Source organism: Citrobacter sp. RHBSTW-01044, from assembly GCF_013781945.1.
Lineage (GTDB): Bacteria > Pseudomonadota > Gammaproteobacteria > Enterobacterales > Enterobacteriaceae > Citrobacter > Citrobacter braakii.
Genome location: NZ_CP056180.1, coordinates 1,323,316 through 1,551,130 on the forward strand (window position 1 = coordinate 1,323,316; position 227,815 = coordinate 1,551,130).

Consider the following 227,815-nt stretch of genomic DNA (forward strand, 5'->3'; position numbering starts at 1 on the left):
AAAAACCCGGAAGTACAGGCGCTGCTCAACGACGCACCTGCGCTGGGCGACTATCTTGATGACGACTCTCGCGAGCACTTTGCGGGCCTGTGCAAACTGCTGGAATCCGCAGGTATTGCCTACACCGTCAATCAGCGTCTGGTTCGTGGTCTTGATTATTACAACCGCACCGTATTTGAGTGGGTCACCAGCAGCCTGGGCTCTCAGGGTACCGTGTGTGCCGGTGGGCGTTACGACGGTCTGGTAGAGCAACTTGGCGGTCGCGCAACGCCGGCCGTGGGTTTTGCCATGGGTCTGGAACGACTTGTTTTGTTAGTTCAGGCAGTTAATCCGGAATTTAACGCAGATCCTGTTGTCGATATATACCTGGTCGCTTCGGGGGCGGATACGCAGTCGGCGGCAATGCGGCTTGCAGAACGTCTGCGCGATGAAGTTCCTGGTGTGAAACTGATGACAAACCACGGTGGCGGCAACTTTAAGAAACAGTTCGCCCGCGCCGACAAGTGGGGCGCCCGCGTTGCACTGGTACTGGGCGAGTCCGAAGTGGCTGACGGTACTGTTGTAGTGAAGGATTTGCGCTCTGGTGAGCAAACGGCAGTAGCGCAGGATAGCGTTGCCGCGCATTTGCGCACTCTACTGGGCTAAGGAGAAGGACAGCGTGGAAATTTACGAGAACGAAAACGACCAGATTGATGCAGTAAAACGCTTCTTTGCTGAAAACGGCAAAGCGCTGGCTGTTGGGGTCATTTTAGGGGTTGGCGCGCTGGTTGGCTGGCGTTACTGGACCAGCCATCAGACGGAGTCCGCACGCTCTGCTTCTCTGGCATATCAAAATACGGTGACTGCGGTTAGCGCGGGTAAACCGGATAGCCTTCCTGCTGCAGAGAAATTTGCCGCAGAAAACAAAAATACCTACGGCGCGTTAGCTTCACTGGAACTGGCGCAGCAGTTTGTTGACCAAAATGAACTTGAGAAAGCCGCAAGCCAGCTGCAACAAGGCTTAGCAGCGACCAGCGATGAGAATCTCAAAGCGGTGATTAATCTGCGTCTGGCTCGTGTTCAGGTTCAGCTTAAACAGGCTGATACCGCGCTGAAAACACTCGACACCATTAAAGGTGAAGGGTGGACGGCCATTGTTGCCGACCTGCGCGGTGAAGCATTGCTGAGCAAAGGCGATAAACAAGGTGCGCGTAGCGCATGGGAAGCGGGCGTGAAAAGCGATGCCTCTCCTGCTCTGAGCGAAATGATGCAGATGAAAATCAATAATTTGTCCATCTGAGAGGGACCCGATGCAATTGCGTAAATTACTTCTGCCAGGGCTGCTTTCCGTTACCCTATTGAGCGGCTGTTCACTGTTTAGTGGCGAAGAAGATGTCGTTAAGATGTCCCCATTACCGGTGGTTGAAAACCAGTTTACTCCGTCTACGGACTGGAGCACCTCTGTAGGTAACGGTATTGGTGATTTCTATTCCAATCTTCATCCTGCGCTGGCGGATAACGTTGTCTATGCAGCCGATCGCGCCGGCGTCGTTAAGGCGTTAAATGCGGACGACGGCAAAGAAGTCTGGTCTGTTAATCTGGGTGAGAAAGACGGCTGGTTCTCCCGCGCATCTGCACAGCTTTCTGGCGGTGTAACCGTGTCCGGTGGCCATGTTTACATTGGCAGCGAAAAAGCGCAGGTTTATGCGCTGAACACCAGCGATGGTACCACCGCATGGCAGACGAAAGTTGCCGGTGAAGCGCTGTCTCGTCCTGTTGTGAGCGATGGCGTGGTATTAATCCACACCAGTAACGGTCAGTTGCAGGCCCTGAACGAAGCCGACGGCGCTATCAAATGGACCGTTAACCTCGACATGCCTTCTCTGTCTCTGCGCGGCGAATCTGCCCCAGCGACCGCCTTTGGCGCAGCTATCGTTGGCGGTGATAACGGCCGCGTAAGCGCCGTGCTGATGCAGCAGGGCCAGATGATTTGGCAGCAGCGTATTTCTCAGGCGACAGGTCCAACGGAAATCGATCGTCTGAGCGACGTTGATACCACGCCGGTTATCGTCAATGGCGTTGTCTACGCGCTGGCTTATAATGGTAACCTGACGGCGCTGGATCTGCGCAGCGGTCAGATCATGTGGAAACGTGAACTGGGCTCAGTGAATGATTTCATCGTCGACGGTAACCGTATCTACCTGGTTGACCAGAACGACCGTGTACTGGCGCTGACCACCGACGGCGGTGTGACGCTGTGGACGCAAAGCGATCTGCTGCACCGTCTGCTGACGTCCCCGGTATTGTATAACGGCAATCTGGTCGTGGGTGATAGCGAAGGCTACCTGCACTGGATTAACGTTGACGATGGCCGCTTTGTCGCCCAGCAGAAAGTTGACAGCTCTGGTTTCCTGACCGAGCCGGTCTCTGCTGATGGTAAACTGCTGATCCAGGCGAAAGACGGTACGCTGTACTCTATTACGCGTTAATCGTCCCGGCCGCTCGCTTTGAAAAACGGCTCCTGGTGCAGGGGCCGTTTTACTGTTTTTAACAACGGCGCAAAAAATGTGCCCGTTGTCTGATGATTTATTAAATGAGGCTTTAAACATGGTACCTGTGGTCGCGCTTGTCGGGCGCCCTAACGTTGGCAAATCCACGTTATTTAACCGTCTAACTCGCACCCGAGATGCGCTGGTTGCGGATTTCCCGGGTCTGACTCGTGACCGTAAGTACGGTCGTGCGGAAATTGAAGGCCGCGAGTTTATCTGTATTGATACCGGCGGTATTGATGGCACCGAAGACGGTGTAGAAACCCGCATGGCGGAACAGTCGCTGTTGGCGATCGAAGAAGCGGACGTTGTGCTGTTCATGGTAGATGCACGTGCTGGCCTGATGCCTGCGGATGAAGCCATTGCGAAACATCTGCGTTCGCGCCAGAAACCGACGTTCCTGGTAGCCAACAAAACTGACGGACTCGATCCTGATCAGGCGGTCGTCGATTTCTACTCGCTGGGTCTGGGTGAAATTTATCCGATCGCGGCATCCCATGGTCGTGGCGTTCTCAGCCTGCTGGAGCATGTTCTGCTGCCGTGGATGGATGACGTTGCTCCTCAGGAAGAGGTGGATGAAGATGCAGAATATTGGGCGCAACTGGAAGCCGAAGAGAACGGCGAAGAAGAGCCTGAAGATGACTTCAATCCGCAGGATCTGCCGATCAAACTGGCGATTGTTGGTCGCCCGAACGTAGGTAAGTCCACGCTTACTAACCGTATTCTCGGCGAAGACCGCGTAGTGGTTTACGACATGCCGGGGACCACGCGTGACAGTATTTATATCCCGATGCAACGCGATGAGCGCGAATATGTGCTCATTGATACCGCGGGCGTGCGTAAGCGCGGCAAAATTACCGAAGCAGTAGAAAAATTCTCAGTTATCAAAACGCTGCAGGCGATTGAAGATGCCAACGTGGTGATGCTGGTGATTGACGCGCGCGAAGGTATTTCCGATCAGGACCTGTCGCTGCTGGGCTTTATCCTCAATAGTGGGCGTTCACTTGTTATTGTGGTCAACAAGTGGGATGGCCTGACGCAGGAAGTGAAAGAGCAGGTCAAAGAGACTTTGGACTTCCGTCTGGGCTTTATTGATTTTGCGCGTGTACACTTCATCTCTGCGCTGCACGGCAGCGGCGTGGGTAATCTGTTTGAATCGGTCCGCGAAGCGTATGACAGCTCCACCCGTCGCGTCAGCACCGCGATGCTGACGCGTATTATGACTATGGCGGCAGAAGATCATCAGCCGCCGCTGGTGCGTGGTCGTCGTGTGAAGCTGAAATATGCCCACGCCGGTGGTTATAACCCACCAATCGTGGTGATTCACGGCAACCAGGTCAAAGACCTGCCGGATTCCTACAAGCGCTATCTGATGAACTATTTCCGTAAGTCTTTGGATGTGATGGGGACGCCGATCCGCATTCAGTTCAAAGAAGGGGAAAACCCGTTTGCGAACAAGCGTAATACGCTGACGCCGACGCAGATGCGTAAACGTAAGCGTTTGATAAAACACATCAAAAAAAGCAAGTAACCGTTGCTGATGCTGATAAAAACCCGTGCTTGTCGCGGGTTTTTTTTCGAAGTTCCATCGCCAGCCTCAGCCCGTGCGATGTCAATCACTATTCATTTTTTACCAAGTTTAAATCTAAGAAAGTAGACATTTGTCGAGTTTTCGTCTTAAAGTCCGGGGGCTGGTACTAGACAAAACTAGCCTTAGGTTATCAAATGGTTAAATAAATTTTCGCCGCATGTAAAAAATCGGTCAGATACGTAACTGGCTGGCGTACATCGCGGTGTTTACACACACGACGACATAACTTTCGGGAGAATTATGCAATCCTCTGTTAATCAAAAAGAAAGCCGAACTTTCTTCGGCCATCCTTATCCACTCGGCTCGCTGTTCTTCACAGAGATGTGGGAGCGCTTCTCGTTTTATGGCATTCGCCCGTTACTGATCCTGTTTATGGCTGCTACCGTTTATGACGGCGGCATGGGGCTGGCACGTGAAAATGCCTCGGCGATTGTGGGTATCTTTGCCGGTACGATGTACCTCGCTGCGCTGCCGGGTGGCTGGCTGGCGGATAACTGGCTCGGCCAACAGAAAGCGGTGTGGTACGGTTCCATCCTGATTGCCCTCGGCCATCTGTCAATTGCGCTCTCCGCCATTATGGGGAACAACCTGTTCTTTATTGGTCTGATGTTTATCGTGCTCGGCTCCGGTCTGTTTAAGACCTGTATTTCGGTCATGGTTGGCACGCTGTACAAAAAAGGCGATGCGCGTCGCGACGGCGGTTTCTCGCTGTTCTACATGGGCATCAACATGGGGTCGTTTATCGCGCCGCTGATTTCCGGCTGGCTGATTAAAACCCACGGCTGGCACTGGGGCTTTGGCATCGGTGGTATCGGGATGTTGGTGGCGTTGATCATTTTCCGTGTATTTGCCGTTCCATCAATGAAACGCTATGACAGCGAAGTGGGGCTCGACTCCACCTGGAATAGCCCGGTAGTGAAACGTAACGGTGTGGGCGCGTGGCTGCTGGCGCTGGCCGTCGGTGCGGCGGTTATCGTTACGCTGATAGCGCAGGGCGTGATTGTAATTAATCCGGTCGCGGTTGCCAGCATGCTGGTGTACGTGATTGCAGCCTCCGTTGCGCTCTACTTTATCTACCTGTTCATCTTTGCCGGTCTGAACCGTAAAGAGCGCGCCAGACTGCTGGTCTGCTTTATCCTGCTGGTTTCCGCTGCATTCTTCTGGTCCGCGTTTGAGCAGAAGCCAACTTCGTTCAACCTGTTCGCCAACGACTACACTAACCGTATGATCGGTGATTTTGAAATCCCGGCGGTCTGGTTCCAGTCGATAAACGCGCTGTTTATTATCCTGCTGGCACCGGTATTCAGTTGGGCATGGCCGAAGCTGGCAAGCATGAATATTCGCCCGAGTAGCATCACCAAGTTTGTTATCGGTATCCTCTTTGCGGCGGCAGGCTTCGGTCTGATGATGCTGGCGGCGCAAAACGTTCTCAGTAACGGCGGGGCAGGCGTTTCTCCATTCTGGCTGGTGGGCAGTATCCTGATGCTGACGCTTGGCGAGCTGTGCCTGAGTCCGATCGGTCTGGCGACAATGACGCTGCTGGCGCCGGAAAGAATGCGCGGGCAGATGATGGGCCTGTGGTTCTGCGCCAGTGCGCTGGGCAACCTGGCCGCAGGTTTGATTGGCGGTCATGTGAAGGCTGACCAACTGGATATGCTGCCGGATCTCTTCGCACGCTGCTCGATTGCGCTGCTGATCTGCGCTGCGGTACTGATCATCCTCATTGTTCCGATTCGTCGCATGCTGGAGAATACGCAAACTAAACCGGCAACTAGCGCCTGATAACACCTCGATTGTGCCGGGGCAGACGTTATGTCCCGGCTATTCAATTAACGAGGTAAGAGCATGCTGTTAGGATTTGTTGGGCTTGGTGCAGTCGTTGAAACGGCATACTTGCCCGCATTACGTAATATGTTCGGTGATGCACTACGCTGTGTGGGATTTGATGTTCAACCCGCAAAGCAGCCCGCAGACGTGACACGCTGTGCGTCGCTCGCTGAACTTCTTGCAATGCCGCTTGATACCCTGTTTATTACCACCGCATCCCTGCATCACCTCGATGTGCTTGAACAGGCGCTGGCGGCTCCCATCGCTCGTATTGTGGTCGAAAAGCCTCTTGTCGCCACGCTTTCCCAAATTGAAAAACTGAAAACGCTGCTGACTCAACCGGATGCTGCCAACCGCGTGCTGGCACTCGACCATTGGATGGCACGCAATGGCGCAATGCAGCTGGCGTTGGGCAAACTCGGAGCGCAGTGGCAGGGCGATAATCCGCAACAGGCACTTGTCTCTCATTTTTCACACATTGTTAAAATCGACGGTTTTTTGCAGGAACCGAGCGGGTTTAACGCTGTTGGAGAACCCATTGCGCTTAACTTTGCCACCGGTGAGCCGGATACCCGTGAGCTTCGTCATCCGGACGGTGTGATTCTGGACATTGGCACACATGTACTGGCAATGCTGCGTGAAACAGTGCGTTACCTGGGCGGTAATGACAGTATGACCTTGCAGGTGAAGAGCGCTAAAGACCGTCTGGGACGAAATATTGTAGAGGGCGACCTGACCACAGCAGAAGGAGAGGCGCATCTGCAGGGACAGATTAGCGGCATTCCGCTGGACATCTGGCTGAATAAATACGCGGGGCCGGCTGGCGGACAAAAAGGCCTGCGCCTTTGTCTGCGCGATGGTCGTGTCATTAGCCATGATCGCTGTGGTGTCGAGGATGTGCTCGAATTGATTGACGGTGATGTTGTACAACGCTGGAGTCTGCCTGGTAGCGTATATGCCCATTGTCTGGCGGAGCATATTCTGGGCGCGCAAAGTCTGTTTGAACGCAGCCCACAGGAAGTGAGCCGCACGACGCAGCGCAGGCTGGAGGAAGTGGAGTGCCTGTTAACGTTACAGCAGCAGTTACGCGGGCGGCATTAAACGCATCGTGTTAAACTCAGCGCAGTAATGGATCCCTGTACTGGAGTCGCTATGTCTATTATTTGCCCGGATTGTCATGCAGAGCTGGAGCCGCAAAACGGTATGGCGCACTGTGATAACTGTAATAAAGATATTCAGTTAGAAGCGCACTGCCCGGAGTGCAATCAGCCACTGCAGGTGCTTAAAGCCTGTGGTGCGGTGGATTATTTCTGCCAGAACGGTCATGGCCTTATCTCGAAGAAACGCGTGGCGTTTGTGCCGCTTTAATCCTGTTTTTTCCTGCGTGTTTTCTTTGTCTTCGTGACAGCTCTCACTTCGCTTTCCACCCATCCGTCAGACAGGCGGGTGGTGAGCACATCACCTGCTGTAACCTGTTTAGTCTGTTTCAGCACTTCACCCTCTTTTGCGGTCGTCACGCTATAACCGCGCGCCAGCGTGGCCAGTGGGCTGACTGCCTCAAGATGGGTAACCGCGTTGCCAAAACGCTCGCGCTGTTCGCTTAAACGCGCACGGATATTTTCCGCCAGGCGGTATTCCAGTTGCTGAATGCGTGTTTGCGCACGGTAAATACGCGGCTGCGGGTTTTGCTGATTCAGACGCTGCAGCATGCGCTGCTGACGCTGATTTGCCTGTTTAATCTTATTCTCAAGTGCGAAGTTCATTCTCTGACGCAGTCGTTCCAGCACGGTCTGCTGACGGGCCAGACGCAGTTGCGGATGCTGCTGTTGCAAGCGGTGATGAAGCTGGGTAAATCGACGAGTACGATTGGCGAGGTAGTAATCCATCGCCATCTCCAGACGCTGCTGACCATGCTGTATTTGACGCAGCAGTTCAAGCTGATTACGGCTGACAATTTCTGCTGCCGCCGACGGCGTAGGTGCCCGTAAATCTGCAATAAAATCGGCAATAGTGACATCGGTTTCATGGCCGACGGCGCTGACGACTGGAATGCGGCTGGCAAAGATCGCCCGTGCAACACGTTCGTCGTTAAAGCTCCACAAATCTTCCAGCGAGCCGCCGCCGCGCCCGACGATCAGCACATCGCACTCGCCCCGCGCGTTCGCCAGTTCAATGGCCCGAACGATCTGCCCTGGCGCATCATCGCCCTGGACTGCGGTCGGGTAGATAATAACGGGCAGGGAAGGGTCGCGACGTTTCAGGACGTGGAGGATATCGTGCAGCGCGGCGCCGGTTTTAGAGGTGATTACTCCGACGCAGTGGGCCGGTGAGGGCAGCGTTTTTTTGAACTGCTGATCGAATAGCCCTTCACCCTGCAGTTTGGCCTTGAGTTGCTCATATTTTTGCTGCAGCAAACCTTCGCCCGCTGGCTGCATGCTCTCAACAATTATCTGATAGTCGCCGCGCGGCTCGTACAATGTAATGTTGGCGCGTACCAGTACCTGCTGACCGTGCTGTGGTCGGAACGTTACCCGGCGATTGCTGTTGCGAAACATCGCGCAGCGTACCTGAGCGGTGTCATCTTTGAGCGTGAAATACCAGTGACCGGAGGACGGCTGCGTGAAATTCGAAATTTCACCGCTGATCCACACTTGTCCCATTTCCTGCTCAAGCAGCAAACGAACCGTCTGATTCAGGCGGCTTACGGTAAAAATTGAGGTGGTCTGAGAGGATAACATGTGAGCGGGATCAAATTCTAAATCAGCAAGTTATTCAGTCGAAAGTAACATGCTCACAGAGGAGCGCAAGGTTTTTTTGCAAAAAAGTGTGGATGCAATCGGTTACGCTCTGTATAATGCCGCGGCAATATTTAATAACCTCCCAGGTGAGATATTGCCCATGCTACGTATCGCAAAAGAAGCCCTGACGTTTGACGACGTCCTCCTCGTTCCCGCTCATTCTACTGTTCTGCCGAATACTGCTGATCTCAGCACCCAGTTGACGAAAACCATTCGCCTGAACATTCCTATGCTCTCCGCAGCAATGGACACCGTGACGGAAGCGCGCCTGGCAATTGCCCTGGCTCAGGAAGGCGGCATCGGTTTTATCCACAAAAACATGTCTATTGAGCGCCAGGCGGAAGAAGTTCGTCGCGTGAAGAAACATGAATCTGGCGTCGTGACCGACCCACAAACCGTACTGCCAACCACCACTCTGCGCGAAGTAAAAGAACTGACCGAGCGTAACGGTTTCGCAGGCTACCCGGTAGTGACTGAAGATAACGAACTGGTCGGCATCATCACCGGTCGTGACGTACGGTTTGTGACTGATCTGAATCAGCCGGTTAGCGTCTACATGACGCCGAAAGAGCGTCTGGTGACCGTTCGTGAAGGCGAAGCACGCGATGTTGTCTTTGCCAAAATGCACGAAAAACGCGTCGAGAAAGCGCTGGTTGTTGACGACAGCTTCCATCTGCTCGGCATGATCACCGTTAAAGATTTCCAGAAAGCGGAACGTAAACCTAACGCCTGTAAAGACGAGCATGGTCGTCTGCGCGTTGGGGCTGCTGTAGGCGCAGGTGCGGGTAACGAAGAGCGTGTTGACGCGCTGGTTGCCGCTGGCGTGGATGTTCTGCTGATTGACTCCTCTCACGGTCATTCAGAAGGCGTACTGCAGCGTATCCGTGAAACTCGTGCTAAATACCCGGATCTGCAGATCATCGGGGGGAACGTTGCGACTGGTGCAGGCGCTCGCGCGCTGGCGGAAGCCGGCTGCAGCGCTGTTAAAGTCGGTATCGGCCCAGGCTCCATCTGTACTACCCGTATCGTTACCGGCGTCGGTGTACCGCAGATCACCGCCGTTTCTGACGCTGTTGAAGCGCTGGAAGGCACTGGTATCCCGGTTATTGCCGATGGCGGTATTCGTTTTTCCGGCGACATCGCAAAAGCGATCGCTGCGGGTGCTTCTGCAGTGATGGTTGGCTCTATGCTGGCGGGGACTGAAGAATCTCCGGGCGAAATCGAACTGTATCAGGGCCGTTCTTACAAATCATACCGTGGTATGGGCTCTTTGGGCGCGATGTCCAAAGGTTCTTCCGACCGTTATTTCCAAAGCGATAACGCCGCTGACAAACTGGTCCCGGAAGGTATCGAAGGTCGCGTTGCGTATAAAGGTCGCCTGAAAGAGATCATTCACCAGCAGATGGGTGGCCTGCGCTCCTGTATGGGTCTGACCGGCTGTGGTACTATCGACGCGCTGCGAACAAAAGCAGAGTTTGTACGTATCAGCGGTGCGGGTATTCAGGAAAGTCACGTCCACGATGTGACCATCACCAAAGAGTCCCCTAACTACCGCATGGGCTCCTGATAAGTTTCCGCGCCCGGCTATATGCCGGGCGAATTTGTTTCACTTGCCTCGGAATTAGCGTCAATGACAGACAATATTCATAAACATCGCATTCTCATCCTTGATTTCGGATCTCAGTACACTCAGCTGGTTGCTCGTCGCGTACGTGAACTGGGCGTCTATTGTGAACTGTGGGCGTGGGATGTTACGGAAGCACAAATTCGCGAATTCAACCCAAGCGGTATCATTCTTTCCGGTGGTCCGGAAAGCACCACTGAAGAAAACAGCCCGCGTGCGCCGGAATACGTTTTCACTGCGGGCGTGCCTGTGTTCGGCGTGTGCTACGGCATGCAGACTATGGCAATGCAGCTCGGTGGTCATGTTGAAGGTTCTAACGAACGTGAATTCGGCTATGCGCAGGTTGAAGTTCAGACCGACAGCGCGCTGATCCGCGGTATTGAAGACTCTCTGACCGCAGACGGCAAACCACTGCTGGATGTGTGGATGAGCCACGGCGACAAAGTGACCGCTATTCCAGAAGGTTTCGTGACCGTTGCCAGCACCGACAACTGCCCATTCGCCATCATGGCGCACGAGGAAAAACGTTTCTACGGTGTGCAGTTTCACCCGGAAGTTACCCATACCCGTCAGGGGATGCGCATGCTGGAGCGTTTTGTGCGCGACATCTGCCAGTGTGAAGCGCTGTGGACCCCGGCAAAAATTATCGATGACGCCGTTGCCCGCATTCGTGAGCAGGTTGGCACTGATAAAGTGATCCTCGGCCTCTCCGGCGGCGTTGACTCCTCCGTCACCGCGATGCTGCTGCACCGTGCAATTGGCAAAAACCTGACCTGTGTGTTCGTCGACAACGGTCTGCTGCGTCTCAACGAAGCTCAGCAGGTGATGGATATGTTCGGCGACCATTTCGGCCTGAACATCATTCATGTTGAAGGTGAAAAGCGTTTCCTGGACGCGCTGAAAGGCGAGAACGATCCGGAAGCTAAACGTAAAATCATCGGCCGCGTGTTCGTGGAAGTCTTCGACGAAGAAGCGCTGAAGCTGGAAGACGTTAAGTGGCTGGCGCAGGGAACCATCTATCCGGACGTGATCGAATCCGCGGCTTCTGCCACTGGTAAAGCGCACGTCATCAAATCTCACCACAACGTGGGCGGTTTGCCGAAAGAGATGAAGATGGGTCTGGTTGAACCGCTGCGTGAGCTGTTCAAAGACGAAGTGCGTAAGATTGGTCTGGAGCTTGGTCTGCCGTACGACATGCTGTACCGTCACCCATTCCCGGGTCCGGGTCTGGGCGTACGCGTGCTGGGCGAAGTGAAGAAAGAGTACTGCGACCTGCTGCGCCGTGCGGATGCTATCTTCATTGAGGAACTGCACAACGCTGACCTGTACAACAAAGTGAGCCAGGCGTTCACCGTGTTCCTGCCGGTACGTTCCGTTGGCGTCATGGGCGATGGCCGTAAGTACGACTGGGTTGTTTCCCTGCGTGCTGTTGAAACCATCGACTTTATGACCGCGCACTGGGCGCACCTGCCGTATGACTTCTTAGGCCGTGTCTCTAACCGCATTATCAACGAAGTTAACGGTATTTCCCGCGTGGTGTATGACATCAGCGGTAAGCCGCCAGCTACGATTGAGTGGGAATGATATTCCTCCCGTTTAGCGGTTTCTGAACCGGTAGTATGTAAAAGCCCTCTTTTTACAGAGGGCTTTTTATTGCGCGAATTTTATCGATGCGACAGTCCTGCTCGATAGTAGGGTTAATCACACACTTAACGTCTGCGTTCCATTCAACACCGCTTCTTATTTACGGAAATAATGAAAAATACTCAGGGTATTACCCTGTAGAATTTAATAACGGTAACAATTCAGATAAGCATTTAAATTTATGCTAAATATGAATGTTTTAGTCAGTGATATTTTCTGGCGATATTAATTAGCGTCTATTTGAGCGCAGTGTCTCTTTTTTATATCCAGTACACTGGAACGTAAAAAATCAGCGCGAATGGCGCGGTGAAGTGGGATTAAAAGATGGTGTATTTGTGCGAAAAACACGGTTGATTATCCGATATATCAGCACGTGTGGGCGGGCAAGACTGCGTGAAGTTTCATCACTCAAATCCCTTACCGGATGGTTAAATGTCAGGCGATTAGCCATCCGGTAAGGAATCTTAATGCTGGGGGGATCCTCGGCGCGAGCGATCAGCGTACGTCAGTTTGTGCAGGAGATGCCTGTTGCGGCAGGGTGATCTGCTGAGTTTCTTTTTTGTTCTGGTGGTGGTGCCACGCACCTATGGCGGAGTAGACGAAGCGTCCGAAGAAGAAAAGAAAGCTGATAAGCAGTACGATCCGGATCATGCGACTGTTAAATCGGTGTCGTTTGCGTAGGCTGGTAACCTGGCTCACAAAAGGTTCCTTGTAGTGTACCCAACTGAGGGCGATAGTCACATTAAGGCATACTGTGAGGGAATGGTCAATTTTTCCTTATGTAAAATTGCTTCAGTTGTTTTATCTATTTATGTTATGGAAATTAATATTATTATTTGCATTAATAATGAGATAACGATAAAAAACCATGAAAAGAGTAATAATTGATTAATGAGGGACTTATTTATTGATGTGTATCAAGCATCACCCTTTGCTGAGAACTAAAATTGATGAGTCATTTTAATGTATTTAACTTTATCGTTTTAACGTCAGGTGGGATGCCTGTCCGAATACCCCCTGCAGGATGTGCGGGATTCTACTGAGCATCTATGAAACTCAATAAAAATTATATTGGTATTAGAGATAAATGGTGGGCGTTACCTCTCATCTTGCCTTCTTTGCTGTTGCCTATATTGAGCACTGCTAACACCTATGCCCATATTAGTACCGGGAACGTAATTCTTTTCTACCTGCCTTTAGCGCTGATGATTAGTCTGATGTTGTTTTTTGGCTGGGCGGCATTACCAGGAATTATCATTTCCATCATCTGGTACAAATATCCGCAGGTTGGGTTATTTGAAATGCTCTCAATAATTTCGCACTTTATAGTTACGATAGTGCTTAGTTGGGGAGGGTATAAAGTTTTTGCTCCCCGGCGGAATAACGTTTCTTACGGTGACTCCCACCTGATGTTTCAGCACATGTTTTGGCAGGTTTTCTGCCCGGCAACGCTGTTTCTGCTATTCTTCCATTTCGCCGCGTTTGTGGGCGTCTATGAGAGCAAATCCGGCATGGTGGGCGTTATGCCCCTTAATACCGGCACGTTGATCAACTATCAGGCCATGCTGGCCGGGAATCTGGTTGGGGTTCCACTGTGCTACTTAATAATTCGCACGATTCGTAATCCTTTGTATATCAGAGGTTATTTATCTCAGTTAAAGCAGCAGTTTGATACCAAAGTTACCAAAACAGAGTTTGCGGTCTGGCTGATTATATTGACCATACTAATGACATTGTTGTGTATGCCGCTAGATGAGAAAAGCTCAATATTTAGCACGAATTATACCTTGTCACTGATGCTGCCCGTCATGCTATGGGGAGCTATGCGTTACGGTTATAAATTTATTTCGTTAATATGGATGCTCGTACTCATTACAGCAATTCATTATTATCAACGCTATATGCCCTGGTATTCGGGTTACGATGTGCAACTTGCCATTACCTCATCGAGTTACCTGGTTTTCTCCTTCATCGTGAATTTTATTGCCGTACTGGCAACGCGCCAGAGAATTGTCGCCAGACATTCTCATCGTCTGGCCTTCTTTGACCCCATGGTGCATATTCCGAATTTGCGCGCTTTGAACCGGGATTTGAGAAAAGCGCCATGGTCAGTGCTTTGCTTTTTGAGTGTTCCGGGTATGGAACTGCTGGTGAAAAATTACGGCATTATGCTGCGTATCCAGTACAAGCAAAAACTTGCCCAGTGGGTAAAGCCATTGCTGAAACAAGATGAGCATGTCTATCAGTTATCGGGTAATGATTTAGTTCTGCGTTTTAACACCGAGTCGTATCAGGAGCGTATTGAAGCGCTGGACAGGCATATCAAGCAGTTTCGTTTTATCTGGGATGGCATGCCTTTACAGCCGCAGGTGGGGATTAGTTTTTGCTATGTCCGTTCTCCTGTTAATCACATCTACTTGTTACTGGGGGAGTTAAGCACCATCGCCGAGCTTTCTCTGGCGACCAATGCGCCAGAGAATTTGCAGCGCCGAGGCGTGATGCACCTGCAACGTGACCTGAAAGATAAGGTTGCGATGATGAATCGTCTGCAACTGGCGCTGGAGCACCATCGCTTTTTCCTGATGGCGCAGCCGATTTCAGGCGTGCGCGGCGATGTTTATCATGAAATTCTGCTGCGGCTAGAGGGGGATGATGGTGAAACCATCGGTCCTGACAGCTTCTTACCGGTAGCGCATGAGTTTGGATTGTCATCCAGCATCGATCTGTGGGTGATTGAAAATACGCTGAAGTTTATGGCGCAGAATCGGGAAAAAATGCCCGCTCGTCGGTTTGCTATTAACTTATCTCCCACATCGGTATGCCGTGCCCGGCTTCCGCATGACATCAACCAACTGCTGATTAAGTACAAAGTTGAACCGTGGCAACTGATTTTTGAAGTAACGGAAAGCAATGCCTTAACCAATGCGGAACAGGCGCAGGCAACGTTACTGCAGCTGCAATCATTGGGCTGTCAGATTGCGATTGATGATTTTGGTACCGGATATGCCAGCTATGCGCGGCTGAAGAATGTGAATGCCGATATCCTGAAAATTGATGGCAGCTTTATTCGCAACATCGTTTCGAATAGCCTCGACTATCAAATCGTGGCCTCTATTTGCCATCTGGCGCGGATGAAAAGAATGCTGGTGGTCGCGGAGTACGTCGAAAGCGAAGAAATACGCAGTGCGGTAATTTCGCTGGGGATTGATTACATGCAGGGGTATCTGATTGGTAAACCGCAGCCGTTGCATGAAATGCTGGAAGAACAGGTGCCAGAAGAACTGGCACCTGCTGAGAGCTTATGCGGCGATATCGGGTGAACTCTCTTCTTCAATTTTGAGTCGCCAGCCGGTAACGGCTTCCCAGTATTGCTGCTCTTTTTCCAGATCGAGCAGCACCAGCGCATTCTGGCTAAACCAGTCATGCGGAAAGCGTAAGGTCCAGTGGTTGTCGTCGGTAATTAGGGTCAGCGTCGGTGGCGTGGTGGTCGCCTGTCGCTGATTATTCAGCAGCACGCCCAGGCGCAACAGCTGAATTAACGGCAGAAACTGTTTTTTCTTGAACAGCGTAAAGCGGGGCAAATCATCCAGTTTCACCGCTTTGCGATGATATCGAACCAGGGTTGCCATCATCAGCTGTTGTTCCTGATTGAAACCCGGTAAATCGCTGTTTTGGAGGATATACGCCGAGTGGCGATGTAAACCGCTGTGGTTGATGTTCAGCCCAACCTCATGCAGCATCGCCGCCCAGCGCAGCAACGCTTCCAGTTGTGGATTGGCCAGCTTTGGCTGCTGCGTATGCCACTGGTCGTACATTTGCATCGTCGTTTCCAGTACGCGCCGGGCCTGTTCGCTGTCGATATTGTACTGGTTCGCCAGGCTGCTCGCGGTACGACTGCGAACGTCCTGGTGGCGAAAACGACCTTCCATCTCATACAGCACGCCTTCGCGTAGTGCGCCATCAGAAAGGCGGAGTTCGCGGATAGCCAGTGCGTCAAAAACGCCGCACAGAATCGCGAGTCCCGGCACAAACACCGCTTTTCGCTCTTCAGACAGCCCCGGCAGGCTGAGCGCATCGAATGACGCATGCTTCAGCACTTCGGTTCGCAGTTTGTCCAGGCGTTCGGGGGTGATAAAACCATCTTTCTCACCCATCTCCAGCAGCACTTCGTGTGCCGCTTTAATCGTGCCCGACGCGCCCAGCGCAACGTTCCAGCCCTGAATGCGAAACTGCCAGGTTAAGGTTTCAAGCTTTTGCGCTGCCGCCATGCGCGCACGCTGGAAGTTTTCCCGACTAATAGCGCCGTCCGGGAAATACATCTGAGCAAAACTGACGCAGCCCATACGACGACTTTCCACCAGTTTGGGCTCGAAATCTTCGCCGATCACCAGTTCTGTTGAACCACCGCCGATATCAATAACCAGCTTACGACCCTTTTCCGGCTGGGTGTGCTCCACGCCCATAAAAATCAGTCGGGCTTCTTCATTACCGGAAATAATCTCAATCGGGTAGGGGATAACTTTTTCTGCTCGCTTGAGAAAATCGGTCGCATTTAGCGCCTGACGCAAAGTATGGGTTCCCACGATGCATACGCTTGATGGGGGAAAGCCCTGCAGACGTTCGGCGAACAGCGACAGGCAGCTTAATCCGCGCTCCATTGCCTCTTCGCTCAGCTTGTTATCTTCGCCGAGGCCATCCGCCAGATGAACGCGCTGTTTCAGTCGCCCGATAATCTGCATTGCGCCATCAACCACGCGGGCAATGACCATATGGAAACTGTTTGAACCAAGGTCGACCGCAGCAAATTCCTGCGGTCGTGGAGTCTTGTCGTGTATTGGCATAGCGTTAGTCAGGTTGCTCGAGTGATTTGATGTAGTCGTATATCGCCAATTGTGACTGAACCTTACGGCGGTTTCCGCGCGGTACGTAGCGATTACTGAGTTCTTTATCGATGAAGCGAGCCTTCACCGTGTCGCTGAACAGGATATCGATAATATCCAGCACCCGTTGCTTAAGACGCGGGTCCAGCAGCGGTGTGGCGACTTCGATGCGATAGTCGATATTCCTGGTCATCCAGTCTGCGGAGGAGAGGTATACCTGCTTGTCGCCACCGTTTTCGAAGATATAAACCCGGTCGTGTTCAAGGTAGCGGTCAACTATGCTTATCACGCGAATATTGTCGCTAATGCCTTCCAGGTTCGGAATCAAAGAGCACATACCGCGAATCAATAGATTGACTGGCACGCCTGAGCTTGAGGCCGCATAGAGACGATCAACCAGGCCTTTATCGACCAGGTTATTCAGTTTTAGGGTGATACCGGAAGGCTGTCCTTGCTGCGCGTTGGCGATTTCTTTGTCAATCATCGCGTACAGCAAACGGCGCGAGTTCTGCGGAGATACCAGCAGATAATCGAACGTCACCGGACGATACGGGTTCTCGATGAAGTTGAACACCCGACGAACCTCGTTGGTAATGCGTGAGTCGGCGGTAAGTAACGAGTAGTCGGTATAGAGACGCGCCGTTTTTTCGTTGAAGTTCCCCGTCCCGATATGCGCATAGCGCACAACTTCATCACCTTCTTTACGCGAGATAAGGAACAATTTGGCGTGAATTTTCAGGCCCGGCGCGGAGAAGATGACGTGAACGCCAGCCTCGGTAAGACGCTTGGCCCAATGAATGTTGGCTTCTTCATCAAAGCGAGCCTGCAACTCCACCACCACGGTGACTTTCTTACCGTTGTGCGCAGCATGGATCATCGAATCAATGATGCGCGAGTCTTTGGCCACACGGTAGATGTTGATTTTTATCGCCAGCACGCTCGGGTCGAAAGAGGCCTGGCGCAACAGTTCAAGAACGTGCTCAAAAGTGTGATACGGATAATATAGCAGCACGTCGCGTTCGCGAACGGCGTCAAAGCCGTTACGAAACTTCTCGTTATCGAACCAGATATGGCGCAAACGCGGCAGCGGTTTGTTCACCAGGTTAGCTTTGCCAACGTTGGGGAAATTAATAAAGTCTTTGAAGTTATGGTAACGCCCGCCGGGAACAATCGAGTCGTAGCGAGAAATCGTCAGCTTTTCACGCAGTACCTCGACCAGCGCATTGGGCATGTCGCGCTGATAGACAAAACGTACAGGCTCTGCGGTCAGACGCTGTTTCAGGCTGGACGACATCAGCTCCATCAGGCTCGATTCCATCTCGTGCACCAAATCGTATTCGGCGTCGCGAGTCATTTTCATCGAATAGGCGTTCAGCGCATCGTAATCAAAGAACCCTTTGAAAATGTCGTCAAGGCAGTAGCGTAAGATGTTGTCCAGCAGGATCATCGGTTTGCGACGGCGCGGGGTTTCCGGCGGTAGATTCACAAAACGGGGAACCTTGTCGGAAGGGATTTCCAGCAGCGCGTAGCGGATCGTATCGCCGCGGATAATTTCCACCGCCAGATAGGTGTAGTCATCTTTCAGAAACTGAACTAAATCCGTCTCGCGGTTGATCAGGATCGGTGTAATGTGCTGGCGAAGATATTGTTTGAAGTAGTGGCGTAACCAGCTCTGTTGATTGACCGACAACTGACGTTCATTGATAAGGAAAATCTGGTTGCGCGCCATCTCCAGCAGCAACTCGTTGTACAGGCCGTCAAATTCCTGATCGGCTTTTAATACGCGGGCCTGGATTTTACCTAACAGATGGCGGGAGTGAGAGTTTGAACCCTGTTCTTCGCTAATAATGATTCGGCGTTTCAGTTCGGCAAAACGAACCTTATAAAACTCGTCGAGATTATTGGAATAGATGCCTAAGAAACGCATCCGTTCGATCAACGGGTTTGACTTATCAGCAGCTTCCTGGAGTACACGTTCGTTGAACGCTAACCAGCTGAGTTCTTTCTCGATGTATAGCTTTTCCTGACCCATTACAACTTTTACTCCGTTTCATTCACGGGACACTACCGATTTATTATGGCGAGCATTGCTCTCAGATGTCCAACAGTGCCAGAAAAATATGACAATAAACCGTCTGATAGGAAAGAGAAAGGGGGGAGCGTAGATGAATACCGGAGATGTTAACCGGAAAAGGTATTTATGCCTGTAAACCGGATGGTGAGATCCGGTTTACAGGTTGATTTTATTCTTCGTCGGCGGCGTAGCCTTGTGGCGGCAGACGAACGCCGTCCAGCCATGCTGCGTTATCACGCATTTTCAGGCGACCATCAGTAAACCAGCTTACCACCAGCGGGTAAATGGTATGTTCCTGGGCCTGGACTCGTGCCGTGACATCATCTTCGCTGTCGCCTTCAAATACCGGAACCTTGGCCTGGAGAATAACCGGTCCGCCGTCCAGTTCATCGGTGACGAAATGGACGGAGGTGCCATGCTCTTCATCGCCGTTTTCCAGAACCTGACGGTGCGTGTGCAGGCCAGGATACTTCGGCAATAATGACGGGTGGATATTCAGCAATCGTTCAGAATAGTGAGCAACAAACGTCGGACTTAGAATGCGCATATAACCGGCCAGCACCACGAGATCGGGGGCATAAGCGTCGATCTCTTGTATCAGTTGCTGGTCGAATGCTTCGCGACTGGCAAACTGGGCGGCTTCCAGCGAGTGTGCAGGAATATTCGCTTCGCGTGCGCGCTCAAGGCCGAACGCATCGGCCTTGTTACTGAATACTGCACGTATGGTGCCATTGATTTTATTCTGTTCGCAGGCATCCATTATCGCCTGCAAATTGCTTCCGTTGCCGGAAATGAGCACCACAATGTTTTTCATTCAATGACCACACGCTGTTCGGAATCAGAAGCTTTGATGATACCGATTTTCCATGCGTTTTCACCTTTCTCATTGAGCAAAGCAAGGGCTTTGTCCACTTCAGAAGCTGGCAGGGCGATAATCATGCCTACGCCGCAGTTAAAGGTGCGATACATCTCATGCTGGCTGACGTTACCCGCCGTTTGCAGCCAGTTGAAGACGGCTGGCCACTGCCATGAAGATTCGTCGATCACAGCCTGCGTGTTGTCTGGCAGAACGCGTGGAATATTTTCCCAGAAGCCACCGCCGGTCAGGTGGGCAATGGCATGCACATCAACCTTCTCAATCAGTTCCAGAATGGATTTGACATAAATGCGGGTCGGGGCCAGTAAGTGATCGGCCAGCGGCTTGCCTTCAAGCTCGGTGGTTTCCGGGTCACAACCGCTAACTTCAACAATTTTGCGCACCAGAGAGTAGCCGTTGGAGTGCGGACCGCTGGAGCCGAGTGCAATCAGTACGTCGCCGTCAGCCACTTTTGAACCGTCGATGATCTCAGATTTTTCGACGACGCCAACGCAGAAGCCTGCCACGTCGTAATCTTCGCCGTGGTACATCCCCGGCATTTCAGCCGTTTCACCGCCGACAAGCGCACAGCCAGACTGCAGACAGCCTTCGGCAATACCGTTAATGACGCTGGCTGCGGTATCCACATCCAGTTTGCCGGTAGCATAGTAGTCGAGGAAAAACAGCGGCTCAGCGCCCTGAACCACGAGATCGTTGACGCACATTGCGACGAGGTCAATGCCGATAGTGTCGTGGCGTTTCAGATCCATCGCCAGGCGCAGTTTTGTGCCGACGCCATCAGTGCCGGAAACCAGTACCGGTTCACGATATTTTTGCGGCAATGCGCACAGCGCACCGAAGCCACCCAGACCACCCATAACTTCCGGACGACGAGTTTTCTTTACTACGCCTTTGATTCGATCAACCAGAGCATTACCTGCATCAATATCAACACCGGCATCTTTGTAGCTAAGAGAGGTTTTATCGGTCACTGCCTGCTTCCCCACATGTTTACTTGCAGTAAAAGTTAAATTCGGCGCAATTCTAACAGGGAAAGCAAACGTTTGCGAGCCTGCTCTGCATCAAGTTTTATGTGCTGATTTTTTCAGCATTTTACAATCATTTATCTATTTGTTTGAACTGCGCCACGAAAATGAAACCGGGTACAGTCTTGTGCTTGAAACCTGCCTGCTGAATACACAGTATCGTACTGAAACCGGTTTCTGTTTTCTGTTGCAGACCTCATCAACAGCGTTTTGCACAGAGTAATCACGAGAGGGGAAGGGGATGTCAGGATTTAAAGCAGATTTCATGTGGGGTGGTGCCGTAGCCGCTCATCAACTGGAAGGTGGCTGGCAGGAAGGTGGAAAAGGAATTAGCGTTGCCGATGTCATGACGGCGGGGGCGCATGGCGTGGCGCGTGAAATCACTGACGGTGTGATTGCCGGTAAAAACTACCCTAACCACGACGCCATCGATTTTTATCACCGCTATAAAGACGACATTAAACTGTTTGCCGAAATGGGGTTTAAATGTTTTCGTACTTCGATTGCCTGGACGCGTATTTTCCCCTTAGGCGACGAAGCGCAACCCAATGAGGCTGGCCTGCAGTTCTATGATGACCTGTTTGACGAATGCCTGAAATATGGCATTGAACCGGTGATTACGTTGTCGCATTTCGAGATGCCATACCATCTGGTGACGGAATATGGCGGCTGGCGTAACCGTAAGCTTATCGATTTCTTTGTCCGTTTTGCCGCAGTGGTTTTTACCCGTTACCAGCACAAAGTGAAGTACTGGATGACGTTTAATGAAATTAACAACCAGGCAAATTATCACGAAGACTTCGCGCCTTTTACTAACTCTGGCCTGAAATACCAGCCCGGTGAAGACCGCGAGCCGGTTATGTACCAGGCGGCGCACTATGAACTGGTGGCAAGCGCACTGGCGGTAAAGGCTGCGCGTGAGATTAACCCGGCATTGCAGATAGGGTGCATGATTGCCATGTGTCCTATCTATCCACTGACCTGCGCGCCGGACGATATGATGATGGCGATGAACGCCATGCACCGGCGTTACTGGTTTACCGATGTCCATGTGCGCGGCAAATACCCGCAGCATCTTCTCAACTACTTTGCCCGGCGTGGCTTTGATCTTGATATCACCGAGGAAGACCGTCAGGCGCTGACCGAGGGTTGTGTCGATTACATCGGCTTTAGCTACTATATGTCTTTCGCAACGCAGGCCACGGCAGACAACCCACAGCTGGACTACGACGAGTCGAAAAGCCTGGTTTCCAACCCGTACGTGCAGAAATCGGACTGGGGCTGGCAGATTGATCCCGTTGGTCTGCGCTATTCGCTGAACTGGTTCTGGGATCATTACCAACTGCCGCTGTTTATCGTCGAAAACGGCTTTGGTGCGATTGACGTGCAGCAGGCCGACGGCTCGGTAGATGATTCCTATCGTATTGACTATATGGCCGCACATATCAGCGAAATGAAAAAAGCGGTAGTGGAAGATGGCGTGGACCTGATGGGCTATACCCCGTGGGGCTGTATTGATTTAGTCTCGGCCGGGACGGGGGAGATGAAAAAACGCTACGGCTTTATCTATGTTGATAAAAATAATGACGGAAGCGGAACGTTAGCACGCTTGCCGAAGAAATCTTTTTCATGGTATCAAAACGTTATCCAGACCAATGCTGAATATCTATAAAATTCATAGTATTGACAGCCAGCCCCGCCAATAATGCGGGGCTTGTTTTATACTCATCATCCAGACGCAAACGACTTTGGTTGATCCATATCAAGCGTATCCAGTGTTGCGCCAGAGACGAAAAGCGGTATAATCCGGCGATTTTTTTTGTGGTTGCCACTCGTCTGAGGAAAGGAGAAGAGTATGAAGATCGTGGAAGTCAAACACCCACTCGTCAAACACAAGCTGGGACTGATGCGTGAAAACGACATCAGCACTAAACGCTTTCGTGAACTCGCCTCGGAAGTTGGCAGCCTGCTGACTTATGAAGCAACCGCTGGTCTGGAAACCGAAAAGGTGACCATTGAAGGCTGGAACGGTCCGGTTGAAGTTGACCAAATCAAAGGTAAAAAAATCACCGTTGTGCCAATCCTGCGTGCGGGCCTGGGCATGATGGAAGGCGTACTGGAAAACGTTCCGAGCGCGCGTATCAGCGTGGTTGGTATGTACCGTAACGAAGAAACGCTGGAGCCGGTTCCGTACTTCCAGAAGCTGGTATCTAACATCGATGAGCGTATGGCGCTGATCGTTGACCCGATGCTGGCAACCGGCGGTTCCGTTATCGCCACCATCGACCTGCTGAAAAATGCAGGCTGCACCAGCATTAAAGTGCTGGTCCTGGTTGCGGCACCGGAAGGTATCGCGGCACTGGAAAAAGCGCACCCGGATGTTGAGCTGTACACGGCCTCCATCGATCAGGGGTTGAACGAGCACGGATACATTATTCCAGGGCTCGGCGATGCCGGCGATAAGATTTTTGGTACCAAGTAAACGAATAAGTGAAAAGAAGCCGACTTTAAGAGTCGGCTTTTTTTTGAATATAACAACCCAAGGCTAATAACAAACAACACTCAGAGGAAAACACTATGACGCGCCGTGCTATCGGGGTGAGTGAAAGACCGCCGCTTTTACAGACAATCCCGCTTAGTTTGCAGCACCTGTTCGCTATGTTTGGCGCAACGGTTCTGGTGCCAGTCCTGTTCCACATCAACCCGGCTACCGTTCTGCTGTTTAACGGCATTGGTACGTTGCTGTATCTCTTTATCTGTAAAGGTAAAATTCCTGCGTATCTGGGTTCCAGCTTCGCATTTATTTCCCCAGTACTGCTGTTGCTGCCGTTAGGGTATGAAGTGGCGCTGGGTGGTTTCATTATGTGCGGCGTTCTGTTCTGCCTGGTTTCTTTCATCGTTAAGAAAGCAGGAACCGGCTGGCTGGATGTCATGTTCCCTCCTGCGGCGATGGGCGCAATCGTTGCCGTCATCGGTCTGGAGCTGGCTGGCGTCGCTGCGGGCATGGCGGGGTTACTGCCAGCAGAGGGACAATTACCGGATTCAAAAACCATCATCATCTCAATGGTGACGCTGGCGGTTACGGTATTTGGCTCTGTACTGTTCCGCGGTTTTATGGCGATTATCCCGATTCTGATTGGGGTGCTGGCCGGCTACGCGCTCTCCTTCGTGATGGGGGTCGTGGACACCACGCCGATTGCGCAGGCCCACTGGTTTGCTCTGCCAACGTTCTACACGCCGCGCTTTGAATGGGTTGCCATTCTGACCATCCTGCCGGCGGCGCTGGTGGTCATCGCTGAACACGTTGGACACCTGGTGGTAACGGCGAATATCGTGAAAAAAGATTTGATTCGCGATCCTGGCCTGCATCGTTCAATGTTTGCCAACGGCCTGTCTACGGTTATCTCTGGTTTCTTCGGCTCTACGCCGAACACCACGTACGGTGAAAATATTGGCGTAATGGCGATTACTCGTGTTTACAGTACCTGGGTTATCGGCGGCGCGGCAATTTTTGCCATTCTGCTCTCCTGTGTGGGCAAGCTGGCGGCGGCGATCCAAATCATTCCACTGCCGGTCATGGGTGGCGTATCGCTGCTGCTGTACGGCGTGATTGGTGCTTCCGGTATTCGCGTACTGATCGAGTCAAAAGTTGACTACAACAAAGCGCAAAACCTGATCCTGACCTCGGTTATTTTGATCATTGGCGTGAGTGGTGCGAAAGTTCACATTGGTGCCGCTGAGCTGAAAGGCATGGCGCTGGCGACCATTGTTGGCGTTTGTCTGAGCCTGATTTTCAAAGTTATCAGCCTGCTGCGTCCGGAAGAAGTCGTGCTTGACGCGGAAGATGCCGACAGTCCGCAACAGTAAATCTCTTACCGGGTGGCGATGCTGCCCGGTTCTATCACGACGTATTTCTGTGTTAAACTCAACGCGATTTTATGAAATCCTGGGTTGAGGTATCTCTGAACACACCGGCACAGCTCTCTTTGCCACTTTATCTTCCTGACGACGAAACTTTCGCAAGTTTCTGGCCGGGGGATAACTCCTCTTTACTGGCTGCACTGCAAAACGTGCTGCGTCAGGACCATAGCGGGTATATTTATCTCTGGTCGCGTGAAGGCGCTGGCCGTAGTCATTTGCTGCATGCAGCCTGTGCGGAACTGTCCGCGCGCGGCGATGCGGTAGGCTATGTGCCGCTCGACAAGCGTACCTGGTTCGTCCCCGAGGTGCTCGACGGTATGGAGCATTTATCGCTGGTATGCATCGATAACATCGAATGTGTGGCCGGGGATTCGCTGTGGGAAATGGCGATCTTTGATCTCTACAACCGCATCCTGGAGTCGGGGAAAACGCGTCTGCTGATCACCGGCGATCGCCCGCCAAGACAGCTGAATCTGGGGTTGCCGGATCTCGCCTCGCGCCTGGACTGGGGACAAATCTACAAGCTGCAGCCGCTTTCCGATGAAGATAAGCTGCAGGCGTTGCAATTACGCGCCAGACTTCGTGGGTTTGAACTGCCGGAAGATGTGGGACGCTTCCTGCTCAAGCGTCTGGATCGAGAAATGCGTACGCTGTTTATGACGTTGGATCAGCTTGATCATGCATCGATCACCGCCCAGCGTAAGCTGACCATTCCATTCGTAAAAGAGATACTGAAGCTGTAAGCGCCGCAGCCGAAAAGACTGCGGCAGGTTTCAGGTTAACCGATGATTTCCAGTACCTGCTCCGGCGGGCGTCCAATTCTCGCCTGGCCTTTGGCAACCACAATCGGGCGCTCCATCAATTTCGGATTTTCCACCATTGCCTGAATCAGCGCATCTTCACTCAGATTTACGTCCGCCAGATTAAGTGACTTATAGAGATCTTCTTTCTGGCGCATCAGCTCGCGCGCGCTGGACATGCCCAGCATCTGCAGCAATTCACGCAGGGTTGTGGCGTCAGCCGGGGTTTCCAGATACAACACCACTTCCGGGGCCACACCGTTGGACTTCAGTAACTCCAGCGTTTCACGGCTCTTGGAGCAGCGTGGGTTATGGTAGATTTTAATCGCGTCTGACATGACTTCTCCTTGCATAACAATCCTGCCGGATGGCGACCAAAAGACCTTATCTGGCCTACATATCGCCATCCGGCAAGGGGTCGATAATTACATTTTCGTATACGGTTTAAAGCGCTCTTGCAGTTGGCGTAGCTGGTCGATACGGGCATCGTATCTGGCCTGCTGCTGGCTACCCAGCTTGACCTGTGAGCTTGCGCTGCTGAGCATCGAAATAGCCTGATCCAGACGTCCTGCGAGGGCATACCCTTCCGCGCGGGCTGCCAGTTCCTGATCACGGTTGTTCAGGTTGGCTTCCGTTTGCGCTAAAAGATCCCAGCCGTTAGGGTCGTCCTTATGGCTAAACGTATAGCGATTCAGGATGGTCGCTGCCTCTTTGGCTTGCCCGGCCTGTAAATACGCATTTGCCAGGTTGAGCTGCAGTACCGGGTTGGTGCGCAGGTCGCGGGCGTTTTTCAACCGATTAATGGCATCGCTGGTTTTCTTCTGGCCGAGATCGATATCCGTTGCCAGGTCGAGATACCAGGCATTGTTAGCATCTGCCGCTAGCAGCGGTTGCAGTGTTTTACGTGCCTCGTCATATTTACTGGCCTCCATTGCCTGCAATGCCCGGCCATACTGCGCCGCACGTTGCTCACGTATGTTGCCTTTCGACCAGTTACTCAGCAGGTCATCGGTCAGCTGGTTGCGACCAGAGTTGTACATGCCTAAGGTGCGTGCCTTGGCCAGATAAAAATCTTCTGAAGACTGGACGACAGCCGGACGCATTTGGTTGGCGCGGTTACGGGCATCCGACAGACGGCTTTCTGGCAGGGGGTGAGTCAGCAAAATTTCTGGTGGACGCGAAGAGTAACGGGCCTGATCGAGCAATTTTTCCAGAAACGTCGGCATGGCCTGGGGATCGAATCCCGAGCGTTGCAGTACCTGAATACCGATGCGGTCTGCTTCCTGTTCGTTTTGCTGCGTAAAGCTAATCATCCCCTGACGTGTACCCGCCAGCGTACCGGTCAGCGCCGCCATACCTGCTTGCGGGCTGGCCATCGCCAATAAAATTGACCCTAACGCACCCACCCACGTTAGCGGCGCGCTGCGTTTCTGGTCTTCCATTGCACGCGCCAGGTGACGCTGCGTAACGTGGGATATTTCGTGCGCCATAACCGATGCCAGTTGGCTTTCGTTATCGGAATAGCGGAACAGTGCGGAGTGCAAAACAACGTTGCCGCCAAAGAAAGCAAAGGCGTTGATTTCATCGTTGTTAATCAAAAAGAAGGTGAAGGGCGTTTTTACCGAGTCGGCGTGCGAGACCAGACGCATCCCCAGCGCATTAATGTATTGCGTCAGCAACGGATCGTTAATTAATGGCGCACTGCCGCGCAGCTGGCGTACATAATAATCGCCCATCTGCATTTCCTGTCCTATGGAAAGCGTACTCCCTGCCGAGGTTCCCATATCAGGCAGGGTGTCCGCGGTTTCTGCAAATGCGGGCGCAACCTGACCGATGGTCAGTGCAGCAATGAGGGTAGCAACCAGGTTTTTTTTCAACTGCCTGAACATAACCTCTGTCCTGTATTCTTTTTTGAGATAGCCATTTGACCAATGCCGTGAAGTATCGTTCACACTCCGCAAGCTTAGGGAGTGTAACTGCGAAACCTGACGATGAACACCCAGGAAAAATGTCTTTTCACTTTGCGTAATCCGCTATAAAAAGCGAAGTCTTTTTTGTGACATTTCGATACAATTCGGGATCGCAATCCCGCTATTGGATTCATGGAAGGGTTTTATGCTCGAAATGTTGATGCAATGGTATCGCCGCCGCTTTAGCGACCCCGAAGCCATCGCCTTGCTGATTATTCTGGTTGCCGGTTTTGGCATCCTGTTCTTTTTTAGCGGTCTTCTGGCGCCGCTGCTGGTCGCCATTGTGCTGGCGTACCTGCTCGAATGGCCGACAGTACGGCTGGAACATATTGGTTGTTCACGGCGTTGGGCGACATCGATTGTGTTGGTGGTGTTTGTCGGTATTTTGCTGCTGATGGCGTTTGTGGTAATGCCCGTTGCATGGCAACAGGGGATCTACCTGATCCGCGATATGCCCGGCATGCTCAATAAATTGTCTGATTTTGCCGCCACCTTACCGCGGCGTTATCCGGCGCTGATGGATGCGGGCATTATTGATGCGATGGCGGAGAATATGCGCTCGCGAATGCTCACCATGGGCGATTCGGTGGTGAAATATTCGCTGGCTTCACTGGTCGGATTGCTGACGCTGGCGGTGTATCTGATTCTCGTCCCGTTGATGGTGTTCTTCCTGATCAAAGATAAAGGACAAATGCTGAACGCAGTGCGTCGGGTGCTGCCGCGTAATCGCGGACTGGCGGGGCAGGTGTGGAAAGAGATGAACCAGCAAATCACCAACTATATCCGCGGCAAGGTGCTGGAAATGGTGGTGGTTGGCGTGGCGACCTGGCTCGGCTTCCTGCTGTTTGGCCTCAACTATTCGCTGCTGCTGGCGGTGCTGGTAGGCTTCTCCGTGCTGATCCCGTATATCGGCGCTTTCGTGGTCACTATTCCGGTGGTCGGTGTGGCATTGTTCCAGTTCGGGCTTGGCACCGAGTTCTGGAGCTGTTTTGCCGTATATCTGATAATCCAGGCGCTGGACGGTAATTTGCTGGTGCCGGTGCTGTTCTCCGAGGCGGTAAATCTGCATCCGCTGGTGATTATTCTCTCAGTGGTGATATTCGGCGGCCTGTGGGGATTCTGGGGCGTATTCTTTGCGATTCCTCTGGCGACGTTAATCAAAGCGGTAATGCATGCCTGGCCGGATGGTCAGGTCGTTGATGAACCCTAATCTGTTTGCTCCGGCGATGCAATGTCGCCGGAGCCGAACTTGTCTGACCTCTATCCACACATTCTGAATAATCTCTTCTGGTGTCGTTTTTCTCTGCGTTTGTCTTTAACTTGACCCGCGTGATGTCTTTAAGTCACGCAAGGAATAAGGCCAACAGGAGAACAAAATGGGTCACAACACACACACGCAGCAGAAGGTGGGATGGGGCGGATATCTCGCTTTTTTTATTACGATTATTCTTTTTTCCGGCATGTTTGCGAAAAGTACCGAATGGTGGCGAGTCTTTGATTTCACCGTTCTCAACGGTGCGTTTGGGCAGATTAATGCGGCGGGGGACACGGCGGTCTCTTTTCGCGGCACGGGCGGTATGGGCGCAAAAGACGGCTTCTTATTCGCGCTTGAGCTGGCGCCTTCCGTCATTCTTTCACTCGGGATAATTTCCGTCACCGAAGGGCTGGGAGGGTTGCGTGCGGCACAGCAACTGATGACGCCAGTCCTGCGCCCGTTACTCGGTATTCCGGGTATTTGCTCGTTGGCGCTGATTGCGAATTTGCAAAATACCGATGCTGCGGCAGGGATGACTAAAGAAATGGCGGAAGAGGGCATTATCACTGAACAGGAACGTGCAATTTTTGCCTGCTGGCAAACCAGCGGCAGTGCGTGTATTACCAACTATTTTTCCTCGGGTGCCGCGCTGTTTACGATGGTTACCGTTCCGGTGATTACGCCGCTGGCGGTGATCCTTGTCTTCAAATTTGTGGGTGCGAACCTGCTGCGTTTGTGGATTGCGCAGCTGGAAAATCGCCGTACGCAGCAGGAGGCGTGAGATGACAACGCAAGTACGTAAAAACGTCATGGATATGTTTATCGATGGCGCACGGCGCGGATTCACTATTGCAACAACCAGCCTGTTGCCTAACGTGGTAATGGCGTTTGTGATTATTCAGGCGCTGAAGGTGACGGGACTGCTCGAGATTGTCGGGCGGGTATGTGAGCCGGTAATGGCGCTGTGGGGACTGCCGGGGGAATCTGCTACCGTACTGCTGGCGGCGGTGATGAGTATGGGAGGCGGCGTCGGTGTTTGCGCCAGCCTGGTTGTCGCCGGTACGCTTTCGGGACATGATGCTACGGTGCTGTTACCGGCTATCTACCTGATGGGCAATCCGGTGCAAAATGTGGGACGCTGTCTGGGTACCGCGGGGGTCCATCCCCGTTATTACCCGCTTATTATTGCGGTATGCGTAATTAATGCGCTGCTCTCTATTTGGGTTATGCAGGTTATTGCCTGACAAGGAAGGTTATGAACTGTTCCATTCTTAATTTGACGTTGTTCCTGCAGGGACACGTGTACGCGCCGGAAGATTTAGGACGCCAGGATATACTGGTGTCTGGCAGCAAAATTGTTGCCATCGCGCCGTCGATTTCCCCTGACGATTTTCCAGGCTGCGAGTGTATCAATCTTGACGGTGCGATTGTGTGCCCAGGATTTATCGATCAACACGTCCATCTGATTGGCGGCGGCGGAGAAGCAGGGCCGCACACCCGCACGCCGGAAGTGCGCTTGTCGCGGCTGGTTGAAGCTGGCGTCACCTCGGTGGTGGGATTGCTGGGGACAGATGGTATTACCCGTCACCCTGAATCGCTGCTGGCGAAAACCCGCGCGCTGGAATTTGAAGGCATCAGCGCATGGATGCTGACCGGGGCGTATTCTCTGCCTTCCCCGACCATCACCGGCAGTATCGATCGCGATGTGGCGCTGATCGATAAAATCATTGGCGTGAAATGTGCTGTTTCAGACCATCGTTCTTCAGCCCCGGACACCTCGGCGCTGGCAAACATGGCGGCGCAGTCGCGCGTTGGCGGATTGTTAGGGCGCAAGCCGGGGATTAGCGTCTTCCATATGGGCGACAGCCCGCGCATGCTGGAGCCGTTGTACCAGATCCTCGAAAGTTGCGATGTACCGATTACCAAGCTGCTGCCCACACACGTCAATCGTGCGGAACCGTTGTTTCAGTCGGCGCTGGAGTATGCCCGCAAAGGCGGTTATATCGACATTACCAGCAGCATTGATGAACCCGTCGACCCGGCCACGGCTATCGCCACGGCGCTACGCCAGAACGTGCCGCTGTCGCGTATTACCTTGAGTTCGGATGGCAACGGTAGCCAGCCGGAATTTGATGACTACGGTAATCTTACCGGCATCGGTGTCGCAGGGTTTGAATCACTGGCTGAAACAGTGCGCCAGTTGGTGAAGGTTCATGCCATACCGCTGGAACTGGCGCTGTGTCCGCTGACGCGAACGGTCGCAGAATTTTTGGGACTGGAACATAAAGGGCGTCTGGCGGTGGGATGCGATGCCGACATTCTGGTGCTCAATGATGCGCTTGAAGTTCATCACCTGTGGGCGAAGGGCAAAGCCGTCGTCAGAGAGAAAAAAGCCTGTGTAAAAGGGACGTTTGAATAAACGACGTTGATGCCGGATGGCGGCGTAAACGCCTTATCCGGCTACGGAGTTATGCGGATGGTGGCCTGATAAGACGCGTGGCGTCACCATCAGGCGCTATCCGGCAAAATGTAAATCAGGCGTTCTCTTTCAGCCAGTTCATTACCACGTCGTGGTGGTTGCTGGTTTTGAAGTCATCAAACACATGCTCAATTTTCCCTTCAGCATCAATCAGGAAGCTGATGCGGTGGATGCCATCATAGGTTTTGCCCATAAATGACTTCTCACCCCAGACGCCGAACTGCTCGCAAACCTGGTGATCTTCGTCGGACAGGAGCGTGAAGTTAAGGACTTCTTTCTCCGCGAATCGGGAAAGCTTCTCTGGTTTATCGGTGCTGATTCCCAGTACTTCAACACCTGCTTTTTTTAACTCATCCATGTTATCGCGCAGGCCGCAGGCCTGTACGGTACAGCCGGGTGTCATGGCTTTCGGGTAAAAATAAACCAGAACACGCTGTCCCTGGAAGTCGGTTAAATTTACTTGTTCTCCGTCTTGATCCGGCAAGCTAAATTTCGGTGCGATATCACCGGCTTTCAGTGGGTTCATTACTTAACTCCATCCTGTTCATCATGCTGTGAGTAATTGACGACGTTAATACTGCCTTGCGCATTGAGTTCTGTACAGAGTGCTTTAAACGCATCTTCAATATTTGCCGAATCATGTGACGCAGGACTATGTGCGGTAATTTGAATAAACAGCTGTGCCGCCTTTCCGTTCTCAGCCGGTTGCGTGCGTGAAACCAGTTCCGCAATATTCATTTGGTGGCTGTCAAACAGGGCGGTAAAGCGTTCAATCAAATGCGGAGAATCAGGAACATCGACCTGCACCCATACCGTAGCGGGCATCGCCGGACGGGGGCGTGCGGTCGTGCGCTTCATCACAATCAGTAAATCCAGCTCTGCACCTTTCAACGGCAAGGTTGATTCAATTAGGGTAATGGCATTCCAGGTGCCCGACAGCAACATGATAAACGTGAACTCGTCACCCAGCATGGCCAGTCGGCTGTCTTCGATATTACAGCCGCAACTGCTGACATGACGTGTGATGGTGTTCACAATTCCCGGGCGGTCAGCACCCAGCGCAGTAATGACCAGATAGTGTTGCGATGACGATGTCAAACCTGTTCTTCCTTTGAGCGGTGAGGTAATCATAAGGAAAGCATAAAAAAAACATGCATACAACAATCAGAACGGCTCTGGTCGCTTGCTTTTATTGTCGTACCAAACGTACCATTGAGACACTTGTTTGCACAGAGGATGGCCCATGTTCACGGGAAGTATTGTCGCGCTTGTTACGCCGATGGATGAGAAAGGTAAAGTCTGCCGGTCGAGCCTGAAAAAACTGATTGATTATCATGTCGCCAGCGGCACCTCGGCGATCGTTTCGGTTGGCACCACCGGTGAGTCTGCCACCCTGAGTCATGATGAGCATGGCGATGTGGTGATGATGACCCTGGAGCTGGCCGACGGGCGTATTCCGGTGATTGCCGGAACCGGCGCTAATGCGACCGCGGAAGCCATTAGTCTGACGCAGCGTTTCAACGACAGTGGTGTTGTCGGCTGCCTGACGGTGACGCCTTACTACAACCGCCCAACCCAGGAAGGTTTGTTCCAGCATTTCAAAGCCATCGCTGAACATACTGACCTGCCGCAAATTCTGTATAATGTACCGTCCCGTACCGGCTGCGATATGTTGCCGGAAACCGTTGGTCGCCTGGCGAAAGTAAAAAATATTATCGCTATTAAAGAGGCCACGGGGAACTTAAGTCGCGTTCACCAGATCAAAGAGCTGGTTTCAGACGACTTTATTCTGCTCAGCGGTGATGACGCGACCGGACTGGATTTTATGCAGCTCGGTGGTCATGGCGTGATTTCCGTGACGTCTAACGTTGCGGCACGCGATATGGCCGAAATGTGCAAACTGGCGGCAGCCGGGAACTTTGCCGAGGCGCGGGTGATTAACCAGCGTCTGATGCCGTTACACAACAAACTATTTGTCGAACCCAATCCTATCCCAGTGAAATGGGCGTGTAAGGAGTTGGGACTTGTGGCGACCGATACGCTACGTCTGCCGATGACGCCAATCACGGATAATGCTCGTGAAATCGTCAAGGCGGCGCTTAAGCATGCCGGTTTGCTGTAAAGTTTAGGGAGATTTGATGGCTTACTCAGTACAAAAGTCGCGCCTGGCCAAGGTTGCGGGTGTTTCGCTTGTTATGTTGCTCGCGGCCTGTAGTTCTGACTCGCGTTATAAGCGCCAAGTGAGCGGTGATGAATCCTATCTGGAGGCCGCACCGCTTGCTGAGCTTCACGCTCCAGCTGGGATGATTCTGCCGGTTATGTCGGGTGACTATAATATCCCGGTCACCAACGGCAGCGGTGCCGTTGGTAAAGCGCTGGACATTCGCCCGCCGGCTCAGCCGTTAGCATTAGTCACCGGCGCTCGCACTCAGATCGCGGGTGATACGTCGACATTGCTGGTGGAAAATGGTCGTGGCAACACGCTGTGGCCACAGGTCGTTAGCGTCATTCAGTCTAAAAACTACACGATCACCAAACGTGATGATGCCAGCCAGACGTTGACCACCGACTGGGTTAACTGGAACCGTCTGGATGAAGACGAGCAGTACCGTGGACGTTATCAAATCTCGGTTAAACCGCAGGGTTATCAGCAAGCGGTAACGGTGAAACTGATTAACCTCGAGCAGGCGGGTAAACCCGTAGCTGATCCAGCATCAATGCAGCGTTACAGCGCTGAGATGATGAACGTTATCTCCGCAGGTCTGGATAAGAACGCCACTGATGCCGCGAATGCCGCGCAGAACCGCTCTGCCGCCACCATGGATGTTCAGAGTGCTGCCGATGACACCGGTTTACCGATGCTGGTGGTACGTGGACCGTTCAACGTGGTATGGCAGCGTCTGCCGGCAGCGCTTGAGAAAGTGGGGATGAAAGTGACCGACAGCACCCGTTCTCAGGGCAGCATCGCCGTGACCTACAAACCACTGTCTGATAGTAACTGGCAGGAGCTGGGCGCAAGCGATCCGGGTCTGGTATCCGGCGACTATAAACTGCAGGTCGGTGATTTAGACAACCGCAGTAGCTTGCAGTTTATCGATCCGAAGGGGCATACCCTGACGCAAAGCCAGAACGACGCGCTGGTCGCCGTCTTCCAGGCAGCGTTCAGTAAGTAAAAATAAAGGGCTGGATAACTCCAGCCCTTTTTTTCTGATATGATACGCAAACGTGTGCGTCGGCAGAAAAACGCAATATTTATCGTTAATTCACACCCAGGAGTAATAAAGATGCAAAAGCAAGCTGAGTTGTATCGTGGTAAAGCGAAGACCGTATACAGCACGGAAAACCCGGACCTGTTGGTGCTCGAATTCCGCAATGATACGTCAGCAGGGGATGGCGCGCGCATTGAACAGTTTGATCGTAAAGGCATGGTGAACAACAAGTTTAACCATTTCATTATGACTAAACTGCAAGAAGCGGGCATTCCTACCCAGATGGAGCGACTGCTTTCCGATACTGAATGTCTGGTGAAAAAACTGGAGATGGTACCGGTTGAATGTGTGGTTCGTAACCGCGCAGCAGGTTCCCTGGTTAAGCGTTTAGGCGTTGAGGAAGGTATTGAACTGAATCCGCCGCTGTTTGATCTGTTCCTGAAAAACGATGCTATGCACGATCCAATGATTAACGATTCCTATTGTGAAACTTTTGGTTGGGTGAGCAAAGATAATCTGGCGCGTATGAAAGAGCTGACCTACAAAGCCAACGACGTGCTGAAAAAGATGTTTGATGATGCCGGTCTGATTCTGGTCGACTTCAAACTTGAGTTTGGTTTGTATAAAGGTGAAGTGGTCCTGGGCGATGAGTTCTCACCGGACGGTAGCCGTCTGTGGGACAAAGAAACGCTGGATAAAATGGACAAAGATCGCTTCCGCCAGAGCCTGGGCGGCCTGATCGAAGCCTATGAAGCCGTCGCGCATCGTCTGGGTGTGAAGTTAGACTAACCCTCCCCTGAGCCGGCGATCGCTCTCCGGCTCATCAATCCCGCCGATTTTGATTACTGTTTCTTATGGTAATCCTGTTCCGAACCGCCTACGATCATCATCATAATGAATAAAAAGTTGAGGTGATTATGCGCTGGCAAGGGCGTCGTGAAAGTGACAATGTGGAAGACAGACGAAATAGCTCCGGTGGCGGCCCTTCTATAGGCGGCCCTGGTTTTCGTTTGCCCAGTGGTAAAGGCGGCATCATCCTGCTGATTGTGGTGCTGGTGGCGGGATATTATGGCGTGGATCTCACCGGATTAATGACCGGCCAGCCAGTTTCCCAACAGCAATCATCACACTCCATCAGCCCAAATGATGATGAAGCAGCAAAATTTACCTCGGTGATTCTGGCCACCACGGAAGATACCTGGGGGCAGCAGTTTGAAAAAATGGGCCGGACCTACCAACAGCCGAAGCTGGTAATGTATCGCGGAGCGACGCGTACTGGCTGTGGCGCGGGTCAGTCCGTGATGGGGCCGTTTTACTGCCCGGCGGATGGCACGGTGTATATCGACCTCTCATTTTATGATGACATGAAAAACAAGCTGGGCGCCGATGGTGATTTTGCTCAGGGCTATGTTATCGCCCATGAAGTGGGCCACCACGTGCAGAAACTGCTGGGTATTGAACCGAAAGTTCGCCAGATGCAGCAGAATGCCTCACAGGCTGAGGTGAACCGTCTTTCCGTACGTATGGAACTGCAGGCGGACTGCTTTGCCGGCGTCTGGGGCAACAGTATGCAGCAGCAGGGCGTGCTGGAGTCCGGCGACCTGGCTGAAGCGCTGAACGCCGCTCAGGCTATTGGCGACGATCGCCTGCAGCAGCAGGGACAAGGACGCGTTGTGCCGGACAGCTTTACCCACGGCACTTCTGAGCAGCGGCTTAGCTGGTTCAAACGCGGTTTTGACAGCGGCGATCCGGGACAATGTAATACTTTTGGTAAAGGCATTTAAGCTACTGAGGCAGGGATGTCTGATAACACGGCGCTGAGCGCGTTAACCGAACAGATGGCCCACGAAGGGATCCGTCGTCTGCTGATTATCAGTGGTGAGGGGAACTGGTGTCAGGAGCGGGCTTTAGCGCTACGCGACACGTTACCCGGCGACTGGTTATGGGTGGGCGCACAAGCCCCTGCTGAGCCGAACTGTACGCCACAGGCGCTGCAAACGTTATTAGGCCGCGAATTTCGTCATGCGGTTTTTGACGCCGGGCAGGGATTTGACGCTGCGTCGTTTGCCGCCTTAAGCGGAACGCTGATCGCCGGGAGCTGGCTGGTTTTGCTGACTCCCCCCTGGCATACCTGGCACACGCATCCGGACATGGATTCACTGCGCTGGAGCGACTGTGCTGAACCTATCCCAACGCCGCACTTTGTTGAACATGTCAAACGGGTGATTTCCCGTGACGGACAGGCTCTGCACTGGCAGCAGCATCACGCAGTTTCCAGCCCGCGTTTTCCTGTTCGTGCAGTCTGGCACGCAGCAACCGGTGACCCTCAGCCAGAACAGGCGATGATTTTAACCCAGTTGCTGGATATGCCTCCCGGCGTGGCTGCGGTCACAGCTGCACGTGGCCGGGGCAAATCGGCTCTGGCAGGGCAACTGATAGCACGTATCAACGGGACCGCGATTGTCACCGCGCCTGCTAAAGCGGCAACGGATGTGCTGGCGCAATTTGCCGCAGAGCGTTACCGCTTTATGGCCCCGGATGCGCTGTTAAGCAGCTCTGCAACCGCAGACTGGCTGATTGTGGATGAAGCCGCCGCGATCCCCGCGCCGCTGCTACACCAACTGGTTGCGCGTTTCCCTCGTACGCTGTTAACCACCACCGTACAGGGCTACGAGGGAACCGGCAGAGGCTTTTTGCTGAAATTTTGCGCCCGCTTTCCCCATCTTCGACGCTATGAGTTGCAACAACCCGTACGCTGGGCGCAGGGATGTCCGCTGGAGAAAATCGTCAGCGATGCGCTGGTGTTTGACGACGAAACCTTTGCGCATGCCCCCTTGGGGGAGCTTAACTTCTCGGCATTTGATCAACTCTCATGGCAGACAAACCCGGCGCTGCCGTTAGCGGTATATCAGCTACTTTCCGGTGCGCATTATCGCACCTCGCCACTGGATCTGCGGCGAATGATGGACGCGCCGGGTCAGCATTTTCTTCAGGCTTCGGCTGCTGACTCGGTGGCGGGAGCCGTCTGGCTGGTCGACGAGGGGGGATTATCCGCAGAATTAAGCCAGGCCGTCTGGGCCGGATATCGCCGACCAAGAGGAAATCTGGTTGCGCAGTCACTGGCGGCGCACGGCGGAGATCCATTGGCGGCGACGCTCGTCGGGCGGCGGGTCAGTCGAATTGCGGTTCATCCCGCGCGTCAAAGGGAAGGTATTGGGCAACAGCTGATTCTGCAGGCCCGGCACTATTGCACGCAGTGCGACTATCTGTCCGTCAGCTTTGGTTATACGGCTGAATTATGGCGTTTCTGGCAGCGCTGCGGTTTTGTCCTGGTACGGATGGGTAATCATCGGGAAGCCAGCAGCGGCTGTTATACCGCTATGGCGGTGCTGCCCATCAGCGAAGCGGGAAAACGCCTTGCCTGGCGGGCGCACCAGCGCCTGCGACGGGATGCGGAGATTCTTGCTCAGTGGAACGCAGAGCGCATTCCGCTGGTACCACTGAAAGAGACTACGCTTAATGAGGATGACTGGGGTGAGCTGGCTGGGTTTGCTTTCGCGCATCGACCATTACTGACATCATTAGGTTGTCTGAGTCGTTTGCTTGAGCACAGCGAGTTGCCTCTTCCGGCATTACGCGGGCGTATACAGGCTCAACGCAGCGATGCTGAATTGTGCCAACAGCTGAAAATATCGGGTCGCAAAGCGCTGTTGGCAGTTCAGCGCGCCGAGGCGGCGCAGGCCTTAAAACAGCTGGATGCTGAGCGTGAACAACGGCTACATAATCGCATTATGCAATGGCAATTTTTTCACTAACTTCTTCAATTTCCTGGCATGGTCATTGCGGTTAAGCGGCGTAGAATGATTCTCATCAGTTAAGGAGATCGCCATGAAACATGACCATTTTGTTGTTCAAAGTCCCGATAAACCCGCTCAACAGCTCTTGTTGCTGTTTCATGGCGTCGGCGATAACCCGGTTGCCATGGGCGAAATTGGCTCCTGGTTTGCGCCGCTGTTTCCGGATGCGCTAATCGTCAGCATTGGCGGGGCAGAGCCTTATGGTACGACTTCCGGGCGTCAGTGGTTTTCGGTACAGGGGATAACGGAAGAGAACCGCCAGGCGCGTATTGACGCGATTATGCCGGTCTTTATCGAAACCGTTCGCTACTGGCAGAAGCAAAGCGGCGTTTCGCCTCAGGCGACCGCGCTGATTGGTTTTTCTCAGGGCTCGATTATGTCGCTTGAGAGTATTAAAGCCGAGCCTGGGCTGGCGTCGCGGGTCATCGCCTTTAATGGTCGCTATGCCACGTTGCCGGAGGTTGCAACCACCGCGACGACGGTGCATTTGATTCACGGCGGTGAAGACCGGGTGATTGAGTTATCTCATGCCGTTGCCGCGCAGGAGGCGTTAATTCGCGCCGGTGGGGATGTGACGCTGGATATCGTCGAAAATCTGGGGCACGCTATTGATGAACGCAGTATGCAGTTTGCGCTCGACCACTTGCGTTTTACCGTACCGAAGCACTACTTTGATGAAGCGCTGAGCGGCGGTAAGCCTCACGATGATGATGTGATTGAGATGATTTAACCCGCAGGCCGAATGGCGATGTGAAACCGCCATTCGGCCTACGTTGGCTTATTTCTTCGGTTGATCCTTGTTTGGCCAATCGTCGTCGTCATCCCATTTATCGTTAAAATCACGATGCGGGGGAAGCTCCGGCTTATTGGCAAGAAATTTCTTGTGGTCGACGCGCTTGAGATCTTTAATCACGTTCAGCAATACGCCTACCAGAAACACCAACACCAGAATCCACCAGTATTTTGCCAGCCAGTCCATGCTCATTTCCTCTTACAGGAACACTCATCAGGCGACGAGTTGCTCCATGATACGTTGATACATACGGGCAAGCAGCTGCAGGTCGGCGGCATTAACACATTCATTAATTTTATGAATGGTGGCGTTGACCGGCCCCAGTTCTACTACCTGTGCCCCCATGCGGGCAATAAAACGCCCGTCGGACGTCCCGCCTGTAGTCAGTAACTGCGGTTTAATCTCATTATAGTGCTCAATGGCGTTCACCACCGCATCCACCAGTTTACCGCGTGCGGTCAGGAACGGCTGACCGGAAAGCCACCAGTCGACGGTATAACGCAGCTGATGTTTCTCCAGCAGCTCCAGCACCCGGGACTTAATCATTTCATCGTTTAATTCGGTGCTGAAACGGAAGTTGAACTGGATAAACAGTTCGCCGGGAATAACATTGTTGCTGCCGGTTCCTGCCTGAATATTGGCAATCTGCATGCTGGTCGCCGGGAAGAATTCGTTGCCCTGATCCCACTCAATCGCCACCAGTTCATTGAGCATTGGCGCCGCGCGGTGTACCGGATTATCGGCCAGATGCGGGTAGGCTACGTGGCCCTGCACGCCGTGAATGGTCAGATTGCAGGTCAGTGAACCACGACGCCCATTTTTCACCACGTCGCCAACGATTTCCGTGCTGGACGGCTCGCCAACCAGACAATAATCCAGTCGTTCATTGCGTGCCATAAGTGCTTCAACCACTTTTACGGTGCCGTTTTGGGCGCTGGCCTCTTCGTCAGAGGTTATCAAAAACGCCAGACGACCCTGATGGTTCGGATGCTGGGCGACAAAACGTTCTGCGGCCACGACCATTGCCGCCAGTGAGCCTTTCATATCGGCTGCGCCACGCCCGAACAACATGCCATCGCGAATGGTCGGTTCGAACGGTGGATTAATCCAACGATCGACATCGCCGACAGGCACTACGTCAGTGTGACCGGCAAATGCCAGAGTCTCACCTTTGCCGCGCCATGCCCAAAAATTCTGTGTGTCACCAAAATCCATACGCTCAACGGTAAAACCTACCGCGCGCAGGCGTTCAATCATTAACGCCTGGCACCCGGCATCATCCGGGCTCAGGGAAGGACGGCGAATAAGCTGCTGTGTCAGCTCAATAACCGGGCACGACATAGACTATACCTCATTAAAAAACTGCGTATAACTGGATTCACTAAAGCCAAGCAGCATAGGCTTACCCGGCGCGCAGAGCAATGGGCGTTTGATAATTGCAGGCATTTCAATCATCAATGCAGCAGCAGAGGACGCATCGGTGATTTGGTTACGTGTGGCTTCATCCAGTTTGCGCCAGGTGGTTCCACGTGTATTGAGCAGCGCCTCCCAACCTAATTCGCTGATAAAGGCGTGTAATAACGCGTTGTCCAGGCCGTCGACGCGATAATCATGGAAGCGGTAGTCGACCCCATTGTCTTCCAGCCAGCGTCTGGCTTTTTTAATGGTATCGCAATTCTTAATGCCGTAGAGGGTGATCATTTGAATCCTTATTGACGTATTTTGAATATTTATTCTCGTGTTCTATAAACATGAATAATACATATTGTCATCGAACCGTTATAGAAAAATATAACATTGTTGTTGAATGGTGAATAATGATTCCTGAAAGTTCCAAAATTCACGGGAAACTGAAAATCAGAATTTGCCTGTTTGCATCAGCCTGTTTTTCCATCAGAATTGCCAAAGTCGTAGATGATGTATGAATATTTCAAAATATTGCAGTAAGTCACATAAAATTTATGGGGTTAGCGCATAGTGATTACATATACCCCCGAACACTGGAGGATGTAATCGCAACCATTGGTTAAATGATCTTCTTTTTATGATGATGATTTCGTAGAATGCCCATAATAATAAGAGAGGTTGTTATGATTGAACGTGAACTGGGGAACTGGAAAGACTTTATCGAAGTGATGCTTCGTAAATAATTTTCTGGAAGAAATTCATATCCTGCAAAGGATAATAAAAGGCGACTCAACGTAAGTCGCCTTTTTTGTGTCCGATTATTCTGGGCGGGGCTTCAATGGGAAGCGTCTGCGTACCAGCACAAAGAACAGAGGAACGAAGTAAATCGCAAGGACTGTGGCTGAAATCATCCCGCCCATTACGCCAGTCCCCACCGCATGTTGACCGCCGGAACCTGCACCACTGCTGATGGTCATCGGCAACACCCCAAAGATAAACGCCAGTGACGTCATCAGAATTGGGCGTAAGCGTTGGCGACAGGCATGCAGCGTGGCGTCGAGCAAGTCGTGACCTTTCTCGTTCATCTCATTGGCGAATTCAACAATCAATATTGCGTTCTTCGCCGAAAGCCCGATCACGGTGAGTAACCCGACCTGAAAGTACACGTCGTTTTCCAGACCGCGCATCCAGGTAGCGAGCAGCGCGCCAATGACCCCCAGCGGTACAACCAGCATGACGGAGAAGGGAACCGACCAGCTTTCGTACAACGCAGCCAGACACAGGAACACCACCAGCAAAGAAATGGCGTACAGGGCTGGCGCCTGAGAGCCCGACAGCCGTTCCTGGTAAGACATCGCGGTCCATTCGAGGCCGAATCCGGTCGGCAACTGGTGGACCAGCGATTCCATAATGTCCATCGCCGTACCGGTACTGACGCCTGGGGCGGCTTCGCCAACAATCTCGACGGCGGAGTAGCCGTTATAGCGTTCCAGACGCGGTGAACCCGTTTCCCAGCGCGACGTGGCAAAGGCTGAGAAAGGCACCATGCCGCCGCTATTATTGCGGACGTACCACAGATTGATGTCGTCCGGGAGCATGCGATATTTTGCCGCCGCCTGCACGTAAACCTTCTTCACGCGACCCCGGTCCATAAAGTCATTGACGTAGCTGGAGCCCCAGGCCGTTTGCAAGGTGTCGTTGATGTCATCAATGGAAACGCCCAGCGCCTGGGCTTTGCGCTGATCGATATCAATTTGCAACTGCGGGCTGTCGTCCAGACCATTATGACGAACGCGGGTCAGAGACGCGTCTTTCCCGGCCAGCTCAATCAGCTTGTCGCGCGCGGCCATTAACGCATCATGGCCCGCACCGGCGTGATCTTGCAGCTCCATATCGAAACCGGCAGAGCTCCCGAGACCGCTAATCGCCGGAGGACTGCTGGCGAAGACGCGGGCTTCTTTAATCTTATTAAAGGCTTTAGTCGCGCGCTCGATGATGGCGAAAGAGGTTCCGGTGGTGGTGTCGCGATCATCCCAGTCTTTTAAGCGGACAAACATCCGCGCCACGTTTTGACCGTTCCCGCCAGGGCCGGAACCGACCGTAGAAAAGACCGACGTAATGTTGTCTTTCTCATGGGTGAAGTAATACTTCTCCACTTCCTCAACTACTTTCAAAGTTTGCTGCTGGGTCGAGCCGCTGGGCAACTGTATCGAGGTGGTAAACATGCCGCGGTCTTCGAGCGGCAGGAAGGAGGTTGGCAGGCGCAGGAACAGGAAAACCATACCGCCGAGCAGCAGGCCGTAAATCAGTATCCAGCGCAGGCTGCGGTGCAGGATCCTGGCGACGCCTTTTTCGTAGCGTTCGGCGTTGCGGTTAAACATCCGGTTAAACCAGCCAAAGAAACCGGTTTGCCCGTGATGCTCGCCTTTATGTAGCGGTTTGAGCAGAGTGGCGCACAGGGCAGGGGTGAGGATCATCGCCACCAGAACTGAAAGAACCATTGCGGAGACGATGGTAATCGAGAACTGGCGGTAAATAGCCCCGGTAGTGCCGCCGAAGAAGGCCATCGGGATAAACACCGCCGACAGCACCATGGCGATACCGACCAGCGCGCCCTGGATTTGCCCCATCGATTTCCGCGTCGCTTCCCGCGGCGAGAGGCCTTCCTCACTCATAATTCGCTCGACGTTTTCCACCACCACAATGGCATCATCGACCAGCAGGCCGATCGCCAGCACCATCGCAAACATCGTCAGGGTGTTAACGCTGTAGCCAAAGGCGTAGAGGACGGAAAAAGTACCCATCAGGACGACGGGAACGGCGATTGTAGGAATCAGCGTGGCGCGGAAGTTTTGCAGGAACAGGTACATCACAAGGAATACCAGCGCGATCGCTTCCAGCAGTGTTTTCACCACGTCGATGATTGAGGCTTTGACAAAGGAGGTAGTTTCATACGCCACCTTGTATTCCAGCCCGTGCGGAAAATACTGAGAGAGCTCGTTCAGGCGGTCGATAACCAGCTCCGCCGTTGCCATTTCATTGGCGCCGGAGGCCAGTTTTACCCCCAGACCGGAAGCCGGGTGGCCGTTGAAGCGGCTGAGATAGTCATACTTTTCCGCACCCATTTCGACCGTCGCCACATCACCCAGTTTAACTTCTGAGCCGTCCTGGTTGACGCGTAGCGTAATCGCGCGGAATTCATCCGGAGTCTGCAGCAGCGACTGGGCGTTGATCGTCGCATTCAGCGCTTGTTTGTCTACCGAAGGCGTGCCGCCAAGTTGCCCGACGGCAATCTGCGCATTCTGTGACTCGATAGCATCGGTCACATCTTTGGCGGTCATCTGGAAGCTGTTAAGTTTGACCGGGTCGAGCCAGATACGCATGGAATATTGTGAACCGTAGGCGTCAATATCGCCCACGCCGTTTATACGACTGAGCGGATCCTGGATATTACTGGCGACGTAGTCGGCGATGTCCTGCTTATCCATTGAGCCATCGGTGGAGACGAAGGCGATGGTCAGAATATTGGTGTCACCGGTCTTGCGCACCGTGACCCCTTGATTCTGTACCGCCTGCGGCAGCTTACGCATTGCCGATTGCAGCTGGTTTTGCACCTGCTGGACGGCTTCATCAGGATCGGTTCCCGCGAGGAAGCTCAGCGTAACCGACGCCTGGCCTGTCCCGCTGCTCTGCGACGACATGTACATCAGATTATCGAGACCAGTCATGTTCTGCTCGATAACCTGGGTGACGGTATTTTCCAGGGTTTGTGCGGACGCGCCAGGGTAGTTCGCGGTTACCCGCACGTTTGGCGGTGCCAGATCGGGATATTGCTCAACGGGCAGCGAAAAAATAGCCAGGGCTCCTGTAAGGCACAACAGGATTGCTAACACCCAGGCAAAAATGGGGCGATCGATGAAAAAATTCGCCATTAAAAGGGGACCTCGTGTTTCTGCGTATCGTTATGGGTGTGAATTGCTTCACTTTAGCGGCAAGGTACGGGGCAAACGTGGAGAAAAAAAGAAGATAATGTAAATTATCATGCCCGTTTACAGCATACCTTTCGTGCCAACGCCGTCAGGCCTGGATCGAGAACCGACGGCGCTTTGCGGTTCTTTACGTTAGCTCTCCGTCGGATTCTGCCGAACGAAAACTGATGCTCACCAGCGTTCCCCCTCCGGAGGGTTGAGAGAAAGTCAGCGTGCCGCTCAGCCTTTCCGCCCGCTCGCGCATAATATTTAACCCATAGTGCCCCGAAGGCTCATGCGGCTCGCCAATGCCGATGCCGTTATCGCGAATATAAACCGTGTGATTACCATCCGGCGCGGTCACGCAACTGACGGCAATTTCGGTTGCGCTGGCATGTTTAATCGCGTTCAGCACCGCTTCACGGACGATCTGCAGCAGATGCACCTGCATTTGCGCGTCCAGCGCCAGGGTCGGTAACCGGCAATCAAGCGTCAGTTTAGCCGATGTCTGATTTTGCAGCGTTTCCAGCATTTCATGCAGGGCGGAGGGGAGATCGGCCTGCTGTAAAGTCAGGCGGAAGGTGGTGAGCAGTTCGCGTAGCTGGCGGTAGGCGTCGTTCAGCGCCTGAGAAAAATCCGCCATAATGCTTTGCGCTGGGGCGTTATCTTCGGGAATCGAACGCTTCAGCAGCGTGAGCTGAATGCGTAAATAAGAGAGCACTTGCGCCAGCGAGTCGTGCAGCTCGCGCGCAATCGTCGCCCGCTCCTCCATTAACAACAGCTGCTGAAAATGTTTTTGCGCCTGGTTGAAGTACAACCCGCGACCCAGCATCGAGGAGACGCTGTTGAGCAGAGGGGTAGAAGCATTGACGTTCGGGCTTTGCCAGTGCAGTTCACCGTAGACGGTTTCCTGCATGGTGACCGGCAGGATCTGCATCGGCAGCTCGGGGCTTTTTGCGCCTTCGCTAATTCGCCAGTTATCTCCGACGGTGAGTTCCAGGAAATAGGCGGCGTCATGCTCGCGGACGATCTGTAAAATATGGCGGAAGCAGTACACATCAATCTGACTGGTATTTAACGCCTGAGAGCACTGATACAACACTTCCAGACGACGATTAGCTTCGTGGAGATCGTGGGTCTTCTCAGCGACAGACGCTTCCAGCGAGCGGTACAGCTTGTGTAATTCACTCGACATCTGGCTGAAGGTCTTGCCCAACAACCCGAGTTCGTTGGGCAAATCAGTATCCAGCGACGGGATGTCAAACTGACCGTGTTCAATGTGCTGGCTGGCCACCACCAGCTTATTCAGCGGACGCACCACCTGCTGGCGAATACGCCGCAAGGTAAAGAAAACGAGGGTGAATATGCCGATCCCGCCCGCCAGTGAAATACCAAAAACCAGCATCACTTTGCGTTCGGCATAATGTTGCAGCGCCAGCACGAAGAGATCGATTTGATCGACATAGTTATTGATATTGCTCTGGTACCAATTTAAATCGCCATCGATCAGACGGGCGTTCATTTCCAGCCAGTTTGCATGTAGACGTCCATAGCGACTTTTTACCGCTTGAGGCACGTACCACGCGTTCAGGTTCTGTAGTGCTGGCGAATTTAGCGCCTGCTGGAAAAGCTGGCGGTGAGCGTTAAGCTGCGGACTTTGGCTTTGCAGATCGTAACCCAGACGGTAACTTTGCATGCGCAATGAGCCAGCCACGTTGATGGCTTCGGCATCTCGTAAGCTGCTGGTCAGCGTGAGCAGCGCAATACCCGTTGAGAGAATCGACAACAGCACTATGTAGAAAAAAGCTTTAGCCAGACTGGCCGAGACCGGACGCTTTACCGTCACTTGTGCATCCTCACACAATACACGTCGCGCCTTAAAACAGCCCGAACGATGCGGTGTATTTGATAAATGTTAATAAAACGCCATGAAACTGGATGGTAACTGAAACACAATTTCATATGCGATGAAATAAATTGATCTGCCACAGGTTCTGGATAAATAGTTGTGCTTCCTGGGCAAATGAACATTGCCGCTTCCTTCCGTGTCGGTTAATAACAACACTCATATAAAGAATAAGGTTTTTGCAACCAAAAAAGAAGGAAGCCATGAATCGTTTTATTATGGTTAATAGCCAGCAGTGCCTGGGATGCCATGCCTGTGAGGTCGCCTGCGTCATGGCTCACAATGGCGAGCAGCATGTCCTGAGTCAACGGCATTTCCAGCCCCGAATTACCGTCATCAAGCATCAGCAGCAGCGCAGTGCGGTAACCTGCCATCACTGTGAAGATGCGCCCTGCGCCAGAAGTTGCCCGAACGGGGCAATCAGCCATGATAACGACAGCGTTCAGGTGAACCCGAAAAAGTGTATTGGCTGTAAATCGTGCGTCGTTGCTTGTCCTTTCGGCACGATGCAGATCGTACTCACTCCAGTCGCTAAAGGGAAGGTGAAAGCCACTGCGCACAAATGCGATTTGTGTCAGGGACGCGAACAGGGACCCGCCTGCGTAGAGAACTGTCCGGCGCAAGCGTTACAACTGGTGACGGAAAATTCGCTTACTGGTCTGTCAAAAGCGCGCAGGCTACGCACCGCCAGTCTGGAAAGCCAGCCCTGGCATGCCAACGCCACCGATTTCGTTTCGCATGCAATTACCAAACGTGAGCAAATGCAGGCGACGCCTGCGCGTGGTGAGCCGGATAAGCTGGCAATTGAGGCCCGTAAAACCAGCTTTGAGGAGATCTATCTACCGTTTCGTACGGCGCAGGCGGAACGGGAAGCGTCCCGCTGCCTGAAATGCGGCGACCACAGTATTTGCGAATGGACCTGCCCATTGCATAACCATATTCCGCAGTGGATTGAACTGGTCAAAGCCGGGAATATCGATGCGGCGGTTGAGCTTTCTCACCAGACTAACTGCCTGCCGGAAGTGACCGGGCGCGTATGTCCGCAGGACCGACTCTGCGAAGGGGCATGTACGGTGCGTAGCGAGCATGGGGCGGTCACTATCGGAAATATTGAGCGTTACATCTCTGATCGGGCCCTGAGCAAAGGATGGCGACCGGACTTAAGCCACGTGCAGAAAGTGGATAAGCGCGTTGCTATCATCGGCGCGGGTCCGGCGGGTCTGGCCTGCGCGGATGTGCTGGCGCGCAGCGGAGTCAGCGCCACCGTATACGATCGCCACCCTGAAATCGGCGGTTTGCTGACGTTCGGCATTCCGGCCTTCAAGCTGGACAAATCGCTGCTGGCCCGCCGCCGTGAAATCTTCAGCGCCATGGGTATTCATTTCGAACTTAACTGTGAAGTGGGTAAGGATGTGGCGCTGTCGGCGCTGCTGGAGGATTACGATGCCGTGTTCGTGGGCGTAGGAACCTATCGTTCCATGAAAGCGGATCTGCCGAATGAAGACGCGCCTGGCGTTTATGACGCGTTACCGTTCCTGATTGCCAACACCAAGCAGGTGATGGGGCTGGATGAACTGCCTGAAGAGCCGTTCATCGACACCGCCGGACTGAACGTGGTTGTACTGGGCGGAGGCGATACGGCAATGGACTGCGTGCGTACCGCGCTGCGTCATGGCGCACGCCAGGTGACCTGCGCTTATCGTCGTGATGAAGCCAACATGCCCGGTTCGAAAAAAGAGGTGAAGAACGCCCGGGAAGAGGGGGCTAACTTCGAGTTTAACGTCCAGCCGGTTGAGCTGGTGTTACATGATGATGGGCGAGTCAGCGGCGTGCGTTTTTTACGTACCCAGCTTGGCGAGCCGGACGCGCAGGGGCGTCGTCGCCCGGTTCCCCTCGCCGGGAGTGAGTTTGTCATGCCCGCAGATGCGGTGATCATGGCGTTTGGTTTTCACCCACATGGCATGCCGTGGCTGGAGACGCATGGGGTTAAGGTCGATAACTGGGGGCGCATAGCCGCCAATGTTGAAAGCGCATACCGTTATCAAACCAGTAACCCGAAAATCTTCGCTGGTGGTGACGCGGTACGCGGTGCGGATCTGGTGGTTACGGCCATGGCGGAAGGACGGCATGCCGCCCAGGGGATCGTCGACTGGCTGGGCGTAAAATCAGTCAAATCTCACTAAGTCGCTAAGAAGGCCGGATAAGGCGCGTTAGCGTTGCTATCCGGCTCTGTGCCGCATAATTGCCTGATGGCGCTTCGCTTATCAGGCCGACATTGCACCAAGACAAACCCGGTTTCACGGCGTAGTATTATTTCTCACTTCTTGCTGTGGAGCCGGTATGTCGCAAAAAATTACCCTCATCAAAGATAAAGTCCTTTCCGATAACTACTTCATCCTGCGCAATATCACCTATGACCTGACCCGTAGCAATGGAGAGGTGATTCGTCACAAACGCGAGGTTTACGATCGCGGCAACGGCGCCACTATCCTGCTGTATAACCCGGAGAAGAAAACGGTGGTGCTCATCCGCCAGTTTCGCGTCGCCACCTGGGTCAATGGTAATGAAAGCGGTCAACTGATTGAAACCTGCGCCGGGCTGCTGGATAACGACGAACCGGAAGCGTGCATTCGGAAAGAGGCCATTGAAGAGACCGGCTTTGAAGTGGGTGAAGTGCGTAAGCTGTTTGAACTCTATATGTCGCCGGGCGGCGTGACGGAGATAATTCATTTCTTTATTGCGCAATACAGCGACAGCCAGCGGGCAAATGCGGGCGGAGGGGTGGAAGATGAAGATATTGAGGTTCTGGAGCTGCCGTTCACACAGGCGCTGGAAATGATTAAAACGGGTGAGATCCGTGACGGTAAGACGGTGCTATTGCTGAACTATTTGCAGTCGTCGCATCTCATGGACTAATGCGCGGGATTTATATTTCTTTACAAATTTTCGGCCAATCCGACGATTCTTATTGAGCCACATCAGTCGCGCAAGGAAGATACCGCTTAGGCTGTGTGTTTTGACTTCGGGGTTGTACCGTCCATGCGCTATCGCGTTATTTTACTTTTCCTGCTCGGGTTGTTACCCGTCCGTTTGCTGTGGGCCGCGCCCGCGCAACAGACGTTTTCTGACTGGCAGGTGACGTGCAATAACCAAAACTTTTGCGTGGCGCGCAATACCGGAGAACATCACGGCCTGGTCATGACCTTGAGCCGCAGTGCCGGGGCACATACCGACGCCGTGTTGCGTATTGAACTGGGTGGGCTGGAATCGCCCACAGCCAAAGAGAGCGATATTGCGCCACGTCTGCTACTGGATGGCTCAGCGCTCCCGCTTCGCGGCGAACACTGGCGTATTACCCCCTGGCAACTGATGACCGATGATCCGGCCACCATCAGCGCATTTTTAACAACCGTACAGGACGCGAAGGCGATAACCCTGCAAAAAGGGGCGCAAAACCTGTCCCTGGTCGGGCTAAAAGCCGCGCTGCTTTTTATCGACGCCCAGCAAAAACGGGTCGGCAGCGAAACCGCATGGATTGAAAAAGGCGACGAGCCTCCGCTCAGCGTACCTCCCGCTCCCGCTTTAAAAGGCGTGGCTGTGATTAACCCAACGCCAACGCCTCTCACGCAACAAGAGCGCAGTGAATTGCTGGATTACGGTAACTGGCGGATCAACGGTATTCGCTGTTCGATCGATCCGCTGCGTCGCGAGATGCGCGTCACGGCCTTAACGGATGATAAAGCGCTGCTGATGATCGGCTGTGAAGCCGGGGCATATAACACCATCGATCTGGCGTGGGTGGTTTCACGTACTACCCCGTTGACGTCACGGGCGGTACGGCTAAGCCTGCCTTTTAAAACGGATGCGGAAAGTCGCGATATGGAGCTGACCAACGCCACGTTTGATGAGAAGTCGCGCGAGCTGGTAACCCTCGCTAAAGGACGAGGGTTGGCAGATTGCGGTATCCAGACCCGCTGGCGCTACGACGGCCAGCGTTTTCGTCTGGTGCGCTATGCCCAAGAGCCAAGCTGCGATAACTGGCATGGGCCAGATGCCTGGCCCACGCTGTGGATCACACGTTAAGCACCTTATGCGCTTTGTCGACAATGTTATCCACCGTAAAGCCGAAGAACGGGAACAGCTTGTCTGCCGGAGCCGACTCCCCATAACCCGTCATACCGACAATCGCCCCTTTCAGCCCAACATATTTGTACCAGTAGTCGGCAATTCCTGCTTCTACCGCCACGCGCGCGCTGACGTTTGAGGGGAGAACCGATTCCCTATACGCCTCATCCTGGGCGTCGAAGATATCGGTTGAGGGCAGAGAAACCACTCGCACGTTACGACCTTCACCGGTCAGTTTTTCCGCTGCCAGCAGTGTGATTTCCATTTCTGAACCGGTAGCAATCAGGATAACATCCGGCTTACCGCCACCATCCTTCAGCACATAGCCGCCGCGGGCAATCTGCTGCACTTGCTCAGGCGTCCGCTCAACCTGCGCCAGATTTTGCCGCGAGAGGATCAGCGCCGTTGGCCCGTCATGGCGTTCGACCGCCAGCTTCCAGCCTACCGCCGCTTCAACCTGATCGCAGGGTCGCCAGGTGCTGAAATTAGGCGTCAGACGCAGGCTGGCGAGCTGTTCGACGGCCTGGTGCGTGGGACCATCTTCCCCAAGGCCAATCGAGTCGTGGGTATAAACCATGATTTGTCGGGCTTTCATCAGCGCCGCCATGCGTGCGGCATTACGGGCATATTCGACAAACATCAGGAACGTTGCGGTGTACGGTACGAAGCCCCCGTGGTGAGCGATACCGTTGGCAATCGCGGTCATGCCAAACTCCCGCACGCCGTAGTGGATGTAGTTTCCTGCATGATCCTCTTTAAGAGAAGTGGAGCCTTTCCAGATGGTCAGGTTGCTGGGCGCCAGATCCGCCGAACCGCCAAGTAGCTCAGGCAGTATCGGCCCGTAGGCGTTCAGGGTATTTTGCGAGGCCTTACGGGTGGCGATTTTGGCCGGATTGGCCTGCAGCTCGGTGATATATTTCTGGGTCGTTTCTTCCCACTCTTCCGGCAGTCCACCGCTCATCCGGCGGGTAAACTCTGCCGCCAGATCCGGATGCGCATGTCGATAAGCGGCGAATTTCTCATTCCAGCTCTGTTGGGCTTTCTCGCCTTTTTCACGAGCGTCCCACGCCCGGTAAATCTCTTTGGGGATTTCAAAGGCAGGATGATGCCACCCCAACTTCTGCCGGGTCAGCGCCACTTCTTCTTCACCCAGCGCCGCGCCGTGCGCTTCCTCTTTCCCGGCTTTATTCGGTGAACCAAAACCAATCACCGTGCGGCAGATAATCAGCGACGGTTTATCGGTAACGGCCTGTGCTTCCTGAATCGCTTTTTTCACCGCCTCAGGGTCATGACCGTCAATCTCGTGCACCACATGCCAGTGATAGGCCTCAAAGCGTTTCGCGGTATCGTCGGTAAACCAGCCGTCGGTTTCGCCATCAATTGAGATGCCGTTGTGATCGTAAAAGCCGATGAGTTTGCCAAGTCCCAGGGTGCCCGCCAGCGAGCACACTTCGTGAGAAATGCCCTCCATCAGACAGCCGTCGCCCATAAAGACCCAGGTATAGTGATTAACAATCTCGTGGTCTGGCTGGTTAAACTGCGCCGCCAGGGTGCGTTCTGCAATCGCCATTCCGACAGCGTTGGCTAAACCCTGACCCAACGGTCCGGTGGTGGTCTCCACGCCCGGCGTATAGCCAATTTCCGGGTGTCCTGGCGTCTTCGAATGGAGCTGGCGGAAGTTCTTTAACTCTTCGAGCGGCAGGTTGTAGCCGGAAAGATGCAACAGGCTGTAAAGCAGCATTGAGGCGTGGCCATTGGATAAAATAAACCGGTCACGATCGTACCAGGTGGGATCGGACGGGTTATGGCGCAGGAAATCGTTCCACAGTACTTCGGCGATATCGGCCATCCCCATTGGTGCTCCAGGGTGGCCGGAGTTAGCTTTTTGGACGGCATCCATACTTAGCGCACGAATGGCATTGGCAAGCTCTTTACGGGTCATAGGAAATACTCCTTGAAAAGTAAAGTGTTAGATGCGTGTTGTGATTCACACTTTTGAGATAATTGCGGGCGTTGTCAGCAAAAAGCATAGCAGACAAGCATGGTATTGCTGGCTTAAGCAGGTAACATAGATGTTATAAATTGATAACAAATTCTTTCTTTGAATGGTGAGAGTATGGGGATCTTCAAAGTTTGTGCCGTTGACTGAGGTGATAATGTGCGGCTCAGTAGAATGGTTACCCGCGCCACTTTTTTGATAGATACGTGAAAGGAACAACAAGATGGATGACCAGTTAAAACAAAGCGCCCTCGATTTCCACGAATTTCCGGTACCCGGTAAAATCCAGGTTTCTCCGACCAAGCCTCTGGCAACCCAGCGCGACCTCGCGTTGGCCTACTCGCCGGGCGTGGCTGCACCGTGTCTTGAAATTGAAAAGGACCCGCTGGCAGCCTACAAATACACCGCACGCGGCAACCTGGTTGCGGTTATTTCCAACGGTACTGCGGTTCTGGGCCTGGGTAATATTGGCGCGCTGGCCGGTAAACCAGTGATGGAAGGTAAAGGCGTTCTGTTTAAGAAATTCGCCGGGATTGACGTGTTCGACATCGAAGTTGATGAACTCGATCCGGATAAATTTATCAACGTGGTAGCGGCGCTTGAACCAACGTTTGGCGGCATTAACCTCGAAGATATCAAAGCGCCGGAGTGCTTCTACATTGAGCAAAAACTCCGTGAGCGCATGAATATTCCGGTATTCCACGATGACCAGCACGGTACGGCAATCATCAGTACTGCCGCAATCCTTAACGGTCTGCGGGTGGTTGAGAAAAATATCTCTGATGTGCGCATGGTGGTGTCCGGTGCAGGTGCGGCGGCGATTGCCTGTATGAACCTGCTGGTGGCGCTGGGTATGCAGAAACACAACATTGTGGTCTGCGACTCCAAAGGGGTGATTTACAAAGATCGTGAACCAAACATGGCGGAAACCAAAGCGGCATACGCAGTGGTGGATGACGGTAAACGTACGCTGGATGATGTCATTGACGGCGCAGACATTTTCCTCGGTTGCTCGGGTCCGAAAGTGCTGACGCAGGAAATGGTTAAGAAGATGGCGCGTGCGCCAATGATCCTGGCCCTCGCCAACCCGGAACCGGAAATCCTGCCGCCGCTGGCGAAAGAGGTGCGTTCTGACGCCATCATTTGCACCGGCCGTTCCGACTACCCGAACCAGGTTAACAACGTTCTGTGCTTCCCGTTCATCTTCCGCGGCGCGCTGGACGTCGGCGCTACTGCCATCAACGAAGAGATGAAACTGGCCGCGGTACACGCCATTGCTGAGCTGGCGCACGCCGAGCAGAGCGAAGTCGTGGCCTCCGCCTATGGCGACCAGGACCTGAGCTTCGGGCCGGAATACATCATTCCGAAACCGTTCGACCCGCGTCTGATCGTCAAAATCGCCCCTGCGGTGGCGAAGGCGGCGATGGATTCCGGTGTGGCAACGCGTCCGATTGCCGACTTTGATGCTTATATCGATAAGCTGACCGAATTCGTCTACAAAACCAACCTGTTCATGAAGCCGATTTTCTCTCTGGCACGCAAAGCGCCGAAGCGCGTGGTGCTGACTGAAGGGGAAGAGGCGCGTGTACTGCATGCCACGCAGGAGCTAATCACTTTAGGTCTGGCGAAACCGATCCTGATCGGTCGTCCGAGCGTTATCGAAATGCGTATCCAGAAACTGGGTCTGCAGATCAAAGCGGGCGTCGATTTTGAGATCGTCAACAATGAGTCAGATCCGCGCTTTAAAGAGTACTGGAGCGAGTACTACCAGATTATGAAACGTCGTGGTATTACCCAGGAGCAGGCGCAGCGTGCGGTAATTGCCAACACCACGGTGATCGGCGCGATCATGGTGCAGCGCGGCGAAGCGGATGCGATGATCTGCGGTACGATAGGCGACTACCATGAGCACTTCAGCGTGGTGAAAGAGGTGTTTGGTCATCGCGATGGCGTGCATACTGCTGGGGCGATGAACGCCTTGCTGCTGCCAAGCGGTAACACCTTTATCGCCGATACCTACGTTAACGACGATCCTACGCCGGAGCAACTGGCGGAAATCGCCGTGATGGCGGCAGAAACCGTGCGTCGCTTTGGTATCGAACCGAAGGTAGCGCTGCTGTCGCACTCCAACTTTGGCTCATCTAACTGTCCGTCGGCCAGCAAAATGCGCGAAGCGCTGGAGCTGATTAAGGCGCGTGCGCCAGAGTTGATGATTGATGGCGAAATGCACGGCGATGCCGCGCTGGTGGAAAGCATCCGTCATGACCGCATGCCGGACAGTCCGCTGAAAGGCTCAGCGAATATTCTGGTGATGCCGAATATGGAAGCTGCCCGTATTAGTTACAACTTACTACGCGTTTCCAGCTCTGAAGGCGTAACGGTCGGCCCGGTGCTGATGGGGGTTGCGAAACCGGTTCACGTATTAACGCCGATCGCTTCTGTTCGTCGTATCGTTAATATGGTGGCGCTGGCGGTTGTAGAAGCCCAAACTCAGCCGCTGTAATTTCACTTTAATTTATTTCCGGCGCGGGTTTCTCCCGCGCCTTTTTATTTCCCCTTTCTTAGTGATCCACTTCACCTTTTAAACATGGTTGCCGAATTTTGTTATTTACTCTGACAAAAAATTGCCACGATGAGGGCAGTTTTAGCGGAGGCGGTGAGCAATGGAAAAAGAACGCATTATTCAGGAATTTGTGCCGGGGAAACAGGTTACGCTGGCGCATCTCATTGCGCACCCCGGCGAGGAACTGGCGAAAAAGATCGGCGTTCCCGAAGCGGGCGCTATCGGCATCATGACGCTGACGCCAGGCGAAACCGCCATGATTGCCGGTGACTTAGCTATGAAGGCGGCAGATGTACATATCGGCTTTCTCGATCGATTCAGCGGTGCGCTGGTCATCTACGGCTCGGTAGGTGCGGTAGAAGAAGCGTTATTACAGACGGTAAGCGGTCTGGGTCGGTTATTAAATTTCACTTTGTGCAACCTGACAAAAAGTTAATCAGAGGCGGCGATGAAACGTATTGCGTTTGTCGGTACGGTGGGGGCGGGGAAAACAACGCTCTTTAATGCGCTACAGGGAAATTATTCCCTCGCCAGAAAAACACAGGCCGTGGAGTTTAATGAAAATGGCGATATCGACACGCCAGGAGAATATTTTAGCCATCCGCGCTGGTATCACGCCTTAATTACCACGCTGCAGGATGTTGATACGTTGATTTATATACACGCGGCAAATGATAAAGAAAGTCGCTTACCTGCCGGGCTGTTGGATATCGGCGCCAGTAAACGACAAATCGCCGTTATCAGCAAAACGGACATGCCGGATGCCGACGTCGCCGCAACGCGACAACTACTTCGCGGGATAGGGTTCCAGGAGCCGATTTTCGAACTCAACAGCCATGACCCGCGCAGCGTGCAGCACCTGGTGGATTATCTGACTGAGCTCAGCCAAAAGGAGGAAAGGGCAGGTGAAAAAACTCATCACAGCTAACGATATTCGTGCGGCCCACGCACGCGGCGAACAGGAAATGTCGGTTGTTCTGCGCGCCAGCATCATCACCCCGGAGGCGCGCGAAGTTGCGGAGCTGCTGGGCGTCACCATCAGTGAATGCGATGAATCCGCGCCAACCGTCGCTGCTGCTGCACCGGCTGCGGTGGATGATGGCAAAACGGAAAGCCAGCGCATTCGCGAAACCATCATTGCGCAGTTACCGGAAGGGCAGTTTACCGAAAGCCTGGTCGCCCAACTGATGGACAAAGTCATGAAGGAGAAACAGTCGCTGGAGCAGGGCGGAATGCAGCCGAGCTTTAACTCGGTGACCGGCAAAGGCGGCGTCAAAGTCATCGACGGCAGCAGCGTGAAGTTTGGTCGTTTTGACGGCGCACAGCCGCACTGCGTGGGTTTAACCGATCTGGTGACCGACCAGGACGGTAGCAGCATGGCCGCCGGGTTCATGCAGTGGGATAACGCTTTTTTCCCATGGACGCTGAACTACGACGAAATCGACATGATTCTGGAAGGCGAGCTGCACGTTCGCCACGAAGGCGAAACCATGATTGCTAAAGCCGGGGACGTGATGTTTATCCCGAAAGGCTCCAGCATCGAATTTGGTACGCCATCGACGGTGAAATTTCTGTATGTGGCCTGGCCTGCGAACTGGCAGTCCTGCTAAGGCGGATGTATGAAGGATTTCATTACCGAAGCATGGCTCAGAGCGAATCATACGCTCAGCGAAGGGGCTGAAATTCATCTCCCCGCTGATGCTCGCCTGACGCCATCTGCCCGGGAATTACTGGAAAGCCGACATCTGCGCATTAAGTATATCGACGAGCAGGGTAGCCTGTTTATTGATGACGAAGAACAGCAGCCGCAGCAGGTGCATGGTTTAACCAGCAGCGATACGCATCCACAGGCCAGTTGCGAACTGTGTCATCAACCGGTGGTGAAGAAAGCAGACACGCTGACGCATCTGACAGCGGACAAGATGGTCGCTAAAAGTGACCCGCGCCTGGGATTTCGCGCCGCGCTGGACAGCACCATCGCCCTGGCCGTGTGGTTGCAGATAGAGCTGGCGGAACCGTGGCAGCCGTGGCTGGCGGATATCCGTTCGCGTCTGGGCAACATTATGCGCGCCGACGCTATCGACGAGCCGCTGGCAGCACAAGCTATCGTCGGGTTAAGCGACGAAGATTTACACCGGCTTTCGCATCAGCCGCTGCGCTATCTGGACCACGACCATCTGGTGCCTGAAGCCAGTCATGGCCGTGATTGCGCGTTGCTTAATCTGCTGCGTACCAAAGTTCGTGAAACGGAGACGGTGGCGGCCCAGGTATTCATCACCCGTAGTTTTGACGTGATGCGACCGGACATCATGCAGGCGCTCAATCGCCTTTCCAGTACGGTCTACGTGATGATGATTCTGAGCGTAGCGAAGCATCCACTGACGGTTAGCCAAATTCAACAGCGACTGGGGGAGAAGCAATGATCATTGAACGTGCTCGTCAACTCGCCCAGCGCTCACCTGCACGGGTGGTGTTCCCGGATGCGCTGGATGTTCGGGTGTTGAAAGCGGCAAATTACCTGCATCAGCACGGTCTGGCACATCCTGTTCTCGTCGCCAGTCCGTTTGCGCTGCGCCAGTTTGCCCTCAGCCATCGGGTGGCAATGGATGGCATTCAGGTTATCGACCCGCAAAGCAACCAGTCCATGCGTGAAGAGTTTGCGCTGCGCTGGCTGGCCCGCGCGGGAGATAAAACGCCTGCAGATGCGCTGGAAAAACTCAACGATCCGCTGATGTTCGCCGCCGCCATGGTTAGCGCGGGTAAAGCTGACGTCTGTATTGCGGGCAATTTGTCGTCGACAGCAAACGTGCTGCGCGCTGGGTTACGCATTATTGGGTTACAGCCAGGCTGTAAAACGCTGTCGTCAATTTTCCTGATGCTGCCGCAGTACCTCGGGCCGGCATTAGGGTTTGCCGATTGCAGCGTCGTGCCGCAGCCCACAGCCGCGCAGCTGGCGGATATTGCGATTGCCAGCGCGCAGACATGGCAGGCGATCACCGGTGAAGAACCGCGCGTGGCCATGCTGTCGTTTTCAAGTCAAGGCAGCGCTCGTCATCCTAACGTCGCTAACGTGCAGCAGGCTACGGAGATCGTTCGTGAGCGCGCCCCTCAGCTTACCGTGGATGGGGAACTGCAATTTGATGCCGCCTTTGTTCCGGATGTCGCCGCGCAAAAAGCGCCCGCCAGTCCGTTAAAGGGCAATGCCAATGTGATGGTCTTCCCATCGCTGGAGGCAGGCAATATTGGCTACAAAATCGCCCAGCGTCTGGGAGGGTATCGTGCCGTAGGTCCGTTGATCCAAGGGCTTGCCGCACCGCTTCATGACCTCTCTCGCGGCTGTAGCGTACAGGAAATTATCGAACTGGCGTTGGTGGCAGCAGTGCCGCGTCAGACTGACATGAGTCGTGAAAACGCCTCACACACACTGGTTGTTTAGGTCCCGTTCTGGACCCCTTAATGAGAGGAAAACACAATGGAAGCATTAGGAATGATTGAAACCCGGGGCCTGGTTGCACTGATTGAGGCTTCTGACGCAATGGTTAAAGCGGCACGCGTGAAACTGGTCGGCGTGAAGCAGATCGGCGGCGGTCTGGTTACTGCAATGGTCCGTGGTGACGTAGCGGCATGTAAAGCCGCAACGGATGCTGGTGCTGCTGCTGCACAGCGTATTGGTGAGCTGGTTTCCGTACACGTAATCCCGCGTCCGCATGGCGATCTGGAAGAAGTGTTCCCGATCAGCTTTAAAGGCGACAGCAACGACATGTAAGTCGTCCATGTGACGCCACAGACTTCATTGCTGGCGTCACCCTCTCTCCTTTTCACATTACCTTCTGCGGAGGGTAGGGGGAGGTTTTACCTGAAATATGCCACGGAGGCGCGTATGAAACTGGCAATCGTCACAGGACAAATTGTTTGTACCGTACGCCATCAGGGGCTCGCGCACGACAAGTTGCTGATGGTGGAAATGATTGATGCCTGCGGAAATCCCGACGGGCAATGTGCTGTTGCTATCGACAGCATTGGGGCGGGAACCGGAGAGTGGGTGCTGCTGGTCAGCGGAAGCTCAGCCCGTCAGGCGCACCGTAACGAATCATCACCTGTCGATCTGTGCGTGATTGGCATTGTTGATGAAGTGGTGGCAGGTGGTCAGGTGATCTTCCATAAATAAGGCAGAAAATCATGAATCAACAGGATATTGAACAGGTCGTGAAAGCGGTACTGCTGAAAATGAAAGACAGCAGCCAACCCGTCAGTGCCGTTCAAGAAATGGGCGTTTTTGCCTCCCTGGATGACGCAGTGGCGGCAGCAAAACTGGCCCAGCAAGGGCTGAAAAGCGTTGCCATGCGCCAACTGGCTATCACGGCTCTACGTGAGGCGGGCGAAAAACATGCCCGAGAATTAGCGGAACTTGCCGTCACAGAAACCGGCATGGGACGCGTTGAAGATAAATTTGCCAAAAATGTGGCGCAGGCACGCGCCACGCCGGGCGTGGAATGCCTGTCTCCACAGGTTCTGACCGGTGATAACGGCCTGACGCTGATTGAAAACGCGCCGTGGGGTGTGGTGGCCTCGGTGACACCGTCCACCAACCCGGCTGCGACCGTTATTAACAACGCCATCAGCCTGATTGCGGCTGGCAACAGCGTGGTCTTCGCACCGCATCCGGCTGCCAAGGGCGTGTCTCAGCGCGCTATCACTCTGCTTAACCAGGCGGTAGTTGCTGCAGGCGGACCGGCAAACCTGCTGGTTACCGTGGCCAATCCGGATATTGAAACCGCCCAGCGTCTGTTTAAGTACCCAGGCATCGGCCTGCTGGTGGTGACCGGCGGTGAAGCCGTAGTGGATGCCGCGCGTAAGCACACCAACAAACGTCTGATTGCCGCCGGTGCGGGAAATCCGCCGGTGGTGGTTGATGAAACGGCTGATCTGGCACGCGCAGCCCAGTCGATCGTCAAAGGCGCTTCGTTTGACAACAACATTATCTGCGCCGACGAAAAAGTGCTGATCGTGGTCGATAGCGTCGCTGATGAGCTGATGCGTCTGATGGAAAGCCAGCATGCAGTCAAGCTGACCACGGCTCAGGCCGAACAACTGCAACCGGTGCTGCTGAAAAATGTCGATGAACGCGGTAAAGGCACGGTCAGTCGTGACTGGGTGGGTCGCGACGCAGGAAAAATCGCTGCGGCGATTGGTCTGAACGTACCGGAGCAAACCCGGCTGTTGTTCGTCGAAACCTCTGCGACTCACCCGTTTGCCGTAACCGAACTGATGATGCCGGTTCTGCCGGTCGTGCGGGTCGCCAACGTCGATGAGGCCATTGAACTGGCGGTCAAGCTTGAGGGCGGTTGTCACCATACGGCGGCGATGCACTCGCGCAATATCGACAACATGAACCGCATGGCAAACGCCATTGATACCAGCATTTTCGTTAAGAACGGACCGTGCATTGCCGGTCTTGGACTCGGCGGCGAAGGCTGGACCACGATGACCATTACCACGCCAACCGGGGAAGGGGTGACCAGCGCACGCACGTTTGTGCGTCTGCGTCGCTGTGTGTTGGTGGATGCCTTCAGAATTGTATAAGGAGTGAACGATATGGCGCACGACGAACAACGTTGGCTGACACCCAGATTGCTAAAAGCGGCAACGCTATGTAACCAGACGCCCGTAAAGAGCGATTCACCGCTGTGGCTGGGCGTGGATTTGGGGACGTGTGACGTGGTGTCGATGGTTGTCGACAGTGACGGACAGCCGGTTGCGGTTTGCCTGGACTGGGCCGACGTCGTGCGCGATGGCATCGTCTGGGATTTCTTCGGTGCGGTGACTATCGTTCGTCGCCATCTCGATACGCTCGAACAACAGTTGGGTTGCCGCTTTACCCACGCGGCAACCTCGTTTCCACCGGGAACTGACCCACGGATCTCGATCAACGTGCTGGAATCTGCCGGGCTTGAAGTCAGTCATGTGCTCGATGAACCGACCGCGGTGGCGGACCTGTTGCAGCTTGATAACGCTGGTGTGGTGGATATCGGTGGCGGTACCACCGGGATTGCGATTGTGAAGCGAGGCAAGGTGACTTACTCCGCCGATGAAGCGACCGGCGGGCACCACATTTCTCTGACGCTTGCCGGGAACCGTCGCATCCAGTTGGAAGAGGCGGAGCAGTACAAACGCAGCAACGGTAAAGAAATCTGGCCGGTGGTTAAGCCGGTCTACGAAAAAATGGCGGAAATTGTGGCTCACCATATTGCCGGACAGGGCGTGGCTGATTTATGGCTGGCCGGTGGTTCCTGTATGCAGCCGGGCGTTGATGAACTGTTTCGTAAGCGTTTCCCGGAACTGCAGGTGCATTTACCCCAGCACAGCCTGTTTATGACCCCGCTGGCGATTGCAAATAGCGGAAAAGAAAAAGCGGAAGGAATCTATGCAAGCTGAATTGCAGACCGCGCTCTTTCAGGCATTCGATACCCTGAATCTGCAACGCGTAAAAACGTTTAGCGTTCCACCGGTTACGTTGTGTGGACTGGGAGCGCTCAGTACCTGCGGACAGGAAGCACAAACGCGCGGCCTGACGCATATGTTCGTCATGGTCGACAGTTTCCTGCACCAGGCGGGGATGACCGCCGCACTGGAACGCAGCCTGGCGATGAAAGGCGTGGCGATGACGCTGTGGCCATGTCCGGTGGGCGAACCGTGCATTACGGACGTCTGCGCGGCGGTCGCGCAACTGCGTGAATCGAAGTGCGATGGCGTAGTGGCCTTTGGTGGTGGTTCCGTATTGGATGCCGCAAAAGCCGTGGCGTTGCTGGTGACCAATCCCACCCAGACGCTGGCAGACATGGACGAGAGCAGCGCGTTACGCCCGCGTCTGCCGCTGATTGCCGTACCGACTACCGCCGGAACGGGTTCAGAAACCACTAATGTCACGGTGATTATCGACGCCGCGACCGGGCTTAAAAAAGTGCTGGCCCACGCAACCCTGATGCCGGATGTGGCGATTCTTGACGCCGCGCTGACGGAAGGTGTGCCCGCACACGTAACGGCGATGACCGGGATCGATGCGCTGACGCATGCCGTTGAAGCGTATAGCGCTCTGAACGCGACGCCGTTTACCGACAGTCTGGCGATTGGCGCGATTGCGATGATAGGTAAATCGCTGCCGAAGGCCGTTGGCTATGGTCAGGATCTGGCGGCGCGAGAAAGCATGCTACTGGCTTCCTGTATGGCCGGGATGGCGTTTTCCAGCGCGGGACTGGGCCTGTGTCACGCGATGGCGCACCAGCCGGGTGCGACGCTGCACATTCCACATGGACAGGCTAACGCCATGCTGCTGCCCACAGTAATGGGGTTCAACCGCATGGTGTGTCGTGAGCGTTTCAGCCATATCGGACGGGCGTTAACCAACAAGAAGTCGGACGATCGCGATGCCATCAACGCCGTCAGCGAGCTGATTAGCGAAGTGGGCCAGACCAAACGACTCTCTGACGTTGGGGCAAAGCCCGAGCATTACAGCGCATGGGCTCACGCCGCGCTGGAGGATATTTGTATTCGCAGTAACCCACGCACCGCCACGCAGGCCGACATTATCGCGTTGTATGCGGCGGCACAATAAATACACATATGACAGGGAGTGAAGGTTATGGGAATTAACGAAATCATCATGTACATCATGATGTTCTTTATGCTGATTGCCGCCGTGGACAGGATCCTGTCGCAGTTCGGCGGTTCGGCACGCTTCCTCGGTAAGTTCGGGAAGAGTATTGAGGGATCGGGCGGCCAGTTTGAAGAAGGTTTTATGGCGATGGGCGCGCTGGGTCTGGCGATGGTCGGTATGACCGCGCTGGCACCGGTACTGGCGCATGTGCTCGGGCCGGTGATTATTCCACTGTACGAAATGTTGGGCGCGAACCCGTCGATGTTTGCCGGAACGCTGCTGGCGTGCGATATGGGCGGCTTCTTCCTGGCGAAAGAACTGGCGGGCGGCGACGTTGCGGCGTGGCTGTACTCTGGCCTGATCCTCGGGGCGATGATGGGGCCGACGCTGGTCTTCTCTATTCCGGTTGCGCTGGGGATTATTGAGCCGTCCGACCGTCGTTATCTGGCGCTGGGCGTGCTGGCGGGGATCGTCACCATTCCGATTGGCTGTATTGCGGGTGGTTTGATCGCGATGTACTCCGGTGTCGAAATCAACGGGCAGCCGGTGGAGTTCACCTTCGCGCTAATCCTGATGAACATGATCCCGGTGCTGATCGTTGCCGTGCTGGTGGCGCTGGGACTGAAATTCATCCCGGAAAAAATGATCAACGGCTTCCAGATCTTCGCGAAATTCCTGGTGGCGCTGATCACCATCGGTCTGGCGGCAGCGGTAATCAAATTCCTGCTCGGCTGGGAACTGATTCCGGGTCTTGATCCTATCTTCATGGCACCGGGTGACAAGCCGGGTGAAGTGATGCGCGCCATCGAAGTTATCGGTTCTATCTCCTGCGTGCTGCTGGGTGCGTACCCAATGGTACTGCTGCTGACCCGCTGGTTTGAAAAGCCGCTGATGAGCGTCGGTAACCTGTTAAAAATCAATAATATCGCGGCTGCGGGCATGGTGGCGACGCTGGCGAACAACATCCCAATGTTTGGCATGATGAAGAATATGGATACCCGCGGCAAAGTGATCAACTGCGCTTTTGCGGTCTCCGCAGCCTTCGCACTGGGTGACCACTTAGGTTTCGCCGCGGCCAACATGAACGCGATGATCTTCCCAATGATTGTCGGCAAGCTGATTGGCGGCGTGACGGCGATTGGTGTGGCTATGCTGTTGGTACCGAAAGACGAAGATGTTCCGGCACCAGCAGAAACCAACCCGGAGGCGCAATCGTGAATACTCGCCAGCTACTCAGCGTCGGTATCGATATCGGCACCACCACCACTCAGGTGATCTTCTCACGCCTTGAGCTGGTCAACCGTGCGGCAGTGTCGCAGGTGCCGCGTTACGAATTCATCAAACGCGAAATTAGCTGGCAAAGCCCGGTGTTCTTTACCCCCGTTGATAAGCAGGGCGGGTTGAAAGAGGCCGAACTTAAGGCGCTGATCCTCGCCCAGTATCAGGCGGCGGGAATTGCGCCTGAGACCGTCGATTCCGGCGCGATCATCATCACCGGAGAAAGTGCCAAAACCCGCAACGCGCGACCAGCGGTGATGACGCTCTCTCAGTCGCTGGGGGACTTCGTGGTTGCCAGCGCCGGTCCGCATCTGGAATCAGTGATTGCCGGTCACGGCGCAGGGGCTCAAACCCTGTCAGAGCAGAAGTTGTGCCGCGTACTGAATATCGACATCGGTGGCGGGACGTCGAACTACGTCCTGTTCGATGCCGGAAAAGTCAGCGGTTCGGCCTGCCTGAACGTCGGCGGACGACTGCTGGAAACGGACGGTCAGGGGCGGGTGGTGCATGCGCATCAGCCAGGACAGATGATTGTTGATGACGTATTTGGTCCAGGCACCGACGCCCGAACCCTTAATGCGGCGCAGCTTGTTCAGGTGGCTCGACGGATGGCGGCGCTGATCGTTGAGGTGATTGACGGCACGCTGTCACCGCTGGCGCAGGCGCTGATGCAAACCGGTCTGTTGCCGACGGGTGTGAAGCCGGAAGTGATTACGTTGTCCGGCGGGGTGGGCGAGTGCTACCGCAACCAGCCTGCCGATCCATTCTGTTTTTCCGATATTGGGCCGCTGTTAGCGACGGCGCTGCATGAACATCCGCGCCTGCGTGAGATGAACGTGCAGTTCCCGGCGCAAACCGTGCGCGCCACGGTGATTGGCGCCGGTGCGCATACGCTGTCGCTTTCGGGCAGCACCATCTGGCTGGAAGGTGTGGCGCTTCCGCTGCGCAATCTGCCGGTGGCGATTCCGGTTGATGAGGCTGATTTGGTGGCCGCCTGGCAACAAGCACTGATGCAGCTCGATCTGGACCCGCAAACAGACGCTTACGTGCTGGCGCTGCCCGGTTCGCTGCCGGTGCGCTACGCCGCGCTGTTAACGGTTATTGATGCGCTACTGGCCTTTGTCGCACGCCATCCGAATCCGCATCCCCTGCTGGTGGTAGCCGAGCAGGATTTTGGTAAAGCCCTGGGCATGCTGTTACGCCCACAGTTACAGCAACACCCGCTGGCAGTCATCGATGAGGTGGTTGTCCGGGCGGGGGACTATATCGACATTGGTACGCCTCTTTTTGGCGGATCGGTTGTGCCGGTGACGGTGAAATCACTCGCATTTCCTTCCTGAGGGAACGACTTATGAAACTAAAGACCACATTGTTCGGCAATGTTTATCAGTTTAAGGATGTTAAAGAGGTGCTGGCAAAAGCCAACGAACTGCGTTCGGGGGATGTGCTGGCAGGGGTAGCTGCAACCAGTTCGCAAGAGCGAGTGGCGGCCAAACAGGTGCTGTCGGAAATGACGGTAGCGGATATCCGCAACAACCCGGTGATTTCCTATGAAGAGGACTGCGTGACGCGTCTGATTCAGGACGACGTCAACGAAACGGCCTATAACCGCATCAAAAACTGGAGTATCAGCGAGCTGCGCGAGTACGTGCTGAGCGATGAAACCTCCGTTGATGACATTGCGTTTACGCGCAAAGGATTAACGTCGGAAGTGGTCGCAGCGGTAGCAAAAATCTGCTCTAACGCGGACCTGATCTACGGCGGTAAGAAAATGCCGGTGATCAAAAAGGCCAACACCACCATTGGTCTGCCGGGCACCTTCAGCTGTCGTTTACAGCCGAACGACACCCGTGATGACGTGCAGAGTATTGCGGCACAAATCTACGAAGGGCTGTCCTTCGGGGCGGGCGATGCGGTGATTGGCGTTAACCCGGTAACAGATGACGTGGAAAACTTAAGCCGCGTACTTGATACCGTGTACGGCGTCATCGACAAATTCAATATCCCGACCCAGGGCTGCGTCCTGGCGCACGTTACTACCCAGATCGAAGCCATTCGTCGCGGCGCGCCGGGCGGGCTGATTTTCCAGAGTATCTGCGGCAGCGAGAAAGGCTTAAAAGAGTTTGGCGTTGAGCTGGCCATGCTGGATGAAGCGCGTGCAGTGGGCGCTGAGTTTAACCGTATCGCCGGGGAAAACTGCCTGTACTTCGAAACCGGACAAGGGTCTGCGCTTTCTGCTGGCGCTAACTTCGGCGCCGATCAGGTGACGATGGAAGCACGTAACTACGGTCTGGCGCGTCACTACGATCCGTTCCTGGTGAACACCGTTGTCGGCTTTATCGGGCCGGAGTATCTCTATAACGACCGTCAGATTATTCGCGCGGGTCTGGAAGATCACTTTATGGGCAAGCTGAGCGGCATCTCAATGGGCTGCGACTGCTGCTATACCAACCATGCTGATGCTGACCAGAACCTCAACGAAAACCTGATGATTCTGCTCGCCACCGCAGGCTGCAACTACATCATGGGCATGCCGCTCGGTGACGACATCATGCTCAACTATCAGACCACCGCCTTCCACGACACCGCGACCGTGCGCCAGCTGCTGAACCTGCGTCCGTCGCCGGAGTTTGAACGCTGGCTGGAAACCATGGGCATTATGGCAAACGGTCGCCTGACCAAACGGGCGGGCGATCCGTCACTGTTCTTCTGATGACGCGGGGATGACACACGATGGATCAAAAACAGATTGAAGAAATTGTACGCAGCGTGATGGCGTCAATGGGTGAGTCGCAGCCGCAGGCGCAAGCGCCGGCAGTACAAGCGCAATGCAGCACCACCCAGTGCGCCGCGCCGACCGGTGAAAGCTGTGCGATGGATTTAGGCTCAGCCGAGGCTAAAGCGTGGATTGGCGTTGAGAATCCGCACCGCGCAGAGGTGTTGACTGAACTGCGTCGCAGCACTGCGGCGCGTGTATGTACCGGTCGAGCCGGTCCACGTCCGCGTACCCAGGCGCTGCTGCGCTTCCTGGCCGACCACTCGCGTTCGAAAGATACGGTATTGAAAGAAGTGCCGGAAGAGTGGGTAAAAGCCCAGGGGCTGCTGGAAGTGCGCTCGGAAATCAGTGACAAAAACCTGTATCTGACGCGTCCGGATCTGGGGCGCCGTCTGAGTGCGGAAGCCATTGAAGCGCTGAAATCACAGTGTGTAATGAACCCGGATGTGCAGGTGATTATCTCTGATGGCCTGTCTACGGACGCTATCACCGCTAACTACGAAGAGATTCTGCCGCCGCTGTTGTCTGGCTTAAAACAGGCCGGATTGAAGGTCGGGACGCCGTTCTTTGTTCGCTATGGTCGCGTGAAAATCGAAGATCAGATCGGCGAACTGCTGGGCGCGAAAGCGGTGATCCTGCTGGTTGGGGAACGTCCGGGCCTGGGCCAGTCGGAAAGCCTTTCTTGCTACGCCGTCTATTCGCCGCGTGTGGCGACGACCGTTGAAGCTGACCGTACCTGTATCTCGAACATTCACCAGGGCGGTACGCCACCGGTTGAAGCGGCGGCGGTCATTGTGGATTTGGCCAAGCGCATGCTGGAGCAAAAAGCATCCGGCATCAATATGACCCGTTAAGGAGGCATCATGCCAGCATTAGATTTGATTAGACCTTCAGTCACCGCAATGCGCGTGATTGCCTCGGTAAATGACGGTTTTGCCCGTGAACTTAAATTACCGCCACATATACGTAGCCTCGGACTCATCACAGCAGATTCTGATGACGTGGCGTATATTGCCGCAGACGAAGCGACAAAACAGGCAATGGTGGAAGTGGTTTATGGCCGCTCGCTGTATGCCGGCGCGGCGCACAGTCCCTCTCCAACTTCGGGTGAAGTGCTGATTATGCTCGGTGGACCCAACCCGGCAGAAGTTCGCGCAGGTCTGGACGCGATGGTAGCCAATATTGAAAGCGGCGCGGCGTTTCAGTGGGCGAATGACGCAGAAGATACCGCCTTCCTGGCGCATGTGGTTTCGCGTACCGGCTCGTATCTCTCGGCGACCGCAGGATGCCGGCTTGGCGATCCGATGGCGTATCTGGTGGCGCCGCCGCTGGAAGCGACATTTGGTATTGATGCTGCGCTGAAATCGGCTGATGTACAACTGGTGACTTACGTTCCGCCGCCGTCAGAAACCAACTATTCGGCTGCGTTTATGACCGGTAGCCAGGCTGCTTGTAAAGCTGCATGTAACGCCTTTGCCGATGCCGTTCTGGATATTGCCCGTAACCCAATCCAGCGCGCGTAAGAGAGGTTGTGATGATCAATGCACTGGGATTACTGGAAGTGGATGGCATGGTCGCTGCCGTGGATGCGGCGGATGCCATGCTGAAAGCCGCGAACGTGCGCCTGCTTAGCCACGAAGTGCTCGATCCTGGCCGGTTGACGCTGGTGGTGGAAGGCGATCTGGCGGCGTGCCGCGCAGCGCTGGATGCCGGTAGCGCCGCTGCTGCGCGTACAGGCCGTGTTATCAGCCGTAAGGAAATCGGCCGACCGGACGATGATACCCAGTGGCTGATCGGCGGTTTTAAGCGCCAGCCGAAGAAACCAGAACAGAAGCCAGAAGTGAAAACAGATGTAAAAACGCAGAAGACGCAGGACGCCCCGTTGACGCCTGAATCCTCTGATCAACTTCTGACGCTGTTGGCATCGGTCCGTCAAGGAATGACGGCAGGGGAAGTGGCTGCCCACTTTGGCTGGTCACTTGATGAAGCCAGAAAGGCGCTGGAACAGCTCTTTTCTGACGGAGCGTTGCGTAAACGCAGTAGTCGCTATCGCTTAAAAAATTAACCTGTCGGAGGGCCGGGGGCTTCGTTGAAGCTTCCGGCTTAAAAGATCATGAAAAAGAACCGTACTGCAAACCTGCACCATCTTTATCATGAAGCATTACCCGAAGACGTTAAACTTACGCCGAAAGTGGAGGTGGACAACGTTCACCAGCGGCGAACAACGGATGTGTATGAGCATGCGCTGACGATTACCGCATGGCAGCAGATCTACGACCAGTTGCATCCGGGAAAATTTCATGGCGAGTTCACGGAAATCCTGCTCGATGATATTCAGGTGTTCCGTGAATACACCGGACTGGCGTTGCGTCAGTCGTGTCTTGTCTGGCCGAATTCTTTCTGGTTTGGTATTCCGGCCACGCGCGGCGAACAGGGATTTATTGGCACCCAGTGTCTGGGGAACGCTGAAATTGCCACCCGCCCTGGCGGGACAGAGTTTGAACTGAGTACGCCGGATGATTACACCATTCTGGGTGTCGTCATTTCGGAAGAGGCGATTGCCCGTCAGGCCAACTTCCTGCATAACCCGGAAAGAGTGCTGCATATGCTGCGCAACCAGTCGGCGCTGGAAGTGAAAGAACAACACAAAGCCGCGTTATGGGGCTTTGTGCAGCAGGCGCTGGCGACGTTTAGCGAAAATCCGGAAAACCTCCATCAACCTGCGGTACGCAAAGTGCTGGGCGATAACCTGCTGCTGGCGATGGGCACTATGTTGGAGGAGGCGCAGCCGATTATCACGGCTGAGAGCATCAGCCATCAGAGCTATCGTCGCCTGCTGTCGCGTGCGCGGGAATATGTGCTGGAAAATATGTCAGAACCGCTGACTGTGCTCGATCTGTGTAATCAACTGCACGTCAGCCGCCGGACGTTGCAAAACGCCTTTCACGCGATCCTTGGTATCGGTCCGAATGCCTGGTTAAAACGCATTCGCCTGAACGCCGTACGTCGCGAGCTGATAAGCCCGTGGTCGCAGAGTACGACGGTGAAAGACGCCGCCATGCAGTGGGGGTTCTGGCATTTAGGGCAGTTTGCCACTGACTACCAGCAGCTGTTTGCGGAAAAACCTTCATTGACGCTGCATCAGCGCATGCGCCAGTGGGCATGATGCGATGAATGTGCCGGATGTGACGCAAATGCGTTTTATCCGGCCTGGGGGCTGGTATTGTCTGGGGTTACACCCAGTCGCGAACCTGAATAAACGCGCTAAGGGCGGCTTCCGGGCTGTTCGCTTCCGGCTGCCAGTCATACTCCCAGCGCACCAGCGGCGGCATCGACATCAGAATCGATTCCGTACGGCCGCCGGTCTGCAGACCGAATAACGTGCCGCGATCCCACACCAGGTTAAATTCCACATAGCGTCCGCGACGGTAAAGCTGAAAATTGCGTTCACGTTCGCCCCAGCTCATTGCTTTGCGGCGCTCAACGATGGGCAGATACGCTTCGGTATAGCCTTGACCTACCGCCTGCATAAAGGCGAAGCTGTGGTCGAAATCCGGCGTATTCAAATCATCGAAAAACAGCCCGCCAATGCCGCGCTGTTCGTTGCGATGCTTGAGGAAGAAGTAGTCATCGCACCACTTCTTGTAACGGGGATAAACGTCTTCGCCGAACGGCTGGCACAGATCTCGCGCCGTGCGGTGCCAGTGAACCGCATCCTCATCAAAGCCGTAGTAGGGCGTTAAGTCAAAGCCGCCGCCAAACCACCAGACCGGGTCAGTGCCCGGTTTTTCCGCGATAAAAAATCGCACGTTGGCATGACTGGTCGGAATGTAGGGATTCTGCGGATGTACCACCAGCGAGACGCCCATGGCCTCAAAGCTGCGTCCCGCAAGCTCGGGGCGATGGGCGGTAGCCGAGGCCGGCATTGCCTCGCCGTGAACGTGGGAGAAGTTGACGCCCGCTTGCTCGAAAATACCGCCGTTACGCAGCACCCGGCTGCGCCCGCCACCGCCTGCTTCACGTTGCCAGTTATCCTCAACAAACTCGGCGCCGTCTACGGCGGATAACTGCTGGCAAATATCATCTTGCAGGCTGAGCAGGAACTGTTTTACGCGCTGTGCATCGGGCTTCATGGTTAACGTTTCTTCGAGTGTGCTTTCTGGTTATCAAACCAGTGGAAATAGCTGATGATGCCATTGGCGATAGCGGTGGCGATTTTCTGGCGAAATGCCGCCGTACCCAGCAGACGTTCTTCTTCCGGGTTGGTAATGAACGAGGTTTCGACCAGTACCGACGGAATTGATGGTGATTTTAGCACCACGAAGGCGGCTTGTTCCGTGCTGCGGCTGTGAAGACGGTGTACCGGCTTGATCTTCTTGAGAATATGCGAGCCTAACGTCAGGCTGTTTTTAATGGTATCCGTTTGCACCAGATCGAACAGCACCTGCTGCAGCAAATGGTCTTTATCGGTGGTCTTCTTCCCGGCCACTTCATCGGCCCGGTTTTCACGATCGGACAGATACTTCGCCATGGCGCTACTGGCACCGCGATTGGACAACGCAAAGACCGACGCACCTGCAGCGCTCGGATTGGTAAAACCATCGGCGTGGATCGACATGAACAGGTCCGCGCCATGCTTATGTGCGATCTCGACGCGATCGTAAAGCGGAATAAATGTATCGCCGGAGCGCGTCAGGCGCGCATCAATCCCCTGGTTGCGTAGAATCGAGCGCACGTTTTTGGCAATCGCCAGTACCACGTGCTTTTCCTTCGACCCATTGCGACCAATTGCGCCGGTATCAATCCCTCCGTGACCCGGATCAAGGACAACAACGCGCTTAGCGCCGGCTTTTTTCGCTTTCGGTTTGCTGTGTCCATTGCTGGTCTTAAGCGCTTCTTCTTTAGCGATGGCTTGCGACATGCCTGACAGCGTTAGGGCGGCCAGCCCGGCTTTCAACACCTGGCGGCGCGATGTGAGTGTTTTTAGTGGTTTAAAAGTGCTCATACGGCCTGAGTTGTAAAAAAAGGTTCTAAACGTTATATCGTATCGCGTTGTCCGTTGCGACGGATCGGGATAAGAATTGTTTTACTTTTCATTTCAATACGTGACAATTCCGTATTATGCCATTTTTTCCGCCGCTTCGCGTCAGATATTGGCTAAATCAGCCGTTCGCGCCATAATCGCTTTTTAACGTCCTGAAAAGGTACCCAATACCATGGAAATACGCGTTTTTCGCCAGGAAGATTTCGAAGAGGTGATCACCCTCTGGGAGCGCTGTGATTTGCTGCGTCCATGGAACGACCCTGAAATGGACATTGAGCGTAAAGTCAATCATGACGTCAGCTTGTTCCTGGTCGCTGAAGTGAATGGCGAGGTGGTCGGTACGGTGATGGGCGGATATGACGGGCATCGCGGCTCGGCCTATTACCTGGGCGTGCATCCTGAGTTTCGCGGTCGCGGCATTGCCAATGCGCTGCTCAACCGGCTGGAGAAAAAGCTCATTGCTCGCGGTTGTCCGAAGATTCAAATCATGGTGCGTGACGATAATGACGTCGTACAGGGTATGTATGAACGTCTGGGCTATGAACATGCGGATGTACTCAATCTGGGCAAGCGTTTGATCGAAGATGAAGAGTACTGAGTTTCATCCGGCCGACTATGACGCTCATGGGCGTCTGCGCCTGCCTTTTCTCTTCTGGTGCGTGCTGCTGCTGCAGGCGCGCACCTGGGTTCTGTTTGTGATTGCCGGTTCTTCCCGCGAGCAGGGCAACACGCTGCTGAATCTGTTTTATCCCGATCACGACGCTTTCTGGCTGGGTTTGCTTCCCGGCGTTCCTGCGGTATTGGCATTTTTACTCAGCGGGCGACGCTTTGCGTTTCCGGTGGTATGGCGCTGGCTGCGAGGATTACTGATCCTCGCTCAACTGGTGCTACTGTGCTGGCAGCCGGTGATGTGGCTGGCAGGCGATCCGGTCAACGGCGTCGGGCTGGCGCTGCTGGTGGCGGATGTCGTTGCGCTGATCTGGCTGTTAACTAATCAACGTCTGCGCGCCTGTTTTTCCCTCGAGAAAGAATAACGGCACTTTTTGGCGAAACCGGACTCCAAGCAACGTTGATAAATAAGGAAGGAAGTGAAATGAAATCACTGCGTTTGACTTTATGCGCGATGCCGCTGCTATTGACCGGGTGTTCAACGTTGTCATCGGTGAACTGGTCTGCCGCCAATCCGTGGAACTGGTTTGGTTCTTCAACGCAGGTCACTGAGCAGGGCGTCGGAGCGTTGACTGGCGCAACCCCGCTGGATGAAAAAAACATTGCTGATGCGCTGGACGGTGATTACCGCCTGCGTAGCGGGATGAAGACCGATAACGGTAATGTGGTGCGCTTTTATGAAGCGATGAAAGATGACAAGCTGGCGATGGTCATCAATGGCAATCAGGGAACGATTAGCCGTATTGATGTAGTCGACAGCGATATTCCCTCTTCTGCGGGTGTCGAAATCGGTACACCGTTTAGCGACCTTTACACTAAAGCCTTTGGTAATTGTCAGAAGGCGACTGGCGATGACAGCGCGGGCGTTGAATGCAAAGCTGAGGGAAGTCAACATATTAGCTACGTCTTTTCCGGTGAGTGGAGCGGGCCTGAGGGCTTAATGCCGTCTGACGATACGTTGAAAGCATGGAAAGTAAGCAAAATTATCTGGCGGCGTTAATTTGCGTCTGAACAAATCGGCTTGTTAAAAAAACAGGTAGAATAGCGCCTATCAATGCCACGATGTCGTGGCATCTTTTTTTTCAGGAGGAACAATGTCTCAGGTTCAGAGTGGCATTTTGCCAGAACATTGCCGTGCGGCGATTTGGATTGAAGCCAATGTTAAAGGCGACGTTGAGGCCCTGCGTGGGGCCAGCAAAACCTTCGCCGATAAGCTGGCGACCTTTGAAGCGAAGTTCCCGGATGCGCATCTGGGCGCGGTTGTTGCTTTTGGCAACAACACCTGGCGTACACTGAGCGGCGGCGTTGGCGCAGAAGAGTTAAAAGACTTTATCCCTTACGGTAAAGGTCTTGCGCCAGCCACCCAGTATGATGTGCTGATTCATATTCTCTCTTTGCGTCATGACGTGAATTTCTCCGTTGCACAGGCGGCAATGGAAGCCTTTGGCGACTGTATTGAAGTCAAAGAAGAGATCCACGGTTTCCGTTGGGTTGAAGAGCGCGATCTCAGCGGCTTTGTTGACGGAACGGAAAACCCGGCAGGCGTTGAAACGCGCCGTGAAGTCGCGGTTATTAAAGATGGCGTGGATGCTGGTGGCAGCTATGTGTTTGTGCAGCGTTGGGAACATAACCTGAAGCAGCTTAACCGCATGAGCATTCATGACCAGGAAATGATGATTGGGCGTACCAAGGAAGCCAACGAAGAGATCGACGGTGATGACCGTCCGGTTACTTCTCACCTGAGCCGCGTCGATCTCAAAGAAGATGGTAAAGGACTGAAAATTGTGCGCCAGAGCCTGCCATACGGCACCGCCAGCGGTACGCACGGCCTCTATTTCTGTGCCTATTGCGCCCGTTTGCACAACATCGAGCAGCAACTGCTGAGCATGTTTGGCGACACTGACGGCAAGCGCGACGCGATGCTGCGCTTCACTAAACCGGTGACCGGCGGCTATTATTTCGCGCCATCGCTGGATCGTTTGCTGGCCCTGTGATTTTTTTATGCCAGATGGCGCTGATGCCGCCATCTGGCACAATATAGCTCTCCCCCGAATCACCCAACGTCCGCTATGCTGATGATGCACTCGCGTTGACGCTCATCCTGAAAAATCACCTCCCACGTTCATTATTATTTACCTGCCAGTTTCTCGGTTATGACAACGGTATTAAATGGAATTATTTAGAATTAATAAACTATTAATACCAATTTATTACTTTAAAAATTCTGAATATATCTGAATTAAATCACAATTTAAATGTGAGGAAGATCAGGTTTTTTAATGCAATTTATGAAAACAAAATAAGTAATAAGTGTAATTAATTCCGCTATAAATTGATTTAATGCCTTCATTTGTTGACAATTAAAATGACTGTCTTGTAATCTGAAAATGACCGAAAAATAACGGAATTTATATTTAACCATTTTGCAACAAAGGGTCATTGGAGGTTTTATGTCTACAAAATTATGGGGTGGGCGTTTTGATATGCCTACAAATAAACTGGTCGAATCTTATAATGCGACAATTATGCTGGAACAACGTCTCTGCCCTTTTGATATTCAGGGGAGTATTGCTCACGCCACTATGTTGGGCCGTCAGGGGATTATCACGCAGGATGAAGCGAATGCGATTATTGGCGGGTTAAGGCAAGTTAATAAAGAGATTGAGGACGGGCAATTCGTTTTTGATACCGTTGATGAAGATATTCATATGGCGATAGAAAGACGTATGACAGAAATAATTGGTCCTGTTGGCGGGAAGCTACATACTGGCCGCAGTCGTAATGACCAGACGACTGTCGATTCGAAAATGCACATGAGATCGACTATTCGTGAAATTCAGCAGGATATCGTTCATCTACAAAAAGTTATTATCAGCAAGGCTGAAAATAACATTAATGCGATCATGCCTGGCTATACTCATTTACAGACCGGTCAGCCTATTCTTCTGTCGCACTGGATAATGGCATATTATTGGATGTTACGCCGTGACTGGACTCGTTTTGCAGACCTTTATCAACGCATGGGGGAATGCCCTTTAGGTTCAGCAGCCCTTGCCGGTACTACTTTCCCCATTGATCGTGATTTCACGGCTAAAGAGCTTGGCTTTGACAAACCGACTGAAAACAGTATTGATTCTGTCAGCGATCGTGACCATATGGTTGAATTCACTGCCGCCGCTGCTATGTGCTTTATGCATCTTACCCGTTTGTCAGAAGAACTGGTTTTATTCTCAAGTCAGGATTTTAAGTTTATCGAGCTTTCAGATGATTTCTGTACCGGTTCCAGCATCATGCCACAGAAGAAAAACCCCGACGTGGCTGAAAAAATGCGCGGCAAAGGGGGGCGTATGTACGGAAATCTAATGGCGATGTTGACCATTATGAAAGGTATCCCTCTGGCCTATAATACTGATATGAGTGAGGATAAAGAGCAGGTCTATGACTCTATGGATACCTTACAGACCAGTCTGAAAATTATGGCGCCGATGCTCGAAAAAATGGTTATTCTTTCAGATAATACTCGCAGCGCAGCGGCAAGAGGATTTTCAAACGCAACCGATATGGCTGACTACCTGGTTCGTAAAGGCATTCCTTTTAGAGAAGCTCACCATATTGTTGGCAGTGCTGTTAATTACTGTATAAAACATAGAAAAATGTTGGAAGAGCTTACCCCGGATGAATTCCACACATTTGATGATAAAATCGAAAATGATATTTATGAGAGTATATCTCTCGAAGCATGTATTAAATCAAGAATGTCTTATGGTGGCACAGGGACTGATGCTGTTAAAAAACAGATCGAAATTGCTAAATCATATTTAAACTAATCCCAAGCATAGTAATTAATATCTCCCGGATGCAATATCCGGGAGACGCTTTGAGGTGAAAAATGGATGCTTTGTTTTTTATACAATTATTTATTGTACTCGCCTGTATTGGTATAGGTGGACGTTATGGCGGAATGGGGCTGGGTGCTGGTGGAGGACTTGGTGTTGCAATATTAGTTCTGGGTTTTGGACTAAAACCCTCCGCACCATCTATTACTGCAATGCTAATTATTATTTGTGTGATTGGCGCTGTCAGCGTATTACAGGCCGCTGGTGGGCTTGATTACCTGGTGCGCGTGGCTGAAAAATTACTCCGTAAAAAACCACAGGCAATTACTTTTGTTGCCCCCATATTAACTTCTATATTTACGCTATTCTGTGGGACTACTTACGTTGCTTTCTCTTTGTATCCGGTTGTCGCTGAAGTTGCTGCTGAAGCAAAGGTCCGTCCGGAGCGAGCGTTGTCCGCAACGGTTATTGCGGCCAGTGTCGCGGTTGCTGCCAGTCCGATGAGTGCGGCAACCGCGGGGATGCTGGCTATTCTGCATGAATATGCCGGGATTAGCCTTGGGCAAATACTGACGATTGCTCTCCCATCATTCTTTATGGCAGCTATTGTTACCAGCTTTTCAGTTTATAAACGCGGAAAAGAGCTGGAGGATGATCCGGAATTCCAGAGGAGAGTTGCTGCTGGCGAATATGAGTTCATGCATACAGAGCAGAAAAAAGAATTTGTTGCTTCAGCTGGCGCTAAAAAAGGTGTCGTTATCTTTGCGATTGGTGTGGTACTGGTACTTATTTTAGGTTCTTTTACTGAGTTACTCCCTTCCTGGGATGGAAAAAGACTGTCAACCCCAATGGTTATTCAGATGGTCATGTTGACAGCCGCTTTGTTTATTATGATTGTCAGTAAAGTACCAAGTAGTACCTTGAATAGCGGCTCAGTCTTCCGTGCAGGTTTGATGGGAGTGGTAGCAATACTCGGTGTTTCATGGATGACGGCGACGTTTTTTGATGCCTATCAGCCAGAACTGATTAAGGTTTTTGGTGGCATTGTCAATGATGCACCAATGCTATTTGGTGTGGTTGTATTCTTGTTCTCGCTGGTCATTATGAGCCCGGCGGCGACGGTAGCTGCCATCATGCCACTCGGTGTTACTTTAGGTATTCCCGCCCCGTTTCTTATCGCTATTTTTGCTTGTACCTGTGGTGACTTTATTATACCTGGAGCAAATCAAATCGGCTGTGTTGCATTTGATCGAACAGGTACCACAAAGATTGGACGCTTTGTTGTCAACCATAGCTATATTCGTCCGGGCTTTGTGATGGTTATCTCCCAGGTAATTTTTGCTTATCTCATTGCTCAGGTTGTTCTGTAAAGTACATTCTATGGAAAATTGCAGTGGCGCTATTCAGAAGTGAGTAACAGGCATCCTCTCTGAATTCATTCAGGGGGGATGCCATGAAGAAAAGGTTTACCACAATTAAATTGCTCTCTCACTACATCAGCATTTTGGAAAAAAGGAAGCAAAAAAGAGTTGATGCTACAACGGTGACAAGACCAGGTAGCATGTAGCTGTGATTAACCACATACTTGCCAATTCGAGTTGTCCCGGTACGATCAAACGCCACACAGCCAATCTGTGCCCCCCCTGGAATAATGAATGATCCACAAGTCAGCGGGAGCAGGGCGACCAGGGTTTCTGCCGGATATCCCATTAACACGCCAGCGGGGAGTAGCGCTACAGCAGTCGCTGCGGGGCTATAAATTACGGCTGAAAGACCAAAAACAATAATGCCGAACAAAACTGGATTCTGAAAACCGTGGAAAGCCGTGTTAAATAATTCGTGCCATGCCTCAAAAAAGGAGTTCATCATCCATGACAGACCAAATATGGCGACAACACCCACAAGACCAGCTTTAAAAACAGAACCTGAATCGAGTTTTGACGGAGAAATTCGACATACCATCATAATAATACATGCTGTTGTCAGCATAACTATTTGCAGCGTGGTAGGGATACTCATACGCTCCATTCCGGTACCGTTATTCCACTCAGGACGTAATTCAGGAATTGAACCCATAAGTACGACCAGAATGATACCGGTAAGGAAAATCAGCAATCCTCTCTTCGCCTCTTTTGTCACTATATTGGCTGTTCGCTCTTCAGCTTTTACTGATTCAAACTCACCTTCAGCAACCCTGCGTTGGAATTCCGGATCATTTTTAAGCTCATGACCTCTTTTAAAGACGAACAGGCAGCCGACAACGCAGCCAAGGAACGTTCCGGGAACGGTGACTAACAAGATATCTAAAGCAGAGACATGTAATCCAGCAAGGACAGCAATTGTCCCTGTAACGACCGCACTGACCGGGCTGGCAATAAGCCCAAAATTGGCAGCGATTACTGACATCGACATGGCTCTCTCTGGCCGTACCCTGGCATCTGCTGCAATTTCAGCAATGACTGGATAAACCGAAAAGGCAACATATCCTGTTCCGCAGATAGCAGTAAAAAGGTAAGCGACTGCGGGGCCGAGGAAAGTGATCGCGCCAGGCCACTTTCTGAGGATCCGTTCTGCCATCGTAACGAATAAATCAAGCCCGCCAGCCGCCTGGAGGATTGTGATGCAAGTGATAACCGCAAGGATAATAGAAATAACAGTGAAAGGAGGTGAGTCGGGAGGGAGTCCAAAACCAAAAGTCAGGATAGCGAGTCCTAACCCGCCAGCAGCCCCCAGGCCAATCCCACCAAAACGCCCACCTATACCGATACATATAAGTACTATCGCAAACTGAGTTACGAATAACACCATAATTAATTCCTTTTTATTAACAAATGGCTTGGTATAATTTGAATAATAGGGGTTATAATCTTACCATAACAGTATATTAAGCAATCTAACTTATTAGATTATTTATACTCATCAGTTTTGCAGCACTTTAATCCGAGAGTGTTTATGGATAACAAAAACGAACTGTTTGAAAGTATTAAAAATTATCTGCTTGATGATGCTAACCGCAATGCTGATGGTCGCATTGAAACTGAAACTGAGCTTGCCGTTCGTTTTAATACATCAAGATATAAAGTTCGTCAGGCGCTCAGCACACTGGTGCAGATGGGAATGTTGGAACGATCTCCTCGTCGTGGCAGCGTCTTGAAGAATTTGGAACAGCACAACATAAATCACCAGTTGTTAATGCAGTTTGATTTGTCTGGGTTTGATATCACAGAATTTACAGAGGCAAGGATCCTGATTGAGTGCGCGATTATTCCTCTGGCAACGCGTAGAATTTTTCCGGCGATGCTCTCCAAACTTGAAAATGAGCTAAGGCTTATTGAAGAGAATGCGGATAACCCCCAGGTGGCCGATCGTCACGATAGAGATTTTCATTTGCTCTTGCTACAGGCGAGTGGCAACCGGGTGCTGCAGGTTTTCTCTGATGTCCTCATTACTTATTTTGAGAAAACAAGGGAGTCGTTACCTGCGAACGATCGTCAGTATTTTCTTGATACGGCGGCAAAACAGAGGGAAATACTGCTTCATATTAAAAAAGGGGATGCGCAGATGGCATCGGAGTTGATGAGAGCACATTTGCTGGAAAAACGGCTGTAAGTCTTCTGTTAACCTGGTCAGAGCATGTTTACCGTTGGGTCCCCGCAACGCCGGGGACTTTTTTTACCTGAGATTAACCTGATTTAGTGAGCTATTCCTCAGCACTTATTTGTTATTGCTGTATCTTCTGCGTGAATGAAGCGAATGCTTCATATTCAAAAGGAGAATATTGAAATGGGAAAACTCACGGGCAAAACAGCATTGATTACGGGCGCATCTCAGGGTATTGGCGAAGGGATCGCCAGAACATTTGCCCGCCATGGCGCGAACCTAATCCTGCTGGATATCTCCGATGAGATTGAAAAACTGGCGGATGAGTTGGCTGGGCGCGGGCACCGTTGCACCGCCGTTCACGCTGACGTCAGAGATTTTGCGTCGGTCACGGAAGCGGTAAAACGCGCGAAGAAGATTGAAGGCAAAATCGATATTCTGGTCAACAATGCGGGCGTATGTCGCCTCGGCAACTTCCTTGATATGAGCGATGAAGATCGCGATTTCCACATTGATATCAACATTAAAGGCGTCTGGAACGTGACGAAAGCCGTTCTGCCGGAGATGATTGCGCGCAAAGACGGGCGCATCGTGATGATGTCATCTGTGACCGGCGATATGGTTGCCGATCCGGGTGAAACGGCCTACGCGCTGTCGAAAGCCGCAATCATCGGTTTGACCAAATCTCTGGCGGTGGAATACGCGCAGTCCGGCATTCGCGTTAATGCCATTTGCCCGGGCTACGTTCGTACGCCGATGGCGGAAAATATCGCTCGTCAGTCTAATCCGGAGGATCCTGAATCCGTATTAGTCGAAATGGCAAAAGCGATCCCGATGCGCCGCTTGGCCTGCCCACTTGAGGTTGGTGAACTGGCGGCATTCCTGGCGTCGGATGAGTCCAGTTACTTAACTGGCACGCAAAACGTGATTGATGGCGGCAGCACCCTGCCTGAAAGCGTTAGCGTCGGCGTCTGATTGATGCCGGTCTCCTCCCCGTGCGCTGGGGAGGAGGTACCCTTATTCTCTTTTCAACTTTCAAATCATCAAACGGTATATAAAACCGTTACTCCTTTAGCACTGGTTATAAATATGATGACCATAAGAAAGTCATTAAATTTATAAGGGTGCGCAATGGCCGTTAACTTACTGAAAAAAAGAACCCTGACGCTGGCAGCAATGCTGCTGCTGGTGGGTCAGGCGCAGGCAACGGAGCTGCTGAACAGTTCATACGATGTCTCTCGCGAGCTGTTTGCCGCCCTTAACCCGCCGTTTGAACAGCAATGGGCGAAGGATAACGGCGGTGACAAACTGACGATTAAACAATCTCATGCCGGGTCATCAAAACAGGCGCTGGCGATTCTGCAGGGGCTGAAAGCCGATGTGGTGACCTATAACCAGGTGACCGATGTGCAGATCCTGCATGACAAAGGCAAGCTGATCCCGGCCGACTGGCAAAGTCGTCTGCCGAATAACAGTTCGCCATTCTATTCAACCATGGCGTTTTTGGTGCGTAAGGGTAACCCTAAGAATATCCACGAATGGAACGACCTGGTTCGCCCGGACGTGAAACTGATTTTCCCGAATCCGAAAACCTCCGGTAATGCGCGTTATACCTATCTGGCTGCGTGGGGTGCGGCAGATAAAGCGGATGGTGGGGATAAAGCCAAAACTGAACAGTTCATGACCCAGTTTCTGAAAAACGTGGAAGTGTTTGATACCGGCGGTCGCGGGGCAACCACCACATTCGTGGAACGCGGTCTGGGCGATGTGCTGATCACCTTTGAATCAGAAGTGAACAACATCCGTAAACAGTATGAAGACCAGGGCTTCGAAGTGGTGGTGCCGAAGGTCAACATTCTGGCGGAGTTCCCGGTGGCCTGGGTAGATAAAAATGTGCAGGCTAACGGTACTGAAAAAGCGGCAAAAGCGTACCTGAACTGGCTGTACAGCCCGCAGGCGCAAACCATCATTACCGATTTCTACTACCGCGTGAATAACCCGCAGGTGATGGACAAACTGCAGGATAAATTCCCGCAGACCGAACTTTTCCGCGTGGAAGACAGGTTTGGCTCGTGGCCTGAGGTAATGAAAACGCACTTTGTCAGCGGCGGTGAGTTGGACAAACTGTTGGCGGCGGGGCGTAAGTAAATGTTTGCTGTTTCTTCCCGACGCGTGCTGCCCGGCTTTACCTTAAGTTTGGGCACCAGCTTACTGTTTGTCTGCCTGATTTTGCTGCTGCCGCTTAGCGCGCTGGTGATGCAATTGGCGCAAATGAGCTGGGCGCAATACTGGGATGTGATTACCAACCCGCAGGTGGTGGCGGCTTATAAAGTGACGCTGCTGTCGGCGTTTGTGGCGTCGATTTTTAACGGCGTGTTTGGTTTGCTGATGGCGTGGATCTTAACCCGCTATCGCTTTCCGGGCCGTACGCTGCTGGATGCGCTGATGGATCTGCCGTTTGCGCTGCCTACGGCGGTAGCAGGTCTGACGCTGGCATCGCTGTTTTCGGTCAACGGTTTCTACGGCGAGTGGCTGGCGAAGCTGGATATTAAAGTGACCTACACCTGGCTTGGCATTGCGGTGGCGATGGCTTTTACCAGCATTCCATTCGTGGTGCGTACCGTGCAGCCGGTGCTGGAAGAGTTAGGTCCGGAGTATGAAGAAGCGGCGGAAACGCTCGGCGCTACGCGCTGGCAGAGCTTTCGTAAAGTGGTACTGCCGGAGCTGTCTCCCGCGCTAGTCGCGGGCGTTGCGCTCTCGTTTACCCGCAGCCTCGGTGAGTTTGGCGCGGTTATCTTTATCGCCGGAAACATCGCATGGAAAACGGAAGTGACCTCGCTGATGATTTTTGTTCGTTTGCAGGAGTTTGACTACCCGGCCGCCAGCGCGATTGCATCTGTGATCCTCGGGGCTTCGTTGCTGCTGCTGTTTTCAATTAACACCCTGCAAAGTCGCTTTGGTCGACGCGTGGTAGGTCACTGATGGCAGACATTACCCAATTGAAACGTTATGGCGCACCCCGCATCAACTGGGGGAAATGGTTTCTGATCGGCACGGGCATGCTGGTATCCGCATTTATTTTGCTGGTGCCGATGGTTTACATCTTCGTGCAGGCGTTCAGCAAGGGGTTGATGCCGGTATTACACAACCTGGCTGATCCGGACATGCTGCACGCCATCTGGCTGACGGTGCTGATTGCGCTGATTGCGGTGCCGGTAAACCTGGTGTTTGGCGTGTTACTGGCCTGGCTGGTGACCCGCTTTAACTTCCCTGGACGCCAGTTGTTGCTCACGTTACTGGATATTCCGTTTGCCGTTTCACCGGTGGTCGCCGGCCTGGTCTATCTGCTGTTTTACGGCTCTAACGGCCCGCTTGGCGGATGGCTGGATGAACACAACCTGCAAATTATGTTTGCCTGGCCGGGAATGGTGCTGGTGACGGTGTTCGTGACCTGTCCGTTTGTGGTGCGCGAACTGGTGCCGGTGATGTTAAGCCAGGGCAGCCATGAAGATGAGGCGGCGGTTCTGCTTGGCGCATCCGGCTGGCAAATGTTCCGTCGCGTTACGCTGCCGAATATCCGTTGGGCATTGCTGTACGGCGTGGTGCTGACCAACGCCCGTGCGATTGGCGAGTTCGGCGCGGTATCGGTGGTTTCTGGCTCGATTCGCGGTGAAACCTTGTCTTTGCCGCTACAGATTGAATTACTGGAGCAGGACTACAACACTGTCGGCTCCTTTACCGCCGCGGCGCTATTAACGCTGATGGCGATTATTACCCTGTTTTTGAAGAGCATGTTGCAATGGCGCCTGGAAAACCAGGAGAAGCGCGCGCAGCAGGAGGAAAATCATGAGCATTGAGATTGCCAATATTAAGAAGTCTTTTGGTCGCACCCAGGTGCTGAACGATATCTCGCTGGATATTCCTTCAGGTCAGATGGTCGCCCTGTTGGGGCCTTCCGGATCGGGCAAAACTACGCTGCTGCGCATCATCGCCGGGCTGGAGCATCAGTCCAGCGGGCATATCCGTTTCCACGGCACTGACGTCAGTCGTTTGCACGCCCGCGACCGTAAGGTGGGGTTCGTGTTTCAGCACTATGCGCTGTTTCGTCATATGACCGTTTTCGACAATATCGCTTTTGGTCTGACTGTTCTGCCACGGCGTGAGCGCCCTAATGCGGCAACGATCAAAGCAAAAGTGACCAAACTGCTGGAGATGGTTCAACTGGCTCATCTGGCGGACCGTTTCCCGGCACAGCTTTCCGGTGGGCAAAAGCAGCGCGTGGCGTTGGCGCGTGCGCTGGCGGTAGAGCCGCAGATCTTGTTGCTCGACGAGCCGTTTGGCGCGCTCGATGCTCAGGTGCGTAAAGAACTGCGTCGCTGGCTGCGTCAGTTGCATGAAGAGCTGAAGTTCACCAGCGTGTTTGTTACCCACGATCAGGAAGAAGCGACGGAAGTCGCAGACCGCGTGGTGGTGATGAGCCAGGGTCATATCGAGCAGGCCGATGCGCCCGATCAGGTATGGCGCGAACCGGCTACCCGTTTTGTCCTGGAATTTATGGGTGAAGTTAACCGCCTGCAAGGGACGATTCGCGGTGGACAATTCCACGTGGGCGCACATCGCTGGCCGTTGGGCTATACGCCTGGCTATCAGGGCCCGGTGGATCTGTTCCTGCGTCCGTGGGAAGTGGACGTCAGCCGCCGTACCAGTCTGGATTCGCCGTTGCCGGTACAGGTGCTGGAAGCCAGCCCGAAAGGACACTACACCCAATTAGTTGTGCAACCCTTGGGGTGGTATAACGAACCGCTGACGGTGGTTATGCAGGGCGATGATTCTCCGAACCGCGGCGAACGTCTGTTTGTTGGGCTGCAAAATGCGCGTTTGTATAATGGCGACCAGCGTATTGAAACGCGTGAAGAGGAACTTGCCCTGGCGCAAAGTGCCTGATAGGTTAATTCGTATAGTTATCATCCGGTGGCGCTGCGCTTACCGGGCTTAACGGGTGGTGCATGACCTGTAAGCCGGGTAAGCGCAGCGCCACCCGGCATTTTATTGAGCTGAAAACGTGAACACATTAGAACAAACAATTGGCAATACGCCTCTGGTGAAATTACAACGTCTGACGGCGGATAACGGCAGTGAAATTTGGGTCAAGCTGGAAGGCAATAATCCCGCAGGTTCAGTGAAAGACCGCGCGGCGTTGTCGATGATCGTTGAAGCGGAAAAGCGCGGGGAAATTCAGCCAGGCGACGTGCTGATTGAGGCCACCAGCGGTAATACGGGTATAGCGCTGGCGATGATTGCCGCGCTGAAAGGCTACCGCATGAAGCTCCTGATGCCAGACAACATGAGCCAGGAGCGACGTGCGGCGATGCGTGCTTACGGGGCTGAACTGGTTCTGGTGACCAAAGAGCAGGGGATGGAAGGGGCGCGTGATTTAGCCCTTGAGATGGCGCAGCGCGGAGAAGGTAAACTTCTCGATCAGTTTAATAATCCTGATAACCCGTATGCGCACTACACGACTACCGGACCCGAAATCTGGCAGCAGACGTCAGGCCGTATTACCCATTTCGTCTCCAGCATGGGGACGACAGGCACCATTACCGGCGTATCGCGTTTTCTGCGTGAACAGGACAAACCCGTCACCATCGTTGGCCTGCAGCCGGAAGAAGGCAGTAGTATTCCGGGCATTCGTCGCTGGCCTGCGGAATATATGCCGGGCATTTTCAACGCCTCGCTGGTGGATGAGGTGCTGGATATTCATCAGAACGATGCGGAAAACACCATGCGTGAACTGGCCGTTCGCGAAGGGATTTTTTGCGGAGTGAGTTCTGGCGGCGCGGTTGCGGGCGCGTTACGCGTGGCGCGCGCGACACCGGGGGCGGTGGTGGTGGCGATCATCTGCGATCGCGGCGATCGCTACCTTTCCACCGGGGTCTTTGGCGAAGAGCATTTCAGCCAGGGATTAGGTATTTAATTTGTCGGCCTGATAAGCGTAGCGCTAGCAGGCAACCGTACGGCAGGATCGCCGGATGACGACGCAAAGCGTCTTCTCCGGCCCGCACTGTTCAATCGTTACGTTTTTCTACCAACTTATCAAGGAATTGCCACAGCGTCTCATTCATCTGCTGGTAATCCCAGGTGCGCATCTCTTCAACAGCGCGAATAAAGCGCTTCCCTTTCGCTTCGGCCAGTTCTTGCTCAGAGTGCTGAATTAATCCTTCGACCGCTTCGGCGGTAAACTCCATATGGCACTGAAAACCATAGACGAAATTACCGTATTGTACGATTTGTCGCGGACATCCCTCGCTTGTGGCAAGAATTGTCGCCTGGTCGGTCAATCCCGGCATGTCATTGTGCCAGTGACCCACGTTGAGCGGTGAGCCGAAATGGCTGAACAACGGATGCTGTTGGCCTGCCTCGGTCAGGGCGATCGGATAGTGACCAATCTCTTTTTCCGGGCTTTGGCACACCTTCGCGCCCAGTGCTTCGCCGATTAACTGCGACCCCAAACAGATCCCCACCACGATTTTTCGTGCCGCAATCGCCTGATTTATCAGATGCTGCTCTGCCTGAGAGTCAAAGTATGGGCACTCTGCGAGCGTGGTGCGGGGTGACTGCGGCCCACCAAATACCACCAGCATATCGAAGCCATCGGCATTAGCGGGAACAGTTTCTCCGGCGTAAACGCGCGACCAACTGATGGTATAGCCGCGTGATTCGGCCCACGGCAGGTACGCGCCAGCAGATTCGAAAGACTCATGAATAACAAAATGAACTCGCACTTTTTCTCTCCTGTTAGCGCTTTAGCGCCTGATGGATATCAGTCGCCAGCTTATCAATGTCGCTGTCTGCTAATGTTGACAGCGTAATGCGCAGGCCATGCGCAGGCGTATTGACGCCAAACACTTCGCCTTCACGTACCAGCCAGCCGGACTTTGCCAGCGCAAAAGCGATCGCCTGGCTGTTATCTTCTAGCGGCAGCCACAGATTAAGACCGTCGCTGTCGGGCAGCGTAATGGCATGAAGCCGCAGAGCCGCTGCCAGCTTTTGCTGCTGGGCGGCGTAAAACTGCTGAGTTTGCGCCAGCGTGTGTTGATAAGTCTCGTCACTCAGGCAGGCGCAGGCCAGATCCTGCAGCAGATGGCTGACCCACTGACTGCCGGCGTTGAGCCGTAAACGCAGTTTCGCGGAAGTGAGTGGATCGCTGGCGACGATGGCCAGGCGTAAATCCGGGCCTAAAGTTTTCGACATTGAGCGGACAATCGCCCAGTGCGTTGTTTCCTTCGCAATCACCGGATACCAACGGCATGCGGACAGCAGCGCAAAGTGGTCGTCGACGATCACCAGCGTCTGCGGATAGCGGGCCAGGATTTCCTGCAATTGCGCCGCGCGGGATGCGCTCAGACTGCATCCTGTCGGATTATGGGCGCGCGGCGTCAGAATCACCGCCCGCGCGCCTTTCTGTAGCGCGATTTCCAGCATGTCTGGCTGCATGCCTTCGCTGTCAACGTTGACCGGACTGGCGGAGAATCCGGCATAACGCAGCATGTTGATGCTGCTCAAAAAGCATGGATCTTCTACCACAACGCTGTCGCCAGGCAGTAAATGGGCGCACAGCAGCCGCTCAATGGCATCAATGGCGCCGCTGGTGATATCAATTTCTCCCTTGGCTGGCATCGCATCTTGCATCCATTGCGCGGCCCACGCCTTAAGGCCGGGTGATACAGCGGCATCACCGTACAAACGAGGATTCTTATTTATTTGCGCGAAATAACGGCTGAGGTCGGGAAGACGCGCGGGGGCTGGATTACCGCCTGAAAGATCGATAAGCGCGGTATCCGGATTGCCGCCTTCCAGCGCAACGGGGGCTGAAATCCCCTTGATTACCGTGCCGTTACGTCCCTGGCTTTGTGCCAGCCCGGAGGTGACCAGGCGTTTATAAGCCGCCGCGACAGTATTACGGTTAACGTTCAATGCTGTTGCCAGTTCACGCACCGGCGGCAACGTTTCTCCTGCCGCCAACGTGCCTGTAGCGACATGTTGACGAATACTGTCAAAAATTTCGTTAGCGGTTTTTCCGTCGATCATTATTGACCTATGACAAAATGAATTTTAGCATATGACGATAATAGTGAGGCGTAAGCCCGCTGTCCAGCGAGAGGAGAAATTTATGGAGCAGGGGAGTGATATTCAGTCAGTGCTCTTCGGCGACAAGCATCGGGCGTTACAGACCGATATCGTCGCCGTCCAGTCACAGGTGGTTTATGGCAGCGTAGGCAACAGCATCGCCGTTCCGGCCATTAAAGCGCAGGGATTACGCGTGACGGCAGTGCCTACGGTGCTGTTCAGTAATACCCCGCATTATGAAACATTTTACGGCGGCGTTATTCCGGCCGACTGGTTTAGCGGGTATCTCCGCGCCTTGAATGAGCGTGATGCTTTGCGCGAGCTGAAGGCGGTGACGACAGGCTATATGGGCAGTGCAGAGCAAATCGCTCTGTTAGCACAGTGGCTGAAAACGGTGCGGGCTACGCATCCGACAGTGTGCATTTTGGTCGACCCGGTGATTGGCGATACGGACAGCGGTATGTATGTAAAAGCTGAAATTCCACAGGCCTACCGTCAGCACTTGCTGCCGCTGGCTCAGGGACTGACGCCGAACGTGTTTGAACTGCAAATGCTGAGCGGAAAGCCGTGTCGTACGCTTGATGAAGCCATCACGGCGGCGCAATCACTGCTTACCGAAACGCTGAAATGGGTGGTGATCACCAGCGCGCCGGGGGATAGCGAAGATATTATTAACGTTGCGGTGGTGACGGCTGAAACGGTTGAGGTGTTCGCTCATCCACGGGTTAAAACGGATCTGAAGGGAACTGGCGATCTGTTTTGTGCTGAGCTGGTGAGCGGTATTGTGCTGGGTAAAGCGCTGACAACCGCGACGCACGATGCAGCTCAGCGCGTACTGGAAGTGATGAAATGGACCAATCTGTGCGGTTGTGATGAGTTAATTCTGCCACCGGCAGGGGAGGCGCGATGAAGAGTTACCGGCTGGTGGTTCGCCAGAATGGGCGTATGGTTGGACATTTTGACACCAGCGGGGCAACGGCGCTGGAAGATATCTGTGTGGCGCGGGCCATGTTTGGCATCGCGGGTGGCTACAATTGTGAACTGTTAGTGGCGGATTCGGAGCGACGGATGCTGGAAAGCGGGCCGGAAGGGATGAAAATCCTGATGCGCGAGGCGTGTTACCGACCAGTCACCTCACAAATTTAGCGCTATCCGGCAGATTTTGAGGTCTGCCAGATAAAAAAAATGGCGCCATCAGGCGCCATTCTTCTCTGCAGCAAGAATTACTTCTTGATGCGGATAACCGGAGTTTCACCCACTGTCACGCTACCGGACAGTTTGATCAGCTCTTTGATTTCGTCCATGTTGGAGATAACAACCGGAGTCAGGGTAGACTTGGCTTTTTCTTCCAGCAGCGGCAGATCGAATTCAATAACCGGGTCGCCCACTTTAACGCGCTGACCTTCTTCAGCGATGCGCTTAAAGCCTTCGCCTTTCAGTTCAACGGTATCAATACCGAAGTGAACAAACAGCTCAATGCCGCTGTCGGATTCGATAGAGAAAGCGTGGTTGGTTTCAAAGATTTTGCCGATGGTGCCATCAACAGGGGCGACCATTTTGTTACCGGTTGGTTTGATAGCGATGCCATCACCAACGATTTTTTCAGCAAAAACTACATCCGGCACGTCTTCGATGTTGACGATCTCGCCAGAGAGCGGAGCAACAATCTCAATAGTTCCGGTGTCTTTCTTATCATCAGAAACCAGAGATTTCAGTTTATCGAACAAACCCATGATCTTCTCCTAAGCAGTAAATTGGGCCGCATCTCGTGGATTAGCAGATTGTTTTTTCTTCAATGAACTTGTTAACCAGCGTCATTAACTCGTCCGTTGTCGGTTGAGCAAGAGCCTGCTCTGCTAACACCTTCGCATCTTCGAAGTTCGTGTTACGGATAATCTTCTTAATGCGCGGGATAGAAATGGCGCTCATAGAGAATTCGTCCAGACCCATCCCCAGCAACAGAAGTGTAGCACGTTCGTCGCCTGCAAGCTCACCACACATGCCAGTCCATTTGCCTTCCGCATGAGAAGCATCAATAACTTGCTTGATCAGCGTCAGCACAGATGGCGACATCGGTTGGTAAAGGTGTGAAATCATATCATTACCACGGTCAACTGCCAGGGTGTACTGCGTTAAATCATTGGTACCGATACTAAAGAAATCAACTTCTTTGGCTAAATGACGCGCAATTGTTGCCGCTGCCGGTGTTTCCACCATCACGCCAATCTCAATGCTTTCGTCAAATGCTTTACCTTCGTCGCGCAGTTCCTGTTTGTAGATTTCGATCTCTTTGCGTAGTGCGCGCACTTCTTCAACAGAGATGATCATTGGGAACATGATGCGCAGTTTGCCGAAAGCAGAGGCGCGCAGGATAGCGCGAACCTGATCACGCAGGATCTCTTTACGATCCATGGCGATACGTACGGCACGCCAGCCCAGGAACGGGTTCTCTTCTTTCGGGAAGTTCATGTACGGCAGCTCTTTATCGCCGCCGATGTCCATGGTACGGACGATGACCGCCTGAGAGCCACAGGCTTCAGCAACGGCTTTATACGCGGCAAACTGTTCTTCTTCAGTCGGCAGCGATTCACGGTCCATGAACAGGAATTCGGTGCGGTACAGACCAACACCCTCGGCGCCATTACGCTCAGCGCCTTCAACGTCACGAACGGTACCGATGTTGGCGCAAACTTCTACCTGATGTCCGTCCAGCGTGATAGCCGGGAGATCTTTCAGCTTAGCGAGTTCCGCTTTTTCGGTAGCAACCTGCTCCTGAACGGCGCGCAGTTGCTCAATAACTTCATTGGTCGGATTGACGTAAACCTGGTTGTTTACGGCATCCAGAATCAGATAGTCGTCGTTTTTAACCTGAGAGGTGACGCTACCCGTACCTACGATGGCTGGCAGTTCCAGAGAACGCGCCATGATAGAAGTATGGGAAGTACGTCCGCCCGCGTCGGTGATGAAACCCAGCACCTTGTTCAGGTTCAGCTGTGCGGTTTCTGACGGGGTCAGGTCTGCGGCTACCAGGATAACTTCTTCCTGAATAGCGCTCAGGTCGATAATAGCCAGACCCAGGATGTTACGCAGCAGGCGTTTACCGATGTCACGTACGTCAGCCGCACGTTCTTTCAGGTATTCATCATCCAGCTCTTCAAGGGCTGTGGCCTGACCTTCGATAACTTCATGCGCAGCTGCATCAGCCGTCATGTGCTTATCTTTAATCAGGGCTATGATTTCCTGCTCCAGCTCCTCATCTTCGAGCAGCATGATATGCCCTTCAAAGATGGCTTCTTTTTCTTCACCGAACGTTTCACCAGCTTTGGTTTTGATCGCTTCCAGTTGCGCAGATGCCTTGGCACGACCGCTCAGAAAACGTTCAACTTCCTGATCAACCTTGTCGGCAGAAATTTTTTTCCGGTCAATGACGATCTCGTCTTCTTTCAGCAGCAATGCTTTACCGAAAGCGATACCCGGGGATGCTAAAATGCCTGAAATCATAACCCTACCTTACTTGTGACTGATATTTAAAAGAACTCGTTGAACTTACTCGAGTTCAGCCATCAGTTTAACCAGATGCTCAACTGCTTTCTGCTCGTCTTCACCTTCTGCGGACAGGGTGACAACGGTACCCTGAGTCAGGCCCAGAGTCTGCAGTTTAAACAGGCTTTTGGCGCTAGCGCTTTTGCCGTTGGAAGTCACAGTAATTTCAGAAGTAAAGCCTTTTGCTTCTTTAACAAACTGAGCAGCAGGGCGAGTATGCAGACCGTTCGGAGCGGTAATGGTAACTTCTTGCTGGAACATTATATTTCCCCAACTTATAGGTTTAGTGTTGTGGAACTAAAGTCTAGCCTGGCGGTTCAACTTTAGCCTGTATTGTTAGCATCGGCGTAAACTGGACGCGACACAAAAGGAGTTCGGTGCAATCCGTTGCTGGCAACTTCTTGCCGCTGACGTTTCGTTCGTCATTAAACATTATGCCGCGAAAGGAAGAGTTGAACCAAATCATAAAATCGATTCAGCTAGCGCTTTTCCTGTAACGATTAATTTCGCGCATCAAAATAATTAGTTTGGTTAAATACCAGTTCCGGCGGGTTGAATCAATGCCAGGAGAGTTGAAAATTTGAAGCAGGCCACAAAAAAGCACCCCAAAGGGTGCTTTTTTACGCGTTTTTAACATGCTGGCATTACTGTTGCAGTTCTTTCTCTGTGAAGAGATCGGCAAACAGTGCAGTGCTCAGATAACGCTCACCCGATGACGGTAGGATAACCACAATATTCTTATTGGTAAAGGATTCATCTTCCTGGAGCTTAAGCGCGGCAGCCACGGCTGCGCCAGAAGAGATCCCTGCCAGAATACCTTCTTCTTCCATCAGGCGGCGCGCGGTAGAAATAGCTTCATCATTGGTGATGGCAACGACTTTATCGATAAGCTTCAGATCAAGGTTGCCAGGAATGAAGCCCGCGCCAATACCCTGAATTTTATGCGGGCCAGGTTTGAGTTCTTCACCCGCCAATGCCTGGGCGATAACAGGGGAGTCAGTAGGTTCTACCGCGACGGTGATCAGGTCGGTTTTGCCTTTAGTGCCTTTAATGTAACGGGTCACGCCAGTTAGCGTACCGCCGGTGCCGACGCCGGAAATAAAGACATCAACCTGGCCATCGGTATCTTCCCAGATTTCCGGGCCGGTGGTTTTTTCGTGAATTTCCGGGTTCGCCGGGTTGCTGAACTGCTGCAGCAGCAGGAATTTTTCCGGATCGCTGGCTACGATTTCTTCCGCTTTCTGAATTGCGCCCTTCATACCTTTTGCGCCTTCAGTCAGCACCAGGTTCGCGCCCAGCGCTTTTAAGAGCTTGCGGCGCTCAATGCTCATGGTTTCCGGCATGGTCAGAGTCAGTTTGTAACCACGGGCGGCGGCGACGTAGGCCAGCGCAATCCCCGTGTTGCCGCTGGTCGGTTCTACCAGCTCAACGCCCGGTTTCAGTACACCACGTTTTTCGGCATCCCAAATCATATTGGCACCGATACGGCATTTGACGCTAAAGCTTGGGTTGCGTGATTCCACCTTCGCCAGAATGCGTCCGTTACCGATACGGTTCAGTCGAACCAGCGGCGTATGACCGATAGTCAGCGAGTTATCTTCAAAAATCTTACTCATGGCCTGTCCTTAACTGTATGAAATTGGGATACCGCTTCAGCATACCTGTTGAGAAAGTATGGGGAAGTAAGGAATTCGCATATCTATATGCTGATGAGAAATAATGCGTAGCAGTATGGAATGAGAGCGGGCATAAGCCAGCCCGCTTTTACACATTTTTGCATTACTTCCATAACGCATGCTTAGCACGATAGCAGTCTACCCACATCGCCGTGGCACCACAAACTGCTACCGGCATGATGAACAGATTGAGCACCGGAATCATGGTGAACAGGCTGGTCAATGCGCCAAACTGCATATTGGTCACCTTGCGCGTGCGCAACGCGACGCGCATCTCCTTAAAAGGCACCTTATGGTTATCAAAAGGATAATCGCAGTACTGAATAGCCAGCATCCACGCGCTGAAAAGGAACCACAGGACCGGGGCGACGGTCTGCCCAATGCCAGGAATAAAATAGAGAATCAGCAACACGAAGGCGCGCGGGAGATACCACGCCAGCTTTTGCCATTCGCGTTTCATAATGCGCGGAACGTCTTTCATAATGCCGAGAATGCCGGTGTCGGGCGGTGTTGCGCCCGTTAAGCGCGCTTCCAGCTGTTCAGCCAGCAGACCGTTAAACGGTGCGGCGATCCAGTTGGCGATAGTGGAGAACAGGTAGCCGAACACCAACAGCACGGAAATGGTCACAATCGGCCACAATAAATAGCTGAGCCACTGAAGCCAGTCAGGGACGTGACTCATCAGCGCGGGGACCCAGTTACCGAGTTGTGTAAATAACCACCAGAATGCGCCGCCCATCAGCAGGATATTCACCAGCAAAGGCAGAATAACAAAACGACGAATGCCCGGTTGGGTGATGAGCTTCCATCCCTGAGAAAAGTAATAAAGGCCGCTGCGAGGTACAACTGCAGATGATGAAACCATGGTCAGGACGTACTCCTTGTTATATAAGCTCTGGTAAACTGTGCGTATCTTACCGGGTTGTTGAGCGTTAAGCTGTTCGGAAATGTTCGAAAAAACAGCAAAAAGCACAATTTTGTTCATCTTTATGCCGTGAAAGCCAAGAGTACACTTGCACTTGGCGTAATCGACAAATACTCTTAGTGAGTAAATGTTTGCCGTGGTGGCAAGGTGTTAGAACAACAGAGAATATAATGATGCAGGATTTGCGTCTGATATTAATCATTGTTGGCGCGATCGCCATAATCGCTTTACTGGTACATGGTTTTTGGACTAGCCGTAAAGAGCGGTCTTCTATATTCCGCGATCGCCCACTGAAACGCATGAAGTCTAAACGTGAAGACGAGGATTCGTTCGACGACAACGTCGAGGAAGACGAAGGCGTGGGTGAAGTTCGCGTTCATCGTGTGAATCATGCTCCCGGTAATGCGCAGGAACATGGTGTTCCTCCTCAGTCGCCGCAACACCAGTACCAGCCGCCTTATGCGTCTGCTCAGCCGCGTCAGCCTGCGCAGCAGCCTGCACAAGCGCCGGTACCGCCGCCGCATGTTCAGCAGCAGCCTGTACAACCGCAGCAGCCGGTGCAACATCAGCCTGTTCAGCAGCCACCTGTGCAGCAACCTGTTGCCCCGCAGGTTCAGCAACCTGCTCAGCAAGCACCGCAACCTGCGCCGCAGACCTTCCAGCCAGCAGAGCCTGTTGTTGAACATCAACCGCAGCCCGAGCCGGTAGTAGAAGAAGCGCCTGTTGCTGAAAAACCGCAGCGTAAAGAAGCGGTCATCATTATGAACGTTGCGGCTCATCATGGTAGCGAGCTCAACGGGGAAGTGCTGCTCAACAGCATTCAGCAGGCCGGTTTCAAATTTGGCGATATGAATATTTTCCATCGTCATTTGAGCCCGGATGGCAGCGGTCCGTCGCTGTTCAGCCTCGCTAATATGGTTAATCCGGGAACGTTTGACCCAGAAATGACGGGCGACTTCAGCACCCCTGGTGTGACTATTTTTATGCAGGTTCCGTCCTACGGGGACGAGCTGCAAAACTTTAAGCTGATGCTGCAGTCCGCACAGCACATTGCCGATGAAGTGGGTGGTGTGGTGCTCGACGATCAACGTCGCATGATGACGCCGCAGAAACTGCGCGAGTATCAGGACCGCATCCGCGAAGTTAAAGAATCTCGCGCCTGATTTTCCTCTGGCGTGACATTTCCTTTCTAAACCCCCGCCTGTCGGGGGTTTTTTATCATTGATGGTGCGATATGGAATCAATCGAACAACAACTGACAGAACTGCGAACCACGCTTCGCCATCATGAGTATCTCTACCATGTGATGGACGCGCCGGAAATTCCCGATGCGGAATACGATCGCCTGATGCGCGAACTGCGTGAGCTGGAAGCGCAGCATCCGGACCTTGTTACCCCCGACTCGCCAACCCAACGCGTTGGCGCCGCGCCGTTAACCGCGTTCAGCCAGATTCGTCATGAAGTGCCGATGCTGTCGCTGGATAACGTGTTTGATGAAGAGAGTTTTCTCGCCTTCAACAAGCGCGTGCAGGACAGACTAAAGAGTACCGATAAACTGACCTGGTGCTGTGAACTGAAACTGGACGGCCTGGCAGTCAGTATCCTGTATGAAAACGGTGTGCTGGTCAGCGCCGCAACGCGTGGTGATGGCACCACGGGTGAGGATATTACCTCTAACGTGCGCACCATTCGCGCAATCCCGTTAAAACTGCGTGGCGAAAACATCCCTTCACGTCTGGAAGTGCGCGGTGAAGTGTTCCTGCCGCAGGCCGGATTTGAAAAAATTAACGAAGAGGCCCGCCGCACTGGCAACAAAGTGTTTGCTAACCCGCGTAACGCAGCGGCCGGTTCATTGCGCCAGCTCGATCCGCGTATCACAGCGAAGCGACCGCTTACTTTCTTCTGCTATGGCGTTGGTGTGTTGGAAGGCGGCGTGCTGCCAGATACCCATCTGGGCCGCCTGCTGCAATTTAAAGAGTGGGGCCTGCCGGTAAGCGACAGAGTGGCGCTTTGCGACTCCCCGGAGGAAGTACTTGCTTACTATCACAAGGTTGAAGAAGACCGACCAACGCTGGGATTTGATATCGATGGCGTGGTGATCAAAGTCAACTCTATGGCGTTGCAGGAGCAACTGGGCTTTGTTGCCCGCGCGCCGCGCTGGGCTGTGGCCTTTAAGTTCCCGGCGCAGGAGCAGATGACTTTCGTACGCGATGTTGAGTTTCAGGTTGGACGTACTGGGGCGATTACGCCCGTCGCCCGCCTTGAGCCGGTCCAGGTTGCCGGGGTGCTGGTCAGTAACGCAACGCTGCATAACGCTGATGAAATCGAGCGTCTGGGGTTGCGTATTGGCGATAAAGTCGTCATTCGCCGTGCGGGCGATGTCATCCCGCAGGTGGTGAACGTCGTGCTTTCTGAACGCCCGGACGATACCCGCGAAATTGTGTTTCCAGCGCATTGTCCGGTTTGTAACTCTGATGTTGAACGTGTGGAAGGCGAAGCGGTCACTCGCTGCACCGGCGGTTTAATCTGTGGGGCACAGCGTAAGGAATCGCTGAAACACTTTGTTTCCCGCCGCGCGCTCGATGTTGACGGTATGGGCGACAAAATTATCGATCAACTGGTCGAGAAAGAGTATGTCCACACGCCGGCGGATCTTTTCACCCTGACCGCCGGTAAACTGACGGGGCTTGATCGTATGGGGCCGAAGTCGGCGCAAAACGTGGTCAATGCGCTGGAAAAAGCGAAAGAAACCACGTTTGCCCGTTTCCTCTATGCGCTAGGCATTCGTGAAGTCGGCGAAGCCACGGCTGCAGGTCTGGCGGCGTATTTTGGCACGCTCGACGCGCTGGAAGCCGCTTCTATTGAAGAGCTGCAAAAAGTGCCGGATGTCGGCATTGTGGTGGCGACGCACGTGTTTAATTTCTTCGCCGAAGAGAGCAACCGCGAGGTAATTGTTCAACTGCTGGCGCAGGGGATCCACTGGCCAGCGCCGGTGGTCATTAACGCTGAAGAAATCGACAGCCCCTTCGCAGGTAAAACGGTGGTGCTGACCGGGAGCCTGAGCCTGATGTCGCGCGATGACGCCAAAGCGAGACTGACCGAGTTAGGTGCAAAAGTGGCCGGTAGCGTGTCGAAGAAAACCGATCTGGTGATTGCCGGTGAAGCGGCGGGTTCGAAACTGGCAAAAGCACAGGAACTGGGTATTGCCGTGATCGATGAAGCTGAAATGATCCGCTTATTGGGTGCCTGAGATGGAAAAACAGCAGCTGGTTGACATCGCCAATACTGTGATGCCCTTTGGCAAATATAAAGGGCGTCGGTTGATTGATGTCCCGGAAGAGTATCTGCTGTGGTTTGCCCGTAAGGATGAATTCCCGCCGGGCAAGCTTGGCGAGCTGATGCAAATCACGCTGCTGATTAAAACTGAGGGGCTGACGCAACTGGTGCAGCCCCTGAAACGTCCTCTTTAAGCTTTTGCGGCGCGGCTTTTCTGTTGCGCCTGCAATGCGTCCGTCTGTTGCTTGTAGCGACGCGCCAGCACGGCGCACACCATTAGCTGTATTTGATGGAAGATCATCAACGGCAGCACCATCATCCCAATCACCGAAGTTGGGAACAAAATATTGGCCATTGGGATCCCGTTCGCCAGGCTCTTTTTCGAACCGCAGAACACAATGGTGATTTCATCAGCTTTGTTAAAGCCGCATTTGCGCGCAACAAAGACATTTATGCCAATCACGATTGCCAGCAGAATGATGCTGACCACCACGATAAACAGCAGTGAACCCACCCCCACTTTGTGCCAGATCCCGTTAACGACGGCTTCACTGAAGGCGGAGTACACCACCAGCAAAATAGAGGATTGATCCGTTTTCGCGATCCATTTTTTATGTCGAGAAACCCAGTTTCCAATCCACGGACGTGAAAGGTGACCCAGCACGAACGGCAGCAGCAGCTGCAACATGATTTTTCCCACCTGCTCCAGGCTGCCTTCTGCGCCGTGCATATTCATCACCAGCCCTACCAGCAGCGGCGAGAGAAAAATACCCAGCAGGCTGGAGGCCGAAGCAGAACAAACGGCGGCGGCAACGTTACCGCCCGCCAGCGACGTAAAAGCGATGGCCGACTGCACAGTGGCAGGCAAAATACACAGGTACAGGAAACCGGTGTACAGCATCGGGTCAACGTTGACCGGCGCCCACCAGGCGAACAGAACGCCGAGAACCGGGAAGACAACAAACGTGCTGCACATCACCCACAGATGCAAACGCCAGTGGCTACCACCGGCAATAATGGCTTCACGCGAGAGTTTCGCTCCGTGCATAAAAAACAGTAGGGCAATGGCGGCGGTGGTTAAGCCTTCAAAGAAAGGCACAAAACCACCTTCGGCCGGGAAAAAGGACGCCAGCAAAACAACGGTAATCAGTGTTATCGTGAACGGATCAAGAATACGAAAAAGTTTCATAAAGACTCCTGAAATTCGGTAGTAACATTTTGCTTTTTTCCGTTTGAGAAATAAAATTGATTTATTGCATCCATATATGAATCAAATAGATGAATTACTCTCTGCGTCAGTTGCGTATCTTTGTCACCGTCGCTCAAGCCAAAAGCTTTAGCCGGGCGGGGGATATCATCGGCTTAAGCCAGTCGGCGGTCAGCCATAGTGTCAAAGAGCTGGAAGGGCAGACAGGTGTGCGGTTATTGGACAGAACGACGCGGGAAGTGGTGCTGACGGAGGCCGGACACCAGTTGGCGGCGCGGCTGGAACGTATTCTGGATGAATTGCACAGCACGCTGCGCGAAGCCGGACAGGTAGGAACGCAGTTAACCGGCACGGTGCGGGTTGCCGCCAGCCAGACGATCTCTGCTCATCTTATTCCGCAGTGTATTGCCCAGAGTAATCAGCTTTATCCGGCTATCGATTTTGTGCTGCACGACCGGCCACAGCAGTGGGTGCTGGAGAGTATTCGCCAGGGAGAAGTGGATTTTGGCATTGTGATTGATCCCGGCGCAGTCACCGATTTGCAGTGTGAAGCCGTGCTGTCCGAACCGTTCCTGCTGCTGTGTCGCCAGGATCATCCGTTAGCCCGACGAGAGTGGGTGAACTGGCAGGATTTGTATCACGAACGCCTGGTGCTACAGGATTATGCTTCCGGTAGTCGACCGCTGATCGACGCTGCGCTGGCCCATTTTTCCATTGATGCCAATATCGTTCAGGAGATTGGCCATCCCGCCACGCTGTTTCCGATGGTTGAGGCGGGGATTGGCATCAGCGTGCTGCCCGCGCTGGCGCTCCCCTTACCGCAGGGCAGTCACTTGCAGGTTAAGCGCCTGACGCCGGTTGTTGAACGGCAACTGATGCTGGCCCGACGTAAAAACCGCTCTTTATCAACCGCTGCTCAGGCGCTGTGGGATGTGGTGCGTATGCAGGCCAGTGAATTAACCGCAGCCCGCGCCCGCGATCCGTTGTATCAGTTATAACGCTCACGCTGATGGTTATCAGAGGGGAAATGGTTCTTCTCTGCATAGCAAAAAGGCGCCTTTAGGGCGCCTTTTTACATTGGTGGGTCGTGCAGGATTCGAACCTGCGACCAATTGATTAAAAGTCAACTGCTCTACCAACTGAGCTAACGACCCGAAGTGGTGGGTGATGACGGGATCGAACCGCCGACCCCCTCCTTGTAAGGGAGGTGCTCTCCCAGCTGAGCTAATCACCCACTTCGGTACTTCACATTTTAACAAGAAATCCAGCTGGCGAGAAAGTGGTGGGTGATGACGGGATCGAACCGCCGACCCCCTCCTTGTAAGGGAGGTGCTCTCCCAGCTGAGCTAATCACCCACTTCTCAATTTCTTGTTTTACACGGCGGAGACTACATAAAGTAGTTGGTGGGTGATGACGGGTTCGAACCGCCGACCCCCTCCTTGTAAGGGAGGTGCTCTCCCAGCTGAGCTAATCACCCCCGCTGTGTGGAGTCGCATTATAGGGAGAGTTGAAAATGAGTCAACGCATTTTCTAAAGAAATTGTTCGTTCGTCGTAAATTTAAACAAAACGATCGCAAAACAGTCCGTGCGGCATGATTTGTATACGAAAATGGCAAAGCGTAATGTTCCAACCTGAACAACATTGAGGAATCAGACCACGGTGATAGAATACGAGCCTGATAATCTTCCCTGGATTTGCCGGTTGTCGGCATCTTTATAAACGTAAGGCCATTTCATGAAAATCAAAACTCGCTTCGCGCCAAGCCCGACAGGCTACCTGCACGTCGGCGGTGCGCGTACTGCTCTTTATTCCTGGCTTTTTGCACGCAACCATGGCGGTGAGTTTGTGCTGCGTATTGAAGACACCGATCTCGAACGCTCCACTCCGGAAGCTATTGAAGCCATTATGGATGGCATGAACTGGCTGAATCTGGAATGGGATGAAGGCCCGTACTTCCAGACCAAACGTTTTGATCGCTACAACGCGGTGATTGATGAAATGCTGGAAGCAGGCACCGCATATAAATGCTACTGCTCTAAAGAGCGTCTGGACGCGCTGCGCGAAGAGCAGATGGCGAACGGTGAGAAGCCGCGTTACGACGGCCGCTGCCGCCACGGCCACGAACATCATGCCGCTGATGAACCTTGCGTGGTACGTTTTGCCAACCCGCAGGACGGTTCCGTTATTTTTGACGACCAGATCCGTGGGCCGATCGAATTCAGCAACCAGGAGCTGGATGATTTGATCATTCGCCGTACCGACGGTTCCCCGACCTACAACTTCTGCGTTGTTGTCGACGACTGGGATATGGAAATCACCCACGTTATTCGTGGTGAAGACCATATCAACAACACTCCGCGTCAGATCAATATCCTGAAAGCGCTGAATGCGCCGGTGCCAGTTTACGCACACGTATCAATGATCAACGGTGACGATGGTAAAAAACTCTCCAAACGTCACGGTGCGGTCAGCGTTATGCAATACCGCGACGACGGTTACCTGCCGGAAGCGCTGCTGAACTATCTGGTGCGTCTGGGCTGGTCCAGTGGCGATCAGGAAATTTTCACCCGTGAAGAGATGATCAAACTGTTCTCCCTTGGTGCGGTGAGCAAGTCTGCGAGTGCGTTTAACACTGAAAAACTGCAGTGGCTGAACCATCACTATATTAATGCGCTGGCGCCGGAATATGTAGCAACCCATCTGCAATGGCACATTGAGCAGGAAAATATCGATACCCGCGTAGGCCCGCAGCTGTCAGAGCTGGTTAAACTGCTCGGTGAGCGCTGCAAAACGCTGAAAGAGATGGCGCAGAGCTGCCGCTACTTCTACGAAGACTTTGCCGAGTTCGACGCTGATGCAGCGAAGAAACACCTGCGTCCGGTTGCGCGTCAGCCGCTGGAAGTGGTTCGTGACAAGCTGGCTGCGATTAGCGAGTGGACGGCAGAAAACGTGCACCATGCGATTCAGGCAACGGCTGATGAACTGGAAGTTGGCATGGGTAAAGTCGGGATGCCGCTGCGCGTAGCCGTTACCGGCGCGGGTCAGTCCCCGGCGTTAGACGTTACGGTGCATGCGATTGGTAAATCCCGCAGCATTGAGCGTATTAATAAAGCGCTGGCGTTTATTGCTGAGCGAGAAAGCCAGCAATAAGACTGATTGACCGATGAAAGAACGGCAGGAGCGTATCCTGCCGTTTTTTTGCCTGTTATTCAGACTCATCAATACCCAAACGAGTAAGAAAAGTGCGAATACCTTCGCGCGAAATATACATCGCCAGCTTTTCTTGTTCCGTTGGGGACATGTTGTCCAGTGCGCTAATTATCTGGCGACAAGCGTGGCTGCGTACTACATGGGTGTATTCTGCCAGCGGTTCTTCAGCCTGATAAACTTCAGGGACTTTGCGAAAAGCGGGAATATTGAGCAGAAACGCGCGGACGCTGGAGTCAATATGAATCAGTCTTGCACGACCACCTTTAACGCCGGGAAACTTTTCGGTAGTCCAGTTTTGTTCTCTGATCCAACGATTGACGGTTTGTTTGGCAACCCCGAGACATTCCGCCAGCTCTTCGGTCGTCATTTTGCTGCGTAATTTTTTCATATTATTTGTTTTCGCGGATCCCTAAACGCTGTAATAAACCCGTAATGCCTTCACGCAGGATCAGTGAGGTAAACATTTTCTGTTCTGTCGGCGTCATTTCTTTGGCGAGCCTAATCAGCAGTGCTTCAACAGAGGTATCGCCGGATAACGATAAGTTATCTGATAAACCTTCGGCTGAACGCTCAGCGCTGCGAATGTATTCACGAACTTGTTCGGTGACGTGAACCAGCCGGGCTTTACCGCCCTGAACGCCTGGTTTTGGTGATGTCGCCCAACCTTCTTTGCGCACCCATTTATTGATGGTCTGTCGGCTGTATCCGGTCAGATTAGCAAGTTCTTCTGGCGTCATCCGTTCCTTGAACATAACGATTCCCTGAATAGTCGTGGGGTTAATTAGTGGTTCATTTTATAGCACCATTTTAGTAGAAACCGTGACGCGTTTAACTACTGAATGCGAGTTGTTACGCAATGTTCTTCATTTGACTGCTTTTTCAGCGATTGAATTCTATGAGTTAATTTTGCCGTTGACACACGCGAAGGGAATTCATATGATGCCGCCCGTCAACTCGACAAGCTTTACGTAATGGGGCTATAGCTCAGCTGGGAGAGCGCTTGCATGGCATGCAAGAGGTCAGCGGTTCGATCCCGCTTAGCTCCACCAAATTTAATCCCAATGAATTTGGTACGTACGTAAAAGCATCGTGGGGCTATAGCTCAGCTGGGAGAGCGCTTGCATGGCATGCAAGAGGTCAGCGGTTCGATCCCGCTTAGCTCCACCAAAATTTAAACCCTCGCTGAAAAGCGGGGGTTTTTTGTTTCTGCATCCTGCCAGTTCTTACTCTTTATCTCTTTGGTTTGCTGAATCGCAGGCATAAAAAAACCGGGGAGAATATGAATCTCCCCGGTCTTATCACTGCGATGTTGTCTTACGCTTACAGCACCAGTGCGGCGATAGATGCAGACAGTACGCTCACCAGCGTAGAGCCGTACACCAGCTTCAGACCAAAGCGAGAAACCACGTTACCTTGCTCTTCGTTCAGGCCTTTAATCGCACCGGCGATAATACCGATGGAAGAGAAGTTAGCGAAGGAAACCAGGAACACGGACAGGATGCCTTCTGCGCGCGGGGAGAGCGTAGCGGCGATTTTCTGCAGATCCATCATCGCAACGAATTCGTTGGAAACCAGTTTAGTTGCCATGATACTGCCCACCTGCAGCGCTTCGCTGGACGGCACACCCATTACCCATGCAACCGGGTAGAAGATGTAACCCAGGATGCCCTGGAAAGAGATGCTGTAGCCAAACCAACCGGTCACGGTGGCGAACAGGGCGTTCAGGGCAGCGATCAGTGCGATGAAACCAATCAGCATCGCCGCAACGATAATTGCCACTTTGAAACCAGCCAGAATGTATTCACCCAGCATTTCGAAGAAACTCTGGCCTTCGTGCAGGTTAGACATCTGGATATTTTCTTCGCTGGCATCAACGCGGTAAGGGTTGATCAGCGACAGCACGATAAAGGTGCTGAACATGTTCAGAACCAGCGCCGCAACCACGTACTTCGGTTCCAGCATGGTCATGTACGCGCCGACGATAGACATGGAAACGGTCGACATCGCCGTTGCTGCCATGGTGTACATACGGTTGCGAGACATTTTGCCGAGAATATCTTTATAGGCGATAAAGTTCTCAGACTGACCCAGGATCAGAGAGCTGACGGCGTTGAAGGATTCCAGTTTGCCCATACCGTTTACTTTGGATAACAGGAAACCAATCGCGCGGATGATTACCGGCAGTACGCGGATATGCTGCAAAATACCGATCAGGGCGGAGATGAAGACGATCGGGCAAAGCACTTTCAGGAAGAAGAATGCCAGGCCTTTATCGTTCATGCTACCAAAGACAAAGTTTGTCCCTTCATTAGCAAACCCGAGCAGTTTCTCAAACATCTCGGAGAAGCCTCTCACGAAGCCCAGACCGACATCAGAGTTCAGGAAGAACCATGCCAGTAACACTTCGATAACAAGCAATTGAACAACATAACGAATGCGGATTTTTTTACGGTCACTGCTTACCAGCAGTGCGAGTACCGCAACCACGGCAAGGGCCAGGACAAAATGAAGAACGCGGTCCATATTTGCTCCAAATATGAGGCAGGTTTAGTTTTCGTGCACATTCTATGTAACAACCATAAAGAAAACGAGATCAAACACACACTATAATAAGGACCTGTGACGAGATTCAAAATTAGTGATCGGTGATACACTTCCGTTATGTTTAGTATGGAAGTGAAAAGTTATGTCATTGTGCTATTCTCATAACAATAATTAAACATCTCGCCGGTATTTCCAGAATCCTTATCGATCCATAGACAAACGCTATCAGAGAAATCAACGTCACCCATTAAAATGAATTTGATAATCATTCTCAGTAGGCGTAGCTTGAAACATAGCAAAGGCTATGTTTCTGAGGCACTAAAATGACTAACGATCGCGTTGAGAGTAGCAGTGGGCGGGCAGCGCGCAAGTTGAAGCTCGCATTAATGGGACCTGCGTTCATCGCGGCGATCGGCTATATCGATCCGGGTAACTTCGCCACCAATATCCAGGCAGGGGCCAGCTTTGGTTATCAATTGCTGTGGGTGGTGGTCTGGGCAAACCTGATGGCGATGCTGATTCAGGTGCTGTCGGCAAAACTCGGCATTGCTACGGGTAAAAACCTGGCGGAGCAAATTCGCGATCATTATCCTCGCCCGGTGGTGTGGTTCTACTGGGTGCAGGCAGAAATTATCGCTATGGCAACAGACCTTGCTGAATTTATTGGCGCTGCGATTGGCTTCAAACTGATCCTCGGCGTCTCCTTATTGCAAGGGGCCGTACTCACCGGTATCGCGACGTTCTTAATTCTGATGCTGCAGCGTCGCGGTCAAAAACCGCTGGAAAAGGTGATTGGCGGCCTGCTGCTGTTTGTGGCCGCGGCTTACATTGTGGAGCTGGTTTTTTCCCAACCGAACTTCGCGCAGCTTAGTAAGGGAATGGTGATCCCAAGCCTGCCTAATTCCGAAGCGGTGTTCCTGGCCGCTGGGGTGCTCGGGGCGACTATCATGCCGCACGTCATTTATCTGCACTCTTCCTTAACTCAGCATTTGCACGGCGGAACACGCCAACAGCGCTATGCGGCCACTAAATGGGATGTGGCTATCGCCATGACGATTGCCGGATTTGTCAATCTGGCGATGATGGCGACGGCTGCCGCCGCATTTCATTTTAGCGGGCATACCGGTATTGCCGATCTCGATCAGGCGTATCTGACCCTTGAACCGTTGTTGAGTCACGCTGCAGCGACGGTGTTTGGTTTAAGCCTGGTGGCTGCGGGACTCTCTTCTACCGTGGTCGGCACGCTGGCGGGGCAGGTGGTGATGCAAGGGTTTATCCGTTTTCACATTCCGCTATGGGTACGCCGTACCGTCACCATGATGCCATCATTTATTGTGATTCTAATGGGATTGGATCCGACCCGTATTCTGGTGATGAGTCAGGTGTTGCTCAGTTTTGGTATCGCGCTGGCGCTGGTGCCGCTGCTGATCTTCACCAGCGACAGTAAGCTGATGGGGGATCTGGTCAATCGTCGTTGCGTTAAACAGATTGGCTGGGTCATTGTGATACTGGTCGTGGCGCTCAATCTCTGGCTACTGGCCGGCACGGCGATGGGGTTATAATCAACCGTGACTCGCGACGGGTCACGGTTTTAATTGAGCTTTTCCTCTATTATGTGCCCTGCATAATTAACTGGCAGGCGTTCATGAATCACTTTGATCTCTCTTTCCTGAAATATCTCCAGGACAACAGTCCGCTCCCCGTTGAAGAGGCCGTCGAGCGTTTCGGTAAAACGCTCTCCACGCTAAAACGGACAATGAAAGAGCTCAATGAACTTCTGCCAGAAAATGTCCAGCTACATCAGGATAATCAGTTTATTACCACCCGGATTGGCTACAGCGAATACCGACAGTTTTTAGCGCGCGTCCAGTTTAATCGCTATATCACTACGGCAGAAGAGAGGGTGAAGGATCTCTTTGTGGCGCTCTGTTTGCACGATGTGGTGAATAAAAATGATTATTACAAAAAATTTTATGTCAGTGCGGGAACGGTAAAAAATGATAATCCCGTCATGATGAGCCTGGTGCAGGAACGCGATCTGATTGTGCAAAGTATCCCGCGTAAGGGCTCCCGGCTTGCGGGGGATGAGTTCCAGCTGCGGCTGGCGGCGTGCATGACGATACTAAAAACGGTTGAAATTGGTGAGGATCACCGACTTATCGCCCACCAGGCCAATGAGCCGACAGGCCGTTCGATTGCCGAACAGTTTCTTCATGAGTGTGCTGCACAGATAAACCAGGCGGCAGACTATTACGAAGAGAAAATCAGTCCGGTCATCGCCCTGGGATATAACGGCAGAAAATACTTACTGGTCTATCTTAGCCTTGCCCTGCACCGTATCCGCAGGGGACACAGAATTACGGAGAGTTCGGCGGCTGAGTTTTTGACAACCTTTCCTTATGGCGTATTGCCTGATGCGGATGAAAATATCTGTCTGGATCTGCTGATTGCTTCACTGACGTTTACTCATCGCCCCTTCACATTATACGACGCCCGGCTGGTCTCTTACGTTAAGCGCACCTGTCACGCTTTAGCCGGATGTCTGGAGAACACCATTCACAATCAGCACGCCTGGTTTGCAGAGATTTATAATTTTATCTATGCCGCCATCATCCAGAATAAATTTCATCTCTGGTTCGATGATAAAAAGCTCCATGATGTCCAGCGACGCTATCCTGAGCTATGGGAACATGTCCAGTATGCGGTGAAAGAGATTGAACATCACTGGCAAACGACCTTTTCTGCTATTCATCTGGCAACCCTGGTGCTGATTATCAAAAAGTATGCGCTCAAAAATCGGGTTGTTGGCGATAAGAAAAAGCGGGTCATTATTGTGACGAACTCGTCAGAGAGTAAGGTCGGCTATTTTAAAGAGATGCTTTTCTCCCGCTTCCATATTGAAATCCCCGCCTGCATCAACATCAATGAGATTGCGCGGCTTCAGCAGCTCGAATTCGACCTGCTGATTACCTTTACAAACAAGATATCGAGTCATCTCCGCTACGCCGGGCTGGATTATGTCAAAGTGAATTTCTGGCTCACGCAGGACGATCTCCTGTTATTACGCGAAAATGGACTTCCCTCCGCGCGCAAAAAAATACCTGCTGAGGACTTTATTCAGCAGGTTCAGGGAATGAGCCAGGAGGCGTTAAAAATTTTTCTTGATACGCATTACAGTGATATTTTTATTTAGCCAGAGGTTGCGAAACGCCGCGACACCAGACGGCTTCCAGGTTTAACTCTGCACCCAACACGAGAATATCGGCATCTTTTCCTGACGTCAGGCTGCCTTTTCTCGCGTCAACACCCGCCAGGATTGCCGGATTAAGGCAGGCAATCTGCGCGGCTGAAACCCAGCCTTTTTCCAGCCTGTCGACCACATTTTTCACGGAGTCCAGAAAGCTCATCTCCAGTTTGCACACTTCGGACCACTCCGTGGGTGAAACCGTTCGGGTCTTTCCGCTGTGGTCGGTGATTTCAAGACAATGATTGTGAATGCGAAACGTCTCCTGGCGCAGGTAATGGTGGAATTCAGATCCTTCGGGAAAATCCACATATCCCAGACAATCGCTGACCATGACCAACCGGCGATCTTTTTTCAACCGATAGAGAATGTCGAACACTTCTGGTCGCAACGTAATCCCGCTCTGCTTTGCCACCTCGGCATACGTATTCTGATGGTACATCAGCGCCCCCACCACGCCAGGCTCCCGGTGATGCAGCCCGCGCATGGCGCTAAAGGCATGGGTAAAGTGGGTTAAACCGGCTTCAATGGCGAGGGTGGTTTCATCAAAGGTGGCGTCGGTATGACCGGCTGACACGGTGACGCCTGACTGGCGTAAATAGCGGATTAGCGCCAGGGCGCCCGGCAGTTCGGGTGCGAGCGTCATCAGACGGATATTTCCCCTCGCGGCGTGCTGATAGCGTTTGAACCCTTCGATATCGGGTGGTTGGATTGCGTCCTTGCTCTGCATTCCGCTGTATGCAGGGTTAATAAAGGGGCCTTCCATATGAATACCCACCGCTTCGGCACCATCTTCCGCTTTTGCGTCTGCAATCCAGTCCGCGGCGGTGGAAAGACTCTCCAGCAAGAACGTTTCCGGCTGGGTGGCTGATGTTGCAAGCCACGCGGTAACCCCGGCGTTAACCAGATCCCGGCTCATCGCCTGCAAAGAACGGCGTTCACCTCTCCAGGCAAACGACCCTCTCCCCCAGCCGTGAACGTGAATATCCACAAAACCGGGCATCAGGATGGCATGGCGATAATCGACGATTTTCCCTCGTGGCGTACTGTCGAGGCCAGAAATACGCCCGCTTTCAATATGCAGATAGCCGCTTTCGATTCCATTCGGGGTGACAATGCGTTCACTTGCCAGAGAAAGCAGGGGATCAGCCATTGTCTTTCTCCCATACGCGAGCGGCCGTTTCCTCGGCGATTTCTGCGCAAAGGCCGATGTAGTGAGCAGGATCCAGCAGCGTATTAATTTCTGAGTCGCTAAAGTGCTGGCGAATAAGAGGGTCATCACGCAGCACATCAGCGTAGGGGATGCCTTCATGCGTGCTGCGCATTGCCAGTTGGTAGACGCGTTCATGTGCGGCATCTTTGCCCAGCCTTTCCACCAGCTGCATCATGATTTTTTCGCTATTAATAAGACCATGCGTTAACTGCACATTCTGGCGCATACGCCCAGGATTGATGACCAGCGTTCGCGTCAACTCTTCGGCTCGCATCACAATCTCAGCCATTAGCTCCATACTCTCCTGGATATTACCGTCAAAGATAAAGTAAGCGGAGCTGTCTGCTTCGAAGGGACGTGGGCTGACATACAGGCAGGAGGTCATTACTGAGTACAATTTCTGCGCGTTAGCGATGATCCCCTTCGCCAGTTTAGGATTCACTTTTTGCGGCATGGTGCTGCTGCCAACGGTGCCTTTAGTGAAGGCTTCTGAAACTTCGGCAAACTCTTCGCTTGAGGTCTGATAAACCTCTTCGGCTATTTTGTGTAACGTCGTCGCCAGCAGGCACAAATTACTAATGTATTCAGTGCGGTAAATGCGCGAGTTGCGGGAGGGAATCGCCATTGAATGCATTCCCAGCTTTTGGGCAACGCTATCCTGAACCCGGCGGCCGGTTTCACCGGTTGCGTGGAAGGCGCCCACGGCTCCCCCCATCATCACGGTAAAGACGCGTTTTTCCGCTTCCTGCATGCGCTGCCGGGCGCTCAGTAACTCATCAATCCACACGGCGGCTTTATAGCCCCAGGTGATGGGCAGCGCGTGCTTACCGTGGGTACGTCCGGCCATAATCGTTGCTTTATGGTCAGATGCCATCTTTGCCAGGTTACGCAGAATATCGTCCACAAAACCCTGCATGATGGTATCGAACTGCTTTGCCAGATAAAGCTGTGCTGTTTGCTGAATATTCTGCGTGGTGACGCCGTAATGCACGTATTTTCCGCTTTCACTGTCACAGGCTTTGACCAGCACTTTGATGACCGGAACGAAGCCGTGACCAATCTCGCGCAGCAGGCGTTCCATTTCCGTCAGGTCAATCTTATCCACGTGGCAGTTAGCGGTAATATTGACTGCGGCGCTGGCGGGGATCATGCCGTGTCCGGCCTGTGCCTGAGCCAGGGCGGCTTCAACATCGAGCCATGACTGTACCCGCGCTGGCTGTGCGAGCAGAGATTTCATTCCTCGATCGTCGATCGTTTTGCTTTTTGAATCATACAGTGCACGCATTACTATCTCCTTGAATTTATTTCGCACCGACGAGGCGGTCGTCTACCGCGTTACGGACAAATTCTACGTGTGGGCCGAATACCACATGAACATGGTTGCTGGAGGGGATAAAGGTTCCCAGCGAGCCAGATTCTTTAAGAATGGCCATGTCCATTTTTTTCTGATCTTTCAAATCAATACGTAACCGTGAAACGCAGTTTTCAACGCGCTTGATATTGTCTGTCCCGCCCAGCCCCTGAATCACCAGTTCGGCGACTTTGTCGTACTCTTTATTGTTCAGTAAGGTGCTGTCAGCGATTTCACTCTCGCGGCCTGGGGTCTTAATATCAAATTTACCGATCGCGAAGCGGAAGACGAAATAGAAGACAACAAAGTTAATCACGCCGAGGATAATTAAATTAATCCATTGGGTGTGTTCATACATCAAACCGAAAATACCAAAATCAAAAATGGTGCCGCGAATATAGCCGATGGAGACTTCCAGTAATTGCAGTGGAATGGTCAATAAGCCACAGAGTACCGCATAGACAATAAAGAGTTTTGGCGCGATAAACAGGAAGGAGAACTCCAGCGGTTCGGTAATATTCCCCAGCATGGCGGTCAGCACCACGGTCAGGATCATCCCTTTGGCAAATTTCTTATTCTTGAAATAGGCCATGTGGTACATCGCCAGACCAATCGCCGGAACGCGGAACAGCGTCGTGAGCATTTGTGATGAGGCAAGATAGCTGGTGAGCGTCGGCATATACTCTTTCCAGGCCGGATGGGTGGGACCAAGCTCAAACAGGATTTTATTGATAGCGGGTAAAATACCGACATAGGTCTGCCCGTCAATCAGGTACGTACCGCCTGCCGCGGTGAAACGCACGGTGGAACTGAGGACGTGATGCAGGCCAAACGGGATTAGCAGGCGATTGAGCGTCATATAGATACCTGCACCAATGTTGGGTGCCATCATTATTGTTGATATGGCGCGCATACCCGCGGTAAACAGATCCCAGATAAAAGGAATGATCAAGCCGACGGGAATGGAAAAAGCAATGGCTAAGATCGCGACGGATTTTTTACCGCTGAAAAAGGCGAAAGCGAGAGGTAATTGCAGCCGGTAAAAACGGTCGGTTATTTTAGCTGCCAGCAGCCCGGCAATAATGCCGCCCAGCGCTTCGATTTTCAGCGTCTGAATACCTAATACCATTCCCTGTCCGACCAAAGCCATATCCTCTTTCGCCAGCGTACCCGCCAGCTTAAGATGCACATGCATGGCGATAAGCAGAGTCAGGTAAGCCACGACGGACGCAAATACAGCAATCCCTTTTTCTTTTTTAGACATACCGTAGGCGACACCCATCGCGAACAGTAAAGGAATATTATTAAAAACGACGCTGCTGATTAATCCCAGAGAAGAGAGAATTGCTCTGAAAATTTCATTGCCCAGAAAGGGGAGTTTATCAATCATATAGCTCTGCCCTAACGCAGCGCTAATTCCCATGACCATCCCCACAGGCGCCAGTACGGCGATCGGTAATAATAGCGATCGACCGAATGTCTGAATTTCATTCTTAAAATTAGCATTCATAAGTTAATCCTGACGTGAATTCTCTTGAGGATAAGATACGTTCAGGAGATTTTTGCTCAAGGGCAAATAGTGAAAAATAAAAAGCGCAGGATTTGACCATAAAAAAGCAGCCTGCAGGTTAATGCTGGTCACTTAAGGATTGATTAGCTGCAAAGGTATTTTTTATTAAAGCGAAACGGATTGAACTGAAAGTCAGCGTACTGAAGCGATCCGAAGGAAGACGACATAAGGCGAATGGATCACGAAGTGACGATTTTTCCTGCCGGAAGCCTGGGTGGCAAGGGAGACGGTGAGCCTCCCTTGCCCGTTATGGGAATGAGGGGTTCAGAGAAACAATGAACATACGGTGAACGGAACCCTTTGCCATTGTTAAAAATTCTCTGTTACCACAGGTTCCTTTTCTTAATGACGATGCCCGTGACCGCCGCGCCCACGACCGCGATGGTCGTCACGGTCATTCCAGCCTTCTCGGTAGCCGCGTTCATAAGCTTTGCGTTTATCCCAGCCACGATGGTAGCCGTTGTCATGACGCCACCAGCGATTTTTGCGCCACTCATAGTTATGGTGCCAGTAATCCCGGTCGCGCCAGCGGCCGCCATCCCAGTAGTTACCGTAATTATCGCGATCGCCAATTTGCAATTTTATTGATGGCAGCAGGGTGATTTCGCCAGCGTTCGCGGCCAGCGGTGTAAAAGCCAATAAGACTGCCGCCAGAATCAGTGACCTGAACATGTTTTCTCTCCTTCACGATCGAGCCGTAGCCGGCCTGTTAACGTAATATTACGGGGCAGTAAAGCCCCGTTTCATCGCCACAACTCTTAAATCGCAAGTGAGAGCACTTTTTGTTAATAAATGTGTCTTTATTTCAACCGACTCAGAATGGCATCAATCTCCGCGCACTCTTCAGGCGTAAAGTGACGGTTTGCCAGCATGCCGACGGCATCTTCAATTTGCGCCGGTTTACTGGCGCCAATCAGTACAGACGTAACTTTGTCTTCCCGAAGAACCCACGCGAGCGCCATCTGAGACAGCTTTTGTCCCCGTCGCTCTGCCAGTGCGTTCAGCGCTCGAACTTTTTCCAGTTTTTGTGGGGTGATCTGGTCCGGATTCAGAAAACGGCTGGTGCTTGCGGCGCGAGAATCCGCAGGAATACCGTTCAGATAGCGGTCGGTTAACTGCCCGCCAGCCAGCGGTGAGAAGGCGATACTACCGACGCCTTTTTCCTGTAAAAGCGACAGCAGGCTCTCTTCGACCCAACGCTCAAACATAGAATATTTGGGCTGATGAATAAGGCATGGCGTACCTAAATCGTCGAGTATTTCAATCGCTTGTCTGGCAAGTTCAGCCGGATAGTTAGAGAGGCCTACGTACAGCGCTTTGCCCTGACGGACGATATGATCCAGTGCGCGCATGGTTTCTCTGAGCGGTGTTTCAGGGTCGGGGCGATGGTGGTAGAAGATATCGACATACTCCAGCCCCAGACGCTTCAGGCTTTGATCGAGGCTGGCAATCAGGTATTTGCGTGAACCCCAGTCCCCGTAAGGGCCTTCCCACATGGTGTAACCCGCTTTGGTGGAGATGATCAGCTCATCTCGCCACGGTAAAAAATCTTCCTGCAGGATGCGACCAAAATTTCGCTCCGCTGAACCCGGCGGTGGACCATAGTTATTCGCCAGATCAAAATGGGTGATCCCCAGATCGAATGCACGCTGTAACAGCGCCCGACTGTTCTCGACCTGCGTGGTATCACCAAAATTGTGCCACAACCCCAGTGATACAATCGGGAGCTTGAGGCCGCTCTGACCGCAGCGGCGGTACTCCATTGTCTGATAACGATTTTCAGCAGCCTGATAAGCCATATAGCCTCCTGTCAGATAAGGTGTGACTTTGAGTGTATACGTTTACACAAGGCCAGCTGCAATTAAATTTAGGGATGAAAACTGTACATCTTGCTTTCCACCCCCTTCACAGCGACTTTCCTGGACAGTCATCACAGTTCTTCGATACTCAACATGAGGTTACCGTCAGAAGGAAAGCTGTCATGCAAACCCCGTATTCCGTTGCTGATTATCTGCTGGACAGGCTGGCAGGCTGTGGTGTTGGCCATCTCTTTGGTGTGCCTGGCGATTATAATTTGCAGTTTCTTGACCACGTGATTGAACATCCCAGCGTACGTTGGGTCGGGTGTGCGAACGAGTTGAATGCGGCTTATGCTGCGGATGGCTATGCCCGGGTATCCGGGGTGGGGGCGCTGCTCACCACGTTTGGCGTGGGTGATTTAAGCGCGATTAACGGTATCGCGGGAAGCTATGCGGAATATGTTCCTGTTTTGCATATTGTTGGCGCGCCCTGTCGTGGTGCCCAACGTCGCGGGGAGTTGATGCATCACACCCTTGGGGACGGTGATTTTCAGCATTTTTATCGTATGCAGCAGGCGGTGACGACGGCCAGCGCAGTGCTGGATGAACAAAACGCCTGTTATGAAATTGACCGCGTGCTGCGAACAATGCTCATCGAACGCAGACCGGGCTATCTGATGTTACCTGCTGATGTGGCAAAACAGCGCACCACGCCGCCGAATGACATCCTGATTGTTCCTCTGAGCGAGCCAGAAAGCAGCGTGGCAGAAGCGTTTCGCTACCATGCCCGCGAGCGGTTACTGGACAGCCCGCGCGTAGCGCTTCTGGCAGACGTTCTCGCGCAGCGCTTTGGCCTGCAGCCGGTATTGCAACGCTGGATGGCGGAAACGCCGATGGCCCACGCCACGTTGTTGATGGGCAAAGGGCTATTCGATGAGCGTCATCCGGCGTTTGTCGGCACCTACAGCGCTGGAGCCAGCAGCGACTATGTACGTCAGGCGATAGAAGATGCCGACACGATAGTATGTGTTGGCACACAATTTGTTGACACTTTGACCGCCGGGTTTACGCAACAGTTACCACAGGAGCGCACGATTGAGGTGCAGCCACATGCCTCACGGATTGGAAACCGTTGGTTTAACGTCCCGATGGAGCAGGCGGTAACCACCTTGCGGGAGCTGTGTCTGGAGATGTCCTTTTCACTGCCGCCAGAACGCCCGCCAGTTAGGCGTATTCAGGTTGAGAAGGGACCTCTGACGCAGGAAAATTTCTGGCATACGGTGCAGCAGTATCTGGCGCCCAATGACATTATCCTCGTCGACCAGGGGACCGCTGCATTTGGCGCGGCTGCGCTCACGCTACCCGGTGGAGCGGAGGTGCTGGTTCAGCCGCTGTGGGGGTCTATCGGCTACGCGCTCCCGGCTGCATTTGGCGCGCAAACCGCCTGCCCGGACCGCCGGGTGATCCTGATTATTGGCGATGGTGCGGCGCAGCTCACCATTCAGGAACTGGGCTCTATGCTCAGAGACGGGCAATCTCCCGTTATTTTGCTGCTAAATAATGACGGCTATACCGTGGAGCGGGCTATACATGGGGCAAATCAGCGCTATAACGATATCGCCGCCTGGAACTGGACGCAGGTGCCGCAGGCGTTTCGTCGTGAATGTCAGGCGGAGTGCTGGCGTGTGGAGCAGGCGGTACAACTGGAAGAAGTGCTGGCCAGTTTGTCCCATCCGCAACGATTGTCGTTAATTGAGGTGGTACTACCGAAAGCCGATCTTCCTGAGCTATTGCGCACGGTGACCCGTGCGCTGGAAACGCGTAACGGAGGCTAACTACTTATCGGTACGCTCGGCGATCATCATCGGTTTGCCCGCCAGCAGCAGCCAGGCGGGCAGCATGACGATGCACAGCAGCGGCAGCAGGGTGGAATCTGGCACCACCACTGCTGCCATAAACAGGCTCAGCCAGGCGTCACGGGTGACGACCAGCACCAGTCCAAGAATCGCGCAGGAGACGGTAATGGCCGCTGGCACCGCTTCAACGTGGGCGTGCAGCATCAGGCCAAGCGCGACCCCAACGAATACTGCCGGGAAAATTCGCCCGCCGCGAAAACCACTCGCAGCTGCAACCACTAATGCCGCCAATTTGATCACGGCGAGCATGAAATAATCCGATGCTCCCAGCGTCTGGCTAAATGCCATTTGCTGCATTTCGTCCAGTCCTTTAAACAAGGTAAGCGGTCCGCCGATAACGCCTAAAATGCCGAGGATTAAGCCGCCAGCCCCAAGAATCAGGACCGGGTGTTTCAATCGATGCATTAAATGGTGTAAACGCGGCAGACACCAGACAGCCACCATCCCGGCGGCAATGGCGATGGCGGCAACGACCGCACCGCTGAGGATATCGATCACGTGCATCTGCGTGTAGTGCGCGATGGGCAGTGAAAAATGGGGGTGAAAAAACAGACTGGTGGTCAGCGAGCCCGCGGCGGCGGCCATTAACGGTGCAAACAGGCGATCCCACAAAGGAACATTGTCCGAGCTATTCAGCGTTTGTGAAAAGACCAGCGCGGCGGCAACGGGGGTGCCAAATAGCGCGCCGATTGTGCCGGCAGAGGCGAGGATGGTCCAGTCCAGCTTAGCAATGCGGGGAAACATGCGGCTGCCGAGCGCCACAGCCAGTGCGATATTCACGGTCATGATCGGGTGTTCCGGACCCAAACTGACGCCACCCGCCAGGCCGAGGATGAGCGCTGCCAGCAAGCCCGGAATTGCTGAGGTGGGGACCGGCATTCCAATTAACGGCTCACAGGCAGGATCCGGTCCCGCGTGACCCTGGCTGTAGCGAATAACTAACCCGACCATGATCCCCGTGAGCGTCAGCATGCCGATAATCCACAGCGGAGAGTCCTGGGCAATACCGATGCTAACGGGCAGGCGTTCCCACAAAAATTGCTGTAAAACGGACGCCACTTTCATCACAACGATCAACACCAGGCTGGAGGCAATACCAATAATTAGCGCAGGAGTTGATAGCAAGAGCATCGTTCTGGCTCGTGGATGAAGCATATTCTATTCCTTAAAACAGAGTCATAGACATAGTTTGCATAGCCTGCGCAACCGCATCGCTGCAAATGGTGCTGAAACGATAAAGTAATTATGTGATCTGGATCGATTTTCCACGGGCATCAGCCTTCAGGGCGTTGTTGTTATGCCCCCATGAATTTACAGTGTGGCAAAGATTTATTCTGACTTTAGCGGAGCAGTGGAAGAATGACAAAATATGCTTTAGTAGGTGATGTTGGCGGCACCAACGCGCGTCTTGCTCTGTGCGACATTGCCAGCGGCGAGATTTCGCAGGCAAAAACCTATTCCGGGCTGGATTACCCAAGCCTCGAGGCGGTAGTACGCGTATACCTGGATGAGCATAGCGTCAGCGTTGAGGATGGTTGTATTGCCATTGCCTGTCCGATAACCGGTGACTGGGTGGCAATGACCAACCATACCTGGGCATTCTCTATTGCTGAGATGAAAAAAAATCTGGGCTTCAGCCATCTGGAAATCATCAATGATTTCACCGCCGTGTCGATGGCGATCCCGATGCTGAAGAAAGAGCACTTGATCCAGTTTGGCGGTGCGGAACCTGTTGAAGGTAAACCGATTGCTGTCTATGGCGCAGGTACCGGACTCGGCGTGGCGCATTTGGTGCATGTAGATAAACGCTGGGTGAGCTTGCCTGGTGAAGGCGGTCACGTGGATTTTGCGCCTAACAGCGAAGAAGAAGGGATTATCCTTGAGGTCCTGCGTGCGGAAATTGGTCACGTTTCCGCAGAGCGCGTACTGTCAGGTCCGGGGCTGGTTAATCTGTATCGCGCCATCGTCAAATCAGACGGGCGCCTGCCGGAAAATCTGCAGCCGAAGGATATCACCGGGCGTGCGCTGGCTGATTCCTGTATCGACTGTCGTCGCGCGCTGTCGCTGTTCTGCGTCATCATGGGGCGTTTTGGCGGCGATCTGGCGTTAACGCTGGGCACGTTTGGCGGTGTGTACATCGCTGGCGGCATCGTACCGCGCTTCCTCGACTTCTTTAAAGCTTCGGGTTTCCGTGGTGGTTTTGAAGATAAGGGGCGTTTTAAAGCCTACGTACAGGATATTCCGGTATATCTGATCGTGCATGATAACCCGGGCCTGCTTGGTTCCGGTGCGCATCTGCGCCAGACGCTGGGCCATATTTTGTAAGACCAACGCCGGACGGTGCACAGCGCTTATCCGGCTTACATATATCCCGCAAAACCGCGTTTATTACGCGGTTTTTTTATGCCTGCCGCCCGCCTTTCCGACCTTCGTCACATTTCCGAATGGCGGGATTATTTGTCCAGTAAAAGCATTATTTGTCTGATAACGGTCGTTACTTTCCCCAGACCATAATTTCACTCGTTAACTATTACGAGGAAATGATTATGAGCAAAAAACTGATTGCCGTTTGCGCGTGCCCAATGGGGCTGGCCCATACCTTTATGGCGGCTCAGGCGCTGGAAGAAGCCGCGGTTGAAGCGGGTTATGAAGTGAAAATTGAAACCCAGGGTGCGGACGGAATTCAAAATCGCCTGACGGCGCAGGATATCGCAGAGGCAACGTTGATCATCCATTCTGTTGCCGTTACTCCGGAAGATAACGAGCGTTTTGAGTCGCGTGACGTCTACGAAATTACGTTACAGGACGCGATAAAAAATGCAGCCGGCATCATCAAAGAGATCGAAGAGATGGTTGCCGCTGAACAACAATAATCATCGACAGGGAATTACGTATGGCCATTAAAAAACGCAGTGCAACCGTTGTGCCTGGCGCATCTGGTGCGGCAGCGGCAATAAAAAATCCACCGGCCTCCCGCAATAGCTTCTGGGGCGAACTTCCGCAGCATGTGATGTCGGGTATTTCGCGCATGGTACCGACGTTAATTATGGGCGGGGTAATTCTCGCCTTCTCGCAACTGATCGCCTATAGCTGGCTCGATATACCTGCTGACACCGGCATCATGGATGCACTGAACAGCGGAAAATTCAGCGGTTTTAATCTCTCATTACTGAAGTTTGCCTGGCTGTCGCAATCTTTTGGCGGCGTGCTGTTTGGTTTTGCTATTCCGATGTTTGCCGCGTTTGTCGCCAACTCTATCGGCGGTAAGCTGGCGTTTCCGGCTGGGTTCATTGGTGGACTTATGTCCACTCAGCCCACGCAGATACTGAATTTTGACCCAGCGACGCTGCAATGGGCAACCAGTGCCCCCGTCCCGTCAACCTTTATTGGCGCGCTGATTATCTCGATTGTCGCCGGGTATCTGGTGAAGTGGATGAACCAAAAAATCCAGTTGCCTGATTTCCTGCTGGCATTCAAAACCACCTTTTTACTGCCCATTCTTTCCGCGATCTTCGTCATGTTGGCGATGTATTACGTGATAACGCCGTTTGGCGGGTGGATCAACGGCGGAATTCGTTCACTGCTGACGGCGGCTGGAGAGAAAGGCACGCTGATGTACGCGATGGGGATTTCTGCGGCAACGGCGATTGACCTCGGCGGTCCGATTAATAAAGCCGCAGGATTTGTCGCCTTCAGCTTTACTACCGATCACGTTCTGCCGGTAACCGCACGCTCTATTGCCATCGTGATTCCTCCAATTGGCCTCGGGTTGGCTACGCTTCTCGATCGGCGCTTAACCGGCAAACGCCTGTTCAGCGCACAGCTCTACCCGCAAGGGAAAACGGCAATGTTCCTCGCATTTATGGGCATCAGCGAAGGGGCGATCCCGTTTGCACTGGAAAGCCCCATCACGGCAATTCCATCCTATATGGTTGGCGCTATTGTCGGATCGACGGCTGCCGTCTGGCTGGGGGCGGTGCAGTGGTTCCCGGAATCGGCTATCTGGGCATGGCCGCTGGTCACTAACCTCGGCGTCTATATGGCGGGGATCCTGTTAGGTGCGGTGATTACGGCGCTGATGGTGGTGTTCCTGCGCAACATGATGTACCGCAAAGGCAAATTGCTGATTGAGAGCCTCTGATTAAAAGGATTGTGACCATGAGCTTACTTGCCTCGCTGCGTGACTGGCTAACGGCGCAACATCTCGATGCGATGCTGCTGTCATCGCGGCAGAATAAACAGCCGCATATGGGGATCTCCAGCGGTTCAGGGTTTGTGTTTATCAGCCATCAAAGCGCGCATATTCTGGTCGACGCCCGTTACTACACCGATGTTGCCACGCGTACTCAGGGCTATCAGATCCATCTACTTGATGGCGCGCAGACGCTGTATTCACGGGTGAATCACATTATTGCTGACGAAAAGCTGCAGACGGTGGGATTTGAAGGCGAGCAGGTAAGCTGGAATACGGCGAATGGATGGTCGGGCAAACTGCTTGCGCGACTAGTGAGTGCCGTGCCGGATGTGCTCCGGCAGGTAAAAACGGCGCAGGAGATAGCCTGCATTCGCGAAGCCTGCCGGATAGCTGACCTTAGTGCTGAACATATTCGCCGCTTTATTCAACCCGGCCTCAGTGAGCGCGAAATCGCCGCTGAACTGGAGTGGTACATGCGTACGCTCGGTGCAGACAAACCCTCTTTTGACACCATTGTCGCCAGCGGCTGGCGCGGCGCGCTGCCGCACGGTAAAGCCAGCGACAAGCGTGTCGAGGCGGGTGAGTTCATCACGCTGGATTTTGGCGCGCAGTATCAGGGCTATTGTTCGGATATGACGAGAACCTTTCGCATCCCAGACGCAAACCAGCCAGCGCAAGAAAGCCCGCTGTTTTCCGTGTATCAGATTGTCCTGGCGGCGCAGCGTGCGGCGGTGGCAGCAATTCGACCAGGTCGGCGTTGCCATGAGGTTGACGCCGCAGCCAGGCAGGTCATTACGCTGGCGGGTTATGGCGATGAGTTTGGTCACAATACCGGACACGCTATCGGCATTGAGGTGCATGAAAATCCCCGTTTTTCCCCCACCGACGCGACGCCTCTGGCGGCTGGCATGCTGCTCACCGTTGAGCCAGGTATTTATCTGCCGGGGCAGGGAGGCGTGCGTATTGAGGATGTGGTGCTGGTTACGCCAGACGGCGGCGAGGTGCTCTACACCATGGCGAAAACATTGTTACACACGGGAGAGGCGTAATGGACTTATCGCTACTGAAGGCGCTGAGCGAGGCGGACGCGATCGCCTCTTCAGAACAGGAAGTGCGTCAGATCCTGCTTGAAGAGGCGGATCGTCTACATAAAGAGGTGCGCTTTGACGGCCTGGGATCGGTGCTGATCCGTCTGAATGAATCAACCGGTCCGAAGGTAATGATCTGCGCGCATATGGATGAAGTGGGATTTATCGTGCGCAGTATTTCCAGCGAAGGAGCGATCGATGTATTGCCGGTGGGAAATGTGCGTATGGCGGCCAGGCAATTGCAGCCGGTGCGGATCACTACCCGTGAAGAGAGCAAAATTCCCGGTCTGCTCGACGGAGTGCGCAGCGGTAATGACGTCAGTGCGCTGCAGGTGGACATTGGCGCGCGGTCTTATGACGAGGTACTTCAGGCCGGCGTACGCCCTGGCGATCGCGTCACCTTTGACACGACGTTTCAGGTTTTGCCGCACCAGCGAGTCATGGGCAAAGCCTTTGATGATCGACTTGGATGTTATTTGCTGGTGGCGCTGCTGCGCGAATTGCATAACGCCATTCTCCCATGTGAGGTCTGGCTGGTGGCCAGTTCCAGTGAAGAAGTGGGACTGCGCGGAGGACAAACAGCAGCACGTGCGGTCGCCCCGGATGTGGCGATCGTGCTGGATACCGCCTGCTGGGCCAAAAACTTTGATCATGGTGCGGCCAACCATCGGCAGATTGGTAATGGCCCGATGCTGGTGTTAAGCGATAAATCGCTGATTGCCTCGCCAAAGCTGACGGCGTGGGTTGAAAGCGTGGCCACCGATGCGGGCATTACCCTGCAGCTTGACATGTTCAGTAACGGCGGCACTGACGGCGGGGCGGTGCACGTAAGCGGCACGGGGATCCCCACGGTTGTCATGGGGCCAGCTACGCGGCATGGACACTGCGCGGCGTCGATTGCCGACTGCCGTGACATCATCCAGACGCAGCAGTTGTTGTCGGCTCTTCTTTCACATCTTACGTGCGAAACCGTGGTTCATCTGACGGATTTCAGGTGCTGATTTCGCGCTAATCAGGAGTTGTTATGCTAACGATTCAATTTCTTTGCCCGCTACCCAATGGCCTGCATGCGCGTCCGGCGTGGGAGCTGAAAGAGCAGTGCAGCCAGTGGCAAAGTGAGGTGATATTTCTTAACCATCGCCAGAACGCCAGAGCAGATGCGAAAAGTTCGCTGGCGCTGATTGGCACCGGGACGCTGTTTAATGACAGTTGTAGCTTAACCATCACCGGTCGCGATGAAGAACAGGCCCGGCGAGAGCTGGAGGAGTACCTCCTGCACCGGTTTATTGACAGCGACAGCGTTCAGCCGACGCCGGCGGAACTGGCGGCGCATCCGTTGCCGCGTTCGCTGATTCGCCTCAACCCAGACCTTCTTTATGGCACCGTGCTTGCAGGGGGCGTGGGGGCAGGTTCGCTCACGCTTTGGCAGAGCGATAATCTGGAAAGTTATCGCGCGATTGCGCCGAGTGCGGAAGACAATACCCGGCTGGAGCATAGTCTGGCGACGCTTGCCGAACAGCTCAATCAGCAACTGCGCGAGCGTGAGGGTGAGAGTAAAACCATCCTCAGCGCCCATCTGTCTCTGATTCAGGACGACGAGTTTGCCGGGAATATTCGTCGCTTAATGCGGGAGCAGCATCTGGGGTTAGGGGCGGCGATTATCGCCAATATGGAGCAGGTGTGCGACAAGCTGTCGGCCTCCGGTAGCGATTACCTGCGCGAGCGCGTTAGCGATATCCGTGATATCAGCGAACAGCTGCTGCACATCACCTGGCCTGAAAGACGTCCGCGCAATGCGCTGGTGCTGAATAAGCCGACGATTCTGGTCGCTGAGGATTTGACGCCCAGCCAGTTTTTAAGCCTCAATTTGCAGCATCTGTCAGGCATGATCCTGGAGAAAACAGGGCGCACATCGCACACCCTAATCCTTGCTCGCGCGTCGGCTATACCGGTGCTTAGCGGCTTGCCGCTGGAGGCCATTAGCCGCTATGCAGGCCAGCATGCGGTACTGGATGCCCGCTGTGGGGTACTGGCCATCAATCCAGACGATGCGGTTCGCGGTTATTACGCGATTGCGCAGAAGCTGGCCGATGAATGCCAGCGGCGGCAGGCGCTGGATGCCGCCCAGCCCGCGCTGACCAAAGATAATCAGCGTATTGACGTTGCAGCGAATATCGGTACCGCGCTGGAAGCGCCGGGGGCGTTTGCCAATGGCGCGGAAGGGATTGGGCTGTTTCGTACTGAAATGCTGTTTATGGACCGCGACAGCGCTCCCGACGAGCAGGAACAGTTTGAAGCCTACCAGCAGGTCTTATTGGCCGCGGGCGACAAGCCGGTTATCTTTCGCACCATGGATATTGGGGGGGATAAAAATATCCGTTACCTCAATATTCCGCAGGAAGAGAATCCGTTCCTGGGCTACCGCGCGGTGCGAATTTATCCAGAGTTTGCTGGATTGTTTCGCACGCAGCTGCGCGCCATCTTACGTGCGGCAACCTTCGGCAATGCGCAGCTGATGATCCCAATGGTGCACAGCCTTGACCAGATTTTGTGGGTAAAAAGCGAACTGCAAAAAGCGCTGGTGGCACTGAAAGGCGACGGTTTACGCCATGCTCCGACAATTTCATTGGGGATTATGGTTGAAGTGCCGTCGGTGTGTTACATCATCGACCATTTCTGCGATGAGGTGGATTTCTTCAGTATTGGTTCAAACGACATGACCCAGTACCTGTACGCCGTCGATCGTAATAACCCGCGCGTTTCGCCGTTGTACAACCCGATTACGCCGTCGTTCCTGCGAATGTTGCAGCAGATTGTCCGCGTGGCGCACGAACGCGGTAAATGGGTGGGCATTTGCGGCGAACTGGGGGGCGAAGGACGCTATTTACCGCTGCTACTGGGCTTAGGACTCGACGAGCTGAGCATGAGCAGTCCACGTATTCCGGCGGTGAAAAGTCAGCTTCGTCAACTGGAGGGCCAGGCATGCCGTGAACTCGCCATACGGGCCTGTGAGTGCCGTAGCGCTCAAGAGATAGAAGATCTGCTCAACCAGTTTGCACCGCAGAAAGACGTGCGTCCGCTGCTGGCGCGGGAGAACATCTTTGTTGGTGAATCTCTGAGTAACAAAGAGCAGGTGATTCAGTTTCTGTGCGGCAATCTTGGTGTTAATGGGCGAACTGAACATCCGTTTGAGCTGGAGGAAGATATCTGGCAGCGCGAAGAGATAGTCACCACTGCTGTCGGTTTTGGTGTGGCTATTCCGCACACTAAGTCCCAGTGGATCCGCCATTCCAGCATCAGTATTGCCCGGCTTGCTCATCCCGTTGACTGGCAGTCAGAGATGGGCGAAGTGGAACTGGTTATCATGCTGACGCTGGGGGCTGATGAAGGCATTAACCACGTGAAGGTCTTCTCGCAGCTGGCGCGTAAGCTGGTGAACAAGCCGTTCCGCCAGTCGTTGTTTGCCGCTGAAAATGCCGACAGTATTCTCGCGTTGCTGGAGGCGGAACTGACGTTTTAAGCTTCATTGAAAGAGTGCTCTCCAGCCTGCGACGATCTGGTTGCAGGCTGGGTGAACGCGACCGGAAAGCGGCATCATCAATGCGGCGCGTTTGGCACCGGCAGTTTCCCGGCTCTTAAGAGCGTCATTTCTTGCTTACAGAGCAGAACCACCGCCTGGCGAGCTTTAACACGGCGGGAGGTAAGGGCTCTTTTCACGGTCTGACGATCCGCACCTGATTCCAGCATCTGAAAACACATCAGGGAGAGTGCACGTCTGTTTTTCATCGCATATTCACTTTATTGAGTAAGCCTGAAGGGGGAGCTACATGCCGTTATTTTACAACGATGCAAACGGATATTACTAACCTGTTGGCGTTGTCTCACTTAACGTGCTGACTGAAAACGTACGCTGTACTCTCCCGGAGTCAGGCCAAACTGACGCCGGAACAGGCGGCAGAAATAATTACTGTCCTGATACCCGCACCGCTGTGCGACTTCGCTAATCGACAGATGGTATTTCTGTAAGATGATGCGCGCCTTCGCCATTCTGACCCACCGCAGATACTCGACGAACCCCATGGTGCCGTGCTGGGCAAACACTTTTGACAGGTGGTTGGGCGTGATATTAAAAAACTGCGCTACGCTTTCCCGGGTCAGCGGTTGGGCATAGTTATCCTGCACCCAGTTACACATACTGTGATAGAGAAATTCAGCGCGCGGACGCTCTGTGTCAGGGCGGGTATTCACCACGCTACGACACAGATGCAGCAGGCTAAGCACCAGCGGCTGAATAATATCCTGGGCCTGAGGAGAGCGGCTTAAATGGGTTAATGCGGTGAGCATCGCCTCGCCTTCGCCGCGCTGCGGATGTGGTAACTCAATACGGCGGATCGGACGTAACAGCGATGCCGTTCGATTATCGTAAAAAGAGAGCCCCAGCCAGGCCGGAGAAAACACCAGACTCAGTAGCATCACGGGTTTATCGCTACCGGGCAAATTCGCCGCTTTCGCCGGGATAAACAGCATGTCGCCTTCAGGCAGACTATGCTGCTGTTTTTCCAGTTGATTACTGTATTCGCCACGCAGCACGATATCGAGGCGCGGAAGGTCAATACACAAACTGCCGGACGGTAACGTGGTGGGCTGGGACGCGAACCACACGCGGCCAAGACGCTTTGGGTTCAATACCAGGCCGCTGAACAGATCGGCGAAAAACTGTTGGTCTGCGGGGAGGCCTGGCTCTTTCATCGCTCTTTCTCTGCGCTATAAGTGCATTAACTGCCTGAACTCTTTCACTTTACTCCGACTCACCGGGATTTCAAATTCCAGATCTTTTAAGCGCAAAATGTAGGTGTTGTTAAACCAGGGTTCGATCTCGCGGATTTTATTCAGATTCACACAGAACGAGCGGTGGCAGCGGAAGAAATGCGAAGCAGGCAATTTGCTGCAAAATTCAGTGATGTTCATCGGCATCACGTACGATTCGCGCCGGGTGTAGACAAACGTCATCTTTTCATGGGCTTCTGCGTAGTAGATGTCGTTGATCGGGGTCACGATGATCCGCTCATCTTTGATCAGATTGATTGTATCGTTTTCGCGGGTCACCGGACTGGCAGGCGAAATTCCCGTTTGCTGTTGCTGCCAGGCGGCTTCCAGCTTTTGCAGCATGCCGACGATGCGTGATTCCTGATACGGCTTCAGGATGTAGTCAAAGGCCTCCAGTTCAAAGGCTTCAACAGCGTGCTCTTTCCACGCGGTAATAAAGACAATAAAGGGCTTGTGCGCGAACTGGCTGATGTTTTGCGCCAACAGGACGCCATCCAGCGAGGGAATATTGATATCCAGAAAAATGGCGTCAACGCGGTTGTGCTGGAGATATTTCAGCACGTCCAGACCGTCGTCAAATGTGCCGACAATCTCCATCTGGCTGTGCTCTTTTATCAGCCAGCTAAGTTCCTGTTGGGCCAGGAATTCATCTTCAACAATGATGACTTTCACGACTTCACTCCTGGTTAAAGCAACAATGTGGCCGGTGCGGCTGCGGGCGAGTGCTGATTAGGCACATAAAAGGCAATCTCAGTGCCTGGCTCCAGACGGCGGATATGGAGGCCCTCGCCGTAGAGCAGCTTAACGCGATGATGCACATTCAACAGACCAATTTTATTGCCCGGCATTTCATTGGATTCGACCCGTTCAATCACTTTTGGATCGATACCGTGGCCCGTATCCCGCACGGCAATCCGTACCCGATTACCGCACTCCGCAACGCTGATGGTGACCACCCCTTTTCCTTTGCAGGGCTGAATCCCATGGACGATAGCGTTCTCTACCAGCGGCTGAATCAGCAGGCTGGGAATATAACAGCTTACCTCTTCATCGATATCATAAATAACCGTCAGCTTGTCGCCAAAACGGGCCTGTTCGATGGCGATGTAATCCTTGATTTGATACAGCTCTTTTTTGATGTCGATCTGCTCATCGTCTTTTAATTCAATATTATAGCGAAGATAGCGCGATAAATTAAAAATCAGCTGGCGCGCTGTGTCTGGATTCAGTCGCACCGACGATGAAATTGCGTTCAGGGCGTTAAACAGGAAATGGGGATTTATTTTACTTTGTAGCGCACGCAGCTCTGCCTTATTTGCCATTTCGCGTAGCTGCTCCGCCCGGGAGACTTCCAGCTGAGTCGAGATAATTTGCGACAGGCCGATGGCCATTTCTTGTAGCGAGGAGGTTATCTGGTGGGCGTGACAGTAGTAGATTTTTAGCGTACCGGTGACAACACCTTTCTCCCAAAGCGGAATCACCAGCATGGAGTGTATTTCCGGCGTACGGTGCGCTTCATCATTGTTTTTAATGATGATTTTTCCGTAATTGATCGCCTGTTGCGTAGTCGGACTGACGAAATCATCATTATCGCGGTAGTTAAGTTCACCCACGCCAACGTAGGCCAGCACGTGCTGGGTGTTGGTAATAGCGACGGCATCAGCATGGATATCATGGCGAATAATTTCGCACACCTGGCGAAGCGATTCGCTATTGACCTGGCGAAAAAGCGGCAGAGTTTTGTTGGCGATATCCAGAGCCAGCTTAGCCTGCTTCGCGGCGCTGGCTTCTTTCTCGCCTTCCACGCTTTGCACCAGCATGACGATAAATCCAATGCAGACACTACCAAGAATCATTGGGATGCCGATCTTCGAAACGATATCCAGCCCCAGTTCGGTGGTGGGCGCCCAGGCGACGACGAGGATCATGGTCAGAGATTCGCACAGCATTCCGCCTAAAATACCCGCACGCCAGTGCTGCGCTTTGGGGATCCTACGGTTGATCCAGCCGGCAATGCAGCCTGCCAGAATGCTGGTGATAAAGCAGGGCAGGGCGGTTACGCCGCCGATGTCGATCAGGTAGCGGTGGGTGCCCGCGATCAGGCCTGTAATGATACCGACCCAGGGACCGAACAGAATTCCCCCTGACATGACTGCAATAATACGTACGTTAACCAGTGAGCCTTCAACCGGTACGCCGGACCAGGTACTGAACAGGGCAAACATTGAGAAAATCGCGGTAACGGCGAGCAGCTCTTTCGGGGAGTGGGCTGACTTGTGCAACAGTTCGCGAAACAGGCGGATACGAATCAGGAAAAACAGACAGAACAGCATCAGCGCTGCCCGGTCGAATACCGCCAGCAGCATATTGAATATTTCGTGCACGGGTGACTCTTGCGCAAGGGTTAAACCTCTATGATAGGTAACCTGAGGCTGGATGACCAGCAAACCCGCAGCCTGTAGCTAATGGGGAAAAACCTTAATATTAAAAGGGGATTGTTGCATGGTTGTTGTATTTACAATGCCTGTCCTGTCAACGGAGCGCGCAAAGTAATATGTTTAACAATAAAATGTTAAACGGTGGTAATTTTAAGCGGAGTGTGAAAAATTTTATTTCCTCATTTTTTCTGGCTATTCCTCTTTTATCTCAATAAAAAATATTTTGTTTTGCCTCTCGACAGAAGGAAATTATTCAGGCTATTTTCTAAACGTGCCACCATCGTGGCAGCGTCGCTCGGACGGTCCGGGCGCTAACGTTAATCTGAGGATATTATGGCTGACTCCCGCCCTGAACGTCGCTTTACGCGTATTGATCGCCTTCCCCCTTACGTTTTTAACATCACTGCTGAGCTAAAGATGGCTGCGCGTCGGCGCGGCGAAGATATTATCGATTTCAGCATGGGGAACCCGGATGGGGCCACGCCTCCTCACATCGTCGAAAAACTCTGTACCGTGGCGCAGCGCCCGGATACGCACGGTTACTCCACCTCGCGCGGCATTCCGCGTCTGCGTCGGGCGATTTCCCGTTGGTACCAGGAACGCTATGACGTTGAGATCGATCCGGAATCCGAAGCGATTGTGACGATTGGCTCGAAAGAAGGATTGGCGCACCTGATGCTGGCCACGCTGGATCACGGCGATACGGTCCTCGTACCGAACCCGAGTTATCCGATCCATATTTATGGCGCGGTGATTGCCGGCGCGCAGGTACGCTCAGTGCCGCTGGTCGAAGGCGTCGATTTCTTTAATGAGCTGGAGCGCGCGATTCGCGAAAGCTACCCGAAACCGAAGATGATGATCTTAGGTTTTCCTTCCAACCCGACTGCGCAGTGCGTCGAGCTGGAGTTCTTCGAAAAAGTTGTGGCCCTGGCTAAACGCTATGACGTGCTGGTGGTTCATGACCTGGCCTATGCCGATATCGTCTACGATGGCTGGAAAGCGCCGTCGATTATGGAGGTACCGGGCGCTCGTGATGTCGCGGTGGAGTTTTTCACCCTATCGAAAAGCTACAACATGGCGGGCTGGCGTATCGGTTTTATGGTAGGTAACAAAACGCTGGTGAACGCGCTGGCTCGAATTAAGAGCTATCACGATTACGGAACCTTTACTCCGTTGCAGGTTGCAGCAATCGCCGCGCTGGAAGGCGATCAGCAGTGCGTGCGGGATATTGCTGAGCAATATAAACGTCGTCGAGATGTGCTGGTTAAGGGGCTGCATGAAGCCGGGTGGATGGTCGAGATGCCCAAGGCCTCGATGTACGTTTGGGCGAAAATCCCAGAGCAATACGCCGCGATGGGCTCACTTGAATTTGCCAAGAAACTGCTGAACGAGGCGAAGGTATGCGTTTCGCCGGGGATTGGTTTTGGTGATTATGGTGATACGCACGTGCGCTTTGCGTTAATTGAAAACCGCGACCGTACCCGCCAGGCGATCCGTGGCATCAAAGCAATGTTCCGCGCCGATGGCTTACTGCCTGCCAGTGCAAAATCGGCCACTGAAAGTACCGACTAACAACACGTTTCCCCAAAAGCAAACAGGAGCCATCAGGCTCCTGTTTTTTTTGCTGCGTCTTTTAATTTAGATCATCAGGGCGAAAGTACCGGCCCAAACGATGACCATAAAAGAAATGCCCATAAAGAAATATTTCACTTTTCATCTCTCCGCGTACCTGAGGTACGTCTAAATGAACATATGCTAACCTGACAGAGAGCTGATGCACGCGTAAACGAAATGGAGAATTCCCTTCGTTTGCTTGTCTGCATCACCTCAGAATTCTGAGCTTTTATGCTCCAGACGGCGCTAATGTACGCCTAAAAATGAGGTGAGACAAGAGGCATTTTTTTATTTAATTTTAATAACTTACAAGTGTCGTGATTCGGCGACAGTTTAATTTCTGTCGGTAATAAATTGCTATTGAGCGACGAAATGTTTACTCGGAGAATTCTCATATCTCCATGATGTTAATGCGGTTAATTTTTCGCGGAATGAGATTATGAAAAGGTTAAAAATGACCAGATTAATGATGTTAGCACTCGTTCTTACGCCAGTGACGTCGATGGCGGCCTCGCCGATGGCATTCAATTTCAGCTGCGCAAGTATTGGTGGTGTGAATAGTGATGGTAAAGGCAATATCTGGATTGATGGCACTAAGGCGACGGTAAAGGCCTTCAATGAAAATTACTGGGAAGCAAAAAGCGGTAACAATACCGTGTCTATCTCCCGTAAAGATGACGGGAATCCGGACGTTTCCTGGACCGGGCCTAATCGTAAGCACGGGATTTGCCTGCCTGAAGACAATATCGACTTTTCAGGGGCAAAGAAATCGACCAGCAACGGCCCTTCTTTTTCCTGTTCTGCGGTAGCAAAGGGCAGTATCGAAGAGGTTATCTGTCAAAGTCCTTCGCTCTCAGCCATGGATTTGGCATTGAACGGGGCCTACAAGCAGGCGCTGGTGAAATCGAGTAATAACCCGACGCTCAAAGCAGAGCAACGTGGCTGGGTGAAAGGGCGTAACGAATGCTGGAAAGAGCAGGATAAGCCAGCGTGTATAGCCCGTAACTACAATGAGCGAATGGCTGAATTACAGAACAAGTGGGGCGTGAAGTAATTCAGGCGCAGAAAAAAAGAAAGGCCTTTCGGCCTTTCTTTTTAGATATATAACGAGGCTTCACCCATCGGGCGAGTTTTGAAGCGACGGTGGATCCAGAGATACTGCTCGGGCGCGCGCATGATCTCTTTTTCGATAATTTTGTTCATATACGCCGCTGCCTGGCTTTCATCTGTTGGATAACCTTCCATTTCTGGCGTGATGAACAGGCGGTAACCGGAGTTATCTGCTTTTCTCACCATGGTTACGGTCAGCATCGCTGCGCCCGATAACCGTGACAGCACGTAAGTACCGTTGGTGGTCGCGACGTTTTTGACTGCGAAGAAAGGGGCGAATGAACTCCCTTTACGACCGTAGTCCTGATCGGGGGCAAACCATACCGCTTCCCCTTTTTTCAGGGCGCCGACAATACCGCGCAGATTATTTCTGCCGATCATGGCCTTGTTGGAGCGCATACGACCGCGGGTTTGGATCCACTCCATCAACTTATTGTTGTGCGGGCGATAGGTTGCCATCATCGGTTGGCAAAGTCCCATTACGCGACCACCCAATTCGAGTGACATAAAGTGTACGCCTACCACCATCACGCCACGGTTTTGCATCTGTGCGCGTTTCAGGTTGTCCAGCCCTTCTACATCAAACCATTTGCGTACCCGGCGATCTGGCCAGAACCAGGCCATACCCGTTTCAAGCAGCGCCATGCCGAGTGAACGGAAGTTCTCATCGACCAGTTTGTCTCTTTCTTCTTGCGACAGATTTGGGAAACAGAGTTCGAGATTTTTATGAGCAATAGATTCACGGCGCTTTAAAAATGGACGAGCCAGCGTTCCTGTACGGGTACCAAGAAAACACAACACGGGATAGGGAAGTTGTACCAGTAACCAGAGCACACCGACGCCAAACCATGTGAGCCAGTAGCGCGGATGCAAAAACGCGCGTGAAAATTTACATTGGGGGAACATAAGCACCTGTTGTTGATACGAAATAGGTGTATCGCGAAGATTCTTTAGTCTGCCGCTTTACAGTCTGTACTGATCGTTAGGCCGCCATGAACGACATTGGTTCCTGTAAAGAGTGTAAAACTGAGTCAGGACAAAACCAGGAAGGGGCATGAATGATCGGACGCTCAATGTACACCCGAATATTAATGTCAGCCAGAAATAATTACTCAAGATGCGTAAATGTTTTTACGGCGATTAAGGTCAAAAATGAGTCGTTATATAATGCGTTGTTTTTATGACGATTAAATAAACGGCTGTCGAATAAATTAGTAGTCAGTGATTGAGTGATTTTTGTAACGAAAAAGTTGCTTAAATTGCGAACCATTGGGAATTGTCTTAGAATATAAACTCAAGGGAGTGTAAGGACTTACGTAAATTTTTACGGCAAACAGGAGGTATCGCTATGTTCTATTTTTGGATCTTTCTCGCGTTGAGCATTCTGAGCGTCAGTTGCTATATCTGGCAGGTTATGGGGACTGCGGCGTCAATAAGTGCTTTTATCGGCATGGCCATACTCACGGCATTAATTTACGTTTTTACTATGCAGTTGACCAATGGTAACGAGATGGTTACCGGATTATTCCTTTTTCTTGCCCCAGCATGCGGTTTGATCATCCGCTTTATGGTGGGTTACGGTAAGCAATAAATTATCACGTTGAGCTATTTATTCTTTATCTGAATGTATTGAAGTGCCAGCATCGCTGGCACTTTTTGCGAGACTCAAATCGGTTACCGGGCATCAGCCAACTGGAGTGACGCTTCCTCTTGCTGAGCGTTTTTCCGTTGTTGTTCGAGTTCCAGCGCGCCGCGATGGGAGAGGTAGCAGAACAGGATGCAGCAGACAATCCCGCCCATCAACAGATAGAAGCCGCCATGCCATCCCATTTTATCGACCATCACGCCAAACAGGCTGGTTCCCAGCGATGCGCCAAAAATGTAGCTCATGAATCCGCGTAACCCTACCGCAGAACCTACTGCGAAGCTGGGGACGATTTCCATGGTCTGAACGGAGGCCAGGAACTGCGGAACATAAATCAGGCAACCCACGATGGCGGCAAAAATAGTGACCATCAGCAGCGATTCACTTTTCCAGTAACCGATCAGGCAGACGAAAATCAGCGCCATACAGATCATGGCCAGCGGCATGCGACGGCCTTTAAACAGTTTATCGGTGAGCCAACCCGCCAGTAATGTGGAAGGAATTGCCGCCCATTCGAAAAACAGAAAAGCTATGCTCATTTGCTCTTTCGAGAAATGTTTTTCGGTTAATAAATAAATTGGCAGCCAGCTAATCATACCAAAACGCACCATATAGACAAAAACGTCTACCAGTGAAACATACCAGGCATTTTTATTACGCAATACATAGGTGCAGAAGATCTGGAAGGCACTCATATTTTCTGGCGCCTGGACAGCGTGTCGGGAATTTAATACGACTTTTTCTTCCGGCATCATTTGTTCCAGAGCCGGTAAACCCTCCTGGCGTGGTGAACCTTTCCCCAGCATCAGCACAATAAAAGCAAACAGTACGGCAACACAGGCCGGAACAATATAGCTGGCGCTTTGCCAGTGTTCGCTCCCCAAAATGGCAAACGCGGCGCCAACAATCGGGGCGACAATACCACCGCCAACGTTGTGTGAGATATTCCAGAATGCGCCAACGCGTCCACGTTCTTTACGTGGAAACCAGTTAGCGATGGTAATAAATGAAGGGCCAACGCCCATCCCCTGAAACAAACCGTTGAAAACGACCAGCGCGGCAAATATCCAGAATCCGGTACTGAACCCCAGGCCTACGTTGACGATAGCGCACAGGATCAGGCCGCATGCCATGAAGACTTTCGGGCTGGCCTTGTCTGCCAGACTGCTCATAATGCCTTTACTGATCCCATAGGCAATAAGCATGCAGCTGCTAAGTAAACCAATCTGCGTAGCGCTGAGATCCAGGTGCTCCTTCAGGTATGGAGTCGAGAGCGTGAAGTTATTGCGCACAATATAGTACGCAAGATAGCCAAGAAATACGCTGAGTAATGCCTGAATGCGGTATCGGCCATAAGTTGCCTGGACTTTCTCCGCCGGGACTTTATTCGCCGCTGGTCCTGCCTTAAATATTGATAACATATCATCACCTAATTTTTTATTGATGTGAATATCAGGATTTTTCGCAGTGAAGAGTGAAATAGACGGCAAAGAAACTCAAGTTGATGAAATGTGTCACTATTGACTCAATTTTCTGGCGGCGTGGCAGATTTTGACTCTTTTTTAATAATGGATTTTCAATTCTATTCTTTCACGGACATTTTTATCATCGGCGTGTGCGGGTATTAACAAATTCAGGCTGCATTTTCGGGTATTCTTTACTGATGTCGTCACTTTCCGTTTGGTTATTCTACGAATAACCTTATTCTTCCCCCCAGCGGTGATAAACGGGTAAGTTTTGTCTCAATATTATTTTTTGTACATGTTGGTATTTATGAACGGGATCACAAACAGACTGTTGGGCCGGGGGCGTTTTTGGGCATTCTTGCTCTGTTTTATGTCGCTGTCGGCGAGCTGCCAGGTCCTGGGTAAAGAGCTGGTGATGGCGACCACCTTTTCCCCAGGGGCCACGGCCTGGATTATCCAGCGCTGGCAGACGGAGCCAGGGTCAGTGATGATTCGCACGTTAAACCGGACCAGCGGTTCGCTGGAACAGTTGCTGGATACTGCGAATGCAGAAAACGTCGATCTGATTTTGACCTCATCACCCATGCTGTTGCAGCATCTTCAGGAGCACCAGAAGCTGGCGCCTTTCGATAATGCGCTGCCTGAAAGCCAGCGGCTGGTGCCAGACTCGATTCGTTCGACCTCCGTGGCTGTGGCGATATCAGGGTTTGGCCTGTTGATTAATCGTTCTGCGCTGGCGGCGCGGCATCTTCCGCCGCCTGCCGACTGGGGGGATTTAACGCAGCCTAAATATCAGAACGCGCTGTTGATGAGTAGCCCGTCGCGTTCCGATACCAACCACCTGATGGTTGAGTCGCTGCTGCAACAGAAAGGGTGGGAAGAGGGCTGGGCGACGCTGTTGGCCAGCGCCGGTAATCTGGTAACGATTTCATCACGCAGTTTTGGCGTGGCCGACAAAATTAAGAGCGGTCTGGGCGTGGCGGGGCCGGTTATTGATAACTATGCCAACCTGTTGCTTAACGATCCGCACCTTACTTTTACCTATTTCCCTCGCTCGGCGGTGTCACCCACCTATGTTGCCGTACTCAAGAATAGCCAGCACCCCAACGAAGCGCGTCGCTTTATCCGCTATCTGTTAAGCCCGGAAGGACAGCGGATCCTTGCGGATGCGAACACGGGGAAATATCCGGTCACGCAGCTCGCGCCTGATAACCCACGCGCCGCTCAGCAGGCTATTTTGATGAGCCAGCCCGCGCTTAATTATCGGCTGATCCTTAAGCGGCAACAGTTGGTGCAGCGGATGTTTGATACCGCCATCAGTTTTCGACTCGCGCAGCTGAAAGATGCCTGGCGGGCGCTATACAGTGCGGAAGCGCGCCTGAAACGCCCGCTACCCGAAATCAGAGCATTACTGACCAGCGTCCCGATAGACGCCAGAAGTAGTGAAGATGAGGCCTGGCTTGCGCAATTTGAGAATAAAAGCGTAGCCGAACAGCAGATGATGGAGTGGCAGCTCTGGTTTCTTAAAAATCAGCGTCAGGCGATATCCAAACTGGAAGAGTTAAAATGAAAGGTGGTTCGATACTGCAACGCCTGCGCCAGCTCAGCATCAGCAGCAGCCTGCGGGGAGCGTTTCTGACGGGCGCATTACTGACGTTGAGCGTAAGCTGCGTCAGTTTGTACTCCTGGCATGAGCAGAGCTCGCAGATACGCTATTCACTTGATGATTACTTCCCGCGCGTACATTCCGCTTTTTTGATAGAAGGAAATCTCAACCTGGTTGTGGATCAGCTTAATGAATTCCTGTTGGCCCCCAACACCACGGTAAGGCTGCAACTGCGCAATCAAATTATTTCTCATCTGGACAAAATTGAGGTGCTGAGCCGGGGATTACAATCGGCAGAACAACAGCAGTTGGCGGTGATTTTGCAAGACAGTCGGGCGCTGATGGCGGAGCTGGACCGGGTGCTCTACAACATGTTCCTCGTGCGCGAAAAGGTGAGTGAACTCTCCGCGCGCATCGACTGGCTACATGATGATTTTACTACTGAGCTGAATTCGCTGGTGCAGGATTTTACCTGGCAGCAGGGGACGTTGCTGGATCAAATTGAGGCCAAAAACGGCGATGCAGCGCAGTATCTCAAACGTGCCAGAGAGGTACAAAACGAGCAGCAGCAGGTTTACACCCTGGCAAGAATTGAAAATCAGATCGTGGATGATTTACGCGACAGGCTCAATGAACTGAAGTCGGGTAGCGACGACGGAATGCTGGTGGAGAATCATATCCGCTATCTGGAGAACCTGAAGAAAACGGCGGATGAAAATATCCGTACCCTCGATGACTGGCCCAGTACTATCACCCTGCGGCAAACCATTGATGAGTTACTGGAAATCGGGATGATGAAAAATAAAATGCCCGATACCATGCGCGATTATGTCGCCGCGCAAAAAGCGCTCGTTGATGCTAACCATGCCAGAGAGGCAACGCTCGGGCGCTTTCGAACACTGCTTGAGGCGCAGTTGGGGAGTAGCCATCAGCAAATGCAGATGTTTAACCAGCGGCTGGAACAAATTGTTCGCGTCAGCGGTGGACTTATTCTGCTGGCGACGCTGCTGGCGCTACTTCTCGCCTGGGGGCTCAACCATTACTTTATTCGTTCGCGTCTGGTGAAGCGTTTTACCGCACTCAACCAGGCCGTGGTGCAAATTGGTCTTGGCAGAACGGATGCCACCATCCCGGTTTATGGGCGCGATGAGCTCGGGCGCATCGCAGGATTGCTGCGCCATACTCTGGGCCAGTTGAGTGCGCAAAAAAATCAGCTGGAGCAGGAAGTGACAGAGCGCAAGGAGATAGAATCCGATCTCCGGGCAACGCAGGATGAACTGATCCAGACGGCAAAACTGGCAGTGGTTGGACAGACCATGACCACGCTGGCGCACGAGATTAACCAACCGCTGAATGCGCTGTCGATGTACCTGTTTACGGCGGGAAGGGCAATTGAACAAGGACAATCCGCTCAGGCCAGAAGTACGTTAACCAAAGCGGAGGGGCTGATTATCCGTATTGATGCCATTATCCGTTCGCTGCGTCAGTTTGCACGTCGGGCCGAGCCGGGCGCGCCTTTGCATCCGGTCGATCTGCGACAAACATTCAGCGCCGCCTGGGAACTGTTGGCCATGCGGCATAAGCCTCAGCAGGGTACGCTGACGCTTCCAGCCCAGAGTGTATGGGTGACAGGTGATGAAGTGCGTATTCAGCAGGTGCTGGTAAACGTACTGGCAAATGCGCTGGATGCCAGTCCGACTGGCGCGCAAATAGAGGTTCACTGGCAGGCTGAGGGCAGCCGATTGTGCGTCTTTGTCTGCGATAACGGCCCCGGCTGGCCGGAGGCGTTATTGCCATCACTATTAAAGCCGTTTACCACCAGTAAGGATGTGGGGCTCGGTATTGGCTTATCGATTTGTGTATCGTTAATGGGGCAAATGAACGGCGAGCTGCGCCTGGCGTCGACACCGGGGCGTAATGCCTGCGTCGTTCTGCAATTTAATCTGACGGATGTAAACGATGTTGTGTGATGACTATTCTGTTCTGCTGATTGATGATGATGCCGATGTTCTCGACGCTTACACTCTGTTGCTTGAACAAGAGGGGTACCGTGTCTATGCATGCAATAACCCTTTTGATGCCCGAAACTGGCTGCAAGCCGACTGGCCGGGGATTGTTCTGAGCGATGTGTGTATGCCTGGCTGCAATGGAATAGACCTGATGACGTTGTTTCATCAGGATGATAATCAGCTACCTATCCTGCTAATCACCGGGCATGGCGATGTCCCGATGGCGGTGGAGGCAGTAAAGAAAGGCGCATGGGACTTTCTGCAAAAACCGGTCGACCCCGGCAAACTGCTGTCGCTGGTAGAGGATGCGCTGCGTCAGAGAAAATCCGTGATTGCCCGTCGCCATTATTGCCAGCAAAAGCTTCAGGTTGAACTGCTCGGCTACAGTGACTGGGTCAATCAGTATCGTCAACGTCTGCAACACCTGGCGGAAACGGATATTGCCGTCTGGTTTTATGGCGAGCCGGGAACGGGACGTATGACCGGAGCCCGGTATTTGCATCAGCTTGGGCGCAGCGCTGATGGGCCGTTTATCCGCGGTGAACTAACGCCCGGGAACGCGGGACTACTCAATGACCTTATTGCACAGGCGCAAGGAGGAACGCTGGTCCTGAGCCATCTTGAGTGCCTGACACGTGAACAGCAGCACCATCTGGTGCATCTGCAAAGCCAGGAGCGGCGTCCGTTTCGTCTGATAGGCATTGGTGACACATCGTTAGTGGAACTGGCGGCAACCAACCAGATTGTGGCCGAACTCTACTACTGTTTTGCGATGACGCAAATCGGTTGTCAGCCGCTGTCACAGCGTCCGGATGATATTGAGCCGCTGTTTCGTCATTACCTGCAGAAAGCCTGTCTGCGCCTGAACCATCCCGTACCCGAGGTTGAAGGGGAGTTACTGAAAGGCATGCGGCGTCGCGTGTGGTTAAGTAATGTTCGAGAACTGGCGAATGCCGCCGAGCTTTTTGCCGTTGGGCTACTCCCGCTGGCTGAAACCGCGAATCCGCAGCTGCATCTGCCTGAACCAACACCGCTCGATCGGCGGGTTGAAGAGTACGAGCGACAGATCATTACTGAAGCGCTAAATATTCATCAGGGGCGCATTAATGAAGTGGCGGAGTATTTACAAATCCCGCGTAAAAAATTGTATTTACGCATGAGAAAATACGGGCTGAGCAAAGAACACTATAAGTTTTAGTCGACAGGATTGGGGGAGAAGGGACGTCGAGAGTATTTCGGTGGCGGCGTTGGCGTTCACCGAAATAGGCAACGGAAGTCCGGGTGATTATCTGGTTGTTTTTCTTACCACATCAAATCATCAGGGATGACAAAATCAGCATACGGATCGTCTTCGTCCTTCGCTTCCTGGCTCAGCTCGCAATTTAAAACAATATAACTTGCATCGCGCTGCGCAATCTTGTCGGCGACGACAGCCGGGATAATGGCGTATTCGCTATCGTTGCCGCTTTCAGCCGTGAGTCGGACAATGGCCAAACGGCCCTTGATCAGCTGAGACTGAGTCACCTTATCAACATAGACTTTTTTGATCAGGTTATTATCAGTAAAGTTGTAACCAATATCGCCACGGGTAATGGTGATTTTATTCATTTCAATCAGTTGCTTGATCTGGGCTTTATATTCTTTAGACAGCGCGGCCTGTTTCTGCTGTTCGCTGAGCTGCTTGTCGCGCTCAATTTGCGCTTTTTTATTCTCTTCAACCGCTTCTCTGGCTTCGCGAGCCTGAACGCGCGATTTCTTCGCCGTTCTTTGCACTTTGGCCACTTTTTTGCTGCTGACCAGACCTGCCTTAAGCATCTGTTCTTGTAGGGTAAGTTTTGTCATCGTCGCTTCTAATCCAATAAAATCGTTGTCAGGATTATAACCTTAACGTTCGGCGGGATGCCAGAAAATGGCCGTGCCACGACGGTTATCTCCAGTAGGCGTCACTGTTCTGTGTCTTACTCCCTTTCCGAATCGTGTTGATAGTTAACCCGTTTTTTAATAAGAAATAATATGCTGAATGATTTAACTAACTTGAGAATAGATATCATAAATATAAATATTCCAGTGATTTATCCTGATTGTCGTAATCAAATAGAGTTATTTTGGCAGGTATTTAATCTAAAAAACAATCAGTTGTCTCTTGATCAAATTTAAAGTGCAGCCTCATTGCGCCGATAACCATAATGAAAATATGGACAATGGAGGGAAGTGGCATGTGGTGGGTTTATCGAATGCCGATGAAAATGAAGTTAATAATCGCGCTACAACCACTATTATTGGCGTTATGTTGGTTTGCTGGTTCAGGAATATTGACGCGCATTGAGACAGAACGGCAGATGGAGAATATTGCTCAACTGACAGCGCTCGCGCGTAGTGCCGGAAATGTGGTGCATGAGCTGCAAAAAGAACGGGGAATGAGCGTCGGATTTCTGGGGGCAGAAGGGAAGACGTTCAAAGATGAGTTAACCGCGCAGCGGGCTTTAACCGATCGCGAGATCGAGGTCTTTGTGCGTTCACTGTCCGATACTGCATTACCAGAAGGGGATGCCGCCAATTCTGTCACCACGTTTAAGAAAAACATTCTGTCGCTTGCCACCATCCGGGAAAACGTCACGCGATTGGGGCTTCCGGCCTCCGATGTCGTTAAGTTTTATACTAATGTCATTGCTGATGTGCTGAGTTTTGTGGGCAGGTTGGGACAGTTGACGGATTCAGGCGAGATGGCGAACGCATTCGCCGCCTACTACAACTTGCTGAATTTGAAAGAACAAGCAGGTATTGAACGCGCGCTGCTGTCAAATATCTTTTCCTCCGGTCATTTCGCCGAGGGGCAGTTACATCAACTCAGTGATGTCGTCAGTAAACAGAACGTCTGGCTGGCACAATCGTTGCGTCTGAGCCCTCCGGAACAGGCGGCCATGCTGGAAAGCCGCTTACAGTCCACAGAAGCGTCAAAAGCCCTCTCATTACGCGAAACCGCGTTTAGTCATGCCGCGAACGGTGGATTTGATGTCGATCCTACTGTCTGGTTCAAGGTTCAAACCCAGCGTATTGAAGTGATGCGGCAGATAGAAGATGTGACGGCGAATCTTCTGTTAGCGAATGCGGAAAAACTCGCGCAGGATGCACGAAAAAACTGGCAAATATATATGATTGTCAGCTTGTTAGCGCTCCTGGCATCATTGGCGTTCGCAGGGGCAATCGCTATCAATATGCATCGTCAATTTAGTGACACGCTCCGCAAGATTGCGGGTATGAACGGCGATCTGACTCAACGACTGGCGACCCCGGGGAAAGATGAGCTTTCCTCACTTAATCGCGCCTATAACACGATGCTGGAAAGTATTCAGCATATCGTCCAGGAGATTAAACAAGGCTCCGTGGTTTTATCCGATGCCAGCAGCAGTATTACGGCGGGTAATCAGGACCTGGCCCAACGCACGGATGAACAGGCAGCATCAATAGTACAAGCGGTGGCCAGTATGGAACAGCTCTCCACGACGATTACGCAAACGGCGGACAATGCCCGCGAAGCGGAGCATCTGACAATCAGGCTGGAAAAAGAGGTCCGCCAGGCCAGTAACGTCGCCAGTGCGGCAAATCAGAGCATGGGGGATATTCGCTCTTCCAGTGAGAAAATCTCGAATATTGTGACCTCGATAGACGATATTTCGTTTCAGACTAACTTGCTGGCGCTGAATGCGGCAGTGGAAGCTGCACGGGCAGGAGAGATGGGCAGGGGGTTTGCGGTTGTGGCCAGTGAAGTGCGGAATCTTTCGCAGCGTTGTGCCAAAGAAGCTAATCAGATCCGCGAGCTGGTCGCGCAGAATATGGTAAAAATTAGTGAGGGTGTTGAGCGGGTTACGGCGTCCGCTACCGCGCTAGAAGCCGCGGCGGACAATACCACCAGCATGAAGCAATATATTGCGGATATCGCTCGTGTAGCGACGGAACAATCGCAAGGGGTAACTCAGATTAACCTGGCACTGCGACCTATGGAGCAGGTCACGCAGCAAAACGCGGCGTTGGTTTCTCAGGCCGCAAGCGACAGCCAGCGCCTGGACAATCTGTCTGTCACCATGAAGGATCTGGTCAATCGTTTTGTTGTCTGACCTGACGCCGTTTAACCGACCCGGACAACATACCGGGTCGGTTCATCCCCTGGCGGGGAAATAGTATTAACGATAAATGGCTACAACGGGTTTTCCGTCATCGCCTATGGTTCCCCGGTACATACCTTCAGAGTTGAAGGACATGGTGTAATTACCGGCTTTATCAAGCACAATTACTCCACCGCTGCCATTCAGCGCCTTAACTTCATCCAGAGCATTCTGCGCTGCGTCTTTTAAAGGGGTATTGCGGTATTTCACCTGGGCTGCAATGTTATACGCGGTCAGCGTGCGGATAAACATTTCTCCTGAGCCGGTTGCAGATACCGCCACAGTTTCATTGTCGGCATAATTTCCTGCGCCAATGATAGGTGAATCCCCCACACGTCCGTAACGTTTGTTGGTCATTCCGCCTGTAGACGTTCCGGCAGCGAGATTACCGTCTTTATCCAGAGCAACAGCGCCGACAGTGCCATATTTATAGTCATACATCATTGGATCAGCGAACAGGGCAGCGCTCTTTCCATCGTGATCAAGGAGCACTTTTTCTTTTTTGATTGCATTCTGTAATTGCTGCCAGCGAAAATCTGTTTTGAAATAAGCAGGATCAACGGTTGCGAGTCCCTGTTCTTTTGCAAAGGTATCCGCGCCTGTCGAGACCATGAGAACGTGCGGGCTTTGAGTCATAACGGCATACGCCGCATTAATTGGGTTTTTAACCGTGGTTACACCGGCAACGGCACCGGCTTTTCGAGTTTTCCCATCCATAATGGACGCATCCAGTTCATTGCGGCCATCGTGGGTAAACACGGCACCTTTACCTGCATTGAAGAGAGGAGAATCTTCCATCACATTAATCGCTTTCTGAACGGCTTCCAGGCTGCTACCGCCTTTATTCAGAACCGCATAACCTGCATTCAGAGCTTCAGTGAGTTTTTCTGTATACTGCTTTTCCTGTTCTGGTGTGATGGTATCTTTTGTAATGGTACCGGCACCACCATGGATCACCAGCCTTATCGGCGATTGCGCGTCTCCCCATGCGGGAGCTGTCAGTAAGGTACAAAGGGTCAAAGTAGCGATACTGGTCTTGATTCTGATCATATGAATAAATTCCTTTTTTCTGAGTGATGAATCATTTCCGATAATGTTTCTCATTACCGGTATTAATCAGCCTGTTTATGGAGAACTTATTCCTGACAAACTGGCTAAAGATTAATCATGGCTATACTTCAATAACCATAATTTTGGTTAATTGATTTTAGTCAAAATATATTTTTAATGATTGATTTATCAATAAATGAAGCGTTTCCGCAGAAGTTTCTATCATTCCACTGACCATACTCGCAGGCTTCCGGTTGCAGTCTGTCGCTGGTAAAGTGAGCAACCAATACCGAGATGTGGCCAGAAGGGAATTCCGAGTGACCGAACGTATTGATTATCAGACTGAAAAATACAGCTTTACTGAGGCGACTGAAAGTTCCCGTCTGGCTGGCCAGTGGGCTGATGTTATTGCTGAATGTCGGGAAATGAAGGCGGGTCCGCAAGAGCGTCTGCGTATTGCGTTATTGAATGTGGACTATGTGACCAGCTTTGAGCTGCCTTTCCGTTTGTTATTACTCCGTACCCCGCAACTGATTGCCAGTGTTCGTGAAGAGCTGCAGCTTAGTCAGAAAAACGTAATCTTTAACGGCAAACGCTTTGGTTGTGTTTACAGCCTGAAAGCGAGTCTCGGCGGGATACCGGATGAATTTCAGTACCGCCTGTCGCATCGTATTCGACGCATTAATCGTGCAGGTTCAAGCGAAGCGCCGTATCAGCAAATTGCTAAAACGGTAAAAGCACCGCGTGAGCGTCTGAAGCTGGCACTGGAATCAGGCCTTGATGTCACTGCTTTGGACGGGCTTTTCTGGTTTGGCAGCCAACGTATTGCTGCTGACGTACTGAGGCTGAGAAAATCAGGGATGCGGATAGCTACTGAGCAGACAATGGTGTCCGATAATCTTACTGCAACGGTGAGGAATGTGCCGTTTTATCGCCTGGTTTAGGGATGAACTGACAGGTAAATGAAAGGATTTAGCCGGATGCATTTAATTAAAAGTGTCCCCTGCAGGAATCGAACCTGCAACTAGCCCTTAGGAGGGGCTCGTTATATCCATTTAACTAAGGGGACATATATCTAACTGATTTTCAAGCGTTCAGCTTGAGTCGCATGTTATCCTATCATTCCCCGTATCATCAAGCATTTCATTCCTTTTATTTCCTATCCTTTCTTATCTTTTCGCTTAGAAAATCACTTCGTTCACTTGCCATTGCGTACAGATTGAGTACAGAATGCTGAAATTCAGTGTGTACAGGATACAGAGCCGTGGCCCTCAGTGATACTAAACTTCGCAGCATCAATGCTAAGCCCTACAGAGGCGCACCCGAAGTCACAGATGGTGACGGCCTGAGTGTACGTATAACCCCGACAGGAACGATTACGTTTCAACATCGCTACCGTTGGAACGGTAAGCCAGTGCGCCTTACTATAGGGCGCTATCCGGCAATGTCTCTGAAAGATGCTCGTGTCATCGTGGGTGAGATGCGCGAATTGTACCTCAAGGGACTAAACCCTAAAAATTATTTTGCTAAAGAAGATGGTGAGCTAACACTCAAAGAGTGTCTGGATCAGTGGTGGAGCAAGTATGTTGAAACGCTGAAACCAAATACACAAACGTTGTACAAGTCTGTTGTGTACAACACCATGTACACAGAGTTTCCAGATGCACCGGTAGTAAATATTCCTGTTTCAGCTTGGGTAAGGTTCTTCGACAAGCAGGAAAAGAAAAACGGGAAAAAGGCCAGAGTGCTGCTTCTCCAGCTCCGATCCGTAATGAACTGGTGTATAAGCCGACAGTTGATTGCTTCATGCGAAGTCTTGAAGCTCAGCGTTAAGACCATTGGAAAGAAACCTGATGTTGGTAGCCGGGTTCTCACTTATACCGAGCTGGCAAAAATATGGCTAGCGCTGGAAAACAACAAAATCGTTTCCTCTAACAAGGTACTTCATCAGCTTCTGTTGCTTTGGGGGGCAAGGTTGTCAGAACTTCGCCTTGCTACCGCCAGTGAGTTCAACATGGATGATCTGATTTGGACAACTCCATCAGAGCATTCCAAGATGGGAAATGTGATTCGCAGGCCTGTTTTCGACCAAGTAAAGCCATTCGTGGAAAGGCTGCTTAATTCAGGTAACGATGTTCTCTTCCCCGGGCAGGAACTGGACAAGGCCATAGATCGTTCGTCAGCAAATCTCTACATGAAAAAGTTAAGGGATAAAATTGATATACCAGAATGGCGAACGCACGACTTCAGGCGGTCGTTGGTAACAAATTTGTCAGGAGAAGGGGTTATGCCCCATGTCACCGAAAAGATGCTGGGGCATGAACTGGGAGGGGTGATGGCGGTTTATAACAAACACGATTGGCTGGTGGAGCAGAAAGAGGCATATGAGTTGTATGCAGACAAAATCTTCTGGCATATTAAGCAAATATGTTAATTTTTTAGCTGTATGTTAGTGTATATTTTTAGAACGATAAAATGTTTAGAGTCAACAGAAGTCATATTTATTTCTTAAATAGGAATTGTTATTATGAAAAATAAAAGAAATGTAACGGATGAAGGCGAAGTAGTTGATAAGTTGGTAGTTAAATATGATGGTGAAGCTCTAAAGAATCATAAGATAGACCTTGATGTTTTAACTGAATCTCTTAACGGATTAAATAATTTACTTAAAGAGGTTAACTTAATTGTCAATGGTACCAGTGAGAACCTCAATGTTGATGTTGAGCCATTTCGCGAAGGGTCATTTGAATATTTAATTGATGTAATACAAAACCCAACACAATATTTAGATATTTTAAGCATCATAGGAATAGGCGGCACTGGCGTAGTCGCAGCTGGAAGTACTTTAATTGAAATAATCCGCTCTATTAGTGGGCGGCAAATTCAAAAAATAGCTTTAACAGCAGATGGCGATTGCAAAATTATTCTTGAGGATGGGCAAGAGATTGTCGCTCCGTCGTACTTTAGACCATTACTGTCATCACCTAGTATCCGGAAGGCGTTATCTAAAATAATACACAATCCATTGCAAAAAGAGGGGTATGAAACGTTCAAAATTTCTAACTCTCAAGGTAAGGATTTTGTGGTAGTTGACGAAAAAGAAGCTGAGCCGTTTAGATATCGAAGAGTTCCTGTGGAACAGTCATATTCTGAACAAAAATTCGACGATGTACCAATTACCTTCCTTACTATTCACAAGGATAAAAATACCGGGTGGCGCGCGAATTATGAAGACGAAACTGTAACAGTTACAATAGAAGATGAAGACTTCTTGCAACGGGTTCGTACAGGCCGAGAATCAAGGATTTTTAGCGATGTTTACTACGTTGACCTGCTTGTTCGTGAAAACTTGAATTCTCTGGACAAAAGCTACATAGTTGGTAGAGTGAACGAACTTTTATAGCCAAGTTGAATTAGGGGGGGATCATGACAGCTTTTGCTTTCTGGCTGGCCTTTTTCAGCGTCCTCCCCGTGCTATACTGGGCCTTCAAGATTCTCTTTGATCGTATACGCTACATGTGCACTCCACAGCATAGATTGTTGTTAGAATACGTTGATGATGAAGGTGTTAGCCATGAACAGTTTGTTGATGTTTCAACTGATGATGAGTTCTATGAAGTAGCTATGGCTGCAATCCGCGCCGGAAAAGCAGTCAAAGGAGGTGCAGGTGACTGAAAAATCAACACCTGAAAGTTACGAAAAAGTACCTCTTATTTCGAATGCTGTTGCTAGTGGCTTGACTGGGGTTGCTACCTTAGTTGTAGCATCTTGGGATGGTCATTTGTCGTTTATAGATTCAGATTTATCATCGCTTAAGTCATGGATATTACTTGCACTCCCTTGCTTGGCAATGTTTTTGTCTCATTGGATTAAAACGCTAGGGTTCAAATGGTCACTAGGTAGTGTAAATAGACAATTATTAAGTATTAATAAAAGAAAAGAAAAACTCCTTAGAAAAAATATTGAAAAGTATAGAGATATTATCTCTAAAGAGAAGATTGCCGATTTCTGTAAGCAACTTGAACAGGTGTTACAAGATCGCCACGATATTATAAGCAATACCTACACTCAAAAATTAAAAGAACGTAATGAAACTCTTGAAGAGTACAATTCACACAGAGCAACTCAAGCGAACAACAACCCAGAATTGCAAAAAATGCTTGAAGATCAAAAAAATACATAGTTGATGTGAACAGTACTAACTTAGCTAGACTTATTAATTCCCCCATCTTCTAACCAACGCGTTACGGCCTTACGACTGTAGCGTGTTGGATATGTCAAAACAGGCATAGGGAAACCATGGTCTTTACGTAAACGCCATACGGCGGTTTTCTTTTTTCCAAGCAGGTTAAATACTTCCTGTTCTTCCATAAAATCGGTAGTAGTCATGAGCACCTCATCAAAAATTACCGTTAAAAATACATGTTCCACATCCGCCGCGAGCGCCTTCAGTACAGGTATCGCAGCGCTCTACTTTTTTCGTTCTGTCTCTGGCTGATGATCAGATTTAATGTGCAAACGCGGCTCACCGTCTTTCGGCTCTGGCCATTCGCGCTGTTTGTTAACCGCCAGCTTTTCTACCATCGCCAGGGTAATCTGCTCATCAGTGATACCAGCATGACGTTGCGCATCCCATAACAGGAATTGCATGTCAGCCCATTCGCTCAGATCGCCGGGTTCAGCAGCAGCCTCGAGCGCTTCTTTGGAAAGGTGCTTTAGCGGACCAACCGGGCCGACATCGCCAAACGTGACATCAGACCATTCGGCATGTTCACGGCGTACCAGCTCGCGGGCAATCACCCCATCAATCACTTTCACAGCATCAGCCATTGCGTAGCCGAGATTACCGCCGTCGCTTTGTGCCGCTGCTTTGCTGAGTATTTCGCTTATCTGGTGCAGGCGATCGAGTGATACAGGACCGTGCGCCGGGTGGTTAGTTGTCATGGGTTAGTCATTCCAGTAAGTAAGTTCTTCCGCCAAGCGGTCATCTGCCTCGGCTTGGTTAGGGATATCAGCATCGGTTTCTATGCTGGCTCCGGCAAAATCACGAGCGCAGGCTTTGCGGTGTTTACGATTGCCCATGCCCCATTCTGTATTTTTAAGCTCTTTGTTCCATGCCCGCAGCATGAGTTTCATTGGTGACTTTGCCATCTCATTCCACCTTCACGCCAATGCCAGCGGCGCTTGCTGATTCTTCATGTGCTCGTTTAGCAGCGTTAAGGATTGCTGCCAGTGGCGTATAGCCGCCATCCATTCGGATTGTGTTGTGGATGGTCGCCATCGTGTCGCGCAATTTGCTGTGGCTCGCAGACAACTCTGCTATGCGCTTCTCTGCGGCTTCCAGCTTGGAGCGCAGCTTCTCGAAGTCATCAGCCTTTACAACTGGTACATGCCCGTGACCGGGGTCTTTCGTGCTGCCGAATGCCGCCGGATGGATGTAATACGTTTTCTGACTCACGTCACCTGCTCCAGCCTGTTTGTTAAGTGCTGTCATTTGGCTGCCTCCTGCTTCTTCTTGTTGTATACGGCCCAGCTCAGAGCGTCGAGCTTGTCACGGCCTGCCTTGTCATACATGTGGATGCCGTCTTTGCAAGCGTGTTCCTGCTTAACCTGCTCTTCGAGAGCGTTCAGCTCTTCATAAGACAGGGTTGCCAGTTTCAGGCGATTCCAGCCGAAGTTGCGGATGCGTGTCATGACTGCACTCCTTTGCGAAGTTGGGCGGCGATACTTACGCAAACTTCTGCGCCGCGAATTAAACCTGGTACGTTTGTATTTGGCCCGACCTCATCCTCAACAAACTTAATCAGTGCGTTGCGAGCAACATCCACACCCTGCGCCCGCACTTCAGCCAGGAAAGCGTCGGTCGCTGGGGTTTCAATTCGATTAATAATTGCGACCATACCAGCTCTCAAGGATTCGTCTTCAGTTGCTCCATTTTGAGTGGCAACCTCAGACGCCTCGTAACCGTAGTCACTCTGTGACAACCAGTTATCTGGATTTTTCAGCCCCACATTCTCCGCCGCCAGCTCCCTGTACTTGCTCTCGGCGTTAGCGAGCTGTACTGCCAGTTCCGCGTTTTGTGATTTCAGTTCTTCGTACTTACAACGTGTTTCGCGAATTTCTAAAACAGCAATCTGAACCGCATAGGCAAACATGGAAACAGAACGTTCACCCATCTTTTCACTGTCAGACTGCATGCGCATGGCGACTGCCATCAGTTCATCCAGTTGTGCACCGGTCATTGGTTTATTGGTTGCTGTCATGATGATTTTCCTGCTGCAGTTTGTATTGCTTAACGAAGTGGGCCACAGCTTTTGACTGGCTGGTTACGATCCCATTAAGGATGACGTTCTTTCCGCGATATATTTGTGCGGTACCAATTTCAATCCCTTCGAGGCTTACGTGAAGGGTTTTCCCTCTTACTTCTGCTGAAGGTATTGGCTGTGATAGGCGGTACGTTTCACGCGCTTCAGCAATCGCTTTGTGCTCATCCATAATAGAAAGAGCTTCAGCTAGGGCTGCGCCTTCGAGAGTGAAAACACCTTCGTCACTGATCGAGGCTTGAGCCATAAGCTCAACGAAACGGCGAGCACTCTTGATGCTGAGCTCTGGCGCTATAGAACTGCGGGTAACTTTAGTTTTACCCTGGGCGGCTGCTACGGCTTTATCGTGCTGGAGAACTTCCCCAGCCTTTTCGCCATACTCGATAACGCGATCAACAGCAACATCGACAGACACTGCACCGGATTTAACTTCCTGCTGAACGTCATGGTTCGCTGTGCTGAGGAGAAGCAACTTCTCAACAGTGGCCACGGATTTATTGACCAGTTTTGCAATCTCGCTGGTGGTCTGGTTGAAAGCGTTATGAAGCTCCTGAATAACAGCGGCCTGTTCAATATCAGAAAGGGGTAGTTGGTTATTACTGGTCATGATGCGAGCCAGACGCTGCACATCGTTACCGTTGAACGGCATGATATGAATGCGGTCTACTGGCTTACCAGCTTCAGCACAACGTGCGTAGCAGCGACGGCGGCGATGGCCTTCGACAACCCACACACCACCTTCATCACGTGCAATAACCTCCAGTGGAGGAACGGTGCCACCGTTCATCAGATAGTTAAACAGGTCGTCATCTGCCTGGCGGGTGCGTTCGTCGTCTTCACGCTTGTTGAAACCTTCACGCACGTGGATATGTTCAAGGCTGATAAACATCCCGGTATCGGTGCGCTTGATGGTCCCGTCGCGGGACATCTGTTTGAATGAGTTAGCAGCCATCACAGAGCCCCTTCGCTAATCACAACAGCAGTTGTTGGGTCAAGTTCCCGCATTTCTCTTTGAGCTGATAGGACGTGAAGGTTGCACGGTGACTTGGTATGACGTTCAGTGACCCGATCACATTCTCTGGCCCAGTTGATGACGTCACCTTGGAGTGCCTTGCGCTGTTCCATGGATTCACACAGCGCCACGCAGACTACATCGTAGCGATTCGCCAACTCGTTCATCAGCCACTGGGAAGCGGCTGGAAGTAGAGGGGCGGCCTTACGAGCAGCATCAATCAACTGCTCTCTGGTCATGCGTGGTTGTTGCTCTGAAACGACTACTAAGTTACCCATTGTTAGTTTCTCCGTGTTATATGCGCCCTGCACGGCGCTGAATTTTGGTTGCACGAATCCCTCTCCAGTTGGCGACAACTCCTGCGAGAGATAATTTTTTGGAAAAATTGTCTTGTTTTAAACTGCGTGCAACACTAATCTAAGTGCATTGTAAGATCTCTCTAATAAAAATAAGGACTCATAATGCCTCGCTCAGCTTCAAGTATTTCATCAAATATCAATGATTTAATGAGAATGAATGGAAATGAAGGAATCACTCTTAAATGGGAGCAATTCTATGAATTATGTGATCGAAGCAGGATTGCTCCAGTAGTTATGGAAAATATTGCGACCCAGCTTAAAAAGAACGACCTGCACATTATTTATGCAAATAACAACGTGATTATTGTTCGGGATTTTTGTTGGAATCCTGTTGAACTCTAACAAAACTACTTTGCGAAATAGAAATCCAAGCTTCATTTTGCACCTTAGTGATCATTTATAAATTATTTAAATAAGGCGACTGCCATCGCCTGTTAGCTTCCCCACTCAATATGGAAGCCCACTCCATGTTTGTTTCACATCTGTCATCTACAACTGATAGAGAAGGAGTGCGCTTTCATGTTGTTCGCCTGTCTTTTCACCACATCAGGCTCGGTGGTATCCTTGCGGGAGTTCAAACCAAGCAAGGAAAACAGATGCTTAAGTCAACGCTTATTGCTAAATGCCTCACCAAATGCCAACTGCTTCCAGACATGAACTCTGGTGAGAATGCTGTTCGAGAAATTTTTGAAGAATATTTCCCGCGCCATAGCTTTGAAAAATGGAACACAAACCTTAATGAAGATATTGTTCAGCACTACCTTGAGGCTGCGAATGGAGCCGGCACTATCAAGGTTAATTTCTTCATTGAGGATCTCTGGGATTACTAATTGCAGCTGATCCAAAAGTTGCAAACCCTGGGTGCATAATCGTCTTTCCGGATGCGTTGGCTTCATCTTCCAGCGCTTCCTTATCCATCAATGCTTTGATCACCACATCCATAAAGCTGATGTAATCAGCAGCTACGGAAGTTTCAGTTTTCAGCGCTGCCAGTAAGGCACCATTCACCCGAACTTCAATCGTTCGTCCTGGTTCTTTCTTCTGCATCACTGCCTCCATAGGCATCTAAACCACAGTTGCGAATCATCCGGTTATTCATATGCCACCGGCGGCTACTTCGTGGGCGTCCTGCCTGTTCGCTGTTGATGAATAAAATCTAACTTAACTTAGCTTTTAGATCAAGAAAAAACACCAAACTATTCTTAGCTTGATGTTAAGAGGAAGATTAGAGGTAGGTTAAAGCTCGTACTGAACGCCTTTGACAACGCCGATGATCAGGCAATTACCGTTAATTGAAATGTTTGGATAGCGTGGATTTAAGGGAACTAAGAACTTTTGAGGCCCATCGATGACAAGTTTTTTTACAGTAGCCTCGTTTGTCCCGTCAAGCCTGGCTACGACTATCTTTCCATGAATTGGCTCTGCATCTGGATCTACTATGACTGTTGCCCCTTCAGGGATTGTCGGGAGGCCATTAGGGTTTGTCATCGAATCACCTTTAACCTCCAATGCAAAGGAGCTATCCCCTATCCGGAGTGATGTCTCTATCCACTTATCTACTTCGCTGAAAACTTCTGCTGCTTTACATTCTGTAAACTGTCCAGCCTGAACCCAGGATATCACCGGAATCCTTCGCATCTTGGTTATCAGATTGCCTTCAAATTCAGTGCCATAAAGTATGTAATCAATTGATGTGTTGAAATACTTTGCAAGTTTCGCAAGTGACTCGCCACCTGGCACATTAACGTCTTTTTCCCAATACCCAACCGCCACATCACTTACACCGCAGAACTTACCCAGTTCCTTCTGCGAGGTTTTGGTTATGCGCCTGAGAGCTTTGATGCGCTGACCGACAGTTTCCATTTGAACACCATAAATAAATTAAAAGGCTAAGCAATCTTAGTTTTTATTGACCAAAGTTAGATTGGTTATTAGTATCTAATCAAACTTAGCTAAGGAGGCGTTATGACAACCGATGATATTGAAAACTACTTCGGCAGTACTGAGAAGGTTGCCGAATTTTTTGGAATCACAAGCGAGGCTGTTTACCAGTGGCGTAATAGAACTGGTCGCCTTATCCCAAAAGGGCGTGCAGCTGAAGCAGCCTATCGGACCGGGGGGAAATTGGTTTTTCATCCCGACCTTTACGAAAAGCGTAGCGATGCTTCAGTAAAACTCAAACCACAGGAATAAGGGGGGAGCTGTGGGTAACGAACCTATTTGGAAAGTTGAACGTCAGCCAGCCTGGTTGGTGGTAGCGATTAAAAAAACGATTACCGATCTTCCTGGTGGATATGCTGAGGCGGCGGAATGGCTGGGCGTGACAGAGAACGCATTGTTTAACCGCCTTCGTGTGGATGGGGATCAGATCTTCCCTATGGGATGGGCGATGGTGCTACAGAAAGCCGCCGGTGTTAGCTACATAGCAGATGCGTTTTCTCGTCAAACAGATAACGGGATTCATATCCCTGGCGCAGCACCAGAAACAGAGAACGAAGAAATTGGCTTAAAGCTGGCTGAGCTGGTGGGCAGGCTTGGGGATCTGGTCAACGCATATCGTCGGTACATCGATGATGGCGTGGTTGATAAAGGGGAATGGGACAGCCTGAACGAAATAGCCTACCAGTTCCGGGTAACCCTTATGACGTTCCTGAACCTGATTTCACGTGTTTATTGCCTTCCAGAAAAGAATGAAGCCCGCGAGTGTGCAGCTCCGGGCTTCGTGGCGTGTCGTATCAGTGGAGAAACTAACGCATGAACAGTTTAACGGCAAATAACCGCCTTCCGCAACTCCGTGGAATTCCAGTGCATGGAACCTCGTTGTTTCGGTATGAGCGCATGGTATCAGGTCGGTGGATTCCTTGTAACCACAGTAGAGCTATCGCAATTGTGGGGGTGTTCCAGAGGAGGGCGAGACGCATATGCGAGCACTCAACAGACGGTTTAAGGACAGCTACGGCGTCCCAGTCAGGGTTATCCGGTGGGAGCCAGAAACTCAACGGGTTATATACCTGCGCGACGGATACGAGCATGAGTGCTTCAGCCCTCTCGAACAGTTTCAGCGTAAATTCAGGGAAATAGAGGGTCCGAATGAGCCTGTTAATGACATCCCGCCCAATAGTGATAAATCCTGACCTTGCATACAGCATTGGCCTGAACGAGGCGATTGCATTGCAGCAGATTAACTACTGGCTGAAAGAAACAACGTCTGGCATGGAGCGTGACGGTGTCCGCTGGATTTACAACACAACTGAACAGTGGCTGGAGCAGTTCCCGTTCTGGTCAGAGTCGACTCTTAAGCGCACCTTCACCCGCCTGAAGACCCTCGGCGTGCTTAAAATTGAGCAACTGAACAAGTCTCAACGAGACATGACCAACTTCTACACGATCAACTATGAAAGCGAGCTTTTAGATGAAGTCAAAGTGACCGAATCGAAGAGGTCAAAATGCGCTGTTCCATCAGGTCAAAATGACACGTTGGAAGAGGTCAAAGTGAAACGCTCCATCAGGTCAAAACGAACCGCTGTCATCAGGTCAAAATGCACTGATGATCCTACAGAGAATACAACAGAGAGTACTACAGAGATTACAGGTAAAGACTCTTGTCCGGTTGCGGTGCAACCAGACCGAGATGTGTTGATTACTGATCAGGCTAAACAGGTTTTGGTTCACCTGAACCAGGTCACGAACTCACGCTACCAGGTTTCAACCACGTCACTGCAAAACATCCGAGCACGAATCGGCGAAGGGTTCACCGTTGATGAGTTGTCGCTGGTAGTGGATTACTGCAACGCGAAGTGGAGTGATGACCTGAAGATGTCTGATTACCTGCGACCACAGACGCTTTTCCAGCCGTCCAAGTTCCCGGGATACCTCAAGTCTGCAAATAACTGGGACAAAGCTGGACGCCCCGCTAGGGTGAATGGTGAGTGGGCCCGAGAGGGTGGCATCTTCAAACCCAGTTTTAAGAACACTGATTACAGCGCTATTCCACCAGGGTTCAGGGGGTAAGGATGAGCATTCTGAAAACGGTCCAGATGTTTATTGCCATGAATCCCGGCTCCACGACTAGGGACATCATCGAAGGTCTGACCCAATTCAGCCTGGACAGACTTCAACTCGCCGTTTGCCGCTTACATGGTTCAGGGCTGGCAACGCGTAAACGCGACGGTCGCCAATTCCGTTACTACGCGGAACCGCCAGCAGATTGCCACTTCGAAGTGTTTGAACCTACTCCTGAAGTCAGCGCCCTGATGGAAACGGCGAAAGGTCTGGAGTCGAAAGGTCTCTTTCACCGTGCTGCGACGATTTACATGGAGGCGTTCAGCGTATCAGCCATTGAATCAGAGCGAGCAGCAATACTGGCAGAACGTCAGCGCTGTCTTGGCCTGGCTAAGCCAGCAGTTATTGCCGAAGACGGATGTTATCTGGCTGGTCGATTTTCGGGAGGCCGTTAATGAGTTATTCACTGATTTACGCCGATCCACCATGGGAATATGGAAACACCATCAGCAATGGTGCAGCGGAAAACCATTACGGCACGATGAAACTCATCGACATTAAACGCCTGCCTGTCTGGGAGCTGGCTGCGGAAGATTCCGTTCTGGCCATGTGGTTCACCGGTACACATACACGTGAAGCGATCGAGCTTGCCGAAGCGTGGGGATTTAAGGTCAGACCATGAAGGGATTCACATGGGTGAAGCTTAACGCACTGGCAGAGCAGCACATCAATAAAGCGCTACAGGCTGGTGGAGTAGAGGGCTTTTACGACTTCCTCGACCTGTTGAACGCTCAGACACGAATGAACGGTGGTAACCATACCCGCGCCAATACCGAGGATCTGCTAATTGCCACCAGAGGGAAAGGTCTTGAGCGTCAGAACGCCAGCATAAAACAGGTTATCTACAGTCCACTCGGCGAGCACAGCCAGAAGCCTGCAGAAGCGCGTTACCGTCTGGAGCAGTTATATGGCGATGTGTCACGCATTGAATTGTTCAGCCGCTGCGCGGCCCCCGGCTGGCATCACTGGGGAAACCAGTCTGTTAAACCAGACCTGCATCTGATTCCGGGCAGCATAATGCACATCGACTGGGCGAAAGGAGAAGGCGCATGAACCAGGAAACCGAGAACGCTATTCAGGCTCAGGCTAAACGCTGTAGCGACGAGATTAGGAAAGCAATGAAGGTGAAGCCCAAACCAAACTGGAACGAGACAGTACCGCCGATCCTGAAGAAACATCACGAGAAGATAAAGCCACTGGGGATAACCCTGCTGGAGTTCGTAGGAAAAATAGGGCGCATGAACGGGCGCTTTGGGGTGGAATCATGATGAAACTGGTACTGCCATTTCCTCCGAGCGTAAACACCTACTGGCGTGCTCCTAACAAGGGGCCACTGGCTGGCCGCCACCTCATCAGTGCCAAAGGCAGGGCATACCAGAGCGCAGCATGTGTGGCTATCGTTGAGCAACTCCGCATTCTCCCTAAGCCGTCATCATCACAGGCATCAGTAGAGATTGTTCTCTATCCACCTGATGAACGCCGCCGCGACATAGACAACTACAACAAAGCGCTGTTTGACGCGCTTACACATGCAGGCATCTGGGAGGACGACAGTCAGGTGCGACGCATGCTGGTGGAGTGGGGACCGAAAGTACCTGGTGGGCGAGTAGAAATATCGATCACTAAACATGTACCAATGGCGGGTGCAGCCGCCTGATAAGTGGAGACAGAGCATGCAACAAATGAGCATAACAGTAACGTGTCCGACCCATCATGCAGCGACAGTGGGGCAGCAGATCACCATGTCCAGCCGTGAGATTGCGAAACTGGTTGATTCCCGTCACAGCAATGTCTGCGTAACGATAGAGCGCCTCATGAATTCCGGTGTGATTGGTGGGTATGCTGCATTGCAGTACACCCATCCCCAGAACGGGCAGACATACCATCACTACGAAGTGAACAAACGAGACAGCTATGTAATCGTTGCTCAATTATCGCCGGAGTTTACCGCCCGACTTGTTGACCGCTGGCAGGAACTGGAGAGCAACGGTGGAATGATTGTCCCCCGGTCACTTCCTGAGGCCTTGCGCCTTGCTGCTGATCTGGCAGAGCAGAAACAGCGCCTGAGTGAAGAACTGGCCGTAGCCGCACCGAAGGCCGAGTTTGTAGATCGTTATGTTACGGCTACTGGGTCAATGACTTTCCGACAGGTTGCCAAACTGCTTAACGCCAAAGAGCCAGAGTTTGCGATGTTCCTGATTGAGAACGGCATCATGTACCGGCTTAACCGTGTTCTCACACCAAAGAGCAAGCATATCGAAGCAGGGCGCTTCGAGGTGAAGACAGGAACGACAAACCAGACAAATTACGCGTTCAATCAGTCCCGCTTCACCGCCAAGGGTGTTCGCTGGATTGGTGGTCTGTGGGCAGAGCATATTGCTAAGGGGCAGGTAGCGTGAGGGCATTACTGACACCTGAAGTGGCACCTATGACCGGGGTAGTGATATTTCGCCCTGGCAGTGAACTGATGCATCTGTTCAGACGTGGTCGTGTTCTTATCGAGCCACAGGCAGAGTCTATGGCTGAGTTACCGTCTGGCATGCTGCCTGAGACTGATCAGGAGCTTCAGAACGATCCGTTGATGCGTGATGTCTTCGAAAATCAGAAGGTCATACATAGTGCTGGTGGACTCAATTCACTGGATGCCTGGCTCGAAAGAAAACTGGAATGTCAGTACCCACACAGCGAGTGGCACGATCGCAATTACACCATCACCCGGCATGCTCCTGGCTCAATCCGCACGTGCTGGGGCTGTGACTTAAAAATTCGTGATCAGTTCACTGAAGGTCTGGCGGGTATAGCCCGTGAAAACCTGGTATCCTGGCTACTGAAGGTTGTAAACGGCCAATTGGGTTTTAGTGAGGACCACGTTCTTACGCTGCCTGAGTTTTGCTGGTGGATGGTCAGGAGCGACCTGGCTGATGAGATACCTGAAGCCGTAGCCCATAAAGCTCTTCGTATGAAGAAAGAGTCCCACCAGTCGGTAACACGTGAAAGCGATATTGTTCCGGCATTACCCGCTCAACAACTGGTACAGGAGAAAGCGAAAAAGATAGTGGCAATGAAGGTAGACCCGGAAACGCCGGAATCCTTCATGCTTAAACCCAAGCGTCGCCGCTGGGTGAATGAGAAATACACGAGATGGGTTAAGGCCCAGCCGTGCGCCTGCTGTAACAAGCAAGCTGACGACCCCCACCACCTGATTGGCCACGGGCAGGGTGGAATGGGTACAAAGGCACACGACCTGTTTGTGATTCCTCTGTGCAGAGAGCATCACGACGAGTTGCATGCTGATCCTGTGGCATTTGAAGCGAAATACGGTGACCAACTGGTCCTTGTTTTTCGGGTTATAGATCGTGCGCTGGCAATCGGCGTACTGGCGTAAGTGGAGAACGCTAAATGATTAATCCTTCTGAAGTTGGTAAATCTGGTGAAATGGTTCGTCTTCGTACTCTGGAAAGCATCTGGATACAGGGTAAGTTGCGCATGTGGGGCCGCTGGTCTTATATCGGCGGTGGTAGTGGTGGGAATATGTTTAACCAGCTACTTGCATCCGGGAAAATCACCAAGACAGCTATCAATGATGCTCTGCGCAGAATGAAGAAATCAGGAATCACCAAGCCTGAACTTGAAGCGTACCTGCGTGAAATCCTCAACAGCAAAAATAAAAGCGGCCTGGCGTTCTGTTCAGACGAAGAAGGGTTGTTAGTGGACGGTGTCATTGCTTCTGTACTGATGAATGATGACTACCGATCGCTCTATAGCGTGATTGTCGACCGCCATCGCCTACGTAAGAGCAAGTTGCAGATGGCCAATGAACTGCAGGCTAAACATCCTGATTGGCCGCTGATCACCTGCCGTCGTCGCATTGACACTTGGCTAAGTCTGGCAGAATCGATCCTGTACGCTCCAGTTTGTGACGCATTCGGCACAAATAGCGACAGATTTAAGTTGCATAGTGAGCAAGAAAGTGCTTAAATTGTGGTAGGCTCGGGACGTTAAAGCGAACTGAGCAACACAACATTAAGAGCCCGCCATTGAGCGGGTTTTTTGTTATGATTCCTCTGAAACTCAGGAGGCTTCATGACTTGGCAAAACGTACCGTACGCTTTCGAAAAAACTACTGGCGAGTTGACCTTGGTAATAGAAAAATTACCGCCAATTGAAATCAGTTCTTCCTTTCCTTTTGAAACACTCATTACTGCTCTTGCAGGCGTTATTGCCGCAGGAATAACTGGTTGGGTTGCATACAGGGCAATCAAAGAAAATTTTGCCTTAGCCACATTACAGGCTCACTTGAATACTAATAAAGAATTGGCGCAACAAATACGTTTTGCTGGCGCTGAGCATGTGACAGACGTAATTATGTTGGCCAGCACATTTGAGCAATGGCATCTGGTCGGAAATAAGAATATGGATATATTGGCTAAGGGTGTTTTCCCTGAGGAGATTCAAGTTCCAATAAAGGCCGCTGAAATAAGTAAAAATAAATTACTTCTATTAATAAGGCCTGATGAGGAAGGTTGTAAGTTGATAACCCTGACGGCAGATCTTCAAAAAGCGCTAAAAGTATGTTTTACAAAAGGGTATTTTACTCCGGAAGAAAAAAAGTCATTTATTGATGCACAAAACGCCTTTATTTTTGGGTGTCATGAGTATATCAATCAAAGTTTATCTTAAAAAATATACCTTACCAAGGCCGCCTTAATGCGGCCTTTTTTGTTTCCCCTCGTTCTGAGAGGACTCACAGCAATAAGAGGGGGCTTAATGTCCGATCCTGTTTCTGGCACTACGGTCGCGGCTGGTGGACTGCTGGGAGCCAGCATGTTTGGTTTTGCAACCGGTATTGATTATGGCGTGGTATTTGGCGCATTCGCTGGTGCAGTATTTTATGTAGCGACAGCGGCAAATATCACACGAGTACGATTGATTGCTTACTTCATGACGTCATTCATTGTTGGCGTTCTTGCTGCTGGCCTGGTTGGTTCAAAGTTGTCACAAGCTACCGGGTATAGTGACAGGCCATTAGACGCACTTGGTGCTGTTGTAGTGGCGGCGATGACAATCAAAGTGCTCACATTTTTCAACAGTCAGGATTTGGGAAGCCTGTTCAGTATTCTTTCGCGATTCCGTGGAGGAGGGGCCAGCAATGGTAACAAGTGATCCGTCAGCGATGGTGAATGCAGGTATTTGTGCAGTCATCGTCCTTGTCCTGATGTTCTACCAGCGTGAAGGGGCAAGACATCGCCCCGCTATATCATTGCTGGCTTACTTCTTTGTGCTGGTCTATGCCAGTGTTCCATTCCGATATCTGTTTGGCCTCTACCAGGAGTCACACTGGATGGTGGTCATCGTAAACCTTCTTATTTGCGCTGCCGTCTTATGGGCTCGTGGGAACGTGGCGCGTCTCGTTGATACGCTGAGGCATTAATGAACCAATCACAATTTCAGCAGGCGGCTGGTATAAGCGCCGGGCTTTCTTCACGCTGGTTTCCACACATTGATGTGGCAATGAAAGAGTTTGGCATTGTTAAGCCTGAAGACCAGGCAATGTTTATTGCTCAGTCAGGACATGAATCAGCGGGGTTCTCTGCGCTGGTAGAGAGCTTCAACTACACCCCAGCCGCTCTGCTGACCACCTTTGGACGCCGCATTACGAACTACCAGGCCTATATGCTTGGGCGTGACAAAGAAAAAGGGCAGGTAGCCAATCAGCCAGCCATTGCAAATCTTGTGTACAGCAATCGCCTCGGTAACAAAGCATCGGGCGATGGGTGGAAATATCGTGGCCGTGGGCTGATTCAGATTACCGGTCTTGATAATTACCGCCGCTGCGGAACGGGATTAAAACTGGATTTAGTCAGTAATCCTGAGTTGCTGGAAAAGGATATCAACGCAGCACGGTCAGCTGCATGGTTCTATGCCACCAGCGGATGCCTGAGCTATTCCGGCGATCTGGTTCGCATCACTCAGATCATCAATGGTGGGCAGAACGGCATTAACGACCGCCGTAAACGTTACGCCAAAGCTAAAGCCGCACTGGTATGAGGTCGCTATGGGACTTGAAATGATTATCGGCCTGGCTGTTGCTGTACTGGCTGCAATTGCAGGTGCTTTTGGTCTGGGTAAATCACGCGGTACAAGTATCGCCGAAACAAAAGCGGACCAGCAGCGCACTGAAGAACGTGCAACTGCTACTGAAGCTGTTGCAGAGCGCCGGGTAGAAACAACAAAAGGAGCCAGGGATGTACAACAGACTGTTAATCATCTTCCTGATGACGATGTTGACCGTGAGTTGCGCGAAAACTTTACCCGCAAAACCTGAAGTAACGGACACGGCCTGTGACTGGGTGAACATCATTTACCTCACCGAGCACGATATTGCTGTGCTGGATAAGCAAACGAAGCGGGACATATTGGCGCATAACAAATCAGTGCAGGCTAACTGCAGGAAGGAGTCAGGGCGTGAACGTAGAGAACCTAAGTAACGCGCATTACATCTATAACGAAATGAAAGAGCTACAGCGACAGAAAGGCATGCTGGAAAGTGGTGCCGGGCTTGGTGTGACAATCCAGTCTACCTATCAGGATAATGCCTTTCTTGATGCCATACGCCCGCATGCAGTGACCGAACTGGATAGACGCATTCAGCAAAAGATCGAAGCACTTGCGAAACTCGGGGTGACATTCACTTAAAGGTTTTGTTGCTGTAGCGTTTAGTAAGTTCAAGGGTTATCCAAAAACATATTACATCAATGATTTTCTCAATATGTGGAGCGTATGCAAGTACAAGTTCGAGCGCGGTTTGGTGGTTCATTTTATCTCCTAGGCTTTATATGTGGAGATAGTCACGAGTTGCCATCTCCTATTGGAGTGCCTAAAGCTTGCACAGCATGTAGAAGCAGCAGTCTAGTGTACTAGACTGCTTGAATTCTCTGGATCAACCAAACACTTAAGCTCGACTGAATTGGCATTACATCAGGCATTCACTGAGTGCCTGTGATAATGCTAGAGTATCCCGTCACTTACGGAGGGATCATGTCAACAGCTGATAAAATTGCCTTGTTTTCAATGATAGGGACAACCGTTTCTGCCATTGTGTCAATGATAACCTTATTTTTTGCAAAAACTGCTTTAAACACTTGGAGACACCAAGAGGTTTTGAAATCTAAGAAAGATTTTAAAATGGCATTGTTAGAACTTAAGTTCGTAACCCTTTGGCAACCTGATGAAATCGATCCAGTACAACTTAGGATCGGAAGAAATCTTCTTTATAGTGGAAATGAGCTGAGAACAACTAAGCTTCTAGATGAGCAAATAAACGCTTTTAAAGGTCTGGCAAAAGAATTTGAAAAGTTAGAAGATTCTATGCAAATGTGTGCTAGATATTGGTTTGCTACGGAAAAGTTATTTAAAGATACAGATGTTGAAAAATTATGGGCCAATATTATGTCGGCATATAATCAATATACTCAAGGGAAGAAAAATCAAGATTATTTCATCAGGCATTTAGATGAACTAATTAAAGTAGATCTTTACTTTGTTTCTGCGTACTAAAATTCGCTAGTTCTACATCGCAGCCTGGCAATAGCGGGGATTTTTAACACAAGAGAACCTTGTTAAAGAGAGGTTCTCTTATTCGTCCTATCACATCACAAATTTAACTATCTGTATTATCTGCGACGGCGATATAAACGACCCAGAGCAGTCGCTCCAGCACTTCTTATTGATGGTTCATGGCTCTGTGTAAGATCCATAAGACGTTCAACAACGTCACTTGTGTCTGGGGCCCCTTCGCCTAGAGCCAATGCAGCTGCAATGACAACAGAAGGCTCGCGATCCTTAGTGAGAGTGATTAAACGGTCAACAATTTCTGAAAGCATAATAAAAGTCCTCTTATATCGGTAAGTTAAACATACATAGAGTAGATGATTATAACAATCAGGCATAGCAGCATAGATTGGTGAATCGCCTAACTTTGCTGGAAATAGTGATATTAGTTAAGGGGCCTTAATATGCCACCACGTACACCAAAGGCTTGTAGAGTGCGAGGTTGTCGCAACACGACAACCGATCCAGCAGGCTACTGTGAAAATCACAAAGGTGAAGGCTGGAAGTCCTATAAGCCAGGGCAATCCCGTCACCAGCGTGGCTACGGGACGAAGTGGGAAGTCATCCGGGAGCGGATACTTAAGCGCGACAAAGGGCTGTGTCAGAACCATCTTCGGAAGGGAGTCGTGAAGCAGGCGTCCTGTGTGGACCACGTCATGGCGAAGGCCCACGGCGGTACTGATGAAGACAGCAACCTTGAAAGCCTGTGCTGGTCGTGTCACGCAGCGAAGACCGCGCGTGAGCGTCTCAAGTGAGAATTGATGTCATCATCAGCCAGGGGAGGGGGGAGGTCAAATCTCTGCAACCGCGCGCCTTCCGGACTGCCCGCCTCCTCGTATTTTTATACCCGCGAAAAATGAAATTTAACCAGGAGTGTCGCTTATGGCTGGAACGGCGGGGCGTTCCGGGCGTCGCCCCAAGCCAACGGCGCGCAAGGAGCTGGCAGGGAACCCCGGCAAACGAGCCCTGAATAAAGAGGAACCTGTATTCACACCGATTAAAGGCGTGGCACCACCTGACTGGTTTTCTGAGGATGAAGGTCTGCCAATGGCGGCCGTCATGTGGGAACTGACCACGAAAGAATTATGTGGACAGGGGCTACTCTGTGTTACCGATCTTGCCGTACTTGAGCGCTGGTGTGTTGCCTACGAGTTCTGGCGCAGGGCGGTTAAAAATATCGCCAGAGACGGGCTGTCTATCACTGGTGCTATGGGGGGGAAGATAAAAAACCCTGAGCTAACCGCAAAGAAAGAGCAGGAATCGGAGATGAGTTCTACCGGCTCCATGCTTGGCCTTGACCCCAGCAGTCGTCAGCGACTGATTGGCCTTGCCGGACAGAAGAAAACCTCTAACCCATTCCTGAAGATGATCAACTCATGAGCCGGAAATCGTACCCCAACGTAAACGCCGCGAATCAATACGCCCGCAACGTTGTGCGGGGGAAAATTCCGGCGTGCCAGTTTGTCATTCAGGCCTGTCAGCGTCATATCGATGACATGGCGGCTGAAAAGAGTAAGAAATTTCGTTACCGCTTCGATAAAGACATGGCAGAAAAGGCTGCGAAATTTATCCAGCTGTTGCCACATACAAAAGGAGAGTGGGCATTCAAGCGGATGCCGATCACCCTGGAGGCATGGCAACTGTTTATTGTGTGCTGCGCCTTTGGCTGGGTCCAGAAAGGATCGAAGCTTCGTCGATTTCGCGAGGTTTACACGGAGATACCGCGTAAAAACGGGAAATCGGCCATTTCGGCGGGTGTGGCGCTGTACTGTTTTACCTGTGATAACGAGTTTGGCGCTGAAGTATATTCCGGGGCCACAACTGAAAAGCAGGCGTGGGAAGTATTCAGGCCCGCTCGTCTGATGTGTAAGCGCACACCGCTGCTGGTGGAAGCGTTCGGGATCGAAGTTAATGCATCCAACCTGAACCGGCCAGAAGATGGCGCGCGTTTTGAGCCGCTGATTGGTAACCCTGGGGACGGCGCTTCACCGCACTGTGCGATTGTTGACGAGTATCACGAACACCCAACAGATTCGCTCTACACCACAATGCTGACTGGTATGGGGGCGCGGCGACAACCGCTGATGTGGGCGATCACCACAGCAGGTTACAACATCGAAGGTCCATGCTACGACAAACGACGTGAAGTGATTGAAATGCTAAACGGCACGGTACCCAACGACGAGTTGTTTGGCGTGATCTATACGGTTGATGAAGGTGACGACTGGACTGATCCAAAGGTGCTTGAGAAAGCCAACCCGAATATGGGTGTCTCAGTCTACCGCGACTTTCTGTTAAGCCAGCAACAGCGTGCTATCAATAATGCTCGCCAGGCTGGCGTGTTCAAAACCAAGCATCTCAATATCTGGGTTGCTGCCCGAGCAGCTTTCTTCAACCTGGTATCCTGGCAGAACTGCGAAGATAAAACCCTGACCTTGGAAATGTTCGAAGGTCAACCATGTGTTCTGGCTTTTGACCTGGCGCGCAAGCTGGATATGAACAGTATGGCGCGGTTGTTCACCAGGGAAATTGACGGCAAGACACATTACTACAGCGTTGCTCCCCGCTTCTGGGTTCCCTACGACACAGTATTCAGTGTTGAAAAGAACGAAGATCGTCGTACTGCGGAGCGATTTCAGAAATGGGTTGAAATGGAACTGCTTACAGTTACTGATGGCGCTGAAGTGGATTACCGCTACATCCTTGAAGAGGCCAAAGCGGCAAACAAACTCAACCCGGTCAGTGAGTCACCGATTGACCCATTCGGCGCGACGGGGCTTTCACATGATCTGGCTGATGAAAGTCTTAATCCGATCACTATCGTTCAGAACTACACCAATATGTCAGACCCAATGAAAGAGCTGGAAGCAGCCATTGAGTCTGGGCGTTTTCATCACGACGGCAACCCGATAATGAGCTGGTGTATCAGCAACGTGGTGGGGAAATATCTGCCGGGGAACGATGATGTTGTGAAGCCTATCAAGGAGCAGAACGAAAATAAAATCGACGGCGCGGTGGCGCTGATAATGGCGATCGGACGGGCAATGCTTAAAGAGCCTGGCGATTTCCTCTCATCTCTTGATCCGGACGATGATCTCTTAATTCTATGAAATCACTTATTGCTGATGTTATCGGTATGGCCGGTTTCGGCCTGCTCACGTCTGGGTTTTACCTGCAGTTTGGTCTGGCCCCGGCTCTCATGTTCTCCGGCGGACTCCTGCTGGTCGGCGCCCTGGCTATAGCCAGAAGGGGGACGCGTGCTGCTTGATGCTATGTTCAGAAGTGAGTCACTGGAAAATCCTTCCACCCCGATTACCGGGGATGCTGTTGATACTGATGGGTTGTTCCGGGCAGATGTTTATGTCAGTCCTGAGACTGCGATGAAACTGGCGGCGGTGTATGCCTGTATCTATGTATTGTCTTCCAACCTTGCCCAGATGCCACTGCATGTTATGCGTAAGCACAATGGTAAGGTTGAACCCGCACGGGATCACCCTGCGTTTTATCTGGTTCATGATGAGCCAAACACCTGGCAGACCAGTTACAAATGGCGCGAGCTGAAGCAACGCCACATCCTCGGCTGGGGGAATGGGTACACCTGGGTGAAACGCAACCGCCGCGGCGAAGTAACTGCACTGGATTGCTGCATGCCATGGGAAACGACCCTGATTAATACCGGTGGTCGTTACACTTATGGGGTTTACAACGAAGAAGGCGCTTTCGCCATCAGCCCTGACGATATGGTTCACATTCGCGCGCTGGGTAATAACCAGAAAATGGGGCTTAGTCCAGTGATGCAGCATGCTGAAACAATCGGTATGGGCATGAGCGGTCAGAAGTATACGGAGAGCTTCTTTAGTGGGAATGCAAGGCCTGCTGGCATCGTCACGGTGAAGGGGGAAATTAAAAGCGAAGGATGGGAACGGCTCAAAAAGGTTTGGCAAAAAGCCGCGCTGGCGCTACGGAGCCAGGAAAACAAAACCATGCTGCTGCCTGCGGATCTGGATTACAGGGCATTGACTGTATCGCCAATTGACGCGCAGATCATCGACATGTCCAAGCTAAATCGCTCAATGATAGCCGGGATTTTCAACGTACCGGCACACATGATTAACGACCTCGAAAAAGCCACCTTCAGCAACATAACACAACAGGCCATTCAGTTTGTTCGTTACTCAATGATGCCCTGGGTGACGAACTGGGAGCAGGAGCTTAACCGTCGGCTGTTTACACGGGCAGAACTGGCAGCAGGTTATTACGTTCGCTTTAACCTTACTGGGTTGTTGCGCGGTACACCGCAGGAGCGCGCGCAGTTCTATCACTTCGCGATCACCGATGGCTGGATGAGCCGCAATGAAGCCCGTGCTTTTGAAGATATGAACCCGGTCGATGGGCTGGACGAAATGCTTGTCAGCGTTAATGCCGCTAACCCTGCAGACGATTTCAAGAAAAACAAAACCAAAACCGAAGAGGATAAAACCGATGAGTGATCGCGAGACTCGCTGTTACAGCGGTGAGGTCCGTGCCGAGCAGCAGGGCGAGCAGCCCACGCGAATTATCGGTTACGGCTCGGTGTTTAACAGTCGCTCAGAACCCCTCTGGGGGTTTCGCGAAATTATCAAACCAGGCGCTTTCGATGACGTGCTTGGCGACGATATCCGGGGGTTATTTAACCATGACCCGAACTTTATTCTGGGGCGTAGTTCGTCAGGAACGTTAAACGTGAATGTCGATGATAAAGGCCTGCGCTATGACATCGCGGCGCCGGATACTCAGACCATTCGCGATTTGGTACTGGCCCCGATGATGCGCGGTGATATCAACCAGTCGTCTTTTGCTTTCCGCGTAGCGCACGATGGTGAGAACTGGTATCAGGACGACGAAGGGATAGTCATTCGCGAAATTAATCGTTTTTCACGCCTCTTTGACGTCAGTCCGGTGACCTATCCGGCCTACCAGGAGGCTGATTCTGGCATCCGATCCATGAAAGCCTGGCAGGAGGCGCGCGACAGCGGTGCGCTACAGACCGCCATCACTCAACGAATGGCGCGTGAGCGCCTGCTGACTCTTCTTAACGCGTAAGGAAAATCCATGAAATTGCACGAACTGAAGCAGAAACGTAACACCATTGCCGCAGAGATGCGCGCCCTGCACGACAGCATTCCGGAAAATACTGTCTGGTCTGAAGAGCAGAATAAAAAATGGAATGATGCCCGCAGTCAATTGCAGGCGCTGGATGAGCGTATCGGGCGTGAGGAAGAACTTCGACGCCAGGATCAGACTTATGTTGACGATCAGGAGCCGGAACTGCGCGCCCAGCAGACTACACCGGAAAAACAGGCTGATGAACGCCGCGCCGCTGCGTTTGACCGCTTCCTGCGTAACGGATTTGCTGAACTGACCGCTGAAGAGCGTCAGGCAATTAAAGAACTGCGTGCTCAGGGAACCACACCTGATGATAAAGGTGGCTATACCGTCCCAACTCAGATGCGTAATACCATCATTGATTCAATGAAAGCCTACGGCGGAATCGTGAGCGTTGCGCAAATTCTTAATACCTCAAACGGTCAGGATATTACCTGGTCAACTTCTGACGGTACTGCTGAAGAAGGCGAACTGCTCGCAGAAAACAACGCGGCCAGTGAAGGTGATGTGACGTTCGGTACCGCGATCCTGGGTGCTAAGAAGTTGTCATCCAAAATTATCCGCGTATCTAACGAACTACTGCAGGACAGCGGCGTAGATATCGAATCATACCTTGCGGGGCGCATTGCACAACGTATTGGCCGCGGCGAAGCTAAATATCTGGTGCAGGGCACGGGTGCTGGCACACCACTGCAGCCAAAAGGGCTGGCGGCTTCAGTAACCGGGACTGTTTCTGCGGCGGCGGCCGCAGCATTCACCTGGCAGGAAATGAATAGCCTGAAACACGCGATTGATCCGGCATATCGCGGTGGTCCAAAATTTCGTTGGGCATTTAATGACGGAACGCTTCAGGTAATCGAAGAAATGGTGGATGATCAGAAGCGCCCACTGTGGCTCCCAGATGTTGTTGGTGGCTCTCCGGCAACCGTTCTGGGCATTCCCTATGTAATTGATCAGGCAATTGATGCCGCTGCAGCGAGTAAGAAATTTATTTTCCTGGGTGATTTCAATCGCTTCATTGTTCGCCGCGTTTCCTACATGACCCTGAAGCGTCTGGTAGAGCGTTATGCGGAGTATGATCAGACCGCATTCCTTGCTTTCCACCGCTTCGATTGCGTGCTGGAAGATACCGCGGCCATCAAAGCGCTGGTGGGTAAAGCACCGTAATCAATATTTCTGCTGTCTCCTGATGCCGCGTTAGCGGTTTTTTTGTGCCCGTCTTCAGGCGGGCATAGGGATATTTATGCTGCTGACTCTGAGCGAAATTAAGATCCAGCTGCGGCTGGAGGACGACTACACCGACGAGGATGAACTGCTGAAGTTGATCGGGAGCGCGGTACAGTCCAGGACGGAGAGTTTTCTCAACCGAACCCTCTATGACGAAAATACCGGCGTTCCAGATAACGATCCTGACGGGTTGGTTCTTACTGAGGATATTCGGCTGGGGATGCTGCTTCTAGCTACTCATTTTTATGAGAACCGCTCATCGGTATCTGAAGTGGAAAAAACGGAAATGCCCCAGTCTTTCAACTGGCTCGTCGGCCCTTATCGGTTCATCCCATTATGAAACTGAGACAGGCGCAAACAAGTGCGACATACCTGCTGCCCGATCCGGGTGAGCTTGATAAACGGGTGATACTCAGAAAACGGGTTGATGTCCCTTCTGCTGATTTTGGTACCGAATCTGAATATCCGGTGGTATTTCCGGTCTGGGCTAAGGTAATCCAGACCAGCGCGACGACATACCAGGAAACGGCTCAGACTGACAACGTGATCACGCATTACATCACCATCCGCTGGCGCCGCGGAATTACCAGCGATTTTGAGGTGGCGAAGGGGGAAGAGGTGTATCGCGTGAAGCGTGTTCGTGATCTAAACAGTAAACGACGGTTTCTGCTTCTTGAGTGCACCGAACTGGGTTTATTTACAGAAAATACCGGAGGGAATTCCAGTGGCGGAACCCTTTTTACACGTTGATTTTCAGCAGCCGAACGAAATGCGTTTCAACCGCGCGCGCGTTCGGCGTGCCTTTGTCACCATCGGCCAGCGCCATATGCGCGACGCACGCCGTCTGGTGATGCGCCGTGGCCGTTCTGAACCTGGTGAAAACCCCGGTTACCAGACAGGCCGCCTGGCTAAATCCATCGGTTACATGGTGCCTAAAGCCAGTGCTAAACGACCAGGTTTTATGGCTCGAATCGCACCGAACCAGAGGAACGGGCAGGGTAACCGGCTCATCACCGGCGATTTTTACCCGGCATTTCTCTTCTACGGTGTGCGCGGTGGCGCAAAACGTCGGCGCAGTCATCACCGTGGCGCTTCTGGTGGTAGTGGCTGGCGGCTGGCACCGCGTAACAATTTTATGGTTGAGACACTCAACAAAAATAACCCGTGGACGCGCTACTACCTGGCGCGTGAACTGCGGCTATCACTCAAACCGGAGAGGCGACGCTGATGAAACTGGCCCCGATTATTGCAGCACTACGGGCGCGTTGCCCGGAATTTCAGAATCGTGTGGCGGGTGCTGCGCAGTTTAAGGACTTGCCGGAAGTCGGGAAGATGAAACTGCCGGCGGCTTATGTTGTTCCTGGAGATGATTCGCCAGGGGAGCAGAAGAGCCAGGCTGACTACTGGCAGGATTTAACCGAAGGGTTTTCCGTCATTGTGTTTGTCAGCAATGGTCGGGATGAGCGCGGTCAGTTTGCCTCATATGATGTTGTTCACGATGTACGACAGTCACTGTTTAAAGCGCTCTTGGGCTGGAATCCTGAAGAGCGAGGAAACCCGATCACCTATGCAGGCGGCACGCTGCTTGATGTGAACCGGCATGAACTGAGCTACCAGTTCGATTTCTCTGTGTTGAAAGAGCTTTCAGAAGATGACACTCGTCAGCAGGACGAGCTGAACGATCTGGATGATTTTAAAACGCTGGCGATTGATGTTGATTTTATCGATCCGGGACATGGCCCCGATGGGGAGCCCGAGCATCACACAGAGATAACTCTTCCCTCCTGAGGAAACCCATGTTTGTAAAACCCAAAAACGGGCGGTCAGTACATGACCCTGCCCGAGGCGACCTTTTGCCTGTTGAAGGGCGAAATGTTGAAGAAAGCAGCTACTGGCTGCGCCGGGAAGCCGCTGGCGATATCAGGCGCGTGAACAAAGTTAAACAGAAAAAGGTGGAAACCAATGACCGTTAGTTTCAGCACTATCCCGGCAAATACGCTGGTGCCACTGTTTTATGCTGAGATGGATAATTCGGCGGCAAATACAAGTCAGGAGTCAGCGCCATCATTGCTGCTGGGCCATGCGAATACAGGTGCGTCAATTCAGCCTGATTCACTGGTGCTGATGCCGTCCGCTGATTACGCAAAGCAAATTTGTGGTCCCGGTAGTCAGCTTGCACGCATGGTTGCTGCGTATCGTAAAACCGATCCTTTTGGTGAGCTATACATCATTGCTGTCCCTGAGCCAGCGGCAGGAGTGGCGGCCACGTATACCCTGACCGTAACTGGCGCAGCAACTGAGAGCGGCATGGTGAATGTTTATGTCGGGCGTACTCGTATTCAGGCAGCAGTTGTAAGCGGTGATGATGTTGAGGCTGTGGCATCAAGCATCAAAGATGCAATCAATGCTGATCCTATGTTGCCGGTTATCGCTTCGTCTGCTGCTGGCGTGGTCACGCTGACAGCACGTCACAAAGGTCTGAGCGGGAATGAAATCCCTGTCGTTCTGAATTATTACGGTTACGGTGGTGGTGAAGTGTTGCCTGCAGGCATAGCGGTAGCCGTCGCTGCTGGCGCTGCCGGAACGGGGGCTCCGTTACTCAATGGCGCTATTGCCGCTATGGCTGATGAGCCGTTTGATTATATTGGCCACCCGTTCAATGATTTGGCCTCGGTTAATGCATTTGTCAGCGAAATGAACGATACCAGCGGTCGCTGGAGCTACGCGCGCCAGCTGTATGGCCACGTTTATACCTCGAAACTCGGAACGCTCTCTGAGCTGGTTGCCGCAGGGGATCAGCTTAACCAGCAGCACATTACTCTGGCGGGCTACGAGAAAGAAACGCAGACTCCGGCAGATGAGCTAGCGGCCAGTCGTACCGCGCGCAATGCGGTATTTATCCGCAATGATCCGGCGCGCCCAACCCAGACAGGTGAACTCGTGGACATGCTACCAGCGCCAAAAGGGAAGCGCTTCACGATGACCGAGCAGCAGTCTCTGCTGTCACATGGGATTGCAACCTCATACGTTGAAAGCGGCACGCTGCGCATTCAGCGCGACGTTACAACGTACAAGAAAAACGCCTATGGTGTTGCAGACAACAGCTATCTCGACAGCGAGACGCTGCATACCAGCGCTTATGTCTTGCGCAGGCTGAAATCGGTTATCACCAGTAAATATGGGCGCCATAAACTGGCAAACGACGGTACCCGTTTTGGCCCCGGCCAGGCGATTGTTACTCCGGCGGTAATCAAAGGTGAGCTTCTGGCAACCTATCGCCAAATGGAACGCGCCGGGATCGTAGAAAATTACGACCTGTTCAAGCAATACCTGAAGGTTGAACGTGATGCGACAAACCCAAACCGTATCAACACCCTGTTCCCGCCTGACTACGTTAACCAGCTGCGAGTGTTTGCGGTCGTTAACCAGTTCCGCCTTCAGTATCAAGAGGAGTCCGCATAATGCCGCGCATTGCAGGTACTTGTTATTTCAAAATTGATGGTCAGCAATTATCCATGACCGGCGGTATTGAGGTACCGATGAACACTAAGGTCAATGATGATGTTATTGGCCTTGATGGCTCGGTAGATCGTAAAGAAACGCACCGCTCGCCGTATATCAAAGGCACCTTCAAAGTGCCGAAAGATTTTCCGGTCAACAAGGTCACCACCTCGGACCAGATGACTATTACCGCCGAACTGGCAAATGGTCAGGTTTATGTCTTGTCGTCTGCCTGGCTGCACGGTGAGGCAAACCACAATGCCGAAGAAGGTACGGCGGATCTTGAATTCCACGGTGAAGAAGGGGATTACCAGTAATGAAAGAACTTGAACTGAACCATCCAGTAACCGCGCATGGAGAAACGATCAGCGTCCTGGAGTTTAACGAGCCGACTGGTAAAGACGTTCGTGAACTTGGTTATCCGTACCAGATGAATCAGGACGAATCCATCAAACTGCAGGCGCATATTATCGCGAAGTACATTGTCCGGCTGGCAAATGTACCGCTGAGCACGGTAGATCAGATGAAACCCGGCGACCTGAATAGTGCTGGTTGGCTGGTTGCAGGTTTTTTCCTCCAGGCCTGACTGCCGATTATCTCACTAATTGCTTTTTTGACTGCGCCAGTTACTGGCGCATTAATCCATTTGAATTGCTGAAAATGCCAATCAGTGAGATTCCGCTGCTGGTCAGTCAGGCAAACAGAATAGAGCAGGAGAAGAAAGGCAATGGCTGAATTTGAGCTCAAGGCCCTGATTACTGGCGTTGATAAACTATCTCCTGCGCTTTCACGTATGCAGAAGAACATCCGTGGTTTCAAGCGCCAGGCAGAGGAAGCTTCAAAGGGAGGATTAGCGCTGGCTGGTGGTTTGGCTGCTGGATTGACTGTATCGCTGAAAGCCTATGCGGATCAGGAGAATGCGGCTACAGGGCTGAAGGTCGCGATGATGCAGGCGAACGGAGAAGTCGGCAATAGTTTTGAAAAAATAAACAAACTGGCTGTTGGGCTTGGGAATCAGTTACCTGGCACGACTGCTGATTTTCAGAACATGATGCAGATGCTTGTTCGACAGGGTATTCCGGCAGAAAACATTCTGGGTGGGGTAGGCAAAGCGACTGCATACCTTGCTGTACAGCTTAAAAAAACACCTGAAGCAGCGGCAGAATTCGCCGCAAAAATGCAGGACGCAACTGGGACCGCATCAGATGACATGATGGGATTATTCGATACTATCCAGAAGGCATTCTATCTGGGGGTTGATGATACCAACATGCTGTCGTTCTTCACAAAGACCAGCTCAGTTCTGAAGATGGTTAATAAGGACGGATTGAAAGCCGCTCAGGGACTTGCTCCGATCAGCGTCATGATGGACCAGATGGGTATGCAGGGAGAGTCAGCCGGTAACGCCCTTCGAAAAGTCATTCAATCTGGCCTTGATCTTAAAAAAGTCAGAGCGACTAACAAAGGATTGAGGAAACAACGTATTCGGCTAGACTTTACGGACGGAAAAGGAGGTTTTGGTGGTCTGGACAAAATGTTCAGCCAGTTGGCCAAGCTCCGAAAGCTGACAGATACGGATAAAACTTCAGTACTGAAAACTCTCTTTGGCGATGATGCTGAAACCCTGCAGGTTGTGAATGCCCTGATCGACAAAGGTAAAGACGGCTACGATCAGATCCAGCAAAAAATGAATAAACAGGCCAGCCTGAATAATCGAGTTCAGGCCCAGCTGGGAACTCTTACCAACCTATGGGAGGCGATGACAGGGACGGCCACAAATGGACTCGCAGCTATAGGTGGTGCTTTTTCATCGGACACTAAACAGATTGTTAATTGGCTTGGTGACCTCGGGGAAAAATTTTCTAACTTTGCCGAGAAAAATCCTGATGTAATCAGGGGAGTAGTCGGCCTTGTTGCTGGTCTTGCTGCTTTAAAGCTTGGGTTTATGGGAGTTAACTTTGCTTTAGGTCTGGTGAGTAAGACTATATCAATGTCCCCGTGGGGGATATTGTTCAGACTTATTGCAATAGCCGCAGGTTATATCATTGCCAACTGGAGTACGGTAGGCCCGTGGTTTAAAGAAATGTGGGATAAGATTGGGCCATATTTCCAAGTCGGATGGGAGTTGATGAAAACAGTCTTTGGTTGGACACCACTAGGATTGATCATCAATAACTGGGGGCCAGTTGTTAAGTGGTTCCAGGATATGTGGAACAAGCTCAAACCTATTATTGAATGGTTCTCTGATGGAGCCAGTGACACTGTTGCTGCTGCTAACGCTGCGCAGTGGAGCGCTGGCGGTTACGGTGCTTATGGTTCCGGAGTGGCAAGCACTGGGTATAACCCCTACCAGATTAAGAAGGGAACCTCTGCCAACCCCAAGAGTACGGTGACAGTCCAGTTTGAAAATGCACCTCCAGGGATGAAGGTGACTGAATCTCGATCATCTGGAATTGATGTAAACCATGATGTTGGATATACCAGAATCGGACGGTTCGGCATGGGCGGGTAATTCTTGTATTGACGGTGTGTACAACGGTGCTTCATGTTACTGTTGGAAATAAATAGACACAGGAGATACTGGAATGGCAAAAAAAATGCTTTTACAGGCCGCTGTGGTAGCGGCTGTTTTAGCGCTATCTGGATGTAAGATTGAACTTGGCTCATTGATTCCAATGTCAGGACTGACAGGTCAAGACATAAAAACTTCTACAGCGGAGCTTTACCTAGAGGTGCCTTCTTGTGATAGCTATGAGGATTCTCGGCAGCCATCTCAAGGACTAATCGATGCAAAGAACCAAATTGCATCTTTATTTTCTGGAAGCGAGTTCAAAGAGTGTTTTAAAAAGAAACTCGACAGCTTTGCTTTATTCACAGTTCCATTGGCATATGGCCCTGACAGCAAAATAAAAGACAACCCGGCACAGTTGAGAGTTCTTTATAACGAAAAGAAATTTGCTTACTTTGAAGTTGGAGCAGATTTAAAGAAAAAATTGAATCAAGTAAAAAATAAACCATCTATAGCTGGAGGGTTTAACCCATCAGATGTTTCTATTTTTATTACTTTGGTTAATGATACCGGGCATGATATTAAATCAGGTTTTGCAGGTGCTTACTTAGGTGGTACCCCAGTGATTCAGGCTGATGGAATAGGTATTCCAAATGGGAAGCAACTTACATTAAAGCTGTCAGATGTGACAACATCGGTTATTTTTGATGATTCTCAAAATAATTACGCATGGTTCATGACTGATATTCAATGAGTTGTAAATGATTCGTTTTATTTCGTAGAGATAAAACCCGCTTCGGCGGGTTTTTTTATGCCCGGAGTTACTATGGCGTGGAAAGATCGGCTGGTGGATGCGTCGTTTCGTGGCGTTCCGTTCAAAACTGAAGACGAGAGTCTAACCGCTGGGCGGCGCGTCGAAACACACGAATTTGTGAACCGTAATAAGCCCTATACGGAAGACCTGGGCAAAGCAACTTCAAGACCTAAATTTTCTGCCTATGTCATCGGGGATGACTGCTACGAGCAACGTGACAGACTGATTGAGGCTCTCAATAAGCCGGGGCCGGGGACCCTTATCCATCCAGCATATGGCGAGATGAGCGTTTGCGTCGATGGCGAAATTAACGTGAGTTCATCGAGCAGTGAAGGGCGCATGGTGCGCTTTGATCTTCGTTTCGTTGAGGCTGGTGAACTTACTTATCCGACATCAGGTACCGCGACGGCTAACACGCTGGTTTCTTCCTGCTCTGCTCTTGATGACTGCATCAGCGATAACTTTGACCAGTTTGGCATGGACGGAATGCCTGATTTTGTACAGAGCGGTGTGATTGACGATGCGACCAGCATGCTGGGCTATGTCTCTGACAAAATGGCGATGGTCGATTCTGGTATTTCCGCCGCCGCACGGCTAATGCAGGGGGATATCTCTGTTCTGCTCCCGCCGCCATCTTCAGGCAAGGGCTTCGTTGACCAGTTGCAGGCAATGTGGCGTTCGGGGAATCGGCTCTCTGGTAATGTCAGCGACCTGTTCACAATGATTAAAAACTTTTCAGGTATCTCCATGGGGAGTGATCTGGCACCGCGTGGCGTATGGAAAACGGACAGCAAGACGACGCAGAGCCAGAAACAGCAAAGTAATTATGTTGCCGGCGCGGTTCGCACAACAGCAATAAGCGAAGCGGCTTATGCTGTCACGACGTTACCTGCTCCAGTTGTCACGACAAGCGAGCAAAGCCAGCAGTCCACTGGCTGGCCTTCTGTTACTCATCCTGAGCTGAATAATGCTCCTGATGAAGCGACAGTTGTCGACGTGCCTACATGGGATGATCTGGTCGATATCCGTGACACGCTGAATACTGCTATTGATAAAGAACTATCCCGCACGACCGATGATCGTTTGTTTCTGGCTTTGCGCAGAGTGAAGTCTGACCTTAACAACGACATAAAACACCGCCTGATACAGACCCAAAAGACCGTTATCAGAACGCCTGATGAGGTAACTCCTGCACTGGTTCTGGCGGCAACCTGGTTCGATAACGCTTCACGGGAGTCTGACATTGTCAGGCGCAATGCTGTGGCTCACCCGGGCTTTGTGCCGGTAGCTCCGCTGAGGGTTCCTGTACGATGAACGATAACGTGACTCTCCGTGTTAACGGTCGTGAGTGGGGGGGCTGGACGTCAATTCGTATTGGTTGCGGGATTGAGCGTTTGGCCCGAGATTTTAGTGTAGAGATTACCCGCCAGTGGCCCGGTGGTGATGGTGTTGCGTCACTTCAGCCCAGGGTTAAAAACGGCGACAAGGTTGAAGTTCTAATCGGTGCTGACTTGGTGGTTACCGGTTGGGTTGAAGCAACGCCGGTTCGCTATGATGCGCGATCAATTAGTGTCGGAATTAGCGGGCGTAGTCTGACCGCCGATCTGATTGATTGTGCTGCTGAGCCGACTCAATTCAATGGGCAATCACTCGTTCAGGTTGCCTCGGCGCTTGCCAGACCTTTTGGCATTGCGGTGATAAACGCTGGCGCGCCGGGTGGTGTTATACCCGGCGTGCAACCCGACCACGGTGAAACGGTTATTGAAGTCCTGAACAAGATGCTTGGACAGCAGCAGGCGCTGGCCTACGACGATCCGCGTGGAAGGCTGGTAATCGGCGGCATTGGTACCACGCGCGCTCATACAGCTCTGGTGCTGGGAAAAAACGTTATTTCCTGTGATACCGAAAAAAGTATTCGTGAACGTTTTTCCACTTATCAGGTTTCTGGTCAGCGCGCCGGAAATGATGATGATTTTGGTGCTGCTACCACGACGGCTCTTCGTGCAAAAACAACAGATGCCTCAATTGGCCGTTACCGCCCTATGGCAGTACAACAAACAGGGCAGTCCACTGGCGCCAGTTGTATTGCGCGCGCCGAATTCGAGGCGCGACAACGCGCTGCACGTACCGATGAAGCCACGTACACGGTGTGGGGCTGGCGACAGGGGGATGGTTCTCTGTGGCAGCCAAACCAGCGGGTTATTGTTTTCGATCCGATCTGCGGCTTCAACAACCGCGAACTCCTCATCTCTGAAGTCTCATTCACTAAAGACAATAACGGCACCCTGACAGAGTTACGCGTCGGGCCGCCGGATGCCTATCTTCCTGAGCCCGAAGAGAGCAGTCAGAAGCGTGCTAAAAAACGCAAAGTCAAAGAGGACACGTTCTAATGGGAGTAATGCAAAGCCTTCAGAGACAGGTTCTGGGACTCATTGGACGCGCTGTTGTGAAGAGTATCAACGCAGCTTCCAAGTGCCAGATGATAGATGTTGAGTTACTGGCTGGGCAGCAAAAGGCGGGTATTGAGCACCTTGAACCCTATGGCTTCACTTCTCGTGCACAAGCGGGGGCTGAGGCTGTTGTTTTGTTTCCTGATGGTGACCGTTCTCACGCCGTTGCGATCACCGTGTCTGATCGTCGCTATCGCATGAAGGGGCTCAAAACGGGGGAGGTTGCTCTCTACGATGACCAGGGGCAGTCAGTCACGCTGACACGCGCCGGGATTGTTGTTGATGGTGGTGGCAAGGTGATTACGTTTAAAAACGCGCCTAAAGCCCGCTTTGAAATGGATATTGAGTCAACGGGCCAGATCAAAGACCTCTGTGATACTTCTGGCCAGACAATGTGGGCGATGCGTGTTGCTTATAACGGGCATAAACACAGAGAAAACGGGCAGGGCAATAACACCGATACACCTGATAAACAAATGGAGGTGTGATGGAACTCTGGCTTACGGTAAATGGGAAACGGGTAAGCGCCGGTTCTCAGCTTGATCCGCTCACCCGCGCTGTAGTGATTTCTTTATTCACCCACCGCCGCGCCGATCCTGATGATAAAGCTGATGTTCCGATGGGGTGGTGGGGCGATACCTGGCCGGTTGTCGCGAACGACCGTTATGGTTCGAAATTGTGGCTACTCCAGCGGAGCAAGCTCACGAACGCCCTGGTGAATACCGTGCGCAACTATCTGCGTGAAGCTCTTCAATGGATGCTGGATGACGGTGTGGTATCTCGTATCGACATTGATATCCAGCGAACCGGTATTAATGAACTGGGGAATAAGATTGTTCTCTGGCGACGGGATGGTCCGGTAACGATTTCTTTTAACGATCTGTGGAGTGTAATCACCAATGGCGGACAGTGAATTTCAGCGGCCAACATTGGCCGAAAACATCAGCATGATCCGCACAGACCTTTTTGCACGCCTTGACATCAATGATGAGCTTCGCCGCATGGATGAAGATGTCAGGGCCAAGGTTTATGCCGGGGCGCTGCATACGGTTTATGGCTATATCGATTATCTGGCGATGAATATGCTGCCTGACCTGTGCGATGAGTCATGGCTTTATCGGCATGCTGCTATGAAGCGATGCCCGAGAAAAGATGCCGTGGCCGCATCTGGTTTTATGCGCTGGGATGGCGTAACGAACGGGCTGAAGGTGAGCGCCGGCTCGGTAATTCAGCGTGACGATTTCGTCCAGTACATCGTTCAGGCAGACGCAACAAGTGCCGGTGGCGTGCTTCGTGTACCCGTTGTCTGCAGCATGACAGGTATGACCGGAAACATGGATGATGGTGAGGCGCTCTCACTGGTTACGCCGGTTAACGGACTTCCTTCCGGCGGCATGGCCGATACGGTCACTGGCGGTTTTGATATTGAAGACCTTGATGTCTGGCGTGCCCGTGTCCTGGAACGCTACTACTGGACCCCGCAAGGCGGCGCTGACGGAGATTATGTTGTCTGGGCAAAAGAAGTGCCCGGCGTAACACGCGCGTGGACTTACCGGCACTGGATGGGGACGGGAACGGTCGGCGTTATGATTGCCAGTAGCGACCTGATTAACCCGATTCTTGATGATGCAACAGTTGCTGCGGCTCAGGCACATATTGAACCGTTGGCGCCCGTAGCGGGTTCAGACCTCTATGTATTTAAGGGGACGCCAAAAACGGTCAACTACACCATTGACCTGAACCCGGATACTCCTGAAATACGCGCCGCAGTTGAGGCCGAGCTTCGTTCATTCCTGCTGCGTGACGGCTATCCGGAAGGGACGCTTGAGCTTTCCCGTACAAACGAGGCGATTTCTATAGCTGCCGGTGAGTACAGCCATAAGCTACTTTCTCCAACAGTTGATACGCCAGTTGCAAAAAATGAACTGGCTGTACTGGGGGTAATAACGTGGGCGTGAGTAATGATGATTATGTCCAGTTACTGAGTGCGCTGCTTCCACCCGGACCTGCATGGTCAGTTGACGATGTTGCAATAAGTGGCGTAGCGCCTTCTTTGCTCAGGGTGCATCAGCGTGCTGATGAACTCATGCAGGAGCTTGATCCGCGTACCACAACAGAACTTATTGACCGATGGGAGCGGTGCTGCGGTCTGCCTGATGAATGCATACCATCAGGAACACAGACGTTACGGCAGCGACAGCAACGGCTGGACGCAAAAGTTAATCTTACCGGAGGAATCAACGAAGATTTCTATCTTCGTCAACTGGCCGCTCTGGGGAAGCCCGGCGCCACTATCACGCGCTATAACAAGGGACCTTTCAAATGTACGTCGTCGTGTATGGATGCGACCTATTCAACTGAATGGCGTTATTACTGGCAGGTAAATATGCCAGCTTCAACGGACGCCACCTGGATGACCTGCTCAGACAATTGCGAAACGCCCATTCGTTACTGGGGCGATACTGTTGCCGAGTGCGTTATCAATAAACTGTGCCCGTCCCATACCTACGTAATATTCAAATATCCGTAACCGGAGACATTATGCATCGCATTGACACACCTACTGCGCAGAAAGATAAATTCGGCGCGGGCAAGAACGGCTTTACTGCAGGTAACCCCCAGACAGGAACCCCGGCCACAGATCTTGATAACGATTATTTTGATATGTTGCAGGAAGAACTGGCGGGAGTTGTAGAAGCAACCGGCGTTAATCTGGATAAATCAAAACATAACCAGTTACTTACTGCCCTGAAGGCGCTGCTGTTAAGCCGTGCACATCCTTTTGCAGATATTAAGGCAGACGGAGCTGCAGCAATTGCAGAGGCTCTCTCAAACCTTGGTCTGGGAGAATTGGCTCTGGCAGGGACGATCACCGGCGTTTTTGATACCAATGGCTACATGAAAATCCCGGCAATTATTGGCGGCGTGAAGAAGACACTCATCATTCAATGGGGACAGGGAAATAACACACCTTCAGCCACGTCTCAGACCTCATACCCTATTCCATTCCCGGAAAAGGTCTTTCAGGTAATCCCTATTGGCTTTCAGGTCGCTGGAAACCAGCAATCATACGTAACGCTTAACAGTACAACTCCGTTAGATAAATTTACCTGGAACGGCTTCTTCGCATCAGGAGGAACAGCTCCAGCATTAAGTTCGCAAGCTGGACAGGTTAGCTGTCGCTATATCGTTATTGGCTGGTAAGGAGGCAATAAAATGTACCAGTATTCACCATCTACAAATTCGTTTTATCCGGATGATTTGCTTTCTGTATATGAAGAAGCAGGAACTCTGCCGAATGATCTGATCCCAGTTTCTGAGGATGTATTTCGCGAGTTCACCGCCACGCCTGAACCGGGCAAAATGAGAGTTGCAGGCAGTGACGGCCTGCCTGCATGGGGTGATATTCCGCCGCCCACCCATGAAGAATTGATCGCCATTGCCGAACAGGTACGACAGCAACGACTGACCCATGCTGATGCGGTAATGCTCGACTGGCGAACTGAGTTAATGCTGGGTGAAATCAGCGACTCCAACAGAGCGAAACTGTCGGCATGGCTGGCTTATAAAAACGAGGTTAAGTCGGCTGATGTAACAACCGACCCTGAGCATGTTAACTGGCCCGATGCCCCTGAATGATTTATTTGCCGCGACCTGACATATGCAAGTTCTGGACGCGGCTAGGTTTAGTTTTCATGTCATGGCGCAGTGATGAGTATATTAGCGCATGAAGTTATTGCCAGATTCCTTTTCCTATTTTTGTCGCGGCTGTAATTGCTTGTGCTGTACTGCCGAACAGTTGCTGCGCTGCCATCTGCCACTTGTTTTCTTTGTGAACTAACAGTAAATATTGTTTTAAGGTATCAGCATCGAAAACAACGGCAAACGTGAGCATGTCCTTTGATGGCTCTGGAAGCACATTATCTGGCGGGAAGTAAATTCTTATCCCGGAAATAATTATGTTGTCGATGTCCATCATTCATCTACCAGCCACATATCAGCCTCTTCAAACATTTCCTGAACAGTACGGCTTATCTGTTCCTTCTCATGCTTGCTGGCGTCAGTGTTGATCGCCGGCAGTGTCATCATCGGTTTAACCCGGACATCAGCATCCGGAAAAATCCGGTGAACCCTCTTACTCAATTCGCCCAGAATGATATCTTTTGCACTGGGCAGACCATCAAAATTCCTTTTGTCATAAACGAGTTCCACGAACATTGCTTATTGCCTCTTTACTGGTTGGATATACAGTATTTATACTGTGTTTTTATCCAGTGTTCAAGAAGGGGTTAATGATGCCACGACGTAGCGATATTGAAATAGCCTGGCATGCTTCGATACAGCGAGAACCGAATGGTCGGAAGACTGTCACCACACAGCGGTTTGTCCAGGAACTGGGTAAGGTTAACTGGCACTGGACGATGAAGCAGGCCAACGATTGGATAGAATGTTATGTGACAACATTCCGCGATGTATCAACGCAGGAAGGCGAGAACCGAACCTTTCAGCTGTTCAATCCAAACGGAGGGCTTTAGCCATGGGGTTCCCTTCACCGGCCAGCGATTACGTTGAAACGAGGATCTCCCTCGATCAGCAGCTTATCAGCCAGCCAGCAGCGACTTACTTCATGCGGGCATCGCGTTCACATTTCAGGGAAGGGATACTCCAGGGGGCGCTGCTGGTTGTTGATGCGTCACTTACTGCCTGCGATGGCTCACTGCTGATATGTGCAATCGACGGGGAGTTCAGGATCAAGCGATATCGGACTCATCCTCAACCCCACCTGATTAATCTGGAGAGCGGGAGAAGGGAGGCGCTACCAGCAGATGATGACGGTTACGGTTCTGCACCCGCTATATTCGGGGTGATTACTTACATCATTAATGATGCCAGGAACGCGAAGTTTGATGATTGTCCGGTGATGTAACGATTTTAATGAGCCAAGGAATGGTTTCAAAAAATATGTACATAAATGAGTACATAAAAATTAGATTAATTGCAAATAAATCCCTATTATACAGCTAGTTATAATTTTATATTTCTATATCCATTTAACTAAGGGGACGAAGCGGCACGAGTATAGCGTTTTTTACTCACAACGGTAAGCCTCAGGCCGCCCAACTGCTCAAACCGTCACCATTCAAGCCTGTTTTTTCTGGTTTTTCTGCTTTTGCTCATCCCGCCTGGCTTGCAACCTGGCTTCTTCTTTGCGTTTATTGCTCATATCATTGCGGATTTGCGCGTGGCTCATCAGCGCGAAGATAAACGTTCCGCCACAGATATTTCCGGCGAGCGTAGGGAGAGCAAAGGGCCAGAAGAAATCACTCCAGTGCAGCGTGCCATTAAAGACCAGATAGAGAATTTCCACCGAGCCGACGACGATGTGCGTGGTATCGCCCAGCGCAATCAGCCAGGTCATCAGAATAATGACCACAATTTTTGCTGCCCCGGCGGCGGGAAACATCCATACCATTGTGGCAATTAACCAGCCAGAAATGATGGCGTTGGAAAACATCTCCGTTGGCGTGTTTTTCATCACATCCATGCCGATTTTGACAAAAGCATCGCGGGTTTCTTCATTAAAAATCGGCATATGCTCAAACGCCCATGCCGCAACCCCGGTGCCAATAATATTACCTAGCAGAACCACACTCCACAGGCGCATCAGCAGGCCAAAATTGCCGAGCGTAGGGTTTTGCATTACCGGCAGGACGGCGGTGACGGTATTTTCGGTAAACAGTTGCTGGCGGGCCATAATGACAATTATAAAGCCGAAAGTATAACCGAGGTTCTCCAGCAAAAATCCTCCAGGCACACCTTCCAGTTGCACATGAAAAATTCCTTTAGCCAGTAGCGAGGCGCCCATCGAGAGTCCCGCAGCGATGGCTGACCACAGTAGCGCCATCGCGTCGCGCTCCATTTCTTTCTCCCCATCCTGGCGGATATGTTCATGGATCGCCATGGCGCGGGAGGGGAGTCTGTCCTCATCGACCTCAATCTTTTTACCCTCTAGCTTTTCGTCACTGTCGACCTGGAGTTCGTCGCTGTGCCGATCAATCTTTTCGTTCTCAATGTCATTCATAGCCGAATCCTGAATTAGCACGTATTGCTAAAGCGTAGCGGCTTTTGCCCGAAAATCAGCGGGAGAAAGTCTGAGATAGCAAAAATGGTAACGTTTGTTTTTATTGGGGTAGCTAGAATAGAGCCGCCGCGGAGTAAGCATTACCAGGCTATGATCAAATCAGTAACACAGGGTATATAGACATCATTTGACGTGCTGTTACAATCGCTCACATCTAAACAGGCGGATACGTCATCGTTCCGTCATGGATGGCAATCAGCGATAGCCATAATACACAGGGAGACACTTATGAAGCTTCGCCTGTCGGCGCTTGCGCTGGGAACCACACTTTTGGTGGGGTGTGCGAGCTCTGGTACTGAACAGCAGGGGCGTTCGGACCCATTTGAAGGGTTCAACCGCACCATGTACAACTTCAACTTTAATGTTTTAGATCCATACGTTGTTCGACCGGTGGCAGTTGCCTGGCGTGATTATGTCCCGCAGCCGGCGCGTAACGGTTTGAGCAATTTTACCGGCAACCTTGAAGAGCCGGCCGTTATGGTCAACTACTTCCTGCAAGGTGACCCCTATCAGGGGATGGTGCACTTCACCCGTTTCTTCCTGAACACCCTGTTAGGTATGGGCGGATTTATCGACGTGGCGGGTATGGCTAATCCGAAGTTACAGCGCGTTGAACCACACCGTTTTGGTAGTACGTTAGGCCACTATGACGTTGGTTACGGACCGTATATGCAGCTTCCATTCTACGGCAGCTTCACGCTGCGTGATGATGGCGGCGACATGGTGGATACGCTGTATCCGGTACTGTCCTGGCTGACCTGGCCGTTGTCGATAGGTAAATGGACGGTTGAAGGGATTGAAACCCGCGCGCAACTGCTTGATTCCGACGGTCTGCTGCGTCAATCTTCCGACCCTTACATCATGGTGCGAGAAGCTTACTTCCAGCGTCATGACTTTATTGCGAACGGTGGGAAACTCAAATCAGAAGAAAACCCGAACGCGAAAGATATTCAGGACGATTTAAAAGAGATCGATTCTGAGTAAGGAAGGATGAAAATAAAAAGGTGAGCTAAAAAGCTCACCTTTTTTATATCTGAAGAAAATCAGAATGCGTAGTTCAGGTTCATACCATACAACCACGCTTTCCCTTCAGATTCGAAGGAGTACGGGCCTTCTTCGAATTTCACTTTCTGGCCGTGCATATAAGAAATGCCAACATCCAGTGAAGCGTCCTTATTAAACGCGTAGGTTGTACCAGCACTCAGCCAGAAGCGGTCCTGATCTGGAATAGAGATGGAACGGCGGTTGGCCGGAACCGGGCTATCATCAAAGGCGATACCGGTACGGAACGTCCAGGTATCGTCATAGTAATAGGTAGTGCCTAGTGCGATGCGATAAGAATCTTTGAAGCCTTCTTCTTTGTAGAATAGCGTTTGGCCGTTATTGCCTTTCGCTTTCAGTTCCTGGAATTGACTCCAACTGGTATAAGCCATGCTGTAGTGAACCGCCCACTGTGGCGCAACGCGGTTATAACCTGATATTTCCCACATTTCTGGCAGATTCAGATCAAGTGAACCGTCGATTGTGTTACCGTTGGTGCCAGCCGGCAGACTAGCGAATACAGGACGCAACTGTGCCGGAATTCGGTCTGTTGATGGCAAGCTGCTGCGGTAATCACCGTCGAAGTCAACTTTTACCTCCGAACGGTAAGTGAAGCCGTAGCGGTTGTCTTTGTCCACTTCATAAAGAATGCCGGCGTTCCAGCCGAAGCCCCATTCGTCACCCTTGAGACGTGCAATCTGTGTATCTGCTGGGTATTGTGCGGCTAGTGCGGGAGGAACCCTGCCACCAGAGCCTGCAACTATCTGCTGCGGCAAATCGCCTGCATAACGTTCAAGCTTCGCTTTAGCGTAAACTGCGTTAAAGCCGAGGCCAAAGCTGAAGTGATTATTCAGACGATAGGCACCGCTCAGGTTAAGGTTAAGCGTTTCCAGGTCGGTCTTTCCACCCATGGAACCAGCGCTGTAGCTGTTATTAAATTCTGTCGCCAGACCGTAGTTAGAGGTAACTGACGCCCCCCAACCAAATTGATCGTTTATAGGAGCCACAAAGTGCAAGTTCGGTATCCAGGCAGTTGGGGCAATATTATCCTGACTGGCGTCATTACCAATACGTGAGCGTCCGGAAATATCGACATCCGGGTCAACGAAAATTGCACCCGCTGAAAAAGTAGGGCGGTCAAACATCATAATCAGCGCCGGGTTACGACTGGCGTTACCTGCATCATCTGCAATAGCGCCTTCACCCGAATATGCCCGGCCAAGGCCAGAGGAAGAAAATTCGTTTAACTGAAAGCCTGCAGACCAGGCCTGTGTGGAGATAATTGCCACTGCGACTGCGAGAGCAGACTTTGTAAACAGGGTTTTCTGGCTCATGACCATAACCTCATTGATTTATTTTTATACAAACAATGTTACATACCGTAACAGGAGCGCGAAGTGTAGGGTCTGAGGTACAACTTAGAAATCAGACCAGTGCCGAGAGTATAGGTCTGACCAGCTGAAATGTTGCAAGTATGTTTATAAATATTTTCAATTCTGATCTCGGAAACGCGATCCAGCTGGCAAAATTGCGGGTATGCACACTCACCTGTTTGGGTGATTTTTGTTTTAGATCATTTTTAAGTGTGATTTCGGTCACTTATCCCATTTCATACAATTAACGACTGGAGAGGCGAATAATGGGAGCGTAAAATATCCCCATCGTTTATCTGGCACCACAGGTGCGAATACAGAGGAAATCTACAATGAGTAAATGCAGTGCTGATGAAACCCCGGTTTGCTGCTGTATGGATGTTGGCACCATCATGGACAACTCCGATTGCACCGCGTCATACAGCCGTGTGTTCGCGAATCGTGCAGAGGCAGAAGAAACGCTGGCCGCTCTGACTGAGAAGGCGCGTGGCGTGGAATCTGAGCCTTGCCAAATCACCTCGACCTTTACTGAAGAGTCTGAAGGTGTGCGTCTGGATATCGACTTTGTTTTTGCCTGTGAAGCTGAAACGCTGATCTTCCAACTGGGTCTGCGTTAATCCCTTCTTTAAAAGCCCTTGTTACCCGGTAGCAAGGGCTTTTTCGTCACTGTCAGTGATTATTCACTGTGTCTTAGCTCCCACTTTCTTTTCTCCCTGCTTGGCTAAATGTAAAAAATTGGTTAAGACTGTGATCAGGTCAGACCACTTATTTTTATTTTTTACAGGGGAGTGTTATGAGTCAGGCTTTACCGCTGGTTACCCGCCAGGGCGATCGCATCGCCATCGTAAGCGGATTGCGTACGCCATTTGCCCGCCAGGCAACCGCGTTTCATGGCATTCCCGCCGTAGATTTGGGGAAAATGGTCGTTGGCGAGCTGCTGGCGCGCAGCGAAATTTCTGCTGATGTGATTGAGCAACTGGTCTTTGGCCAGGTGGTGCAAATGCCCGAGGCCCCAAATATTGCTCGTGAAATCGTGCTGGGAACCGGGATGAATGTGCACACCGATGCCTACAGCGTAAGCCGAGCCTGCGCCACCAGCTTCCAGGCGGTGGCGAATGTCGCGGAAAGCCTGATGGCGGGGACTATTCGTGCAGGAATTGCCGGCGGTGCGGACTCCTCGTCAGTTCTGCCTATTGGCGTTAGCAAAAAGCTGGCGCGGGTGCTGGTGGATGTCAATAAGGCCCGGACCACCGGTCAGCGTCTTAAACTTTTCTCCCGACTGCGCTTACGTGACCTGATGCCCGTACCGCCAGCCGTCGCCGAGTATTCCACCGGTTTACGCATGGGGGATACGGCCGAGCAAATGGCCAAAACTTATGGGATTACGCGAGAGCAACAGGATGCCCTGGCGCACCGTTCTCATCAGCGCGCCGCTCAGGCGTGGTCTGAAGGCAAACTGGCAGATGAGGTGATGACCACCTACGCGCCACCTTTCAAAGATCCTTTTTCAGAAGATAACAATATTCGCGGTAACTCTACGCTGGCCGATTACGCCAAACTGCGTCCGGCCTTTGACCGAAAGCACGGCACCGTTACCGCGGCGAACAGTACCCCGCTAACGGACGGCGCAGCCGCCGTGATTATGATGACGGAATCGCGTGCGAAAGAGTTGGGGCTGGTGCCGCTGGGATACCTGCGTAGTTTTGCCTTTACCGCCATCGATGTCTGGCAGGACATGCTGTTGGGGCCGGCGTGGTCAACGCCGCTTGCCCTGGAGAGAGCGGGTCTGACCATGGCTGATTTAACCCTGATCGATATGCATGAAGCATTTGCCGCACAAACGCTGGCGAATCTTCAACTGCTGGGTAGCGAACGTTTTGCCCGCGAAGTGCTCGGCAGGGCGCATGCCACGGGCGAGGTTGATGACAGTAAATTTAATGTGCTGGGCGGATCGATTGCCTATGGACACCCCTTCGCCGCCACCGGTGCTCGCATGATCACCCAAACTCTCCATGAGTTACGACGTCGTGGTGGTGGTTTTGGTTTAGTGACAGCCTGTGCAGCAGGTGGTCTGGGTGCGGCAATGGTTCTGGAGGCGGAATAATGGAAATGACATCGGCTTTTACGCTAAACGTACGTCTGGATAACGTCGCTGTGGTTACCATTGATGTGCCCGGAGAGAAAATGAATACCCTGAAGGCGGAATTTGCCTCTCAGGTTCGGGTCATTCTGAAACAAATTCGCGATAACAAAGCATTACGCGGCGTGGTGTTCATTTCGGCGAAACCCGATAACTTCATTGCCGGGGCGGATATCAACATGATTGGTCGCTGTCGCAGCGCGCAGGAAGCTGAAACGCTGGCACGCCAGGGGCAGCAGATTATGGCGGAAATTAATGCCTTGCCGATCCCCGTTATCGCCGCAATTCATGGCGCCTGTCTCGGCGGTGGCCTGGAGATGGCGCTGGCGTGCCACAATCGTATTTGTACCGATGATGCTAAAACCGTACTGGGTTTACCGGAAGTGCAGCTTGGTCTGCTGCCCGGCTCTGGCGGTACCCAGCGGTTGCCCCGTCTGATTGGCGTCAGTACCGCGCTGGATATGATCCTCACCGGAAAACAACTACGCGCAAAACAGGCGCTGAAAGTGGGTTTAGTGGATGAAGTTGTACCGCATACCATTTTGCTGGAAGCGGCCGTAGAACTGGCCAAAAAGGATAGTCCCGCACACCGTACTCTGCCGGTGCGAGAGCGTGTGCTAGCGGGGCCGCTGGGGCGGGCGCTGTTATTCCGCATGGCCAGTAAAAAGACGGCGCAAAAAACGCAGGGCAACTACCCTGCAACAGAACGTATCCTTGAGGTCATCGAAACCGGCCTGGCGCAAGGCAGCAGCAGCGGTTACGACGCCGAAGCCCGCGCGTTTGGCGAACTGGCGATGACATCTCAGTCTCAGGCGCTGCGGCACATCTTTTTTGCCAACACCGATGTGAAAAAGGATCCCGGAAGTGATGTGAAGCCCGGCCCGCTAAACAGTGTAGGCATTTTGGGCGGCGGTCTGATGGGGGGCGGTATTGCCTATGTGACGGCCTGTAAAGGCGGCTTGCCAGTGCGTATCAAAGATATAAATGCCAAGGGAATCAACCACGCGCTGAAGTACAGCTGGGATCAGCTTGAAACGAAGGTTCGCCGCCGTCATATCAAAGCCAGCGAGCGTGATAAACAGCTGGCGCTGATTTCGGGATCAACCGATTACCGTGGCTTCGCTCATCGCGATCTGGTTATTGAAGCCGTATTTGAAGATCTGGCGTTAAAACAACAGATGGTGGCAGAAGTTGAGCAAAATTGCGCATCTCATACCATTTTTGCCTCTAACACCTCATCTTTGCCAATTGGCGATATTGCGGCGAAAGCTGCCAGGCCTCAACAAGTAATTGGTTTGCACTTCTTTAGCCCGGTGGAAAAAATGCCGCTGGTCGAGGTTATCCCGCATGCCACGACCTCTGAGCAGACAATTGCCACAACCGTTAAACTGGCGAAAAAGCAGGGCAAAACGCCGATAGTGGTCAGAGATAAGGCCGGATTTTATGTTAACCGCATTTTAGCGCCATACATTAACGAAGCTATTCGTATGCTGACCGAAGGCGAGCGGGTTGAAGCCATTGACGCCGCGCTGGTTAAGTTTGGTTTTCCGGTCGGGCCAATCCAACTTTTGGATGAGGTCGGAATTGACACGGGCACTAAAATTATACCAGTGCTTGAGGCTGCATATGGAGAACGTTTTAGCGCGCCTGCAAATGTTGTTGCTTCAATTTTGAATGACGATCGCAAAGGTAGAAAAAATGGTCGGGGTTTCTATCTTTATGGAGCGAAAGGGCGTAAAAGCAAAAAACAGGTCGACCCTGCAATTTATACGCTTATTGGCGTCCAGGGTCAGGGCCGACTCACCGCCGCGCAGATCGCCGAGCGGTGCGTCATGTTAATGCTCAATGAAGCAGCACGCTGTTTCGATGAGAAGATTATCCGCAGCGCGCGTGATGGCGATATCGGCGCTGTATTTGGTATTGGTTTTCCGCCCTTCCTCGGCGGCCCGTTCCGGTATATGGATTCGCTCGGCGCGGGTGAAGTGGTTGCTGCTCTGCAACGACTGACCACGCAATACGGCTCGCGGTTTACGCCGTGTGAGCAGTTATTGCAGATGGCGGAACGCGGTGAAAGATTCTGGAGTAATGGGGAAACTGACCTGAATTCATGAGGTCAAAGGTAGGATGAATCCGCACTGAATGTATGGGTCGCGCTCAAAATGTAAACAGAGATTGACTATACTTACGCCGTTGAGGTAAAAAACAGCGTTTCATTCGGTGAATGGATAAGGCACAATGCCGGCCACCACATCGTTACCACGGTCAATAGGGGCTGTGGATAAAGGTGTCGGTGATTCTGGTTAACAAAAGCGGTGCAATATGCAAGTTTTTATCATGCGTCACGGCGACGCAGCCCTCGATGCCGCCAGTGATTCGGTTCGTCCCTTAACCTCCTGTGGTTGTGACGAATCTCGCCTGATGGCGAACTGGCTGAAAGGTCAAAAAGTGGATATCGAACGTGTTCTGGTGAGCCCGTTCCTACGAGCCGAACAAACGCTGGATGTGGTGGGGGAGTGTATGAACCTGCCAACCGGTGTGGATGTTTTGCCGGAGTTGACTCCCTGCGGCGATGTCGGTCTGGTCAGCGCCTATTTACAGGCTCTGGCCAATGAAGGTATCGCCACGGCGCTGGTCATCTCTCACTTACCTTTAGTGGGGTATCTGGTGTCTGAACTTTGCCCAGGCGAAACACCGCCGATGTTTACCACATCAGCGATTGCCAGCGTAACGCTTGATGAGAGCGGGAAGGGTACTTTTAACTGGCAGATGAGCCCGTGTAACCTGAAAATGGCAAAAGCGATTTAAAAAGCCTGGAATCGGATAAGGCACAGCCGTCATCCGGAAAATCAAAGGGCCGCAAATGCGGCTCTTTCTGTTTTTCTGGATCAGGGAAGTTCGGGCGGTTGCCACTCTTCCACTTCAATCAGCAGCAGCAGCGCGGCGTCGCCACCGTACTCTTTTGGCGCTTGATGAAAGGCCATCACGTGCGGATGCTGCGCCAGCCAGAGCGGCGTTTGCTGCTTAAGAATATGTTTTCCGTGACCATGCATTACGCAAGCGCAAAACACATGCTCGCGACGACAGGCGGCAATCAGCGCGCCTAACTCCTGTTTGGCCTGCTGCTGGGTCAGCCCGTGCAGATCGAGAAACAGCTCCGGGGAGTAATCGCCACGGCGCATTTTCTTCAGTTCGAAATGGCTGACGTCGGCACGCAGATATCTTACCGGGCCGTCCGTATTCAGCAGCGGCTGAAACTCGTCCGAGAAATAGTGACTGGCATCAGCTTGTTCCTGCAGCAGCCTTTTAACCGGAACCTCGGTAATTTTTTTACGTAGCGGTCGGTGAACAATGGTGTCCTGTTTAATTTTACGCGTGCCGGTCATCAGCTGGCGAAACAGCGTCTGATCCTCCTCGCTGAGCGATGTTTTCTTTTTCATTCGAGAGTCTCATCTTTTATTTTTCGTTAGTTTAACCCGACTCGGCGGGCATCCGATCGCTTAAAACGCAATTTTCGCGCTCAGGCCCTGTGTGAATGCTGATTTATCGCCGTCTTCGTGGCAAACTAGCCGCCGAAATTAATACGAGCATGCCCTGGAGGAATACGTGGATAAAATTTTCGTCGATGAAGCAGTGAGTGAACTGCATACCATTCAGGACATGTTGCGTTGGGCGGTCAGCCGTTTTAGCGCGGCGAATATCTGGTATGGCCATGGCACGGATAACCCATGGGACGAGGCCGTACAACTGGTGCTGCCGTCACTTTATCTGCCGCTGGATATTCCAGAAGATATGCGTACCGCGCGTCTGACTTCCAGCGAGCGCCATCGCATTGTTGAACGCGTGATTCGCCGCGTCAACGAGCGCATTCCAGTCGCTTATTTGACCAACAAAGCCTGGTTCTGCGGGCATGAGTTTTATGTTGATGAACGCGTGCTGGTACCACGTTCGCCGATTGGCGAGCTTATTAATAACCGCTTTGCGGGCCTTATTAATGAGCAGCCACAGCATATCCTTGATATGTGTACCGGCAGCGGCTGTATTGCCATTGCCTGCGCCTATGCTTTCCCGGAGGCCGAAGTGGATGCGGTGGATATTTCCACCGACGCGCTGGCGGTGACCGAACACAATATTGAAGAGCACGGCCTGATCCATCATGTTACGCCGATCCGTTCCGATCTGTTCCGCGATCTGCTGAAAGTCCAGTATGACCTGATTGTGACCAATCCGCCGTATGTCGATGCGGAAGATATGTCCGATCTGCCAAACGAATATCGTCATGAACCTGAGTTGGGTCTGGCGTCCGGCAGCGATGGACTGAAACTTACCCGCCGCATTCTGGGTAACGCTCCGGACTATCTGTCAGATAACGGTATTCTGATTTGTGAAGTCGGAAACAGCATGGTACATCTGATAGAGCAATACCCGGATGTACCGTTCACCTGGCTGGAGTTCGACAACGGCGGTGACGGTGTATTCATGCTGACCAAAGAGCAGTTAGTTGCTGCTCGCGAGCACTTCAGCATTTATAAAGACTAAATACACGCGCACATACACAACACTCATAACGGAGCCGTGATGGCAGGAAACACAATTGGGCAACTCTTTCGCGTAACCACTTTCGGTGAATCACACGGGCTGGCGCTCGGTTGTATTGTCGATGGTGTTCCGCCGGGCATTTCTCTGACAGAAGCTGACCTGCAGCACGATCTCGACAGACGCCGTCCGGGCACATCGCGCTACACTACGCAGCGTCGTGAGCCGGATCAGGTGAAAATCCTCTCCGGCGTGTTCGAAGGCGTTACCACCGGCACCAGCATTGGCCTGTTGATCGAAAATACCGATCAGCGTTCACAGGATTACGGCGCGATTAAGGACGTTTTTCGTCCCGGACACGCCGACTATACCTATGAGCAGAAATATGGCCTGCGTGACTACCGTGGCGGCGGACGCTCATCCGCACGTGAAACGGCGATGCGCGTTGCGGCCGGAGCGATTGCCAAAAAATATCTGGTGGAAAAATTCGGCGTTGAAATTCGCGGCTGTCTGACGCAGATGGGAGATATTCCGCTGGAGATCAAAGACTGGTCCCAGGTGGAACTTAACCCGTTCTTTTGTCCAGATCCGGATAAACTCGAGGCGCTGGACGAACTGATGCGTGGGCTGAAGAAAGAGGGCGACTCCATCGGGGCGAAGGTGACCGTTGTTGCAAGCGGCGTACCAGCGGGTCTCGGCGAACCTGTATTTGACCGCCTGGATGCTGATATCGCTCACGCGCTGATGAGCATTAACGCCGTTAAAGGTGTTGAGATTGGCGACGGTTTTGACGTTGTTGCACTGCGCGGCAGCCAGAACCGTGATGAAATCACCAAAGAAGGTTTCCAGAGTAATCATGCGGGCGGCATTCTTGGTGGGATCAGCAGTGGGCAACAAATCATTGCTCATATGGCGCTGAAACCGACCTCCAGTATTACCGTTCCAGGGCGCACTATTAATCGCTTTGGTGAAGAAGTCGAAATGATCACCAAAGGTCGTCACGATCCGTGTGTTGGGATCCGCGCCGTGCCAATCGCCGAAGCGATGCTGGCGATCGTGTTGATGGATCACCTGCTGCGTCAGCGGGCGCAAAATGCGGACGTGAAGACCGATATTCCACGCTGGTAAGAGATGAAAAAAACGGCACTTGCGGCGCTGACTCTGTTTGCCAGCACCGCCTGTCTGGCGGCGACGCCCTGGCAGAAAATTACCCATCCGGTTGCAGGCAGCGCGCAGTCTATCGGCGCGTTCTCCAATGGCTGTATTGTTGGCGCAGATTCGCTGCCTGTACAGTCAGAACACTATCAGGTGATGCGCACCGATCAGCGCCGTTACTTTGGCCATCCGGATCTGGTGATGTTTATCCAGCGTCTGAGTAATCAGGCCAACAATCTGGGGCTGGGTACGGTGTTAATCGGCGATATGGGCATGCCGGCCGGTGGGCGATTCAATGGCGGTCACGCCAGCCACCAGACGGGACTGGATGTAGATATTTTCCTGCAATTGCCGAAAACCCGCTGGACCCAGTCGCAACTGCTGCGGCCGCAGGCGTTAGATCTGGTCTCACAGGATGGCAAACGTGTCGTGCCGTCACTCTGGAAGCCGGAGATTTTCAGCCTGATCAGGCTGGCGGCAAAAGATAATGAAGTCACGCGTATTTTCGTGAATCCGGCGATTAAGCAGCAACTTTGTCTGGATGCAGGGACCGACAGGGACTGGTTGCGTAAAGTGCGGCCATGGTTCCAGCATCGTGCGCATATGCACGTACGGTTGCGTTGTCCTGCCGACAGTCTTGAGTGCGAAGATCAACCGTTACCACCACCGGGTGACGGCTGCGGCGCGGAGCTGCAAAGCTGGTTCGAACCTCCGAAACCTGGAACCACCAAGCCTGAGAAGAAGACACCGCCGCCGTTGCCGCCTTCCTGCCAGGCGCTACTGGACGAGCATGTACTCTAATGGATCATTTTGCCTCTCTGTTTATGGTGTCGCCACTGCTGTTAGGTGTGCTTTTTTTCGTGGCGATGCTGGCAGGTTTTATTGATTCTCTGGCCGGAGGCGGTGGTTTACTCACTATTCCGGCATTGATGGCGGCCGGGATGCCACCCGCGCAAGCGCTGGCCACCAATAAGCTACAGGCCTGTGGAGGATCTATCTCTTCCTCCCTCTATTTTATTCGCCGGGGCGTGGTTAATCTGGCGGATCAGAAGCTCAATATCTTCATGACTTTTATCGGCTCAATGAGCGGCGCGCTGTTGGTTCAGCACGTGCAGTCAGATATTCTGCGCCAGATCCTGCCGGTTCTGGTTATCTGTATTGGCCTTTACTTTCTGTTGATGCCGAAAGTGGGGGAGGAGGACCGACAGCGTCGGTTGCATGGGTTGCCTTTCGCGCTGGTGGCCGGGGGCTGCGTCGGCTTTTACGATGGCTTTTTTGGTCCGGCTGCGGGGTCGTTCTACGCGCTGGCCTTTGTCATGCTGTGCGGCTACAACCTGGCGAAATCGACGGCCCACGCCAAAGTATTAAATGCCACATCGAATATCGGCGGGCTGTTACTGTTTGCCCTCGGCGGCAAAGTGATTTGGGCGACCGGATTTGTGATGCTCATTGGCCAGTTTATTGGCGCACGGATGGGCTCACGGCTGGTGCTCAGTAAAGGACAAAAACTCATTCGGCCAATGATCGTCATTGTCTCCGCCGTGATGAGCGCCAAGCTACTTTATGATAATCATGGACAGGAGATTCTCCACTGGCTGGGGATGAACTAATGAATAATACCCATCACTACGAACAGTTAATTGAGATTTTTAACGGCTGCTTTGCCGATGAATTTAATACCCGTCTGATTAAAGGCGATGACGAACCGATCTATCTTCCTGCGGATGCGGAATTACCGTATCACCGTATCGTTTTTGCGCATGGCTATTACGCCAGCGCGTTACACGAAATTTCACACTGGTGCATCGCCGGTAAGGCGCGGCGTGAACTGGTCGACTTCGGTTACTGGTATTGTCCGGACGGACGCGACGCGAAGACGCAATGCCAGTTTGAAGACGTGGAAGTGAAGCCGCAGGCGTTTGACTGGCTGTTTTGCATGGCGGCGGGCTACCCGTTTAACGTCAGTTGCGACAACCTTGAAGGGGACTTTGAACCGGATCGCGTGGTATTCCAGCGCCGTGTCCATGCTCAGGTGATGGAGTACCTGGAAAAGGGGATCCCTGAACGTCCGGCGCGCTTCATTAACGCGTTACAGAATTATTATCACACGCCTGAACTTAAGGCGGAACAATTCCCGTGGCCCGAAGCGCTCAACTGAAGTCGCTGCCACGTTTACAATGAGGAAAGAAGATGATCGCGGAGTTTGAATCACGCATTCTGGCATTAATCGACGATATGGTAGAGCACGCCAGCGATGATGAGTTGTTTGCCAGTGGCTATTTGCGTGGACACCTGACGCTGGCCGTGGCCGAACTGGACGCTGGCGAGGACCATTCCGCTGAGGCATTGTACGCCAATGTGACCAGCAGCCTGGAAAAAGCCATCAGCGCAGGCGAACTATCGCCGCGTGACCAGGCGTTAGTGAAAGAAATGTGGGACACTCTGTTCCAGAAAGCTACTGCACAATAATTGCGGTAAATTGTGCCGGATGGCGACGCTCTGGTGTCTTATCCGGCCTACCTTGTTGGGGTGTTTGTAGGCCTGATAAGCGTAGCGTCATCAGGCCATGACGAGAGGGCACCCCATCCTTTTATTTCACCGCTTTACCCTTCAATAACTTCCTGACCCACAGACGATTTGGATTTAGCGCCGCCAGCGTGCTGGCATCCATGGGAATCGGTTCATTGCTCATTTGCGACGCCAGAATTTCTGCACACAGCGGGGCAGTACACAGCCCGCGCGATCCCAGCGCACCCAGCATAAATAAATCGGAATAAACCGGCGCGCTTACGGCGTGCTCTTTGTCTGCAGCAAGTGTGGTGTACTGGCTGAGCGTGGCGTCATAGTCCGCGACGTTGCCGACCATTGGCATGTGATCGCGCGTGGCGCAGCGCACCCCGCAGCGGGCGGCATTGTCACTAACGTCTACCTCTTTTGCCCACATAGCGTTCGGGAAGCAGTCGATTAAGCGTTGACGGTTTTGTTGCTGATCGTCCTCGCGATACGCTGTCTCTTCACTCCCACGATGATAGCTGGCGCCAATGCAGTGCTGCTGATTTTGCGGGTTGTGAGGCGTGAGGTAGCCGTCATAGCACAGCACCTGACGTAACGCTGAAAGTGCAGGTGTGGTGGGAATATGACTCACCTGACCGCCCACGGAGTACACCGGTAGCGGCTGCGTTTGCTCAAAACCGCTAATGCGATGACCGTTAGCCAGAACGACTGCTGCGTGAGAGGCGGTTTCTCCACTGGAAAACTGCAATTGCCAGCTTGCTGTCTGGCGAGTCAGTGAGGCCAGCGTATGTTGGTAGCGGGTGCGTAATCCCAGGGTTGTTGCATAGTCCAGTACCGCGGCGGTTAACTGCGCCGGGTACAGCCATCCTCCGGCCGGATACTGAATCCCGCCGCATCCGGTTTCCACACCTGTTGTTTGTAAAACCTGCTGTGCGTCAACCCCGACGGCGAGCGCAGCGGGCAGTTCAAGGGACAGCATCTGGGTGATTTTTTGCTGGCTTTTCTCATCCCACGCGAGTTGCGTCACGCCGCACCAGTCATGCGCGAACTCAACGGGGAGGGTGTCATACAGTCGACGGGCGAAGGTAAACGCAGTGGGGAAAAAGAGATTAATGGCCGCGTCATGTTTGCTAAGTAGGGGGTAGAGCGCCCCCTGGCGATTACCGGATGCGCCCCCGGCAGGTTTATCGTCGGCGCAATACAGCGTGACCTGCCAGCCGCGGCGCAATAACGCCAGTGACAGCAATGCGCTGGCAATTCCTCCACCAATAATGGCGGCTTCGCGCTTATCTGTTCCCGTACGCGCAAACCATGGCGCCGAGGACGTGAGCGCCTGAGTCTGTTCCATCACGCCACAGAGCATTTCGCGTTTGCGCCCAAAGCCTTTGCATTTTTGCATTGTAAACCCGGCTTCCTGCAACCCCCGACGTACAAAGCCTGCCGATGTAAAGGTTGCCAGCGTCCCGCCGGGACGAGCCAGTCGGGCCATCGCGTTAAACAGCGTTGGCGTCCACATATCCGGGTTTTTTGCCGGTGCGAAACCGTCCAGGAACCAGGCGTCCACCTTTTGATTCAGAGAGTCATCCAGCGTACTGGTCAGTTCGTTAATATCGCCAAACCACAGATCCAGCGTGACGCGCCCATCATCAAGCAGCAGGCGATGACATCCCGCCAGCGGCAGCGGCCATTGTTCTTGCAATGCCGTGGCCCACGGGGCAAGTTCTGGCCAGTGCTGGTGGGCTAAGGTGAGATCTTCACGCGTCAGCGGATATTTTTCAAAGCTGATGAAATGTAATCTTTCCAGGGTAGCTTCTGGGTGGGTATCGCGAAAATCGGCAAATGCCTGCCAGAGCGTGAGGAAGTTAAGTCCGGTGCCAAACCCGCTTTCTGCCACCACGAAGAGAGGACGTGAATGCGCAGGGAATCGTTGTGCGAGATGGTTACCGCCGAGAAAGACGTAACGTGTCTCTTCCAGCCCGTTATCATTAGAAAAATAGACATCGTCAAAATCTCGGGAAACAGGTGTACCCTCAGCGTTGAATTCAAGGTTGGCAGGTTGTATAGCGTATTGTTTCACGTAAGTTACTCGTCTGACAGGCTGTGCCCCGATCTTAGCGATGAGTGCCTGGCTGCGCAAATTTCCACATAAAATGGCTGATCGGACTTGTTCGGCGTACAAGTGTACGCTATTGTGCCACTCGAAACTTTAAAATAGTGCGACTTACAGAGGTATTGAATGAAACGTGCAGTGATTACTGGCTTGGGCATCGTTTCCAGCATCGGTAATAACCAGCAGGAAGTCCTGGCATCTCTGCGTGAAGGACGTTCAGGGATCACTTTCTCTCAGGAGCTGAAGGACTCCGGCATGCGTAGCCACGTTTGGGGCAACGTAAAACTGGATACCACTGGCCTCATTGACCGCAAAGTAGTGCGCTTCATGAGCGACGCATCCATCTATGCATTCCTGTCAATGGAGCAGGCAGTGGCTGATGCCGGCCTTGCTGCAGAAGATTACCAGAACAATCCGCGCGTTGGCCTGATTGCAGGTTCCGGCGGCGGCTCCCCACGTTTTCAGGTGTTCGGCGCTGACGCAATGCGTAGCCCACGTGGTCTGAAAGCGGTTGGCCCGTATGTGGTCACTAAAGCGATGGCGTCCGGCGTTTCTGCCTGCCTCGCAACGCCGTTCAAAATCCACGGCGTAAACTACTCCATCAGCTCTGCCTGTGCGACGTCTGCGCACTGCATCGGCAACGCGGTAGAACAAATTCAGTTGGGCAAACAGGATATCGTTTTTGCTGGCGGCGGCGAAGAGCTGTGCTGGGAAATGGCGTGTGAATTCGATGCAATGGGCGCGCTGTCTACCAAATACAACGACGATCCATCAAAAGCTTCCCGTACCTATGACGCAAACCGCGACGGTTTCGTTATTGCTGGCGGCGGCGGTATGGTCGTGGTTGAAGAACTGGAGCACGCTCTGGCACGTGGCGCGCACATCTATGCGGAAATCGTCGGTTACGGCGCAACGTCCGATGGCGCAGACATGGTTGCTCCGTCTGGCGAAGGCGCAGTACGTTGCATGCAGATGGCGATGCACGGTGTAGACACACCGATCGACTACCTGAACTCTCACGGTACCTCGACTCCGGTAGGCGACGTGAAAGAACTGGGCGCAATCCGCGAAGTGTTTGGCAATAACAGCCCGGCAATCTCCGCAACCAAAGCGATGACCGGTCACTCACTGGGCGCGGCTGGCGTGCAGGAAGCTATCTACTCTCTGCTGATGCTGGAACATGGCTTTATCGCGCCAAGCATCAACATTGAAGAGCTGGATGAGCAGGCGGCAGGTCTGAACATCGTGACCAAACCGACCGAGCAGGCGCTGACCACCGTGATGTCCAACAGCTTCGGCTTTGGCGGCACCAACGCTACGCTGGTTATGCGTAAGCTGAAGGCGTAAGTCTCCTTGAATACGAAAAAAGGGAGCAAACAGGCTCCCTTTTTACTGTGTTTACTTCGGCATTTTTTCGTATTCCGGCGCGATCTCAGCGGACCATGCTCTGGCTCGCGTAATCTCTCCGGCATTGTAAATGGGCTGCTCGTAATGACGACCCGCGTCCCGGACACGATAAATTTTCCACCGTCCTTCCTCCCAACGGGTATATACCTCCAGTTGAATAGGGGCTGACTCAGTGCCTAACTGCAGGTTCAGTTTTTCACCGCCGAGGAATGGCTGCGCCTGTCCAACCCGCAACAGCGGGATCCATGCCGGTGCGTAATCCTGCACATACATAAAGTAGTCCGCTTGCACGATCTCCTGCTCATAAAGCGTATCAATCAGCGCCAGACGCCCGATAACCTCTTTGGCGACATAGCGTTGCAGTAATGCTGATGTTTCGCGGGGCGTATCCGGATCCTGAGTGTAGTTCTTCATCCACGAAAGATAGAACTGTTTCACATCCTGCGTGCTGTCACGGTGAGAAGGGGTACAGCCACAAATCAGCAGGATGAGAACAATCAGTGGAAAGGCTTTCATTACTTCTTCCTGTAAATGGTGTATGACGGCTTTGCGGTCCGATAACCCGGACCGGCCCACATGTCTCGCTGTTTGAAGTCGGAATACCAGTCATGACCGTCATATATCGCCATGTGACCGCTCGGGTTTCCATTAGCATAAGGTTGAATAATGATGACATCCCCTTCGCGCGGCTCTTCAAGCGCGCCAATGGCGCTGAAACCGGCGTTTTTCAGCATCGGACCATAATCTTTGGCATGGTAAGTGCGCCCAAGAGTAACGCCGCCTGCCTGAACAGCTTTGCGGGTATATTCCGCACAGCGCCCTTGTGAATGTGAACTCGCGTGCGATTTGGCGTAATTGACCGCCACCTTTTTATCCCAACTCATAACGACTCCTGTTAATAACATACGTAATAGCAATTACGTGATGCTTTAACAGTATTTACGCAATTGGAAATGGCAAATAGTGCTATTAATATTCTCAATATATTAAGCTGGGATATTTATTAATTTATATGCTCGATAAATTACGAGTGATCTATTTAATATTCAGTATTACTTGTTTTATCCTCTGGCTGCTGGCGTGGATAGCGTGACGGCCAAATCACGTCTGGCGAGGTTTCGAGCGCCTGCGCAATGATCTGTTCCGCTCTGGGCCAGCTTCGGGTAAATACATTGCGCAGTGAATCGGGTGATAATCCAGCCGCACGAGAAAGATCTCTGAGCGTGATTCCTTTTTTTTCCAGTGCACTTTTAATATCTGCACGATGCCAGTCTTGGCTTTTGTGTTCCATTCTGTAATCCTAAGGAAATGTGTTATCGGCGCCGATATTTTTCAGGGTATAAACCAGAGAAACAAAAGAATGTAACTTTCTTTTTGGTCACTGGAATATTGCCAGAATAAAACTGAAATTTCGCGCAAAAGAAAAAATATTTTTTATTCCACAGGCAGAAAGGAAAGAAACTAATGGCAAAAGAGTGGTTCACGGTAAAGGAATGTCTTGAATTGCCGGGGTTTCCAGGAAGCGCGCCTGCGGTTCGTTCCCGTTTAAACATGTACAGTGAAGGCAAAAAGGGCGTGAAGCGCAAACGTGTTAAATCAAAGGCTGAGGAGTTCCATATCTCCATTTTCCCTTTGTATCTCCGTCCTTACCTGAAAGAAACTGAAAAGGTGCTGGCCTTAGAGAGCCGTTCCGTACAGGAAGCGGAACCGAAAGAGATCTGGGATATGATGTTCAGACTGCTGACGCCGGGGCAGCGCAAGCAGGTGACCGGACTGTTTGGCACAAAAGGAATTGATGCGGTATTTCCTTTTTTATTCGACGAAAAGTCGTCTTTACCGTGAACCGACCTGGTGAGATTTCAGGGTTGACAAATTTAGTGGCTCACAGGCAGACTTCGCACTCAACATTATCTATCTGATAATGCGTAAGCGTTTAACGTTATCCAACGCACCTTAATCCTGAAAGTCAGGTAGAGGGGGCGTGGACATTCCTCGCCTTACTCTGCATTTTGGAGTAACGCATGACAGCTGTAACCCAACAAGAAAAAACACCTTCGGCGAACTTTTCGCTGTTTCGTATCGCTTTTGCAGTTTTCCTGACCTATATGACGGTCGGCCTACCTTTGCCCGTTATTCCTCTGTTTGTGCATCAGGAGCTGGGCTATGGCAACACCATGGTTGGTATCGCCGTAGGCGTACAGTTTCTGGCAACGGTATTAACGCGCGGCTACGCCGGGCGCTTAGCCGATCAATATGGCGCCAAACGTTCGGCGCTACAGGGGATGTTTGCCTGTGGGTTGGCGGGTGCGGCGTGGTTGTTAGCCGCGCTATTGCCTGTCTCTGTCCCTGTAAAATTTGCATTGTTAATCGTCGGGCGTTTGATCCTCGGTTTTGGCGAAAGCCAACTGCTCACCGGAACGCTGACCTGGGGGCTTGGGCTGGTCGGTCCAACACGCTCGGGTAAGGTGATGTCGTGGAACGGGATGGCGATTTACGGTGCGCTGGCCGCCGGTGCGCCGCTGGGCTTGCTAATCCATAGCCACTTTGGCTTCGCGGCGCTGGCGGGAACGACAATGGTATTACCGCTGCTGGCATGGGCATTCAACGGCACCGTTCGCAAAGTGCCTGCTCATGCAGGAGAACGCCCTTCTTTATGGAGCGTGGTAGGGCTTATCTGGAAACCGGGCCTGGGCCTGGCGCTGCAGGGCGTTGGTTTTGCGGTGATCGGTACGTTTATTTCACTCTATTTTGTCAGCAACGGCTGGACGATGGCGGGGTTCACCCTGACCGCGTTTGGTGGGGCGTTTGTGCTGATGCGCATTCTGTTTGGCTGGATGCCGGATCGGTTCGGAGGCGTGAAGGTAGCCGTTGTCTCCTTACTGGTTGAAACCGCGGGGCTGATTCTGCTGTGGCAGGCCCCATCAGCATGGATTGCGCTGCTCGGGGCGGCATTAACCGGGGCAGGATGTTCGCTTATCTTCCCGGCATTGGGCGTAGAGGTTGTGAAGCGAGTGCCCGCGCAGGTTCGCGGTACGGCGCTGGGCGGTTACGCCGCGTTTCAGGATATCTCCTACGGCATAAGCGGCCCGGTCGCCGGGGTGCTGGCCACCGCGTACGGTTATCCCTCGGTATTCCTTGCCGGAGCGATATCCGCCGTGGTGGGGATTGTCGTGACGCTGCTTACGCTGAGCAAAGGTTAAGCGACCAGCCAGAAAATGGCTAATGCGATCATTAACGCGACAAACAGCAATCCCGGTCGTGCCGACAGAGATTTAACCGTTTCAATCATCGGCGCGAACGGGCTGTAAATAGGCTGAAGATGGCGCGGATCGTTTAGCTCGCGTTCCCGTTCTACGCGGCGCAGGAAGATTTGATTCAGCAAGTCCTGCACCTGCACCGTGGTCAGAATCGTTTGTGGTTGGATCTGATACGTCTGCTGCGCGTACTCTTTTATTGCCGTCAGCTCATTCGGCTCTAATGGCAGCTTCAGGGCCGCCTGGAGCGTTTGTAGCGTCGGGGCGCTTTGCAGGCTGAGCGTCTGGCGCGCCTGCAGCCAGGTGACCAGATGAGTAAACTGTTTGGCGGGGATCAGCTCACCGCTTTTTACGCCAGACAGCTCTAACATTGACTGCCAGATCATCTTACCTGACTCTCCCGTGGCCGCCGCCAGTTTGGTAACCAACTGGTTTAGCGTATTGTGCTCTGCGGGTAATAACGGACGATCGGTGGCCGGGCGCTGTTGCGGCTGCGGTATAGAAAGCTGTCCTTGTTGCAGCAGCGTGAGCACGTTCTTCAACTGCTCAGGCGTGAGCTGGCTGAGCGCCGTTTGCCCATACTGCTGACGGATAAAATCACTTACCGCCTGGCGGTTATTTCCCTGACTCAGTAATTCAGTGAGCTGTGAGAGAACCTGACGATTAGCATGATTTTGCTGAGCAACACCCAGCCGCTGATTCAGGTTTTGCTCCGCGGCAGGAAAGTGACGTGATTGCAGCGGCGTATCACTTTTGACGCCCAGATCGTGCTTCATTCCGGCCCACACCTCGGCGCTTTGCTGTTGGGTGAGTGAAATCAGACGGGTAATCAGTCGTTCCAGCACGGTACGTTGTTGTGTGGATAACGGTTGTTCACCCGCAGCAGAAGGGGCATTTTGGCCTTCGCCGGGAGGGCGTGCGGGTGTACCTGAAATGGGCTGCATCATCTCTGTTCCTTAAATCTGTGCTGACTAGGTCTCGCAGTATGCCTGGCGGCGAGATTATGGCACACTTGCCCGGTTAACTCTCGTTCTCAAACAGGTGCGAAAGACGTGAAAATCCTCGTTGATGAAAATATGCCCTATGCCCGCGAACTGTTCAGTCGTTTGGGGGAGGTCAAAGCGGTTCCCGGTCGCCCGATTCCCGTTGCCGAACTGGATGATGCGGATGCCTTAATGGTGCGCTCGGTGACGAAAGTAAATGAATCACTGCTTAGCGGAAAACCGGTTCAATTTGTCGGCACGGCAACCGCAGGCACGGACCATGTGGATGAAGCATGGCTTGCGCAGTCGAAGATCGGCTTTTCCGCAGCGCCCGGCTGTAACGCGATTGCGGTCGTAGAATATGTTTTTTCAGCGTTGCTGATGCTGGCGGAGCGCGACGGGTTTGCGTTACGCGATCGTACTGTAGGCATCGTAGGCGTGGGCAATGTGGGCGGCCGTTTGCAGGCACGTCTGGAAGCACTGGGGATCCGCACGCTGCTGTGCGATCCGCCGCGAGCCGATCGCGGTGACGAGGGAGATTTCCGCTCGCTCGACGAACTGGTAGAGCAAGCCGATGTGTTGACTTTCCATACGCCGCTGTTTAAAGACGGACCGTACAAAACGCTGCACCTGGCAGATGATGCGCTGATTAGCCGGCTGAAGCCGGGCACCATTGTGATCAACGCCTGCCGCGGGCCGGTCATCGACAATACGGCATTGCTGAACCGATTGAATGCCGGGCAGTCGCTGAGCGTCGTGCTGGATGTCTGGGAAGGGGAGCCGGATCTCAATGTGGCATTGCTGGAGAAAGCCGATATCGGCACGGCGCACATTGCCGGGTATACCCTGGAAGGAAAAGCGCGCGGCACCACGCAGGTCTTTGAGGCTTTTAGCAAGTTTATTGGTCGCGAACAACACGTTGCGCTCAATACCCTGTTACCTGCGCCGGAATTTGGTCGTATCACTCTGCATGGCCCGTTAGATCAGCCAACGCTGAAAAGGCTGGTGCATTTAGTGTATGATGTGCGCCGCGATGATGCGCCGCTGCGTAAAGTCGCTGGAATTCCGGGTGAGTTTGATAAGCTGCGTAAAAATTATCTTGAGCGCCGTGAATGGTCGTCTTTATACGTGATGTGTGACGACGCAACGGCTGCTGCCTTGCTGTGTAAGCTAGGTTTTAACGCTGTTTATCACCCGGCACATTAATGTCTTCTTAATGCTCCCTGTCGAATAATGCGACAGGGACGCTTACGTATTTCTGGAGTAAATCACCATGTCTGAAGGCTGGAATATTGCCATTCTGGGCGCAACGGGCGCCGTAGGCGAAGCCCTGCTCGATACGCTGGCTGAACGCCAGTTCCCGGTCGGTGAAATTTATGCGCTGGCGCGTAATGAAAGCGCGGGTGAGCATCTGCGTTTTAACGGTAAATCGGTCCTTGTTCAGGACGTTGTAGACTTTGACTGGACGCAGGCGCAACTGGCATTTTTTGTTGCGGGCGCTGAAGCCACCGCCGCATGGGGGGAAGAAGCGACCAATGCCGGTTGCCTGGTTATCGACAGCAGTGGCCTGTTCGCGCTTGAGCCGGACGTTCCGCTGGTGGTTCCGGACGTTAACCCGTTCGTACTGGCGGATTACCGCAACCGCAATGTGATTGCGGTTCCTTCCAGCCTGACCAGCCAACTGCTGTCTGCGCTGAAGCCGCTAATTGATGACGGCGGGCTGTCACGTATTACGGTGACCAATATTATTTCTGCTTCCGCTCACGGTAAAAAAGCCGTAGATGCGCTTGCCGGACAGAGCGCGAAACTACTGAACGGCATCCCGATTGACGATGACGATTTCTTTGGTCGTCAGCTGGCGTTCAACATGCTGCCGCTGCTGCCGGATCGCGAAGGTAGTGTGCGCGAAGAGCGTCGTATCGTCGATGAAGTGCGCAAAATTATGCAGGACGACGGGCTACTTATCTCCGCCAGCATCGTGCAGTCGCCGGTATTTTATGGCCACGCACAGATGGTGAATTTTGAAGCTCTGCGTCCGTTGGCGGCGGAAGAAGCACGTGATGCGTTTTCACGCGGTGAGGACGTAGTGTTGTCAGAAGAGACCTATATCCCGACGCAGGTTGGCGATGCGTCAGGTACACCGCACCTTTCAGTTGGCTGTGTGCATAACGATTATGGGATGCCGGAACAGGTTCAGTTCTGGTCTGTGGCAGACAACGTACGCTTTGGCGGTGCGTTGATGGCGGTGAAAATTGCGGAAAAACTGGTGCAGGAGTACCTGTACTAATGTCTGACCTGCAACAGCCGTCAACCCATAAAATTGCGCTGGGCATTGAGTATGACGGCAGCAAATATTATGGCTGGCAGCGCCAGAACGAAGTGCGTAGCGTTCAGGAAAAACTGGAAAAAGCGCTCTCTCAGGTGGCGAATGAACGCATCACTGTCTTTTGTGCGGGACGCACGGATGCGGGCGTTCATGGCACAGGGCAGGTCGTGCACTTTGAAACGACTGCCCAGCGTAAAGATGCAGCCTGGACACTGGGGGTAAATGCGAATTTACCTGGTGACATCGCTGTGCGCTGGGTGAAAGCTGTACCCGATGATTTCCATGCCCGATTTAGCGCCACGGCTCGCCGTTATCGCTACATCATCTACAATCATCGGTTGCGCCCTGCGGTTTTAGGTAAAGGGGTAACCCATTACTATGAACCGCTGGACGCTGAGCGTATGCATCGTGCGGCCCAGTGTTTGATTGGCGAAAATGATTTTACTTCGTTTCGGGCGGTGCAGTGTCAGTCGCGCACACCGTGGCGTAACGTGATGCACATTAACGTTGAACGTTTTGGTGCATATGTGGTGGTGGATATTAAAGCGAATGCCTTTGTACATCATATGGTCAGGAATATTGTCGGCAGCCTGATGGAAGTAGGCGCCAACAACCAGCCGGAGAGCTGGATAGCAGAACTGCTAGCGGCGAAGGACAGAACGCTGGCAGCGGCAACGGCGAAAGCGGAAGGACTGTATCTGGTTGCAGTAGATTACCCGGAACGGTTCGACCTGCCAAAACCGCCTATGGGCCCGCTATTTCTGGCGGACTAATTTGAGTCGTATAAAGGCAAAACTATGGACCTGATTTACTTTCTTATCGATTTTATCCTGCACATTGATGTGCATCTGGCGGAGCTGGTTGCGGAATACGGTATCTGGGTATACGCGATTCTGTTTCTGATCCTGTTCTGCGAAACCGGGCTGGTGGTGACGCCGTTCCTGCCGGGAGACTCGCTGCTGTTTGTCGCTGGCGCGCTTTCTGCGCTGCCAACTAACGATCTCAATGTTCATCTGATGGTGATGTTGATGATTGTGGCGGCGATTATCGGCGATGCGGTGAACTACACTATTGGCCGTTTGTTCGGTGAAAAACTCTTCAGTAACCCGAACTCTAAAATTTTCCGTCGCAGTTACCTGGATAAAACCCATGCGTTCTACGAGCGTCATGGCGGCAAAACGATTATCCTCGCGCGTTTCGTACCTATTGTGCGTACATTTGCACCGTTTGTTGCCGGTATGGGGCACATGTCCTACCGTCATTTTGCGATGTATAACGTCGCAGGCGCGCTGCTGTGGGTATTGCTGTTCACCTATGCAGGCTATCTGTTCGGCGATCTACCGATCGTTCAGGAAAACCTGAAATTACTGATTGTGGCGATCATCGTCCTTTCCGTATTGCCGGGCATAATTGAAGTGATTCGCCATAAACGCGCTGCGTCACGGGCTGCAAAATAGAAAGTAACTCAGCGGTTCGACCACTTTTTTATCCAAAGTTTCGGGCTGTTATGTTTTAATGTGCAACATTCATGGTCTGTTAGGGGCAAAAATGGCATTATGCGCCCCTTATAACAAAGCTGACTAGGGTTCAGGCAGAAAGGTCACCAATGAGCTGGATTGAACGAATTAAAAGCAACATTACTCCCACCCGCAAGGCAAGCATTCCTGAAGGGGTGTGGACCAAGTGTGATAGCTGCGGTCAGGTTTTATACCGTGCTGAGCTGGAACGTAATCTTGAGGTCTGTCCGAAGTGTGACCATCATATGCGCATGTCGGCGCGCAATCGCCTGCATAGCCTGTTAGATGAAGGTTCTCTTGTGGAACTGGGTAGCGAGCTTGAGCCGAAAGATGTGCTGAAGTTTCGTGACTCCAAAAAGTACAAAGACAGACTGGCTTCTGCGCAGAAAGAAACTGGCGAGAAAGATGCGCTGGTGGTAATGAAAGGCTCGCTGCACGGTATGCCGGTCGTTGCTGCTGCATTCGAGTTCGCGTTTATGGGCGGCTCCATGGGCTCTGTGGTCGGCGCGCGTTTTGTCCGTGCCGTTGAGCAGGCGCTGGAAGATAACTGTCCGCTGATCTGCTTCTCCGCTTCTGGCGGGGCGCGTATGCAGGAAGCGCTGATGTCTCTGATGCAGATGGCGAAAACCTCTGCTGCGCTGGCGAAAATGCAGGAACGCGGTTTACCGTATATTTCTGTACTGACCGATCCAACAATGGGCGGTGTTTCTGCTAGCTTCGCGATGCTGGGCGATCTCAACATTGCAGAACCGAAAGCACTGATCGGCTTTGCTGGTCCGCGTGTTATCGAGCAAACCGTACGTGAGAAACTGCCGCCGGGATTCCAGCGTAGTGAGTTCCTGATTGAAAAAGGCGCTATCGATATGATCGTCCGCCGTCCGGAAATGCGCCTGAAACTGGCAAGCATTCTGGCGAAGCTGATGAATCTTCCTACGCCGAATCCGGATGAGCCGCGTGAAGGCGAGGTGGTACCTCCGGTTCCCGATCAGGAATCAGAGGCCTGATAGTTTACTCTATGGGTTTCGGGTTGCAGGCAGGCGATAAGAGAGTTGATCCCGATGAGCTTACACAGGTAAGTGATTCGGGTGAGCGAGCACAGCCAACGCATCTGCAACGTGAAAAACAACGTGTAAAAAAGGGCAGGCCGGTTGGTGCTGCCCTTTTGCTTTTCTCAACGTAAAGAATCTACAGCCATCATGGACAATAAACGTATTCCTCAAGCCGCGTCGCCCCTGGCATCGTGGCTTTCTTATCTGGAAAACCTGCACAGTAAAACCATCGATCTCGGCCTGGAACGCGTAAGTCAGGTGGCGCGCAAACTGGGTGTGTTGAAACCCGCGCCATTTGTTTTTACGGTGGCGGGAACCAACGGGAAAGGCACAACCTGCCGTACGTTGGAATCTGTGCTGACCGCAGCAGGTTATAAAGTTGGCGTTTACAGTTCGCCGCATCTGGTACGCTACACGGAACGCGTACGCGTGCAGGGGCGTGAACTGCCGGAATCAGCGCATACCGCCTCGTTTGCTGAGATTGAAGACGCGCGTGGCGACATTTCCCTGACCTACTTTGAATACGGTACCTTATCGGCGCTCTGGTTGTTTAAACAGGCCCAACTGGATGTCGTCATCCTGGAAGTTGGGTTAGGCGGTCGCCTTGACGCGACCAATATCGTGGATGCCGATGTTGCGGTGGTCACCAGCATTGCGCTTGACCATACTGACTGGCTGGGCCCGGATCGCGAAAGCATTGGTCGTGAGAAGGCGGGAATTTTCCGTGCAGAGAAACCGGCTATCGTCGGTGAACCGGAAATGCCTTACACCATCGCCGATGTTGCGCAAGAGAGCGGGGCGATTTTGCAACGCTGCGGCGTGGACTGGCGCTATGAGGTCACGGAGAACGACTGGTCCTTTACGGACGATCACGGTACGTTGGCGCACCTGCCGTTGCCGCAGGTCCCACAACCTAACGCCGCGACCGCACTGGCAGCACTGCGCGCAAGCGGGCTTAACGTCAGCGAGCAGGCCATTCGTGACGGTATTGAACAGGCGATTTTACCGGGGCGCTTCCAGATTGTGAGCGAGTCGCCGCGGGTGATTTTTGATGTTGCCCATAACCCGCATGCGGCGGAGTATCTGACCGGCCGTCTGAAAAAATTAGTGAAAAGCGGGCGTGTACTTGCGGTTATCGGTATGCTACATGATAAAGATATTGCCGGTACGTTAGCCTGGTTAAAAAGCGTGGTTGACGCCTGGTACTGTGCGCCCCTGGAAGGGCCGCGTGGTGCTACTGCAGAACAACTGCTGGAGCATCTGGGCAAAGGCTACGCCTATGACAGCGTGGCGCAGGCATGGTCTGCGGCGCTAGCTGAGGCGAAGCCAGAAGATACCGTGTTGGTGTGTGGATCGTTTCACACTGTCGCACATGTCATGGAAGTGATAGACGTGGGGAGAAGCGGTGGCGAGTAAGTTTCAGAATCGATTAGTCGGCACAATTGTGCTGGTCGCGCTGGGGGTGATTGTGCTCCCCGGGCTGCTTGACGGGCAGAAAAAGCATTATCAGGATGAGTTTGCGGCGATCCCGCTGGTGCCGAAACCCGGCGATCGCGATGAACCAGACATGATGCCTGCAGCCACGCAGGCGCTGCCGACGCAGCCGCCGGAAGGGGCGGCTGAAGAGGTGCGCGCGGGCGATGCTGCCGCGCCATCGTTGGATCCGTCACGTTTGACGACGGCAAACAGCGCGGAGTTAGATCCTGTCCCCGCGCCTGTAGAACAGCCGAAACCCAAACCGAAGCCGCAGCCGGTTGCCGTCGCTCCGACGCCAGCACCGGCTCCAGCGCCGAAACCGGCCGCGGTGGAACCGCCAGCGCCAACCGGCAAAGCGTACGTTGTACAGCTCGGTGCGCTGAAAAATGCGGATAAGGTCAATGAGATCGTGGGTAAACTTCGTGGCGCGGGCTTCCGGGTATATACTTCCCCATCAACGCCGGTGCAGGGTAAAATAACCCGTATTCTCGTAGGACCTGACGCCTCCAAAGATAAGCTGAAGAACTCGCTGGGCGAGCTGCAGAAGATCTCCGGTCTGAGTGGCGTAGTGATGGGGTACACCCCTAATTAAGGGATTGCGCTGTTCACGGCGCTGCTCTTAATTCAGGCCGGATAGGGTGTTTTTACCGCTATCCGGCAGTGCCCGAAGAGGCATAAAACGGTATGGCGTTGAAGATTTTTTCAGCGCCATTTTTATTTACGCGTGGAAAGGAAATCCCTACGCAAACGTTTTCTTTTTCTGTTAGAATGCGCCCCGAACAGGACGACAGGGCGTTAAATCGTGGGACACTTATGGTCTGGATTGATTACGCCATTATCGCGGTGATTGGTTTTTCCTGTCTGGTTAGCCTGATCCGTGGCTTTGTTCGTGAAGCATTATCGTTGGTGACTTGGGGTTGTGCTTTCTTTGTCGCCAGCCATTACTACACTTACCTGTCTGTCTGGTTTACGGGCTTTGAAGACGAACTCGTTCGAAATGGGATTGCTATCGCGATACTGTTTATCGCGACACTTATCGTCGGCGCTATCGTTAACTTTGTGATAGGCCAACTGGTAGAGAAAACAGGCCTGTCGGGCACTGACAGGGTGTTGGGGATCTGCTTTGGTGCTCTGCGAGGAGCGCTGATCGTCGCCGCCATACTGTTCTTTCTCGATACCTTTACCGGTCTGTCGAAAAGTGAAGACTGGAGCAAGTCGCAGCTGATCCCGCAGTTCAGTTTCATCATCAGATGGTTCTTTGACTATCTGCAAAGCTCGTCAAGTTTCTTGCCCAAAGTATAAACTTTGGGTTGTTGCTGAACGAGGAAAAGACGTATGTGCGGTATTGTCGGTATCGCCGGTGTTATGCCGGTAAACCAGTCGATTTATGACGCGTTAACGGTGCTCCAGCATCGTGGTCAGGATGCCGCAGGCATCATCACCATTGATGCCAACAACTGCTTCCGCTTGCGTAAAGCAAACGGAATGGTGAGCGATATTTTTGAAGCGCGCCATATGCAGCGTTTGCAGGGCAATATGGGCATCGGTCATGTGCGTTACCCAACGGCTGGCAGCTCCAGCGCCTCCGAAGCTCAACCTTTTTACGTCAACTCACCGTATGGCATCACGCTTGCCCATAATGGCAACCTGACCAATGCGCATGAGCTGCGTAAAAAGCTGTTTGAAGAAAAGCGCCGCCACATCAATACCACTTCAGACTCTGAAATTTTGCTGAATATTTTCGCCAGTGAGCTGGATAACTTCCGCCATTATCCGCTGGAAGCCGATAATATTTTTGCTGCTATTGCGGCAACCAACCGCCAGATCCGCGGCGCCTATGCCTGCGTGGCGATGATTATCGGCCACGGTATGGTTGCCTTCCGCGATCCTAACGGTATCCGTCCGCTGGTACTGGGTAAACGCGATATCGGGGATGGTCGTACCGAGTATATGGTGGCCTCCGAGAGCGTGGCGCTGGATACGCTGGGCTTTGAATTCCTGCGCGATGTGGCACCTGGCGAAGCGGTGTATATCACCGAAAAAGGTCAGCTGTTTACTCGCCAGTGTGCCGATAACCCGGTCAGCAATCCGTGCCTGTTTGAATACGTTTACTTCGCACGTCCTGACTCCTTTATCGACAAGATTTCCGTTTACAGCGCCCGTGTAAATATGGGTACCAAGCTTGGCGAAAAAATTGCTCGCGAGTGGGAAGATCTGGACATTGACGTGGTGATCCCGATTCCGGAAACCTCCTGCGATATCGCGCTGGAAATTGCCCGTATTCTCGGTAAGCCGTACCGTCAGGGTTTTGTGAAAAACCGCTACGTGGGTCGTACCTTTATCATGCCCGGCCAGCAGCTGCGCCGTAAATCCGTGCGCCGTAAGCTGAACGCCAACCGTGCGGAATTCCGCGATAAAAACGTGCTGCTGGTGGATGACTCCATCGTGCGCGGTACCACCTCGGAACAGATTATCGAGATGGCGCGTGAAGCCGGAGCGAAGAAAGTGTATCTGGCCTCTGCGGCCCCGGAAATTCGCTTCCCGAACGTTTATGGTATCGATATGCCTACGGCGACGGAGCTGATTGCTCATGGTCGCGAAGTGGACGAGATTCGCCAGATAATCGGTGCAGACGGTCTTATCTTCCAGGATCTGAACGATCTGATTGAAGCGGTCCGCGCTGAGAACCCGGATATTCAGCAGTTTGAATGTTCAGTGTTTAATGGCGTGTACGTCACCAAAGACGTCGACCAGCAATATCTCGATTTCCTTGACTCCCTGCGTAATGACGATGCCAAAGCAATTTTGCGTCAGAACGAAGCGGAAAACCTCGAGATGCATAACGAAGGGTAATGTTCTGTTGCAGGTCAGGACACATAGAGTGGACTGACTTGCAACTGCGCATAAAAACCTGCAAAGTCAGCCCTGAAGCAAGTAAGGGCGAAAAAATGAAACGACTCATTGTAGGGATTAGCGGTGCCAGTGGCGCGATTTATGGCGTGCGCCTGCTGCAGGTTTTGCGTGACGTTACTGATGTGGAAACCCATCTGGTGATGAGTGCTGCTGCCCGACAGACGCTGGCGCTGGAAACAGACCTCTCTGTACGCGACGTGCAGGCACTGGCGAATGTAAATCACGATACGCGCGATATCGCCGCCAGTATCTCTTCCGGCTCTTTTCAGACCGCCGGAATGGTAATATTACCTTGTTCAATCAAAACGCTTTCAGGCATCGTCCACAGTTACACCGATGGGCTGCTTACCCGTGCGGCAGACGTGGTGTTGAAAGAACGCCGCCCGCTGGTGCTGTGCGTGCGTGAAACGCCCCTGCATCTGGGGCATCTGCGACTGATGACGCAGGCGGCAGAAATTGGCGCGGTGATTATGCCGCCAGTCCCGGCATTCTATCATCGCCCGCAAACGCTAGATGATGTGATTAATCAAACGGTTAACCGCGTACTCGACCAGTTTGATATCTCCCTTCCACAGGATCTGTTCACCCGCTGGCAAGGGGCGTAAAACCGTTCCATCAGCGTGCAAAGAAACATCCGTTGCCCTGTTTCAGGGCAATTTTGTAACCGCGATCATATCCTCAACATTTAATTCGTTAAAACTCAACGAAACGCTGCGGTTCAACCGTCAGACCTGCTATCTTCAAAATCAGGACATTATTGCAACGTTTTATTAACATATTTAACGTCGAATATCCTCATCGACGCGAAAATGGCATAAGACCTGCATGAAAAAGTCTGCAAACACACAACACAACGTAAAACATAATAAAATTACGCCACTTGAGGGTTATGTATGAAGAAGACGGTTCTTGCTTTGTCTTTGCTGGTAGGACTCTCCGCCACCGCGGCCAGCTACGCAGCACTTCCGCAGACGGTTCGTATTGGTACAGATACAACGTACGCACCTTTTTCCTCTAAAGATGCCAAAGGCGACTTTGTCGGCTTTGATATCGATCTGGGAAATGAGATGTGTAAGCGCATGCAGATCAAATGTACCTGGGTAGCCAGCGACTTTGATGCGCTGATCCCGTCGCTGAAAGCGAAAAAAATTGATGCCATCATCTCCTCGCTTTCAATCACTGAGAAGCGTCAGCAAGAGATTGCGTTCTCAGACAAGCTTTACGCAGCAGACTCACGTCTGATCGCCGCGAAAGGTTCCCCAATTCAACCGACTCTTGATTCCCTCAAAGGTAAACATGTTGGCGTACTGCAAGGCTCGACTCAGGAAGCCTATGCTAATGACAACTGGCGCAGCAAAGGCGTAGATGTGGTGGCCTATGCGAACCAGGACCTTATCTATTCTGACCTGACAGCGGGTCGTCTGGACGCGGCGTTGCAGGATGAAGTCGCGGCCAGCGAAGGCTTCCTGAAGCAGCCTGCCGGTAAGGACTACGCTTTTGCTGGTCCGTCGGTGAAAGATAAAAAATACTTTGGTGACGGCACCGGGATTGGCTTGCGCAAAGATGATGCAGAGCTGAAAGCTGCTTTCGATAAAGCGCTGGGCGAACTGCGCAAAGACGGCACCTACGACAAAATGGCGAGCAAGTATTTTAACTTCAATGTCTACGGCGATTAATACGCCGCAACGGGGAATGGGCTGCACCATTGCGGGTAACCATTACGGTGCATAATAAATTCAGTGCACTGTTTTGGTGCTTTTGTCGCTGTCTTAATAAGCATGAGTGCATACTTAAGCGCTTTTCATGCAAATAAATACCGCCGACAGGGTAGAATGCTTTGCCTTGTCGGCCCGATTAATGGCACGATAACTGCACCTGGTCCTGTAAAGATCCCCTATAAAAGACAGTCTGTTGAGGATAGTTATGAAAAAACTGGTGTTGTCTCTTTCTCTGGTCCTGGCTTTCTCCAGTGCTACCGCAGCATTTGCAGCCATTCCGCAAAAAATTCGTATCGGTACCGATCCTACTTATGCGCCGTTCGAATCGAAAAATGCACAGGGTGAATTAGTCGGTTTTGATATCGATCTGGCTAAAGAGCTGTGCAAACGTATCAATACACAATGTACCTTCGTGGAAAACCCGCTGGACGCGCTTATCCCTTCGTTAAAAGCGAAGAAAATCGATGCGATTATGTCCTCGCTTTCCATCACTGAAAAACGTCAGCAGGAAATCGCCTTTACCGACAAGCTTTATGCAGCCGACTCGCGTCTGGTTGTCGCTAAAGATTCTGCTATTCAGCCGACCATTGAGTCGCTGAAAGGTAAACGTGTTGGCGTGCTGCAGGGCACGACTCAGGAAACCTTCGGCAACGAGCACTGGGCGCCAAAAGGCATTGAAATTGTCTCTTATCAGGGGCAAGACAATATCTATTCTGACCTGACTGCCGGGCGTATTGATGCTGCATTCCAGGATGAAGTCGCGGCCAGCGAAGGCTTCCTGAAACAGCCGGTCGGTAAAGATTACAAATTCGGCGGCCCATCTGTAAAAGATGAGAAGTTATTCGGCGTAGGTACCGGTATGGGGCTGCGCAAAGATGATAACGAACTGCGCGAAGCACTGAACAAAGCCTTTGCCGAGATGCGAGCTGATGGTACTTACGAGAAGCTGGCGAAAAAGTACTTCGATTTTGATGTTTACGGCGGTTAATCACCGCAGGTGCTGATAAAGCCCGTAGATTTTTGACGTGTTGAATTTATGCCTGATGGCGCTGTGCGTATCCGGTCTACAGCGATTTTGTAGGCCGGATAAGGCAAAGTCGCCATCTCGCATTTAACAGTTTGTCTGAAATCAAAAGAGGCTTATTACTCCACCACACACGACAGGACAGGCAGCATGTTGTATGGCTTTTCAGGTGTTATTTTACAGGGCGCAATTGTTACGCTGGAGCTGGCACTTAGCTCGGTGGTACTGGCGGTTCTGATAGGCCTTGTCGGCGCGGCAGCTAAGCTGTCGCAAAGCCGGGCGCTGGCGCTTATTTTCGAAGGGTACACAACGCTTATCCGCGGCGTGCCCGATCTGGTCTTAATGCTGCTCATCTTTTACGGATTACAAATCGCGCTGAATACCCTTACCGATGCAATCGGTATCAGCCAGATTGATATCGATCCGATGGTCGCGGGTATTATTACGCTCGGGTTTATCTACGGAGCCTATTTTACCGAAACATTTCGTGGCGCATTTATGGCCGTGCCAAAAGGACATATTGAAGCCGCGACGGCATTCGGTTTTACCAGTTCACAAATATTTCGCCGCATTATGTTCCCGGCGATGATGCGCTATGCCTTACCGGGAATTGGCAACAACTGGCAGGTCATTCTTAAGGCCACGGCGCTGGTATCGTTGCTCGGCCTGGAAGACGTGGTGAAAGCCACTCAGCTTGCCGGAAAAAGTACCTGGGAGCCGTTCTATTTTGCCGTAGTGTGCGGGGTCATCTATCTGGTGTTTACCACTGTTTCTAATGGTGTGCTGCTGTACCTTGAGCGCCGCTATTCCGTGGGTGTAAAGAGGGCTGACCTGTGATTGAGATTATTCAGGAATACTGGAAGTCCCTGCTGTGGACCGACGGGTATCGCTACACCGGCGTGGCTATCACCCTGTGGCTTCTGATTTTATCGGTGGTGATGGGCGGGATACTGGCGCTGTTTTTGGCAATTGGTCGTGTTTCCAGTAATAAATTTATCCAGTTTCCCATCTGGCTGTTCACCTATATTTTTCGTGGGACGCCGCTGTACGTCCAGTTGCTGGTGTTTTATTCCGGGATGTATACGCTGGAGATAGTCAAAGGCACGGACTTCCTCAACGCGTTTTTCCGCAGTGGGCTAAATTGCACCGTGCTGGCGCTGACGCTGAATACCTGCGCCTATACCACGGAGATTTTCGCCGGGGCTATTCGTTCCGTACCCCATGGTGAGATTGAAGCCGCGCGCGCTTACGGTTTCTCGTCGTTTAAACTGTATCGCTGCATTATTTTGCCTTCCGCGCTGCGTATTGCGCTGCCGGCTTACAGCAATGAAGTTATTTTAATGCTGCACTCCACGGCGCTGGCATTTACCGCAACGGTGCCTGATTTGTTGAAAATCGCCCGCGATATCAACTCGGCAACGTATCAGCCGTTTACCGCCTTCGGTATTGCCGCTGTTCTGTATTTGATTATTTCGTATGTCCTGATCAGTCTGTTCCGTAAAGCAGAAAAACGCTGGTTGCAGCATGTATCCTCTAAATGATTCGAGTAACACGATGTCTGAAAATAAATTAAACGTTATCGATTTACATAAGCACTACGGCGAACATGAAGTGCTGAAAGGGGTATCGCTGCAGGCCAATGCGGGTGATGTTATCAGTATTATTGGCTCGTCAGGTTCCGGTAAAAGTACCTTCCTGCGCTGCATTAACTTTCTCGAGAAACCGAGCGCCGGGTCGATTGTCGTCAGTGGTCAGAACATTGGTCTGGTACGCGACAAAGACGGCCAGCTTAAGGTTGCAGACAAAAATCAGCTGCGCTTGCTGCGCACGCGACTGACGATGGTCTTTCAGCACTTTAATCTGTGGAGCCACATGACGGTGCTGGAAAACGTGATGGAAGCGCCGATCCAGGTATTGGGGCTGAGCAAGCAGGAAGCTCGCGAACGTGCGGTAAAGTATCTGGCGAAAGTGGGTATTGATGAGCGCGCTCAGGGCAAATATCCGGTGCATCTGTCCGGTGGTCAGCAGCAGCGTGTCTCCATTGCTCGTGCGCTGGCGATGGAACCGGAAGTGTTGCTGTTTGATGAACCCACGTCGGCGCTTGACCCGGAGCTGGTGGGCGAAGTGCTGCGCATTATGCAACAACTGGCCGAAGAGGGAAAAACCATGGTGGTCGTGACCCACGAAATGGGGTTTGCCCGTCATGTCTCCACGCACGTGATTTTCCTGCATCAGGGAAAGATTGAAGAAGAGGGCGATCCGGAGCAGGTATTTGGTAATCCGCAAAGTCCGCGTTTGCAGCAGTTCCTCAAAGGTTCGTTGAAGTAAGTCACCTGCCCGGAGGCGCTACGCTTTCCGGGCCTGGGATTTTAGCGCGTCGCACTCCAGACGATAAACCCAGTCGTCGTAGGCGATACCATCAATCTCATACGCCTTTTCCAGCACCTGCGTACGCACGAACCCCGTTTTTTCCAGAATCCGTATTGAGCCCTTATTATCCGCCAGTGCGTAAGCATTTATCGCCGTGACCGCCGCGTGCTCGAAGGCGTACTGGCACACCGCGCGTACGGCTTCGCTGGCAATACCTTTCCCCTGCGCCTGTGGCATGATGGCGTAGCCGAGGTCGGCTTCGTGCGGGTAGAGATGGCTGATTTGCAGACCAATATCGCCGAGCGGCGTCGGGTTGTTGTGCTCGCGGATGACAAAAGTGTGCTGTGCGGCAAGGCGTCTGGCGAATAACAGACGCGTATCTTTCGCCGGGGCGATGTTGCCCATATAGCGCATGACTTCAGGACATTCACGTAGTTTCTGGAAAAATGACCAGTCAGAAAACTGAAACAAAGAGAGGGTAAGTCGGGGAGTCGAAATTATCGCCATAACGTCGCCATTGCAGAAATCTGGCCTATAACCTTACCACCACAACGGCGACCGTGAATAGCGCTTAGGGGTTATCGGATGACATCCGCCAGCGCTTCTTCTAAATCGTACCAGCGAAACGCGAAACCGGACGCTTCCAGGCGTTTTGGCAACGCTCGCTGTCCGCCGAGAACCAGCACCGAAGATTCGCCCATCAGCAACCGCATTGCGGTGGCGGGAACGCGCAGAATGGCAGGGCGGTTCAGAGCGTGGCCCAGCGCGTGGGCAAACTGCTCATTGTGCACCGGGTACGGTGAAACCATATTGAAGGGACCGCGCAGATCGTTATCCAGCAGCCAGAGAATTCCGTTGACCATATCATCAATATGGATCCAGGCCATATACTGGCGTCCGTTGCCAATTGGTCCGCCTAAGCCAAGACGAAACGGCGGAACCATTTTCGCCAGAATGCCGCCAGCAGAGGCCAGTACCACGCCGGTGCGCAGCATACACACGCGGGTTTTGTCGCTTTGCGCGGTGCTGGCAATCTGCTCCCAGCGGGCGCACAGCTTATGGGTAAATTCGTTATGTGGCGGCTCTTCTTCTGTGACCACTACTTCGCCTAAATCGCCGTAGTAACCGGTAGCGGAACCGGAAATTAGCACTGCGGGCGGTGTCTCGCTGGCATTGATTAAATCGACCAGCTTCTGCGTGATGACCCAGCGGCTCTGACACAGGCGTTCCTTTTGCTGGGCACTCCAGCGCTTGTCCGCAATCGGCTCTCCGGCAAGGTTAATGACGGCATCAATGTCATTGAGATTTTGCCGCTCTTCCAGCCCTTTGGACAGCGTAACCCGGGAGTCGAGAATCTGACGGGCCTTATCAGGAGAACGGGTCACTACGGTTATCTGATGCCCCAGCTCCAGCAAGCGGGGGATCAGATGACGTCCAATCAGGCCAGTACCGCCGGTAATCAGAATCTGCATGTCGCCTCCCGGGTTATGTTTAGCGCTGCCAGCTCAGCGTCATAGAGACTGAGTCGGCGTAACGTAATGCGTGAAGTTTATCTATCTCTACTTGAGCATAAGTGACCCAGTGATGTTCGCGTGCGATATCGAGCACATCTTGAGTTAATTTTTCTAACAATGAGAAGCGGTTACCCTCCACGTGGGCAATGATGCTCTTGGTGATAGTGCGATAATTCAGCGCGTCGTTGATATCTTCGCTGGTACGGGCTTTGTCTGCCGGATAGTGAATGGCAATGTTGATGACGATATCCTGGCGGTTAAGGATCTCCTCTTCTTTGATGCCGATAAAAGTGCGCAGACGAAGGTTTTTTATACGAATAATTGCGTCAGGTTGTGACATTGCAGGTTTCCTCCATGTATGAACCTTTGCATGATACACGAGAACCGAATCGCGTCACCGCTTCTCACTTTGTGCTTGTTGCATGGCGCGTTCCGTTGCGGGACGCGTACGGATGCGTTCATGCCAGTTATTGACCGCCGGGTAGTTGTCGAGGTCGATGCGCTGACGCTGATGGGCGTGGATCCACGGCCAGCAGGCAATGTCGGCAATGCTGTAGTGATCGCCTCCCAGCCAGGGGGACGTTTCCAGACGTTTATTCATCACGTTGTACAGGCGCTGGGTTTCAACCTGGTATCTTTCAATGGCGTAGGGAATCGTTTGTGGGGCGTAGTGGCTAAAATGATGATTCTGACCCAGCATGGGGCCGAGGCCGCTGACCTGCCAGAACAACCACTGCAGCGTAGTGTGGCGTTCACGTAACTCACCGCTCAGCAGCTTACCGCTCTTTTCTGCCAGATAGAGTAAAATTTCTCCGGACTCAAACAGGCTGATGGGCTTTCCGCCGTCTACCGGGGCACTGTCGATAATGGCCGGGATTTTATTGTTTGGTGAGATTTGCAGAAAATCAGGGTGAAACTGGCTACCTTTGCTGATATCGACATGAATCAGACGGTATTGCAGCTGCGCCTCTTCAAGAAACAGCGTTATTTTGTGACCGTTTGGCGATGGAGTGTAATAGAGATCGATCATTTTCAGCGTCCGTTTTGTCATGAACCGGGTCATAACAAGTATAGAGCCTGTTGGCGTGCGTGAGTTTTCATCAAGTGACAGTGAGAGAAAGACTCTATATTTTGAAGGCAAGCCAATACATTTCAGAGGACATTATGAGCAAATCTGCAATTACGCTGTGGTCAGATGCCAATTTTTTCTCCCCTTACGTGCTGTCTGTTTATGTCGCTCTGCAAGAGAAAGGACTGCCTTTTACGCTGAAAACCGTTGATCTCAACAGCGGCGAACACTTGCAACCTTCATGGCAAGGGTATGCGTTAACGCGGCGCGTACCGGTGCTTGAAATCGACGGTTTCGAGCTGAGCGAATCATCAGCGATAACTGAGTTCCTGGAAGAGAGCTTTGCACCACCGCAGTGGGAGCGTATCTACCCACACGATGTGCAAAAGCGCGCGCGGGCGCGCCAGGTTCAGGCGTGGATCCGCAGCGATCTGATGCCTATCCGTGAAGAACGCTCAACGGACGTAGTTTTTGCTGGCGTGAAGAAAGGTCCGTTAAGCGAAGCGGGAAAAGTCAGTGCGGAGAAATTGTTCGCCACTGCGAGCCATTTATTGAGCCACGGGAAGCAGAATTTATTTGGCGAATGGTGTATTGCCGACTGCGATTTAGCGCTAATGCTGAATCGTCTGGTCCTTAACGGCGATGAGGTTCCCGAAGCGCTTGCAGAATATGCCGCCTTCCAGTGGCAGCGCGCTTCAGTCCAGCGTTTTATCGCGCTTTCAGCGAAGCGTTCCTGCTGAAAAACGGGGCGTAATCCAGTATCATTACAAAGTACTTTTCAACGAGGAGTGAGTGATGAAACTGATGTTCGCATCGGACATTCATGGTTCGTTGCCAGCCACGGAACGCGTACTTGAACGGTTTGCCGCAAGCGGTGCGCAATGGCTGGTGATATTGGGTGATGTTTTAAACCACGGACCGCGTAATGCGCTCCCGGAAGGCTATGCGCCTGCGCAGGTTGCTGAGCGGTTGAATGCGCTGGCAGCGCGGATTATCGCGGTGCGTGGCAATTGTGACAGCGAAGTGGATCAGATGCTTCTGCATTTTCCGATGACCGCGCCGTGGCAGCAAATTCTGACAGAAAACCAGCGACTCTTTTTGACGCACGGGCATCTTTTTGGTCCGCAAAATATGCCGGCACTCAACGTGGGAGATGTGCTGGTTTATGGGCATACACATTTGCCCGTCGCTGAGCGTCAAGGGGATGTTTACCACTTCAATCCCGGCTCGGTAAGCATCCCGAAAGGGGGCTTTGCGGCAAGTTACGGGATTCTGGATGATAATGTTCTCAGCGTAATGGCACTCAATGATCAAAGTGTTATTGCACAGGTCGAGATTAATCCGTAATTTACCCCACAAACATAAACGCGCCGTAAGAGCGCAAGAAAAAAGAAGGTTTCCTGATGGTGGAACAGCGTCGTTTGGCAAGTACGGAATGGGTGGATATTGTGAATGAAGACAACGAAGTCATTGCACAATCCAGCCGGGAACAAATGCGGGCGCAACGCTTACGCCATCGTGCAACGTATATCGTCGTGCATGATGGTATGGGCAAAATTCTGGTTCAGCGTCGTACTGAGACAAAAGATTTTTTGCCCGGCATGCTGGATGCCACCGCTGGCGGTGTTGTGCAGGCTGACGAGCAACTACTGGATTCAGCGCGCCGTGAAGCGGAAGAGGAACTGGGGATTGCGGGCGTGCCGTTTGCCGAGCATGGGCAGTTTTATTTTGAAGACCAGAACTGTCGCGTATGGGGCGGGCTGTTTAGCTGTGTTTCCCACGGACCGTTTGCGCTTCAGGAAGAAGAGGTTAGTGAAGTTTGCTGGCTGACGCCGGAAGAAATTACCGCGCGCTGCGACGAATTTACGCCGGACTCACTGAAAGCCCTGGCGCTGTGGATGACCCGCAACGCTAAGAATGAAGGGGCGAAAGCCGAAAAGCAGGAAGAAGCTGAGTAAAATCTGCTCATCCGGCCTACAGCGTCGAGAAATCGTGTAGGCCGGGCAATCGTTTTTTAATGGTAACCCATTATCTGCGCGCCAATTACCACCACGCTGGACATAATAAACAGCAGTCCCAACAGCGTGGCGCCTACCTTCAGCCAGTTACGAAAATCCACCCGACACACGCCTAACGTTGCCATCAGCGATGCCGATGTAGGATAGATAATATGACTGAATCCGTCGCCAAACTGGAAGGCCAGTACGGTGACCTGACGGTTTACGCCAACCAGATCGCCTAAGGGTGCTAATAACGGCATGGTCAATGCAGCCTGACCAGAGCCGGAAGTAACGAAGAAATTAAACACTGCCTGGAACAGCAGCATAAACCACGCCGCGATGGCGTTATCCAGCCCGCTGATGCCGTTGGCAATGCTGTGCAGCAGCGTGTTCAACACGCTGGCTTCACCCGCCTCTCCATTACCGACCAGCAGTAATATGCCCTTGGCAAAACCGACCAGCAGGGCAGGGGCAATCATCATTCGCGCGCCTTCAGTGAATGAGGAGGCCATGATGTTGACCGTCATGCCGTTGAGACGAAAGACCACGCCGATGATGCCAATTACCAGGCCCATGGTGAAGAACTGACTGGCGATCTCAGGAATAAACCACGCGTTGACGATCACGCCCCAGACAACCCAAATCATTACCGCGGTCAGCACCAGCAGCACCAGCCAGTCGCCCAGCGTGAAGCGTCGTTCCACAACGTCGTCCTGCTGTTCGCGAAAGAAACGGTCGGATTCATGTACCCGGGACAAAAGCGGATTCTTTTTGATGCGCGCCGCATAGGCCAGCGTGAAGGTCAGACCTATCAGGGTCGCAATTACCCAGACAATGATACGCAGACCGGAACCAGAGAGCACCGGCACGCCCGCAATCCCCTGCGCGACGACCACGCAGAACGGGTTCATCCATGAGCTGGCAAATCCAATCTGAGTCGCAATATAGGTGACCAGAACGGTGGTGATACTGTCGTAACCTAACCGTACCATTAACGGTGCAATAATAATGGCAAAGGCGACCGCCTCTTCCCCCATACCAAACACCGCGCCGCCTAATGAGAAGAGAACAAACAGCACCGGGATAAACAGGACTTCGTTTCCTCGCGTATGGCGGATGAGCGCCAGGATGCCGTTATCGATGGTTCCGGTACGCATAACGATGCCGAATGCACCGCCAATCACCAGCATAAACATAATAATGCCGACGGCAGTGCCGAATTTAGAGCCGGAGGTTAACCCTTCAAACGGAAAATTCATCAGGCCCGGGCGCTCATCACCGGTGGTGAAAAACTGCACCCGGTGATACTGCTCTTCGCCCGCGTCGTTGGTCAGAATTCGAAAAGAATGGGGGTCGACCACCTTACGGGTTTTGGTTTGTCCATCAACCTGATACTGCACTTCCTGACTGTCGAACATCCCGACGGGAACAACCCATGTCGCCAGACTGGTTAAAATGGCAACGAAAAAAATAATCACCAACGTATCGGGCATCGCCCATTTTTTAGCTGGCTGTGTTTCTGTTACTGCTGACATGAAAGACTATCCCTGTTGCAATGCAAAAGAGGATAAGTATGCAAACAGGAGAATAGTTATTCATTGATGCAGCGCATCCTGGCAAATGTTTCAGAATATGCCAACGGGAAAAACAGGTATAAAAAAACCGGAAATATAAGCTATTTCCGGTTTAATAAGCAGAAGTGTTGCCGGATAAGACATCCGGCACACTCGACAGATTACTGCTGCTGTTGGGAAGACTGGATCGCGGTCAGAGCGATGGTGTAGACGATGTCGTCAACCAGCGCGCCACGAGACAGGTCGTTCACAGGCTTGCGCATACCCTGCAGCATCGGCCCAATGGAGATCAGGTCGGCAGAACGCTGTACCGCTTTGTAGGTGGTGTTACCGGTGTTCAGATCCGGGAAGATGAACACGGTAGCGCGACCTGCAACCGGAGAGTTCGGCGCTTTGGATTTTGCTACGTCAGCCATAACGGCGGCGTCATACTGCAGCGGACCGTCGATCATCAGGTCAGGACGTTTTTCCTGCGCCAGACGCGTGGCTTCACGAACTTTTTCTACGTCGCTACCTGCACCAGAAGTACCGGTGGAGTAGGAGAGCATTGCTACACGCGGTTCGATACCGAAAGCAATGGCGGATTCAGCGGACTGAATCGCGATTTCTGCCAGTTGCTCTGCAGTCGGATCCGGGTTGATCGCGCAGTCGCCGTATACGTAAACCTGATCCGGCAGCAGCATGAAGAACACGGAAGACACCAGGGAACTACCCGGTGCAGTTTTAATCAGCTGCAGCGGCGGACGGATGGTGTTCGCGGTGGTATGAACTGCACCAGAAACCAGACCGTCAACGTCGTCCTGTTCCAGCATCAGGGTACCGAGAACCACGTTGTCTTCCAGCTGTTCGCGGGCAACGGTTTCGGTCATACCTTTGTTTTTACGCAGTTCGACCAGGCGAGCAACGTAGCTTTCGCGAACAACATCTGGATCAACGATTTCTACGCCAGCGCCCAGCTCAACGCCCTGAGAGGCCGCAACGCGGGTGATCTCATCCGGGTTGCCCAGCAGTACGCAGGTTGCGATACCGCGTTCAGCACAGATAGCCGCCGCTTTAACGGTACGCGGCTCGTCACCTTCCGGCAGAACAACGCGCTTGCCGGCTTTACGTGCCAGCTCGGTCAGCTGATAACGGAACGCTGGCGGAGACAGACGACGGCTGCGCTCAGAGGTCGCGGTCAGGGATTCAATCCAGTCAGCGTTGATGTAGTTAGCAACGTATTCCTGAACTTTCTCAATACGTTCGTGATCGTCAACCGGAACTTCCAGGTTGAAGCTCTGCAGGCTCAGAGAGGTCTGCCAGGTGTTGGTGTTCACCATGAATACCGGCAGGCCGGTTTCAAATGCACGTTCGCACAGTTTAGTGATACGCGCGTCCATTTCGTAGCCGCCAGTCAGCAGCAGGGCACCGATTTCCACGCCGTTCATGGCTGCCAGGCATGCTGCAACCAGCACGTCAGGACGATCGGCGGAAGTCACCAGCAGAGAACCGGCACGGAAGTGCTCCAGCATGTGCGGAATGCTGCGTGCGCAGAAAGTCACAGACTTCACGCGACGGGTGTTGATATCACCTTCGTTAACGATAGTGGCGTTCAGATGACGCGCCATATCGATTGCACGCGTTGCGATCAGATCGAAGCTCCATGGCACCGCGCCCAGAACCGGCATTGGGCTGGATTCTTGCAGTTTAGCCGGATCAACTTTGATCACTTTTGCTTTGGAAGAGTCGTCGAAAATCTCGGACAGATCCGGGCGAGTACGGCCCTGCTCATCAACCGGTGCGTTCAGTTTGTTAACGATTACGCCGGTGATGTTGGTGTTTTTCGCGCCGCCGAAGCTGCTGCGAGTCAGTTCAATACGCTCGTTCAGCTGTTCCGGGGTATCGGTACCCTGAGACATTACGAAGACGATTTCTGCGTTCAGCGTTTTCGCGATTTCGTAGTTCAGAGACTGCGCGAACTGATGTTTACGGGTTGGGACCAGGCCTTCAACCAGTACAACTTCAGCGTCTTTAGTGTTCGCGTGGTAGTTCGCGATGATCTCTTCCATCAGCACATCTTTCTGATTGCTGGACAACAGAGATTCAACGTGGCTCATCTTCAGCGGCTCAGCGGCTGGCAGAGAAGAGTTAGCACGGACGATGCTGGTAGTCTGGTCTGGCGCATCGCCACCGGCACGCGGTTGAGAGATCGGCTTGAAGACGCTCAGACGAACGCCTTTGCGTTCCATTGCGCGGATCACGCCAAGGCTGACGCTGGTCAGACCGACGCTGGTTCCGGTAGGGATCAGCATAATAATACGGGACACGGTTTATCCTCTTTCGTTACCGTCGATGTAGACGGGTTACAAAACAGCACCGCCAGCTAGGCTGGCGGTGTGAAATCAGGCAGTCAGACGGCTCGCGTCTTGCGCGATAACCAGTTCTTCGTTGGTTGGGATAACCACCGCAGGACGGGTACCTTCTTTGTTGATGAAACCAGATTTGCCGAAACGTGCGGCCAGGTTACGTTCGTGGTCAACTTCAAAGCCCAGAACGCCCAGTTTGCCCAGAGACAGTTCACGAACCATCGCTGCGTTTTCACCAATACCACCGGTGAAGACAACTGCATCCAGACGACCATCCATCAGCGCAGTGTAAGAACCGATGTATTTCGCCAGACGGTGACAGTAAACGTCCATTGCACGTTTAGCGTCTTCTTTAGTCGCGTAGTTATCTTCAACATAACGGCAGTCGCTGGTGACTTCGGTCAGACCCAGCAGGCCGGACTCTTTGGTCAGCATTTTGTTGATCTGGTCAACGCTCATGCCCA

The 227,815-nt window shown here is 52.2% G+C and carries 236 protein-coding genes, 7 tRNA genes and 3 pseudogenes (2 of these 246 running past the window's edge); 168 read left to right on the forward strand and 78 right to left on the reverse strand.

The features are described 5' to 3' along the window. From hisS to HV352_RS06335, 7 genes are all read left to right on the forward strand, one after another. Positions 1-645 carry the 3' portion of a histidine--tRNA ligase gene (hisS, locus tag HV352_RS06305; protein WP_019077380.1) on the forward strand. It extends 630 nt beyond the left edge of the window, so the window shows 645 of its 1,275 coding nt (coding positions 631-1,275); the start codon falls outside the window, past its left edge; it ends in the stop codon at positions 643-645. A gap of 13 nt (positions 646-658) precedes the next feature. Continuing rightward, entirely contained in the window at positions 659-1,279 is a 621-nt protein-coding gene (locus HV352_RS06310) for a YfgM family protein (protein WP_016157128.1), read from the forward strand. Positions 1,280-1,289: 10 nt separating this feature from the next. Next, on the forward strand, positions 1,290-2,468 hold the full coding sequence (gene bamB, locus HV352_RS06315; RefSeq protein ID WP_016153997.1) for an outer membrane protein assembly factor BamB: 1,179 nt from the start codon (positions 1,290-1,292) through the stop codon (positions 2,466-2,468). 118 nt (positions 2,469-2,586) lie between these two features. Beyond that, positions 2,587-4,059: a ribosome biogenesis GTPase Der gene (gene der, locus HV352_RS06320; RefSeq protein WP_016153996.1), complete on the forward strand. Its 1,473-nt coding sequence runs from the start codon at positions 2,587-2,589 to the stop codon at positions 4,057-4,059. A gap of 300 nt (positions 4,060-4,359) precedes the next feature. Then, positions 4,360-5,901, forward strand: a complete 1,542-nt coding sequence (locus HV352_RS06325; RefSeq protein WP_016157127.1) for a peptide MFS transporter — start codon at positions 4,360-4,362, stop codon at positions 5,899-5,901. Positions 5,902-5,964: 63 nt separating this feature from the next. Then, on the forward strand, positions 5,965-7,047 hold the full coding sequence (locus HV352_RS06330) for a Gfo/Idh/MocA family oxidoreductase (RefSeq protein ID WP_181635292.1): 1,083 nt from the start codon (positions 5,965-5,967) through the stop codon (positions 7,045-7,047). 51 nt (positions 7,048-7,098) lie between these two features. After that, positions 7,099-7,314 carry a zinc ribbon domain-containing protein gene (locus HV352_RS06335; RefSeq protein ID WP_016157125.1) on the forward strand — a complete coding sequence of 72 codons (216 nt, stop codon included), beginning with the start codon at positions 7,099-7,101 and terminating at the stop codon, positions 7,312-7,314. On the opposite strand, the gene xseA is transcribed toward HV352_RS06335, so the two are convergent. Then, entirely contained in the window at positions 7,311-8,684 is a 1,374-nt protein-coding gene (xseA, locus tag HV352_RS06340) for an exodeoxyribonuclease VII large subunit (RefSeq protein ID WP_016157124.1), read from the reverse strand. The two genes, HV352_RS06335 and xseA, sit on opposite strands and share 4 nt — an antisense overlap. Positions 8,685-8,844: 160 nt before the next feature. Here xseA and guaB point away from each other — a divergent pair, with 160 nt between their 5' ends. Then, positions 8,845-10,311 (forward strand): IMP dehydrogenase, encoded by a 1,467-nt coding sequence (gene guaB, locus HV352_RS06345; RefSeq protein ID WP_019077375.1) that lies wholly within the window; start codon positions 8,845-8,847, stop codon positions 10,309-10,311. Between the two features lie 63 nt (positions 10,312-10,374). Beyond that, positions 10,375-11,952: a glutamine-hydrolyzing GMP synthase gene (guaA, locus tag HV352_RS06350; protein ID WP_016153990.1), complete on the forward strand. Its 1,578-nt coding sequence runs from the start codon at positions 10,375-10,377 to the stop codon at positions 11,950-11,952. A gap of 555 nt (positions 11,953-12,507) precedes the next feature. Here guaA and HV352_RS06355 read toward each other — a convergent pair. Next, positions 12,508-12,711: a YfgG family protein gene (locus HV352_RS06355; protein ID WP_049041558.1), complete on the reverse strand. Its 204-nt coding sequence runs from the start codon at positions 12,709-12,711 to the stop codon at positions 12,508-12,510. Between the two features lie 350 nt (positions 12,712-13,061). Here HV352_RS06355 and HV352_RS06360 point away from each other — a divergent pair, with 350 nt between their 5' ends. Next, entirely contained in the window at positions 13,062-15,332 is a 2,271-nt protein-coding gene (locus tag HV352_RS06360; RefSeq protein ID WP_103284106.1) for a sensor domain-containing phosphodiesterase, read from the forward strand. Here HV352_RS06360 and ppx read toward each other — a convergent pair. The 4 genes from ppx to purM form a co-directional block, all read right to left on the reverse strand. After that, complete coding sequence (gene ppx / locus HV352_RS06365; RefSeq protein WP_075847658.1) at positions 15,312-16,853, reverse strand: exopolyphosphatase; 1,542 nt, start codon at positions 16,851-16,853, stop codon at positions 15,312-15,314. The genes HV352_RS06360 and ppx overlap by 21 nt on opposite strands. Positions 16,854-16,857: 4 nt before the next feature. Next, complete coding sequence (gene ppk1, locus HV352_RS06370) at positions 16,858-18,924, reverse strand: polyphosphate kinase 1 (protein ID WP_003835119.1); 2,067 nt, start codon at positions 18,922-18,924, stop codon at positions 16,858-16,860. A 211-nt stretch (positions 18,925-19,135) separates the two neighbouring features. Then, complete coding sequence (gene purN, locus HV352_RS06375) at positions 19,136-19,780, reverse strand: phosphoribosylglycinamide formyltransferase (RefSeq protein WP_181635293.1); 645 nt, start codon at positions 19,778-19,780, stop codon at positions 19,136-19,138. Next, the gene (gene purM / locus HV352_RS06380) at positions 19,777-20,814 is read right to left on the reverse strand and encodes a phosphoribosylformylglycinamidine cyclo-ligase (protein ID WP_181635294.1); all 1,038 of its coding nucleotides are present in this window, start codon (positions 20,812-20,814) and stop codon (positions 19,777-19,779) included. The genes purN and purM overlap by 4 nt, the downstream gene beginning before the upstream one ends. 295 nt (positions 20,815-21,109) lie before the next feature. Here purM and HV352_RS06385 point away from each other — a divergent pair, with 295 nt between their 5' ends. The 4 genes from HV352_RS06385 (at position 21,110) to HV352_RS06400 (ending at position 25,532) form a co-directional block, all read left to right on the forward strand. Further along, positions 21,110-22,540, forward strand: coding sequence for a 6-phospho-beta-glucosidase (locus tag HV352_RS06385; protein ID WP_181635295.1), 1,431 nt, complete (start codon positions 21,110-21,112; stop codon positions 22,538-22,540). A 183-nt stretch (positions 22,541-22,723) separates the two neighbouring features. Continuing rightward, entirely contained in the window at positions 22,724-23,350 is a 627-nt protein-coding gene (gene upp, locus HV352_RS06390) for a uracil phosphoribosyltransferase (protein ID WP_003835110.1), read from the forward strand. 95 nt (positions 23,351-23,445) lie between these two features. After that, positions 23,446-24,735: a uracil permease gene (gene uraA / locus HV352_RS06395; RefSeq protein WP_016157119.1), complete on the forward strand. Its 1,290-nt coding sequence runs from the start codon at positions 23,446-23,448 to the stop codon at positions 24,733-24,735. Positions 24,736-24,830: 95 nt separating this feature from the next. Then, positions 24,831-25,532: a DnaA inactivator Hda gene (locus HV352_RS06400; protein WP_200049399.1), complete on the forward strand. Its 702-nt coding sequence runs from the start codon at positions 24,831-24,833 to the stop codon at positions 25,530-25,532. A gap of 35 nt (positions 25,533-25,567) precedes the next feature. Here HV352_RS06400 and arsC read toward each other — a convergent pair whose 3' ends face one another. Continuing rightward, on the reverse strand, positions 25,568-25,927 hold the full coding sequence (gene arsC, locus HV352_RS06405; RefSeq protein WP_075847660.1) for an arsenate reductase (glutaredoxin): 360 nt from the start codon (positions 25,925-25,927) through the stop codon (positions 25,568-25,570). A gap of 87 nt (positions 25,928-26,014) precedes the next feature. Further along, complete coding sequence (gene bepA, locus HV352_RS06410) at positions 26,015-27,478, reverse strand: beta-barrel assembly-enhancing protease (RefSeq protein ID WP_075847663.1); 1,464 nt, start codon at positions 27,476-27,478, stop codon at positions 26,015-26,017. Between the two features lie 226 nt (positions 27,479-27,704). On the opposite strand from bepA, the gene HV352_RS06415 reads away from it, so the two are divergent. The 4 genes from HV352_RS06415 to iadA all read left to right on the forward strand — a co-directional run bounded on the left by HV352_RS06415 (position 27,705) and on the right by iadA (position 31,233). After that, positions 27,705-28,769 (forward strand): AI-2E family transporter, encoded by a 1,065-nt coding sequence (locus HV352_RS06415; RefSeq protein WP_016153975.1) that lies wholly within the window; start codon positions 27,705-27,707, stop codon positions 28,767-28,769. A 166-nt stretch (positions 28,770-28,935) separates the two neighbouring features. Beyond that, positions 28,936-29,595: a nucleoside recognition domain-containing protein gene (locus tag HV352_RS06420; protein ID WP_016153974.1), complete on the forward strand. Its 660-nt coding sequence runs from the start codon at positions 28,936-28,938 to the stop codon at positions 29,593-29,595. Between the two features lies 1 nt (position 29,596). Continuing rightward, positions 29,597-30,058 carry a YjiG family protein gene (locus HV352_RS06425; protein ID WP_003037948.1) on the forward strand — a complete coding sequence of 154 codons (462 nt, stop codon included), beginning with the start codon at positions 29,597-29,599 and terminating at the stop codon, positions 30,056-30,058. A gap of 11 nt (positions 30,059-30,069) precedes the next feature. Further along, positions 30,070-31,233: a beta-aspartyl-peptidase gene (gene iadA / locus HV352_RS06430; RefSeq protein WP_046275208.1), complete on the forward strand. Its 1,164-nt coding sequence runs from the start codon at positions 30,070-30,072 to the stop codon at positions 31,231-31,233. Between the two features lie 115 nt (positions 31,234-31,348). Here iadA and bcp read toward each other — a convergent pair whose 3' ends face one another. Further along, positions 31,349-31,819 carry a thioredoxin-dependent thiol peroxidase gene (gene bcp, locus HV352_RS06435; RefSeq protein ID WP_003835095.1) on the reverse strand — a complete coding sequence of 157 codons (471 nt, stop codon included), beginning with the start codon at positions 31,817-31,819 and terminating at the stop codon, positions 31,349-31,351. Further along, positions 31,819-32,391, reverse strand: a complete 573-nt coding sequence (locus tag HV352_RS06440) for a glycine cleavage system transcriptional repressor (RefSeq protein WP_003037954.1) — start codon at positions 32,389-32,391, stop codon at positions 31,819-31,821. The genes bcp and HV352_RS06440 overlap by 1 nt, the downstream gene beginning before the upstream one ends. A 145-nt stretch (positions 32,392-32,536) precedes the next feature. On the opposite strand from HV352_RS06440, the gene dapA reads away from it, so the two are divergent. The 6 genes from dapA to ypfH all read left to right on the forward strand — a co-directional run bounded on the left by dapA (position 32,537) and on the right by ypfH (position 39,089). Further along, positions 32,537-33,415, forward strand: a complete 879-nt coding sequence (dapA, locus tag HV352_RS06445) for a 4-hydroxy-tetrahydrodipicolinate synthase (RefSeq protein ID WP_016153972.1) — start codon at positions 32,537-32,539, stop codon at positions 33,413-33,415. 16 nt (positions 33,416-33,431) lie between these two features. Continuing rightward, entirely contained in the window at positions 33,432-34,466 is a 1,035-nt protein-coding gene (gene bamC, locus HV352_RS06450) for an outer membrane protein assembly factor BamC (RefSeq protein ID WP_016153971.1), read from the forward strand. A 111-nt stretch (positions 34,467-34,577) separates the two neighbouring features. Beyond that, positions 34,578-35,291 (forward strand): phosphoribosylaminoimidazolesuccinocarboxamide synthase, encoded by a 714-nt coding sequence (gene purC / locus HV352_RS06455; protein ID WP_181635296.1) that lies wholly within the window; start codon positions 34,578-34,580, stop codon positions 35,289-35,291. A 128-nt stretch (positions 35,292-35,419) separates the two neighbouring features. Then, positions 35,420-36,286 (forward strand): neutral zinc metallopeptidase, encoded by an 867-nt coding sequence (locus tag HV352_RS06460; protein WP_016153970.1) that lies wholly within the window; start codon positions 35,420-35,422, stop codon positions 36,284-36,286. 15 nt (positions 36,287-36,301) lie between these two features. Beyond that, positions 36,302-38,317 carry a GNAT family N-acetyltransferase gene (locus tag HV352_RS06465; RefSeq protein WP_181635297.1) on the forward strand — a complete coding sequence of 672 codons (2,016 nt, stop codon included), beginning with the start codon at positions 36,302-36,304 and terminating at the stop codon, positions 38,315-38,317. A gap of 73 nt (positions 38,318-38,390) precedes the next feature. Continuing rightward, positions 38,391-39,089: an esterase gene (gene ypfH / locus HV352_RS06470; RefSeq protein WP_016157110.1), complete on the forward strand. Its 699-nt coding sequence runs from the start codon at positions 38,391-38,393 to the stop codon at positions 39,087-39,089. 48 nt (positions 39,090-39,137) lie between these two features. Here ypfH and HV352_RS06475 read toward each other — a convergent pair whose 3' ends face one another. From HV352_RS06475 to HV352_RS06485, 3 genes are read right to left on the reverse strand one after another with little or no spacing between them, the layout of a single operon-like run. Next, a complete protein-coding gene (locus HV352_RS06475) occupies positions 39,138-39,338 on the reverse strand; it encodes a YpfN family protein (protein WP_003835080.1) in 201 nt (66 codons plus the stop codon). 27 nt (positions 39,339-39,365) lie between these two features. Then, entirely contained in the window at positions 39,366-40,493 is a 1,128-nt protein-coding gene (gene dapE, locus HV352_RS06480; protein WP_016153967.1) for a succinyl-diaminopimelate desuccinylase, read from the reverse strand. Between the two features lie 3 nt (positions 40,494-40,496). After that, entirely contained in the window at positions 40,497-40,853 is a 357-nt protein-coding gene (locus HV352_RS06485) for an ArsC family reductase (RefSeq protein WP_016153966.1), read from the reverse strand. A gap of 389 nt (positions 40,854-41,242) precedes the next feature. On the opposite strand from HV352_RS06485, the gene ypfM reads away from it, so the two are divergent. Then, complete coding sequence (ypfM, locus tag HV352_RS06490) at positions 41,243-41,302, forward strand: protein YpfM (RefSeq protein WP_001386977.1); 60 nt, start codon at positions 41,243-41,245, stop codon at positions 41,300-41,302. Between the two features lie 75 nt (positions 41,303-41,377). On the opposite strand, the gene acrD is transcribed toward ypfM, so the two are convergent. Both acrD and narQ read right to left on the reverse strand, forming a co-directional pair. Further along, positions 41,378-44,491 (reverse strand): multidrug efflux RND transporter permease AcrD, encoded by a 3,114-nt coding sequence (acrD, locus tag HV352_RS06495; RefSeq protein ID WP_016153965.1) that lies wholly within the window; start codon positions 44,489-44,491, stop codon positions 41,378-41,380. A 184-nt stretch (positions 44,492-44,675) separates the two neighbouring features. Then, positions 44,676-46,373 carry a nitrate/nitrite two-component system sensor histidine kinase NarQ gene (narQ, locus tag HV352_RS06500; protein ID WP_016157109.1) on the reverse strand — a complete coding sequence of 566 codons (1,698 nt, stop codon included), beginning with the start codon at positions 46,371-46,373 and terminating at the stop codon, positions 44,676-44,678. A gap of 263 nt (positions 46,374-46,636) precedes the next feature. Between narQ and aegA the strand changes: the two genes are divergently transcribed. From aegA to HV352_RS06515, 3 genes are all read left to right on the forward strand, one after another. Continuing rightward, entirely contained in the window at positions 46,637-48,616 is a 1,980-nt protein-coding gene (aegA, locus tag HV352_RS06505) for a formate-dependent uric acid utilization protein AegA (protein WP_049270080.1), read from the forward strand. 157 nt (positions 48,617-48,773) lie between these two features. Further along, positions 48,774-49,349, forward strand: a complete 576-nt coding sequence (nudK, locus tag HV352_RS06510) for a GDP-mannose pyrophosphatase NudK (protein ID WP_016157107.1) — start codon at positions 48,774-48,776, stop codon at positions 49,347-49,349. 123 nt (positions 49,350-49,472) lie between these two features. Beyond that, positions 49,473-50,516, forward strand: a complete 1,044-nt coding sequence (locus HV352_RS06515) for a DUF1176 domain-containing protein (protein ID WP_029139621.1) — start codon at positions 49,473-49,475, stop codon at positions 50,514-50,516. Here HV352_RS06515 and tkt read toward each other — a convergent pair. Continuing rightward, positions 50,506-52,500, reverse strand: a complete 1,995-nt coding sequence (gene tkt / locus HV352_RS06520) for a transketolase (protein ID WP_016157105.1) — start codon at positions 52,498-52,500, stop codon at positions 50,506-50,508. The two genes, HV352_RS06515 and tkt, sit on opposite strands and share 11 nt — an antisense overlap. Before the next feature lie 280 nt (positions 52,501-52,780). Between tkt and maeB the strand changes: the two genes are divergently transcribed. From maeB to eutR, 18 genes are all read left to right on the forward strand, one after another. Then, positions 52,781-55,060 carry an NADP-dependent oxaloacetate-decarboxylating malate dehydrogenase gene (gene maeB, locus HV352_RS06525; protein WP_016153959.1) on the forward strand — a complete coding sequence of 760 codons (2,280 nt, stop codon included), beginning with the start codon at positions 52,781-52,783 and terminating at the stop codon, positions 55,058-55,060. 160 nt (positions 55,061-55,220) lie between these two features. Beyond that, a complete protein-coding gene (gene eutS, locus HV352_RS06530) occupies positions 55,221-55,556 on the forward strand; it encodes an ethanolamine utilization microcompartment protein EutS (protein WP_003037995.1) in 336 nt (111 codons plus the stop codon). A gap of 12 nt (positions 55,557-55,568) precedes the next feature. After that, positions 55,569-56,048, forward strand: coding sequence for an ethanolamine utilization acetate kinase EutP (gene eutP / locus HV352_RS06535; RefSeq protein WP_016153958.1), 480 nt, complete (start codon positions 55,569-55,571; stop codon positions 56,046-56,048). Further along, positions 56,026-56,730, forward strand: a complete 705-nt coding sequence (gene eutQ / locus HV352_RS06540; RefSeq protein WP_049270083.1) for an ethanolamine utilization acetate kinase EutQ — start codon at positions 56,026-56,028, stop codon at positions 56,728-56,730. The genes eutP and eutQ overlap by 23 nt, the downstream gene beginning before the upstream one ends. Before the next feature lie 9 nt (positions 56,731-56,739). Next, positions 56,740-57,543 (forward strand): ethanolamine utilization cob(I)yrinic acid a,c-diamide adenosyltransferase EutT, encoded by an 804-nt coding sequence (eutT, locus tag HV352_RS06545; RefSeq protein WP_019077358.1) that lies wholly within the window; start codon positions 56,740-56,742, stop codon positions 57,541-57,543. After that, positions 57,540-58,556 carry a phosphate acetyltransferase gene (pta, locus tag HV352_RS06550; RefSeq protein WP_016153955.1) on the forward strand — a complete coding sequence of 339 codons (1,017 nt, stop codon included), beginning with the start codon at positions 57,540-57,542 and terminating at the stop codon, positions 58,554-58,556. Before eutT ends, pta (HV352_RS06550) begins: the two co-directional genes overlap by 4 nt. A gap of 36 nt (positions 58,557-58,592) precedes the next feature. Further along, positions 58,593-58,886, forward strand: a complete 294-nt coding sequence (gene eutM / locus HV352_RS06555) for an ethanolamine utilization microcompartment protein EutM (RefSeq protein ID WP_003835054.1) — start codon at positions 58,593-58,595, stop codon at positions 58,884-58,886. A gap of 114 nt (positions 58,887-59,000) precedes the next feature. Further along, entirely contained in the window at positions 59,001-59,288 is a 288-nt protein-coding gene (gene eutN / locus HV352_RS06560; protein WP_016153954.1) for an ethanolamine utilization microcompartment protein EutN, read from the forward strand. A gap of 11 nt (positions 59,289-59,299) precedes the next feature. Continuing rightward, entirely contained in the window at positions 59,300-60,703 is a 1,404-nt protein-coding gene (locus HV352_RS06565) for an aldehyde dehydrogenase family protein (RefSeq protein WP_016153953.1), read from the forward strand. Positions 60,704-60,715: 12 nt separating this feature from the next. Then, the gene (eutJ, locus tag HV352_RS06570; protein ID WP_016153952.1) at positions 60,716-61,555 is read left to right on the forward strand and encodes an ethanolamine utilization protein EutJ; all 840 of its coding nucleotides are present in this window, start codon (positions 60,716-60,718) and stop codon (positions 61,553-61,555) included. After that, the gene (gene eutG / locus HV352_RS06575; RefSeq protein ID WP_016153951.1) at positions 61,545-62,732 is read left to right on the forward strand and encodes an ethanolamine utilization ethanol dehydrogenase EutG; all 1,188 of its coding nucleotides are present in this window, start codon (positions 61,545-61,547) and stop codon (positions 62,730-62,732) included. Before eutJ ends, eutG begins: the two co-directional genes overlap by 11 nt. 27 nt (positions 62,733-62,759) lie before the next feature. Next, positions 62,760-63,992 carry an ethanolamine utilization protein EutH gene (gene eutH / locus HV352_RS06580; protein ID WP_016153950.1) on the forward strand — a complete coding sequence of 411 codons (1,233 nt, stop codon included), beginning with the start codon at positions 62,760-62,762 and terminating at the stop codon, positions 63,990-63,992. Then, a complete protein-coding gene (gene eutA, locus HV352_RS06585; RefSeq protein ID WP_016153949.1) occupies positions 63,989-65,392 on the forward strand; it encodes an ethanolamine ammonia-lyase reactivating factor EutA in 1,404 nt (467 codons plus the stop codon). The genes eutH and eutA overlap by 4 nt, the downstream gene beginning before the upstream one ends. Positions 65,393-65,403: 11 nt before the next feature. Further along, complete coding sequence (gene eutB / locus HV352_RS06590; protein ID WP_003038029.1) at positions 65,404-66,765, forward strand: ethanolamine ammonia-lyase subunit alpha; 1,362 nt, start codon at positions 65,404-65,406, stop codon at positions 66,763-66,765. A gap of 20 nt (positions 66,766-66,785) precedes the next feature. After that, on the forward strand, positions 66,786-67,682 hold the full coding sequence (eutC, locus tag HV352_RS06595) for an ethanolamine ammonia-lyase subunit EutC (RefSeq protein ID WP_016153947.1): 897 nt from the start codon (positions 66,786-66,788) through the stop codon (positions 67,680-67,682). A 9-nt stretch (positions 67,683-67,691) separates the two neighbouring features. After that, on the forward strand, positions 67,692-68,351 hold the full coding sequence (gene eutL, locus HV352_RS06600) for an ethanolamine utilization microcompartment protein EutL (RefSeq protein WP_016153946.1): 660 nt from the start codon (positions 67,692-67,694) through the stop codon (positions 68,349-68,351). 11 nt (positions 68,352-68,362) lie between these two features. Then, positions 68,363-68,893, forward strand: coding sequence for an ethanolamine utilization microcompartment protein EutK (gene eutK, locus HV352_RS06605; RefSeq protein ID WP_016157100.1), 531 nt, complete (start codon positions 68,363-68,365; stop codon positions 68,891-68,893). Positions 68,894-68,941: 48 nt separating this feature from the next. After that, positions 68,942-69,994, forward strand: a complete 1,053-nt coding sequence (gene eutR, locus HV352_RS06610) for an HTH-type transcriptional regulator EutR (RefSeq protein WP_019077354.1) — start codon at positions 68,942-68,944, stop codon at positions 69,992-69,994. Positions 69,995-70,061: 67 nt separating this feature from the next. Here eutR and hemF read toward each other — a convergent pair whose 3' ends face one another. Both hemF and amiA read right to left on the reverse strand, forming a co-directional pair. Further along, on the reverse strand, positions 70,062-70,961 hold the full coding sequence (gene hemF, locus HV352_RS06615) for an oxygen-dependent coproporphyrinogen oxidase (protein ID WP_016157099.1): 900 nt from the start codon (positions 70,959-70,961) through the stop codon (positions 70,062-70,064). A 2-nt stretch (positions 70,962-70,963) separates the two neighbouring features. Beyond that, positions 70,964-71,833, reverse strand: a complete 870-nt coding sequence (amiA, locus tag HV352_RS06620) for an N-acetylmuramoyl-L-alanine amidase AmiA (protein ID WP_016153942.1) — start codon at positions 71,831-71,833, stop codon at positions 70,964-70,966. A 211-nt stretch (positions 71,834-72,044) separates the two neighbouring features. Here amiA and HV352_RS06625 point away from each other — a divergent pair, with 211 nt between their 5' ends. The 6 genes from HV352_RS06625 to HV352_RS06650 all read left to right on the forward strand — a co-directional run bounded on the left by HV352_RS06625 (position 72,045) and on the right by HV352_RS06650 (position 77,747). Then, complete coding sequence (locus tag HV352_RS06625) at positions 72,045-72,470, forward strand: GNAT family acetyltransferase (RefSeq protein WP_003038048.1); 426 nt, start codon at positions 72,045-72,047, stop codon at positions 72,468-72,470. After that, positions 72,457-72,906 carry a DUF2919 domain-containing protein gene (locus HV352_RS06630; RefSeq protein WP_016157098.1) on the forward strand — a complete coding sequence of 150 codons (450 nt, stop codon included), beginning with the start codon at positions 72,457-72,459 and terminating at the stop codon, positions 72,904-72,906. The genes HV352_RS06625 and HV352_RS06630 overlap by 14 nt, the downstream gene beginning before the upstream one ends. 59 nt (positions 72,907-72,965) lie before the next feature. Further along, on the forward strand, positions 72,966-73,541 hold the full coding sequence (locus tag HV352_RS06635; RefSeq protein WP_016157097.1) for an RpoE-regulated lipoprotein: 576 nt from the start codon (positions 72,966-72,968) through the stop codon (positions 73,539-73,541). Between the two features lie 94 nt (positions 73,542-73,635). Continuing rightward, positions 73,636-74,535, forward strand: a complete 900-nt coding sequence (yfeX, locus tag HV352_RS06640) for a porphyrinogen peroxidase (RefSeq protein ID WP_016153939.1) — start codon at positions 73,636-73,638, stop codon at positions 74,533-74,535. A 456-nt stretch (positions 74,536-74,991) separates the two neighbouring features. Then, the gene (gene argH / locus HV352_RS06645; protein ID WP_181635298.1) at positions 74,992-76,368 is read left to right on the forward strand and encodes an argininosuccinate lyase; all 1,377 of its coding nucleotides are present in this window, start codon (positions 74,992-74,994) and stop codon (positions 76,366-76,368) included. 62 nt (positions 76,369-76,430) lie between these two features. After that, entirely contained in the window at positions 76,431-77,747 is a 1,317-nt protein-coding gene (locus HV352_RS06650; RefSeq protein WP_016153937.1) for an anaerobic C4-dicarboxylate transporter family protein, read from the forward strand. 121 nt (positions 77,748-77,868) lie between these two features. Here the strand turns inward: HV352_RS06650 and HV352_RS06655 are convergent, their stop codons facing one another. Next, positions 77,869-79,185 (reverse strand): anaerobic C4-dicarboxylate transporter family protein, encoded by a 1,317-nt coding sequence (locus HV352_RS06655; protein ID WP_016153936.1) that lies wholly within the window; start codon positions 79,183-79,185, stop codon positions 77,869-77,871. Between the two features lie 144 nt (positions 79,186-79,329). On the opposite strand from HV352_RS06655, the gene HV352_RS06660 reads away from it, so the two are divergent. The 7 genes from HV352_RS06660 (at position 79,330) to cysM (ending at position 85,951) form a co-directional block, all read left to right on the forward strand. Next, a complete protein-coding gene (locus HV352_RS06660) occupies positions 79,330-79,986 on the forward strand; it encodes an FCD domain-containing protein (RefSeq protein WP_016153935.1) in 657 nt (218 codons plus the stop codon). Positions 79,987-80,160: 174 nt separating this feature from the next. After that, positions 80,161-80,952 carry an SDR family oxidoreductase UcpA gene (ucpA, locus tag HV352_RS06665; protein WP_016153934.1) on the forward strand — a complete coding sequence of 264 codons (792 nt, stop codon included), beginning with the start codon at positions 80,161-80,163 and terminating at the stop codon, positions 80,950-80,952. Between the two features lie 156 nt (positions 80,953-81,108). Continuing rightward, positions 81,109-82,125, forward strand: coding sequence for a sulfate ABC transporter substrate-binding protein (locus HV352_RS06670; protein ID WP_016153933.1), 1,017 nt, complete (start codon positions 81,109-81,111; stop codon positions 82,123-82,125). Next, positions 82,126-82,959, forward strand: a complete 834-nt coding sequence (gene cysT, locus HV352_RS06675; protein ID WP_003038061.1) for a sulfate/thiosulfate ABC transporter permease CysT — start codon at positions 82,126-82,128, stop codon at positions 82,957-82,959. It begins immediately after the preceding gene. Continuing rightward, complete coding sequence (gene cysW, locus HV352_RS06680; RefSeq protein WP_016153932.1) at positions 82,959-83,834, forward strand: sulfate/thiosulfate ABC transporter permease CysW; 876 nt, start codon at positions 82,959-82,961, stop codon at positions 83,832-83,834. Before cysT ends, cysW begins: the two co-directional genes overlap by 1 nt. Beyond that, a complete protein-coding gene (gene cysA, locus HV352_RS06685; RefSeq protein WP_053388613.1) occupies positions 83,824-84,921 on the forward strand; it encodes a sulfate/thiosulfate ABC transporter ATP-binding protein CysA in 1,098 nt (365 codons plus the stop codon). Before cysW ends, cysA begins: the two co-directional genes overlap by 11 nt. Positions 84,922-85,039: 118 nt before the next feature. Next, entirely contained in the window at positions 85,040-85,951 is a 912-nt protein-coding gene (cysM, locus tag HV352_RS06690; RefSeq protein ID WP_016153930.1) for a cysteine synthase CysM, read from the forward strand. Between the two features lie 91 nt (positions 85,952-86,042). Here cysM and HV352_RS06695 read toward each other — a convergent pair whose 3' ends face one another. Both HV352_RS06695 and ptsJ read right to left on the reverse strand, forming a co-directional pair. Beyond that, complete coding sequence (locus tag HV352_RS06695) at positions 86,043-86,759, reverse strand: GMP synthase (protein ID WP_016157091.1); 717 nt, start codon at positions 86,757-86,759, stop codon at positions 86,043-86,045. Positions 86,760-86,772: 13 nt separating this feature from the next. Next, positions 86,773-88,065, reverse strand: a complete 1,293-nt coding sequence (gene ptsJ / locus HV352_RS06700) for a transcriptional regulator PtsJ (protein WP_016157090.1) — start codon at positions 88,063-88,065, stop codon at positions 86,773-86,775. 82 nt (positions 88,066-88,147) lie between these two features. Between ptsJ and pdxK the strand changes: the two genes are divergently transcribed. Together pdxK and HV352_RS06710 are read left to right on the forward strand one after the other, a co-directional pair. Beyond that, positions 88,148-89,014: a pyridoxine/pyridoxal/pyridoxamine kinase gene (pdxK, locus tag HV352_RS06705; protein WP_047499829.1), complete on the forward strand. Its 867-nt coding sequence runs from the start codon at positions 88,148-88,150 to the stop codon at positions 89,012-89,014. Further along, a complete protein-coding gene (locus HV352_RS06710; protein ID WP_016153926.1) occupies positions 89,011-89,250 on the forward strand; it encodes a hypothetical protein in 240 nt (79 codons plus the stop codon). The genes pdxK and HV352_RS06710 overlap by 4 nt, the downstream gene beginning before the upstream one ends. A gap of 77 nt (positions 89,251-89,327) precedes the next feature. Here the strand turns inward: HV352_RS06710 and crr are convergent, their stop codons facing one another. The 5 genes from crr to cysZ all read right to left on the reverse strand — a co-directional run bounded on the left by crr (position 89,328) and on the right by cysZ (position 94,188). Continuing rightward, positions 89,328-89,837 (reverse strand): PTS glucose transporter subunit IIA, encoded by a 510-nt coding sequence (gene crr / locus HV352_RS06715; protein WP_000522253.1) that lies wholly within the window; start codon positions 89,835-89,837, stop codon positions 89,328-89,330. Positions 89,838-89,877: 40 nt separating this feature from the next. After that, positions 89,878-91,605, reverse strand: coding sequence for a phosphoenolpyruvate-protein phosphotransferase PtsI (gene ptsI / locus HV352_RS06720; protein WP_016153925.1), 1,728 nt, complete (start codon positions 91,603-91,605; stop codon positions 89,878-89,880). 45 nt (positions 91,606-91,650) lie between these two features. Further along, positions 91,651-91,908 (reverse strand): phosphocarrier protein Hpr, encoded by a 258-nt coding sequence (gene ptsH / locus HV352_RS06725; protein ID WP_002913505.1) that lies wholly within the window; start codon positions 91,906-91,908, stop codon positions 91,651-91,653. A gap of 383 nt (positions 91,909-92,291) precedes the next feature. Then, on the reverse strand, positions 92,292-93,263 hold the full coding sequence (cysK, locus tag HV352_RS06730) for a cysteine synthase A (protein ID WP_005121957.1): 972 nt from the start codon (positions 93,261-93,263) through the stop codon (positions 92,292-92,294). A gap of 163 nt (positions 93,264-93,426) precedes the next feature. Beyond that, entirely contained in the window at positions 93,427-94,188 is a 762-nt protein-coding gene (gene cysZ / locus HV352_RS06735) for a sulfate transporter CysZ (protein ID WP_016153924.1), read from the reverse strand. Positions 94,189-94,418: 230 nt separating this feature from the next. On the opposite strand from cysZ, the gene zipA reads away from it, so the two are divergent. The 3 genes from zipA to HV352_RS06750 all read left to right on the forward strand — a co-directional run bounded on the left by zipA (position 94,419) and on the right by HV352_RS06750 (position 97,718). Beyond that, a complete protein-coding gene (gene zipA, locus HV352_RS06740) occupies positions 94,419-95,411 on the forward strand; it encodes a cell division protein ZipA (protein ID WP_016157088.1) in 993 nt (330 codons plus the stop codon). Between the two features lie 71 nt (positions 95,412-95,482). After that, a complete protein-coding gene (gene ligA, locus HV352_RS06745; RefSeq protein WP_019077345.1) occupies positions 95,483-97,498 on the forward strand; it encodes an NAD-dependent DNA ligase LigA in 2,016 nt (671 codons plus the stop codon). 1 nt (position 97,499) lies between these two features. Beyond that, on the forward strand, positions 97,500-97,718 hold the full coding sequence (locus HV352_RS06750; protein ID WP_019077344.1) for a DUF3820 family protein: 219 nt from the start codon (positions 97,500-97,502) through the stop codon (positions 97,716-97,718). Here HV352_RS06750 and HV352_RS06755 read toward each other — a convergent pair. Further along, entirely contained in the window at positions 97,715-98,713 is a 999-nt protein-coding gene (locus HV352_RS06755; protein WP_016153920.1) for a bile acid:sodium symporter family protein, read from the reverse strand. The genes HV352_RS06750 and HV352_RS06755 overlap by 4 nt on opposite strands. A gap of 89 nt (positions 98,714-98,802) precedes the next feature. On the opposite strand from HV352_RS06755, the gene HV352_RS06760 reads away from it, so the two are divergent. Next, positions 98,803-99,729, forward strand: coding sequence for a LysR family transcriptional regulator (locus HV352_RS06760; protein WP_046274444.1), 927 nt, complete (start codon positions 98,803-98,805; stop codon positions 99,727-99,729). Between the two features lie 80 nt (positions 99,730-99,809). Here HV352_RS06760 and HV352_RS06765 read toward each other — a convergent pair. From HV352_RS06765 to HV352_RS06780, 4 genes are all read right to left on the reverse strand, one after another. Continuing rightward, positions 99,810-99,885 (reverse strand) — tRNA-Lys (locus HV352_RS06765). 4 nt (positions 99,886-99,889) lie between these two features. Then, a tRNA-Val gene (locus HV352_RS06770) sits at positions 99,890-99,965 on the reverse strand. Positions 99,966-100,011: 46 nt separating this feature from the next. After that, positions 100,012-100,087 (reverse strand) — tRNA-Val (locus HV352_RS06775). Between the two features lie 46 nt (positions 100,088-100,133). Further along, a tRNA-Val gene (locus HV352_RS06780) sits at positions 100,134-100,209 on the reverse strand. Between the two features lie 258 nt (positions 100,210-100,467). On the opposite strand from HV352_RS06780, the gene gltX reads away from it, so the two are divergent. Continuing rightward, on the forward strand, positions 100,468-101,883 hold the full coding sequence (gene gltX / locus HV352_RS06785; protein WP_005130009.1) for a glutamate--tRNA ligase: 1,416 nt from the start codon (positions 100,468-100,470) through the stop codon (positions 101,881-101,883). Between the two features lie 55 nt (positions 101,884-101,938). Here gltX and HV352_RS06790 read toward each other — a convergent pair whose 3' ends face one another. Further along, positions 101,939-102,331, reverse strand: coding sequence for a YfeC-like transcriptional regulator (locus tag HV352_RS06790; RefSeq protein ID WP_016153914.1), 393 nt, complete (start codon positions 102,329-102,331; stop codon positions 101,939-101,941). A gap of 1 nt (position 102,332) precedes the next feature. Further along, positions 102,333-102,695 carry a YfeC-like transcriptional regulator gene (locus HV352_RS06795; RefSeq protein WP_016153913.1) on the reverse strand — a complete coding sequence of 121 codons (363 nt, stop codon included), beginning with the start codon at positions 102,693-102,695 and terminating at the stop codon, positions 102,333-102,335. A 221-nt stretch (positions 102,696-102,916) separates the two neighbouring features. Here HV352_RS06795 and HV352_RS06800 point away from each other — a divergent pair. Both HV352_RS06800 and HV352_RS06805 read left to right on the forward strand, forming a co-directional pair. Further along, positions 102,917-102,992: transfer RNA gene (locus HV352_RS06800), tRNA-Ala, on the forward strand. 42 nt (positions 102,993-103,034) lie between these two features. Next, positions 103,035-103,110, forward strand: a tRNA-Ala gene (locus HV352_RS06805). A 153-nt stretch (positions 103,111-103,263) separates the two neighbouring features. On the opposite strand, the gene nupC is transcribed toward HV352_RS06805, so the two are convergent. Next, the gene (gene nupC / locus HV352_RS06810; protein WP_016157084.1) at positions 103,264-104,466 is read right to left on the reverse strand and encodes a nucleoside permease NupC; all 1,203 of its coding nucleotides are present in this window, start codon (positions 104,464-104,466) and stop codon (positions 103,264-103,266) included. Between the two features lie 344 nt (positions 104,467-104,810). Between nupC and HV352_RS06815 the strand changes: the two genes are divergently transcribed. Next, positions 104,811-106,049 carry an Nramp family divalent metal transporter gene (locus tag HV352_RS06815; RefSeq protein ID WP_016153911.1) on the forward strand — a complete coding sequence of 413 codons (1,239 nt, stop codon included), beginning with the start codon at positions 104,811-104,813 and terminating at the stop codon, positions 106,047-106,049. Positions 106,050-106,132: 83 nt separating this feature from the next. Beyond that, the gene (locus HV352_RS06820; RefSeq protein WP_137397036.1) at positions 106,133-107,680 is read left to right on the forward strand and encodes a hypothetical protein; all 1,548 of its coding nucleotides are present in this window, start codon (positions 106,133-106,135) and stop codon (positions 107,678-107,680) included. On the opposite strand, the gene HV352_RS06825 is transcribed toward HV352_RS06820, so the two are convergent. The 5 genes from HV352_RS06825 to mgrA all read right to left on the reverse strand — a co-directional run bounded on the left by HV352_RS06825 (position 107,673) and on the right by mgrA (position 113,664). Beyond that, entirely contained in the window at positions 107,673-108,884 is a 1,212-nt protein-coding gene (locus HV352_RS06825) for an amidohydrolase family protein (RefSeq protein WP_103284091.1), read from the reverse strand. The two genes, HV352_RS06820 and HV352_RS06825, sit on opposite strands and share 8 nt — an antisense overlap. After that, positions 108,877-110,229: an adenylosuccinate lyase family protein gene (locus tag HV352_RS06830; protein ID WP_019077338.1), complete on the reverse strand. Its 1,353-nt coding sequence runs from the start codon at positions 110,227-110,229 to the stop codon at positions 108,877-108,879. The genes HV352_RS06825 and HV352_RS06830 overlap by 8 nt, the downstream gene beginning before the upstream one ends. Positions 110,230-110,245: 16 nt before the next feature. After that, a complete protein-coding gene (locus tag HV352_RS06835) occupies positions 110,246-111,805 on the reverse strand; it encodes a PTS transporter subunit EIIC (protein ID WP_019077337.1) in 1,560 nt (519 codons plus the stop codon). A 402-nt stretch (positions 111,806-112,207) separates the two neighbouring features. Then, positions 112,208-112,537 carry a DUF2502 domain-containing protein YpeC gene (gene ypeC, locus HV352_RS06840; RefSeq protein ID WP_104651186.1) on the reverse strand — a complete coding sequence of 110 codons (330 nt, stop codon included), beginning with the start codon at positions 112,535-112,537 and terminating at the stop codon, positions 112,208-112,210. A gap of 128 nt (positions 112,538-112,665) precedes the next feature. Further along, complete coding sequence (gene mgrA, locus HV352_RS06845; protein WP_016153905.1) at positions 112,666-113,664, reverse strand: L-glyceraldehyde 3-phosphate reductase; 999 nt, start codon at positions 113,662-113,664, stop codon at positions 112,666-112,668. A 182-nt stretch (positions 113,665-113,846) separates the two neighbouring features. On the opposite strand from mgrA, the gene HV352_RS06850 reads away from it, so the two are divergent. Continuing rightward, positions 113,847-115,499, forward strand: coding sequence for a thiamine pyrophosphate-binding protein (locus HV352_RS06850; RefSeq protein ID WP_181635299.1), 1,653 nt, complete (start codon positions 113,847-113,849; stop codon positions 115,497-115,499). On the opposite strand, the gene HV352_RS06855 is transcribed toward HV352_RS06850, so the two are convergent. Beyond that, the gene (locus HV352_RS06855) at positions 115,500-116,735 is read right to left on the reverse strand and encodes an ion channel protein (RefSeq protein ID WP_053389666.1); all 1,236 of its coding nucleotides are present in this window, start codon (positions 116,733-116,735) and stop codon (positions 115,500-115,502) included. It lies immediately after the preceding gene. Between the two features lie 204 nt (positions 116,736-116,939). Between HV352_RS06855 and glk the strand changes: the two genes are divergently transcribed. The 6 genes from glk (at position 116,940) to ptsP (ending at position 124,383) form a co-directional block, all read left to right on the forward strand. Then, on the forward strand, positions 116,940-117,905 hold the full coding sequence (gene glk, locus HV352_RS06860) for a glucokinase (RefSeq protein ID WP_016153902.1): 966 nt from the start codon (positions 116,940-116,942) through the stop codon (positions 117,903-117,905). A gap of 221 nt (positions 117,906-118,126) precedes the next feature. Continuing rightward, a complete protein-coding gene (locus tag HV352_RS06865) occupies positions 118,127-118,453 on the forward strand; it encodes a fructose PTS transporter subunit IIB (protein ID WP_003028254.1) in 327 nt (108 codons plus the stop codon). Between the two features lie 20 nt (positions 118,454-118,473). Beyond that, the gene (locus tag HV352_RS06870) at positions 118,474-119,721 is read left to right on the forward strand and encodes a PTS fructose transporter subunit IIC (protein WP_047416349.1); all 1,248 of its coding nucleotides are present in this window, start codon (positions 118,474-118,476) and stop codon (positions 119,719-119,721) included. 17 nt (positions 119,722-119,738) lie between these two features. Next, positions 119,739-120,824 carry an aminopeptidase gene (gene ypdF, locus HV352_RS06875; RefSeq protein ID WP_169329935.1) on the forward strand — a complete coding sequence of 362 codons (1,086 nt, stop codon included), beginning with the start codon at positions 119,739-119,741 and terminating at the stop codon, positions 120,822-120,824. Further along, positions 120,824-121,864, forward strand: a complete 1,041-nt coding sequence (ypdE, locus tag HV352_RS06880; protein ID WP_169329936.1) for an aminopeptidase — start codon at positions 120,824-120,826, stop codon at positions 121,862-121,864. The genes ypdF and ypdE overlap by 1 nt, the downstream gene beginning before the upstream one ends. Before the next feature lie 23 nt (positions 121,865-121,887). Then, positions 121,888-124,383 carry a phosphoenolpyruvate--protein phosphotransferase gene (ptsP, locus tag HV352_RS06885; protein ID WP_181635300.1) on the forward strand — a complete coding sequence of 832 codons (2,496 nt, stop codon included), beginning with the start codon at positions 121,888-121,890 and terminating at the stop codon, positions 124,381-124,383. A gap of 77 nt (positions 124,384-124,460) precedes the next feature. On the opposite strand, the gene HV352_RS06890 is transcribed toward ptsP, so the two are convergent. The 4 genes from HV352_RS06890 to HV352_RS06905 all read right to left on the reverse strand — a co-directional run bounded on the left by HV352_RS06890 (position 124,461) and on the right by HV352_RS06905 (position 128,074). Further along, the gene (locus HV352_RS06890; protein ID WP_032931709.1) at positions 124,461-124,649 is read right to left on the reverse strand and encodes a hypothetical protein; all 189 of its coding nucleotides are present in this window, start codon (positions 124,647-124,649) and stop codon (positions 124,461-124,463) included. Positions 124,650-124,748: 99 nt separating this feature from the next. Further along, the gene (locus tag HV352_RS06895) at positions 124,749-125,612 is read right to left on the reverse strand and encodes an AraC family transcriptional regulator (protein ID WP_181635301.1); all 864 of its coding nucleotides are present in this window, start codon (positions 125,610-125,612) and stop codon (positions 124,749-124,751) included. 15 nt (positions 125,613-125,627) lie between these two features. Next, positions 125,628-126,362: a two-component system response regulator YpdB gene (gene ypdB, locus HV352_RS06900; protein ID WP_019077329.1), complete on the reverse strand. Its 735-nt coding sequence runs from the start codon at positions 126,360-126,362 to the stop codon at positions 125,628-125,630. Positions 126,363-126,376: 14 nt separating this feature from the next. Then, the gene (locus HV352_RS06905; RefSeq protein ID WP_029139619.1) at positions 126,377-128,074 is read right to left on the reverse strand and encodes a sensor histidine kinase; all 1,698 of its coding nucleotides are present in this window, start codon (positions 128,072-128,074) and stop codon (positions 126,377-126,379) included. Positions 128,075-128,461: 387 nt separating this feature from the next. Here HV352_RS06905 and alaC point away from each other — a divergent pair, with 387 nt between their 5' ends. Further along, a complete protein-coding gene (gene alaC / locus HV352_RS06910) occupies positions 128,462-129,700 on the forward strand; it encodes an alanine transaminase (protein ID WP_016153894.1) in 1,239 nt (412 codons plus the stop codon). A gap of 66 nt (positions 129,701-129,766) precedes the next feature. On the opposite strand, the gene ypdK is transcribed toward alaC, so the two are convergent. Next, positions 129,767-129,838, reverse strand: a complete 72-nt coding sequence (ypdK, locus tag HV352_RS06915; RefSeq protein ID WP_010723117.1) for a membrane protein YpdK — start codon at positions 129,836-129,838, stop codon at positions 129,767-129,769. A 343-nt stretch (positions 129,839-130,181) separates the two neighbouring features. Here ypdK and HV352_RS06920 point away from each other — a divergent pair, with 343 nt between their 5' ends. Next, positions 130,182-130,796: a lysozyme inhibitor LprI family protein gene (locus tag HV352_RS06920; RefSeq protein ID WP_016153893.1), complete on the forward strand. Its 615-nt coding sequence runs from the start codon at positions 130,182-130,184 to the stop codon at positions 130,794-130,796. Positions 130,797-130,837: 41 nt separating this feature from the next. Here the strand turns inward: HV352_RS06920 and lpxP are convergent, their stop codons facing one another. Next, positions 130,838-131,758, reverse strand: coding sequence for a kdo(2)-lipid IV(A) palmitoleoyltransferase (gene lpxP, locus HV352_RS06925; protein WP_016157070.1), 921 nt, complete (start codon positions 131,756-131,758; stop codon positions 130,838-130,840). Between the two features lie 442 nt (positions 131,759-132,200). Between lpxP and HV352_RS06930 the strand changes: the two genes are divergently transcribed. Continuing rightward, positions 132,201-132,443 carry a DUF2545 family protein gene (locus HV352_RS06930; protein WP_019077325.1) on the forward strand — a complete coding sequence of 81 codons (243 nt, stop codon included), beginning with the start codon at positions 132,201-132,203 and terminating at the stop codon, positions 132,441-132,443. An 83-nt stretch (positions 132,444-132,526) separates the two neighbouring features. Here the strand turns inward: HV352_RS06930 and pgtP are convergent, their stop codons facing one another. Beyond that, a complete protein-coding gene (gene pgtP / locus HV352_RS06935; protein WP_016153890.1) occupies positions 132,527-133,918 on the reverse strand; it encodes a phosphoglycerate transporter PgtP in 1,392 nt (463 codons plus the stop codon). A gap of 415 nt (positions 133,919-134,333) precedes the next feature. Here pgtP and pgtC point away from each other — a divergent pair, with 415 nt between their 5' ends. Genes pgtC through pgtA form a run of 3 tightly spaced genes read left to right on the forward strand, consistent with a single transcriptional unit; the run spans position 134,334 to position 138,776 of the window. After that, entirely contained in the window at positions 134,334-135,533 is a 1,200-nt protein-coding gene (gene pgtC / locus HV352_RS06940) for a phosphoglycerate transport regulator PgtC (protein WP_019077323.1), read from the forward strand. Positions 135,534-135,544: 11 nt separating this feature from the next. Further along, the gene (pgtB, locus tag HV352_RS06945) at positions 135,545-137,539 is read left to right on the forward strand and encodes a two-component system sensor histidine kinase PgtB (RefSeq protein WP_172452809.1); all 1,995 of its coding nucleotides are present in this window, start codon (positions 135,545-135,547) and stop codon (positions 137,537-137,539) included. Next, positions 137,529-138,776 (forward strand): two-component system response regulator PgtA, encoded by a 1,248-nt coding sequence (gene pgtA, locus HV352_RS06950; RefSeq protein ID WP_141875468.1) that lies wholly within the window; start codon positions 137,529-137,531, stop codon positions 138,774-138,776. The genes pgtB and pgtA overlap by 11 nt, the downstream gene beginning before the upstream one ends. A 104-nt stretch (positions 138,777-138,880) precedes the next feature. Here pgtA and HV352_RS06955 read toward each other — a convergent pair whose 3' ends face one another. Then, positions 138,881-139,420, reverse strand: coding sequence for a DUF2058 domain-containing protein (locus HV352_RS06955; protein WP_181635302.1), 540 nt, complete (start codon positions 139,418-139,420; stop codon positions 138,881-138,883). Between the two features lie 374 nt (positions 139,421-139,794). Here HV352_RS06955 and HV352_RS06960 point away from each other — a divergent pair, with 374 nt between their 5' ends. Further along, positions 139,795-141,693 (forward strand): methyl-accepting chemotaxis protein, encoded by a 1,899-nt coding sequence (locus tag HV352_RS06960; RefSeq protein WP_016153885.1) that lies wholly within the window; start codon positions 139,795-139,797, stop codon positions 141,691-141,693. A 66-nt stretch (positions 141,694-141,759) separates the two neighbouring features. On the opposite strand, the gene HV352_RS06965 is transcribed toward HV352_RS06960, so the two are convergent. After that, the gene (locus HV352_RS06965; RefSeq protein ID WP_019077319.1) at positions 141,760-142,791 is read right to left on the reverse strand and encodes an isoaspartyl peptidase/L-asparaginase; all 1,032 of its coding nucleotides are present in this window, start codon (positions 142,789-142,791) and stop codon (positions 141,760-141,762) included. A gap of 317 nt (positions 142,792-143,108) precedes the next feature. On the opposite strand from HV352_RS06965, the gene HV352_RS06970 reads away from it, so the two are divergent. Beyond that, positions 143,109-143,735: a DNA-binding protein gene (locus HV352_RS06970; RefSeq protein ID WP_047416341.1), complete on the forward strand. Its 627-nt coding sequence runs from the start codon at positions 143,109-143,111 to the stop codon at positions 143,733-143,735. Positions 143,736-143,788: 53 nt separating this feature from the next. On the opposite strand, the gene HV352_RS06975 is transcribed toward HV352_RS06970, so the two are convergent. Then, positions 143,789-143,860: transfer RNA gene (locus HV352_RS06975), tRNA-Arg, on the reverse strand. A gap of 195 nt (positions 143,861-144,055) precedes the next feature. Between HV352_RS06975 and HV352_RS06980 the strand changes: the two genes are divergently transcribed. The 4 genes from HV352_RS06980 (at position 144,056) to HV352_RS06995 (ending at position 146,974) form a co-directional block, all read left to right on the forward strand. After that, on the forward strand, positions 144,056-145,225 hold the full coding sequence (locus HV352_RS06980; RefSeq protein ID WP_181634483.1) for a site-specific integrase: 1,170 nt from the start codon (positions 144,056-144,058) through the stop codon (positions 145,223-145,225). A 93-nt stretch (positions 145,226-145,318) separates the two neighbouring features. Next, positions 145,319-146,194: a hypothetical protein gene (locus HV352_RS06985; RefSeq protein WP_181634484.1), complete on the forward strand. Its 876-nt coding sequence runs from the start codon at positions 145,319-145,321 to the stop codon at positions 146,192-146,194. Between the two features lie 23 nt (positions 146,195-146,217). Further along, positions 146,218-146,466 (forward strand): hypothetical protein, encoded by a 249-nt coding sequence (locus HV352_RS06990; RefSeq protein ID WP_181634485.1) that lies wholly within the window; start codon positions 146,218-146,220, stop codon positions 146,464-146,466. Beyond that, on the forward strand, positions 146,459-146,974 hold the full coding sequence (locus HV352_RS06995) for a hypothetical protein (protein WP_249415454.1): 516 nt from the start codon (positions 146,459-146,461) through the stop codon (positions 146,972-146,974). Before HV352_RS06990 ends, HV352_RS06995 begins: the two co-directional genes overlap by 8 nt. A 20-nt stretch (positions 146,975-146,994) precedes the next feature. On the opposite strand, the gene HV352_RS07000 is transcribed toward HV352_RS06995, so the two are convergent. The 8 genes from HV352_RS07000 to HV352_RS07035 all read right to left on the reverse strand — a co-directional run bounded on the left by HV352_RS07000 (position 146,995) and on the right by HV352_RS07035 (position 150,458). Further along, entirely contained in the window at positions 146,995-147,180 is a 186-nt protein-coding gene (locus tag HV352_RS07000; protein ID WP_061353926.1) for a hypothetical protein, read from the reverse strand. Positions 147,181-147,261: 81 nt separating this feature from the next. Further along, positions 147,262-147,735 carry a DUF550 domain-containing protein gene (locus HV352_RS07005; protein ID WP_181634486.1) on the reverse strand — a complete coding sequence of 158 codons (474 nt, stop codon included), beginning with the start codon at positions 147,733-147,735 and terminating at the stop codon, positions 147,262-147,264. Positions 147,736-147,738: 3 nt separating this feature from the next. Then, on the reverse strand, positions 147,739-147,942 hold the full coding sequence (locus HV352_RS07010) for a hypothetical protein (RefSeq protein ID WP_181634487.1): 204 nt from the start codon (positions 147,940-147,942) through the stop codon (positions 147,739-147,741). Between the two features lies 1 nt (position 147,943). After that, positions 147,944-148,285 (reverse strand): hypothetical protein, encoded by a 342-nt coding sequence (locus HV352_RS23655; protein ID WP_249415455.1) that lies wholly within the window; start codon positions 148,283-148,285, stop codon positions 147,944-147,946. Then, positions 148,282-148,485 carry a hypothetical protein gene (locus tag HV352_RS07020; protein ID WP_181634488.1) on the reverse strand — a complete coding sequence of 68 codons (204 nt, stop codon included), beginning with the start codon at positions 148,483-148,485 and terminating at the stop codon, positions 148,282-148,284. Before HV352_RS07020 ends, HV352_RS23655 begins: the two co-directional genes overlap by 4 nt. Continuing rightward, the gene (locus HV352_RS07025; RefSeq protein ID WP_181634711.1) at positions 148,482-148,946 is read right to left on the reverse strand and encodes a hypothetical protein; all 465 of its coding nucleotides are present in this window, start codon (positions 148,944-148,946) and stop codon (positions 148,482-148,484) included. The genes HV352_RS07020 and HV352_RS07025 overlap by 4 nt, the downstream gene beginning before the upstream one ends. 91 nt (positions 148,947-149,037) lie before the next feature. After that, on the reverse strand, positions 149,038-150,066 hold the full coding sequence (locus tag HV352_RS07030) for a chromosome partitioning protein ParB (RefSeq protein WP_088583036.1): 1,029 nt from the start codon (positions 150,064-150,066) through the stop codon (positions 149,038-149,040). Continuing rightward, positions 150,066-150,458 carry a hypothetical protein gene (locus HV352_RS07035; RefSeq protein ID WP_181634489.1) on the reverse strand — a complete coding sequence of 131 codons (393 nt, stop codon included), beginning with the start codon at positions 150,456-150,458 and terminating at the stop codon, positions 150,066-150,068. Before HV352_RS07035 ends, HV352_RS07030 begins: the two co-directional genes overlap by 1 nt. Before the next feature lie 129 nt (positions 150,459-150,587). Between HV352_RS07035 and HV352_RS07040 the strand changes: the two genes are divergently transcribed. Together HV352_RS07040 and HV352_RS23825 are read left to right on the forward strand one after the other, a co-directional pair. After that, entirely contained in the window at positions 150,588-150,827 is a 240-nt protein-coding gene (locus HV352_RS07040) for a hypothetical protein (RefSeq protein ID WP_088583034.1), read from the forward strand. Between the two features lie 125 nt (positions 150,828-150,952). Beyond that, on the forward strand, positions 150,953-151,315 hold the full coding sequence (locus tag HV352_RS23825) for a hypothetical protein (RefSeq protein WP_346266910.1): 363 nt from the start codon (positions 150,953-150,955) through the stop codon (positions 151,313-151,315). On the opposite strand, the gene HV352_RS07050 is transcribed toward HV352_RS23825, so the two are convergent. Together HV352_RS07050 and HV352_RS07055 are read right to left on the reverse strand one after the other, a co-directional pair. Further along, a complete protein-coding gene (locus tag HV352_RS07050) occupies positions 151,290-151,532 on the reverse strand; it encodes a hypothetical protein (RefSeq protein ID WP_088583032.1) in 243 nt (80 codons plus the stop codon). The genes HV352_RS23825 and HV352_RS07050 overlap by 26 nt on opposite strands. A 189-nt stretch (positions 151,533-151,721) precedes the next feature. After that, positions 151,722-152,348, reverse strand: a complete 627-nt coding sequence (locus HV352_RS07055; RefSeq protein ID WP_003826139.1) for a LexA family transcriptional regulator — start codon at positions 152,346-152,348, stop codon at positions 151,722-151,724. A 102-nt stretch (positions 152,349-152,450) separates the two neighbouring features. Here HV352_RS07055 and HV352_RS07060 point away from each other — a divergent pair, with 102 nt between their 5' ends. The 44 genes and pseudogenes from HV352_RS07060 to HV352_RS07270 all read left to right on the forward strand — a co-directional run bounded on the left by HV352_RS07060 (position 152,451) and on the right by HV352_RS07270 (position 181,443). Further along, positions 152,451-152,678 carry a Cro/CI family transcriptional regulator gene (locus tag HV352_RS07060; RefSeq protein ID WP_003826141.1) on the forward strand — a complete coding sequence of 76 codons (228 nt, stop codon included), beginning with the start codon at positions 152,451-152,453 and terminating at the stop codon, positions 152,676-152,678. Between the two features lie 10 nt (positions 152,679-152,688). Further along, the gene (locus HV352_RS07065) at positions 152,689-153,243 is read left to right on the forward strand and encodes a YmfL family putative regulatory protein (RefSeq protein WP_181634490.1); all 555 of its coding nucleotides are present in this window, start codon (positions 152,689-152,691) and stop codon (positions 153,241-153,243) included. A gap of 163 nt (positions 153,244-153,406) precedes the next feature. Continuing rightward, on the forward strand, positions 153,407-153,619 hold the full coding sequence (locus HV352_RS07070) for a DUF4222 domain-containing protein (RefSeq protein WP_088583029.1): 213 nt from the start codon (positions 153,407-153,409) through the stop codon (positions 153,617-153,619). After that, positions 153,576-154,496 (forward strand): conserved phage C-terminal domain-containing protein, encoded by a 921-nt coding sequence (locus tag HV352_RS07075; protein WP_181635303.1) that lies wholly within the window; start codon positions 153,576-153,578, stop codon positions 154,494-154,496. The genes HV352_RS07070 and HV352_RS07075 overlap by 44 nt, the downstream gene beginning before the upstream one ends. 2 nt (positions 154,497-154,498) lie before the next feature. Beyond that, positions 154,499-154,942: a hypothetical protein gene (locus HV352_RS07080; protein ID WP_181634492.1), complete on the forward strand. Its 444-nt coding sequence runs from the start codon at positions 154,499-154,501 to the stop codon at positions 154,940-154,942. Then, a pseudogene (locus HV352_RS07085) lies at positions 154,942-155,600 on the forward strand (MT-A70 family methyltransferase). Before HV352_RS07080 ends, HV352_RS07085 begins: the two are co-directional and overlap by 1 nt. Next, a complete protein-coding gene (locus tag HV352_RS07090; RefSeq protein ID WP_049003108.1) occupies positions 155,597-155,815 on the forward strand; it encodes a hypothetical protein in 219 nt (72 codons plus the stop codon). Before HV352_RS07085 ends, HV352_RS07090 begins: the two are co-directional and overlap by 4 nt. Next, positions 155,815-156,204: a RusA family crossover junction endodeoxyribonuclease gene (locus HV352_RS07095; protein WP_075848445.1), complete on the forward strand. Its 390-nt coding sequence runs from the start codon at positions 155,815-155,817 to the stop codon at positions 156,202-156,204. Before HV352_RS07090 ends, HV352_RS07095 begins: the two co-directional genes overlap by 1 nt. A gap of 25 nt (positions 156,205-156,229) precedes the next feature. Then, positions 156,230-156,946 carry a DNA-binding protein gene (locus HV352_RS07100; RefSeq protein WP_050542098.1) on the forward strand — a complete coding sequence of 239 codons (717 nt, stop codon included), beginning with the start codon at positions 156,230-156,232 and terminating at the stop codon, positions 156,944-156,946. Next, positions 156,943-157,932 (forward strand): DUF968 domain-containing protein, encoded by a 990-nt coding sequence (locus HV352_RS07105; protein WP_181634493.1) that lies wholly within the window; start codon positions 156,943-156,945, stop codon positions 157,930-157,932. The genes HV352_RS07100 and HV352_RS07105 overlap by 4 nt, the downstream gene beginning before the upstream one ends. 14 nt (positions 157,933-157,946) lie before the next feature. Then, positions 157,947-158,525: a DUF1133 family protein gene (locus HV352_RS07110; RefSeq protein ID WP_181634494.1), complete on the forward strand. Its 579-nt coding sequence runs from the start codon at positions 157,947-157,949 to the stop codon at positions 158,523-158,525. Positions 158,526-158,630: 105 nt separating this feature from the next. Further along, positions 158,631-159,227, forward strand: coding sequence for a hypothetical protein (locus HV352_RS07115; protein WP_000220228.1), 597 nt, complete (start codon positions 158,631-158,633; stop codon positions 159,225-159,227). 87 nt (positions 159,228-159,314) lie between these two features. After that, entirely contained in the window at positions 159,315-159,710 is a 396-nt protein-coding gene (locus tag HV352_RS07120; protein ID WP_071684466.1) for a phage holin family protein, read from the forward strand. After that, on the forward strand, positions 159,697-159,978 hold the full coding sequence (locus HV352_RS07125) for a phage holin family protein (protein WP_048217455.1): 282 nt from the start codon (positions 159,697-159,699) through the stop codon (positions 159,976-159,978). The genes HV352_RS07120 and HV352_RS07125 overlap by 14 nt, the downstream gene beginning before the upstream one ends. Next, positions 159,978-160,595 (forward strand): glycoside hydrolase family 19 protein, encoded by a 618-nt coding sequence (locus HV352_RS07130; protein ID WP_181634495.1) that lies wholly within the window; start codon positions 159,978-159,980, stop codon positions 160,593-160,595. The genes HV352_RS07125 and HV352_RS07130 overlap by 1 nt, the downstream gene beginning before the upstream one ends. A 7-nt stretch (positions 160,596-160,602) precedes the next feature. Beyond that, complete coding sequence (locus tag HV352_RS07135) at positions 160,603-160,872, forward strand: hypothetical protein (protein WP_104651415.1); 270 nt, start codon at positions 160,603-160,605, stop codon at positions 160,870-160,872. Next, positions 160,829-161,035 carry a hypothetical protein gene (locus HV352_RS23660; RefSeq protein WP_104651450.1) on the forward strand — a complete coding sequence of 69 codons (207 nt, stop codon included), beginning with the start codon at positions 160,829-160,831 and terminating at the stop codon, positions 161,033-161,035. Before HV352_RS07135 ends, HV352_RS23660 begins: the two co-directional genes overlap by 44 nt. Further along, a complete protein-coding gene (locus HV352_RS07140; RefSeq protein ID WP_181634496.1) occupies positions 161,013-161,243 on the forward strand; it encodes a hypothetical protein in 231 nt (76 codons plus the stop codon). The genes HV352_RS23660 and HV352_RS07140 overlap by 23 nt, the downstream gene beginning before the upstream one ends. A 342-nt stretch (positions 161,244-161,585) precedes the next feature. Further along, complete coding sequence (locus tag HV352_RS07145) at positions 161,586-162,104, forward strand: hypothetical protein (RefSeq protein ID WP_181634497.1); 519 nt, start codon at positions 161,586-161,588, stop codon at positions 162,102-162,104. Positions 162,105-162,562: 458 nt separating this feature from the next. Continuing rightward, complete coding sequence (locus HV352_RS07150; RefSeq protein WP_181634498.1) at positions 162,563-162,913, forward strand: HNH endonuclease signature motif containing protein; 351 nt, start codon at positions 162,563-162,565, stop codon at positions 162,911-162,913. A gap of 127 nt (positions 162,914-163,040) precedes the next feature. After that, on the forward strand, positions 163,041-163,538 hold the full coding sequence (locus tag HV352_RS07155; protein WP_075848475.1) for a phage terminase small subunit P27 family: 498 nt from the start codon (positions 163,041-163,043) through the stop codon (positions 163,536-163,538). Then, positions 163,535-165,268 carry a terminase large subunit gene (locus HV352_RS07160; RefSeq protein ID WP_131445660.1) on the forward strand — a complete coding sequence of 578 codons (1,734 nt, stop codon included), beginning with the start codon at positions 163,535-163,537 and terminating at the stop codon, positions 165,266-165,268. The genes HV352_RS07155 and HV352_RS07160 overlap by 4 nt, the downstream gene beginning before the upstream one ends. Further along, a complete protein-coding gene (locus HV352_RS07165; protein ID WP_046671243.1) occupies positions 165,265-165,426 on the forward strand; it encodes a hypothetical protein in 162 nt (53 codons plus the stop codon). The genes HV352_RS07160 and HV352_RS07165 overlap by 4 nt, the downstream gene beginning before the upstream one ends. Beyond that, positions 165,416-166,648, forward strand: coding sequence for a phage portal protein (locus HV352_RS07170; protein WP_101701335.1), 1,233 nt, complete (start codon positions 165,416-165,418; stop codon positions 166,646-166,648). Before HV352_RS07165 ends, HV352_RS07170 begins: the two co-directional genes overlap by 11 nt. Beyond that, positions 166,641-167,240: an HK97 family phage prohead protease gene (locus HV352_RS07175; protein WP_101701334.1), complete on the forward strand. Its 600-nt coding sequence runs from the start codon at positions 166,641-166,643 to the stop codon at positions 167,238-167,240. Before HV352_RS07170 ends, HV352_RS07175 begins: the two co-directional genes overlap by 8 nt. 9 nt (positions 167,241-167,249) lie before the next feature. Then, entirely contained in the window at positions 167,250-168,470 is a 1,221-nt protein-coding gene (locus tag HV352_RS07180) for a phage major capsid protein (protein ID WP_101701333.1), read from the forward strand. Positions 168,471-168,546: 76 nt separating this feature from the next. After that, positions 168,547-168,870, forward strand: coding sequence for a head-tail connector protein (locus HV352_RS07185; protein ID WP_101701332.1), 324 nt, complete (start codon positions 168,547-168,549; stop codon positions 168,868-168,870). Next, positions 168,867-169,280: a phage head closure protein gene (locus HV352_RS07190; RefSeq protein WP_101701331.1), complete on the forward strand. Its 414-nt coding sequence runs from the start codon at positions 168,867-168,869 to the stop codon at positions 169,278-169,280. Before HV352_RS07185 ends, HV352_RS07190 begins: the two co-directional genes overlap by 4 nt. Next, complete coding sequence (locus HV352_RS07195) at positions 169,255-169,758, forward strand: hypothetical protein (protein WP_101701330.1); 504 nt, start codon at positions 169,255-169,257, stop codon at positions 169,756-169,758. Before HV352_RS07190 ends, HV352_RS07195 begins: the two co-directional genes overlap by 26 nt. Next, positions 169,758-170,318 (forward strand): hypothetical protein, encoded by a 561-nt coding sequence (locus HV352_RS07200; RefSeq protein WP_181634499.1) that lies wholly within the window; start codon positions 169,758-169,760, stop codon positions 170,316-170,318. Before HV352_RS07195 ends, HV352_RS07200 begins: the two co-directional genes overlap by 1 nt. Positions 170,319-170,326: 8 nt before the next feature. Further along, a complete protein-coding gene (locus HV352_RS07205; RefSeq protein ID WP_181634500.1) occupies positions 170,327-170,503 on the forward strand; it encodes a DUF2635 domain-containing protein in 177 nt (58 codons plus the stop codon). Continuing rightward, complete coding sequence (locus HV352_RS07210; RefSeq protein ID WP_181634501.1) at positions 170,493-171,992, forward strand: phage tail sheath subtilisin-like domain-containing protein; 1,500 nt, start codon at positions 170,493-170,495, stop codon at positions 171,990-171,992. Before HV352_RS07205 ends, HV352_RS07210 begins: the two co-directional genes overlap by 11 nt. Next, on the forward strand, positions 171,992-172,348 hold the full coding sequence (locus HV352_RS07215) for a phage tail tube protein (protein ID WP_181634502.1): 357 nt from the start codon (positions 171,992-171,994) through the stop codon (positions 172,346-172,348). Before HV352_RS07210 ends, HV352_RS07215 begins: the two co-directional genes overlap by 1 nt. Next, positions 172,348-172,617, forward strand: a complete 270-nt coding sequence (locus HV352_RS07220) for a phage tail assembly protein (RefSeq protein ID WP_005120659.1) — start codon at positions 172,348-172,350, stop codon at positions 172,615-172,617. The genes HV352_RS07215 and HV352_RS07220 overlap by 1 nt, the downstream gene beginning before the upstream one ends. A gap of 141 nt (positions 172,618-172,758) precedes the next feature. Then, positions 172,759-174,543 carry a phage tail tape measure protein gene (locus tag HV352_RS07225; protein ID WP_181634503.1) on the forward strand — a complete coding sequence of 595 codons (1,785 nt, stop codon included), beginning with the start codon at positions 172,759-172,761 and terminating at the stop codon, positions 174,541-174,543. A 73-nt stretch (positions 174,544-174,616) separates the two neighbouring features. Further along, a complete protein-coding gene (locus tag HV352_RS07230; RefSeq protein ID WP_181634504.1) occupies positions 174,617-175,294 on the forward strand; it encodes a hypothetical protein in 678 nt (225 codons plus the stop codon). A 72-nt stretch (positions 175,295-175,366) separates the two neighbouring features. After that, positions 175,367-176,668 (forward strand): DNA circularization N-terminal domain-containing protein, encoded by a 1,302-nt coding sequence (locus HV352_RS07235; RefSeq protein ID WP_181634505.1) that lies wholly within the window; start codon positions 175,367-175,369, stop codon positions 176,666-176,668. After that, positions 176,665-177,744: a phage baseplate assembly protein gene (locus HV352_RS07240; protein WP_181634506.1), complete on the forward strand. Its 1,080-nt coding sequence runs from the start codon at positions 176,665-176,667 to the stop codon at positions 177,742-177,744. Before HV352_RS07235 ends, HV352_RS07240 begins: the two co-directional genes overlap by 4 nt. Beyond that, a complete protein-coding gene (locus tag HV352_RS07245) occupies positions 177,744-178,292 on the forward strand; it encodes a phage baseplate assembly protein V (RefSeq protein WP_181634507.1) in 549 nt (182 codons plus the stop codon). Before HV352_RS07240 ends, HV352_RS07245 begins: the two co-directional genes overlap by 1 nt. Further along, positions 178,292-178,717 (forward strand): phage GP46 family protein, encoded by a 426-nt coding sequence (locus HV352_RS07250; protein WP_181634508.1) that lies wholly within the window; start codon positions 178,292-178,294, stop codon positions 178,715-178,717. Before HV352_RS07245 ends, HV352_RS07250 begins: the two co-directional genes overlap by 1 nt. After that, positions 178,704-179,762 (forward strand): baseplate J/gp47 family protein, encoded by a 1,059-nt coding sequence (locus tag HV352_RS07255; RefSeq protein WP_181634509.1) that lies wholly within the window; start codon positions 178,704-178,706, stop codon positions 179,760-179,762. The genes HV352_RS07250 and HV352_RS07255 overlap by 14 nt, the downstream gene beginning before the upstream one ends. Beyond that, positions 179,753-180,334, forward strand: coding sequence for a YmfQ family protein (locus HV352_RS07260; RefSeq protein WP_075849392.1), 582 nt, complete (start codon positions 179,753-179,755; stop codon positions 180,332-180,334). Before HV352_RS07255 ends, HV352_RS07260 begins: the two co-directional genes overlap by 10 nt. A gap of 11 nt (positions 180,335-180,345) precedes the next feature. Further along, positions 180,346-181,008 (forward strand): hypothetical protein, encoded by a 663-nt coding sequence (locus HV352_RS23665; RefSeq protein WP_249415456.1) that lies wholly within the window; start codon positions 180,346-180,348, stop codon positions 181,006-181,008. Positions 181,009-181,020: 12 nt separating this feature from the next. Then, positions 181,021-181,443, forward strand: a complete 423-nt coding sequence (locus HV352_RS07270) for a tail fiber assembly protein (RefSeq protein WP_181634510.1) — start codon at positions 181,021-181,023, stop codon at positions 181,441-181,443. 94 nt (positions 181,444-181,537) lie between these two features. On the opposite strand, the gene HV352_RS07275 is transcribed toward HV352_RS07270, so the two are convergent. The 3 genes and pseudogenes from HV352_RS07275 to HV352_RS07285 all read right to left on the reverse strand — a co-directional run. Continuing rightward, positions 181,538-181,783 (reverse strand): hypothetical protein, encoded by a 246-nt coding sequence (locus HV352_RS07275; RefSeq protein WP_109018028.1) that lies wholly within the window; start codon positions 181,781-181,783, stop codon positions 181,538-181,540. Further along, a complete protein-coding gene (locus HV352_RS07280; RefSeq protein WP_181634511.1) occupies positions 181,780-182,022 on the reverse strand; it encodes a DinI family protein in 243 nt (80 codons plus the stop codon). The genes HV352_RS07275 and HV352_RS07280 overlap by 4 nt, the downstream gene beginning before the upstream one ends. Positions 182,023-182,114: 92 nt before the next feature. Then, positions 182,115-182,195 (reverse strand): annotated as a pseudogene (locus HV352_RS07285) (DinI family protein); the annotation flags it as partial. A gap of 30 nt (positions 182,196-182,225) precedes the next feature. Here HV352_RS07285 and HV352_RS07290 point away from each other — a divergent pair. Further along, positions 182,226-182,731, forward strand: a pseudogene (locus HV352_RS07290) (S24 family peptidase). 213 nt (positions 182,732-182,944) lie between these two features. Here HV352_RS07290 and HV352_RS07295 read toward each other — a convergent pair. After that, positions 182,945-183,877, reverse strand: a complete 933-nt coding sequence (locus HV352_RS07295) for a formate/nitrite transporter family protein (protein WP_087121848.1) — start codon at positions 183,875-183,877, stop codon at positions 182,945-182,947. Positions 183,878-184,174: 297 nt separating this feature from the next. On the opposite strand from HV352_RS07295, the gene mlaA reads away from it, so the two are divergent. Next, a complete protein-coding gene (mlaA, locus tag HV352_RS07300) occupies positions 184,175-184,930 on the forward strand; it encodes a phospholipid-binding lipoprotein MlaA (protein WP_181635304.1) in 756 nt (251 codons plus the stop codon). A gap of 59 nt (positions 184,931-184,989) precedes the next feature. Here the strand turns inward: mlaA and fadL are convergent, their stop codons facing one another. Next, positions 184,990-186,321 carry a long-chain fatty acid transporter FadL gene (gene fadL / locus HV352_RS07305; protein WP_016153881.1) on the reverse strand — a complete coding sequence of 444 codons (1,332 nt, stop codon included), beginning with the start codon at positions 186,319-186,321 and terminating at the stop codon, positions 184,990-184,992. A gap of 371 nt (positions 186,322-186,692) precedes the next feature. On the opposite strand from fadL, the gene HV352_RS07310 reads away from it, so the two are divergent. The 4 genes from HV352_RS07310 (at position 186,693) to sixA (ending at position 191,305) form a co-directional block, all read left to right on the forward strand. Continuing rightward, on the forward strand, positions 186,693-186,977 hold the full coding sequence (locus HV352_RS07310; protein WP_003834838.1) for a YfcZ/YiiS family protein: 285 nt from the start codon (positions 186,693-186,695) through the stop codon (positions 186,975-186,977). A 176-nt stretch (positions 186,978-187,153) separates the two neighbouring features. Further along, complete coding sequence (gene fadI, locus HV352_RS07315; protein ID WP_016153879.1) at positions 187,154-188,464, forward strand: acetyl-CoA C-acyltransferase FadI; 1,311 nt, start codon at positions 187,154-187,156, stop codon at positions 188,462-188,464. Then, the gene (gene fadJ / locus HV352_RS07320) at positions 188,464-190,611 is read left to right on the forward strand and encodes a fatty acid oxidation complex subunit alpha FadJ (RefSeq protein WP_053389552.1); all 2,148 of its coding nucleotides are present in this window, start codon (positions 188,464-188,466) and stop codon (positions 190,609-190,611) included. The genes fadI and fadJ overlap by 1 nt, the downstream gene beginning before the upstream one ends. A gap of 208 nt (positions 190,612-190,819) precedes the next feature. Beyond that, the gene (sixA, locus tag HV352_RS07325) at positions 190,820-191,305 is read left to right on the forward strand and encodes a phosphohistidine phosphatase SixA (protein WP_003028179.1); all 486 of its coding nucleotides are present in this window, start codon (positions 190,820-190,822) and stop codon (positions 191,303-191,305) included. A gap of 80 nt (positions 191,306-191,385) precedes the next feature. On the opposite strand, the gene smrB is transcribed toward sixA, so the two are convergent. Continuing rightward, complete coding sequence (gene smrB / locus HV352_RS07330) at positions 191,386-191,937, reverse strand: endonuclease SmrB (protein WP_016157059.1); 552 nt, start codon at positions 191,935-191,937, stop codon at positions 191,386-191,388. A gap of 166 nt (positions 191,938-192,103) precedes the next feature. Between smrB and prmB the strand changes: the two genes are divergently transcribed. The 6 genes from prmB to HV352_RS07360 are packed head-to-tail and all read left to right on the forward strand — an operon-like array spanning position 192,104 to position 196,657. Next, a complete protein-coding gene (gene prmB / locus HV352_RS07335; protein ID WP_003028173.1) occupies positions 192,104-193,036 on the forward strand; it encodes a 50S ribosomal protein L3 N(5)-glutamine methyltransferase in 933 nt (310 codons plus the stop codon). A gap of 39 nt (positions 193,037-193,075) precedes the next feature. Then, positions 193,076-194,161, forward strand: coding sequence for a chorismate synthase (gene aroC, locus HV352_RS07340; protein WP_181635305.1), 1,086 nt, complete (start codon positions 193,076-193,078; stop codon positions 194,159-194,161). 3 nt (positions 194,162-194,164) lie between these two features. Then, positions 194,165-194,989, forward strand: coding sequence for a penicillin-insensitive murein endopeptidase (gene mepA / locus HV352_RS07345; RefSeq protein WP_049281498.1), 825 nt, complete (start codon positions 194,165-194,167; stop codon positions 194,987-194,989). Beyond that, positions 194,989-195,798 carry a sulfite exporter TauE/SafE family protein gene (locus HV352_RS07350; protein ID WP_016153874.1) on the forward strand — a complete coding sequence of 270 codons (810 nt, stop codon included), beginning with the start codon at positions 194,989-194,991 and terminating at the stop codon, positions 195,796-195,798. The genes mepA and HV352_RS07350 overlap by 1 nt, the downstream gene beginning before the upstream one ends. After that, a complete protein-coding gene (locus tag HV352_RS07355) occupies positions 195,798-196,346 on the forward strand; it encodes an elongation factor P hydroxylase (RefSeq protein WP_016153873.1) in 549 nt (182 codons plus the stop codon). The genes HV352_RS07350 and HV352_RS07355 overlap by 1 nt, the downstream gene beginning before the upstream one ends. 32 nt (positions 196,347-196,378) lie before the next feature. Then, complete coding sequence (locus tag HV352_RS07360; RefSeq protein WP_016157057.1) at positions 196,379-196,657, forward strand: YfcL family protein; 279 nt, start codon at positions 196,379-196,381, stop codon at positions 196,655-196,657. Between the two features lie 121 nt (positions 196,658-196,778). On the opposite strand, the gene mnmC is transcribed toward HV352_RS07360, so the two are convergent. Next, positions 196,779-198,779, reverse strand: coding sequence for a bifunctional tRNA (5-methylaminomethyl-2-thiouridine)(34)-methyltransferase MnmD/FAD-dependent 5-carboxymethylaminomethyl-2-thiouridine(34) oxidoreductase MnmC (gene mnmC / locus HV352_RS07365; RefSeq protein ID WP_181635306.1), 2,001 nt, complete (start codon positions 198,777-198,779; stop codon positions 196,779-196,781). Between the two features lie 159 nt (positions 198,780-198,938). Here mnmC and fabB point away from each other — a divergent pair, with 159 nt between their 5' ends. Beyond that, positions 198,939-200,159 carry a beta-ketoacyl-ACP synthase I gene (gene fabB / locus HV352_RS07370; protein WP_016157055.1) on the forward strand — a complete coding sequence of 407 codons (1,221 nt, stop codon included), beginning with the start codon at positions 198,939-198,941 and terminating at the stop codon, positions 200,157-200,159. A 51-nt stretch (positions 200,160-200,210) separates the two neighbouring features. Here fabB and HV352_RS07375 read toward each other — a convergent pair whose 3' ends face one another. The 3 genes from HV352_RS07375 to HV352_RS07385 all read right to left on the reverse strand — a co-directional run bounded on the left by HV352_RS07375 (position 200,211) and on the right by HV352_RS07385 (position 201,510). Beyond that, the gene (locus HV352_RS07375) at positions 200,211-200,735 is read right to left on the reverse strand and encodes a YbjP/YqhG family protein (protein ID WP_019077303.1); all 525 of its coding nucleotides are present in this window, start codon (positions 200,733-200,735) and stop codon (positions 200,211-200,213) included. After that, positions 200,735-201,103, reverse strand: a complete 369-nt coding sequence (locus HV352_RS07380; protein WP_016153868.1) for an NlpC/P60 family protein — start codon at positions 201,101-201,103, stop codon at positions 200,735-200,737. The genes HV352_RS07375 and HV352_RS07380 overlap by 1 nt, the downstream gene beginning before the upstream one ends. Positions 201,104-201,258: 155 nt before the next feature. Continuing rightward, on the reverse strand, positions 201,259-201,510 hold the full coding sequence (locus HV352_RS07385) for a helix-turn-helix domain-containing protein (protein WP_016153867.1): 252 nt from the start codon (positions 201,508-201,510) through the stop codon (positions 201,259-201,261). Between the two features lie 173 nt (positions 201,511-201,683). On the opposite strand from HV352_RS07385, the gene HV352_RS07390 reads away from it, so the two are divergent. Both HV352_RS07390 and HV352_RS07395 read left to right on the forward strand, forming a co-directional pair. Continuing rightward, complete coding sequence (locus tag HV352_RS07390) at positions 201,684-202,061, forward strand: hypothetical protein (RefSeq protein WP_181635307.1); 378 nt, start codon at positions 201,684-201,686, stop codon at positions 202,059-202,061. A 179-nt stretch (positions 202,062-202,240) separates the two neighbouring features. Further along, positions 202,241-203,419: an MFS transporter gene (locus HV352_RS07395; RefSeq protein WP_088583049.1), complete on the forward strand. Its 1,179-nt coding sequence runs from the start codon at positions 202,241-202,243 to the stop codon at positions 203,417-203,419. Here HV352_RS07395 and flk read toward each other — a convergent pair. After that, positions 203,416-204,417, reverse strand: a complete 1,002-nt coding sequence (flk, locus tag HV352_RS07400) for a flagella biosynthesis regulator Flk (protein WP_016153864.1) — start codon at positions 204,415-204,417, stop codon at positions 203,416-203,418. The genes HV352_RS07395 and flk overlap by 4 nt on opposite strands. Positions 204,418-204,525: 108 nt before the next feature. Between flk and pdxB the strand changes: the two genes are divergently transcribed. From pdxB to hisP, 15 genes are all read left to right on the forward strand, one after another. After that, a complete protein-coding gene (gene pdxB, locus HV352_RS07405; protein WP_016153863.1) occupies positions 204,526-205,662 on the forward strand; it encodes a 4-phosphoerythronate dehydrogenase PdxB in 1,137 nt (378 codons plus the stop codon). Between the two features lie 67 nt (positions 205,663-205,729). Then, positions 205,730-206,743 carry an aspartate-semialdehyde dehydrogenase gene (locus HV352_RS07410; RefSeq protein ID WP_181635308.1) on the forward strand — a complete coding sequence of 338 codons (1,014 nt, stop codon included), beginning with the start codon at positions 205,730-205,732 and terminating at the stop codon, positions 206,741-206,743. Then, positions 206,743-207,555, forward strand: coding sequence for a tRNA pseudouridine(38-40) synthase TruA (truA, locus tag HV352_RS07415; protein WP_016157050.1), 813 nt, complete (start codon positions 206,743-206,745; stop codon positions 207,553-207,555). The genes HV352_RS07410 and truA overlap by 1 nt, the downstream gene beginning before the upstream one ends. 24 nt (positions 207,556-207,579) lie before the next feature. Then, positions 207,580-208,239 (forward strand): DedA family protein, encoded by a 660-nt coding sequence (locus HV352_RS07420; protein ID WP_016153860.1) that lies wholly within the window; start codon positions 207,580-207,582, stop codon positions 208,237-208,239. Positions 208,240-208,388: 149 nt separating this feature from the next. Beyond that, positions 208,389-209,303: an acetyl-CoA carboxylase, carboxyltransferase subunit beta gene (gene accD, locus HV352_RS07425; protein ID WP_137367492.1), complete on the forward strand. Its 915-nt coding sequence runs from the start codon at positions 208,389-208,391 to the stop codon at positions 209,301-209,303. A gap of 192 nt (positions 209,304-209,495) precedes the next feature. Continuing rightward, positions 209,496-210,764: a bifunctional tetrahydrofolate synthase/dihydrofolate synthase gene (folC, locus tag HV352_RS07430; protein ID WP_019077300.1), complete on the forward strand. Its 1,269-nt coding sequence runs from the start codon at positions 209,496-209,498 to the stop codon at positions 210,762-210,764. Further along, positions 210,754-211,416 carry a cell division protein DedD gene (gene dedD / locus HV352_RS07435; protein ID WP_016153857.1) on the forward strand — a complete coding sequence of 221 codons (663 nt, stop codon included), beginning with the start codon at positions 210,754-210,756 and terminating at the stop codon, positions 211,414-211,416. The genes folC and dedD overlap by 11 nt, the downstream gene beginning before the upstream one ends. A 221-nt stretch (positions 211,417-211,637) precedes the next feature. Further along, on the forward strand, positions 211,638-212,126 hold the full coding sequence (cvpA, locus tag HV352_RS07440; RefSeq protein ID WP_005129678.1) for a colicin V production protein: 489 nt from the start codon (positions 211,638-211,640) through the stop codon (positions 212,124-212,126). A 33-nt stretch (positions 212,127-212,159) separates the two neighbouring features. Continuing rightward, entirely contained in the window at positions 212,160-213,677 is a 1,518-nt protein-coding gene (purF, locus tag HV352_RS07445) for an amidophosphoribosyltransferase (RefSeq protein ID WP_005129677.1), read from the forward strand. Positions 213,678-213,772: 95 nt separating this feature from the next. Continuing rightward, positions 213,773-214,342 carry a UbiX family flavin prenyltransferase gene (locus HV352_RS07450; protein ID WP_019077299.1) on the forward strand — a complete coding sequence of 190 codons (570 nt, stop codon included), beginning with the start codon at positions 213,773-213,775 and terminating at the stop codon, positions 214,340-214,342. 288 nt (positions 214,343-214,630) lie between these two features. After that, a complete protein-coding gene (gene argT, locus HV352_RS07455; RefSeq protein ID WP_006683634.1) occupies positions 214,631-215,413 on the forward strand; it encodes a lysine/arginine/ornithine ABC transporter substrate-binding protein ArgT in 783 nt (260 codons plus the stop codon). Positions 215,414-215,660: 247 nt separating this feature from the next. Continuing rightward, positions 215,661-216,443 (forward strand): histidine ABC transporter substrate-binding protein HisJ, encoded by a 783-nt coding sequence (hisJ, locus tag HV352_RS07460; RefSeq protein WP_003028120.1) that lies wholly within the window; start codon positions 215,661-215,663, stop codon positions 216,441-216,443. A gap of 186 nt (positions 216,444-216,629) precedes the next feature. Further along, positions 216,630-217,316: a histidine ABC transporter permease HisQ gene (locus HV352_RS07465; RefSeq protein WP_016153853.1), complete on the forward strand. Its 687-nt coding sequence runs from the start codon at positions 216,630-216,632 to the stop codon at positions 217,314-217,316. Next, on the forward strand, positions 217,313-218,020 hold the full coding sequence (gene hisM / locus HV352_RS07470) for a histidine ABC transporter permease HisM (protein ID WP_181635309.1): 708 nt from the start codon (positions 217,313-217,315) through the stop codon (positions 218,018-218,020). The genes HV352_RS07465 and hisM overlap by 4 nt, the downstream gene beginning before the upstream one ends. Before the next feature lie 13 nt (positions 218,021-218,033). Next, positions 218,034-218,807, forward strand: coding sequence for a histidine ABC transporter ATP-binding protein HisP (gene hisP, locus HV352_RS07475; RefSeq protein WP_043017062.1), 774 nt, complete (start codon positions 218,034-218,036; stop codon positions 218,805-218,807). Positions 218,808-218,825: 18 nt separating this feature from the next. On the opposite strand, the gene HV352_RS07480 is transcribed toward hisP, so the two are convergent. The 4 genes from HV352_RS07480 to yfcG form a co-directional block, all read right to left on the reverse strand. Next, on the reverse strand, positions 218,826-219,356 hold the full coding sequence (locus HV352_RS07480) for a GNAT family N-acetyltransferase (RefSeq protein ID WP_016157046.1): 531 nt from the start codon (positions 219,354-219,356) through the stop codon (positions 218,826-218,828). Positions 219,357-219,427: 71 nt separating this feature from the next. Next, the gene (locus HV352_RS07485; RefSeq protein WP_016153850.1) at positions 219,428-220,321 is read right to left on the reverse strand and encodes a TIGR01777 family oxidoreductase; all 894 of its coding nucleotides are present in this window, start codon (positions 220,319-220,321) and stop codon (positions 219,428-219,430) included. 19 nt (positions 220,322-220,340) lie between these two features. Next, positions 220,341-220,703, reverse strand: a complete 363-nt coding sequence (gene folX, locus HV352_RS07490) for a dihydroneopterin triphosphate 2'-epimerase (RefSeq protein WP_016153849.1) — start codon at positions 220,701-220,703, stop codon at positions 220,341-220,343. A gap of 54 nt (positions 220,704-220,757) precedes the next feature. After that, positions 220,758-221,393, reverse strand: a complete 636-nt coding sequence (yfcG, locus tag HV352_RS07495) for a GSH-dependent disulfide bond oxidoreductase (protein ID WP_016153848.1) — start codon at positions 221,391-221,393, stop codon at positions 220,758-220,760. 134 nt (positions 221,394-221,527) lie between these two features. On the opposite strand from yfcG, the gene yfcF reads away from it, so the two are divergent. The 3 genes from yfcF to yfcD are packed head-to-tail and all read left to right on the forward strand — an operon-like array spanning position 221,528 to position 223,390. Beyond that, positions 221,528-222,172, forward strand: a complete 645-nt coding sequence (gene yfcF / locus HV352_RS07500; RefSeq protein ID WP_016153847.1) for a glutathione transferase — start codon at positions 221,528-221,530, stop codon at positions 222,170-222,172. A 55-nt stretch (positions 222,173-222,227) separates the two neighbouring features. Continuing rightward, the gene (gene yfcE, locus HV352_RS07505) at positions 222,228-222,779 is read left to right on the forward strand and encodes a phosphodiesterase (protein ID WP_016153846.1); all 552 of its coding nucleotides are present in this window, start codon (positions 222,228-222,230) and stop codon (positions 222,777-222,779) included. Between the two features lie 56 nt (positions 222,780-222,835). Beyond that, the gene (gene yfcD / locus HV352_RS07510) at positions 222,836-223,390 is read left to right on the forward strand and encodes an NUDIX hydrolase YfcD (RefSeq protein ID WP_006683645.1); all 555 of its coding nucleotides are present in this window, start codon (positions 222,836-222,838) and stop codon (positions 223,388-223,390) included. A gap of 56 nt (positions 223,391-223,446) precedes the next feature. Here yfcD and yfcC read toward each other — a convergent pair whose 3' ends face one another. The 3 genes from yfcC to ackA form a co-directional block, all read right to left on the reverse strand. Continuing rightward, positions 223,447-224,967, reverse strand: a complete 1,521-nt coding sequence (gene yfcC / locus HV352_RS07515) for a putative basic amino acid antiporter YfcC (RefSeq protein ID WP_104651200.1) — start codon at positions 224,965-224,967, stop codon at positions 223,447-223,449. A gap of 200 nt (positions 224,968-225,167) precedes the next feature. Next, positions 225,168-227,312 (reverse strand): phosphate acetyltransferase, encoded by a 2,145-nt coding sequence (gene pta / locus HV352_RS07520; RefSeq protein ID WP_181635310.1) that lies wholly within the window; start codon positions 227,310-227,312, stop codon positions 225,168-225,170. Positions 227,313-227,387: 75 nt separating this feature from the next. Then, positions 227,388-227,815 carry the final stretch of an acetate kinase gene (gene ackA, locus HV352_RS07525; RefSeq protein WP_016153843.1) on the reverse strand. It continues 775 nt past the right edge of the window, so the window shows 428 of its 1,203 coding nt (coding positions 776-1,203); the start codon falls outside the window, past its right edge; it ends in the stop codon at positions 227,388-227,390.

Excerpts from the sequence above, each read along its gene's own strand:
- bamB (WP_016153997.1), top strand. The coding sequence starts at position 1,290 with ATGCAATTGCGTAAATTACTTCTGCCAGGGCTGCTTTCCGTTACCCTA.
- der (WP_016153996.1), top strand. The coding sequence starts at position 2,587 with ATGGTACCTGTGGTCGCGCTTGTCGGGCGCCCTAACGTTGGCAAATCC.
- HV352_RS06325 (WP_016157127.1), top strand. The coding sequence starts at position 4,360 with ATGCAATCCTCTGTTAATCAAAAAGAAAGCCGAACTTTCTTCGGCCAT.
- HV352_RS06330 (WP_181635292.1), top strand. The coding sequence starts at position 5,965 with ATGCTGTTAGGATTTGTTGGGCTTGGTGCAGTCGTTGAAACGGCATAC.
- HV352_RS06335 (WP_016157125.1), top strand. The coding sequence starts at position 7,099 with ATGTCTATTATTTGCCCGGATTGTCATGCAGAGCTGGAGCCGCAAAAC.
- xseA (WP_016157124.1), bottom strand. The coding sequence starts at position 8,684 with ATGTTATCCTCTCAGACCACCTCAATTTTTACCGTAAGCCGCCTGAAT.
- guaB (WP_019077375.1), top strand. The coding sequence starts at position 8,845 with ATGCTACGTATCGCAAAAGAAGCCCTGACGTTTGACGACGTCCTCCTC.
- guaA (WP_016153990.1), top strand. The coding sequence starts at position 10,375 with ATGACAGACAATATTCATAAACATCGCATTCTCATCCTTGATTTCGGA.
- HV352_RS06360 (WP_103284106.1), top strand. The coding sequence starts at position 13,062 with ATGAAACTCAATAAAAATTATATTGGTATTAGAGATAAATGGTGGGCG.
- ppx (WP_075847658.1), bottom strand. The coding sequence starts at position 16,853 with ATGCCAATACACGACAAGACTCCACGACCGCAGGAATTTGCTGCGGTC.
- ppk1 (WP_003835119.1), bottom strand. The coding sequence starts at position 18,924 with ATGGGTCAGGAAAAGCTATACATCGAGAAAGAACTCAGCTGGTTAGCG.
- purN (WP_181635293.1), bottom strand. The coding sequence starts at position 19,780 with ATGAAAAACATTGTGGTGCTCATTTCCGGCAACGGAAGCAATTTGCAG.
- HV352_RS06385 (WP_181635295.1), top strand. The coding sequence starts at position 21,110 with ATGTCAGGATTTAAAGCAGATTTCATGTGGGGTGGTGCCGTAGCCGCT.
- upp (WP_003835110.1), top strand. The coding sequence starts at position 22,724 with ATGAAGATCGTGGAAGTCAAACACCCACTCGTCAAACACAAGCTGGGA.
- uraA (WP_016157119.1), top strand. The coding sequence starts at position 23,446 with ATGACGCGCCGTGCTATCGGGGTGAGTGAAAGACCGCCGCTTTTACAG.
- arsC (WP_075847660.1), bottom strand. The coding sequence starts at position 25,927 with ATGTCAGACGCGATTAAAATCTACCATAACCCACGCTGCTCCAAGAGC.
- bepA (WP_075847663.1), bottom strand. The coding sequence starts at position 27,478 with ATGTTCAGGCAGTTGAAAAAAAACCTGGTTGCTACCCTCATTGCTGCA.
- HV352_RS06415 (WP_016153975.1), top strand. The coding sequence starts at position 27,705 with ATGCTCGAAATGTTGATGCAATGGTATCGCCGCCGCTTTAGCGACCCC.
- HV352_RS06420 (WP_016153974.1), top strand. The coding sequence starts at position 28,936 with ATGGGTCACAACACACACACGCAGCAGAAGGTGGGATGGGGCGGATAT.
- HV352_RS06425 (WP_003037948.1), top strand. The coding sequence starts at position 29,597 with ATGACAACGCAAGTACGTAAAAACGTCATGGATATGTTTATCGATGGC.
- iadA (WP_046275208.1), top strand. The coding sequence starts at position 30,070 with ATGAACTGTTCCATTCTTAATTTGACGTTGTTCCTGCAGGGACACGTG.
- bcp (WP_003835095.1), bottom strand. The coding sequence starts at position 31,819 with ATGAACCCACTGAAAGCCGGTGATATCGCACCGAAATTTAGCTTGCCG.
- dapA (WP_016153972.1), top strand. The coding sequence starts at position 32,537 with ATGTTCACGGGAAGTATTGTCGCGCTTGTTACGCCGATGGATGAGAAA.
- bamC (WP_016153971.1), top strand. The coding sequence starts at position 33,432 with ATGGCTTACTCAGTACAAAAGTCGCGCCTGGCCAAGGTTGCGGGTGTT.
- purC (WP_181635296.1), top strand. The coding sequence starts at position 34,578 with ATGCAAAAGCAAGCTGAGTTGTATCGTGGTAAAGCGAAGACCGTATAC.
- HV352_RS06460 (WP_016153970.1), top strand. The coding sequence starts at position 35,420 with ATGCGCTGGCAAGGGCGTCGTGAAAGTGACAATGTGGAAGACAGACGA.
- HV352_RS06465 (WP_181635297.1), top strand. The coding sequence starts at position 36,302 with ATGTCTGATAACACGGCGCTGAGCGCGTTAACCGAACAGATGGCCCAC.
- ypfH (WP_016157110.1), top strand. The coding sequence starts at position 38,391 with ATGAAACATGACCATTTTGTTGTTCAAAGTCCCGATAAACCCGCTCAA.
- HV352_RS06475 (WP_003835080.1), bottom strand. The coding sequence starts at position 39,338 with ATGGACTGGCTGGCAAAATACTGGTGGATTCTGGTGTTGGTGTTTCTG.
- dapE (WP_016153967.1), bottom strand. The coding sequence starts at position 40,493 with ATGTCGTGCCCGGTTATTGAGCTGACACAGCAGCTTATTCGCCGTCCT.
- HV352_RS06485 (WP_016153966.1), bottom strand. The coding sequence starts at position 40,853 with ATGATCACCCTCTACGGCATTAAGAATTGCGATACCATTAAAAAAGCC.
- acrD (WP_016153965.1), bottom strand. The coding sequence starts at position 44,491 with ATGGCGAATTTTTTCATCGATCGCCCCATTTTTGCCTGGGTGTTAGCA.
- aegA (WP_049270080.1), top strand. The coding sequence starts at position 46,637 with ATGAATCGTTTTATTATGGTTAATAGCCAGCAGTGCCTGGGATGCCAT.
- nudK (WP_016157107.1), top strand. The coding sequence starts at position 48,774 with ATGTCGCAAAAAATTACCCTCATCAAAGATAAAGTCCTTTCCGATAAC.
- HV352_RS06515 (WP_029139621.1), top strand. The coding sequence starts at position 49,473 with ATGCGCTATCGCGTTATTTTACTTTTCCTGCTCGGGTTGTTACCCGTC.
- tkt (WP_016157105.1), bottom strand. The coding sequence starts at position 52,500 with ATGACCCGTAAAGAGCTTGCCAATGCCATTCGTGCGCTAAGTATGGAT.
- maeB (WP_016153959.1), top strand. The coding sequence starts at position 52,781 with ATGGATGACCAGTTAAAACAAAGCGCCCTCGATTTCCACGAATTTCCG.
- eutS (WP_003037995.1), top strand. The coding sequence starts at position 55,221 with ATGGAAAAAGAACGCATTATTCAGGAATTTGTGCCGGGGAAACAGGTT.
- eutP (WP_016153958.1), top strand. The coding sequence starts at position 55,569 with ATGAAACGTATTGCGTTTGTCGGTACGGTGGGGGCGGGGAAAACAACG.
- eutT (WP_019077358.1), top strand. The coding sequence starts at position 56,740 with ATGAAGGATTTCATTACCGAAGCATGGCTCAGAGCGAATCATACGCTC.
- pta (WP_016153955.1), top strand. The coding sequence starts at position 57,540 with ATGATCATTGAACGTGCTCGTCAACTCGCCCAGCGCTCACCTGCACGG.
- eutM (WP_003835054.1), top strand. The coding sequence starts at position 58,593 with ATGGAAGCATTAGGAATGATTGAAACCCGGGGCCTGGTTGCACTGATT.
- eutN (WP_016153954.1), top strand. The coding sequence starts at position 59,001 with ATGAAACTGGCAATCGTCACAGGACAAATTGTTTGTACCGTACGCCAT.
- HV352_RS06565 (WP_016153953.1), top strand. The coding sequence starts at position 59,300 with ATGAATCAACAGGATATTGAACAGGTCGTGAAAGCGGTACTGCTGAAA.
- eutJ (WP_016153952.1), top strand. The coding sequence starts at position 60,716 with ATGGCGCACGACGAACAACGTTGGCTGACACCCAGATTGCTAAAAGCG.
- eutG (WP_016153951.1), top strand. The coding sequence starts at position 61,545 with ATGCAAGCTGAATTGCAGACCGCGCTCTTTCAGGCATTCGATACCCTG.
- eutH (WP_016153950.1), top strand. The coding sequence starts at position 62,760 with ATGGGAATTAACGAAATCATCATGTACATCATGATGTTCTTTATGCTG.
- eutB (WP_003038029.1), top strand. The coding sequence starts at position 65,404 with ATGAAACTAAAGACCACATTGTTCGGCAATGTTTATCAGTTTAAGGAT.
- eutC (WP_016153947.1), top strand. The coding sequence starts at position 66,786 with ATGGATCAAAAACAGATTGAAGAAATTGTACGCAGCGTGATGGCGTCA.
- eutL (WP_016153946.1), top strand. The coding sequence starts at position 67,692 with ATGCCAGCATTAGATTTGATTAGACCTTCAGTCACCGCAATGCGCGTG.
- eutK (WP_016157100.1), top strand. The coding sequence starts at position 68,363 with ATGATCAATGCACTGGGATTACTGGAAGTGGATGGCATGGTCGCTGCC.
- eutR (WP_019077354.1), top strand. The coding sequence starts at position 68,942 with ATGAAAAAGAACCGTACTGCAAACCTGCACCATCTTTATCATGAAGCA.
- hemF (WP_016157099.1), bottom strand. The coding sequence starts at position 70,961 with ATGAAGCCCGATGCACAGCGCGTAAAACAGTTCCTGCTCAGCCTGCAA.
- amiA (WP_016153942.1), bottom strand. The coding sequence starts at position 71,833 with ATGAGCACTTTTAAACCACTAAAAACACTCACATCGCGCCGCCAGGTG.
- HV352_RS06625 (WP_003038048.1), top strand. The coding sequence starts at position 72,045 with ATGGAAATACGCGTTTTTCGCCAGGAAGATTTCGAAGAGGTGATCACC.
- HV352_RS06630 (WP_016157098.1), top strand. The coding sequence starts at position 72,457 with ATGAAGAGTACTGAGTTTCATCCGGCCGACTATGACGCTCATGGGCGT.
- HV352_RS06635 (WP_016157097.1), top strand. The coding sequence starts at position 72,966 with ATGAAATCACTGCGTTTGACTTTATGCGCGATGCCGCTGCTATTGACC.
- yfeX (WP_016153939.1), top strand. The coding sequence starts at position 73,636 with ATGTCTCAGGTTCAGAGTGGCATTTTGCCAGAACATTGCCGTGCGGCG.
- argH (WP_181635298.1), top strand. The coding sequence starts at position 74,992 with ATGTCTACAAAATTATGGGGTGGGCGTTTTGATATGCCTACAAATAAA.
- HV352_RS06650 (WP_016153937.1), top strand. The coding sequence starts at position 76,431 with ATGGATGCTTTGTTTTTTATACAATTATTTATTGTACTCGCCTGTATT.
- HV352_RS06655 (WP_016153936.1), bottom strand. The coding sequence starts at position 79,185 with ATGGTGTTATTCGTAACTCAGTTTGCGATAGTACTTATATGTATCGGT.
- HV352_RS06660 (WP_016153935.1), top strand. The coding sequence starts at position 79,330 with ATGGATAACAAAAACGAACTGTTTGAAAGTATTAAAAATTATCTGCTT.
- ucpA (WP_016153934.1), top strand. The coding sequence starts at position 80,161 with ATGGGAAAACTCACGGGCAAAACAGCATTGATTACGGGCGCATCTCAG.
- HV352_RS06670 (WP_016153933.1), top strand. The coding sequence starts at position 81,109 with ATGGCCGTTAACTTACTGAAAAAAAGAACCCTGACGCTGGCAGCAATG.
- cysT (WP_003038061.1), top strand. The coding sequence starts at position 82,126 with ATGTTTGCTGTTTCTTCCCGACGCGTGCTGCCCGGCTTTACCTTAAGT.
- cysW (WP_016153932.1), top strand. The coding sequence starts at position 82,959 with ATGGCAGACATTACCCAATTGAAACGTTATGGCGCACCCCGCATCAAC.
- cysA (WP_053388613.1), top strand. The coding sequence starts at position 83,824 with ATGAGCATTGAGATTGCCAATATTAAGAAGTCTTTTGGTCGCACCCAG.
- ptsJ (WP_016157090.1), bottom strand. The coding sequence starts at position 88,065 with ATGATCGACGGAAAAACCGCTAACGAAATTTTTGACAGTATTCGTCAA.
- pdxK (WP_047499829.1), top strand. The coding sequence starts at position 88,148 with ATGGAGCAGGGGAGTGATATTCAGTCAGTGCTCTTCGGCGACAAGCAT.
- HV352_RS06710 (WP_016153926.1), top strand. The coding sequence starts at position 89,011 with ATGAAGAGTTACCGGCTGGTGGTTCGCCAGAATGGGCGTATGGTTGGA.
- crr (WP_000522253.1), bottom strand. The coding sequence starts at position 89,837 with ATGGGTTTGTTCGATAAACTGAAATCTCTGGTTTCTGATGATAAGAAA.
- ptsI (WP_016153925.1), bottom strand. The coding sequence starts at position 91,605 with ATGATTTCAGGCATTTTAGCATCCCCGGGTATCGCTTTCGGTAAAGCA.
- ptsH (WP_002913505.1), bottom strand. The coding sequence starts at position 91,908 with ATGTTCCAGCAAGAAGTTACCATTACCGCTCCGAACGGTCTGCATACT.
- cysK (WP_005121957.1), bottom strand. The coding sequence starts at position 93,263 with ATGAGTAAGATTTTTGAAGATAACTCGCTGACTATCGGTCATACGCCG.
- cysZ (WP_016153924.1), bottom strand. The coding sequence starts at position 94,188 with ATGGTTTCATCATCTGCAGTTGTACCTCGCAGCGGCCTTTATTACTTT.
- zipA (WP_016157088.1), top strand. The coding sequence starts at position 94,419 with ATGATGCAGGATTTGCGTCTGATATTAATCATTGTTGGCGCGATCGCC.
- ligA (WP_019077345.1), top strand. The coding sequence starts at position 95,483 with ATGGAATCAATCGAACAACAACTGACAGAACTGCGAACCACGCTTCGC.
- HV352_RS06750 (WP_019077344.1), top strand. The coding sequence starts at position 97,500 with ATGGAAAAACAGCAGCTGGTTGACATCGCCAATACTGTGATGCCCTTT.
- HV352_RS06755 (WP_016153920.1), bottom strand. The coding sequence starts at position 98,713 with ATGAAACTTTTTCGTATTCTTGATCCGTTCACGATAACACTGATTACC.
- HV352_RS06760 (WP_046274444.1), top strand. The coding sequence starts at position 98,803 with ATGAATTACTCTCTGCGTCAGTTGCGTATCTTTGTCACCGTCGCTCAA.
- gltX (WP_005130009.1), top strand. The coding sequence starts at position 100,468 with ATGAAAATCAAAACTCGCTTCGCGCCAAGCCCGACAGGCTACCTGCAC.
- HV352_RS06790 (WP_016153914.1), bottom strand. The coding sequence starts at position 102,331 with ATGAAAAAATTACGCAGCAAAATGACGACCGAAGAGCTGGCGGAATGT.
- HV352_RS06795 (WP_016153913.1), bottom strand. The coding sequence starts at position 102,695 with ATGTTCAAGGAACGGATGACGCCAGAAGAACTTGCTAATCTGACCGGA.
- nupC (WP_016157084.1), bottom strand. The coding sequence starts at position 104,466 with ATGGACCGCGTTCTTCATTTTGTCCTGGCCCTTGCCGTGGTTGCGGTA.
- HV352_RS06815 (WP_016153911.1), top strand. The coding sequence starts at position 104,811 with ATGACTAACGATCGCGTTGAGAGTAGCAGTGGGCGGGCAGCGCGCAAG.
- HV352_RS06820 (WP_137397036.1), top strand. The coding sequence starts at position 106,133 with ATGAATCACTTTGATCTCTCTTTCCTGAAATATCTCCAGGACAACAGT.
- HV352_RS06825 (WP_103284091.1), bottom strand. The coding sequence starts at position 108,884 with ATGGCTGATCCCCTGCTTTCTCTGGCAAGTGAACGCATTGTCACCCCG.
- HV352_RS06830 (WP_019077338.1), bottom strand. The coding sequence starts at position 110,229 with ATGCGTGCACTGTATGATTCAAAAAGCAAAACGATCGACGATCGAGGA.
- HV352_RS06835 (WP_019077337.1), bottom strand. The coding sequence starts at position 111,805 with ATGAATGCTAATTTTAAGAATGAAATTCAGACATTCGGTCGATCGCTA.
- ypeC (WP_104651186.1), bottom strand. The coding sequence starts at position 112,537 with ATGTTCAGGTCACTGATTCTGGCGGCAGTCTTATTGGCTTTTACACCG.
- mgrA (WP_016153905.1), bottom strand. The coding sequence starts at position 113,664 with ATGGCTTATCAGGCTGCTGAAAATCGTTATCAGACAATGGAGTACCGC.
- HV352_RS06850 (WP_181635299.1), top strand. The coding sequence starts at position 113,847 with ATGCAAACCCCGTATTCCGTTGCTGATTATCTGCTGGACAGGCTGGCA.
- HV352_RS06855 (WP_053389666.1), bottom strand. The coding sequence starts at position 116,735 with ATGCTTCATCCACGAGCCAGAACGATGCTCTTGCTATCAACTCCTGCG.
- glk (WP_016153902.1), top strand. The coding sequence starts at position 116,940 with ATGACAAAATATGCTTTAGTAGGTGATGTTGGCGGCACCAACGCGCGT.
- HV352_RS06865 (WP_003028254.1), top strand. The coding sequence starts at position 118,127 with ATGAGCAAAAAACTGATTGCCGTTTGCGCGTGCCCAATGGGGCTGGCC.
- HV352_RS06870 (WP_047416349.1), top strand. The coding sequence starts at position 118,474 with ATGGCCATTAAAAAACGCAGTGCAACCGTTGTGCCTGGCGCATCTGGT.
- ypdF (WP_169329935.1), top strand. The coding sequence starts at position 119,739 with ATGAGCTTACTTGCCTCGCTGCGTGACTGGCTAACGGCGCAACATCTC.
- ypdE (WP_169329936.1), top strand. The coding sequence starts at position 120,824 with ATGGACTTATCGCTACTGAAGGCGCTGAGCGAGGCGGACGCGATCGCC.
- ptsP (WP_181635300.1), top strand. The coding sequence starts at position 121,888 with ATGCTAACGATTCAATTTCTTTGCCCGCTACCCAATGGCCTGCATGCG.
- HV352_RS06890 (WP_032931709.1), bottom strand. The coding sequence starts at position 124,649 with ATGAAAAACAGACGTGCACTCTCCCTGATGTGTTTTCAGATGCTGGAA.
- HV352_RS06895 (WP_181635301.1), bottom strand. The coding sequence starts at position 125,612 with ATGAAAGAGCCAGGCCTCCCCGCAGACCAACAGTTTTTCGCCGATCTG.
- alaC (WP_016153894.1), top strand. The coding sequence starts at position 128,462 with ATGGCTGACTCCCGCCCTGAACGTCGCTTTACGCGTATTGATCGCCTT.
- HV352_RS06920 (WP_016153893.1), top strand. The coding sequence starts at position 130,182 with ATGAAAAGGTTAAAAATGACCAGATTAATGATGTTAGCACTCGTTCTT.
- lpxP (WP_016157070.1), bottom strand. The coding sequence starts at position 131,758 with ATGTTCCCCCAATGTAAATTTTCACGCGCGTTTTTGCATCCGCGCTAC.
- HV352_RS06930 (WP_019077325.1), top strand. The coding sequence starts at position 132,201 with ATGTTCTATTTTTGGATCTTTCTCGCGTTGAGCATTCTGAGCGTCAGT.
- pgtP (WP_016153890.1), bottom strand. The coding sequence starts at position 133,918 with ATGTTATCAATATTTAAGGCAGGACCAGCGGCGAATAAAGTCCCGGCG.
- pgtC (WP_019077323.1), top strand. The coding sequence starts at position 134,334 with ATGTCGCTGTCGGCGAGCTGCCAGGTCCTGGGTAAAGAGCTGGTGATG.
- pgtA (WP_141875468.1), top strand. The coding sequence starts at position 137,529 with ATGTTGTGTGATGACTATTCTGTTCTGCTGATTGATGATGATGCCGAT.
- HV352_RS06955 (WP_181635302.1), bottom strand. The coding sequence starts at position 139,420 with ATGACAAAACTTACCCTACAAGAACAGATGCTTAAGGCAGGTCTGGTC.
- HV352_RS06960 (WP_016153885.1), top strand. The coding sequence starts at position 139,795 with ATGTGGTGGGTTTATCGAATGCCGATGAAAATGAAGTTAATAATCGCG.
- HV352_RS06965 (WP_019077319.1), bottom strand. The coding sequence starts at position 142,791 with ATGATCAGAATCAAGACCAGTATCGCTACTTTGACCCTTTGTACCTTA.
- HV352_RS06985 (WP_181634484.1), top strand. The coding sequence starts at position 145,319 with ATGAAAAATAAAAGAAATGTAACGGATGAAGGCGAAGTAGTTGATAAG.
- HV352_RS06990 (WP_181634485.1), top strand. The coding sequence starts at position 146,218 with ATGACAGCTTTTGCTTTCTGGCTGGCCTTTTTCAGCGTCCTCCCCGTG.
- HV352_RS07000 (WP_061353926.1), bottom strand. The coding sequence starts at position 147,180 with ATGACTACTACCGATTTTATGGAAGAACAGGAAGTATTTAACCTGCTT.
- HV352_RS07005 (WP_181634486.1), bottom strand. The coding sequence starts at position 147,735 with ATGACAACTAACCACCCGGCGCACGGTCCTGTATCACTCGATCGCCTG.
- HV352_RS07010 (WP_181634487.1), bottom strand. The coding sequence starts at position 147,942 with ATGGCAAAGTCACCAATGAAACTCATGCTGCGGGCATGGAACAAAGAG.
- HV352_RS23655 (WP_249415455.1), bottom strand. The coding sequence starts at position 148,285 with ATGACAGCACTTAACAAACAGGCTGGAGCAGGTGACGTGAGTCAGAAA.
- HV352_RS07020 (WP_181634488.1), bottom strand. The coding sequence starts at position 148,485 with ATGACACGCATCCGCAACTTCGGCTGGAATCGCCTGAAACTGGCAACC.
- HV352_RS07025 (WP_181634711.1), bottom strand. The coding sequence starts at position 148,946 with ATGTTTGCCTATGCGGTTCAGATTGCTGTTTTAGAAATTCGCGAAACA.
- HV352_RS07030 (WP_088583036.1), bottom strand. The coding sequence starts at position 150,066 with ATGGCTGCTAACTCATTCAAACAGATGTCCCGCGACGGGACCATCAAG.
- HV352_RS07040 (WP_088583034.1), top strand. The coding sequence starts at position 150,588 with ATGCCTCGCTCAGCTTCAAGTATTTCATCAAATATCAATGATTTAATG.
- HV352_RS23825 (WP_346266910.1), top strand. The coding sequence starts at position 150,953 with ATGTTTGTTTCACATCTGTCATCTACAACTGATAGAGAAGGAGTGCGC.
- HV352_RS07050 (WP_088583032.1), bottom strand. The coding sequence starts at position 151,532 with ATGCAGAAGAAAGAACCAGGACGAACGATTGAAGTTCGGGTGAATGGT.
- HV352_RS07055 (WP_003826139.1), bottom strand. The coding sequence starts at position 152,348 with ATGGAAACTGTCGGTCAGCGCATCAAAGCTCTCAGGCGCATAACCAAA.
- HV352_RS07060 (WP_003826141.1), top strand. The coding sequence starts at position 152,451 with ATGACAACCGATGATATTGAAAACTACTTCGGCAGTACTGAGAAGGTT.
- HV352_RS07070 (WP_088583029.1), top strand. The coding sequence starts at position 153,407 with ATGCGAGCACTCAACAGACGGTTTAAGGACAGCTACGGCGTCCCAGTC.
- HV352_RS07075 (WP_181635303.1), top strand. The coding sequence starts at position 153,576 with ATGAGCCTGTTAATGACATCCCGCCCAATAGTGATAAATCCTGACCTT.
- HV352_RS07080 (WP_181634492.1), top strand. The coding sequence starts at position 154,499 with ATGAGCATTCTGAAAACGGTCCAGATGTTTATTGCCATGAATCCCGGC.
- HV352_RS07090 (WP_049003108.1), top strand. The coding sequence starts at position 155,597 with ATGAACCAGGAAACCGAGAACGCTATTCAGGCTCAGGCTAAACGCTGT.
- HV352_RS07095 (WP_075848445.1), top strand. The coding sequence starts at position 155,815 with ATGAAACTGGTACTGCCATTTCCTCCGAGCGTAAACACCTACTGGCGT.
- HV352_RS07100 (WP_050542098.1), top strand. The coding sequence starts at position 156,230 with ATGAGCATAACAGTAACGTGTCCGACCCATCATGCAGCGACAGTGGGG.
- HV352_RS07110 (WP_181634494.1), top strand. The coding sequence starts at position 157,947 with ATGATTAATCCTTCTGAAGTTGGTAAATCTGGTGAAATGGTTCGTCTT.
- HV352_RS07115 (WP_000220228.1), top strand. The coding sequence starts at position 158,631 with ATGACTTGGCAAAACGTACCGTACGCTTTCGAAAAAACTACTGGCGAG.
- HV352_RS07120 (WP_071684466.1), top strand. The coding sequence starts at position 159,315 with ATGTCCGATCCTGTTTCTGGCACTACGGTCGCGGCTGGTGGACTGCTG.
- HV352_RS07125 (WP_048217455.1), top strand. The coding sequence starts at position 159,697 with ATGGTAACAAGTGATCCGTCAGCGATGGTGAATGCAGGTATTTGTGCA.
- HV352_RS07130 (WP_181634495.1), top strand. The coding sequence starts at position 159,978 with ATGAACCAATCACAATTTCAGCAGGCGGCTGGTATAAGCGCCGGGCTT.
- HV352_RS07135 (WP_104651415.1), top strand. The coding sequence starts at position 160,603 with ATGGGACTTGAAATGATTATCGGCCTGGCTGTTGCTGTACTGGCTGCA.
- HV352_RS23660 (WP_104651450.1), top strand. The coding sequence starts at position 160,829 with ATGTTGACCGTGAGTTGCGCGAAAACTTTACCCGCAAAACCTGAAGTA.
- HV352_RS07145 (WP_181634497.1), top strand. The coding sequence starts at position 161,586 with ATGTCAACAGCTGATAAAATTGCCTTGTTTTCAATGATAGGGACAACC.
- HV352_RS07150 (WP_181634498.1), top strand. The coding sequence starts at position 162,563 with ATGCCACCACGTACACCAAAGGCTTGTAGAGTGCGAGGTTGTCGCAAC.
- HV352_RS07155 (WP_075848475.1), top strand. The coding sequence starts at position 163,041 with ATGGCTGGAACGGCGGGGCGTTCCGGGCGTCGCCCCAAGCCAACGGCG.
- HV352_RS07160 (WP_131445660.1), top strand. The coding sequence starts at position 163,535 with ATGAGCCGGAAATCGTACCCCAACGTAAACGCCGCGAATCAATACGCC.
- HV352_RS07165 (WP_046671243.1), top strand. The coding sequence starts at position 165,265 with ATGAAATCACTTATTGCTGATGTTATCGGTATGGCCGGTTTCGGCCTG.
- HV352_RS07175 (WP_101701334.1), top strand. The coding sequence starts at position 166,641 with ATGAGTGATCGCGAGACTCGCTGTTACAGCGGTGAGGTCCGTGCCGAG.
- HV352_RS07180 (WP_101701333.1), top strand. The coding sequence starts at position 167,250 with ATGAAATTGCACGAACTGAAGCAGAAACGTAACACCATTGCCGCAGAG.
- HV352_RS07185 (WP_101701332.1), top strand. The coding sequence starts at position 168,547 with ATGCTGCTGACTCTGAGCGAAATTAAGATCCAGCTGCGGCTGGAGGAC.
- HV352_RS07190 (WP_101701331.1), top strand. The coding sequence starts at position 168,867 with ATGAAACTGAGACAGGCGCAAACAAGTGCGACATACCTGCTGCCCGAT.
- HV352_RS07200 (WP_181634499.1), top strand. The coding sequence starts at position 169,758 with ATGAAACTGGCCCCGATTATTGCAGCACTACGGGCGCGTTGCCCGGAA.
- HV352_RS07205 (WP_181634500.1), top strand. The coding sequence starts at position 170,327 with ATGTTTGTAAAACCCAAAAACGGGCGGTCAGTACATGACCCTGCCCGA.
- HV352_RS07210 (WP_181634501.1), top strand. The coding sequence starts at position 170,493 with ATGACCGTTAGTTTCAGCACTATCCCGGCAAATACGCTGGTGCCACTG.
- HV352_RS07215 (WP_181634502.1), top strand. The coding sequence starts at position 171,992 with ATGCCGCGCATTGCAGGTACTTGTTATTTCAAAATTGATGGTCAGCAA.
- HV352_RS07220 (WP_005120659.1), top strand. The coding sequence starts at position 172,348 with ATGAAAGAACTTGAACTGAACCATCCAGTAACCGCGCATGGAGAAACG.
- HV352_RS07225 (WP_181634503.1), top strand. The coding sequence starts at position 172,759 with ATGGCTGAATTTGAGCTCAAGGCCCTGATTACTGGCGTTGATAAACTA.
- HV352_RS07230 (WP_181634504.1), top strand. The coding sequence starts at position 174,617 with ATGGCAAAAAAAATGCTTTTACAGGCCGCTGTGGTAGCGGCTGTTTTA.
- HV352_RS07235 (WP_181634505.1), top strand. The coding sequence starts at position 175,367 with ATGGCGTGGAAAGATCGGCTGGTGGATGCGTCGTTTCGTGGCGTTCCG.
- HV352_RS07240 (WP_181634506.1), top strand. The coding sequence starts at position 176,665 with ATGAACGATAACGTGACTCTCCGTGTTAACGGTCGTGAGTGGGGGGGC.
- HV352_RS07245 (WP_181634507.1), top strand. The coding sequence starts at position 177,744 with ATGGGAGTAATGCAAAGCCTTCAGAGACAGGTTCTGGGACTCATTGGA.
- HV352_RS07250 (WP_181634508.1), top strand. The coding sequence starts at position 178,292 with ATGGAACTCTGGCTTACGGTAAATGGGAAACGGGTAAGCGCCGGTTCT.
- HV352_RS07255 (WP_181634509.1), top strand. The coding sequence starts at position 178,704 with ATGGCGGACAGTGAATTTCAGCGGCCAACATTGGCCGAAAACATCAGC.
- HV352_RS23665 (WP_249415456.1), top strand. The coding sequence starts at position 180,346 with ATGCATCGCATTGACACACCTACTGCGCAGAAAGATAAATTCGGCGCG.
- HV352_RS07270 (WP_181634510.1), top strand. The coding sequence starts at position 181,021 with ATGTACCAGTATTCACCATCTACAAATTCGTTTTATCCGGATGATTTG.
- HV352_RS07275 (WP_109018028.1), bottom strand. The coding sequence starts at position 181,783 with ATGATGGACATCGACAACATAATTATTTCCGGGATAAGAATTTACTTC.
- HV352_RS07280 (WP_181634511.1), bottom strand. The coding sequence starts at position 182,022 with ATGTTCGTGGAACTCGTTTATGACAAAAGGAATTTTGATGGTCTGCCC.
- mlaA (WP_181635304.1), top strand. The coding sequence starts at position 184,175 with ATGAAGCTTCGCCTGTCGGCGCTTGCGCTGGGAACCACACTTTTGGTG.
- fadL (WP_016153881.1), bottom strand. The coding sequence starts at position 186,321 with ATGAGCCAGAAAACCCTGTTTACAAAGTCTGCTCTCGCAGTCGCAGTG.
- HV352_RS07310 (WP_003834838.1), top strand. The coding sequence starts at position 186,693 with ATGAGTAAATGCAGTGCTGATGAAACCCCGGTTTGCTGCTGTATGGAT.
- fadI (WP_016153879.1), top strand. The coding sequence starts at position 187,154 with ATGAGTCAGGCTTTACCGCTGGTTACCCGCCAGGGCGATCGCATCGCC.
- fadJ (WP_053389552.1), top strand. The coding sequence starts at position 188,464 with ATGGAAATGACATCGGCTTTTACGCTAAACGTACGTCTGGATAACGTC.
- sixA (WP_003028179.1), top strand. The coding sequence starts at position 190,820 with ATGCAAGTTTTTATCATGCGTCACGGCGACGCAGCCCTCGATGCCGCC.
- smrB (WP_016157059.1), bottom strand. The coding sequence starts at position 191,937 with ATGAAAAAGAAAACATCGCTCAGCGAGGAGGATCAGACGCTGTTTCGC.
- aroC (WP_181635305.1), top strand. The coding sequence starts at position 193,076 with ATGGCAGGAAACACAATTGGGCAACTCTTTCGCGTAACCACTTTCGGT.
- mepA (WP_049281498.1), top strand. The coding sequence starts at position 194,165 with ATGAAAAAAACGGCACTTGCGGCGCTGACTCTGTTTGCCAGCACCGCC.
- HV352_RS07350 (WP_016153874.1), top strand. The coding sequence starts at position 194,989 with ATGGATCATTTTGCCTCTCTGTTTATGGTGTCGCCACTGCTGTTAGGT.
- HV352_RS07355 (WP_016153873.1), top strand. The coding sequence starts at position 195,798 with ATGAATAATACCCATCACTACGAACAGTTAATTGAGATTTTTAACGGC.
- HV352_RS07360 (WP_016157057.1), top strand. The coding sequence starts at position 196,379 with ATGATCGCGGAGTTTGAATCACGCATTCTGGCATTAATCGACGATATG.
- fabB (WP_016157055.1), top strand. The coding sequence starts at position 198,939 with ATGAAACGTGCAGTGATTACTGGCTTGGGCATCGTTTCCAGCATCGGT.
- HV352_RS07375 (WP_019077303.1), bottom strand. The coding sequence starts at position 200,735 with ATGAAAGCCTTTCCACTGATTGTTCTCATCCTGCTGATTTGTGGCTGT.
- HV352_RS07380 (WP_016153868.1), bottom strand. The coding sequence starts at position 201,103 with ATGAGTTGGGATAAAAAGGTGGCGGTCAATTACGCCAAATCGCACGCG.
- HV352_RS07385 (WP_016153867.1), bottom strand. The coding sequence starts at position 201,510 with ATGGAACACAAAAGCCAAGACTGGCATCGTGCAGATATTAAAAGTGCA.
- HV352_RS07390 (WP_181635307.1), top strand. The coding sequence starts at position 201,684 with ATGGCAAAAGAGTGGTTCACGGTAAAGGAATGTCTTGAATTGCCGGGG.
- HV352_RS07395 (WP_088583049.1), top strand. The coding sequence starts at position 202,241 with ATGACAGCTGTAACCCAACAAGAAAAAACACCTTCGGCGAACTTTTCG.
- flk (WP_016153864.1), bottom strand. The coding sequence starts at position 204,417 with ATGCAGCCCATTTCAGGTACACCCGCACGCCCTCCCGGCGAAGGCCAA.
- HV352_RS07410 (WP_181635308.1), top strand. The coding sequence starts at position 205,730 with ATGTCTGAAGGCTGGAATATTGCCATTCTGGGCGCAACGGGCGCCGTA.
- truA (WP_016157050.1), top strand. The coding sequence starts at position 206,743 with ATGTCTGACCTGCAACAGCCGTCAACCCATAAAATTGCGCTGGGCATT.
- HV352_RS07420 (WP_016153860.1), top strand. The coding sequence starts at position 207,580 with ATGGACCTGATTTACTTTCTTATCGATTTTATCCTGCACATTGATGTG.
- accD (WP_137367492.1), top strand. The coding sequence starts at position 208,389 with ATGAGCTGGATTGAACGAATTAAAAGCAACATTACTCCCACCCGCAAG.
- folC (WP_019077300.1), top strand. The coding sequence starts at position 209,496 with ATGGACAATAAACGTATTCCTCAAGCCGCGTCGCCCCTGGCATCGTGG.
- cvpA (WP_005129678.1), top strand. The coding sequence starts at position 211,638 with ATGGTCTGGATTGATTACGCCATTATCGCGGTGATTGGTTTTTCCTGT.
- purF (WP_005129677.1), top strand. The coding sequence starts at position 212,160 with ATGTGCGGTATTGTCGGTATCGCCGGTGTTATGCCGGTAAACCAGTCG.
- HV352_RS07450 (WP_019077299.1), top strand. The coding sequence starts at position 213,773 with ATGAAACGACTCATTGTAGGGATTAGCGGTGCCAGTGGCGCGATTTAT.
- argT (WP_006683634.1), top strand. The coding sequence starts at position 214,631 with ATGAAGAAGACGGTTCTTGCTTTGTCTTTGCTGGTAGGACTCTCCGCC.
- hisJ (WP_003028120.1), top strand. The coding sequence starts at position 215,661 with ATGAAAAAACTGGTGTTGTCTCTTTCTCTGGTCCTGGCTTTCTCCAGT.
- HV352_RS07465 (WP_016153853.1), top strand. The coding sequence starts at position 216,630 with ATGTTGTATGGCTTTTCAGGTGTTATTTTACAGGGCGCAATTGTTACG.
- hisP (WP_043017062.1), top strand. The coding sequence starts at position 218,034 with ATGTCTGAAAATAAATTAAACGTTATCGATTTACATAAGCACTACGGC.
- HV352_RS07480 (WP_016157046.1), bottom strand. The coding sequence starts at position 219,356 with ATGGCGATAATTTCGACTCCCCGACTTACCCTCTCTTTGTTTCAGTTT.
- HV352_RS07485 (WP_016153850.1), bottom strand. The coding sequence starts at position 220,321 with ATGCAGATTCTGATTACCGGCGGTACTGGCCTGATTGGACGTCATCTG.
- folX (WP_016153849.1), bottom strand. The coding sequence starts at position 220,703 with ATGTCACAACCTGACGCAATTATTCGTATAAAAAACCTTCGTCTGCGC.
- yfcG (WP_016153848.1), bottom strand. The coding sequence starts at position 221,393 with ATGATCGATCTCTATTACACTCCATCGCCAAACGGTCACAAAATAACG.
- yfcF (WP_016153847.1), top strand. The coding sequence starts at position 221,528 with ATGAGCAAATCTGCAATTACGCTGTGGTCAGATGCCAATTTTTTCTCC.
- yfcE (WP_016153846.1), top strand. The coding sequence starts at position 222,228 with ATGAAACTGATGTTCGCATCGGACATTCATGGTTCGTTGCCAGCCACG.
- yfcD (WP_006683645.1), top strand. The coding sequence starts at position 222,836 with ATGGTGGAACAGCGTCGTTTGGCAAGTACGGAATGGGTGGATATTGTG.
- yfcC (WP_104651200.1), bottom strand. The coding sequence starts at position 224,967 with ATGTCAGCAGTAACAGAAACACAGCCAGCTAAAAAATGGGCGATGCCC.